Below are 230,686 nucleotides of genomic sequence, written 5' to 3' on the forward strand. Positions count from 1 at the left end.
AGAGTTTTATCAAAATGAACTGATTGAACTAACTCTGTCTCAACAGCAAGCATTGAAGCTTAAATTATCGGGCCCCTCTGTGATTGGCGGCATTGCCGGCTCAGGTAAAAGTTGTTCAGCCTTTGCGCTATTAACTGCCTATATCACGGCTCTGCAGCAAAATAAGCAGGATGATGGGGAGCAGGAAAAATTAGACGAAAATGATAAAAAAGACAAAAAAACTCGCAAACTGTTATACGTGACCCAGTCAGAGTACTTAGTTAAGGAGATGGAAGAAGCCTGGGAAAAGTTACCCATAGCGGGTGAAAAAGAAGAGTTTGAGGTTGAGTTTAAAACCTATCGGCAGTTATTAGAGCCGCTTGAACAAGCAGGCTACCAGCCTGTTGGAATCGAAACTTTTGCTGACTGGTATGAAAAAGTCTGGATTAAGAATGCTAAAAAAGCGGCACGCACTAAAGGGGAAGCCCCTCCCCCTGAACTTGATAGCCAAACACTGTATCAAGAATGCCGCATTCGCTCAGGCTATTCACCGGAAGACTATTTAGGGTTAGGAAAGAAACAATCACAGCTCACCCGACAGGAGCGCGCCTGGGTTAATACAGTCTATGACGCCTATCTTGACCATTTGACTGATAAGAAACTATTTGCCCCCGAATTTAGTCCTTTAGCCCTGAAAGATTACTATGATTTAATCGTCGTAGATGAGTCGCAAGATTTTTCCCCGGGACAACTGGTCTCTTTAAGCCTCGCCGCCAAGAAACGGGCGATTATTTATTATTTAGATAGCCACCAACAGCTCTTCGATGACCGTTCGATTCGCGCTTTTTTATTGCATAGGCTTAAGATTTCTGAAGAAAATCATCTTGAACTTGACGTGATGCATCGCTGCCCCCCCAAAATCCAAGCGGCAGTCAATGAAGTCATTGCGTTAAAACATCGCCTAGTAGGAGGGACTGGTGATTCCTATGAGCCCACTAAAATAGAAAAAACCCTCTATGCGGAGGAAACTCAAGGCCATGTTCACTTGTTGGATATGGAGATGCTGGCTAAATGCACCTGGATGCGTGAGCTGCCCTTGGGCACTAATTTTGCGGTGGTCACTTTAGAGAGCCAGAAAGAGGAAGCAAAGAAATATTTTAATACCCAGCTTATTTTAACCCCTGAGGAAATTAAAGGTCGAGGTTATGATTTTATAGTCACTTTTCGACTCTTTCCGGCTCTCTTTAAAGAAGCGCAACAGCGGCTCGATGAAGTGGGTGAGGAGAAGCAGTTTATTCATCAACCCAAATCAGGGCAACGGGATGACCGCTACACTAACCCTTTAAACAATATCTACATTGGGTTTAGTCGTTGTATGAAGGCTTTAATCTGCTGTGAAGAACCTACAGAAGAAAACGAAATCTTACTCAAAAAATTACGTCCTATTGCCGATGAGGGCCTGCCCTCAATGGAAGGATTACAACAAGCCAACCTAAAGGATTGGCAAAAAGAAGCAGCCAAACAAAAAGCAGCAGGGAATCTAAATGTAGCGGCAGCCATTGAACAGGCTATACTGCCGCAACCACAACCGGATTCCAAAACCAATAAACCTGCAGGGCCTGCAAAACCAAAAAGAAGGGCTGGAAAGGGCAACATGAACCTTGCAGCAACTAGAGAGGGAAACACTGGGAAGACCTCTATAAGCTCAAGAAGAAAGAAAGGAAAAGCGAATAGAAACAGTACAGCAACAAGAAAAGAAGAACCGCCTCGCCAGGTACAAACCATAACGGCTCAACCTTCTGCGAAGTCTCTAGAAGAGGCGTATGCCATTAAATTGCATACCAAGTTTAACGAGAAGCTATTCGCACTCACTTTGCGTAAAGCCAATGTCGCTGACCTATTATTAAAAAAATATCAAACGGAAACCGATTCTTTTGTTCTCCTCGAGCAATTGATTAAAGAGGATAAAATCAAGACGCTTTTGAGCCTTGCTGCAAATAACTTCCATACCTTATTAAACATACCCTTTAGTGAACTATTAAAATGTATAGATCAGAAAAAGAGTGACGCTCATAAAAATGCCTACAAATCCTTCTTAAAAATGGCTGTTATCAAAAAAGACATGGAAAAAATTAAGAAGGAAACTAGCATGGTTAAGGAATTTTTTAACGGCCGCGACATGGAAGATTATACAATTGTAAACGCTTTCGAGGGCTTCGAAGACGTCAAGAATGAGCAGATAAACGCTGCTGGATTATATCGCTATATGCAAGAGGAGAGTTGCTCACCTGTACAAATCGATATATTAGGAGGTTATTGTAATCATCTGCGTGAACTCCATGCAATGGGAGCCGACTTAAATAAAGCCGATGCACATAACAGAACGCCAGCTTATTGGCTCGCAAAATATGGAAAGATTAAACAAATCGAGTTAATTAAAAGCTTGGGAGTAGATTTTGAGGCTGGTATATTGGGACAGACTCCTGCAAATATTGCTGCTGAGATAGGGCGGGTTGAAATTTTAACGTTATTTAGGAAATGGAAGCTGCAGTTAGATAAGCCGGGGCAATCTGTTGCGAGTCCAATTCATGTTGCAGCTTTTCATGGCAATCTTAGCCTGTTAAAGTTATTCCATAAATGGGGTTTGAATATGTACGTACCCAATAATGACGGAGATCCTCCTATTTATGCGGCCGCTACAAAAAAGCAACACGAAGTTTTAGAATTATTTCACAGCTTAGGTCTAAAATTAGATACCCCATTCCAAGATGGCTCAACGATAGTACATATAGCTGCTGATAACTGTGACCTAAAGGCTTTAGAATTATACCACCAATGGAAAATACCACTGGATACTCCAAACGCTGCAGGTAACGCCCCTATTCATTTTGCTGTCGCAAAATCCAATTTAAAGGTCTTGGAAGCATATCAGCGTTGGGGGGAAAATCTGGATCTACGCATGGAGAATGGGGCAACGTTAATGTACGTTGCCGCCAATAAGGGATTTTTAGATATTGTAAAATTTTTAATTCAACATAACCCACAGCAGGCTATGATTCCCGCAAGATTTTCGGCTGAGCTCTTTTTTTCAAATATTACTTCACATTATAAAGATAATAAGGAAATTGAACTAAGAGCTTTTAATAAACTTAATGAAAGGAGCCTAGCAGGAGACCCTGACTCGGAAATCAGATTATTGCCCATTGATATTGCTGAGATACTGGGACATAGCGCTATAGTTGCTGAATTAAAGAAACTTACTCCCAAAGAATCACTAGCTCCGATAGTAAACTTTAGTCTTGGACTTTTGCAATCTGAAAAAAAGCCTGCGGATGAAGCAGTTGATTCGATAGAGAAAGAAAAAGCTCAGCCTACTGATAGTTCTTCGATAGGAATACAAGGTTACCCTTCAACCTTTTTCAATTCTGCTACAGAATTAAAGGAGAGTGGTTCACCAAATCCAAGTCCAATCCCTACTTCTACAACGCGCTCCATTTAGACCCTAAGAAAGCCGGCTTAACCTTCGTGGTTAAGCCTTGTTTAGCTAAGAATTGCTTTCTAAAAAGCACTAAAATCAATTATTGCCACACTATAGTACGGGTAATAATTCCCTCTTAATTCAATCAAAAAGCTTTCTGAATTGGATTTAGTTGTCATTCTGGCAAAGCAGGGATGCCAACAAATTCAGGAAGATAACTCAGCGCATTTAAAGCATAAAGTTTTTATTTATTGTGCCGTTAATAGACATATAGAATGCTAGATTGGGGACAGCATGAAGCAGTTGGTGATTTATATAACAACATTAATGATGGTCTTATTCACTACAATAACTTGGTCTCATACGAGATTTGGCGAAACCTTGTGTAATAACCCTGATTATTACTGTCTCAGAATAAAAAACGGAGATACTTGGTCTAACCTATTTCCTGATAGCGAAACTAAGGATATAGTCAGGCGCGTCAATCGCATGAATGTGAGATTACGTGCAGGAATGATTATCGCCGTGCCAAAAAATATCGACCGAATAACCATCTATGATGTCTCCCCATTCCCTCGTTATATTGAATCAGATGGTGAAAAAACAATTTATATCAGTCAAGAGAAACTCGCTTGGGGTGCTTATGATGAAGATGGCGAATTATTATGGTGGGGCCCTATTTCCTCTGGTGCTGATCACTGCAAAGGCGTGATTGGCGGCTGCTCTACTCCAACCGGCTCATATCGCATTATTCGTAAACAAGATATTGACTGTATTTCTACAGCCTTCCCTAGACGAGCTGATGGTAATAATGGCGGTGCAGAAATGCCATTTTGCATGCATTTTTTCCGAGGTTACGCACTTCATGGTAGTGAAGAAGTCCCCGGATATCGGGCAAGCCATGGATGTATCCGAATGTTTACCGAAGATGCTAGGTGGTTAAACGAAGAGTTCGTTGATTTACCTGGCGGAGGCACCAAAGGTACGCGAGTGATTATTGATGGCGTACATAGTGATTATGCTGGACAGTGACTGTAAATAAATCTACACAATAATCACTGCAATAAAGTAAAACTACCCTCAACCCCACTCGCAACTAATCTTCTTTTCAACTGATCAGTCATGGTTTTATTAGCGAATGGCCCTACTTTAACAATATAACGTTGTCTGTATTTTTCTATTGTCACTGGTGAAGGCGTTAGTTTGGATAATTTTTTTTGTAATAAGTTAGCGAATTGTTGAGAGCTAAATGCACCAGCTTGAACATAATAATGAGCGACTCGTTTTCCAGTTGAAAGTGCTTCTATCTCGACTGGCGCTGTCCCTGTAGGAAAAACACCTAGTTTTGCTGCTGCAGCATAAGATAAATCAATGACTCTCCCACTATGAAAAGGACCGCGATCATTGACTTTTACAATCGCCTCGCGTCCATTCTTTAAATTCTTTACTTTAACATAGGTTGGTAAAGGTAACGTTTTATGGGCTGCAGTCATCGCATACATGTCGTACTGATCGCCACTAGAGGTCCGTTGGCTATGAAATTTTGTACCATACCATGAAGCAATGCCACGAACCTTATAGCCGCTCGAATTTTGCAGCACTTTATAGGTTCTACCTGCTATTTCATAAGAACCAGGATTTCCATAACGGCTGAAAGGTTCATTTTTTGGCTTTATTTCTTTAAAAGATACGGGTATTGGCCCAGTAGGGGCACCATCCTTTTGGGTCGTATTGGAATAGGTTTTATTTTGATAAGGATAGGCGTTTGAATTTAGTCCTTTTGAAGAAACTGGCGCAGCAGGTTCATGAGCACAACTTGTTAACAAACTTAAAAATAAGAAGATATAAAAGAAACGCATTATCCTACTCTGACCAATTTTTCCCTTAATATATACAAACCTTAATCACATTAAAATACTTTGCTCAACGAACTGCTTCATATGTGAGTAATTTACAAGCATAAAGTACTTTGATATTACTTATGGAAAAATTAGCATGAATGTCATTTGGTTGCAGGATTGAGGCTGTGGTAAGATGAGGCAATTTTGTAATAATGAGTATAGAAACCATGAAGTTAACTTCTTTAAGTCGTTTGTTTGTACTGGCAACTCTAGTTTTGCAGCCCAGTATTTTTTATGCATCCGCAGGTGTCTTACCGACAGCAGGTTTATCAGGTAGCGTTCCGCCTACAGCACCTATTTCTAATAAACCACTGATAACCCCCTCACCTCCCACTCTTAATGCAAAGTCTTATATCCTCATCGATGTAAACAGTGGAAAAATTATTGCTGAGAAAAATAGTGACGAGAAATTACCCCCGGCAAGTTTAACCAAAATGATGACCCTATATGTGATATCTAATGCCTTAAACAATGGTCAAATTCATTTAACCGATAACGTACATATCAGTCGCGATGCATGGAAAACTGGTGGCTCGCGGATGTTCGTCAAAGAAGGTCAACAGGTTGCTATTGAAGATCTGCTCAAAGGCATTATCGTGGATTCTGGTAACGATGCTTGTGTTGCTATGGCCGAGCATTTAGGTGGTAGTGAAGCAGGATTTGCTGAGATCATGAATCAACAAGCACAAACACTCGGTATGCTTAATAGTCATTTTACCGATAGCACTGGTTTGCCTGACGCTAATTTGCACACCACAGCAAAAGATTTAGCTATTTTAGGTCGTGCTTTAATTAATAATTTCCCTCAATACTATCATTGGTATAAACAAAAATGGTTTACCTATAACGGAATACGTCAACCCAATCGCAATCGTCTACTATGGCGAGACAGTCAAGTCGATGGCGTTAAAACCGGACATACTAACGACGCAGGATTTTGCTTAGTCTCCTCAGCTAAACGCGATAATATGCGCTTATTAGCCGTCGTCATGGGTTCGCCCAGTGAAGCAGCTCGGGCCGATGACAGTGAACGTCTGATTAACTATGGTTTCCGCTTTTTTGAAACCCATGAGCTCTATAAAGCCGGTCAAACCATTACTGAAATACCTATCTACAAAGGCAGAGAAGATAAACTTTCAATTGGAATGCGTGAAAATCAATATGTCACCATTCCTAACGGTCAATATCAGCGCTTGAGCATCAATACAAAAGTCCCTAAAAATTTACAAGCCCCTATTGCTAAAGGAGATAAAGTGGGCGAATTAGTCATTCAGTTTGATAACAATATTATTGGCAATTACCCAATTTATGCACTTGCCGATATCAATCAAGGCGGTATTTTTACTCGTATGAAAGACGCTGTCCGCCTTACTTTTAGCAGCTGGTTTAGCTAATGGATGAGTAAGATGGCCGATATTGTTTTTATAAATGGAAATTACTATAGCGCCTCTGAGGCAAAGATATCTGTCTTTGACCGAGGGTTATTGTTTGCTGACTCTGTTTATGAAGTCATTCCAGTATACAATGGCCATCTTTTCTATCTTGAAAAGCATCTTAAGCGATTAGCGCATAGTTTAGGGTCTATCAGAATTACTCAGCCCGATATCCAATGGCAATCTGTTCTCGAAGAGCTGATTGCACAGAATGGCGGAGGTGATATGCAAATTTATTTGCAAGTCACTCGTGGTAATCAAGGGCTGCGTAAACACGATATTTCCTCGCAAATAACGCCGACCGTTATCGCCTTTACCATGCATAACCATTTTTCGACCTTTGAAGAAAAACAACAGGGATTGCATGCTAAACTTCTTGAGGATATCCGCTGGCAGCGTTGTGATATAAAAACCACCGCGTTGATTGGCAATGTATTATTGAATGATGATGCTCTTTCTAGTGGCGCCGATACAGCTATTTTAACGCGAAATGGTTTTTTAACTGAAGGCGTCGCTGCCAATCTCTTTTTGGTTGACCAACGTAATGTCATTCGTACACCTCCTTTGACTCATTTTTGTTTACCAGGGGTTACTCGCGATGTAATTATAGAACTAATAAAAAGCCTATCTTGGCCCTTGAGCGAAGACAATATTCCAACAGAAGAACTATTTAATGCTAAGGAATTGTGGATCACGAGTGCGTCAAAAGAAATCTATCCTATAATTCGCGTTAACGAACAATTAATTGGCAATGGACAGGTCGGACACTACTGGCGCCAACTTAATGAAAAATACCAACAACTGATTAAAAAACTCTATGACTAATAACGAATCCTTAATACAATTTCCTTGCCATTTTCCTATAAAAATAATCGGTAAAAAAACTGATTTATTTACTGTAGAAATTAAAGAAATCATCTACAAACATTTTTCTGAAACGCCTGATGAAGCAATCGTCTATCAAGAAAGTGGTCGTGGCAATTATTTGTCAATCACAGTTACGGTTTTTGTCAACGATCAACAATCGCTGGATGCACTCTATCAGGAATTAACCAAACATCCGGATATCAAGATGGTACTATAATGATTACTATTCGCAATCTAGGTATTCAGCCCTATCATACTGTTTGGGAACAAATGAAGAATTTTACTACCTCAAGGAATGAGAGTACTTGCGATGAGTTGTGGCTGTTAGAACATCCTCCTGTTTATACTCAAGGACAAGCTGGTAAAGCAGAGCATGTGCTGAATCCTCATGCTATTCCTGTAGTGCAATCTGATCGGGGCGGTCAAGTCACTTATCATGGCCCAGGGCAATTAGTCGCTTATGTTTTAATGGATATCCGAAGAAATCATCTGGGTATCCGAACCTTAGTGAGCTATCTAGAGCAAATATTAATAGCTGTTTTAAAAACCTATCAGATCAAAGGAGCGGTACGTTGTGGTGCCCCAGGAGTTTATGTCGATGATAAAAAAATTGCATCTATTGGACTACGTGTAAAAAATGGTTGTACCTATCATGGGATAGCTCTTAATGTAGCAATGGATTTAAGTCCTTTTGCCGGTATTAATCCCTGTGGATTTGCGAAACTTGAAATGACGCAAATCAGTGATTATATTACTACAGCTAATATTGCCGATGTCAGTAAATTATTTACTGAAGCCTTTATTTCTCGATTCAATCAATAAGCCATGCATTTATTTACCGATTACATTCAACCCCTTACTTTATGGCTATATAACCATCCACAATGGGCGTTATTAATCACTTTTTTTATCGCATTTGCAGAATCTTTAGCTATTATTGGCTCTATTGTCCCCGGCTCAGTCACAATGACCGCAATCGGCATTCTTGCCGGTTCTGGAGTAATGCGTATTGATTCCACTTTAATTGCTGCTGCCTTAGGAGCGGTTGCGGGTGATGGTGCAAGTTATTTATTAGGTTATTATTTTAGTGATCGCCTTACAAGCATATGGCCATTCAGACGCTATCCTAATTGGCTAGCGTATGGCAAAGAATATTTTGCTCGTCATGGCGGGAAAAGTGTCGCAATAGGCCGCTTTGTTGGTCCCTTACGCTCTATTATTCCTGTCATTGCAGGAATGATGCATATGAACCGCTGGCGTTTTTTCATCGCAAATCTTATCTCTGCAATTGGCTGGTCATTGGTCTATGTTTTGCCTGGTGTATTAATTGGTACTGCCAGCAGTGAATTATCACCCGAAAAAGCGACTCGTTTATTTATCTTAATCTTATTCCTGTTGGCTGGTATTTGGTTATTGAGTGTAGGTTTACGATGGTTATTTATTCGGATAAATCGTTTTCTTAATTATTATCTGCATCAATTCTGGTTATGGACACTTCGCAAGCGCGCACTAGGAAAAATAACTCGATACTTAACCCCAAAAGACGAAACTAATCATTACCCAACCGCAGCCCTAGCTATTTTATTTATTCTCTCTGCTTTATTATTTTGCTTGCTGACCGTGCTGATATTTAAGGAAAGCTCCATTACAGGGATTAATCAGCCTATTCTTTTATTTTTGCAAAGTTTGCGAACCCATTCATTTGATATATTTTTTATAATAATAGCGCAAATTGCTAATCCAATTACTTTAGCTACTTTATTGCTCTCAGTTATCGTATTAGCTATTTATTATCAGGATCCACGTACCTTATTTTATTGGCTAAGCTTAGGCATTTGGTGCACAATCATTTTAATGTTTATCCATAGCCTGAGCGGCATGGGGTGGGCAGACAATGGAAAGAATAGTACCTTCCCTCTCATCAACCTTAGTATAGCCACCACCCTATTTGTTACGTTTATTTTATGCCTTAGTGCTTATTCTAAAGAACGCTATAAACATGCATTAATTATCATCTTGACCTCAAGCCTGTTGCTTATTGGTTTCAGTTCTCTCTATTTTGGCGATAGCTGGTTTACCGATTGTTTAGGTGCTTATCTACTTGGATTGAGTATTAGCTTAGGTCACTGGTTGTTTTATCGACGTCATAAACCTCGAATTCTCAATCATTATTATATTCCACTGATGATTCTATTTTTAATGTTTTTAGCCACAGCAGTGTCCTGTTTATTTAATTTCAATAGCTTTATGCGAAGCCATCAACCCAGTTTTGCCCAATATGTTCTTACCGATGAATTATGGTGGAATCAAAATAAACCACTTTTACCTATTTATCGCACTAACCGTATCGGTCAGCGTATTAGTTTATTTAATATTCAATATGCCGGATCGATTGACGATCTCGAAGCTGCTCTAACGACCTATGGTTGGCAAAAACAAAACGATTCCTTCTTTAATTCAATAATTACCCGTGTTAGTGGTCAACCGTCTGGACCTGAATTACCCTTGATGGCACAACTTTACTTGAATCGAAAACCTGTACTCGTGATGACCTACGAACCTAGCGATGGAAACCCAATCCAAATTTTACGAATTTGGCGCTCAAACTATCATCTACAACATTTCCGTCAACCAATTTGGCTTGGTTCAGTGCATCCACGTGCCTTACGAAATATCAAATACACACAAAATGTGCTTAGTAATCAAAATAAACCAAAATCCATTGTTTATGTAACTTCGGCTTTATCTACTTTTTCCTTACGCAGTATCAACCTACCCACTCGTGTATCGAAACAAGCTCTACCTGCAGAAGTAGAGCCCGTTCTATTAATAATCAAAGAACCAGCGAATGAGAATTCAGCATTTATATTAACAGATTGAAATTAATATGATACAATTGCGCAATATTGGATCATAAAATACTCTATGTTTATTGCAAAAAAAACGACGGAAAATGAGATCAAACAAGGTGTTATCGATCGTTGCATTGAATTAACAACTGATGATGAATCCATTGATTTGTTTATTACAGGTTGTTCAGGAGATGGATCTGAGGGCCAAACCCAAGTCGCAAAAGCAATGGCTGCTAAAGTTCAACCGGATGGGAACTCTTTATTATTACTCACAGGGGATACCGTTTATCCCTCTATTAAACTAGATACCCGATCTGCAGATATCGCAAAATACTATACCCCTTACTCCAACTTAGGCATGGCTCATAGTTTTGCTGCAATTGGTAATCACGAATGTGGTGCAATTACCCCCCTTCCTGGCCATGGGGCAGCCTATGGGAATCAAGAACTAATACTCAAACGACGCGATCATGCAGCAAACATTATTAATGCCCATGTTAATTGCAGCCCCTATTATCGTATAAGCTGCAAAAAATCAGATGAAGAAGTTCCTTTTTTAGAAATCATTGTTATTGACTCCACCACTCTTCACTTTGACAAAGCCCAGAGACAATGGCTTAAATGGGTAGTTCAGAATTCTAAGGCTAAAAATACCTTATTGGTTAGTCATCATGCTATTGGAGAAACGCTAGGAAAAAGAAATTTAACAACGAATGAAAACCATCTTTATGGTTCATACCAAAGACCGGATAAATCTTCATTTATTGGAAATCATCATCAAGTTTTAGAAAAAGTTTTTTGTGATCTTGGCATTATGAAAAAATTGAAACGATGGACTTCTGCAGTTGCTCATGATCATTTTTTAGCCTATGTTGATAAGCATCCCAAATACGGCAATGTTATCTATTCCGGTGGTGGCTCTACCCAAGAAAGAACAACTCCACTCTTTAATCTCATTGGACAGCAATTTCCAGCGCTAAATATTCAGAATCAGCAGGCTGAGAATCAAAAAGGAAAAACTGGTGGCTTTGCCAAAATGGAATTAAGGGAAGGGAAACCTCATGCACTCTCCATTATTTCAGCGGATAACACCGAACTTTACCATCAACTCTATCAAGACTCTGTACAGCAGGAAGTCATTGATATTGATAAAATGAAAAAAGATTTAACCATCATTCTTGGTCATTATTTGCAAACAGGAATTGTTCGCTATTTGCTTAATCCTTTATTCCGATTACTTAGTTTTAACACCCTTGGGCATAAACACAATGAACGGACTGAAAGCCTTATCGCTGCCATCAATCACAGCGAATTAAATGACATCGAGGCATTAAGAGAAGTCATCGATGATCAAATAAAACTTGTAGAAGCAGCAATGCTCAGCCAAAGTAAATCAGATTCTCTCACCGAACTATCTTCACAGGAAAGAATCCAAGAAAAGTACTCAACGCCTCTTAAAAACGCAACTCGTGGTGGCTACTACACACAACTACTTGCAGCCCAAGCTTATGTTTACAAATTTAATATGATTTCTCCTCAGCCTACGAGACAACTTCACCCCGCTGAGTTAAACTAATCCAATTATCCTTCTCAAAGGGATTTCGATGATCAAATTATTAGAATCAATTCACTTTTTATTTCCTATTCTTGGAATCATAATCCTTTTTTTTGGCATACAATTAGGTCGTAAAAATTATATCTTAGTTGCCTTATGGCTTAGTCTTATCGCCTTGATTCTGCATTATCGAGCTTCTGGGGGTGAAATCTTAGGAAGTTACTTCAATTACCAGCATGCGGCCATTTATTCTTTGAATTTGATTGTATTGATTTCCTCAATTATCTGCCTATTATTAACTTCCATGGATGAAATACACAGCCGAATCCTTCGTTATGGAGCAGGCCTGTTGTCTGCCGGTTTAATTACTGGAGGCGCACTTTTAATTACCAATTTATGGATCAATGCTAGCTTTGTTGAGAACAGACTTCCTGGCACCCCGATCTTGCAAGTAGCTACCTTTAATAAACAACCCTACTGCAGCTATAAGTATGTCTTTTATAAAATCGGCTCAGATAGCATCGTACGTTTTATGTGCCCTAATTATTATGGCTTATTGCCTTCAGTAGGACCTTTGAGTACTGCACCTAGCTTTGTAATAAAGCAATTACCCACTCAACTTCAAGCAAAATTTCATGAAAACTCGGAGGCAATGTAACCATTGCAAATTGACAAGCTAAGAGGTTTTTTTTATTGTAATTAATAAGTTAAGTTGTATTTGCCAATAATTTGTCCCATTGTTTATTTTTTGTTAACATACAGGAAATTATTTTGCCAACATGATTATGCGTAGTTTGTATGTAACCCTATTGCTATTCCTTTTCAGCCCATCATTTAGTATGGCTCCTAAGCTGAATTGGGATAAAGCGGTTGATAACGCAATTATAAAATATGGTTTACGGACTGAACCTGAGCTAATACGCTTTTTTTCCAATGCGCATGTCGCTTACCCTCCCAGAGAAGTTGCTCTTTTAGCATTCAAAAAAGAAAGACATGTCGAATTGTGGGCTAAAAATGAAAATCAAAACTGGCGTTTTATACATACATATCCACTAACCGCCTTCAGCGGCCGCTTAGGTCCAAAATTGAAAGAAAGAGATGGGCAAATCCCTGAAGGAATTTATCGACTTACAACTTTCAATCCCTTTAGCAGCATGCATTTATCCATGATGATTAACTATCCCAATAATTATGATCGCCTACAAGCAATTAAAGATGGTCGCAGAAGACTGGGTAATAATATCTTTCTCCATGGCAAATCGGTATCTGTTGGCTGCTTAGCAGTTGGAGATCGGGCTATTGATCAACTTTTCTTACTCTCTCGTCGAGTTGGATTAAATCATGTTAGAGTCATTATTGCACCGAATGACTTACGTAAAGGGAAGCCTGCAACCTCTACCTTTGCTCAACCCCGTTGGCTGCCTGAGCTCTATAAACAGATTACTACCGCATTACATCAATTCCCACATCGAATTGTTTGAGATCAAACGTGAGGCCAAACCTGCTCCCATGCTGAGGTAACCCCACGAAATGAGTATTTAAGGAATTTGTATTAAGTTTATTCCATTCAGCCTACAACTCAACTACTCATGTTCGGGAGCTACAACAAAGATTCCTGGTGCATTGCGCAGATATTCATTGTAATCCATGCCATAACCGAAAATATAATGATCATCCACTTGCAAACCGACAAAGTCCGCATTTTTTAAACCATTAGGTACACGTTTGTGATGTTTATCCACTAAGACCGCACAGTAAACTTCTTTAGCGCCCAGTGACTTAACTTCTTCGATAATAGCCGCCAGAGTAACTCCTCCATCTAAGATATCATCAATGACTAAAACGGTTCTATCGGTTAAATCGAGACTCGGTTTGACTTTCCAAAATAATTCGCCACCCCTAATATCGCCACGATACCGAGTAGCATGAACATAATCAACCTCCAAGGGAAAATCTAAACGAGGCAGCAAATTTCCCATAGGAACCAACCCACCAATCATTACACAAAGTAACACAGGATTTTTATCGTTCAACACCTCATGGATATTAATTGCCATCCTATCTAAGGCAGCCTCTACTTCTTTCGTAGTAAATAAACAGCTCGATTTTTCATATACTTCTTTAATCTTAACTGGAATAGACATCAGAGTTCCTAATTGTTTTTTATTGTAAATGGACTAGTCTTTGCGCTTAGAGGGGACAGGAAATACACTGACCTTGCTATCATCTTTTGATTTTTCTCGGACTTTTGCCACACCCTGCTTGCTGACTTCATCGATGCGAAAAACAGAATGCATAGGGATATAAGTACGTTTAATATTGTTAAACTCTACTTTTAAACGTTCTTCTGAGGGGTCAACAACGACAGAGCTGTTCTCTCCAAAAACAAAACTTTCAACCTCAAGAAAACCAAAAATCTCACTTTCACAAACCTTACGAGCATAAATTTCATAAATTGCTTCTTGATTTGCAAAAGTAATACGAAATAACGTTTCTTGTGCCATAGAGATAAACCTAAAAATAAAATCAAAGGCTATTATAGCGAAACTTAATAAGATTCTTCAAACTTGTTTTCACTTGAGTGACCTACAGTAATTAAATTTTCTAAAAAATGTAGTTGGACCAAGACCCAATCTACATTTAATCAACAATGGTAATATTTAACCAGGATTATACTGACGGCAACAATGCTCTTTTTCTTTCCCATACCTCTTCCTCAGCCTGCGAGTGGAGCAAATCCGGGTGGGCTTCTTGATGTTTTTGCACCACCAGACAATAAAAACCAACAGGACAAGGGGAAATCATTTTTCCTAATTCATTTAAAATTTCAAAATTATGCAACCATCTGGCGGTTGTTACTGGAGGAATATAATAAAAAGAAGATAAATTACATAGAACATAGCCTCGATGTAACATAGCTCGTTTTACAGTTAGAACCGACATTGGTTTTCCCGTTAACGCGCCAAAAATCGAAAATTGTTTTAGCCTGGTTAATAATCCCCAGAGACTTAAGGGATTAATCCCAAAAAAAATCACATAGCCCATGGGCTTTAAAACTCTATCAATTTCATCAAGTGGATTTTTTTGATGAGTAAAGGCTTCCATAACCAAGGGAGCAACTAGGCAGTCAACACTATTTCTATCAATTGGCAACTGAGTAAATGAACTAATCAAAGTACTTGAGGAACTTATAAACGGTGATGCATACCATTTATGGCAATAGTGAAGCTTGTGCAGCCAAGGATTCTCACCATAATTACCAAGTTGCAGCAAGGTATCCCCGTATAGAATTTCACTTAAATGCGCCAGTTCGACTGTAAAAAAATCGCCTATATCCATACCTTGGGGCGAGAGGAACCATTGCTCAAGAGCACGAAATCTAGTTTTCTGAGCATCAAAAGACAAAATGGGCGTCCCGTAACTTAAATTTCATTTTGTACCATAGAGTTAGGGTGTGCAGCAAGGGGCGTCGTTGATTAGAGTATTTTTAACTTTTCCATTAAAATTTTGCGTGCAGTTTCACTCTTTTTTCTCTATAGTTAGCACCGGATTAAAAAGTTAATTATGGATATGACAACAGCAATCGAACATCGCCTACAAGGAATTGCTCAATTAATTGTACAAAAGAATCTCTTTTCTAAAAGTAAAATTGTTGAGTATCAAAATCTTGCTTTGGCTAATAAACAGAGCCTTTTGAATTATTTAGTGACTCATCATTTAGCTACGGGATCCATACTAGCTCAAATGGTGGCAGAGCATTTTAATTTACCTTTTATTGATTTAGATCATATTGATATTGATGCTGTTCCTTTAAATTTAATCAATGAATCCCTAGTCTATCAATTTAAGGTCCTACCCATTTTCGTCCGTACCGAATATCTGTTTTTAGCGACGGATGATCCAAGTCAGCAAGCAATATTTAAAGAAATTCAATTTCAAACACGTTTCCCTATCAAACTTGTCGTTGTTGAAACTGATAAGCTGCAAAAACTCATTGATGAAGTACTCAATAAAAAAGAAAATCAATATTTATTGAATTGTTTAAATCAACCGATTGAATTAGAAAATCCCGACCCAGTCAGTATTGATCTTAACAAGTCTGATGAGGTACCAATAGTTAAATTTGTTAATCAAATCTTACTAGCGGCCATTAAAAATGGGGCATCGGATATACATTTTGAGCCCTATGAGAAAACCTATCGGATTCGCTACCGTTTAGACGGATTATTAACCGAAATAGCAACTCCACCGATTTGTTCATCGAGTCAAATTGGTGCCCGGATTAAAGTTTTAGCCAATCTTGATATTTCTGAGCGGCGTATACCCCAAGATGGACATTTTCAAATGAAGTTAGCTTCTAATTATGTTGTTGATTTTAGAGTCAGTACCTGCCCTACGATTGGCGGTGAAAAGTTAGTAGTACGTATCATTAATACCGCTTCAATTCGCCTGAGCATTGACTCTTTAGGATTAAATAAGCTGCAAACAGAACGTTTTCTTACAGCCCTGGGAAAACCACAGGGATTGATTTTGGTCACCGGTCCAACAGGCAGTGGTAAAACCTTATCGCTTTATACGGCGTTGACCCTTCTGAATTCTAAAGAAAAAAATATCTCTACGGTTGAAGATCCTGTTGAGATAAAACTGCCCGGTATTAATCAAGTCAATGTTAACCAGAAATCGGGCCTTAACTTTGCGACTGTTTTACGTTCTTTACTACGCCAAGATCCTGATATTATGATGATTGGTGAAATTCGTGACCTAGAAACTGCAGAAATTGCCATTAAAGCCGCACAAACTGGCCACTTAGTTCTTTCGACCTTACATACTAATAGTGCGGCAGAAACATTAACGCGCTTAGTTAATATTGGTATCCCTGCATTCAATATTGCCAATTCAGCCATTTTATTAGTTGCGCAACGCTTAGCAAGGCGCTTATGTGAATATTGCAAAATTAGACGAAATGATTTGTCTCAGCAACATTTAAAAACAATCGGTTTTTGTGGCAGTGAAGCGCTCAATTTATATCAAGCAAAAGGTTGCCAGTATTGCACGAATGGCTTTCGTGGTCGTTTAGGTTTATTTGAACTATTACCCCTATCCAAAAAGATCAGTGAACAAATCATGAATGGAGCAAGTTCTCTTGAAATTCAAAGGCTAGCCCAAGCGGAAGGAATGATAACTATTTATCAGTCTGGCCTTGAAAAAGTTAAACAAGGATTAACAACGCTTGAAGAACTTAATCGGGTAGCTAATCATGATGAATAATACTAAGCATCGCTATTACTGGGTAGGGACTAATTCTCTAGGAGAAAAAACACAAGGGCATATTGATACAACAAGTCTTGCGTTGGCAAAAAATGAGCTTCACAAACAAGGTATTACTAGTCAAAAAATTAAGAAATACAGACTTCGTTTCAAGAAAAAAATCACTCAAACCGAAATCGCTATTTTTTGCCGTCAAATGGGAACACTCCTTAAAGCAGGCATACCATTGATTCAATCTTTTGATATTCTAGCTAAAAGTCAAACGCAGCTTAAGCTGAAATGGCTGATTGAAGACCTTAAAAAACAAGTTGAAAACGGTTATCCCTTTTGTGAAGCCTTAGGAAAATATCCAGTATTTAATGAATTGATGTGTAACCTAATTTCTGTTGGGGAAAAAACAGGCAAGCTCGATCATATGCTTGAAGTAGTCTCAACCTATAAAGAAAAAATAGAAAAAATAAAGAAAAAAATAAAACAAGCAATGATTTACCCTACAGTTGTTTTCTTGGTTGCCTCTCTCGTGAGCTTTTTACTTTTAGTTTTTGTTGTTCCCCAATTTGAGTCTTTATTTAAAAATTTTGGTGCTACACTTCCCCTGCTCACTAGTCTTGTTATTCAATTTTCTACTATTTTTAGAACCTATGGCATCTTTTCTTTAGTCATAATCTTTTGCTTAGGCTACTGTCTTATTCAATTTAGAAAACGCTTTTTATGGCTTAATCAACCGATTGATAACATACTCTTAAAACTTCCTCTCTTTGGTGCTATTTTTAGTAAAGCGATTATCGCGCGCTTTTCCCGCACTTTAGCAATCAGCTTTGCAGCAGGTTTTCCTCTGGTTAAAGCTTTAGATGCAGCAGGCGAAGTGACCGCAAATAGAGCCTATATGAAAGCAATTGATAAAGTTAGGGAACAGGTTTATACAGGTCAACAAATGCATCTAGCCATGAAAAATACTAGTTTATTTCCTAATTTAGTATTGCAGATGGTAGCTATTGGTGAAGAATCTGGTGCACTTGAATCAATGCTCAACAAAATAGCTAATTTTTATGAAGAGGAGGTCAATAATTCGGTGGATACTTTATCTAACTTGCTAGAACCTCTTATTATGACAATATTAGGTCTAATCATTGGTACCTTAGTGATTGCTATGTACCTTCCTATTTTTAAACTTGGTTCAGTGGTCTAAATCTATGATGTGTCAATTTGAGATTATTAATCTACCGGCGGCTTACATTCTCATCGGCCTGTTTGCGCTTGCTATTGGCAGCCTGTTGAATGTCATTATTTATCGTTTACCTATCATGCTGCTGGAGGATTGGAATAAAGAAGCTCGTCATTTAACAAACTCAACAACTAAAATTAATTTATTTTTCCCGCGCTCCTTTTGCCCGAAATGTAAAACAACTATTCCAGCAAAATTCAATATACCAATTTTGAGCTATTGCTTGCTGCGCGGTCGTTGTAGGCAATGTAAACAGCCTATTTCTTTGCGTTATCCTCTAGTTGAATTACTGAGTTGCTTACTCGCTTTATTGGCAGTTTGGCATTTTGGTTTTAACCTCAGCTTGCTATTTGCATTACTGTATATTTGGATTCTTATCGCCCTATGTTTTATCGATTTAGAGCACCAACTGTTGCCAGACAGCCTAACCTTAGGCTTATTATGGCTTGGGCTCATCGCCAACAACCAAGCACTATTCACAACACTGAATGATGCGGTGCTGAGTGCTGCGGTTGGTTATCTTACTTTGTGGTTTTTTATCAAATTATTTTACTTATTCACTGGTAAAATTGGCATGGGGAATGGTGATTTTAAATTATTTGCTGCTTTTGGCGCTTGGTTTGGATGGACTCAATTACCGCTAATCTTATTATTGTCCTCGCTAACTGGAGCAATCATTGGCCTTATTTATCTCAAAACACGAAGCAAGACAAGAGATACTCCTATTCCCTTTGGTCCATTCCTTTGCTTTGCAGGCATTGTAGCTCTTTTCTGGGGAAAAACGATTATCGATTGGTATTTAAGTCTATGGTTTTATTAACTCTTTGTTTTGGATAATGAATTTGCCATGCCAAAGTCCAACCTTTAATCCTTAACTCTGCTAGACTCATTAAAGGGAAGAAAGGAAGAAGGTAAACAATGAGTATTGTTAAAATTTACTTATTAATCTCCTCTTTAATACTTATTTCAGCAGCTAATTCGGCGCTCTATCCGGGTGAACGGCTAATGAACGCAGCAAATGCACAAACGCTGGTTTATTTTTCCAAAGGAAACCCATCCAAACCGTTGGTCATTTTTATTCCTGGTGACTCTCATCTTGCACGGATTTCTTACGGCTATCAAAATGGTAAAAAACAGGACTTCTTAGATTACTGGTTAACTAAGAAAGGGTATTCATTCCTTGCTGTTTCCTATCCGTTAGAAAATTCTGTTTACTCAAAAGTCTATCCTAATTTTTCAATTCAAGATTGGGGTGAGCAAATTGTAGACGTTGCTCAAAAAATCATTAAGGAAAATCAATTAAGCAACAGTATCATCATCCTAGGATGGAGTATGGGCGGCTCAATTGAGCAAACTGTCGCAGCAGCAGCCAAAGAACGTGGACTCAAACTGGAATTGTTTATTGGTTTAGCTGCCGTTCCACCTCTTCCCTATGTAATGCAATCGGGTCCCTATGAAACTAAGACCATGAGAGCAAATCATTTAGCCGATCGCACAGCTTTGTTTCCTGTCTTTACTCAGCTCCTTGATGAGCAAGATCGTTATAATCAGCATACTATTATTCCTCAGTCTATTTATTTATCCCAATTTGTAGGTCATATACCAGCAGCTATTGCGGCCGAGGGTTATAGTTACCAAAATGGCCAGCTTATAAAAAATGTGCAACAAACACTAAAAGATGGCGGTGTTTTTAATTTTGCTAACACACCTTGGATTGCACTCATTGAAGATGATTCACCCACCACAGCCAAAATATCCCTTATTGATCCGGCAGCTTGGGATTTTATAAGAACAGAGATGATTTATAACCATTATCTTAAAGGCAATGATTTAAATAAGTTAACGCCAGAACAATGGTCTAGATTAGCCCATTTGATTGATGAGACACCGGATTATTTAAAACTAAACGTCCATGGTAACCATTTTTTCTTTGTTGGTGAAAAAGGAGCCTCAGCAACCGCCGATAAAATAGAAGAGTTGGAATCCAGAGTTAAAAAAATCAGCGGGCAAATTGAAAATATTACTTCTGATCCTTTTAGGACAAAAATTACGAATTAATGAAACTCTTAAGCATTCTTCCTACGCTTCGTCAGAGCAGAAAAAAACTCTGGTTTATTCAAACCAATTTCCGCAAAAATTTGAGGTACTTTATCCCAGCTATTCTCTTGCTCGATGCTTTCAACAACCAATTCAAAGCCTTTATCTTTATCCGCAGTGACACCCCAGCCATTGATATAGCAAAGACCACGTAAACGTCTTGCTTCAGCATGATCAAGCTTTTCAGCGGATTGTAAATAAACCAAAGCTTCTTCGAAAAGTTGATTAGCTTGACGCTCATTACTAGAACTTGCAAAAAGTCCTTCTTGCTGCAATTGATCACGAAACTTGGCTTCTTCTAACAAGTTTTTACCAATTTGATATTGTGCATTTGCATCCTCTATAGCTGCCGCAGCACGTAAGCAAGCACATGACATTATAGAGGCATAAGGATAAGACTTATGGCCAACCAATGATTTATAAATGCCCGCCAATTCATGATAAAGACCTATTTCTTTAGCGATTACCTCATCCTTTGGTTGATTGTGAACACGATTGTGTTGCATCGATTTGATTTTTTTAGTCAACCTTTTAATTTTAAAACGCTTCGGAAACATAAAAACTCCTTTAGATAGTCGGGGGAGCAACCAACCATTCAACTAAGGTAACAGCTACTAAAACCAGAATAATAAGCAAGAATATTTTAAGCCCAAATCCAAGTGTTTCTTGCACATCTCTTTTTATTTCTGTACGCCATTCTTCGTTGTGCTCATTTAAATGATAAATCTCATTATCAATATGATTAGATGAGTATTGGGATATCAGACCGGTGATAATAGCTGGAACAATAAAAGTGAGAAAAACCATCCAAGCAGAACCTGATTCACTAAAATTGTAAGATTCTTTATACCATTCTCGCAAACTGAGAACGAATTCAGGAACGTCATAATTCCAGCTCCATAAAAGATAAGGCAAGATGTAAAAACCAAATGCAAATAAACTTAAACAGGCCAGTAAACAAACAAGACCTAAAATAAAAAGCTTACTATTTTGCTGAAACCGATCTTGTTCCATATCAATTTTATCCTGGATTAATTACTGCAAAGCCCTTAAATCCCACTCGGCTTGGAACACTCGTAAGTGCATTTATATCTATTTGATTAAAGATAGATATTAAAAACAAACATCTTTTTATTCTATATAATCAACATAGCAGAAGCTATTAGACTTGCCAAGTGATGCTAGGACTATCTTTTTGGCATTCATAACTAGAATTAATTTAAAAAATAAAGAATTTATTTAACGCCTAGCAGCTTGGGCATTAATCCATTAAAATTTTAGTAAGAATCAACGTTTTTAAGAGGCTCTTGAATGCAACGAAATGTTTTCATGATTTCAGATGGTACGGGGATTACTGCTGAAAATCTTGGTAATAGTTTGATTACTCAATTTGAAAGTATTCAGTTTGATAAACTTACCCTTCCTTATATTGATACCATTGAAAAAGCCGAGGCTACGGTGAAGCGCATCAATGCTTGTTATGAAGAAACAGGAATAAAACCACTCATTTTTATGACCTTAATTAATCCAGACATCGCTCATACAATTAATCAAGCTAAAGCGCATGTTTTTGACCTTTTTAATGTGTTTTTAGGTCCTTTAGAAATCGAACTTAATGCTAAATCATCTTACACAGTAGGAAAAACTCATGGTGTCGCCAATCAACAAACTTATACACACCGTATAGAAGCAGTTGACTATGCTATGTCGCATGATGATGGCGTTAACATTCGTGGTTATGAAAAAGCAGATATTATTTTAATTGGCGTCTCACGTTGTGGAAAAACACCAAGCTGTTTATATATGGCTCTACATTTTGGCGTGCTTGCCGCCAACTATCCTTTTACAGATGAAGATCTAAAAAGTTTCCGTTTACCTGATATCTTAAAACCTTATAAAAGCAAGTTGTTTGGATTAACTATAGATGCTGAGCGATTACAACATATTCGGACCGAACGTCGGCCTAACAGTAAATATTCTTCTATGGAACAATGTCGGCTTGAAGTATCCGAAGTGGAAGCCATGTATAAATGTGAGCATATTCCTTATCTGAATTCAACAAGGTATTCTATCGAGGAAATTGCTACAAAGATCTTGTCCACCGCAGGAATTAGAAGAAAATTTTAGAATGGATTTGTTATCCTAACCAGGGAGAGAGGGATGATCGAGGATAAAGAATATCAACAAACTAGAAACTACCTCAAACATTGGAATCAGCAACTCAACGATTTGATTCTAGAGGAAAATTCTAATTTAATGCATAGCTATCATTGCTATTATGCTCAGCAACCTGAATTCCTCCGTCAATTACGAAATTTTTCCCATCAAGTCGCTACTCAACTTGAACCTTTGGTGATGGAAAATAATCTTGATGCCAATCTCCCAAAAGTTGAGCATTATGATGCAATTGGTGAACCTGACGATCGAGTGATTCATCATCCCTCCTATATTGCTGCTGGAGATATCATTTATGGCTCTGACCTCATGCATTATCTTCTTAAACCAGGACAGATGCTAAAAACATTGAGCCTATTTATTCTTTCATCGCATGCTGGCGAAGCAGGACATAACTGCCCTATTGCCTGTTCTGCGGGTCTAATTCGCATTTTAAAAAATCATTGTGAATCAGAACAAAATACTTCATTTTATTTGGATAAATTAACACAGCCTTCTTTCAACAATAATTATACTGGCGCTCAATTTTTGACAGAAATACAAGGCGGCTCTGACGTAGGCGCTAATGCAACGCAGGCTTACCAAGATAAACATCAACAATGGCGAATTCACGGCGAAAAATGGTTTTGCTCCAATGCAAATGCTGATTTAATTCTAGCAACAGCTCGTTATGATCAATCGCTGAGTGGCACAAAAGGATTAGGGCTTTTCCTGATCCCTAAGCGCCTATCCAATGGCAAGCCTAATCATTACCACTTAAGACGTTTAAAGCAAAAAATAGGTACTCGCTCCATGGCAACCGCAGAAATTGAGTTTCATGATGCGCTTGCCTATCCGGTAGGAGAACTGGATCAAGGAATCCATCTTGCTTTAGAAAATGTTTTACATCTATCCCGCATTTTTAATGCCTTCTCCGTCTTAGGTATGGCTCGACGCGCTTATCAAATAGCTTATTATTACGCTCATAATCGTCTAGCGTTTCATCACAAAATTATTGATTATCCGCTTGTGAAAGAAACTCTGGCACAGATCGAAGCAGAAAATACAGCCATGATCGCTAGTATTTTTTATATGGCAGCTTGTCAAGATAAGCTTGATGCACTTCCATACAAAGATCAGCCCAAAGCAAAACAGCTGCTTATGCGCACCTTAGCCAATTTAAATAAATACTTTACCGCTAAACGCTCTGTAGAAAACATTCATCATTGTCTAGATATTTTAGCCGGCAATGGTACCATCGAAACCTTTTCATCCTTGCCGCGCTTACTCAGAGATTGCATTGTTTGCGAAAATTGGGAAGGCACACATTTTACTTTATGGATGCAAACTTTAAGAGATATAGAGAAATTTCAGGTTGATGAATTGTTTCTTGAGCATTTGGAGCAATTAATGGATAAGCTCGATGATCGTTTTCAAGAAAAATCACGCATGAAAGAAAAAATTAAGGAACTCAACGACGCAATAAAAAGCATGAAGGAAGCACATGCCGCTGAGCAGACCTTAAGAATTAAAGGTATTGTGGAGCAAATGGCTGTAATTCATGCGGTGCTGGCCTTGGCTTTAGAAATCCAAACAGAGAAGCCACCGAAAACCAAAGAAGCTGCCTTGACTTTATTCATCAACCGCTATTTTCATAAAAACGATCAGCAGGATGATAATTATTTATCACTGTTAAATGAGGTTTTAGGGAAAAGTTAAGAGATTTCGCGCATAAGCCAGCGTTATTGCAAAGTTAAACCCTTTTGCTGCCTCCCGCGACTTGTTCGCGGGAGGGAGAGATCTCAATATGAAAAAAGATCGCTTGGATACCGCGGACAAGCCGCGGTACGTAGGCAAGAGAATCCCTAGACAACACGTGGATCCTTTTAGCACGTAGGCTCAACCTACCTTTCCTTCATCCCAAAGAGCCATAAAATCAACGACAGACATGGCCGATAAAGAATTGGTATCACTCATCGCTTCAATAATTTCATCCACTCGCTCAGAGTTATATCTTGTCGCTAAATTACGTTTAAACTTTTCAAGCAGCACGGGTATTCCTTCTTCGCGACGGCGCTTGTGACCAATTGGGTACTCCACAGTGACTAAATTGGATTGGCTGCCATCTTTGAAAACCAACTTAATACTATTCGCAATAGAACGTTTGTCTGGATCATGATAATCGCGCGAAAATTGCGGATTTTCACTGACATACATTTTTTCACGAAGCTGGTCGATGCGTGGATCAGAAGCCGCTTCATCTTCATAATGCTCAGCACGTAAATCACCATGTATGAGCCCTATGGCAACCATATACTGCAAGCAATGGTCGCGATCAGCCGGATTATGCAGTGCACCTTGCTTACTAATGATGCGAATAGCTGATTCATGGGTTACCAAGTCAATTCGGGCAATGTCATCAAAACGCTCTTGAACCAGTGGATGTAAGGAAACTGCGCATTCAACCGCTGTTTGAGCATGGAATTCCGCTGGGAAAGACAATTTAAAGAGCACATTTTCCATGACATAACTACCGTAAGACCTTTGGAATTTAAACGCTTTTCCGCCAAAGAGTACATCATAAAACCCCCATTTCGGAGCGCTTAAGGCAGAGGGATACCCCATCTCGCCGGCTGCTGCAATGAGGGCTAAGCGTACGGCCCGAGAGGTTGCATCACCTGCAGCCCAGGATTTACGAGATCCTGCATTAGGGGCATGACGATAGGTTCTCAAGCTTTGTCCATCCACAAATACTTGAGACAAGGTTCGGAGCATCATATCTCTATCAGCTCCAAGTAAAGAAGCAGCAACGGCAGCACTTGCTACTTTCACTAAAATGACATGATCCAAGCCAACGCGGTTAAAACTGTTTTCAAGGGCTAAACAGCCTTGAATTTCATGTGCTTTAATCATCGCGGTTAGAACTTCCTGCATAGTAATTGCTGGCTTTTCTTCTTTTAAATTTTTACGGCTCATATAATCAGCTACAGCTAAAATTGCCCCTAAATTATCAGAAGGATGCCCCCATTCTGCAGCTAACCAAGTATCATTAAAATCAAGCCATCTAATCATAGTACCTATATTAAAGGCCGCTTGTACCGGATCAAGCTCATAATCTGTGCCTGGAACTCGCGCGCCGCCTGCTAAGGTTGCGCCTGGAACTATCGGCCCTAATAGTTTGGTGCACTCAGGAAAATTGAGAGCTAACATTCCACATCCCAGAGTATCCATTAAACATAGTCTTGCTGTTTCATAAGCGTCGGCACTGGTTATTTCTGTATTTAAAACATAATCGGCAATGCCCGCTATGACTGGGTCATAATCCGGCTTAACATTGTCTTCTACAAAAGAATGCATACTAACCTCTCGATTCGATGGGAATAAACTTTCTTGGATCAGGACCAGTATATTCGGAACTCGGCCTAATTAAACGATTGTCTGCTCGCTGCTCAAAAATATGTGCAGACCAACCAGTAATCCTAGACATAACAAAGATCGGCGTAAATAAATGAGTGGGAATACCACAATAGTGGTAAGCCGAGGCACTATAGAAATCAAGGTTAGGAAATAGTTTTTTCTCACGACGCATCACCGCTTCTACACGTTCCGAAACTTGAAACAGCAGCACATCATGTTTAGCTTCAGCCAGTTTATGTGACCATGTTTTAATAATATCAGATCGAGGATCACAGTCTTTGTAGACCCGATGACCAAAGCCCATAATCTTTTCTTTTTTAGCCAACATATCCATTAAAATACGCTCAGCTTCATCGGGACTCTTGAATTTCTCCAGTAATTCCATAGCTGCTTCATTTGCTCCACCATGCAAAGGTCCGCGCAGAGTTCCTATTGCCGTTGTAACAGCAGAATAAAAATCAGCCAATGTTGCTGCAGTCACTCGAGCGGCAAAGGTTGACGCATTAAACTCATGCTCTGCATAAAGAATAAGCGATACATTCATCATATGACGCTCAAGTTCGGATGGCTTTCGGTCATGTAAAAGAGTGAGAATATGACCGCCTACTGTTGATTCATCACTTTCTCCACTAATTTCTTTTCCTTGAAAATGGTAAGCATACCAATAGCACATCATTCCAGGAAATAAGGCGAGTAAGCGATCAGCGATATTATATTGCTGCGCAAAATTTTCTTCGGGCTCTAAAGTTCCTAACATAGAACAACCAGTACGCAACACATCCATCGGATGGGTGTTTTTGGGAATTAATTTTAGTACTGTTTTTAATGCACTTGGCAAATGTCGTAAGCTAACCAGTTTATCGGTATATGAGTCTAACTCAGAGCGCGTAGGCAAATGACCATAGTGCAATAAATAAGCGACTTCTTCAAACGTTGCATGCTCAGCTAAATCATCAATGGAATACCCTCGATAGTTTAAACCTTCCCCTTCATGACCTACAGTAGCTATGGCTGATTGCCCAGCAACTACCCCAGCCAAACCTCCTGCTGATTTATTGACCATCCTCACCCTCCATTAATTGGTCTAGTTTTTTTTCATAATCGTGATAACCAAGTACTTCGTATAATTCATTCCGTGTTTGCATTTTATCAATTAGATTTTTTTGCGTGCCTTGTTGATTAATCGCTTTATAAACAGCTAAGGCAGCGTAAGACATCGCTCTGAATGCACTAAGGGGGTATAAAACCAGTTGCACGCCTGCTTTGGCGAGCTCTTCTCGGGTAAATAAAGGTGTTTTGCCAAATTCGGTAATATTTGCCAAGATTGGTACATCAAAATGCCGACTGAATTCTTTATATTCATCAAGGGTTGTCATGGCCTCAGGAAAAATCATATCAGCACCTAACTCCACACAAAGTTGCGCCCGCTCGATTGCTGCATTCATCCCCTCTACTGCATAAGCATCAGTGCGGGCCATGATCACGAATTCATGATCTTTTCGCGCATCCACTGCGGTTTTTATTCGATCAGCCATTTCCTGTATAGAAACTATCGCTTTGTTGGGACGATGACCACAGCGTTTTGCTAAAACCTGATCTTCAATATGGATTGCCGCAACGCCCGTGTGTTCCATTAACTGTACAGTTCTAGCGATATTAAACGCATGCCCCCATCCTGTATCGACATCCACTAGAAGTGGAAGCGAACAAGCTTGCGTAATCCGTCTTGCATCCTCCAGCACTTCGGCCAAACTAGTCATGCCCAAATCAGGCAACCCATAAGATGCATTAGCAACACCAGCTCCTGATAGATAAATAGCTTTCGAACCAGCTGACTCAGCAAGCATCGCAGAATAGGCATTGATTGTTCCAACAACCTGTAATGGTGAATTATCTTTGACCAAACTACGAAAATGCTTGCCTGCAGAATAAGACATTAGATTCACTCCTTGATAATGAAAAGCATTTTTATCATGCTAGTCATTCAATGACAACTTCAATGTTTGTCACGGGATAATTTAGTAAATATATAATGCCACGCAAAGCTTTTTCTGGGGAGCTTTTTTTAATTAAACTTATTATTTGTAGTTGAGGATCGATTCTTACAGTGGTAGGTTTGTTAACCTGTTGATGCAAATCGCGTCAACAGGTTAACAAAATAGCTAGGCTTATTTAGCAGAAACTTCTTTCCACCAATTTGTTCTGGTTTCAGTAGCCCAGTGGCCATCACGCATACGGGCAACAAATTCTTCTGTTTTCTCAGGGGTAGACATTTTGGAATCAAGCTTTATGCACCAATCCCAATCACCTGTAGTAGACCACATTTTTTCGACGCCATCCCATCTGGCCATCTTGCTTAAATCATCCCATGATTTATCAGTTTTCATAAAAATAACACTGTTCCATGCGTTCATCATGATAACTATCCTTAGTTTGTTGAAGAAAGTAGCCTAAGCAATAAATGCCCAGGTTATTTCAGCATAGAACAAGAATTTAAATCTTGCCATGTACTTCTTAAATATTCGAAGGAGTCTCAAATTACCAAATGCCCTTTCAGATACCATTTACAATGTCCTGAAATATAAACTCGGTCATTAAGAACTTCACAATGAACTTCTCCTTTGCGGAAAGATCCTTGTATGGCATCTAAAACTTTTTTATTAAGACGCTCTGACCAAAACGGGGCAAGTACGCAATGCGCCGACCCTGTAACAGGATCTTCTGGAATATAGTGTTTCGGGTAAAAGCAACGTGAGTAAAAGTCAACCACATTGGAACTGGAGGTTAAAATAAGCCCACGTTTGGGTAGTTTAACGAGTGCTTTAAGGTCAACTTGAGCATTTAACACTTTAGTTTCGTCGGCAAGTAGAATGAGATAATCCAAATCACTTTCATAAACATCGAGACAAGGTTTATCAATCAAATCCGCAATCAGCTCAGGATTAGGACTCAACATGTAGGAGAGTCTGGGAAAATCTAAAGTATAACGATTTGACTTTTTCTTAACCGAAAGCTGGCCGCTAAGGCTGGAAAAACTAACCATATCGCCTTTACTCTTACCCAATTCATGCAGAGCAAAGCCAGCCGCCAAAGTCGCATGTCCGCATAAACTAATCTCTCCATTCGGCGTGAACCAACGGATATGGAAATTATGTTGTTCGTCCTCGATGACAAAAGCTGTTTCAGATAAATTATTTTCGACTGCAATTGCCTGCATGAGTTCATCATTAAGCCATTCACTTAATAAACATACAGCAGCAGGATTGCCGTAAAACACTTTATCAGAAAAAGCATCAATTTGAAAAATTTCAATGCTGTCCACAACTGCCCTCATCAAGGAAATTATGGTTGGCAAGAGTAACGATCTCGGCATGGATAAGCAAGCCTTTCTTTTAGTCCGTTATTGCAGTGACGTCGAATAGAAAATGAACAAATTTAGCAAGCTAACTCATAGGAAATAGGCAATTCCTACGAAGCTTAGATTATTCGCACAAAATCCATAGATGTTTTTTGTACAGACGATCTTATTTCAGTCCATTCAATTTCTGACAATTCATCATCCGTCAACTCAATTGACATCGGCAGAAATTTATCCCTTCCAAAAGAGTAAGAAAAATCCCTTAAAATGATTGATATGTCTCTCATTAATTGATTTGAGTCCGTTTGTTTCAACTCGCCCAGAGCTAATGAAAAACAATTGAGTACTGAATTTAAATTTGCCTTTGAATATTCCATAATAACTCCCTTTACTATTCAAATATAAAGTATAGAACATGAAAATGAACATTAACTTAAAACGATTATTTTAACGCCGGTTTTGGATGAGAAAGATTAGCGATCCAGTCTTTACCTCAAGCCGTCGCCCTGAGGAGCCACAAAAGCGGGGGCTCGAAGGGTTAAACAATGTGGTTATCCGAGACTTCAAGACAGCGCTGCGCGCTTCCTCAGTGCGAACGGGATAAACCAAACTTCGAAACGGGCAAAAGTCCTCCTCAAGACGAACGATTCTTAGCGCTTAGACCTCACTGACGTTATTTTAAATTTTTAATGATTGTTTTAAGCAAAAACCGAGCCGGAGATAAAGACTGTGTCATAGATCTTGTTATAAAACTCGGATCGTTATTAATATGCGAGGCCAGCCACTCGGCACATAAAGGGATGGTAGTTAATCCTCTTGATCCAAAACCAGTACAAAGGAATAAACCTGGATAATAGAGTCCAGCTTCCGCAATCCATCGTTTAGAATTTGTAGCCAAAGAAGAAAAGCGAGATGAAAACCGTTCTGAGTCTGGTACAGCTCCGACCAAAGGCATGTAATCGGTTGTTGCCGCTCTGATCCCCGTCCAATTGTTTTTTATTTCATCAGTCCAAGATATTAGAGCCGGTATTTTTGTTAATTTATTTAAATTAGCGATATCATCAGCAAAATTACTCTCTTTGTTTAGCGATTCTAGGTGATAACTTGCACCAATTGCATGTAGACCCTCATGCTCAGGCAATACATGGCCATCAGCACATAAGGGTATTTTTAATTTGGTACTGTGCTTATTGCTGGCTATCATTGTCATTTGCCCACTAATGGTTTTAAGAGGTAAATGTTCTGTTTGTATAAATTGTTTTGCTTGATAACCATTAGCAATAACTAAAATTTCTGCAGAATATTCCCCGGCCTGCCATTTTCCTTCTTTAAAAATTAATTCCGACACGAAAGTATCTGGAATCCTACGAATGCCTGGAGTTTGATGTAGAAGTTCGCATAGAGCTTGAGAATCAATCCATCCTGATTTGGGAATAAATAAGCCTCCTGCTGCCAATTCGATACCGGTTATTGCCGAAGCTTGTTGTGCATCAACCAGTTTGCCAAGTTCTGGATAGGCAGCTAACCACTGGCTTAAACTGTCTTGAGCCGCTCGCTCTCTTTCATTAAAAGCAAATTGCAATAATCCTGATAATTGACCAATCGGCTGTTTTTTTAATAATTGCTGGTATTGACTGCTAGCAAACAAAAAAGCAGAGAGCATAAATTGAGTTAAGGGCGAGTGATAAGCTGATAATTTGGGATATAAAACGGCTTGTCGATTACCGGAAGCGCCCTGGCCAACACGATTATTCGCATCAATTAAACTAACCTGCCACCCACGTTTAGCTAAGGCATGCGCAGTATAGCAACCGGCAAGGCCTCCCCCAAGAACAATTGCCGTTTTGGTTGCTAGTGGCAATACGCGGGCTGCGTGCCAGGGTGTTGAGCGTAATTTTCTATTAGCAAATGACACTTCTTGGAACTGAGCAGTCAGCATGTCGCGTTTTGCACCAAATCCTTTGATTTTTTCCACCTGAAAACCCACTGCTTGTAAATTTTTTTTTACTGCAGCTGCTGCGGAGAAAGTAGCCAAGGTGCTTCCTTGTTTTGAGAGAAGTGCAATGATTTGCAATAAATCAGTTGACCACATTGCTGGATTTTTAGCGGGTGCAAAACCATCCAAAAACCATGCATCAATCGAATTGCTTCTTAACTTCGGCTCAAGTTCTACATCGCCACAAATAAGCAGTTGTTGAAAACAAGTCGTCGCATCACCCAGCATCAAGGTTAAATTAATCCGCCCTTGTTCAAATTGTAAATGATGAAAACCAGGAGTCAGTACGGGATAACTCTCAATGAACTCATTCGCTTGTTCTTTTAACTCTGGCCATAAATTTAAACAACGAGCCAAGTCGTCTTTTGTTAAAGGATATTTTTCACAACTGAAAAAATGAAGGCGTGCATTCTTTGGCGCAAACTCTAGCCACAAAGACCAAGTTAATAAAAAATTGAGTCCCGAACCAAACCCTGTTTCAGCAATTAGAAACGATTCATTGGATAAATTCTGCCAACGCTCTATCAGCTTATTACCATCGATAAAAACATGTCTTGTTTCAGCCAAACCATTTTCTTTGGAAAAATAAATATCAGCAAAAGATTGAGAAAACGGTAAGCCGTCACACCATAGCAAATTGGCTGTTTCTATTGGTACAAAAGGATTACTCACGAACAATTACTCATTTAAGCGGGAATGGCCTGTTATCTATTTAAAAAAAATTATCGAAAATTGTTCAACTATATAAATGTTGGGACAAAGTCCATAGCTATCAGACTAAGCCTAACTACTTATAACTCTAATAATTAACCGTTCGGACTGAGGAGGCGTTCATGCCGTCTCGAAGTCCCACATCAGGATACAAACTTCGAGACGGTCTTACGCCCCCCTTCAGTCCGAACAGAGCCACATAAAATATGGAACATCACCTTAGCCTGATGGTTAAGAACCAAGGCTCAACCTACTCTCGCGGCATTATAACCGAATCCGTAGTCGATCTTAAATCGTTTTCTTTCTGCACATCGGACTGCTGGTTGATCCACTGTTTAAGTTTTGGCACGACCATCATAAGAATTAATGACGATACAATAGCCAATAAACCAAGTTTTAGAAAAATAGGGCTATACTCCTGATTAGTCATCAAAGGGGAAATACTGTTGCTTCCGGCCGTCATCCAATTTGAACTATAACTCGACAATGTAGCGCCTACCCCCATTGCTAACATCCACATCCCCATCATAACGCCCTGCAGTGAATTAGGTGCCACTGCACCAACCATTGCATAACCAATCGGCGAAATGAGAAGCTCACCCGCACTTTGTAAAATAAAACTAGCGGCAATCCAGCTAGGAGAAACCATTCCTGATGCATCGGCTTTGGCAATTCCAATCGGCAGCACTAAAAAGGCTAATCCGATAAGCAATAAAGCGCATACAAATTGAGTGGGTATATTAATTTTAATCCCCCAAGAACGCATCCGATTCAGTAAAAAGCCTAAACTTGGACCACCAATCACGATGCAGATGGTATTAATACTTTGAAACCATTGAGGAGGAATCGTGAGCCCCAACCAATGTCGCTCAACATTGTGTGCTATAAAATGAGTCAAACCCATTGGAGCAATTAAAAAGAGGGTCCAAAATACCGTGCCAACCCCCATTAGTCCTGCAAAAGCAAACATTTTTTCACGCGCTTCACGGCTTGTCTGCTGAAAGGCAAGCCCAATAATAGTACCCAGCATGAGGAACCCGATGAGCAAAACCAATTTATTAGCCCAATTAGCAAAATGAAGCAGTGGTATAAGCAATAAAGGCAAGATAATTATTAGCCCCAGACTATAAAGATAAAATCGACGTTGTTCCGATTTTTTTAACTGTGAATAGGCGGTATTTTGATCCGCTAAATTAGGCCAAAAATAGAGGCATAAAAATAAAGCAATTAAATTACCTAAACTGCAAAATAAAAAAAGTCTTTGATAATCGTGGAGCAACTGAAAATAACCGCTTAAACTGAAACCAATAAAAAGTCCAAAATTCATCGCCGAGTAATTCCACAAAAAAGCAGTTTCCCGACGATTATCCTTGGGCTGGAATCGCTGAGTGAGCATGCAATTGATACAGGTCACATTTAAACCACAGCCGGCTAAAAAAGTAGCTAATCCATAATTAAAACAAGCCTCGTTCACAGTCGCTAATAAAATACAGCCAATAATTTGCACACACATGCCTAAACAAAAGAGTGCGCGATAGGATAAAAATCGTCCTCCCCAATAGCCTCCTAATAAATGCAGGGCGAAATTAGCAGCAAAAAAAATTCCAGTAATGCTATTTGCTGACTGAATAGATAAGCCTAACTTATCGGTAATGAATAAAGCTAAAGTCGAATAGAAGACACTAAAACTCAAGATAGAAAAGGTTTGCATGAAAAACAACGAAACAGTCCCTGGCGGTAAATTTCTTCTTATTGCAACGCTGTTTTCCACAGTTGACATTGAAAAGGCCCCTTAATATCGTCATTGTCTCATCAAGGAATTACTCTTATCTCTACTTACCGCAGCTTGACCGGGGTATCCAGAAGCGCTCATCCCCTTATCAAGATCCCTGGCTCCCTCGGACAAGTACTGGGACGTCGACGAAGGGTTTATGCCCTTAATAGCAACAGTGGCGTTGAGGTCCAACCTACCCTTGATTCATAATGACGACAGTTCAGTTTTTTAAAAAACCAAAATTAAGAAGAAATATTACATGCAATTGTTTAACTGTCTATGCACATTTAAGCCTCTGAGCAATCTTTTACAAAAGTCTGAAATTTCTTTACATTCCGCATTAAAAAGTCTCATCCCAAGCAATTTTGGTTACTATTGTGGCAAGATGACAATTTTTAAGATAGACTCCTTCTTGCGATGGAATTTGCAGGAAGAATAGTCAATGTCTGAGGTTACTTATCTTAGATCTTCATTTAATCAGGAAGACCGCTTTAACTCATTTTAGAGATTTTCAGCTATATACTTGAGTATACTTAATTTGCATGAAAACAAAATCAAGCTGATTTGGGGACCCTACCATGCATAACAAAATTTATTTAACAGGTATAGAAAAACGCCCCGGTAAGTCGTTTGTTTCATTGGGCTTTCTATCAATCATAAAAGAACAGCAAAAATCATTGCGTTGTTTCAAATTATTTTCTGAATCGGATGAATCCCAAGTTCCCTTGTTGGAAGATATTTCTCAACAAAAACTTAACCCGCTCATGAACGTTAACCAAGCAATTTCGTTAATGCGTACCCAACCGGATGACTTAGTTGCTACAGTTCTTGAAGCGACCAAAACAGTTAACAACAATACCTTTACCTATTTCGAGGGCACTGATTTTGAAAGTGATAATGACGTTTTTGAATATCAATTCAATTTAACCCTCGCTTATCAACTGAATTGCGAAGTTGTTCTCGTTGTTTCAGCTAAAAATAGAACGCTGGAGCATACTCTGTCTTTATTGAACACTGCTTTAGAAGTCAGCAAAAAAACGCATGCTCGCGTTGTGGGCGCCATTATTAATCAAGTAGAAAATATTCATGAGAATGAGGCCGCTAAACTGTTCCATAAGCATTTTTCAAAGTTACCCTTTTTAGCGATTATTCCAGAGTTTGAACAATTGGCTCATCCTACCATGCGCGATATTGCGAAAAAATTACAAGCAGAGGTTTTATTTGGTAAGTTAGAGCTGCAGCGCTCGGTTAGACAATTTTCAATCGCTGCTAAAACGGTAGGTCATTTTTTAGAATCAAGTTTGGACAGAAATGGAATGCTTATTATTACCCCTGATGACCGAATCGACATTTTACTAGGTTCTTTACTCGCAGACCAATCGGCCTACTACCCTAAAATTGCCGGTCTCGTTTTAACCAACGGCGAGCATCCAGGACCGATTATCAGTGAGATTATTGCCGGTCTGGAGCATCCTTTTCCTGTCTTACTAACCAAGCTTAAAACTTATGATACAGCCACAACCCTCTTTTCTGCAAAATACGGTTTAAGTCAATCCGATCCTGAACGAGTAAAAATTGCTCTAGAAGCAATGCGTCCCTATTTTGCCAAGCCCTTAATGAAATTACTCAGCGATACTTCCTATAAACCACAATTAAGCCCGGCGGTATTTTTGTATGAGTTAATCAATAAAGCGAAGCAAGATAAACAACATATTATTCTTCCAGAGGGAAGCGATCCGCGAATCTTAACCGCAGCAGACTATTTACTGAAACGCGACATAGTCAACATTACTTTGCTGGGGAAATTAGAAAAAATTCAACTCCAGGCGAAACGTTTAGATTTAGAGCTTCCTGGTGTCAATATTATTGATGTTGAGAAATCTAAAAAAAAGGAAAGCTATGCGAATCAATATTACACACTAAGGCAACACAAAAATATTAATTTACCTATTGCTCTAGAACGGATGAATGATGTGAATTATTTTGCCGCTATGATGGTCTATTGTGGCGATGCCAACGGAATGGTTTCCGGAGCCACCCACACTACGGCAGATACGGTCCGGCCAGCATTGGAAATTATTAAAACAAAACCCGGCGTTACCAAAGTTTCCTCTATTTTTATTATGTGTATGCCATCACGGGTGCTCATTTATGGCGACTGTGCTATCAATCCTGAGCCGGATAGTAAAACACTGGCTGAAATTACCATTCAAGCAGCACAAATTGCTAAAAACTTAGGGATAGAGCCTAAAGTTGCCCTTTTATCTTATTCATCCGGCGATTCAGGCAAAGGTGAAAGCGTCGAGAAAGTCGCAAAAGCAATGGATCTTGTCAAAGAGCGACAACCCAATTTACTAGCAGAAGGGCCTATTCAGTATGATGCTGCAGTGGACTCTCAGGTTGCCGCGAAAAAATTGCCTAATTCAAAACTTGCTGGTGATGCCAATGTGCTTATTTTTCCAGATTTAAATACTGGAAATAATACTTATAAAGCAGTCCAACGTGAGAGTGGTGCTCTGGCAATCGGCCCCGTTCTACTTGGTTTAAACAAACCAGTCAATGACTTGAGCCGTGGCTGTACGCCGGAAGATATTATTAACACCATCTTAGTCACAGCCATTCAGGCGCAAGGAGATAGACAATGAATATATTGACCCTGAATGCTGGAAGTTCTTCTATCAAATACAAAGCCTATCAACTCATCGATCAACAACTTTCGCCTTTGGTTTCAGGTTTAATTGAAGGCATAGGAGAATCTGAAGGTGCATGGCATCACACAAAGACCAGCAAGGAAACACAGAGCCATCATTTTAAAAACCATGAACAAGCGTTTGCAGCCTTAGCCAAACAACTCAAAATTGATCTCGAAAATTATCCCATTCGTGGTGTAGGGCATCGAGTAGTCCATGGCGGTAAACACTATTTTGAACCTACTATTATTAACGACGAGGTATTGCAAAATATTCGTGCGCTTTCTAAGCTCGCCCCGATTCATAATCCAATTAACGCGGAAGGAATCCAATTTGCCCGGCAACATTATCCCAATGCGGTGCATGTAGCCATTTTTGATAGCGGTTTTCATCATACAATGCCGCCTAAAGCACGTCAGTATGCGATCAATGCTGAAATTGCAATGACCTATCAAATTCAACGTTATGGCTTTCATGGAATTAATCATGAATATGTTGCACGACAAGCAGCTCTTTTTTTAAACAAACCCTTCTCATCCTCTAATGTGATAACCCTTCATTTAGGAAATGGTGCAAGTGCTTGTTTAATTAAAAATGGCCAGTCAATGGACACCTCTATGGGGATGACGCCTTTAGCCGGGCTTATTATGGGTACTCGTTGCGGGGATATCGACCCTGCGATTACTCTTTATCTTCAACAACAAGGATTAGAAACTGAAGAGGTAGATGAACTATTAAATAAGCGCAGTGGTCTAAAAGGGATTGCCAATGACAATGACATGCGCCGGCTCGTTAGTCGTGCCTTGGCTGATGATGAATCGGCTCAGCTTGCCATAGACATGTATGTCTATGCTATTCAAAAAATGATCGGCGCTTACTGCAGTCAATTAGCTGATTTGGATGCCTTAGTATTTACTGGTGGAGTCGGTGAAAATGCTACATTGATACGAGAAAAAATCATAGCGCCCTTGCATCACCTAGGGTTTAAATTAGATAAGGAATTAAACATAGCTCATAGCAAAGAAACCTGCCATCCGATTTCCAAATCAGGTAAACCTATTTTAGTTATTCGTGGCGATGAAGAAGCGCTTATCGCAGAAAAGGTGGCTCTTTGTATTAAGTGAAATTATTAATTCAACAATGTTGGGCCAAGGCCCAACATTTTAATCAACCAGAGTTTCGAGCTCTTGACTCGCTTTACGATAAAGTTGTTGGGCAAAACTATAGTTCGTTGCGACAAATCGCTTTTTAATTGCTAAAACTTTCTCATGAGAAAGACGGGCACCGTATTGCCCCACGACTTCTGTAGCCGCTTTATTAGCCAATTCAATCGCTAATTGCGGAGCATAACCATGCGTTATGGCGTAAAGATAAGCGCCCGCAAACATGTCTCCAGCACCAACCGTATCAATTGCTTGTGCGGCAATTGTTGGAATAACGACAAGTTCATTATCTATCGCGAGCATAGCGCCTCTACTACCACAAGTGACAACCAAATGTTTTGCAAAAGGTTGCAAAAGTGCAACAGCAATTTCCAAATTATCAGCTTGGCTAAATAACAGCGCCTCTTCCTCATTGCAAAATAAAAGATCGACTTTTCCATCAATGATCGTGAGTAATTCATTTTTAAAATAACGAACCATATTCGGATCAGAAAGCGTCAAGGCCACTTTTGTATTCGCTGCGCGTGCGTGTTGTCTAGCAACTAATAATGCTTTTCTTGCTGTGGGGGAAGTAACTAAATACCCTTCAAGATAAATATATTCTGAGGAGGCAATCGCATCTAAATCAAGCACTTCTGGACACAAGGTTTCAGAAATACCTAAATGCGTATTCATTGTTCGTTGCGCATCCTCTGTTACTAAAACTAGACATTGACCCGTCACACCTGGAGTAAGTGTTTTTAAAGTCAAATTACAATCAAGACCTAAGGCTGTTAGTTCTCCCAGAAATAAACGACCTGCCTCATCATCAGCTACTTTACAACTATAAAAACCGCGCCCTCCAAACTGACTGAAGGCGATCATAGTATTAGCTGCAGAACCTCCACAGCCGCTGTGACAAAACGAATCCGCTAAAGCGTCCGTTAAACGATGATGCGTTGCTTCATCCGTGAGTGTCATGACGTTTTTTTCGATATTTAGTGCTCGCAAAAACTCATCATTGACTACAGCATCTCTATCTAACAAAGCATTACCTACACCATAAACATGGTATTTCTTCATTAGGCCCTAACTCCTGATAAACTTGCTAATACAGATTCGGCAGCAAGATGGGTTAAACGAAGTTCTTCCTGATGATGAGCAGCGGATACAAACCCTGCCTCATACATTGAAGGTGCAAAATACACCCCTTTTTGCAGCATACCATGGAAAAATTGTTTAAATAACGTTTCATTTGATGAAGCAACATCCGCGTAATCAAAAACTTGCTTCTTATGATTAAAGCAAAATCCAAACATTCCACCTAAAGAGGCACAATTAAAAGGAATATTAAAAGCGTCCACAACTTCGGCCAAGCCCTTAATCAAAGCATCGGTATTTGCAGAAAGTTGCTCATAAAAACCTGGTTTTTCCAATTCAGTTAAAGTAGCTAAACCTGCTGCCATAGCTAAAGGATTACCTGATAAAGTACCAGCCTGATAGATAGGACCCTCAGGAGCAAGATGGGACATAATCGCAGCCTTGCCTCCAACAGCACCAACTGGCATGCCACCACCAATTACTTTCCCTAAAGTCGTTAGATCGGGGTTAATACCAAACACCGCTTGTGCACCACCCAAAGCAACCCTAAACCCTGTCATGACTTCATCAAAGATAAGTAAAGCATTATGAGCATCACAAAGCTCGCGTAAACCTTCCAAAAAACCAGGTTTAGGTAGGACAAACCCCATATTACCCGCTACAGGTTCGAGAATAATGCCGGCAATATCATGGGAATATTCCTCAAACAGTCGAGCGGTTTGCTCGAGGTTATTGAAATCGGCGGTGAGGGTATGCTCTGTTATACTGGCAGGAATACCTGGCGTTGAAGGGATACCTAAGGTTAATACACCCGATCCCGCTTTAACCAGTAGACTATCACTATGTCCATGATAGCAGCCATTGAACTTAATAATTTTATTTTTACCGGTATAGCCGCGTGCGAGGCGTATGGCAGTCATTGTGGCCTCAGTACCGGAATTGACCATGCGTAGTTTTTCAATATTCGGCATCAGAGCAATAATTTTTTGCGCCAGTTTGACTTCTAACTCAGTAGGTGCGCCAAAACTCATTCCACTAAGTAATACTTCGGTTACTGCATTGACCACTGATGGATAGCAATGACCGAGAATTAATGGCCCCCACGAACCTACATAATCAATATAAGAGCGGTTATCAACGTCGATTAGGTAAGCGCCTTTCCCTTGCTTGAAAAAAATAGGCTCGCCACCTACTCCTTTGAATGCGCGTACCGGTGAATTTACCCCGCCGGGGATAACCGCTTGCGCCTGGGAAAATAATTGTTGAGAATTAGTCATGACTGCTCCATTGCCTAAAATAGGCGATTATTTTACCTTATTTACCAGCATGGACAAAATTATATGAGGCTAAGCTTTACAATCAGGCACGCAATAGCTAAATTAGCCCCTTTAAATTTAGAGCAAAAACAAATGCAAGAGTACAAAAAATATATATGCGTTATCTGTGGGTTTATTTATGATGAAGCCGAAGGATGGCCAGAAGATGGTATTGAACCCGGAACTCGTTGGGAAGATGTCCCAGAAAATTGGTTCTGTCCTGATTGTGGTGCAGGGAAAGAAGATTTTGAAATGATAGAGATTGAATAGCTAGTCGGATGGGTTGATTTAAGGCTTCGAGACAACCTGACGGCTCCGGTCATCCTCAGGCTCTCGAAGGACTCAGCCCGAACGGATTGATAGCTGAAAAACATTATCGTTTTTAATTAACCGTTAGGGCACTGAGGTATCCCCACGAAATTAAATATATACTAGTTTAGTTCACTGATTGTTTTGTTTATACCGTTCGCACTGAGCAAGCGCGCAGCGCTGTCTCGAAGTGTCGCAAAAGACCCTTCAAGAACATCAGGATGACCGGAGCCGTCACGAAGCCTAGCTATCCCCAACAAACAATCCTAGAACGGTTTCACAACCACCAATAACACAATCCCAATCAACAACAGCGTCGGTAACTCATTAAATATTCGATAAAATCTAGGCGTTCTACTATTTTTATCTTGCGCAAAGGCTTTACGAAAATGCCCGCAAGTTAAATGATAAATCCACAATAAAATCACCAAACCTAGTTTCGCATGCATCCAAGGCGTTTTTAAATAATACGGTAGATTATAGCTAAACAATAAAATACCTAGCAATGAAGTTAAGAGTGCCGATGGCCAAGTAATACCGAAGTAAAGACGTCGCTCCATTACTTTAAAACGCTCAATACTTAGTTTATCCGCAGCTTCTGCATGATAAACAAACAGTCTTGGTAAGTAAAAAAGCCCGGCAAACCAAGCAACCATGGCAATAATATGAAACGCTTTTATCATTAACATTTAGTTTCTTCTCTTATGTTTGCGGCGTGAATCTCTAACCAGGTTAAGTAATTCGACACCTAAGGAAAATCCCATAGCAAAATAAAGGTAGGCACGTGGAACATGGAAACTGAAACTATCTGCCACTAATAAAGTGCCAATCAAAATTAAGAAACTCAAGGCCAACATTTTAATCGTAGGATATTTTTCTATAAATTGACTAACTGGTTCACTGGCATAAATCATCACTAATATTGCGCAAGTAATTGCCATGGCCATAATCCAAAAACGAGAGGTCAAACCCACTGCTGTTAGCACGCTGTCTAATGAGAAAATAATATCCATGAGAGCAACTTGCAACACTACCGCTTTGAAAGATATTGAGTGATTTTGCTTTTCTTTATATTCGATGACCTCTACACCTTCCATCTCATTGTGGATTTCTTGGGTCGCTTTTACGATCAGAAACATACCGCCGATGAGTAAGAAAATATCGCGCGCAGAAAAAGAAAACTCAGCGACAGTAAATAAAGGATGGGTCAATTTTGATAACCAAAGCGCGGAAGCCAATAACATCAACCGTGTTACCCAAGCAAAAGTTAAGCCCCAACGCCGTGCATTTTTTCGCTGCTCTTTGGGTAATTTTTCCGTCAGAATCGACAAAAATACCAGGTTATCTATTCCAAGGACTATCTCAAGAATAATTAAGGCAAGAAGACTAAAAATAATTTCTAAAAATTCCATTCGACCACAGATCTAATAATTTTAAAGGCACCTATTGTCTATCGAATACAGTAAAAGGTAAATGATTCACTTTTATATTCATTACCGTTATAATATTGCCGCATTCTACGAGCCAGTTGGTGACCACAATAATTAAGTTAATTAAAAAGCTGTTACGTAAAACAAGGACTAATCAACCGCCCGTTGATCTTAGCTATATTATTCCACGCAGCCATCATAATTTATCAAAAACTGACGTCAGTCCCAATGCCCTAAAAGTTTTGAATCGTCTGAATAGTTCAGAATTTCAAGCTTACTTAGTAGGTGGTTCTGTGCGTGATCTTTTACTCGGCAAAGCACCTAAAGATTTCGATATAGCCACCAATGCTACCCCCAATGAAATTAAAAAATTATTTCGTAATGCCCGAATTATTGGCCGTCGATTCAAACTAGTTCATATTATTTTCCACCGCGAAATTATTGAGGTGGCTACTTTCAGAGGTTCAGAAAGTCATGAAATTGATGACAACCAACAGACCAATGAAAGAGGAATGCTCGTTCGTGATAATGTCTACGGTACTCTTGATCAGGATGCCTGGCGACGCGATTTCACCGTTAACTCACTTTATTACAACATTGATGACTCTTCTATTGTTGACTTTACAGGCGGAGTAAAAGATGTGCACCAACGTACAATAAGGCTCATCGGGGATCCAGAGGTTCGTTACCAAGAAGACCCAGTGAGAATGTTAAGGGCGGTTCGTTTCAGCGCCAAGCTGCATTTTGATATTGCCGAAGAAACAGCAGCGCCTTTACCCAAGTTATGTCACTTAATCAAACATGTCTCAAGCTCTCGTTTATTTGATGAAATGACTAAACTTTACCAATGTGGTGAAGCGGAATCCGTGCAACGCCTATTAGTAAAATATGGTTTATTTGCTCATCTATTTGAACAAACCCACCACTTATTATCCAGTGATTACCCTGTCAATGCTTTACTTGGTATAGCCTTGGAAAATACGGATACTCGCATTCGCGACAATAAACCTGTTACACCAGCTTTTTTATTTGCAGTATTACTTTGGTTCCCCTTAAAAGACAGAGCGCTTCGTTTACAAAAAGAAGAAGGAATGGATCCGTTGCCCTCTCTAGAAAAGGCAATGTCACTGATCATTTCAGAACAAAATCAAGTAGTCACTATTCCTAAACGTTTTACGCAGGTTATGCGTGAAATATGGTTGCTACAATTTCGTTTTCCAAGACGCTATGGTGGTCGTGCCTACAATTTATTACAGCATCCACGATTTCGGGCTGCTTTTGATTTTCTAGCACTAAGAGCACTCGCTGGTGATGAATCGATGGAACTTGCACAATGGTGGACAAGTTTTCAAGAGGTATCTGAAGCTGAACAAGCCAATATGATTGCTTCCTTACCTAGCTCACATACTTCATCAAAACATCGACGACGCCGTAAATCAAAACCTGCTACCTCATGATTCTTTGTTATCTAGGTCTAGGGTCTAATTTAGACTCTCCAGAACGACAACTAAGAACTGCTATTGACGCCTTACGCAAATTACCTCATTCCCGACTTATCGAAGTAGCAAGTTTTTATCGTAATGAAGCTTGGGGTAAAAAGACTCAACCCAAATTTACCAACACGGTAGCTTCTTTGCGCACTCGGCTCACCCCACAACAATTACTAAAACATTGTCTAGAAATTGAGCAGAAGCAAAAACGAGTCCGTAAAACAAGATGGGGAGCTAGGACACTCGATATCGATATTCTTCTCTATGGCTCTATGAAGATCAACAGCACTAAACTCACCATACCTCACCCAAGGATGCATGAACGCGATTTTGTCCTTAAACCCTTACAGGAATTACTCAAATCAACTTAAGACTTACTGATAGACACAGGAAGAGATCCCCAGCAGAGGACACAAGAATTACAATTAAATAAAATTAATTCAACCAACCGCTTAATTTGATGTTATCTTTATCCCTATCTAAACTAAAATTAACTAGACAGTCTTCTAAGCGAGGGAACCGTGTATACTACTATCTTACATCCCACTGATTTACGCGAAAATCATTTTGATATGAGTAAACAGGCAGTGCAAATTGCCTCCCAGTTTAACGCTAAATTACATCTACTGCATGTTATTGAACCACCGGCAACCTATCAACTTGCTCAAGGTTTAGGATTTACTGAGTTGGCTGTGCCTGTTAAAGAAGATGCTGAGACAGTAATGAAGTACTTAGGAGAGGCCCTTGATATTCCTCCCGAACAACAACATGTCCAAGTTGGACCAATCAAGCAACAAATTATGGCGATGGTAAATAATCTGGGTTGTAATCTTGTTATCATCGGTAGCCATACGCCTAGAGCTGTCCCTGCATTTTTGGGGAGTACAGCTTATGCAGTGATTCATCAGGCTCCCTGCGATGTGCTAACGATACGGGCGCAAGAAGAATAGCCATAGCTCGTAGTTTTGGCTAACAAATCTACTTGCGCTTCTTAATATGTTTCATCAACCTTTTTTTCTTTTTGATCTGTCGATCACTTAGCTTATTTTTCTTATCCTTGAACGGATTTGCTGACCCTTTAAACTCTAACCTTAAAGGCGTTCCGACCAAGCCTAGATGAGTTACAAATGCTTTAGTCAAATATCGCTTATAGCTATCAGGCAAAGAATCAAGTTGATTTCCATGGAGGACAATAATTGGTGGATTATGTCCGCCAGCGTGAGCATAACGCAATTTAATTCTTCGGCCATTTACAGTCGGTGGATTATGCTGACTCACAAGATCTTGCAGCAATCGAGTCAACTGTGGAGTTGAAAAAGCTTGGGTAGCTGAAGCATAGGCTTGTTCGATGTCTTTAAATAACAAGCCTACTCCGCTACCATGCAATGCTGAAATAAAGCGAATTTTAGCAAAATGCACAAAATGCAAACGGCGAGTTAATTCCTCGCGAACTTTTTCTTTATGTTCTTCATCTAAACCATCCCATTTATTGACTGCAATAACTAAAGCTTTACCGGATTCAATAATAAAACTTAAGATATGCATATCCTGCTCCGTTAGCCCTTCGCGAGCATCGAGCAGCATCATACAAACGTGAGATTCTTTAATAGCTTGTAGTGTTTTAATGACGGAAAATTTTTCAATTTTTTCATCAACGCGTGAGCGTCTGCGCACTCCTGCGGTATCGATTAAAATATAAGGTTTTTCATCTCTCACAAAAGGAATAGCTATGCTATCTCGTGTAGTTCCTGGCATATCATAAACCACCACACGTTCCTCGCCGAGAATTCGATTAATTAGTGTCGATTTCCCAACATTGGGTCTGCCAACAAAGGTAATTTTGATTGCCTTGCCTTGTTCTGCTTCTTCGACAACTTCACTATCGATTGGTAGAGCCTGCATTAAAGAATGCATTCCTCGCCCATGTGAAGCGGAAATAGGATGGACTTCACTAAATCCCAGGCTTTGAAATTCAGAACAAGCAATTTCTTCATCCAGTCCATCAGTTTTATTCACGATAAGAAAAACTGGTTTATTAATTTTTCGCAATCGCAGGGCTATATTTTCATCAACACCAGTTAAACCAGACCTACCGTCGACCAAAAAAAATACAATATCAGCCTCTTCAAGAGCTAGATTGGACTGTTTTGACATCAATGCATCTACAGCTAAATCATCAACCCCTACGCCGCCAGTATCAATGACGATAAAAGGTTTATCATCGTATTCTGCTTGACCGTACTGTCTATCCCGGGTCAGTCCAGGAAAATCAGCAACTAATGCATCCTGAGTTTTTGTAAAACGATTAAAAAGAGTAGATTTGCCGACATTGGGTCGGCCAACCAAAGCAATAACTGGGATCATTAATTAGCCCACCAAATAACGACTTAATTTACCATCTGCGGACGTAATATAAATATTATTACCGACAACAGAAGGCGCAGTAATAATAGAACTACCTACTTCAGCTCGAGAAATTAATTCTCCATTTTGAGTTGCTAAAACATGTAATAAGCCAGTTTTATCACCCACAACTAACCGATTGCCCATAATAACTGGTTCAGTCAACCCTCTGGCTTTAAGAGCAACCTGCTTCCAATTAACTTGACCACTTTGTCTATTAACAGACCAAACAACATCATCACTATCCGTTAAATAAATTGTTTTACCATCAATCGCCATGTTTTTATAAACAGAGGCAGGTTTACGCCATATAAATTGACCATCGGTTAATGATAATGCGCCGACATAACCTTGATAACTAGCCAGGTAGGCGATATTGCCGCGGACAATAGGATCTGCACCAATATCAACTAGGCGCTCAACATCGCTTGCTCCACTCGCATAAGCAATGCTTCGACGCCAAACTAGACGACCTGTTTGCAAATCAACTGCATCCATTTTGCCATCTGAATAGCCAACTAAAGCTAAATTTCCTACAATGACCGGCGATGAGCTTGCTTTTAAAATAAGGCTTGGCGCACCGTGATCAGAAAGCCATAGCTTTTCTCCATTCGCTATATTAAACGCATATAAATTACCGTCGATTGTTTTAGCAATGATTTTATTACCTACAATCACCGGTTTTGATAAGACTTCCCCTGAGAGTTTAGCCTCCCACAGTTTTGTGCCGTCGGATTGTTTTAATAGAATAAGGCTTGACTTGTCTGTACTCACCGCTATAGATCCTGCTGCAACAGATGGGCCACTAACCAAATTCTCAGATAACTTTTTTGACCACAGCAATTTACCGTTCGAGCGATTAATGGCCTGTATTAAACCATTCGCATCAGCGGTGTACACAACCTTGCCCACAATTTCGGGGGACAATTTTAAATTGGCACTGGATTTTTGAGAGCCACCAACAGGGACTGACCATTTTTCAACGACTTTTGCCTTCGTTGAAATCGGTTCTAAATTGCTTGGTGTAGGTGTGTTATCCTTACCCAACATGTAATCATCAACTTTAGAACAGGCTTGTAATGAAACACATAGAGCCAAAATCACAAATTTATTGTTAATACGCAACATAATTCCTCTTATTAAGCTGATTGCAAGTTGCTGTCATCTGCATTCATTGTTTGAGCAAGAGCAGCTAACTCATTAGTTTTCATTTCAAGAAAAAGATTGCCCATTCCATTAGTACGCACTTCCGTGATCGCCTCTTTATACGAATGAATTGCCTGCTGATAATTTCCAGTTGCAGCATAGATATCTCCCTTCAACTCATTTACCACAGGCTTATAAGTCGAATCATCCATTATTGCTAATTCGGCCAACGCCTTATCGTATGCTTTTTGTGCTGCAAACAGTCGAGCCATCCGCAATTTTGCGACTTGTTTTAATGCAAGCATTTTTGAGTGAGTTGCAACATAATTTAAATTTTCCTGGGCCTTATCAAATTGATCACTAGACACAAACAGTTTAGCCAAAGTCAGGCGTGCTGCATCAGCATATACAGTGTTTCCATAATCCTTGATCAATTGGTTTGCATAAGACTGCACGCCATTATTGTCTTGATTTGAAAAAGCAACCATAAGCCGTTCATAGGCCGAGGATGCTTGAGTGCTTATTTTCTCTTGATGCCAATTCCAATACCTATATCCAGCAAAAACTAATAACAGCGCCGATAAGATCACTGTGATGAGATTACTGTATTTGTTCCACCATTTCTTTATTGCTGCTAATTGTTCTTCCTCTGTCATATAAACAGACATCATACTCTCCTACACTCTTACTGAGTTTGAAATGACATGCTTTGTAAACTTGGTTTTAAGCCGCTACTAACTCGCCTTGTAAATAGCTAATTAATTGCTGTCGTGGAATGGTGACTTGCTCTTCCTGCTTACGCAAATTTTTAACTCCTATTGTACCTTGGGTAATTTCATCTTCTCCCAAGATCAAGGCAAATTCTGCCCCGCTTTTGTCCGCTTTACGGAATTGACTTTTAAATCCTCCACCTACGGTATTAGTAATAACTAACCAATCTTGATTTGCATCGCGAAGTTTTTCTGCAAGAACCAAGGCTTCTCGCATTGCTTCATCACTACTCGCAATAATAAATATCGAAGGAATGGGTGTATTGTCTTGTACAACAGCTAAAGTTTCTAGCAATAGAAGTAACCGTTCGGCACCCATTGCAAAGCCAACTGCAGGAGTTGGGTTACCACCTAAGTGCTCGACAAGCGCATCATAACGACCACCGGCACACACAGTTGCTTGGCTTCCTAATTTATCGGTAACCCATTCAAAAACGGTATGTCCATAATAATCTAAACCGCGAACTAGAAAAGGATTAATTGAATAAGGGATACCTAATTTAGCTAAGCCTTCACATAGCTCAGAAAAGCGTTTTTGACTTTCCGCTCCAAGCGAATCAATCAGTCGGGGCGCTTCTTGAATTAGGGTTTGCAGATCTGGATTTTTACTATCAAGAATACGCATTGGGTTTCTATCTAGGCGTCGTTTACTATCTTCATCAAGCTTGTCAAAATTAGTTTTAAAGTAAGTCACTAACTTTTCCCGATAGACCTGGCGCTCTTTTAATTCACCTAGGGTATTAATTTGTAACTGAACTTCTTGATTAATGCCCAAAATAGTCCACAATCGCTGGCAAATAGCGATAAGCTCGAGCTCTATCGCAGCACCACTAATTCCTAGGGCTTCAACGCCAAACTGGTAAAATTGCCGATATCGTCCTTTTTGTGGTTTTTCATGGCGAAACATTGGTCCCATATACCACAGTTTTTGTTGCTGATTATGCAATAATCCCTGCTCTAAGCAGGCTCTTAAACAACCAGCTGTACCTTCTGGCCTTAAAGTTAAGCTATCACCATTTAAGTCGCTAAAGGTATACATCTCTTTTTCCACAATATCAGTCACTTCGCCAATAGTTCGCTTGAACAACTGCGTACTTTCTAGTAGTGGAAAACGTATTTCTTGATAACCATACTTTAGAAGGCATCGAGTAAATACTGCTTCAAGTTGACGCCATGATGGAGTTTGTTGAGGTAAAATATCATTCATACCTCTTACTGCTTGGATTTTCTCAACCACCTTGAGTCTCCACTGCTGTGATCTGATTATTATTTGGGGGGGTAAGCATTGAGCGCATTTTAGAAAGATCAGTTAACCTAATATCTGTTTCTGTTTTTATTGATTGTTCTGCAACAATCGGGCTAGATTTTGCTGAAAAAATTTGTGAATTATCTTTATTTTTCTGCCACCAGATTCCTACTGCGACAGTTGCTGCAACAGCAATAACACCTGTTAATACACGAACAACACGTTCACCTTTGTGGGTTTCCCTTTTACTCTGCCACAAGGCCTTTTCTAATTTTCGCTCAGTTGAATACATGCTATTAAAAATTTCCAATAGCGGCTCTACAGGTACACCAAGTAATTTAGCATAGGCGCGCAAATAACCTTTAATAAAGACCGGCTCGGGCATTTGATCGTAATCATCTGCCTCTAAGAGTTCAATAATTCTAACTCTCAGATGTAGTTTACCAGCTACGTACTCTTGACTATATCCTCTTTTTTCTCGGACCCGCGCGAGCTGCATACCAGGTTTCTCGTGAGTACCGTTTTGAATTTCATCCATTATTATTGTTGTCATTCTTTTCTCCGGTAGAGTCCTTAAAATTATTTAGCTTAGTCAACTGTTGCTTATAAGCCGCCTCAAATTCTGTTTTTCCTGATCTATGCGCTGCATCGATTGCCACAATCAGTAACCTAGGATCATTCATAGTCATTTCTTGGTAATTTTGCAAATGCTTTAATGCCCCATTGGCATTATTTTGTTTAAGCTCAATTTTAACTAACTCATAAAGTGACTGTTTCCGTTGGGGATCATGCTTAAGTGCTTTGACAAAATAACTTCTAGCCCTAGAATAATCTGGAATTGCCGCTAGGCATATTCCTGCATTTTCATAGGCTCCCGCTGAATTAATATAATGTACGTCTTTGACTGCATTTAAAAAATACCCTTCAGCTTGCTTATACTTACCCAATCGACATAAAAAAGCACCATAATTATTCAATTGAGTCCCACTATTTGCAGCTAAAGATAAGGCTTTTTGGTAAAAAATGCGAGCTTCCTTTAGGTCTCCAGTTTTTTCTAGGTAATAAGCCATTGCGGCGTTTACATCAGCTGAGTCAGGTGCTAGGTTTAAAGCAGTCAGTAATTTTCGTTTTGCCCTCGGTCTATCACCTTGGTTTAAATAGGCTATACCCAATTGAGTATTATAAATTGCCGCATCCTTTTGCTTTTGGGATCGGATGACCTGCTCCGTATTCAACATTTCATGTTGACAAGCTTGCAACAATATCAAACCTAAACCTAGCAACAGTCGGAACAAATTTAACACAATTAATTAGATAGCATTTAAAAGATTGGCCATTATAGCATTTAAAAAAAGTTACGCACTCTTTTCTATTCAACTTGCTTTTTCGGGATAAAATGCAGTTTTTGCCAACGTTGAGAACGACTGGTTCTGTCTTTCACTTCCCCTGCAAGTTGCCCACAAGCTGCATCAATATCATCCCCTCGGGTCTTTCGAGTAATCGTATTGATTCCTTTGGCAATTAATTTTTCTCGAAAAGCATCAATAGCCTGTTGCGAAGAGCGTTTATATTGAGTCAAAGGAAAGGGGTTAAATGGAATTAGATTTACTTTTGCAGGCACATCTCGCAATAATTTAATCAACTGCTCAGCATGCTCCGGTTGATCATTAATCCCCTTTAACATGACATATTCGAAGGTTACTTTTCGTTTAGGCTCATTCTTGAAGTAGCGTTTACATAAAGCCATTAATTGAGCCAGGGGGTATTTCTTGTTTATAGGCACTAATTCATTACGTAATTCATCATTGGGGGCGTGTAGAGAAACAGCTAAAGCGACAGGACTTTCTTCTCGCAACCGCTCAAGTTCAGGTAAAACACCAGAAGTACTGAGCGTCACGCGTCGTTTTGATAGACCATAAGCAAAATCATCCATCATCAGATCCATCGCTGCTACGACATTATCAAAATTAAGTAAAGGCTCTCCCATACCCATCATTACCACATTTGTTATTTTTTTATCATGTACGCCATCGTGTTGAGATAATTCTCGTACAGCTAGCCAAACCTGACCAATAATTTCTGCGGTAGATAAGTTACGATTAAACCCCTGCTTTGCTGTTGAGCAAAAGCTACAGTTTAATGCGCATCCTACTTGTGAAGAGACACAAAGCGTTCCGCGATTCGCTTCGGGAATAAATACGGTTTCAATACAATTGCCACACTCCAGTTTCAGTAACCATTTATGCGTACCGTCACTCGACTTTTGGCAGGTAACAATTTCAGGCAAACGAATCTCAGCAAGTTCGCTAAGTTTATCGCGCAGGGCCTTGCCCAAATTGCTCATTTGTGAAAAGTCATGAAAACCAAATTGATGAATCCACTGAATTATTTGTTGTGCACGATAGGGTTTTTCACCGAGTTCACTGAAAAAATTCCGCATTTGCTGATGATTGAAATTCAATAAATTAGTTTTCTGACTCATCACTTACTCCACAGACATTGAAATTAGATAATCCTTCCAATGCAGTCTAAATCAAAATTATCTTTCGCAAATTTCATGGGGCTCGAAGAAAAAAGCCACTTCTTGAGCAGCAGTTTCTGCGCTATCAGAGCCATGTACTGCGTTAGCATCAATGCTATCTGCAAAATCCGCACGAATCGTACCTGGAGCAGCTTCTTTAGGATTGGTTGCACCCATTAGTTCACGGTTTTTAGCAATGGCATTTGGACCTTGCAACGCTTGAATCATGACTGGGCCAGAAATCATAAAACTGACTAAGTCATTAAAAAAGGGACGTGCTTTATGTACTGCATAGAAGCCTTCAGCTTGTGCGCGAGTAAGATGGGCCATTTTGGCAGCAACAATTTTGAGTCCTGCTTTTTCAAAACGTGAATAAATTTCCCCAATAACAGATTTAGCAACTGCATCGGGCTTGATAATTGACAGCGTTAATTCGTTTGTCATAAAAGACACTCCAGTTATAAGATTAAAGCGCAATATTATACACGAAGTGAGTGCTTTGTAGCTAATAAAATCCAGAGTATCTTAACTCTTGTCTTCACCTAGCCCTGAATCAAAATACAAGGATTCGCGGTTGACCTGACTTTGCTCAGGATCAAAGTGGTATTCAGGCAGTGATTGAATCAACTCATTCACACGTAAAATAAATTTATGAAAATCTGCACGCCATTGACGTACTTTAATTCCCATTTCATCCGTTTGTTGAATAAAATTTTCGAGAGAAGAGTCAATTTCAGCAGAAAATTCAGACAGTTTACCCATTTCTTCCACAAAAATTTGCTTGATATCCTTAGACATCTTTTCGCCAATGATTTTTTCAACTCGCAGCCAGATATTGCTTTTCAAATCCATTTTCTTTTCTTGTGAAGAATCCCATTGGATAAGCAAGGCATTAAGTACCTGAGTAATGAGCTCAATATTTTTTTCCATTCCATGCGCAGTTAATTCAGCAGTAATTTTTCTCGCTGCATCACTTAGTTTTTTCCGCCAGTCGGCAGCATATTGGATAAGGCTATGCTGAGATGTAGAAATTAATTTACTCTGATCGATTTCGCATTGATGAAAACTCTCTCCCATACTGACTAAGCTTCTTCGTTCATTTTCTAAATCTTCACGAGTAAATCCGCCTGGAGCTCCTTCTGGTTTACCACTTTCGCCTGACATTAAATAATCAATAAATATTTTTTGCACATAAACTTGATAATCATTTGCCTGCTGCAAGATGATGCCATTAAACACATTTTTTAATGGAACTTTTAACAAACGATGATAAAAAGAATTGGGATTTTTGATTGTTTCGATGAGTTCTTCGGGCTGCAAGCGAATTTTATAACGCTCTAATATTCGTTCGACGGTGATTAAGCCATAAGTTGACAGCCAGATAGATAACTCATTTTCTGTTGCTTCTTTCATTACTCATCCAATTTGATTTTTTATAGTCTGTGAGATATAAGGCACTATTTTATAGATAGTATAGTGTAATACCTAATGCTAAGCTTAGACTCGAATGATTTGCAAATATTAATTGATTTTCTTCGCATACCAACCCCTGAAGCCTGGTTAAATGCTGCGGTAGCGAATATCCCCACTCTGCTGATTGATCATGCACATTGCGAACGAAAAGCGGCTGCAACAGCAGTTAATTTTATTTCGAAATACCCCGAAAAGCCTGAGCTCGTTGAGGTGATGTCTCCTCTGGCACGAGAAGAATTATTGCATTTTGAAAAAGTAAATGCCCTGATGCTAAGTCGTAATATTCACTTTGGCCCCTTGCCTCCTTCTGATTACGCGCAAAAAATTCATCGTCTTGTCACTAAAGGGGGTTGCAAAGAACGGTTAAGCGATCAATTAATTGTTGGTGCCATTATAGAAGCTCGTTCCTGCGAACGCTTTAATGCCCTGGTTCCGCGACTTAATGATAGCCTTTTGAGTAAATTTTATGCCTCTTTAGTGAAATCAGAAGCGCGCCATTTTCAAGATTATCTGCGACTGGCGAAACTTTATGGTGGTGATATTGATCAACGCGTGGATCTTTTTCTAAGAACGGAAAATGAATTGATTAATTCGATTGATACAGTCTTTCGTTTTCATAGTGGAATACCGTCATAGCTCAACTGCATAGGTACTATCCTGAGCCTGTGGGTATCAAGGAATCTCCGTGACTTGTTACCATTTGGAGATCCCTCGATACGTGGGTATGAGGTATTGAAGACAATTAGGGAGAAGGAGAAGTTGAAGGACCGCTATAATTGGCGCTCATCCCCAGTCTATTAGTAAGGAACTTTTCGAGACTGGTATCAGGGTCGTCGTTTAACTCTTTAAATTTTTCTGCTGTCATCTTAGCGCCAGACGCATCTTGCAGCCCCATGCTACCTCTTTTTTGTTCATAACCATGAACTTTTGCCCAATCAAGTACACCCTCTTTAAAACATGCATTAATTTTCGCACCGCTTGGATCAGGAGCAATAGATTTATCATCTTTAGTAACCAGGGTGTCGATATTGCCATTATTGATTGCAACGCTAAATCTTATTTTGGGTAATTTGTCATTTGTTACAAGCTTACCATCGATCTTATCTGAAGCCCAACCAATGGTTTTATCCCATACCCAATCTCCAGCTTGAGGCAATCCTGCACCAATTTCATCACTATAAGGGACAAAGTTTAGCCATTTAATGGGGTCATAATATAAGGCTCTACCTAATTGCACTGCTGCACCTAATAAGGATTGCATTGCTACTGACCAGTCATTATATCCACTGAATTCTTTCTCGATTAAGTTGCGTGCCGTTCGTTCTACCTTACCAACCTGGAGAGGTCTTTTTTCATCCCCTGTTTTTTTATTGAAAAAGGATTCACCATCCCAATCTAAGGAGTTGTCTTTCGCAGCCTGTGCTTTTGCTGCATCAGCTATGCCCCTGTTTCTAACTCTAATCGCTTGCTTAATCTCACGTTGTTTTTCAATCCATTCTTCTTTTACTTGATCCCTAACACCAAAATCTTTTTTTGCTTCAAGCTCACGTTTTTGCGTCTCTGTTAAAGCCATGCCTTTTGCCCTCTAAATAGTCCAAATGATAAAATTCAAGTTCTCTTGATTTATAATAACACAATAATTTCGGATTCTCATCCCAGTCACTTAGAACATATTGAGTGTATATATTTCCATTATAAGCATGATTTCTTAAGCCAACCTTATGTGTATGTCCATGGATCAGAATCTTTACACTTTTTGCGTCCATGTGTGAAATCATAGGTTGTACAACAACATCCATTTCTGCCATCGTTTTGCTACGATTAGTTTGACTTCGCTGCCTTACTTTGGCCACCATTTTGTTCCGCAACTTGAAAGGTATTCGTAAAAACACCTTATTAAACCAGCGATTTCTGGTGATTCGTCTAAACCATTGATGACCTTTATCGTGAGTACAATAGCGATCGCCATGCACCAATAACACTTTAGTAGAACCCAATCTAATTACTGTCGGCTCAGGAAGGATGATCATACCGGCGGATTTAGCAAAAGCCGGACCTAATAGAAAGTCACGATTGCCATGCATGTAATAAAGAGAAACCTGTTGCTCTGAGAGCCACTTGAGACGCTCAGCAATTTTCTGGCTCCAAGAGTCATTTCCATCATCACCTGGCCAGGCATGAAAAAAATCACCGAGTATATAGACTGCATGAGTATTTACTGCAGCCCAGTCAATAAAATGATCAAAACGAGCCATAATCAAAGGCTCTTCGGGGTGAAGATGTAAATCAGAAATAAAAACAGCTTCAATAGTTTTTTTTTGTACCATCAACACAAAGGCTCAATATGAATATGTTCATCTTGTAAATAAATTTGACAAGGACCATTATGGGGCTCAATTGCATCACTCAAACGATAAAAACCTGCAATTGATACAAGTTCAGCGTCCAGTGATTGACAAAAAATTCTTGCTTGCTTATCCCCAGAAATACCAGCTAAGGCTCTACCACGCAGCGCGCCATAGACATGGATATTACCATCTGCTAACAACTCCGCACCATGACTGACAGACGCAGTAATCACCAAATCCCCTCCTTTACTAACTACTTGCTGACCGGAGCGAACAGGAGTGGTTAATAGCTTAGATTTTGCTTCTGCAGGAGCTGCTGACTGCTCTTCAATATTGTTTTCGATTAAAATTTTATCTTGTGTGGAAGAAGCATGTAAAACAGCCATTCCTTGACATTGAGCAAGGGTCGCGAGAAGCGGATTTGCGCTTTGAATTGCAACGGGAACCAAACTGTGTTCACGCAGGGATTGACAAAAAGCTTGCAAATCAAATTCAAGGTTGTCTATTGCGCTACAATCTAAGATAATTGGAGTTTTATCGAAAAAACGCGGTGCTTTTAAGATCGTTTCATCCAATTGTTGCGCAAATTGAGCTCTATCCGCGTTCAACAATTGTAAAACAGTAAAAGTATATAATCTTCCTTTCAACTTAAAAGCCTGTGATTTCAATAAATTATCACTCATAACTATGATGTCCATCACCATGATTTTTGTTTATACTAACATGAGGGGACCAATAACAGAAGGATATTGACGTGGATAAAGTGTGGTTGAAATATTATCAAGATGGCGTGCCGCATGAAATTGATATTAATGAGTATTCCTCGCTTGTTTCTTTATTTGAAGATTCTTGTCGCAAATATTCTAAACATGTCGCCTATCTTAATTTAAGTAGCGAATTAACTTATGAAGAGCTTGACAAAAAAAGCCGCGAGTTTGCCACTTATTTACAACAAAATCTCGGTTTTAAAAAAGGTACACGCGTCGCCATTATGATGCCTAATTTACTGCAATACCCCATTGCATTTTTTGGTATTTTGCGAGCTGGTTGTATCGTTGTAAATACCAATCCCCTCTACACGACTGACGAATTTATTCATCAAATGAATGACTCTGGCGCAGAGGCCATTGTTGTTCTTGCCAATTTTGCTAAAACAGTGGAAAAGGGGCTAGTACACACTAAAACAGTCAAACATATTATTGTTACTCAAATCGGTGATATCTTCCCCCTGTTCAAACGGTTAACGGTGAACGCCGTAGTAAAATACATTAAAAAATTGGTTCCTAGTTATGAACTACCGCAAGCGATCCGTTTTAATGATGCATTAAAATTAGGTAAGAATAATCAATTCACTGCAATCAACCTGGATCATAAAGATATCGCTCTTCTTCAATATACGGGTGGGACTACCGGAGTTGCAAAAGGTGCGATTTTAACGCACGGCAATATGGTAGCGAATGTGCTACAAGCATATGCATGGATTTCACCCTTAAAAGTGAACGGGGATGATATCATCGTTACCGCTTTACCGCTTTATCACATCTTCTCGTTAACGGCCAATTGCCTGACTTTCCTTAAAGCAGGTTCAAAAAATATTTTGATTACTAATCCACGTGACATCCCCCATTTTATTGATGAAATCAAAAACACAGGCTTCACCGCCATCACTGGTGTGAACACTTTGTTTAATGCATTGATGAACAGCCCTAAATTTCATGAGATTGATTTTTCAAAATTAAAATGTGCTTTGGCAGGGGGAATGGCTTTACAAAAAAGCGTGTCTCTCAAATGGCGCGAACTAACTAAATTCCGTATCTTGGAAGCTTATGGTTTAACAGAAACCAGCCCGGCTGCAACGATTAACCCAATGTATTTAGATGAATACAACGGCAGTATTGGCTTACCAATCCCTTCCACAACCGTTTCCATTCGTAATGAAGCGGGTACTGAAGTACCAATCGGGGAAGCTGGAGAGCTATGTATTAAAGGCCCTCAGGTAATGACCGGTTATTGGCAGCGTCCTGATGAAACAGCCTTAGTTTTCACAGATGATGGTTTTTTAAAGACTGGGGATATCGCTAAGATTGATGAAAAAGGATTTGTCTATTTGGTCGACCGTAAAAAAGATATGATTGTCGTTTCAGGCTTCAATGTTTACCCTAATGAGGTCGAGCAAGTTATTAGTATGATGTCAGGCGTGCTTGAGGTCGGTGTCGTTGGCATACAAGACGAGGAGTCTGGAGAGCGTGTTAAAGCTTGCATTGTAAAAAGAGACCCAGAACTTACTACTGAACAAGTGATTGCCCACTGCCGAAAACATCTGACCGGTTATAAAATCCCTAAAATTGTTGAGTTTTATAAAGAGTTACCAAAAACTAACGTAGGAAAAATTCTACGCCGTGCGTTAAGAGTGACAGAGGATGAAACAAAAGAAGCGAGTGCGGCTTAATATAGCCCCTCCCTTCTGTCTAGGTTTCGCGACTTGTTCGAGAGGCACAGAGATCTCAATATGAAAAAATCGCCTCAATAGCGCAGACAAGGCGCGGTACGTAGACAGATGAGCACTAAAATTTGCAACAAAACACCGGACAGGTCGCGTGGAACTGGGATGGGATAAGCGCTAATCAGGAATCAATTGCATCATAATCCGAGCGGTAGCCCCCCAAACATAATGCCTACTTGCAATGAACTGATAAGTTCTTAAATTAATACCCGAACGGCTTATTTGGATTTCTCGATAATTTGCTTTTTTAACAACCTCATTAAGCGGTAAAAAAAATACTTCATCAACCTCATTTTCATCGGCTTGATAAGGAGACAACTGATCTACTGAAGCGAGCCAAGGGTGAATAATAAAACCAGTCAGTGTTTGCTCAGGTCGCATTGACTTTTGTAATTGGATTCGTGAGGAAATGATTCCCAATTCTTCTTCTAATTCACGTAAAGCAGTGTCATATAAACTCTTATCCCCTACTTGCCAGCGGCCACCTGGGAAACAAATTTCACCAGGATGAGTGCGCAGTGTTTTAGATCTTTGAGTCAAGACTAGAGTGTCACTTGAAAGCTCATGCAGAACCACAACCGCTGCATTTTGAGGTGTTAAATGTTTATAGTCCATTTATTATCGCTGCAATTTTGGTGAAACATTCCAGGTATTCATCTTCCCAATTAGAATCAATCACTATCCCACCCCCTGCAGCAAGGTGCAAGGTTTCCTGTCGAGCGACTATTGTGCGAATAGCAATATTGCTATCAAAACGGCCATGTCGAGAAAAATAACCAATCGATCCACAATAAAGTCCCCGTGCATAAGCTTCCTGTTCAGCAATGATCCGCATTGCCTCTAGTTTGGGAGCACCAGTGATCGAACCTCCAGGGAAGCATGCAGCAAAGACCTCCAGCATTGATTTATTTTCTAAACAAAGCGCTTCTATATGACTTACTAAATGATGCACTGCTGGATAACTTTCAACGACACACAAATCACGCACCTTTACTGAACCAGGTTCAGCAATTTTGCCTAAGTCATTACGCAATAAATCAACAATCATGACATTTTCCGCGTTATTTTTACTCGACGCTAATAGACGCTTGCGTAACAACTCATCTTCTTGAGGGTTTGATGAACGTTTTTCAGTGCCTTTGATGGGTGAAGTTAAGATTTTTCGATGATCCATCATTAAAAACCGTTCGGGTGAAAAACTAAGTATTTCTGTTTCTGGAAAGCGCAAGAAAGCAGAATAAGGAACAGGATTATTCTTGATGATTTTCTTATACAGACCCCAAACATCGCCTTGATATTTTGCCTTAAAAGCTTGGCTATAGTTCACTTGATAGGAACGCCCACAGCATAAATCCTGATAAATGGCATGAAAGGCATTTCGATAGGCCTCTTTAGCCACTAAAGGCGCAAATTCTTTCGTTAAAATGAAAGAATCTGTCTCACTACTAGAACTTCTTTCCCAAATCGCAAGTACTTCATTAACTAGCTCCGCCGTTTCTGATCTTGTATTTGCCGCAAATAGACTTATTTTCTTTAAGTTGTGATCACTAATAAGGGCCCAATCATATAGACCAAGATGAACGAGCGGCATATTCTTTAATTCAGGTTGTGGAACTGAATTTATCCCCACGAGACTCGTAGCAAAATCATAGGAAAAATAACCAATCGCACCTCCCTGAAAAGGCAAGTCAAGTTGTGAAACAATGGGGGAAATTAGCTCTTGTAACTGATTAAAAATATCAGTTGTACTCGATGCTTCTCCAATCTTAAATTGTTCGTAGGGATAAGCACTGAGAATGTCATAACGCCCCCCCTTTCGATCGCTAGTATGCAATAGAACAAACCCTGGCAAAGGCGCTAATTTCTGGTAGTTTTCGATTAAATTATTGCTGTAATCTAACTCATAAATATTCATTTTGGACATTAATATTCCTAGTTAAACAATTTTTTTTAAAAAACACTTTACGCACCAGGGGAGAAAATTGTACATTTCGAGCTCTTTTTCTCAAAATTATAAAATAACCATGACTAATTGTTACATTAAAGATAATAAATCTCTTAGTTTTCGAGGCTCTCCTTTAGTTTGGGAATACGATGAGGACACAGATACTGCTGTTTGTCTTTTTAAGGTCATTGGCGCTTCTATAAAAACAGATAAAAAAAGCATCATTGCATACCTATCAAAACAAAAAATTGAAGGGCTCGTCATTAATGGGGAAACCGCCACTCTTTCAAATGTAAAAAAGAACTATGCAAAAGAGTTTATGACGATTGTACCTGCACCACAACCATTTATCCCTCAACTTAATCTTACAAAAATGCCATCTCTGTCACCAAAACCCGTACCCGTTTCACGGCAACCAGAGGTACGTCGTTTAACTCGCTCGCAGAATATGCTGCCAAGAAAAGATGTACAAGGTTTTTTTCCTGCATCACCTGAAAAGGAAGAAGTGAAACCCATAGAACCGCCAAGAGATTCATCGCCACAATCTATTACTCAATCAACTTCTGTGACGACGCAAACAAGTCAGACAAGCTCTTCTGATAAAATATCACCTGAAAATGAACCTACAGGATTAAAGTTTGAGGCAGTGCTTCCACCAGACGCTCCAGGGGATTTGAGAAAGTATCTAATTGAAGAAAAGACTACTGCAAAAGTTCGTGTTGCTGATGAATACGTTATTAAAGAAAGCGCTAGTTATTTTAGGAATAAAGATGAAAGAGAGGCTCAAAAAACCACTGTTTTTGAATCAGTAGCAACAATTCAGAAAGCTAACGTAACCGAATGTAATAAGGGATTACATGTTATCAGAGAACTCCAGCTAGAAACATTTAAAAAATTATTTAATCACGTGCTGGCACCCTTATATTCGAAAAAAAAGGCACCTCAAAAATTAATTCAGTTTTTTCAGGCAGCGATGAAAAATGCAATATTTAACACGTTTGAAGGTGAAACATCACCTAATGAATCTGTAAATATCGGACTTACTTATCTAGAAAAATCAAAAGAAGAGATCGAAGGGAAATCTCAAGACCTTGCTAAAGAAATGCTCCATCAAGCAATTTTTGCAAGGGCAAGAGTGCATCTAAGAGCTTTCCGATTTTTCATAACCAACGACATTAAAAGTGATGCATTAACAGGAGATGAAAGCATTCAGGCTGAATTAAATGCTTTAAAATTAGCTTTAAAAGAACGAAGGGAATTATTCGCTGAAGCCTGTGCATTATTAGAAGAGCAAACTGAATTAACAGGAAAATCAGGCCGACTTGCTACCAAACATGATCTTATTAGGTGGGAAATTGAGACATTGGTGAATGAAAAAAAGGATCTTCCTCTTAAATTCTTATTAGACAAATATAAAGAATTTGACATGATTGAGGTTTCTATTTTTGAAGAGGCAAAAAAAAGAACACCTCTGTGCGAAAAACAACATGAAAATCTCGTTGTAGATGGATATTCATGTTTTCAATTTATCAAAAACTTTCTTGTAGAAAGATTTAGCGAGAAAAAAGAGTCTAAAAAAAGAGAACTTAAGAAAAACGAGCATATTGAATCAATTACAGATCAAATTATTGCAAATACTATTGGCTTAATTCAAAGTAATTTCCATGCCCTCCATCATATTGATCCCCGGGTCCCAATTATATATCCCTACAAAAACAAAGACTTTTATTTTTCCCTAAGCACGCTCGCACAACTTAAAGAAGAACTTTCTCAACTAGAATCCAAGCTAGAACAAAAAGAATATGACAAACCGAAACATGAAGAAGAATTAGTTGAGATTTGCACGAGTTGGCTTTTTGGCTTTATTGAGGGACTATTACAATCTAAAGTAAAAATAGAATCGAGTGCATTAGACCATGCCAGCAAAGAAGGTAGAGCCCCAACGCCTAGACGAAATCGCTCAAGCTCAGAGTCTAAAAATAAAGACAATGTCATCCTTTCTCCAAGAAATGTTATTGGTGGCTTATTCAGAAGCAAATCTGACCGAGACACCAAATCTACATCTACATCTGAAGAAGACACACACCGCCCCAAAACACCTAGGAATTTATCTTCAGGTGCCAAGCTTGACTCTGAAGTTAGCGCAGAAAAAAACGGAGCCGCTACGCTAAATCCCTGATAGGATTTTGATGCATGCAACCAGAAAGATTCCATCCTGGTTGCATGCTAGCAACGGAGAATTGGCTTTAGTCCCTAGTTTTTACAAAAAAATCTGAGTATTCTATTGGCCACGCGTTGTTAATAAAGGAGACCGACCGTGGCTATAGTCGCCCGATTTGAAATACCCTTTAGCCAAGTGCTTAATGAAAAGGGGGAAATTTGTGACGCTTTACCTGATTTTACTAATAATGCTGATATGTTGAAGGACCTCTATCGCGTAATGGTGCGTACTAGAATGTTCGATAAAAAAGCAATTGCCCTGCAACGAACTGGTAAAATGGGTACCTATGCGCCAATTAATGGTCAGGAAGCAATCTCCACAGCGATTGGCCATGCAATGCGACCGGAAGATGTATTTATCCCTTATTATCGTGATTATGCCGCTCAGTTCCAGCGTGGTGTAAAAATGTCTGAGATCTTAAGCTACTGGGGTGGTGATGAGCGCGGCAGTCGATTTGAACACAATACCGAAGATTTGCCTATTTCGGTACCTATTGCCTCTCAATGCCTGCATGCTGCCGGTGTTGCCTTTGCTTTTAAATATCGTAATGAGCCCCGTGTTGCTGTAGTTTGCCTGGGTGAAGGCGGTACTTCTGAGGGTGATTTTTATGAAGCAATGAATGTCGCTGGTATTTGGAATTTACCCGTAGTTTTTGTCGTCAATAATAACCGGTGGGCTATCTCGGTTCCGCTTTCCAAGCAAACAGCGACCCAAACGGTTGCTCAAAAAGCGATAGCTGCAGGTTTTTCGGGTATTCAAATTGATGGCAATGATGTTTTGGTTTGCCGAAAAGTGATCGGTGAAGCTATCGAAAAAGCCCGTCGTGGCGAAGGACCTACCCTGGTTGAGGCATTGACTTATCGGCTCTGTGATCATACAACCGCCGATGATGCCACTCGTTATCAACCACCCAGTGAAGTCGAAGAAGCCAAATTAAAAGAACCAATTACTCGGTTTAAGCATTTTTTAGAACAACAAAAAATATGGGATAAAACGCAAGAAGATCAATTAACGAAGGAAAGCAACGAAGCAGTTCAGCAAGCCGTGGATGACTATCTCAGTCAAGAAAAGCAGCCGATTAGCAGTATTTTTGATTATCATTTTGCTGAGCTACCTTCTTATTTAATTGAGCAACGCGCTATCGCCATGGAGGAAGCGACTCATGCCTGATATAACCTTAGTTGAAGCAGTAACCCAAGCTTTAGCTTATGAATTAGCTAACGATGAAAATGTAGTCGTTTTCGGTGAAGATGTCGGTAAAAACGGAGGGGTATTTCGCGCAACGGTAGGCTTGCAAGACCGTTTTGGTGAACGTCGTGTTTTTGATTCCCCTCTTGCTGAATCAATGATTGGCGGTCTAGCGATTGGGATGTCATTGCAAGGTTTAAGACCCGTCGCAGAATTCCAGTTTATGGGCTTCATCTACCCTGCCATGAATCAAATTATTGCTCATGCAGCAAGAATGAGAAACCGTACTCGTGGCCGTTTACATTGTCCTATTGTATTCCGTGCACCTTTTGGTGGTGGTATTAGAGCGCCAGAACACCATTCAGAAAGCACCGAAGCCTTATTTGCACATATTCCTGGTTTGCAGGTGGTTATTCCCTCCTCGCCCAAAAGAGCCTATGGCTTACTTCTCGCTGCAATAAGAAATCCAGATCCCGTTATTTTTCTTGAGCCCAAGCGAATCTACCGTTTAGTCAAGCAACCCGTTGAAGACAATGGCGAGGCACTGCCACTTGGCAAATGCTTCACTCTACGAGAAGGTGATGATGTGACCTTAATTAGCTGGGGAGCTAGCATGCATGAAACCATGCAAGCGGCGAAACAACTTGATGCTGAAGGGATCTCCTGTGAAGTCATTGATATCGCGACAATTAAACCCTTAGACATCGAAACAATCTTAGCCTCTGTTGAAAAAACTGGACGTTGTGTCATTGTGCATGAAGGAGCAAAAACAGGTGGCGTTGGTGCCGAAATTTCGGCGCAAATCATGGAATATGCTCTCAGCGATTTATTAGCTCCAGTACAACGCGTGACTGGATATGATGTAGTCATGCCCTATTTTCAGCTAGAAAAACACTACATACCCAGTGTTTCCCGAATAAAAGACAGTGTCATGAGCATAATGGAGTAATAATGAATATTTTTAATCTACCTGATTTGGGCGAAGGTTTGCCGGATGCAGAAATTCATGAATGGTTTGTTAAAGAAGGCGATATGGTAACGCTTGATCAGCCCCTGGTATCCATGGAAACAGCCAAAGCAGTAGTCGATGTACCCTGCCCGCAAAATGGAAAAATTACCAAACTTTTTGGTAATCCTGGTGATGTGATAAAAACAGGTGAACCTTTAGTGGGCTTTGAAGCAGCCGAAACACCCAGAGTTGATAAGGGAACCGTCGTTGGTAACCTTGAAGAAAGCACTGATATTAGTCCCGATCATTTTATTATTGGCTCCACTCGTGCAGACTCTAAACGAATTAAAACAACCCCGGCCGTGCGTTTACTAGCAAAGAAATTGGGAGTTGAACTTCATTTAATTAAAGGTAGTGGTGAGCATGGCCTCATTACTCGCGATGATGTGCAAACTGCCGCAACTAAAAAGGCAGAGTTACCTGAAGGTTATGAACCCCTACGCGGCGTGCGCCGTGCCATGCTCCATAGTATGGTGCAATCACATCATGAAATTGTGCCAGTTAGTATTTTTGATGAAGCTGATATTGAAAGTTGGCAAACAGGAACTGACATCACAGTACGCTTAATCCGCGCTATCGTTCATGCTTGTAAAATAGAACCCGCGCTGAATGCATGGTTTGATACGACACACAGCGCAAGAAAATGCTTCAATGAAGTCAATTTGGGTATCGCAATGGATAACACAGAGGGATTGTTCGTCCCTGTGATTCATGATGCAGAGAAATGTACTGATGAGCAATTACGCATAATAATTAACAATTATAAACAGGAAGTAACAGAACGTGCTATCGCTCCTGAAAAATTGAAAGGAGCAACAATTAGCTTATCTAATTTCGGTAAATTTGCAGGCCGTTTTGCAAGTCCTATTATCGTTCCTCCAATGGTTGCAATTCTTGCAGTTGGTCGGTTATATCAAGCTGCAGTGGCTAGCAATGGTAAGGTTGAGATTCATCGTATGTTACCCCTGTCCTTAAGTTTTGATCATCGCGCTGTCACAGGTGGTGAAGCGACACGATTCTTAGGTGCGGTTATGGAATCATTAGCATAGATTGGGCCTTGACCCAATGGTGCTGCCTTAAGGATAAAAACCCCTTCCGTCTAGCTACCGCGGCTTGTTCGGAGTTGTTGGTTGAACCCTCTCCCTACGTCTCGCGACTTGTTCGCGGGATCCAGAGATCTAGGTATGAAATGAGATCGCTGGATAACGCGGACAAGCCGCAGTAGGTAGGGATGAGAGTAGAGTTTGTAATAACGCCAGACTAGACGCGGGACGTAGGTATGAGGTAAATTGTAGAGTGGTCGAGCCAAGACCCACCTAAGCTGCCGACGCAGCCATATTTTTAGAAACAACCTCTTCGATATTATCTACACACTCTAAACCATCCGTTCTACAGAAAAAAGCTGACTTTCCAGTTATTAATTCAGTAACTATTTGTTTGACAGGAATGGCTATACCAAAACTAAGAATGGCAAGGGCGGCAAGACCTATATTGGCGACCAAAGGAAACCATGAAGTGTGCTGGCTCATTACCTCATCTTTGCTATGGATATGGCATCTGAAATCAGCGTAAAAATCTAAGAAAAACTGCCTTTTTTCTAAGGGAAGCTCTACTTTATTGAATTCATCTTTATTTTCAATAATAAAGCGATCCGCTTTCGCCTGCAGAGCAGTTGCTAAATTCTTAGCAACTTTACCCTGATCTTCAAAGCTATTTAAGATAGTATCGCCAAAATGGTTTAAATTGCTTATTTCCTCATAAAGCTTATTCATTAGTTCAGTTAATTCAGGGTTATTAATCTCGTGTAAGTAGGCAAGCGCGAGCTCGTGATTAACAACAGCTATAGTATCAAATTTAGATTCATAATCTGGAGGGATTGTTCTATCGAACTCATTCAGTTCAACTAAAAAGCGATTAAGAATTGAACGTAATTTAAACCCTTCAAATGATTCTTTTCTATCTTGTATAAGAGTAATGATTGCCTTGCTATCACCCGATTTTGCGTAATTATCTAGCTCAAAATTAAGTGTTTCAATAAATGATTCACGCATTTGTGCATCTTGAGAAAATAAACGATCTTTAAAGCTTTTGCGATTAACTGCATAGCGGGCTAATTCTTCCTTAGATTCTATAGTAAAAGAGACTCTTGTTTCGATACGCTTAGCTAAGTCAGAATGAATGCAATTTTTGCTAGCCATTTGCAAAGTTAATTCTTCATAGCCCATTAAAATTTTCGTTATTTGAGTGGCTGGAGCTAAGTCTCCTAAAGAACTTTTTAATAGTTCTAACTGGACAATAGGAATAGTTTTCAAATAACTATCTATTTCGCTTAGAGTGGCAGAATTAAGCTCCCAACTCGCTTGAGTTTCGTCAAATTTTAACTGTGCTTTCGCTTTATTTTGCTTAAGTTCCAATAAAATTTCTTTAAGCAGGGAGTTAATTGCTTCTAAACACTGTGAATATCGATCTTGGCAATCTCGATCTAATTGCTTAAGTTCTCCAATTGTACTTTGGATTTCTGTTTTCAACTGTGCATCAGCAAGTTGTTGCAGGTCGGTTTCTATCAATCGAATTTTCGGTAATGAAGCACCAACACTTTGTACTAAATTAACCGATAAATTTAGCCAATTATTCAATCGTAATAATCGATTAGCCTGCGTTGGAATTTCCTCTGTAATTTTAGTTTTTTCCAAAGAAATTGCTTCGAGTCCTTCTTTGCCTTTCGCTATTTGCTCTTTCAAATCATTGAATTTCTTATGGCAGAGGTCTGCGATAAATCGATCTATTTTGTGTTTGGAATCGCTAGCTAATTCTTTAATTTTACTAAAGTTATTTTGGTAAGCCGCAGTATCGGCTAAGTCAAGGGCTTCAACTTCCGCATATTTGGATAATTCTTCTAGCTGCTGTAGCTTTAGTCCCACGGAATTAATTCCCTCAATTAATGGATCTTGAATGAGATTAAGCCCTTCTACGTCTAAATCAGAAGCTCGATTTACCAAATCAGCAATTTCTTTACTTAGTTCCTGGTGCCCATTTAGCAACTGAATAATTTTATCGAGGATGTTTATATCTTTAGTTAAAGCATCTACTTCTTCCTTGCATTTAATTAGCTTTCTATTTATGAATTCAATTTCACTTGTAAGCTCGCTTTTATTTTTCTCAGACTGCTCATGTTTTTCTATTATTTTTTCTACATTTTGGACATAAATTTCCATAACTTTTATTAAATTCAATAAGTTTAGAAGCTCTTTCTTTTTTTCTTGGAAAGCAAGCAGTTTGGGTCGATCGGTTTTTTGTATTTCGCAGGTTTGGATATGAGAAGCCAGCATTAGCAAAAGAGTGTTTGTATCCTCAATAACAGCCAGCTCATTTCCCTTTCTACTCCGATGTCCAGCCCAACGCTCTTTTGTATGATATTTACTTTGCATTAGGTCTAATAAAAAATCGAATCCCTTTCCGTCTTTCCGGTTAAATATCATATTAATTTTTTTATCCAAAGTACTAAATTTAATTTTTCCTTTAGTATTATAAATGAACTCTTTAGCTGTGATTAATGCAGCCAGTTTATCATTACTGAACCGCTCATCCTCTAATTCTTCAAGCTGCTGCTTTGTCTCGATCATCAATGCATTTAAGTAAGCAAAAGCCTCTTTAATCCCTTGAGGAGTAACTAACTTATCATGACTTAAAATTGTCTCAGGATCTTTGTCAGCAAAAAGTTTAAGCGTTTCCATTAGCTCTATGCATTTCGTTGTACATTTAATTTGTTGACCACTTAAGTCGAGCTGTGCACTAGTTAATTCAGCTTTGATTTCTAGCTGTAATTTCACTAATTCTTCTTTTCGATTTTCTTTTACTAACAGAATATCACTCTGATTTTTTAATGTTTTCGTTAGTGCTGCTAGCTCGGTGATTTTACTTTCTTTTAGTTCGACGATTAGAGCTGGATCAGCGGATTTCATTATCTCATGCAGCTCTTTCGCTGCTTTGGCTTTGTTATATTGAACATCCAAAGCTTTCTGTCGTGACTCTAGTGCTGCAATTTTATTTTGCATCAAAATATAGATTTGCTCGATTTTATTTTTACTTGACTGGTAGCTAATCTGAATCTTTGCGGCCGTTGTTGGTTCAATTTTAAATAACAGTTCAGATGCTAATGCTGTCTTAGCAATCGATGCATGCATTTGTTCTTCTAGCATTCGTACTGAATTCAAATAATCTCGTGCCTTTGCTAAACTCTCAAATACAAAGGCGAGTTGTTCAGCAATTGTCTTAAGTTTTGTATCAGTTCCAAATTTATCAAAATTGTCTTCAAAAACACTCAATAAATGGGATGCCCATTCAATATAATCACTGAAGCTCTTATCAAACTGTTTATTATTAGCCTCGTGAAAACTCAGCACTTCATGCTGCCAAGACTGCGCTTCTTGCTTCTGTTTATTAATAAGCTCTTTTCTGTTTTCTTCTAAAGAATTTAAAAGCTGCTTTATTTCTCTATACTTCGCTGGCTCCATACTCAAGGCAATTTTAATTGGCATAACGACAAATTGACCAAACTGGTTTCTAGCAACAATAGTCTCAGGTAGTTGCTCTGCAATATAGGAGGTATCCACACCGGTTTTTGCACTTTGCTGCAAATCGAGGTTTAATTCTATATGGGAGCTAAATAAGGTTGCCACATTTTGCAACTCATAGTCTTGATTTCGTTGTAGTAATTCTGCTAATTCTTTGATGCTTTCATCAAGAACTTTAGTTTGTTTTTCCAGCACGTCTACTTTTTTATCAGATCTGCTTAGTTTTTTAAAAAAAACGTTAAACTCTTCAAACGATTCTTCAAGTTGAATCGCCTTTGCTATAGCTCTCTCAGCGCTCTCCTTTTCTTTTTTTGTAAACTCTTGCAGCAATTCTGCTTTTGTAATTTCGCTTTTAACATGGGCCGTTTCAGCATAGTTCCGAAAATAATCATCTAAGGCTTTCGACAAGATGGATTTAACCCCGACCATGACTCCCCTAAATACTTCATCAAGGGAAAAAAATATTTTCGCTTCATTACTATCCGTAACCTCGTAACAAAATTCTGAAGCACTTCCAGCAATTGAGTCCTCTGAAGCCTGTCCTTCTATCAGGACAGGTGCGGGTTGGGGAGTATGCTTAACAGTTACTTTGAGATAAGCAAAACGCTCCGGAATCACCGATGCTGCTAGACTATTTTTTATATCAATGTTAAATGCTTTGGGATTTAAAAAAGGTACAACCGCTTTTAACTCAGCAGGCAACTGCTCAAGCAAATCCATTATCTCAATGATAAGCGTATACATTGAGGGGTGGCTGATAATAAGGTCTTTATAGTAAAACTTTTTATATAAGGCTGAATTAATTTCATCAGCTATTTCATTAGCTAATACTGTGGAATCAAATGCACTATCATTTTCTATATAAAACCCATCAATCGCTCGATCAACAGTGAGAAAATATTGCTCTAAATTACAACCAGGAATCTGCTTGGCTTCTTCATAATTTTGCTTCTTTAATTTGGCTTTTAAATTTTCTTTAAAACTAGATATATTCGATGGATCAAACTGTTTAACTTCACAACTTTCAATGAGCTGGGGTAATTTTTTTTGAACTAGCTTATAAAAAACATACGCAGGCGTATCGAATCCTTGGGCATCATGCAGCTGAATGTAGAAGCCTATTGCATTCTTACAGAAGGGAAGAAAAGAAAATCCACTAGGTTCTTTCCCTTCATTGTAATACTTCAGCAGATTTTGGCTTTTATCAAATAGCTCCTTTAGTTCTTCAAGCCTTTGAGTTGCGTAGGATTTATGTATTGTAGGCTGCTCTTTCTTTTTTTCATTTTCAACAATTAGGGCATTTAAACTATCGTGGATGTGGTTTAAGAGCTGCCCAAGTGGGCTTGCGGCTAAAGTAGTAAAGTTTTCATCTATAACCGGTTTTGAAAGTTTTTTCCTGCCCATACCAACTCGTCTATGCGTCTAGAAATGGGCCTACCATACATTAGAAACCTTAAGCCAACCTTAAGAAATCCGGCTTTATGAAATTATTAATTTGTGCTGGATAAATTTTTAAAAGAGGGACTTTTCTATGAAATTATGTAAAATATAACAAATTGATTTTCAATGGATTAATTGTAAACTTTCTAAAATCAAGTATTTTTTAATCCCGCGATACTGAGTTTATATATCACGGACAAGTAACATAGCAATACTTATTTATCTGGCTGATTGCGTCTTTGATCTCATGGTCTTTTTTATTGATAATGTTTTATTCTATGTACGTGAAAAAATTTAATATCCGTAAATTTTTTGGTTTATATTTTGTTTTTGTTAGTATTGCTTGCGCTTGATTGCCTGGCGTACTACTTCTGATAGGGAAATTATTAAGAATGAAAGTGAAACTAGTTTTGGCTGTCTGTTTAATTGTTGGGTGGAGTACCTCAATAAATGCTGGTAAAATGGGAGAAGCAATAAGCTCTAACGGAGGAGTTTATTTAGAGGGTGCGTTTGGTGGTGCTTATAGAGATGTTCCTATATTGCGAAGTTTGGCTTATACCGCAAATGTCCTAGGTCATGAAGCAGGTCCGATTACAGCTAATGACAAAATTGTAAATCAATGGGGTTGGACCGCGGGTGCTAATCTGGGATATAATTTTAGCAACTTCATTGCGACAGAATTTGGCCTGTATTATATTCAAAAAGTAGAATACCTTGCGGGACAGGGATCCATTTACGTTAACCCCAACGGTCAATTATCACATTTTGGATACTCCAATTGGTTGTTTTATTTAGCACCAAAAATAACTTTTCTGCGATTTAAAAATTTTAATACCTATATTAAATTCGGTATTGGCCTAAATCATTATAATTTTATTAATGACACAACATTTATGTACTATCACTCTGGTAACTATTATGGAACATGGAAACACTCTTCCTTTAATGGGGTTGCTCCCTTGTTTGCTGTAGGGGCGTCTCACGATTTAAATCCAAATTTATATATTGGGGTTCAATATATGCGGTTTGGTAGCTCTTGGAATACCAGTAAAATACACAGTCAAAATCAAGTATTTGAACATAGAGGCCTTGGAACTTCTTGGACGACACCTGCAACCAGTGCTATTGATATCTTACAAGTTAGTTTGGGTTATAGATTTTGAAGATTCTTTTGGGTTGTAATGCCCGACACTAATGCATTGCCAAGCCGGATGTAAATACTATTATACAAATAGATCATATTTCGGGCTGAGCCAGATAATCCTAAATAGCCTATTCTCAATTTTGATGGGGCAGGCAAACAGTTAATTGAGCAGGTCAAAACGCTCGTCATGATGAAACTGGAAAGGTTGCAAAGGAAAACCTGGCGGGTTTACGAATATATTCATGTGGTTTGACTGGTATTGAGGATGGAGAAAAACGAAGTAACTGAGCATAAAAAAGCGAAAGAATTTGCAGAGTCTTGTTGATAGCTAATTGTCTTTCTATCTTTTAGGCATTTTAATTTTTCTTTTGATATTCATTGCGCTAAAAATAATATCTAATTTAGCTTAAGATTTACTTAACATCATTTTAGCTATTATCTTTCCAATAAATCCTAGAGGAGTCAATCTGATTTAATAAGGCTGCCAATCGGCAGCCAGCCAGGGCTATTCTTTCTTCCGTGAGACGTTTAACCATCGACTGATAGTTCTTATCAGGTTTTTGTCTTGCTTTTAGGCGGTAGGCTTTATCAATTGCAATTTGATGAGATTCTGCTGCCCAAACTTGGGGATTGAGCTTCATTTTTTCAGGCTTGCAAGGCCACAGTTTTTCAATATGCTTCGCTTTCTTCTCTAACTGATTTTTTGAATAAGCTCGCCTTTTAATTAAATATCCCCCACCCTTATCCCAATAAGCATGTAAACTGCCTGCAATTGGATTTTTGCCTAAACGAAAGAGATTTCCGCCCTTATCGCCTTGAGGATAAGTCGCACTATAGAGATTAGCAGCATGCAAAGGTTGATGAATATCTCCAACAACATGTAATAAAATTCTCAAACTGAAACCTTTATCAAACTCTCTGTTTGACGTTTGTAAAATCGTTTTTGCTTCTTGTATTGCTGAGATAGCATTCATTTTATTAGGCGGCTGCAGCCTTGTACCATCAAAAGAAAAGGGCAGACTAATATAATGCTTTTTTCGCAACCACAGCTCATTTTGATAACGTAAACTATCTAACCAAGACGCTGAGTCTACTAAAGTGTGTTTTCGATAGACTCTATCGAGTGCATGATTATATTGATTATAAACTTGTTTAGCATGGTCGGTTAAATGAAAGTAAGCAATTTGAGCCACCAAACGGTGACCCAAAGCATTCCAACAATAACCTTTCTCAAGAAGAACCAACATGAGAAAAAGGAAACTCAATTTCCTCATCGATATTTAACCTAAGTAAGGTGACCAAGCAGGTTCTTGGACATCACCTTCTCTTGCTGGTAGACGCAGTTTAGTTCGCCCATCGATAGAGACAATAGCTAAAACACCTTTGTCATTTGTCTTTGTAGCATAAAGAATTAATCGTCCATTAGGCGCTACTGAAGGCGATTCATCAGCCGGTGAAAAAGTTAATTGCGTTACCTGGCCATTGTTGTCGGTATTCTGAATAGCAATATTAAACGCTCTGTCTTCGCCACGATGCAGCATAACAATATGCCTTTGGTCAGGCGTATAGGAAGCACGAGCATTGTAATTACCATCATAGGTCATACGAGCAATACTGCCATCGGTAAGTGACAGACGATAAATTTGCGGCGAACCGCCACGTCCAGAAGTAAACAAAATCGATTTTCCGTCTGGCGAATAGCGTGGCTCTGTATCTATCGCTTCACCAAAGGTGAGTTGCTTCATATAGCCACTGCTTAGATCAACGCTGTAAATTTTTGGAGAACCCCCTTTCGATAAAACCACTGCGAGATTTCGTCCATCATTTGACCAAGCGGGTGCACCATTAATTCCTGCAAAATCAGTTAACAAACGGCGTTTACCGGTTTCAACGGATACTGTAAAAATTTGGGCTTTCTTTTTTTCAAAAGAAACATAGGCAATTTCCCGACCATCTGGCGACCAAGCAGGCGACATAATAGGTTCCGTAGAAACAAGTAAGCTTTGTGGATTATGACCATCTACATCAGCAACCTCGAGAAAATATTTTGCTTTATCACTACCCTTTTGTTGAACAAGGATATAGGCAATGCGAGTAGAAAAAATGCCACGCTCCCCTGTCAGTTTTTGATAAACCTCATCGCTGATATGATGAGCAAGCGCACGAACTTCATTGGCGCTAACTTGGTAATTTTTAGCTAGTAAAACTTTACCCTGAGCCACTGCATCTAACAACTTATAGCTCACATCGTAGCGATTGTAGCCAATGCGAGTTACTTGCCCCGATAAGACGCTGTCTGCGCCGGCATCACGCCATACACTAACCGCTAATGGCCTTCCTTGAGGTGCAGGGATAATTTTAAATTGCCCCGAAAAACGGAAATCAGCATTGACGACTTCGGATAACTGTTGTCCTATCTCATCATAACCAAAGGGTTCAATCGCAATGGGTAAGGCCGAATTAATCCCTTGCGTCAACTCCAAATCAACAGCAAAAGACAGGATTGGAATAAATAATAAAACTGCTGCAATTAAACGTTTCAACACGGTTACCCCCTGACGTTTTCTGGACGTACGGTTAAACTAATATCCCGGAACAAATTAAAAGTGTCTGGATCACTGGGCACTGGTAACGGAGATGCTTTATAGATAGCTGTTTGAGCTGAACGATCTAGGACTGCATCCCCACTAGAGCGCATCAAGCTTACTTCTAATACCGCACCATCAGGTGCTAAACGAATTCTAAATTGGCTTGATAAACTACTATCGACATTTTCAGGTAAAATCCATTGACGACTTATGGCATTCACAATCATTGCCTTGTATTTGTCAACCTCACCTGCAAGCTGTGCTTTTTTTGCTGCATCAGCAACGGCTTGCTGTTGTAACGCAGCCTGACGTCTTTTCTCAGCCTCGGCTTCAGCTTTTGCTTTTTCCGCACGCGCAAATTCTTCTTTCGCTTTTTGTTCTTTGAGTTTATCAGCTTTTGCTTTTTCCTCAGCTTGCTTTTGTTTAAGCGCCGCTAACCTTTCAGCTTCTTCCTGTTGCTTTTTAAGTTGCTGTTGTTTGGCTTTCAACTCTTCGAGCCGCTTTGCTTCTTGAACTTTTTGCTCAGCTAACTCTTTTAAATGACGCTTTTCTTCCTCAATTTGTTTCTTGCGCGCAATCGCTAACTTATCGGCTTCTTCCTTAATTTTTGCTAAGCGCTGCTGCTCCTGTAATCGAGCCTTTCTTGCCATTTCAACTTGCCTAGCTAAGGCTTGTTGTCTTGATTGCTCTGCTTTTAACTGATTAGCTCGCTCTTGCTTTAGCCGTTGGACGGCTTCCATTACTTCTTTCTTATCAACAGTAACTGCTTTGACAATTTCTTCCTTAGGCTGAGCAGCTTGTTCAACAGGTAAAGCTTGGCTTGGCTCATTTTTCGCCTCTGGCGTCATGACAGGCCGCTGATTAGTCGTGGTATCGACTAATAGGGCTAAGGCTAAGAAAAGATGTAAAAAAATAGCTGTAATAAATGCTTTCCGGTAACTTTTCTCTAGGATCATCCCTGATTCTCCTGCATAGTCCCAGAAGAGTCAGTTAATAAGCCTACTTGCTCAGCACCGGCTTGCTTTAATAAACTCATGGCCGTCACCACTTTGCCATAGGGAACACCTTGATCCCCTTTAACGAGCACATTGAGCGCTTGTTTGGATTGGCGGGCTAATTCTAATTCAGCAGCAACCCGAACTTTCAACGCTTGCGGGCTAATTGGACTACCGGGATCAGTATGTATATTGAGAAAAAAATCGCCCTGCTGATTCACTGAAACAATGATGGGCTCCCTATCTGCTGTTTTTAATGATTCACTAGCCGCTTTGGGTAAGTCGACAGTGACACCCTGGGTTAACATAGGCGCTGTAATCATAAAAATCACGAGCAGTACTAACATCACATCAATATATGGTACAACATTGATCTCGGCGATTGGACGAGTACCCGTTTTTTTCTTTCTTAGCATGATTATCCTCTCATTGGCGCAGTAGTCTGTTGCTCAATAAGTGAAACTAATTCATCCTGAAATAAGTCATAACGCTCAAGCAAATTCGTTGCGCGAGTGCTGTAACGATTATAAGCAATAACGGCTGGAATCGCTGTAAATAATCCTAAGGCGGTTGCCACCAGTGCTTCCGATATACCTGGCGCCACCATAGCAATGGTCGCTTGCTGTGCTTGGCCTAATGCTTGGAAAGAGGTCATAATTCCCCAAACCGTACCAAAAAGACCGACATAGGGCGCAATGGATCCCACAGATGCAAAAAAAGGTAGATGCTTTTCTAATTGCAAGGCTTCCTTTGCATGGCTTATTTGCATAACTCGTTGAATGGGTTCAATAGCTATATGCCCAAGCTTGCGTGAGCGCACATACTCTTTAAATCCGGAATGAAAAATAGCGGCTAAGCCTTGTTTGTCATCCACATTACTATCAATATCAGCATACAATTTGCTCAAATCACTAGAGTCCCAAAAACGTTCTATGAATCCTTCGCATTGCTGTTTTTTACGACTGAAATACCAAGCTCTTTGTAAAATAAGCGTCCATGAGATGACTGATGCAATCAGCAAAAGCATCATCACTGTTTTAACAACCAGACCAGCCTGCATAAAATAGCCTAGTACACTTGCATGGTTTGCCACGTTTCTATCCCTCCAACCAACGATTAATTTTCTCTGGGCCTAAGTTCAAAATAAATGCTCAGGTAAACGTCTCGGTTTCATTTCATTATTCACACACACTACTTTGATTTCTGCCTCACAAATTAGCTTATTAGTTTCATCGTACATTGCTTGCTCAAAAATAATAGTACAAGGGGTCTTTTTGCCTATCTTCGTTCTTATTTGAAGTAAATCATCCAACCGAGCAGGATAAAAATAACGAAGCTGCACCTCATTTATTGCAAAATGGCAATCATACGTCGCAAGTGTGGTTAAAGACAAGCCAGATTTACGGATCATTTCAGTCCTGGCGCGCTCAAAGAAACAAAGATAATTCGGATGATATACAATTCCCATCATATCCGTGTTCTCTGCATAAACTCTAATATCAAAATGATGTGTTTCCATACTATCCATTAAATTACCTTTCTTCAGCGAGCGTTAAACCAAAATGTTGATAGGCTAACTCCGAAGCTATTCTACCTCTTGGTGTTCTAACTAAAAATCCTTGTTGAATGAGGAAAGGCTCTAGTACGTCCTCAATAGTCCCCTTCTCTTCACCTATCGCTGCAGCAATACTTTCTATACCAACTGGACCACCAGCAAAACGCTCAATGACGGCAAGAAGTAATTTTCTGTCCATCATATCAAAGCCATTCTGATCAACATTCAGCATTTCGAGTGCTTGATCGGCAATTTTTAAAGTGATGACACCTTTTCCTTTGACCTCGGCATAATCTCGAACTCGTCGTAATAAGCGGTTGGCAATCCTAGGCGTACCGCGAGAACGTCTAGCAATTTCACGAGCACCTTCGACCTCCGTAGTAACTCCAAGCAATCTTGCCGAACGGGAAACAATATGAGTTAAAGCGTCGACAGAATAAAATTCTAGACGCTGTACTATACCAAAACGGTCGCGTAAAGGAGAAGTCAATAGACCTGCGCGTGTTGTTGCTCCAATTAAAGTGAAAGGAGGCAGTTCTAATTTGATGGAACGAGCAGCAGGACCCTCGCCAATCATGATATCTAATTTATAATCCTCCATGGCGGGATAAAGGATTTCTTCAATCACAGGGCTTAAACGGTGTATTTCATCAATAAATAACACATCGTTTTCTTGTAAATTCGTTAAAATAGCAGCGATATCCCCGGCTCGCTCTAATACCGGACCGGAGGTTTGCCTTAAACTAACGCCCATCTCATGAGCGATAATATTAGCAAGCGTTGTTTTACCAAGACCCGGGGGACCAAAAATCAGCACATGATCCAGTGCATCTTTTCGATTTTTTGCCGCATCGATAAAAATACGCATTTGCGAACGAACAACGTTTTGACCAATATATTCCTCAAGACTAAGAGGGCGAATGGCACGATCAAATACCTCCTCTGACGGGGAGGAATTAGCACTAATTAAACGATCACTTTCCAACATAGTCTATGAGTTTTTGCTAGGATTTTTGCATTCTAGCACAGCTTTTTCCTCCAATCTCGAATTAATTAGACGTTGCTGCATGGTTAATTTCTGAAAGAATTATTCTAACTCCGTTCGGGCTCTGAGGTATCCCCACGAAATTAAATAGACTGTTTAGTTCATTGCTCGTTTTGTTAGTACCGTTCGCACTGAGGAAGCGCGCAGCGCTGTCTCGAAGTGTCGCAAAAGACCCTCCCTTCAATAGCCTCAGGACATGCTTTCGAGGAGCCTCAGAACAGCGCCTTCGAGACGCACGCCCTGCGTGCTCCTCAACCCGAACGGTTTAATATATGTAGTCTGGAACATGACATTTACAAGAGTTGATTAAGATTTTCGAACAAAATTGATCTTACTCGATGAATACGTGAACGTACGGTTCCTAAAGGACAGTCAAGATGTTTAGCAATATCTTCATAACTAAGACCATCAATCGCATATAAATTAAAGCAATCTTGTAATTTATTAGGCATTTTTGTAAAAATATTATCTACATATTGCCCCAATTGTATACCTATTAAATTAGACTCTGGCGTATTATTCTCATCAATTGATTCAAATATTTTTTGATTGGACAGGCTATCAAACTCAAACTTAATCATTCGATAATAATTTTTAATCGTATTTTGAGTAATTCGATATAGCCAGGTTTCAAAACTAGAATGTTGTTTAAAATGAGGTAGATAGCGAAAAACCTTGATATTAATCTCTTGCAGTAAATCATGGGCAATTGAGTAATCAGTAACTTGCGCTCGTATTTGTAGAAAAATCTTTGTTTGATAGCGAGATATTAAACGATTTATTGCGGCATTTTCTCCCTTGAGCGCCAAATCAACTAGTTGCTCTTCCTTTAAGTTTTCTAGGTCTTCCATAGCTACCCGGCTCCTACATGTCAAAAATCGGATACGCCTTTATTAATTGGTTAATTATTTAACTATATGTCGACATTATGCTTCGTTGCTTTAATAATATTTAATAATCTGTAGCTATGCGGATCAATCTGATCAAGAAATATGACGACTAATTTTTTCTTAGAGCCCCCAGATAACTCGAGGAGAAAGAAAAGACCCGTGTCAATGACCACCCTCGCTTTATCATAATTGAGTATTTGTTGATATTTATCAAGAAGCATCCATTGCTCTTTATAGCTCAGCATTAAATAGTTTGGCTGTGGTAGCGGGTGACTAATTATGCGGAAACATTTAACTAGGAGTAAAAGACTAATCGCAATTTTTAAAATCAGCGGGCATGCTGAATAAAATAAAAGCAAAAATGAGCTCAGATAGATGAGGAAAGCAAGTTTAGCATAGTCAGTAGATTTACCTAACTTTATCTTGCAGTCTGATAAATTCAACAAAATCAGCTAGCTCCTTATCCATAGGCTTTTCATGTCCCATGAACCAACTAAATAATTCAGGATCAGTGCAATGAAGTAGTTCTTCAAAGGTATTGATTTGTGCGGGGGTCATCTGATCAATCTGATTTTCGACAAAACGTCTCAAAATCAAATCCAATTCAAGCATACCGCGCCGGCAATGCCATAAGAGTTTTGCTTTTTCTGAAGAACTAATCATTCACTCATCCAATTGTCAGACCAGGGGATGTTACACTAAACTTCAGACCATTCGCAATCATAATACTGGAACAAAAAAAAATGAATTTTTCAGAATATTTTATTAATAATCGATCACTCACCGCTGTTTTACCCTTTGCTGAAGAGCTCAGCCTAGAAAAAAATAAAAATTATTTATTCGATCTCTCCTATCTAAGCTCCCTCAAAGTGATTGGTGAACGCGCTGAAGAGTTTTTGCAGGGACAGATCAGTTGCGATGTCCACAAAGTTTCTGCCTCAACGATTCAGCAAGGAGCAAGCTGTAATTTGAAAGGACGAGTGCTTGCTTTATTTGATGTGCTCAATTGGCAAGGTTTTCAATTAATCTTAGCCAACGATTTACTCGCTGCAACAGAGCATTCACTGAGTAAAACAGCCATGCTGAGCCGGGTTAAATTAGAGCAGAACAGGGACTATCAAATATATGGTTTTTACTTGACCAATCCTAAAGATTTATTGCCAGCAAATAATCCCCTTCCTTCAACACCGCTCGCTCTAAATAGCACAGAACAAAGTTGCTGTTATAGTTTAGATAAGCAATTTTATATCCTTTTGATTAAAAAAGATCAGAGCGCTTCATTGATACAACCTTTTATTGAGCATCAACAATTTCGCGGTTCTCTTGCTTGGCATCAATTGCAATTAACTCATAAGCGTATTCAGATCTATCCTGATACAAGAGGCATATTTTTACCGCATCGTATTGATCTGCATTTATCAGGACATTTAAGTTTTGATAAGGGTTGTTATAAAGGTCAAGAGATTGTTGCTCGCACCCATTATCGAGCCACACTCAAGCATGGGTTAAAGTTATTCATCATTGAAACGACCGAAACTTTAAGTGCTGGAAAAAAATTATTTGCCCTTGATAATGAGGCTGAAGTTGGTGAATTAATTGACTACTGCCCACTGACATCTAATCGCTATTTGGTGGCGGTGAGCATTCTTTTTGAGCATCCAAGCCAAGTGCTTATTGAGTCACAAACAAAGGTGATTTGTCTTGAGGCCATGGGTAATTGATCAAAAAAAGCCAATTGCTTCAAAGAATAATTATTTAGATATTTTTACAGCTTGATTACGATGCCTGGCGATCAAAACTTAAGCTATTTTAAGGAAGTTGAAAATGCCACATATATCAATAACAAAACTTAATCACATTGTTCAAGAAGCTAAAAATAGGTATCTCGGTGCAGAGGCTGATAATGCCGACTTTATCAAAGGGCTGATATAGGTTGGGTCTTGGCCCAACCTACTATGGCGAATCCTGCAAAACCTAGTTACAGCATACGCTGAAGCACTTTATCTTTATCAATAAAATAATGCTTTATTGCTCCCGCTATATGAAGAATAACTAGGACGATAATAACCCAAGCGATTGTATTATGTGTTTCTTTCATCAGATGTGATAAAGCCTGATTGGGTTTAATTCCAGGTATGCTAAGATGAAACAAACCGAAAAAATAAGGTGCTTTATTTGCTGCTACAGCCATTATCCAACCACATAAAGGCATAGCAATCATGAAAAAATACAAAGCATATTGAACAGTACTGGAAAGAATTCTTTCCCAGAGAGGCACAGAAAGGGGTAAGGGTGGTTTTCCTGTACGCCAAATCCAAATTAAGCGAAAAAGCATTAAAAAGAGCAGACTAATACCAAAAGACTTATGAAGCATAAAAGCAAATCCTCGATATTGCTCAGGAAGATCTTCAAGAAAATAACTGCCAATAAGCATTAATATAGCAATAAAAGCAATAAACCAATGAAGAAACTTAAATCCAGCCGAGTAACCAACTTCTTGTTTATTCATTAACACTCCTAGACAAAACTCACCTTATTGACTGCTTGAATTGTAGGTTAGGCCTTGGCCCATAGCCATCTGGCTAAGAGGATTTATCTGAATCCATTCGGGCTGAGGAGGTATCCCCACGAAATTAAATAGACTGTTTAGTTCATTGCTCGTTTTGTTTATCCCGTTCGCACTGAGGAAGCGCGCAGCGCTGTCTCGAAGTGTCGCAAAAGCCCCCTGGACAAGGCCTTCGAGAGCCCAGGACAAGCCTTCGAGACGCACGCCATGCGTGCTCCTCAGGCCGAGCGGAATAAAATAATACAAATTCCTTAGATACTCCTTTTGTGGGGATAACTCAGTTCGGGCTGAGGAGGCCGTTAGGCCGTCTCAAGCCTTCCTAGTTCAATGCGAGACTTCGAGACGGCGCAAGCGCCTCCTCAGTACCAACGGTTGATTGTTGGCCTAAAAGATCGAATTATAAGCTAACCAGGACTTAGCCTGGCAGCTATGAGCGAAGGCCCAACCTACGTGTAATAGCCCCGTGGTCAAGACACAACCTCTTTTTCCGACATCTGAATTGTAGTCTGCGTCAAATCAAGCAATTCGCGGATAGCAACGAAGAACATGGTATAGTTCAGCGTTGAACTTGAGCGAAGATCACTTAAGATCTCATGCCATCTGCTAATTAAAGCCGAATGTTTTTCTGACCAAGCTTCAAATCCTTTCTGGAAATCTTTTTTCTTACTATCAAAACTTATGATTCCCGCGGTTAGCAGTCTTTGTTGCCAATCCAAATCATCACGTAAAGCCTCTCTTGATAAAGATTCCCAATGATTTTCAGTAGGATGTGCAATAACCTGTGAACGAATCCAAGAGAGATCTAAGTATTCGCCGATTCCAAAATAGACTTCTGCAACCTTGCCTACCTCCAGATCTACTTGCTGAGCGACTTCAATAATATCCATCGCAGAGAAGAGTGCGCGAGTTATCGATAATTCATGAGCCAAATGAGCAGGAATACCTAACTCCAAATATTGGTTGTAATGCTTATCGTATTGGCTACGATTCCTTTCTCCAAACTTCTCAGGTAAAGCTTTTTTCAGTTCACGCATACCTGGTGAGTAGAGTTTGACTGCTTTAGTAATATCTAAACGCATGCGTTGAGAACGTAGGAACCAACGAGTAACTCGCCTTAGCAAGCGCGAATAAAGCATAGTTAATTCGATCTGCTTTTCAGCGGTGATCGTTGTACCTAAAGCATCAATATCCTGCCAAATTTTATCTAAACCAAGGACAGCTCGGGCAATCATATAAGCGCGAACAATGGCAGATATAGGGGCACCTGTCTCATCTTGTTGGCGATAGATAAAAGTGAAACCCATTTCATTAATAATGATATTACTTAATTTAGTGGCAATAATTTCCCGCTTGAGTGGATGATTTTGCATCTGCTTTGTAAAACGCTCCGCCAGCACCGATGGGAAAGAGTTGGCCAAGATCTCTTTGAAAAAAGAATCTTCTGGAACATTTGAGTCTAAAATCTCTTCTTTCAAGACCGTTTTACTATAACAGAGCAAGACCGACAAGCTTGGACGAGTTAAACCCTTGCCTTGTAGTTTTCGCTCCATTAAGATTTTTTGATCAGGTAAAAACTCCAAAGTTCTATCTAACTTACCACTGCGCTCTAATTCGTTAATATAACGTGCATGGAGCTCAATCAGGCGTGGTGATTGCGAAGCGGCTACACTTATCGCGCGGGGTTGGTTGAAATTATCACGCAAGACTAATTTAGCTACCTCATCAGTCATTTCACCTAATAATTCATTACGTTGTTTTTCGGTCAAATCCCCAGCTCTAACAATGCTATCGAGCAGAATTTTGATATTAACTTCTTTGTCGGAGCAATTAACACCTGCTGAGTTATCAATAAAATCCGTATAAATAAGTCCGCCATTGACTGCATACTCAACACGAGCCAACTGAGTTAAGCCGAGGTTGCCGCCTTCGCCGACTACCTTGCATCGCAATTGTTTACCATTGATACGAATTGCATCATTCGTTCTATCGCCGACATCCACATGAGATTCAACTTGTCCTTTGACGAAAGTTCCAATCCCAGCACTCCACAATAAATCTACTTTTGCTTTAAGAATGACTTTAATTAATTCATTGGGCTCGATAGCTGATTGTTTAATGCCAAAAGCTTCTTTCATTTCTTTGCTTACGTTTATGGATTTAGCGTTGCGGTTAAACACACCGCCGCCTTTAGAAATTAATTTCTTATCGTAGTCAGTCCAATTGGAACGAGGTAAATTAAATAAGCGTTCACGCTCTTTAAAGCTCACCTTAGGATCTGGATCTGGATCAACAAAAATGTGGATATGGTTAAACGCTGCAAGTAGTTTAATGTGCTCTGACAATAGCATACCGTTACCAAACACATCACCAGCCATATCACCAATGCCCACAACCGTGAAATCACTGCTCTGTGTGTCTCTGCCCATTTCGTAGAAATGGCGTTTTACTGATTCCCATGCTCCTTTGGCTGTAATACCCATTTTTTTATGGTCATAACCAACTGAGCCGCCCGATGCGAAAGCATCACCGAGCCAAAAACGGTATTCAGCAGAAATGGCATTGGCAATATCAGAAAAGGTCGCGGTTCCTTTATCTGCAGCAACAACCAAATAAGGATCGTCTTCGTCGTAACAAACCACATTCTCTGGTTTAATAATGCCATCGTCTAAATAATTATCAGTGATATCGAGAAGACCGCGAATAAATAATTGATAGCAACTAATTCCTTCCGCTAAAATTTCCTCGCGGGTGCCATTGACTGGTAAATGTTTAGGGACAAAACCACCTTTAGCACCACTTGGAACAATAACGGCATTTTTTACTTGTTGGGCTTTCATCAAACCTAAAATTTCTGTGCGGAAATCTTCTTTACGATCCGACCAACGCAAACCACCCCGCGCAACCTTCCCTCGACGTAAATGTACTGCTTCAAATTTGGGTGAATAAACAAAAATTTCAAACATTGGGTAAGGTTTGGGGACACCAGGAATGTCTTTACTATCTAATTTAATAGAAATGTAGTTTTTAAAATTACCGTGTTTATCCAGTTGATAATAGTTGGTACGCAGCGATGATGAAATCGCCTGGATATATTGGCGAATAATTTTATCTTCATCAAGGTTCGCAACCTCATCCAGATCATTGAAAATCTCATCGACGAGGCTGGTAAAGTCAACCTCTCTATTTGCTGTAATCGTTGGATTAAATCGTATTTCAAATAAGCGTACTAATTTTCTAGCAATAGACGCATTATTACTCAAGGCTGTTTCTATATATTCCTGACTGAAAGTAAAACCGATTTGTTTGAAATATTTAGCATAACTGCGCATCATTGATACTTGACGCCAATCTAGCCCAGCCGATAAAACGAGTTGGTTAAACCCATCATTCTCTGCGTGCCCGAACCAAACACTAGCAAAGGCATTTTGGAATAAATCTTTTATTTCATCGATCTCGAAATTACCTTCATGGTTATACTGAAGTGCAAAATCATTGATCCACGTCTTTCTATCCTTATCAAATTTTAAGAGGTAGGGCCTTTCACTTATCGCTTTCATTCCCAGCCGCTCTATAATCGGCAGAACTTCAGATAAAGGAATCGTATCGTCATGTTGATAAATTTTTAAGCGGAAGTTTCCTGGTTCTTCATCCAAAGGTTTATAAAAATTCATCACTAAAGGATTAGATATGGATAAAGCCTCCATATGTTTGATATCCGAAACAGCAGTACGAGGTGAAAAATTAGACGAATAAGAAACAGGAAATACGCTTTTATATTTTGCATAAAGACGATTAGCACTCTCCTCACCAAAGGTATCAAACAGATAATGTTGTAAATCGTCTGCCCAAGTACGACCGACTTCAATAAGTTTCTGTTCTATCTCTTTGAAATCCCACTGCGTATCATCATGCGGATTTATTCTGATAATAAAATGAATGCGTGCAAAAACTGATTCAGAGAACCAGGTAGAAAAATTAATTTCGTGAGAGTTAAAACACTCCTTCAAGATCTTTTCCATTGCTAATCTTAATTCGGTATTCCAACGATCTTTCGGTACATATACTAGACAAGATACAAAGCGGCGGTACACATCTGTACGAGCAAACATCCGAATACGGCGACGCTCTTGCAGGTAATAAATACCCATTGCAATTTCAAGCAGTTCATCTTCTGAAGCTTGAATTAAGTCATCGCGAGGTAAGGTTTCAAGAATATTAAGTAAAACTTTCCCTGCATGCCCGCGTGGATTTAAATTAGAATTTTGCATAATCAGGGCAACTTTATGTCGTAAAAATGGAATATGCTTGGGATTCGTGTTGTATGCTGCTGAAGTGTATAGACCAATAATACGTAACTCACCAATGACTTGGCCTTTTTTATTAAAACGCTTTATTCCAATATAGTCCGTATAAGCGCGGCGATGAACTGTCGCTTCTGTATTGGTTTTGGACATCACTAAGGCGCGATTTGACAGCGTTAATTCCCTAGCTTCGGGAGTCATAGCAGAAATACTGCGCGCACTTGATTTGCTCATGCTTTGACGAAGAACACCTAAACCTGTTTCAGGTAAAGGCTGCAAAATTGTTTCCTGCCCTTTTTGAATCAACTCATATTCACGCATACCCAAAAAAGTAAAATGGTGATCTTCAATCCAATTCAAGAAAGCAATTGTTTCTGCTGCCTCGTTAGGTTCAAGAATAGAACAAACTGACTCTAGCTCAGTAATGGCTGCTCTCACTTTTTCCCGCATTGGCATCCAATCACTGACGACTGCACGGTTATCATCAAGAACACGTTCAAAATTACGGTGTAAATCTTCAAGAATAGAAGCATCGGTTTGTCGATCAATTTCAATTAGAATGGCCGCTTCGACAATGACATCTTTCGCGAGGTTCTCCCCATTACGTGGCAAAACTGCTGTGACTTCATTATCTTTTCCACGTTTTACTTGTAGATTACCCATGTGCATTATGAGATGGGAAACCACATCTAAACGGTTGATTACCATCCTTAATGAATCGACTAAAAAGGGCATGTCATCCGTAATAATTTCAACTACAGTATGAGTGGTTTGCCAACCATGTCTTTCAAAGTCTGGATTATAAATTCGAATTTTGGTTTCGTTAGGAGCTCGGTTTTGAATTAGTGACCAAAAATTGATTGCGGCACCGTAAAGATCGTCAATATCCCATTCCCTTAGATCTTCCAATGCAACTGTGCCGTAAAACTGACGCACAAACTCAGCACAAAATTGGGCTTGTCCGGCACTCATTTTTTGTTGTAGTTTATCAACTACAGCTTCAATAATTAAATCTTTGCCTTCTTCAAACTTATAAGACATTCGCTCACCTCTTTAGGCATGGAAAATAAATTGCGGCGCATTATATACTTGTATGGCACAACTTACACCGCCATTTTTAATTATTTATAATCAAATATCCTTTAAATTAAACAAAACTACTGCTTCCAGAACAGCTTCAATAGGAGGTTCTTGAGCGCTTCATGCTTTTTATTCGATACAAACTTTAGTATCTAGCGCAACCCAGTCGACTAATTCAATTAAGTCCGCATTACGCATGCGGATACAGCCACGCGATCCCGGTTTACCTAACTCAGTTGTATCAGGAGTTCCATGAATATAAATATAACGTCGCAAACTATCGACGTCCCCCCCTCTATTACGTCCTTCCTCTAAACCATCCAGTTGCATAATGCGTGTTAAAATCCAATCACGACCAGGGAATTGAGCTGCTAATTCCGGTGTATAAATTTCACCCGTCCATTCACGTGAGACAAACACGCTGTTTACTGCAGCATCTAACCCTATCTTTGAGTGGATTCGATGCCAACCACGCGGGGTACATTCGCTGCCAGTTTTCTCACCAAGACCATTTTTCCCCGTTGAGATGACATAGGACTTGTGAGGCTTATCATTTTCAAAGCAATGCATCATTTGCTGGCTGGCAGAAATGAAAATAAATTGAACATTTGGAGTCTGCATTATCATTTATTGTATTGCAACAGTTTTTGTGTTTACAAATTCCAAAATACCCTCTTTTGATAATTCTCTGCCAAATCCAGAGCGTTTTATTCCGCCAAAAGGAACTCTTGGATCCGAAGCAACTAGTGCATTTACAAAGCAAGCACCTGCCTCAATTTCATGTTCAGCAATCTGCTCACCTCGTTTCTCATCTCGAGTAAACACTGCAGCACCTAGACCATAACGGCTTTGATTGGCTAAACGAATTGCCTCAGCTTCATCAGAGACTGAGATTATTGCTATGACTGGTCCGAATAGTTCATCATCAAAGGCCGGCATCCCTTTGTGCACATCAAGCAATAAAGTAGGAGGATAATAAAAGCCTTTGTGCTCAGGTATTTCTCCACCAACAACTAATTTAGCTCCAAGCTTTATACTTTCTTGTACCTGTTCATGTAAGGCTTTTCGCAATCGCTTGCTAGCCATCGGTCCTAAGTTGGTTTTTGAATCGAGAGGATTGCCCATTTTATAAGTAGACATTAGGGATTTAATTTTTTTAACCAATTCATCACGAACGGAATCCATCACGATGATGCGTTTTGCCGCAATGCAGACCTGGCCACAATTACTAAGACGCGATTTAACAATACAGTTTGCCGCAAGATCTAAATCGGCATCTGCCAGGATGAGATAGGGATCATTTCCACCTAATTCTAATACTGCCTTTTTCAAATGACTGGCCGCATTAGAAGCCACGATAGAACCCGCCCGTTCACTGCCGGTTAAGGTCACAGCGATGACTTTATCATTTTCAATCACTTTTGCAGCCAATTCGTTGCTTAAAACGAAATGTTGGAATAAATGTTCAGGGAATCCAGCCTGGTGAAATAAATCGGCAATGGCATTACCTGTACCGGTAGAAATTTCTGCATGTTTTAGTATTGCGGCATTTCCGGCCATGACAGTGGGAACAGCGAAGCGAAATACCTGCCAAAATGGAAAGTTCCAGGGCATAATAGCGAATACAATGCCAAGAGGCTGATAACAGACCATCGTTTTTTTCATCTCAGTTTTAATGACTCTCGGCTGCAAATACTTTTCTGCATTTTCAGCGTAGTGTTCGCACAACCAAACACATTTCTCAATTTCAGCTTCACCTAATTGAATTGGCTTACCCATTTCATTGGCCATTAAAACAGCCAAATCCTTTTTATTTTCTTCTAATAAGCTCGCTAGCTTTAACATAAGTTGCTTGCGTTTTGAAAAAGGGGTTTTTCTCCAAACGCAGTAAGTGAGATGGCCTGCTTCAATCAAAGCAGAGATTTCCTCTTCTTTTAATATTGAGTAAGATCTTAAGACAGCTTCTGTAGCGGGATTAACTGTTTCAATATTCATTTTAACCATCCACGAGTCTGTATTTTTTTAAGTTTATCTTATCGTTAGCAAGACGCAAGTTCTACTTCTGTTTTTATGCACAAAAGAAACCCATCCGAGAACAGAAAAGCAATCAACTAAAAAATAGCATTTTGAAGTCGCGTAGGTATATTGTATTCTTGCACAGAAGTTTTGATTGTTGTTACTATTTTGCAAAGCCTTTGTGGGTTAAATAACATTAGGAAATCTATGACGAAGAAAAAACTAGGCTACCTCCCTGCTCAATACCTAGTTGCTTGGGCTGTACATGCGTTTACAGCAAGTGCTGCTTGTTTTGGAATACTTACTCTTATTAAAATTTACCAGCATGATTATGTGCAAGCACTTTGGTTCATGGGTATTGCAGTATTCATCGATGCGGTGGATGGCTCGCTTGCAAGACTAGCACATGTAAAATCAGTTTTGCCTAATATTGATGGTGCCTTGCTTGATAATATTGTTGATTATTTAAACTATGTTATCACGCCCTGCTTTTTTCTTTTCGTAAAGCCCGATATGCTGCCCCAAGGCTATTTGCTATTCATTATTGTAGCGATTGTTATCACCTCTTCTTATCAATTTTGCCAAGCAGATGCAAAAACTGCCGATCATTTTTTTAAAGGCTTTCCTTGTTACTGGAACATTGCTGTATTTTATATGTTCATTTTTGATACTTCGATGAATACAAACGCATGGATTCTAACCATCTTATGCATCTTAATTTTTGTTCCAGTAAAATATGTCTATCCTTCGCGCTTGGATTATCTTACCGAATCAAAGTTTTTAAAAATCATCATGCATAGTTTTTCATCCATTTATGGAATTAGCTCAGCAATTATACTTTGGAGTTATCCAAATATTGATGGATTATGGTTATCGCTATCGATGGGTTACGTCATTGTCTATTTAATGCTTAGTGTTTATAGAACCTATTCACCTATGATTAAGTCGAGGATCGCTGCTCATAGAGAATGACTTCTAAAGGCTCAACTCATCAAGCTGTTGAGTGGATTACACTCAACTTGAGTTAAGTTAAAAATAATGAGATTAAATATAAAACGACCTAAGTAATTTATTCCCTTTTAGCGCAGTTATTATTAGAATACGCCACTTTAATATTGATAGAGGGCCCACATGTCATTTTGTAAACGGATAATGGCAGTATTTGTAATGACTGTTTTATTTAGCAGCATGGCCGTTGCTAATAATTTTTTTCCACATGGCTGTGAGGTGACTGGCTTTGGTTTTAATGACAATTATCTCGTCATTAATGAAACTGGAGCACAAACTTTTTACCTCATTCAAAATCGTGGTAATCTCCCGATTGAAATGCAGCGCTTTGACACACATGAAGTCTTCATGAGCCCGCCGCTTACAACAAAGATTGATCCTACTAATTGGTCAGCATTTGCTTCAGATGTCGAACATTTACATTTTCAATGCTTTGTAAAAGAAAATGATAATACTGTCAAAGTGAACTGCCAGGATGTTTTAGAAGTTTGTCAGTATCCTCGAGTTAAATTTGCATTAAGTAATATGGGTAACTATTGGGTTTCGACTAATAAAGCGCAATCCGAAGTTATTAATGAAGCAGCAGCTAAAGGGATCTTCCTACATTGGTAACTTCTAAAATACAAGATAGTTTATTTATATTGAGCGGGATCATTGGTGCCAGCATATTGCTCTATGGTCTAACACAAATGCCCGCTCAAATTTATTATGTTATCGGCTCAACCTTATTATTGTTTACCTCACTGCATTTCAGACTTCTCTATTTTATTGCGTTGGAAATGATTCTTATTGCGGGTCACGGAGCGATTCTGCTGCATATTAATAATACTTTACAAATCGCCTTACCTGTACTGCTGTCTGTACAATTACTTGTTTTTTATCTTTTAAGCGGACAACTGAATAATCTTTTCCTCTTAATAGGTATTACAGGTATAGCCTTTCTTTCAGTGGGTTTTGCCTATGTAAATCAGTGGATCTTCTTTTTTGGCGGCCTTTCGATTGCCATCTATGCTTTTCACTGTGCCTATCGAGGTAAATTAATCACTTTACTATGGGCTATTCTTAATACATTATTTGCATTAATTGCGATTTATAAATTAATTTTCTATTAGAGCATCGATAGAATTTACAGATAGATACAGGAGTTTTTTATGGCTAAAACAGCTTCAAACATGCTGCCACTTGGCACTCATGCTCCCCAATTTTCTTTAATTGATGTTATCAGCGGCGAGAAAAAAGAATTAAACAGCTTTAAAGAAGCAAAATCGACTGTAATCATGTTTATTTGCAACCATTGCCCTTACGTTAAACATGTGAGTAAAGAGCTTACTCGGTTAGCAAATGACTACTTACCCAAAGGTGTTAACTTTATTGCTATAAACTCTAATGATGTTGAAAACTATCCAGATGATTCCCCTGAAAACATGAAAAAAACAGCTTTAGAAGAAGGCTATCCCTTCCCTTATCTTTTCGACGAAACCCAAGAAGTAGCAAAAGCTTATCAGGCTGCTTGTACACCTGACTTCTTTGTTTTTAACGCCAATCTTGCGCTTGTTTATCGAGGACAACTCGATGATTCCCGTCCAGGAAATCAAGTTGAGGTAACTGGTAGTTCTATTCGTAACGCCTTAGACAGCTTGCTTATTGGTCAACCGATTAAATCTGAACAAAAACCTAGCCTTGGCTGTAACATCAAATGGAAAGATTGATCTAGAGAACACTGTGGATTTGCAAGAGTATAGTGAAGTATCTCCGTAACTTGTCATTGCACAAGCATTCGAAGATCTCCACTTTGTATAGCGTTAAAAGGCTGGGCCAAAGCCCAACTACATTAATATTTACTTGGCTGAAACAATTTGTAATTGTAACTTGGCAATTACATCACTGTGCACGTGAATTTCAACAGCAAAATCGCCTACTGAATGAATAGGTCCTTCAGGCATAACGATTTCACGCTTACTTACTTCAATAGATTTAGCAACTAGTGCGTCTTTAATTTCATTAGCGCCTATAGATCCATAAAGCTTGCCTTCGTCGCTAGCCATTGCAGCGATTACAATAGTTGTATCATTTAGCTTAGCAGCCCGTTGTTCAGCATTTGCTAAAGCTTGCTGTGCTTTTTTCTCAAGTTCAGCACGACGCTGTTCGAAGCGCTCAATATTTCCTTCTGTAGCAAATACTGCCTTATTTTGTGGGATTAAATAGTTACGGCCATAGCCTGCTTTTACATCAACTTTATCCCCTAAATTTCCTAGGTTTCTGATTTTTTCTAATAAAATAACTTCCATCTTATTACCCCTTAATTTATTTACCACCTGTATTAGAGGACAGGTGTAATCTGAAATTAAAAAAACTATCTAAAGCACCAAAAATGACATATACAGGTAACATGACAAATGGTAGCAAAATTAATGGAACCAGCAGCAGTAGCAACGTACCGATTCCTTTGCCTTTAGCGAGAACGTTAAAGCTCAAACTAAGACCAGCAAATACATAATAGATAGCAAGTACCGGTAAACAACTAATGGCCAAAGGATTGTGCTGATGTGCACCAACTATAGCAGCAATCAACAAAATCACACCCAAACCATATGCACGAAATGACACCATTTCTTGCTTAAATGCTCTAGGATAAAACAACCTAGATTGCACAGCACGAGCTAAAAATAGAGAAGCCAATGCTGATAAAAGCACAGATACAGCCTGAACTCCAACCAAGTAGTTAGCTATAACTACTTTATTTACTCCCTCGTTATTACTTAATAAACTTGTTACCGAGGTATCTGAGCCTTCGCGTTCTAACTCCTTGAGTATTGCTTGGACATATAGATATTGGTTGTTGATAAACTCTGGAACCAACCAATGGACCAAGACAATAATTAACAACGCTTGCAGGACTATAAAAAATCCGGCTATTTTCCAACTCGTTGTTGAATGTAAAACGCCTGCCGTCAGATAACACGGTAAAAAACTAATAACAGCAGTAATTACTGCAGCCGAAAAGGAGCTAGACATTAATGACAAAACAAGCAGCGCCATAATAGCAACCACAAGTCCTTTAAAGCCCTCTCCCCATCCTTTTCGCAAAGTTATCAGCGCAATAATTGCTGCTGATAACCAAGCTGCAAACGGTATTAAAGCTAAGACTGCTATGTACAATAAAGCAAATTGGTCATTTTCTAATAGAAACCGACCTTGTTTACCTAAAAATTCGCCTAAGCGAGCCATTATTAACGATGGCTATCACAGTAAGGTAACAGACCCAAGAAGCGTGCATGCTTGATGGCCTTAGCTAACTGACGCTGGAAGCGAGTTTGAGTACCTGTAATACGGCTTGGTACTATTTTTCCGGTTTCAGTAATATAATTTTTAAGCAGATTTATATCTTTATAATCGATTTCAACCGAACCATCTGCATTAAAACGTGACATTTTTTTTCGACGAAAATATGATCCTGACATTATTTGTTCCCCTTAAGCTGCTCGTTCATCTTTTTCTTTTTTCATTAACACTGATTGACCAGTAATCGCGTGTTTTTGATTGATAATTAGATGTCTTAAGATTGCATCGTTAAATTTGAATGCATTCTTTAACTCGTCAAGCGCAACTTGGTTACATTCGATATTCATCAAAATATAATGTGCTTTATGCACTTCTTTAATAGTATAAGCGAGTTGTCTACGTCCCCAATCTTCTTTTCGATGGATTAGACCTTCATGCTTTTTGATAATCCCTTCGTAGCGCTCAACCATTGCTGGTACTTGTTCGCTTTGATCAGGGTGAACTAGAAACACAACTTCGTAATGTCTCATCATTTCTCCTTATGGAATAAGCCTTCCTCCGTTAAAAAGGTAAGGCAAGGTTTAAAAAACGCACAATATTAACTGATTTTCTCTAGGGTAGCAAACTTTAACATTATTACGCTGAAAATTAAGTATTTTTACCTATCACTCTACTAAAACCTTCTTTTGCAAAAACATTGCATTTACCCAGCCCATACGATATAACGTACTAAAAACAAAAGAGGTTTTTACATGAATATCGTGACCATCCCGTTTGAAGTTCCATTAACAGTTTGTATAAAAGGGGAACTTGTTCAGATAGTCGCTTTTAAGACCTTAGAGCATGGAAATATAAAGTTTGGTGTTAAAGCACCAAGATCAATTGAAGTCCATCGTGAAGAAATTTATCAGGCAATTAAGCAAAAACAGCAAAATAGTGAAACACAATAACTAACTTGATAATGGCAGCCCTGGCAAAATATTTCAATTTAATACTCGCTGTTATTATCAGTTTTATGTCAACTGTAGTATTTGTCATTAATTATTATGACTATCAATTCCCAGGTAATAATTACTTTCCTCATCAAATGCCTAGCCTGGGAATCATTTTAATTTTAGCTTTGCTGGGAACGTACTTACTCTTTGAGGCAAACAGTACCTACTTTAAAATTGTTCGAGAATTGGTTTATTTTTTTCTCGTCATTTCAGTTATCGCCAACGCTACTAATGCCATTCAACTTACACCTTTTAATCCAATTGACGAACAATTAATTTCGATTGATCATGCTTTTTCTATTCACTTGGAACAGATTATGGCTTGGACAGCTAGTATTCCGTGGCTAAGCAATCTATTGAAGCTAAGTTACGATAGCTTGTCATATCAGATGGCTTATCTACCCTTTGTGATGATTTTTGCGCGTAAATTTTCTTATCTCCATGAATATTATTCACTTCTGCTTCTCACTGCGCTGCTGGGGTTTTCTTTTTATTATTTTTTTCCAACGATGGGTCCGGCAAGCTTCATGCAAAGCCCCTATTTTATTACCGAGCAGTATGCAACTGGAGTTAAGTTTGCCGAAATTCATCGTCATATCCCTCCATCCACGATTGATGGCGGGATGATCGCCATGCCGTCTTTTCATGCGATCTGGGCTTGCCTTTGCCTTTATTTAAGCCGCTGCTGGCCTATTCTTTTTATTGTATTGCTTCCCTTAAATATCCTTTTAATCGCTTCCTGCGTTTTACTGGGCTGGCATTATTTTATTGATTTAATAGGTAGTTTAATTACTTTAGTTTTAGCCTATGGAATTTATTTTTTTGTAAAAACCTATTCTCTGCCGAGGAAGCCCTTATTTAGTTAATTTTTTTAGGTGGATTTGTTGAGTATTCACTTCTGCAGCAGCCTCTGCCCATTTAAAAATGGGCAGAGGCTGCATGAAGTAAATAGATTACAAACTCGCATCAGCCTTAAAGCGCTCGCCATATTGGGCTTCTAATTTGCCAAAAACCTCATTGAGTTTATCATGACCAAAATGCTTAGCATAATTCATTGGCCCCCCACGGAATGGCGCAAAACCGGTTGCGAAAATCATTCCGCCATCCAACAAATCACTATCAGCAACAACCCCTTCACGCAAACAGGATGCTGCTTCATTGACCATCCGTAAAATCAAGCGATTAGTGATATCTTTTCCTGATTTAGTACTTCTCACATTGCGCTTAATAGGCTTACCATTTTTATAGCGATAAAATCCCTGCCCTGTTTTCCGTCCTAGTTTGCCTTCTTTAACCATTTCTCTTAATTTTGCTGGCACTGTACCACCAAAATGCGCAGTTAAATTTTCCGCAACAGCTAGACAAACATCCATACCCACGGTATCGGCAAGCTCAACAGGCCCCATCATCATTCCAAATGATTTTGCTGCTTCATCAATTTCTTCACCACTATAACCTTCTTCAAGTAATTGAACACACTCCATGAGATAAGGCATTAATACGCGATTAATCAAAAATCCTGGACTTGATTTCACCGGCAAAGGCAAGCGGGCGATTTGACTAACAAATGCACAAGCACGTTGACTAACTGGTTTCGCTGTTTTTGCAGAGTTAACCACTTCAACTAATTCCATCTTAGCGACAGGGTTGAAGAAATGTATGCCGACTAAACGGGTTGGATCTTTCATCACCTGGCTAATTTCATCTAAAGGAATACTTGAGGTGTTCGTCGCGATGATTGCATCTTTCTTCGCTTTGGCTTCAACTTCCTTCATAATTGATTGTTTAACTTCAAGATTTTCAAATACCGCCTCGATAATTACATCGGCACGTGCAATACCATGCCCCTCAGGATCAGGAATTAAACGATCCATCGCTGCTTGTATCAATCGTGGTTGATGAAGTTTCTTTTTAAATAAAGCATGAGCACGACCCATTGCAGGTGCGATTTGGGCGTAGGTTTTATCTTGCAAAGTGACATGGATTCCACGTAATGCACACCATGCAGCAATATCGCCTCCCATCACTCCAGCACCAATAACATGCACATGGTTGGCTTTAAAATCGCTATCTTTGGCAAAACTCTTCAGCCGCTCACGTAATAGAAAAACCCGAATCAAATTCGCGGCAGTATCTCCATTACTCACTAGTTGCTCAACTGAATCAACTTCTTTTAAATAAGCACGTTCACCCACTCCCCCTTCCTTGTCCCACAAATCAAGAGTCGCATAAGGAGCCGGATAATGCTTCTTGCTTACACGTTTCGCCACTTGATGGCGAAGCAGGGGCGACAGAATGGAACGAACCCAAGAATAATTAGTTAAGGCTTGGAGCATTCTTGGCTTATGTTTTGATGGTTTATTTTCAATAAAATAAATCGCGGCACGCTTCAATTGCCTTAGCGGCACCACATCATCAACGAATCCCAAACGCTTTGCTTTGCTTGAAGAGATAGGTGCTCCAGTTAAAATAACTTTAGAAAGTGCGTCAAATCCACCGATTAAACGCGGGAGTCGGACTGTCCCCCCCCAACCCGGATGTATACCCAACAAAATTTCAGGTAACCCTAAGCGAGTGTCTTTATCATCCGTGGCGACTCGATAATCACAGGCCAAAGCAAGCTCTAAACCGCCGCCCATGCAAAAACCATTTATCATAGCCACTGTTGGGATAGTTAAAGCTTCTAAACGAGAAAAGACTGCTTGACCTTTTCTTAAAAAATCCACTACCTCTGCTGAACTCTTGAATTGAGTAAACACATGAACATCAGCACCTGCAATAAATCCTTTTTCTTTGGTTGAATAAATGATTAGCCCTTTTGCATTTGGCATTTGAGCGATTTCTTGTAAAAGACCATTTAATTCATCTAGGACTTCATCATTAATAACGTTTACTGAGACATCATTGCGATTAAGCCCTAACCAAATGATATGCTCAGCATCCTGTTGCATTTCCCAATGTTTATAGTTGCTCATTGTTCTTTCACCTCTGTCACACGTTCTAGATACATTGCTCCTCCTTGCCCGCCACCAATACAAATGGCAGCCATACCATGAGTTCCATTATGTTGTTTGAGTGACTGCAAAACATGCAACACAATGCGAGCACCACTAGCTCCAATCGGGTGGCCTGCGGCAATTGCACCACCGTCTTTATTAAGTTGCGATAACGATGGAGCACCCATTGCTTGTTTTAACCCTAATTGCGTCCGACAATAATCTGTATCATCCCAGGCAGCTAAACAACCAAGCACCTGAGCAGCAAAGGCTTCATTAATTTCCCAGCAGTCTAAATCCGTTGGTTTTAAATGATGACGTTGTAAAATGGGCGTGGCTGCATGAACAGGCCCTAGCCCCATTTGTGCTGGATCAAGCGCAGCCCATTGAGAATCCACAATACGCCCGATCACTGGTAACCCATATTTTTTGACTGCTTCAGCACTGGCCAATAACAACAAGCAAGCGCCATCAGTAATCTGCGAACTATTCCCCGCAGTTACCATACCGTATTTCTTATCAAAAAAAGGTTTTAATTTACCTAACTTTTCTACTGTAGAATCAGGACGAATTCCATCGTCTTGCGGATAAACATGGCCTTTGTTATCAATAATGGGCACTACTTCATCCATTCTTCTTTCAATGTAGGCTTGCGCTAAGCGTTGATGGCTTTCGCTGGCAAATTCATCCATTTGTTCACGGGTAATATTGAAACGGTAGGCAACTTTTTCAGCCGTTTGCCCCATGTTCATACCTACGATTGGATCAGTCAACCCACGAAGTAAAGCAATAACAGGGGCAAGATAGGAAGGTCTGAATTGAGTGACTAAGCCGAGTCTTTGGCCAACAGTTTTTGCATTAAACCAACGAGCAAGCCACGCAGCCATCTTCTCATTAAACATTAAAGGCGCATGGCTCATGGCATCAGTACCACCTGCTAATACGAGTTCACTGCGACCGTTAGCTATTTGCAAAGCTGCGTTGTCCAGAGCTTGCATCCCTGAAGCACAGTTTCTCATCACCGTGAAAGCCGGCACCTTCTCACCACAGCCTAAACGTAAAGCTATCACGCGCGCAATATTTGCTTCGTCAGGACCTGGCATAGCCGAACCGATAATGACCTCATCAATATCCGTAGGAGAAATAGGCAAGCGATTTAACAATGACATTCCAGCAGCCACTGCCAAATCTGAGCCCGTGAAAGGGCCAATTCCTTTTGCCTTCAGAAATGGAGTTCGACATCCATCTACCACATATACCTCTCTACCACTTAAATTCGACTTCTGCTTCATTAGACCTCCTGGTACCTGACATTTCTTAAAAGATAACAGTAAACCCGAATTTTGGAAATTATCTAAGTAAAATCATTTAGTAAACTTAGATACTAGCTTAATCAAAGCTTACAGTTTTCAAACTGTAGGGAATCGAAATATATTGTAAATCTTGAGTTTTTGTGGACTAAAAAACAAGAAATAGAAATTAAAAAATTATGTAAATAATAGAGTTGACGCAGCATAAATACCTGATATACTTCGCCTCCATCACACGGAGAGATGGCCGAGAGGTCGAAGGCGCTCCCCTGCTAAGGGAGTATGGGAGAAATCCCATCGAGGGTTCGAATCCCTCTCTCTCCGCCAGAACAAAAAAGAATACGCGCCCGTAGCTCAGTTGGATAGAGTATCTGGCTACGAACCAGGGGGTCGGAGGTTCGAATCCTTCCGGGCGCGCCATATATCAAGGACTTACGTGAATTTTAGAAAATGATCGTAAGTCACTGTCACCAAAATTTACAATTTATTAAAGACTCACGCCAAAGTTTCAAGCGTTTTACAATAATGGCTCTTCCCCATTTCCGGGGGCACTAATCAAGCACACAAAAATTTAACCCTTAACCTGTAATTTTCAAAATTTCTAAACCATAAGCACGTCGTTGAATTACTATAATCCGATTAAAATGCCCTACCTTTGGGGTAGAGCCAATGCTTGTCATCCTTGCGAAGACAGGGATGACAATAGAATAGTTTCGTCAACTATAAGAGTTTAGTAGAGTTTTGACCCAAGCTTTCGCCTCAGGGCTTACCTTATCGTCTTTTAAAATTAATTCATAAACGGCTTTTTTACGAACAGTTTCTTCACCGTACATGTCATCTAAGGCTTTATTCCACAGAGTTAGTAAAATCGATGCAGGCTTTTTTCCCACTTGTTCAAGAATGCTATAAAGCCTATCCTTCCAGTAGGCATCTAAAGCTTTCTCTAACCAGGCAATGAGTTCTGGTGTTAAACCAATCTCATCAAGACCCTTTCCTTCTCCGAATCCTTTTTCCCATTTTTTTGTTCTTAGATGGGCATATTTTTTACCATAGATTCCATTAACCCATTCCATGTATTTTTTTCCTAATTGGATACTATTAAAAGAGTTTGGATCCTGGTTGAGGTTCCTTTTCAACTCATCCAATAATTGATGCCATTGTTGTTCAAACAGCGCTTTTTGTTCAGGGGTTTTATTGGCTTTCATTTCGTTTTCAAATTCTACATATTGCTTTAATTCATCGGGGGTAAATATTTCTCTCACCCAACCCTGTTCAAGATGTTCTGTCATTCTATATACCTCTATAAGTTGAATAATAGTTTCCCAAGGAATCGATTGATTATTGTCAACAGAGCTAATAATGCTTCTCAATGTTTTGGCTCCCTCAAGTAGTGCAGCAGCTTTTTGTTCTAACACCTGGGCTTGGCTGTTAAAATGCTCAAAGGCAGAGCTTTCTTCAGTGAGAAAAGTTTTGATTTGTGATAACTCAAAACCAAAAAACTTCAACGCAATAATTTGTTGCAATCTCAATAAATCCCTTTCAGAGTAAACACGATAACCATTAAGCTGCCGCAATGAGGGTTTAAGTAAACCGATGCGATCATAGTGATGCAGTGTTTGGACTGAAACAGCAGTTAATTGACTTAAATCTTTTACGAACCATTGAGTCATCGTGCTCCCTCCTTAAATGCAAAGTTAAGGTATATAGCAACAATAGGGTCAAGCGCTTTTTTAACTTTTTCTTGGTACAAGACTAAACAGACGAAGCCAAGCCCTATCCCTGCCCCCAAGCGAGTGAATGCTCATCCAGACTAAGGGTTAATTGAATGATTGAATCAGGAAATTTCGTCAATTTATTCATCTAGTTCCTCTTCCTTTTTATCCGGTAAAAAGCCACCTACTTGAGCATCCCAGAGCGTTTGATACAAGCCGCCATGATTCAGCAGTTCAGCATGAGTACCGTCTTCAACAATATGGCCTTTATCGAATACTAAAATTCGATCCATATGCAAAAGAGTAGACAATCGGTGAGCAATAACCAAGGTGGTTTTGCCTTGCATCAACTCCCATAAACTGTCTTGAATATTTGTTTCTGTCACCGAGTCAAGCTGTGAAGTGGCCTCGTCCAACATTAAAATTGGAGCATTTTTTAAGATGGCTCTAGCAATAGCAATTCGCTGGCGCTGGCCTCCTGAAAGTTTAACCCCACGTTCTCCTACCAAAGCCTCATAGCCTTCTGGCAATAGGCTTATGAATTCATGAGCATGTGCTTTTTGCGAAGCTGCAATCACTGCTTCATCGCTGGCATCTAAGCTACCGTAGCGTATATTGTCCATCAAACTACGGTGAAAAAGTGTTGGATCCTGGGGAATCATGGCAATGGCTTTCCTTAAACTCTCTTGAGTGACTTCGGCTAAATTCTGACCATCAATCAGAATCTGACCTTCTACTACATCATAAAGTCTTAAAATAAGATTCACAAAAGTTGATTTGCCACTCCCTGAATACCCTACCAAACCGACTTTCTGGCCGGCTGCAATCTTCACTGATTTATTTTGGAAAAGAGAATAACCACCGCGATAATGAAATTTAACCTTGGAAAATTCAATCTGGCCGCGGGTGACTAGCAATTCGATTGCCTTATTTTTATCCTCAATATCATGCGGTATCGCTAATGCTTTTAGACTTTGCTTGCATTTACCAAGAGCCTGGTTAAATTGGTCCACTTGGTACATGGTGTACCACATCATATGGCCCAACTCCATGGAAATTCCAAGAATCAAAGCAAAGTCGCCAATACTCACCAGCCCTTTGCCATATAAATAAATTAAAGTAAAGGCCGCTAAGCCTATCAACACGGCAATCATTCCACCCTGCACACAGCATAACAAGACAATAAAAAACTCTTTCTTCTGAAAAGCTCGCTGCACCAGTTGAAAGAAACGATTCATCCGTTCTACTTCATAAGCTTTTTGGGAAAAAATGCGGATGTTGGCTTGGTTGGAAAGACTATCAACTAATTGACCAGAAAGCTGGGACTCAGAACTTGCATGCTCATCAGACAATTGCACTAAGCGCCGCGACATCCAAATGCTAAATGAAGCAAAGGCAATGAACCAGAGTAGTAAAATATAAAAAAACAAAATATTGACATAAAAAGCGGTGATAAATGACACCAATAGCAATGAAGAACCGCGAAGAAAATCCACCGACACTCGATGCAAAATCGTCTCAATATTCTCGGCCAGTGTGGTAATTTGATCAGAAATACGCCCCGATAAATTATCCTGAAAAAATTGCGTACTAGCCCCCAGGATATACTCCAATGTTTGCTTAATAATTTGGTTTTTGATCGCTGCTTGGTATTTATAATTTAAAAATCCAATTGTTCTCCAGGTTACATTGTCAAAGAGGATAAAGTTCAATACTAATAAACCAGCTATCCAATATAAAGAAGACAGGTCGATACTAGTCTTTGCTGCCAAAGTATTGATAAAGGATTTAATCAATAAGCTATTAAATGGCCCCCAAAATCCGGCCAATAAGGCGAGCAAGACATATAGCACAACTACGGTTCTATAGGGTTTTAAAAAATGCCAGACAAAAGAGCCTAAATGGTTAGGAAAAAGATTAGCGTTCATCGTTAATTACCTCTAAATTTGCATCATCAAAACGATGGATCTTTCCTTGATCAATCTGATACTTAGTTTCAATGTGAATTGATTCTAAAAAGTCTTTGTCATGTGATATGACCAGCATAGCGCCAGGGAATTCGCGTAATACCGCAATAATATGAGCCCGAGTCTCCAGATCTACGTTGTTAGTCACCTCATCTAAAATAAGTAATTTAGGTGGATTTGCAGCAATCAATGCCAAAGAAAGCCTTGCCTTTTCGCCACCTGAAAGATGTTTAACTTGGAGGTGCACTTCTTCGTTCTTACGAAATAAAAAATCATTTAAGTGCCTCCGAACTTCTGCCTGAGGCATTTTTGCTATCATCAAATCGAATACAGTTTCTTCAGGATTCAAATGCTGATAATGCTGATCAAGATTCCCTATATTGTGGCAAGGGGGAACAAGCCAATCCCCAGTCCTATTGATTTGAATAGCTTTCAAAAGAGCCTTCACAAAAGTGGACTTACCCGAAGCATTATCACCTATTAGTGCAACTCGCTCTTGAGCGTCAAGACTAAAATGAATATCTTCAAGAATCAGCGGCCCCTGCCCATAAGCAATAGAAGCATTTTCAATCCTTATCAGCGGCTTATGATGTTCCAAACCCTTTATTTTAAATTTTGGTTTAAGCACTTCGGACTGATTAAGAGAGGATAAATCATCCAACAATTGCTGTTTCTTATGACTAAGCTGACTTAAACGTTTATCGCTCGTCGTCATCGCTTTAGCTAATTTTGTATGCGAGCGAACCGTTGGCCATTTACGCTGGGCGATTTTTTTTTCGCCTTGAATACGTGAGCGCTTGTTACGCTCTTGTTCTTTCATTAAAGCGAGATGAGCCTCATTCTTTTGCCGAGAGAGCAGGATTAATTCTTGCTCGATCGAGTTTTTTTTCTGGAAAAGCATTCGCTGATAATCAGAGTAAGCCCCTCTAAATACCCTAATCTTGCCTAACTCAATATGCCAGAGCGTATCTGTAACAGCATTAATTAACTCTGTATCATGAGAAACAATAATCAACGTGCCGGGATAGTGTTTCAGTAGACGCATTAAAGCACGTCGATTGCGGTTATCAAGATGATTTGTGGGTTCGTCTAACAGAAGCAGATTAGGATTTTCAGACAAGATCTTAGTTAGCATTTGGTTTAATCGTTGACCACCACTTAAGTTTGGAAACTCTTCAATAACCTGAGGTAAGTAACCCAGCCGCACATCCTGTGGTAATTTGATATCGCCTGTCGATGCTGAATAAAGACTAGCAAGCATCTTCAATAAGCTAGACTTACCCGCGCCATTACGACCAATCAGCGCAATGCGATCACCAAAATGGATTTGGGCACTAAAGGATTCAAAACAGATTTTTTGCGGATAGCTAAGACCTAGGTCTTTCAATTGAATCGGTTTATGGTTCATGAGTTACTCTTAAGTGTGTCTGCTAGGACAATAAAAAAACAGAAAGTCGAAACTGACTTTGTTCACTTTGCCCTATAGATGGGCGTACTTAAGATGTAATTTTCATGACGTTCTAAACCTTTTTTTGGTTTTTTCTCTATAACTTTTGATTTTAAATCAAACTGATTGATAAAGTCAATGTCAGGACGGGTGGTTTTTGGAGTCAATGACGCTGCAAATCCCCTCCGCCTACGTTATTATTAATTTATGGATTTAAGAGCAGAGACACAAGGATGGACGACAAATACCCCGAAGTACTTACCCGATTTCTCCGCAATGAAGAACGATTAGTTTTGTCTCAAGAACAAGAAATGCCTCTCATTATTGAAGCAAAAAAAAGAAGGGACGCCTCTTTTTTACAAGATTTTCTAGCTCAGCATACAGCATCAATTCTTGAGGATTTAGCACAATACGGGGCTATACTTCTTCGAGGGTTTGATATTAAGTCCGAGGGGATTTTTGAGCAAACTGTGTTAAGCCTCAAAAATTTCCGTGGTATAAGTGATGTGTTTATGTCCGAGGAAGGACGAGTTCTGGTTAATGATAGAAACTATGTTTTTCATACCAATGCGGTGTATAAAACAGGGGGAACCCTCTATCTTGGTGGTTTTCATAGTGAAAATTACTATAGCACCGATGTGCCTACTTATATTTCTTTCTGTTGTCTTAAGCCTTCTACACGCGGCGGAGAAACGGGGTTGATCAATACGGAAAAAGTTTATCAATTTTTAAATGAAGACTTGAAAGCGAAATTAGAGAAAAAATCTTTTTTTGTATCCAAATGGTTATTTTCTGAAATTGCAGAACGTTATCAGCTTTCCACAAAGGAAATTGAAAAACTCTGCGAGCGCTTCAATCTTCCTATTATTGGCGAGGCTAATAACCGATTTATTCTTCTCTATAAACCCAGTGTTTTTGAGAATCCGAGGACGCAAAAAAAAGCCCTACAAATCAATTTTTTTGAGTTAATGTTATTGAATGAAGAGCTAAGAAAATGCTTCATGAAAGACTATCAAGGAAAACAATGGTTTTGGCATCGCTTTGTTTGGCAGCTCTCGCCTATCGTATTAAAAATTATAGAGCGCATCTATATTGCTTTTGCCTCCTTTTTCCATTCTCCTAAAGAGGCTCTGCAAATTTTTCTCACCCGATTAAAAACAATAAAAGCCTCACGCCGCTTACCTGTGTTTAATAACACCAGAGTTGGGAGTTGTTTTAATGAGCAAGATATTCAAGAAGTAGCTCAATTAATGCGTAATTACTATTGCTCTTGTTTATGGCAAAAAGGGGATATTTTATTAATTGATAATCGAAAAGTTGTGCATGCAGGCATGCCTGGAGCTGGGCCGCGGCTCATAAGAGCTATGATTTGTAATCCGCTGCAAATGAATTACAGTGAAAATGCCCCGGGGCTTTTTGTTTGTAATGAGAACGCAGATAAAACAATTGGCTCTTATGCAGCTCGAGGATAGCACAACCATTCCATTTCGGAATCGTTGAAATACAAACATTCTCTGGATTTTATTTGAGCAACATGAGAATTTATTGGCTTTTTGAAACAGAGATAATCCATGAGAGACAAGAGTACTACCCCCTTAACTAATGAAGAACAACCTACTACTTTTGAAGAACAACCTACTACTTTTGAAGAACAACCTACTACTTTGCTAGGAACCTTAGAATTTCCTCATGAAATTCTACTTTCTATTTTGTCATCGATGGACCTTAAATCCCTGTGGGCTATGAGGCAGGTTAATACCCTATTTCAAGGCCTCACTAACGAGGTCCTCTGGAAAAGACTGCTCATTGAACTTTTCTCAGACGAAATTTCCTCCCCTTTACCTGCTGGTTATAATTACAAAAAAGAATTTATGACCCTTTATGCCGCACACTATGGCCATTTAGATTCTAGAATTCAAAAACTCATTTTTTCCATTGTTATTGATGATATCGACAGCATTACTGCACTAAATATTAGTACCGATGATATACAAACACATGAGCTGGTAGTTATTAAAACAGCCGCACAATTAAAGCGACAAAACTTTTTAAATAAGCTTTATCAACATTTGACCGAAAACAAAACAGCTATAGCTTCACTTTATTCCTTTGGGCCGCAAGAAGAAGAGGATGATGATAAGCAACTGTCAGAGCAAGAGAGCGAGCAAAACAAATTACTTGGTTGGGCAGTATTATGTAATATAAAGGAAGAAGTTCATTCTATCTTAAAAAAATACCCACATTTACTTAACTACAGGATTAAAGGTGAATCGATCACCATGTTGGCCGCTGAAGCAGGCCATTTGGATTTATTATTGGAACTTCTGAAAGATCAAAACAATCAAGCAGCTACTTCACATACTAGAATTAATGATTTATTCACTAGTATTATTCATAGCGGGCAAATGCTCATGTTGGATGGTTTTAACGCTTTCATAAAACAACAGCTGCAAACCCCCAAAAATCGATATTCAGCGCAAATTTTAGCGATGTCTAAGTCCTTGCCTCATCCTATTTTCCTTGCTGCGACTCTGGGTGTTACTAGAGTTTTCAGACAGCTTGTTGGTCAATACCGAGAATCTATTTCAAACGCTCAAACACCAGATGAGCCTTTTAGCTTTGAAACAATGACAAGAGATGTATCTAACTTTAAGGAAATAATAGAAAAATCCTTATTCTCAGCAGCTGATAAAGAACATATTTCTATCATCGATTATGCCTTAAATCATCATTTAATTGCCATTGATGACCCATTAAATGACGAAAAAGAGAGCCTTTTAACAGTAGCCGCTGAATCAAACCATATCAAACTAATGAGATATTTATTAACTCATCAAGCTGATCCTGAGTTAGCTCTTCTTAGACTAATAAAGCTAAGTAGCGGCTTTTTTGCTACAAACATTGATTATCAAGAAAGAATGACCCTTCTTTTGGCTGCACTAAAAGAACAGAAAAAAAGTCTTTGTCTTTCTACCTTATTAGACCGTGTTATATTTTACGATAGAAACGATTTATTGGAACAATTATGTGTTATTGATAATGAAATTATCAATTTCAACCCTGTTAGCGAGCTACAGGGTTCTAGTCCTCTGAAAAAAGCAGTAGATAATAACAGTGAGCGCTGTATCCAATTTTTACTAAGCCAAAATGTAACAATCGATGGAGAGGCGTTTCGTCTTGCTTTTGAACGTCGCCCCCTAACGCTTGTAGAAAAAATGCTAAAACATGCCAGCAATGATGCAACTGCCATGGTCGAAGCTATATTTGGTGAGAATCTTATTCAACTGGTCGAATCACTTCGTAGCGAGCACTTGATTTCTGTTCTTTTATTACAGCGATTACAGCAACTAAAAGAAAGGAAGGATGTACAGCTACAAAAACAGGCGCTTTTACTTTCTTATGCCGATGTGGAAAAGCTAGTGTGTCAACTCATAAAAAATGAAGAGGATACAAGTTTTATTAGATATGTAATCCAGTATCTGGACATAGTGATGGACCGTCCGATCAACAAGAAAAATATCTTAGCTTTTGCTAAAGATCTAAAACAAACCGAAGTTGTAAGCATGCTAGAAAAAGACTTCGAAATAGGACTTGAGGAGCAGACTCCGGCTGAAGCCTCTGCTACGACGCAGACAGAGCAACTCCCTACTGCTCCTTTATCGCTCTTTTTTGCTCCGCTGATTACAGTTAGTTCTCAATCTAGCTCTACAAATGAAGATCCAGGACTTTCTGATTATAAGGCTGATGAGAGTTCACTTAGCTGATCATCCCGAGCGCAGGAAGCGCTCTCGCTTCTGAGGTATCCCGACGAAATGAGTATCTAAGTAATTTGTATTCATTTTATCCCGTTAAGCCTGAGGAGCATGCATGAAGTGCGTCTCGAAGGCTTGAGGTGCTCGAAGGGCCTCTCCTGAGCCTCCTTCAAGGGGGGAAACCCTTTAGCGACACTTCGAGACAGCGCTGCGCGCTTCCTCAGTGCGAACGGGATAACAAAACGATCAATGAACTAAATATTCTACTTAATTTCGTGGCGAGACCTCAGCTCTCGCTGAGTTCGGGGATGACGTATACGTTCGGTTTGTGTTGATAATTTATTAATTTTTTTTGTTAAAATTTTTACACCTAAATAATTACTGGAGTCAGAGATGTATACTCTTGAAGAGCTATCTCGCAAGCAAGACGAGCTAGAGACCTATTTAAAAACCTGGGAAAAAGAGTATCCAGGGAAAGATCAATTAGCATCTCTCATTTTTAGACAAAAAAATGTATTAGAACTATTAAAAAGAATGAAAAAAACAATGAGTTCGACAGGCATCGATAGGGATTCCATAAACCAATATTATTCTTTAGTCTTATCGACTTATTACAAAGATTATCAGTTACAACAACAATCTCTAGCAGCTTATTTAAAGTTAACCTCATTCAGCCTAGAACTGCAAAAAGCTGTAGTCAATTATTATCTTCCTGATATCTATCCTCCAGAACAGGAGATAGCAGCTCGAGTTCCAGCTCAGCCCCAGCCTACATTCTTTCAATCAACTGAATTTAAAATTCAAGCTAGCAATCCGCAATCCTATCCTTCAAGGATTGAGCCTACAGAACCGGCGCCAACTTCTTCTAGAAAACGAAAAACTTGTGAACCTGAAGCTTACAATCCCTTTATGAGTTCTAACCCTTATCAATTCAAAACCTTTAATCCTCCTTCAAAAACCCCAAAACTCAACACTACTTCGGCTCATGCTCGTCAACAGTCGAATGCAAGTAAGCAACAAAGAAATAATATTACTGAGCGGTTAGAAAGACTTCAGGATGAATTAACTCGGATGAGAGAAGAGGACCAACCACATTTTCTTGTGCCTTAGCTAAAATATCCCTAGCATCGCAGCAAGGTATGAATAATCAAGTCCTCTATCTACAGGCTATTTTTCAACTTTAAAATAGGTATAATGCGACCTTTGGCACTTTGTTATAGCTTTAAACAAATGGATTTGTATGAAAAGGAATAATTTTTATTATTGTCTTATCATTGGAATATTGTACTTTCCTTTTAGTCTCATTGCTGAACCTGCCAAATTATCCTCTAATCCATCGCAAACTCAATTCTCTGAATCGATAAGAAGAGCAAAACCCGCTCCTTTTGACCCTATTTTCCCCAGCACGGAGTATTTTGGGCCGACTATTGGTGTCCCAAATACTGATCCAATCTATCCTGTTAACAAATTGATTTGGAAAGCTATCCCTGCCTTGGAAAAAAAAAACATTAGGATCTATGGTTGGATTAATCCTTCATACAATGCAAGCAGCTCAAAACACTCTAATTTCCCTCTAACCTATTCGATTGTTCCTAATCACATTGAGCTAGAGCAATCGGTTTTACGTATTGAACGCCTACCTGACACAGTTCAAGTAAAAAATATTGATTGGGGATTTCGACTTTCTAATCTTTACGGTATGAATTACCGTTTTACTACTTCCCAGGGTTATTTTTCTAGTCAACTATTAAAACGTAATAAATTATATGGCTATGATTTAGTTGAAGCTTTTGGGCAACTGTATTTTCCTTTAGTTGCTGAAGGAATGGTCCTTACTTTTGGACGTTATACTTCCCCTCCAGACATTGAAACGCAACTCGCACCGCAAAATTATTTAGTGACCCATTCGCTGATGTTTACCTTTGATACTTATACACAAACTGGCATCAATACCGCGATTAAACTAAACAATACTTGGACTATTCAACTCGGCCTTCATGCGGGTAGTGATGTCGCTCCCTGGACAAATGCTTATCATCCGACCTTTCAAGCGCTTGTTCGTTGGGTTTCTCGATCTAATAACGATTCCCTATGGGGAGGGATCAACTCTATCAATGGCGGCCGTTTTAAAGGGAATCACGATAATTTTCAGCAATTTAATCTGACTTGGACCCATCGATTCACGCCGAAATTTTTTATTGCAAGTGAAATATATTACATCTATCAATATGATGGCGCAAAAGGTGGAACTTGCAATTTTGGTCCCCAAAAATCTTATGGTGGCGGTGGAGGCTGCGGTCCAATTATTCCTGGGCGCTCAAATTCATTGGGGCTCGTTAATTACACCGAACTCAAAGTGAGTGATAAGGATTTTATGTCGTTTCGTACTGATTTTTTTGATGATTATCAGGGGCAACGAAGTGCTTTTGCGACCTCCTACATGAGTCTAACCTTAGGGTTGACTCACCAATTTTCGAGTCTGTTTGAAGTAAGACCAGAAATTCGCTATGAAAAAGCGTTACGATACAAAGTGATGCCTTATGATAATGGCACCCGAGCTAATCAAAGAGTATTCGCAATCGATACCATTCTTAGATTGTAGGGCGGCCTTGTCCTAACATTCGATATTAACAATCCAAACCCATGCAACCCCATCACTCCTGCTATAATTTAATTGAGCAATTAAGTTGTATGCCCATTCCCCCGATTAGAATGGGTATCCACCAAGGAAGGGTTTTATGCACCAATTTCAATCAAAGGAATGCGCAACTATTTATCAAACCAGTGCACGAGATATTACTGTCGTCAAAGGAAATTCAGGCGTTTTATATCCTCTTTATCGCTCCTCGGGTATGAATAGCTCTTTTAGCAATACTTGGTTTCCATGGATGGGGTATTTTGACCGTCATCCCGAAGCAAACTTAGAGCTATATATGGTAAAACCACCGCTGCCGCCACAGTTTTCCCATGAGACAGAAAGAATAATTTATAAATTCCTTAGTGTAAAGGCGCCTGTTTTTATGGCACGTATGGCTAATGAAGAGGCCTTAGCCATTTCTTGTTCTTTAGGGGATGGAATTTGGAAAACTATCCCTGATTTTAAAAAAGAAATTATGCAGCATCCTGAAACAAAAAAATATCTAAAAAATTTTGAGGAACAGCAGACTATCCTCGTAGAAACTCCCCCACCAACTAGGCGACTTGCTCATTTTACAGGTGTAAATTACTCGGGTATTGTTAAGGGTAGCCATGAAAAAATTGCCCATGAAATGGAAAAAATAATTAAAGAAGAATGCAGTAAATATATTTCCTTTTTTTCTATTCAAGATAGAAAAGAATTTCCCACTCAAAAAACCATGGAAAATAGCTCTTCTGAAAAACAAAATGGCACAAGTTATTTAGTAAAACATGGTTTTCTAAGCGAAAAACCTAGCCCTGTAAAAAATAGCGCAGAGATGCAAGATAAAACACAGGGGCTAAGTAGCTAACCACGAATAGATTGTTATTTGACCTATATGACCACGGGCAAATCTATTTATGCAAATAACTACCGTAACGCCCCAAAACAGGTCTAAAATTTTTTTTAATCAATTTTCTAAGCAGATCAATCAATATACAGACTGGTTTTTTTGTTCTAACCACTTGGTTATTAATAATAATTCAACAAGAAGTTAGATATTTACTATTTTGGACTGTTAAGTAACTAAAGTGTAAAAAAATTATTTCACGCGTAAGGTATCTAGCCAATTCCACTGACTTGACATAGTATAGACGCTGTAAATTTCATTCCATCAGTTTGTAGGAGATGCATTAATGAAAAGAGGCATAAAAAGGGAAAAGAAAATTAGTCTTGCTGAACTTTCAAATCTTCAGAAGCAGTACATGGATGAGTACAAAGAACAACAGAAATATTTCGATAAAGAACTTCTCGAAATTACCTCATTACCCGAATTAGAACGTTTTCAAAAACGGGCAACTAAGGCGCTGCAAGTATTAAAAAATAAGTATGAAGAAATACAAAACTACGTCGCAGCCCCTTCTACCAATCCTAAACAATTATTACCTAAGAAAACTCAAATTGAATTTAAAAAAGCAGTGCCTGACATCAAAGCCTTGCATGAGAAAATCAATGAGCGCAAACAGGAAATAAAAACTAAAAGAGATCCTGCCAAGCTTCTCAAGCAATTAAAAGAAAATTATCGCGCAGATACTTTTGACATTAAAGCTTATAATGACTTTCTCACTAATCCAATTGTAAAAAACAAGGTCAAATACAACCCCATTTTTGCCGCGAGAGTTGATAAATTAAATAAGAAAGTTATTACACGTTACGCGCATACTATCGCAGCGCTTGACCAAGAACTGTTTTTAAAAATTTCCACTAAGGAATTATTTTCACCTCCCTGGAAGCCTCATGAATGCCCTTCTATGGCAGCATTTACTGATCAGAATGTTAATCTCACCAATTATGTTAGCTCTCTTGTTTTAGATGCAGAGTCTATGGAGCAAAGAACACTTATTGTCGAGCGCTGGGTTTGGGTGGCTTATTCCCTGTATCATGAGCACAAAGATTTATCAGCTTGCCAAGCGATAATCACAGGTCTATCTAGTACAGAGGTTGAGCGCTTAAAGAGAACCTTTGAAGGCATGTCTTTAGAAACCGAAGAAGTTTTTGACACACTCAAACAAACAATGCTTCCACTGCGGCCGCCCCCTGCTTTAAACCCGATAATGAGTGAAAAACAAGCGGTAATTCCCTCTATGGCTCTGATTCGACGTGATTTAACCTATTTAGAAGATGGTAATCATTACCTCGAGGAAATAGAATCTAAAGACGAAAGGCGATTAGAAATGGCCACTAGAATTGCTAGTGGTGTAAAGATGCGGATAACCATAGATAAACTGCAAAAAGAACGCGCCTCTCTCCTCATACTCGAAGACAAAGATACTCAATTAGATACCATTTTTAGGGATATGCTCAAGAATGGATATGCCTATGATCAGGATGCCTACTTTGAGAAGAGTGAAACACTAGAACCAATAGGAAATGACTTGGCTCCAGCAAAATCAGTTAAATTTGGCCGAGTGTTTAAACCTTCTAGTTCTCATAGTTCAAATGAACCAACCATGCAGCAGCAAATTTTTAAAGAGTTAATCCAGGATATAATTCCTAGCGCTCTCAATAAAATTACTTTTGCGATGGATCAAGACTATATCATCGATGAGGAAAAAGAAGATTCACAGCTTGAACCAGTGAAACGAGAAATAGAAGCGTATATTGAGAATTTAACATGGTTTTTAAAGGATGAGAAAAACAGCAGTCTGGTTAAGGAAGGAACCGCGCTTCTCCAAACCCTTAAAGAACTAGACCTTCATCAACTCAAGACGCAAAACCTGGAAGCTCAGCTTTTTGTAGCCTTGTATAAGCTCAAAATAGAATTTGGTACCTTATCCAGACTTAACCCAACGAGCGATCTAATCCAAGCTATTGAAGCCGAAGTTGCTAAGATAAATGACTTAACGGAGACCTATGAGTTTTCCCGTGGCTTCCGAAGCAGTTTATCAGCCTTTAATGTCGAAATATCGACCTTTAGACAATTAGCCAATAAGGCCGAAGGAAAACAAGAAGGACAAGAGAATAAAGAAGCATCTGTTCCTGATTGGAGATCTAATCGTTCAGGTCAAGATCAAACTTCGAGAAATCGCTATTCTTTATTGTATTCACAAGACATTGATGCTGGAAAAGAAGGCTCTGTTTCTGAACTAGCAGAAGATAAGAAAGTTTCTTCCGTAGAACAGCGTAACAAGACCTTGCAAAAACGCTATTCAGTATTGTATTCGCAACTGTCTTCACAAATTATTAGAGATACAGGTAAAGACAAAGAACCTAATCCTGAACCTCTATTTGCCCATTGCCCTTAAAGTCTTTCCCCTTCTCATTCCCGCGAAAGCGGGAGTGAGTCTATAACTCATGCAAGAACTACTAATAAAGCTAACTAACTCCATTTTCATCTTCTCTAAATTTTCTTAAAGTACTTAATCAATCCTTAATCTTCCGTGGTTTACACTAATACAAAATCTGAGGAGATTATCATGGCTAATAAACAACTATCTGAACGTTTGAACCGAGAATTAGATTTAGTGGGGGTTCCCAGTCCCATGACTGAACGAGTGCAGGTTTGTTCTAAATTATTTAAATTGCCCAAATTTAAAATTGAAGCCCTACTCAATGGTGTAGTGGCTGTTGATTCTCATTCAATCAATAGAATTGCTGAGGAACTTGAAGTGAGCGCTAATTGGTTGTTAGGTGATAAAAAAGAAAAGCACTAAAGCCCAGCGAGTCAATCCCCGCAGCTTGCGGGGATTCGTTCTGGATTGGTTGCCCCTTGGCTTAACAAATTCATAAAACTTTTAATTCTCTCACCAATAGCACCGGCAAAGTCGCAATACGAATTACATTCTCAGCGACAGATCCTAAAAATAAACGGCTAAATCCTTTTCGCCCATGTGTCCCAACAACAAGGAGATCGGCAGGAAGGGAATTTGCTTCCGATACAATTTTTTCCGCAAGGCGACCTTCATTTGGTTTTAGCTCACTGAGCTTCATAGTAAAGTCAACTCCTGAGGTATTTAACACCTGTTGTGCTTTATCTAAGATCCTTTGTCCAAACTCTCTGTGAGCACTCCACAATAAATCAAACTCAACGTATTCATCCACCTTATTAAAAATAGTTTCATCAACGATATAAAGAACGTGTAACTTTGCATTGAGTTCTTTGGTTAAGCGAATGGCTTCTTTTAAGGCAAGGTTAGAGGAGTCGCTTTCATCAATTGCGACCATAATATTCTTGTATTCCATGCCATTTCCTTATTATCCATCTTAACTCTAATATTAGTTCAGGTTTTGATGAAAAGTTGACCGGATTATAAAATGTGAGGGATCCATAATAAATTCTTAAGCATTTTGGGACTAAAATAATATTAGATTCACTATAAAGAAAACTATATGAGCCTTAGTCCTATCAAAGAAACTAGGATAACTAGTGAAGAACTGCACAATCAAAATTGTTATGCTTATTTAAAAGCGCTAAAAATTTCTGAGTCTGTTTTAAGCAGGATAGAAGCTAGTGATGCCGATCTTGCTACTAATCTACGCAAAACGCGAGACCAACAAAAATACAGTAACAAGGTGGCTTATGCTGATCTCTACACCCGTTTTTTCTCAGTTGTAGAAGAAAATATAAAAACTATTTACGATATACCCCGACAAGAGCTATTGTCGCAACTTGCCAGTAATATTGGGTTGAGACATTTTGTTGAGAACTCTGAAATTGAAGAAGAAAATAATAAAGAAACTGGAGAAATTCGACCAGCGCAGCCCGCAAGACTTGAAGAGTTTTTGGCAAAACCCCTGCGACCTGTGATAAAAAGAGATGTAGCTCAAAATCCCGATAAAGAAATAGAAATCAAACAACAAATCAAAGAGTTAAATAATTTTATATTATCAATTTATCATAATGATAATGAGATTTTAGAAAATACTTTTGATGCCATTAAGAAAATACCTTTAGAACATACGCCAATGAGCGCTTCAATTGAAAAAGATATTACTCATTTTTTTCAACCTGGGCCACCTACCGTTAATCTACATAGTCAAACCCCTGCTCAGGCAGGTTCTGCCTATGGTCGCCTTACTGCGATGATGGACGACGATTTTAAACCTCAACATACTACGAGCCTTGCTACGATAAAACATTATGAATACAACAAAGGCAGACGTCTAACAGAATATCGTATAGGTACTCAAGCTCAACGCCATCATGGCGAAGTGAGAATAAGCCCCTTATTTGAACGTTGGCTAGAGGCCCAAGCTGATCCCTATTATGATCCTTCAAAACCACTTAAAATAACCCATGTCTATTTTAATAATCTAGGCCGTGACCGCACAGACTTCGAGGGTAAAAAAGAAAAAGATTTAACGGATGCTCTGGATAAATTAGAAACTCGCCATCCCAATCTTGTTGTCATTACCTTGCCTGCCGATAAAGGATTGATGCATCAATCAGAATTATTCAAAACGACGGATCAGCAGGATTATACAGAAACCTTTGATGAGTTTTTAAAAATCGCAAGGGGAGATAAGACTGCAAAAAATACTACTAAAGATTTTTACATCAGTGCGAAAGCTCGCGCCCTCATTTTTAGAGATGAGGAAGAGGAATTAAAAAACTTAATCAAGAAAAGTTTTACAGCAATGGGTATAAAAGAAGGGGAATCCTTAACAAGTGCTCAACGTCAAGCGGTCTGGTTCCATTTTACTAAGTATAAACTCACTAACCATATACTCAAAAGATTGGATCCTAATAGTGTTAATTTTTCCTGTAAAGACGCAATTGACCGGGGAGGAGTTTCTTCCGCCTATTATAATTTAATGAAATCTATTAAAGTCGGAATTCCTTTAACTCGCGAGGAATTTGAGCGTGCTCTGCATGCAGCACCGACTCTGGTGAAAGCGCGTGGGATGAATCATCATTCTAAAATGATTTGGAATACGGTCGATGCCTATATTAATAACAATTTTGACTCAATTATGAATGATGAAAAAAGGGCTTGGATGATTGAATGGCGTGATTTAAATTGTCCGCACAAACGAGTGGGTGAGTTATTAGGTTTACGACTTTCTCAGGTGCAAAAACAACTTGATAACGCCCGAGAAGGAGCCAACCCTGAACAACAAAAATTTTTAAATCTCCAGCAAGAAGTTCTCAATATAATAAGAAAACAACAAGAACTAGGTGTTAGTGGCAAACGTTTATTATTAGAAACCCTCACTCGGACTTCACAACTTATAGTACAACCCGATAATGAAATAGCCGCTAAAAGATATCAAGAATTGGCAAAACAATTAACTATAAAATATCCTCATTTAAATATTGGCGCGGGATTGTTAAAAATATTTTCCGGCATATTACTCTATCTCGTTTCTATAGGTAAAACTCATAAATGGATCATGGACGGAAGAGCCACAGCAATGGCTGGATTAGAGTCTGGCACAAGACAAAATCTCATCGAAAAGATGGAGAATATGAAAAGTCAATTAAACATTACTAAGATACCCCTAGGAGCCAGAGAGGAAAATGTTGCCGCAATTACTACACTTCTGAACAGCCATTTATTTAATGATGATAAAGGTCATCCTCCGCATATTATTTCTGAGATAAAAGCAGTTTTGAAAAATATTGATCTTGAAAACCCTCAAGAATATGTACAAGAATTAGCAATAATTAAAAATCTGATTGAATCCAATAAAGAGGAAATCAGCAACGATACGGCTAGCGTTCTCAAAGCCTTTACTGAACATGGAACATTTCAAGAAATTCGCTCAGAATTAAGTCAGAATCCATTGATGAAAGAGATTATGGATACCGAATTGCAAATTAGTAGAGGACTTTCAGTATAATACTGTATGCAATAAGGCTCTACGATATAGCCCATCTTTTCCACAATCTGACAAGTTCTGTTTTTAAAATCAAGGAAGTTCGATTTTTAGCATCATTAAGAATAGCTTGAGTATTCAAGGCTCCATATGCTGGAAGATTATTTTTGCTTCTTTTCACTCAGTTTAAAAATTAAGAAGAAGATTAATTGATACTATATCAGCAAGAAAATTAGGTACCCCTAGGCGACGTATATATTGATTCATATACCCTATTTCCGTCGTCGCATGGGCATTGATATTATAACCCAAACCAATGAAATAGCGATTCTGATCAAAGCCATTAGCATTTTTTTTACCGATATAGTAATTGTGGTGCCAAAATAGTTCATTGCTACTGACGAAGCTGAACCGGGAGGCCTTATCTAATGGAATAACAAGTTTAAAAAGTTGCCTCGCTCTAAAAGCAGTCTTATATCTGTTGTGAAAATACCGCTGCTCCATGCGAGTACGACTGGTGAAGGTGAAATGCGGGTTTGTTTTTACCCAGAGCAATTGCTCCCAAATTCGCTGTTCAGCAAAAGGAGCGTTGGTTAAGGGTACCCCGGTGCGAATCCAACCATAGCCTACCCACATACTCAGGTTTGTTGTTAGGGCATAACCTAAGCCGGGACGGAATAAAATCTGAGTAAATTTGCTACTGTCGTCGCCAATACGTTGCTGTGCTTCTAACCAAAGTCTAAGGCGACCGAATCCTGTATTTTCATTACTCAATTTTCCAATAGCCAATACATTGGGCCAGGTCTGAAAATCACGCCGGACTGCGCACTCGCCTCCTTCTAACCAACCCAATAAAACACAAATTAGAAAATAGAAACAATGAATTCGTATTGGATTAAACATTTTCCTAACTGTATAATAATTAAAACCTGTAGCCGCCAGCAAAGGATATATAACTTGCAAATAGTAAAATTATTGAATAAAACTATGAATTTTATTATTCTTTGCAAAATTTTTAACCTGAGATAAACAATGCCCCATTTTTTTAAAGTCGCTAAAGCAGAATCTAGTAAGTCTACTCCATATCGGTACTTCAAAGAAGCACCTGAAGGCAATACTGTAGAATGTATTGTTAAACATCCGACAAAAGAAAAATATAGGCTATTGAAAAACCCAGATATTGACGCGAATGATTCGCTCTACAAATATGAAGAATTTGACGAGGAAATAGAAGCCGACGAAAAGCATTTTGCAATTTCTAGAGAACTGTTTTGTGCTCAACTTATACGCCATATTAATCTCGCCTCTTGTCCTAAATACTCTCGCTTTTATAAGCTAGTATCAGAAGAGAGCACGAAAAAAAAACCGTTGGTCGGTGCAGATTTTCTCACTCAGTTTACCACTTGGAATGAAGCTTATGATGCTGAAAAAGATACAATATTTGGACGTAGACTCGATAGCGAAGCTTGTATCACCGGTACAGTCACGAGTAAACGTCTAGTCGGACTCGGTACAGCAGCCGTACTCTTAGAACTTTTGGGAAAGGACGACTGTTGCAACACTAATTGGGGGCTAGTAGAAACCCCAACTCAGGTACAGGTCACTTTGATTGATTTTGGAAAATGCTTACTCAGCTTGCGATTTTCGCGTGATCAGGAGGACTTAAGCTTATTCGCTCATCCTATGGATATTGTTAAGGGAGTATTTGAACAATATGTTGGCACTTGCGTATCAAGCGATGAAGTCGCCCTACCAGACAAATTAATTAAATCCAAACACCTTGAATGCGAAGTTTTTGAAACCATTACCGCCCTATCCAAGCTATCATACGATGAAATAGCAGTTATAGCGAAGGAACATTTTAGCCAATTTCCTAAATATCAATCAGCACTTCTAAAAGAAATGAAAATGGGAATTGAATATCTAAATACGCAGTTTGGAAAAAATGAGCAATTTATGGCTGTTAACTATATTAATCAATGCTTTAACGATCTAAAAATTTCTTGTAAATTAAGTGAATGCGATAATGCAACCATTGAATACTTATTAAGTATTTACCATACTATGCAACCACAAAAAGGTTCTAACCATGAAAAACTATTCCTCAGTAGAATTAAAGCATTTTTCTATAAACAAGAAATGAGCGAGGAAAAGGGAGAGGAGTATTCTCCGACTTTGAATATGAGTACTACCTAATAGGAGTTTCCATGTTTTTTACACAACCTAAAATCAAGCGTATTGGATTACATTTAGAATCCACGCTTGCTGAAATTTGTAGATCTAGCTGGTCATTCTACCTCACCACAGTATCCTCTACTGAAAATATTCAATACGCTGACCATCTTGGTGAAGAAATTGATTTGGAGAAAATTTTTGCAACTCCGAGTCTCTATCGTGGAAAAGAACATTTTCCTTGGGTTATTGTTCCTGATGATGGAGTGGATAGGGAGTACGCACGGACTAATGCGAGTATGCAATATCAGTTTTACAGCCAGCTTTTGAAGGATGCCCAAGCTATTAATAGCGAGTTAAATAAAGAATCACCCAATTATCAAGAGATTATTAAATGTGCTAAGCGCATTAAACAGAGCTCAGTTACAATTCCTTCAATAGACAGCGATGATACAATTACTGTTAATGTTGACTCTACCTTCGGCGGCAATTTATTTACCGATTTTTTTATAGGTGCATTGAGTAGTGTTCATGCAATAGCCATGCTAATTGTAGGACTGGGCTGTATGGCTCCTTATTGGCTGTCTTACTCTGAGTATTGTGGTGGCCCTGAGTTTTTCTTGGATACAGGCATTTATTTATGTGAGTCACTACGAAAAGTAACTTGTTCAATTATATTTCCCCTAGGAATGCTCTATTCGGCTTATACTACAAACTCTTATAATCCCTTTACTAAAGGTGAGGTGCAACGTTCATTAGAGGGGATCATTAAATTAGCAAATGATGAACTAAAAACTGGATTCACTGAATCAGGAGCGGAGCCTCCATCACGCCCCTTGCGTCATTCAGTATAGGTCGAAGAGCCCAACCTCCCCATTGAAAGCCCCCTTATTGGCTATTTCACAGGAGTTGGTTTATAGTTTGAGACCTTATATCTAGAACTAATCATACTATACACTGCGAGGAGCAAGGATGCTTACGTGGATCATTCTTATTCTGATTGCTATTTTGCTTATCATTCTAAGCTTGGATTTTGTTTTTCAACGGAGAAAAAACAATAATCGACCGACTCTAAGCTTAATCTTTGCTTTATTAGCCTTTCTCATCGTAGCAGCGGCGTTTAGCTACATTATATCGATGTCAATAGGGAGGCCTGCAACTGAAAGTTATCACGCCGCGACTCTAAAAGAAGCACTTTAAGTTAGGGAAAATTTGCCGCGTCGTGGTGATCGCTTTTTTCGTGCGTTTCCTTATCTGCCTGAGCTTCTAATCGCTCGATAGCTTTCAATATATTTTTAAGGTGAAGCATTGGAAGTTTAGGATAGAAAGAAGGATCCCTAATCGATTTTTCATCTTGAGCTACCCATTTTACTAAAGCAAGTGCTGTTTTTAGCTCATCCATAGAAAGTTCTGACTGATGAAAAATATTTAAGGACGCTTGCAAATATTTATTCGCAGTTTTTGGCTCGCCCTTTTTTAGATGGCAAATACCCAATAGAAATTGCGTAGAAAGGATATCCGCTATATTGTTTCCGTTATTAGCGCGTAGTGAGCTTAACACCTCACGAAGTACTTCGATCGCTTGTTCCAGTTTTTCTGGCTTAGATTGTTTTAGCAATGAAATACTAAGTTGATGCTTTGCATCTACCACCAAGAGATTTTCTTCCTCTTTTTCTTGACGCTGAGTTAATTGCTCTATTGCACGCATTAATACGGTTTCTGCCTCCTCAAACTTTTTGAGGTAATTACAAATAATACCTTGTTGTAATAAAGCATTTCCTACATTAAGCTCATCTCCTTCATATAATTCCACAGCATGGGACGAAGCAATTAAAGCTTCATTATAACTATTGTCGGTGGCTTGTGAAATCAAACCATCAGCCAAGTGATAATAAGCAAGAGCACCTAAGCTCCGCAATTGAGGAGCTGACCTAGCATCAAATGCCTTCGTTGCTAGTTTTAACTGTTCAACTCCTTCTTGTCCTCTGCCTGTTGAGAGATAACAAACGCCTAAATAGTTAGTTACTTGAATAAATAATTCTAGGTCATCCGTATTGGATGGTCTTTGATTATTGGTATCTTGAGTTTTCTTAAATAAATTGTCTAAAATATTTTTTGCTTGCAATAAAAAATGCTCGGCCTGATCAAAATCTCCCAATGCAAAATAACTGGTCCCTATCAGCAAATTGGTTTCAGCTTGATTGTTGTCGGGAAGAGAGTCGACATATTTTAGGAAGTCTATAGATTGAGATAGTTTAATAATTCCTTGAAAATCCCCTATCCCATGCAGATCCCTTGCAGTCTCTATACTCTTCATAAATTTTATGCTCCTTGGCCTTCACTCTTATGTATTTATTTTAATAAATACTATCTTTATTGGTTGTATACTGGAATTGAATGAGATTCAGAATCCTCTTGTTCAAAATTTGATTTATTATTTTGACCAATTGAGTTTAAGAAACCACACATACTGATTCCTGACTTTCTTAACTCAACCATTCCAGTAGATAAACGATACTTCGCTTTCCTTTCGGTTACCTCAGCTTTTACATCGGTAATTACATCCTTATCACTAACTTTTTCCTCTTCTATTTCTGCTTCTTCTGAGTCAAAGTCAGTTATCTCGAGTTTAGCACTTTCTCGCTGCATTTGTCTAAATTTTTCACCTTCCTCCTGAAAACTAATCAGTGTGGCAATAAAATAGCTTTTGTTGGATTGACAGACCGAGCAACAAGGAATAAGGGTTGCTTTATGTCCACCCTGAATACTCAGTTCTATATTACCCGAGCGCTTTTTCACAGAGCTGTTATAGGTACTGCGAACTGTTTCTCTAGCGATGGTTGCCCCTTTCATGCCTTTGCTATATTTTACTTCTAATTCCTTTGAATAGTTAAATAAAAAGGCATTTGAACATCCCTCTACTTTTAATGCCTGCCCATATTCAGAATATAACTTACTAAGCAGCGCACCAAAATCATATTCAGCGCAAGTTCGTGTATTTCCAGATAATTGTTTAATCATCTGCTTAAAAGTTTGACTCGTATCCATGACTACAGCATAACGATAATTGTCCTTTCCTCTCCCTGCTATACCCTTATTTAGGTCCTGAGCAAGCTCATCTAAAAGTTGTAGAAGCTTTTCATCTGGAGCAGGTGTTTTTTCAGCAGAACTTTTGTTATTCCTTTTTATAGCGGCACGAGAAACAGCAATAAAACAAACTTTTTGATTATTGAGGGTTGCGGTTATAAAAGAGATACAACCTGGCCACACGTCTTTTAAATACAAGTTTTCTTGCTTACTTGCTACCGATTTTTCGATCTCTTCTAAAATTTCCTTGCGAAGTACCAGATATTTAAAAACCTCTTTAACGCAATTGCTACTATCTCTGGTTTGTTGAAAATAAGCATTTGGAGAAGAACTTACATTTCCTAAATTATCAATTCGCTCCTGTAGATCAGAGTTCCATTTGCGACTTGCTATCTGCTCTGATAACTGCCGAATTTCATTTAAAGGATCAACATTTACTTTTATCGGTGGAGCCACTTGACGAACAGGCATACGTCGGTGATAGCGATGGGGAGCTAACAAATCGCTTGGTGCACCTCTTAACAATGACATTATTTTGGGTGCGGACTCAGTAACGGCTGGTTCTGGAGTTTTCCTCTTGGGATAGAATGGCGCTGATGTCACTACAATTGACTTAGGAGATGCAAACGTAGACGCTGAAGGCGTTGTTTCCATTAAAGCCGGCTGAAGTTCAGTTTTTGCTGGTGTCTTCTTCGGAAAAGTTTTGTCGATTTTATATTTCATGGGAGCGGGCCAATATTTGTTAGTTTGACTATTAATCTAACAAGATCAAATTAAGGAACTATTAACAAATTAGCTGCATTTTGGGTTTTATGTGTTTATTTTAATCATGATGAATAGGCTAGCTTTTTTAGCTGATAAAAGCAGGCTGAGAATCATTATGAATGTAACTCTTTTTTGTTATTATGACGTCCATCCATTTTTAAGTTCTAGCACTGATCAATCCCGATTTTGGATAAAGGACTACGAGCATCACGATGTCAACTAATAGCACTAATTTTTCCCGAACCAGCTATCGGGCAGATATCGATGGCCTACGAGCCATTGCCATCTTGCTAGTTCTCGTTTTTCATGCCTTCCCAACACGATTAGCTGGTGGTTTTGTCGGTGTCGATATTTTTTTTGTCATTTCCGGCTACCTCATTACAAGTATAATTTTTAATCAATTGAAGAATGATAATTTTTCCTTCCTCAATTTTTATGTCCGCCGCATTAACCGTATTTTTCCTGTCTTACTTATCGTATTAGTTTGTTTTTTTATCTTGGGATGGTTTGCTTTATTAGCCAATGAATTTAAAGCCTACGGTAAATACATGGCAGCGGCAGGTTTGTTTTCTTCAAATCTTGCTTTATGGAAAGCTGGCGGCTATTTTGATACAGCCGCCGATCTTAAGCCTTTACTGCATTTATGGTCTTTGGGCATCGAGGAACAATTTTATTTAATTTGGCCATTAATCATTTGGGTCGCTTTTAAAAAGAAAATTAATATCCTTGCCTTAACCTTAGTTTTTTTTGCTATTTCTTATTTTTTTAATTTAAAAGGAGTAAACACAAACCCTACAGCAGCGTTCTACTTACCCCAAAGCCGTTTTTTTGAGCTCTTAGTAGGAAGCTTATTAGCGATTTTTCATAGCATCTATCCCGATTTATCCCACAAATCGATTAGCAAACACTATTACTTCTGTCTTAACATCTCTGCCTTTTTGGGTTTAGTTTGCATTGCTGTATCTGTTTATTACTTAAATCCAGAAAAAGTCTTTCCTGGACATCATGCCCTGTTACCGCTTTTAGGAACGACCTTGCTCATTGCTGCTGGCACTGAAACCTGGATCAATCGCAAGCTCTTAGCAAACCCTATCATGGTAGGAATAGGTTTAATTAGCTTCTCCCTTTATCTCTGGCATTGGCCCTTGCTGAGCTTTGTGCGGATAATGGAGCAAGGCATGCCTTCAAAAACTCTCCGTGTTGGCTGTTTAGCTTTGAGTTTTTTGTTGGCTTTCCTGAGTTATCTTTATATTGAAAAACCCACTCGTTTCGGAGACAAACAAAAGCTAAAAGCCTTCATTTTACTTTGCTTATCGTTTTGCATAATGGGCTTAGGGATGTATACCTATTATCGAGAAGGATTTCTGTCAAGACCTGCCTTAGGTCGCCTTAGTCCAGCACCTGAGTTTGCTGGGAAATTGCCTCCTGAAATTGCTCAAAAAGCAATTCCTCCAGGGCTTGGCATCTCTTCTCATCAAGGCAAAAAAACCGTTTTTATTCTGGGGGATTCACATGCCCATCATTTACTCGCAGGCTTTTTTCAAAAATACCCTAAAAATCATATTAGTATTATTCTTTCTCCTGGATGCCCTTTTTTATTAGGAATCGATAGAAAAACAGCAAACCCAGCTTGCTTATCAATGACTGAAGAAGCCCTTTCTGATAAAGAATTAACATCGGTTAAAACAGTTATTTTTAGCTTTAGAATGTTTGCCTACAACCGCAGTGGTTTTGAGTATAACACTGAAAAACAAGATTGGAGTTTATGGTACAAATCGCAGAGACAGACCATGGACGATTTATCATTTTGGATACCTGCTCTGCGCAATACCTTACAACTTTTAATAAAAAAACATAAGCGAGTGATTATTAGCTATGATGTGCCTGAATTACTTCACCCAATTAACGAATGCTTAGATAGTCGGCCTTTATATATACATGCTCACACCATAAAAAATTGCAATATGCCACGAAAAATGGTTGACCAACGCCAAGCGCCTTTACGACAATTATTTGCCAAAATTCTTAAAGAATTCCCGCAGGTTGAAACCTTCGACCCACTGAATTATTTCTGTGACCAGAAATGGTGTTATGCGTTTAAAAATGGCCTGCCTTTATATTATGATGATGATCATTTGTCTGTAGAAGGATCTAGATTTTATGCGGCATCTTTTGCTAAAGAATTTCCTTCATTAATCCATAAGAACATTTAGAGCAATACTTGTATTTTATGGTGAAATTGGCAATATTATAAGCGGTTATCCGAGATAATGCGTGGACCATTCCCTTTTATAAAGGGGATTCTAAATCCCCTCTTCTAATCCCAGCCCTAAAAAAGGACACAGTTTGATGGGCAAACTCCTGATTGCCTTGAAATTCCAGACTTTCTTCCAAAAAAGGAATCTCTGATATAATCAGGTACTTTTTCTAACTCAGCTTCATGAAACAGATCTGTAGCAGCTTTTAAGTCCTCGATGTGAGTACTTTCATGGTCTTTCGCTTGTTCTGAAATCCATTTTAACATGCACTTTAAGCCTCTTAGACGGAATCCAGAGTGTGCAACAGCAGCAGCATGTTTGGGTTCTGTAGCTGCCCTCTCTACTGCCGGCCTGTATTTTTCATCCATGTTTAGGACCTTACAGGGAAACTCCGTTAAAAAAGGAGAGCGTTCTAAATCCAAGTTATTATTATCATGAAACTCCGTTAGAACTTGTTTGTAGGCCTTCATATCATCACCATACATTTCCTCATAATCGATATTTTCAGGAACATATTTCCCCCAATGCAATTTTGCTTTTAAGAAATTAATAAGATAGCTAACAAAATTGTCACGAAATTCTTTAAAACCGCTAGCACCAGGACTTGAAACGATATCAAAACCACAGGTCAGTTTTTTATCACTATGGTGAGAACCTGGAGATAAACTGGCTGGAAAATTTTGATTTTGAAATAATCTAGCATAGGCTCCAAAAGTGACCGGCGCTTCCCCTCTTCCTTTTGCGGCCTCAGTATCCGCTGCAACCTTAGTAAAAGCATCAACCATTTCTTGCAAATCATCACCGACCGGGAACAAGCCATCCAGATCGTTAATACTCTTAGGATATTGTTGTTGATAATGATATTGTGCCGGTGCTCTACCTATGGATTTTTTTTTATCCTCAGTCCCTACCCCATAACGAGTCACAACGTACTTCATAAAAAGTGGCGTCAATTGTGGGAACATAGCTAAGACATCCGTGACTCGTAAGCCTTCTTCTAATTCTATTTGCAGCCATTGCTCAATATTTTGAGCCTCAGGATCAAAATTTTTATCCTCAGTTTCCAAAGGCATGGGCTTGTATTCAATTATTTTAACGTTTCTGACGTTGCGATTATTGAGGTCATCATCATAGGTGGGTACATAATATACACTAAGCATCGGAAAGCCTTTACGAGGTAATTTCCCTGCTTTCACCTCATCAATAAAATCCGGAAGACTCACTGCTCTTTCAACGCGTTTTAACTTTTCGGCTGGCTTACATTTCAACTCCATTTCCACTGCAATGCCAAAAAGACCGAAGTGGGTAGAAACAATGAGATCAAAATCATCCTTATATTTCTCTCTAGTGATAGTTTCTGTTTCTCCATTCATCATTAGGAAAGTAATGGATTCGATATTATCGGTATAGGCTCCCGCTCTTATATCTGTACCATGCCCACCGAGAGCAGCAAGGCCAAAGGGGGTAACTCGATTGATTAGACTAGGCGGGCTTATAGTAGCCACGCCATTTTCGTCAAGAATTTCATCTAACATCTTAATTTGCGGACCAGGCCTTAGTGTAACAGTCATCTTTTCTTTATTTATTTGAATGGCATATTCATCCGAAGCAGCGAACTCAAGATTAATGATAATGTCCCCGTCTATCCAGGGTGTTAAAGAAAAGGATTCACTATATTCAACATCTTCACGACCTCCTGCTGCTACACGGCAGGTAATTCTATCTTTCGACGCCAGTTCTGGTTCTGAATCAGTATCTGAGCCTGGAGCTTTTCTTGTGTTTATCTCATTTATTTTTTTAATAATTTGTTTTGCTGCATCTAAGTTTTTAATTTTTAACCGAAATTTCCCAGTCTGCTTGTTCAAACCACAAAAATCAGACCAGTCTGCATTTTCTGTGTATTCGGCATGCAAATTTTCACGTTTGATAAGATCAATAATTTCTCTTTGTTGTGCTTCGGTAAATGCCATAATCCAATCTCCATTTCACTATTTTTCGTTAAATAACAATTTTTTCCCTAGACCTATTTGGCATATTAATAGATATTAGAATCTAATTTCCAAACAAAGTGCAGCTATAGAATACTAACGATAAAATTTAAGTTCATCAACAGATCAATTTTTATCTAATCAATAAAAATAAAAGGCAAATGCATTATTTATCAATCTTTCTATTTTATTTTCAATAAGTTGGAAATCCCTGAAAATAAATAACAGAAGTGAGGCCACAGCTCATAGTCGTAAGGCTAAGATATTTTTTGCCTGTTCAGGCTGAGGTATCCCTATGAAATAAAGATCTAAGGAATTTGTATTCATTTTATTCCGTTCAGCCTGAGGAGCACGCATAGCGTGAGTCTCGAAGGCTTGTCCTGAGGCTCTCGAGGGAGGGGGCTTTTGCGACACTTCGAGACAGCGCTGTGCGCTTCCTCAGTGCGAACGGGATAAACAAAACGATCAATGAACTAAACAGTCTATATAATTTCGTGGGGGTATCTAAGAGCCCGAACAGTTAATTTTTAGACTACAAAGCTAAACAAGGCTTAGCCGGACGGCTATAGCCTTAGCCCAAGAAATTCATTGACGTAAGGAAAAATTTTAGTTTTCCATGCAGAAGGTCATAAAATACAACAAAATTAACAATCCATAAAAATTAAATGAATAATAACTTAGTTTTCCTACTAGAGAATGCATCATAGTTAAGGGAATATTATTGATTGGAACATTAATTAAAAATAAACAAATAAACCAAGAAACCTTAAGCTTGGAAAGTTTTTTTTGAGATAGAAAAATCAGCCAAGTTAGGGAAAGAGGAAACACTAGTAATGGAAAATAATATAACCACCCAAAAGGGCTTAAAAATAACATCATCACTGAAGTTAACGCAAAGGATTTATGTTTAATTTTAAATCGTTCAATCTGAATTATTTTTATTAAATATAAAATAAAAAAAACAGCAAATAGAACACCATAAATTAGCATGGTTAGGTTCCAGTTTTGCTCAGCTTCAGTATTCAATAATCGATAAATAATCCCGAAAATAGAGGCATTCCAACTCTTTCCATACCAATTTATCTGGGACATCATCAAAAAATAATGGCTGTATATTTTTATTCCATAAAGGCATAAGGGAAGCAAGGATAAAAAGATGAAAACAGCTAACATGACCCAACAAACTCTATAACGTTTTTGCACAAAAGCATAAACAATTAATAGAGCAGGAAAAAATTTAATGGCGATAAGAATGCCCCAGAGGATACCAGCAAAATAATCCCTTTCCCTCATATAAAAATGATATCCAGTCATTAGAAAAAAAAAGAGAATTAAGCCGATTTGAGCAAGACCTGTATTCATTAAAACAGGAAAACTTAATAAGTAAATAAAATACAAGTAGAAGCCATTTTTTTTAATATATTCAGGAGAAAATGCGTAAGAAAAAGCGATCTTGGCACCAATTAATCCCAAAATAAATGAAAACACAGTCCAGATTATGACCGCAGTATAATAACTAAGAGTTGTGAGTGGATTTAAAAAAAAGAGCACAATAGGAGGATTTAAATTAGCTGGAACTAATTTTTGGGTTGGAAAATAAATAGTTGATAATATTTGGTAAGGGTTTCCTCCTTTTGCAAGCATTTGCGATGAAAAATAGAACGAGTGAAAATCAAGCAGTTGCTCGGAAGAAAACATCAGATAAAAAAGAACAGCGTAGAAACTAGCAAGTAAAACAGCGAGAAACAATTTCCATGCACTCTCTAGATTTGTTTTTTCTAAATTTTCAAAATAAAATCGATTAATTTTTTCAATCCTAGCTATTGTTTTATTGTTGTATCTCGCAAAAATCAAATAAATCGTATCCATGTTTACCAAATATAAAAGTTTAGTCAAGGGATTTTGCCTTGATTAACTCCTTAATAAATGACACATTTTAGTTAATTCGATATTGGAAAATCTTAATGAAATTTTCATCCTTATTAAAATTGATTAGATTTTGGCCTCCATTTCTAGGTGCTGGCATCAGCGTAAAGCACTTCAATGCAGAACTTACCAATATCCACGTCCAAATGAAAATGCGTTTTTGGAACAAGAATTACGTTGGCACCCATTTTGGAGGCTCTTTATATTCCATGACTGACCCTTTTTATATGTTAATGCTGATGAATTTATTAGGCAGAGAATACATCATTTGGGATAAGTCAGCCTTTATCCGTTATAAAATGCCAGCAAAAGGTACTGTTTATGCCAAATTTGAATTATCACAAGAACAGCTTAATAAAATTCGGCAAGATATGAATCAAGCAAAGAAGATTGAATTAGAATTTACTGTGCCAATAACCGATGCGGATAATAATCTTGTTGCTGAGGTAAAGAAATTAATTTATATCGCAAAAAAATCAGAAGTCCGTAAAAAATAGTTAAATAATCGGCAATTGCTTTACCTGCCACATCCTTTCTTGAAGGATATATTTTTTTCTTGTTCCTTTAATAAAGTCTAGTTTGTTGATCTCTAATATTTCCCAGGCCTTAGGAACCACTTCCACTATACCAAATGAACTAGGAATTGTTTCTTTTAACTCATTTGTACCTTCAGAAATATAAAAATTTTGCCAATACTCTTCGAGATAATTTTCCCAGTATAAGGTTGTCAGGGGTAAATTAGTTTTTCTATTATGAAGCAATGCCGTTCCCTCAACAAGAATTTGACCATAATCAGCATTCATTAAACATAGTGCAATATGAGTGTTTTTCGTTAGATGCTGCCATTTGCCAGATAGGGTAGACGTTAAAAAAACAAGTGAGCCACGAGAAGTGAAATCATATAAATGCATAGTTCTCACATAAGGAAGCTCATTATAAACCGTCGTTACTTGCCCAAATATTGGATTTCTAGGGAAATTAAACCAATCCTTTAATTGGTTTTTAAGCAAAATAATCAGTTCATCTGAGTTCATAGAATTAGGATGATTAATAGGTGATGGCTTAGTTATAACTTAAAATCAGCTATCTTGTCATCCTGCGAAGTCAGAACAGGAGGCGGAATACTTCAGAACCAACGGTTTTTGATTAGCGCACACTATTATTCGGTACGCCCCGCATTAACTCTGATAAATCATCAGCATGATCTTCTTCATCAGCTAAAATATCTTCTAACATCCGACGTGTAGTTGGGTCGCTTGCGCCAAACCATTGAATTAATTCACGGTAAACCATAATTGCTATACGTTCTGCAATTAAATCTTCTTCAATTAATTGCAATAAATTTTCCCCTTTCCCATATTCAGTGGTAGTTCTATCCAGCACTGTACCTGGATTAAAATCAGGATTTCCTCCCAACTGATTAATTCTCTCCGCTATCATCATCATATGTCGCTGCTCGTCATCAGCATGCTCAGAAAATTCAGCTGCGAGTTGTGGCCGCTCAATTCCGGTGGCAATAATTTGATGATGGCGATAACGCATTACACACATAATTTCTGTGGCTAAAGCAGTATTTAAATGCCTACATGCAAGTTTTAAATCGAGAGGATAATCTTCGGTAACCGCCCCGTTCCCAATCGATCGTCGAGCCTGTTTTTTGATTTTATTAAGATCATAAGGAATTTTGCTAGGATTAGATTTAATCATGATAAATCTCCTTTTTAGATCATAAAAAAATATAAACCCTAATATAGTTATACACTATTTCTTAGTAATTCAATTAAAAAAACAATTTAAACCAGCAGATAATCCATAATGGTTTATACTGTAAAATACACGATAAATTCACAAATAATTATCCTAAAATAATAGCCTTAGATCCATGAAATTATTTTTTAAGGACGAAAATGATTGAAAAAGAAACGAGAGACAAAATAACCGACAAATATATACAATGCATTTATGAATCAGAACATTTTACTCTTAATAGATATTTTGATATTAAAGAAATATTTTCACTATTTAACTACAGCCAAATCATATCTTATATTGCAGGGAAAATAATTCTTAAACAAGGTAAAAAATCTGAGGGTATTTTTATTGTTCTTGAGGGTACAGTTAACATTGTAGAGAAAACTCTTGGTAAAAATAAGTTTCACTTAGGCACTTTATCACCCGGTGAATTTTTAGGAGTAACTAGCTATATTGGCAATGAGAAATCTCCAACCTCATTCATTGCCAATGATAATGTAACCTGTTTATTTATCTCTAAAACATATTTAAACATGGTTACCCTTGTTTTCCCTGAAATTAATTATAAAATTTTAAAGGCAATTACAAGTCAAGTTTGCCTGCATCTTATTAATTTACACGAAAAGGTTATCAACTATATTGCCAATTCTGGCATGTCTAAACTATCCCTGTATGGCAGGGTAGTTCATTCGATGACAAAACCAAGTATTTTACAAACTGATGACCTTGAAAAATACAAAGAAATTATAAAAAAAATAAACCGCTATTTTAATGAAGATGAATGGAATTATTTATTTAAACAATGCCAATTTTTAGACGCACCAAAAAATTGTAAAATTATTTTAGAGAACGAAACCTCATCCTCTTGTTATATTGTTATTCGCGGGGCCGTCCAATCGAGCATTATGAAAGATAACAAGCTAGCAAAATTATCTGTGATAGGTCCTTATACTTTATTAGCAAATATGCCCATTGAAAACCATCCTTTTACTGTTACATTTATTACTTGTGAGGGTTCAATATTATTAAAAATGAACGAAATGAACTTAAAGTTTATCGAAAAAAATCAACCTGATCTTTGGTATAAGTTATATAATTTAATATGTAAATCAGTAGTTGCATTACAGAAATCCATTGACAAATTAGACTCGCGTTTGCAAGTCGAAAATTACAATAGGTAAGCTTATGTGCAGAGTATTAACTTATCTTGGTAAACCAATTTTAATTGAGGAGCTTTTATATAAAACTGATAACTCGTTTATAAAACAAAGTTATGATCCGATTTACATGTCGCATCTACTTAATTTAGCGGGTTTTGGGCTGGCTGCATGGAATAATGAGTCCCATAATCCAGATTTCCCCTATCTGTATAAAACACCACAACTCCCTTTTTACGATGAAAATCTTCGCAGCCTCGCTTCAAAAATTTCCCCCCATTGTCTTTTAGCGCATTTAAGAGGGGTCTCATACAGTGAAAGGCAAGTGATTACCATTCAAAATGTCCATCCTTTTTCGTTTCCTGGAACCAATATAGTCCTAGCACATAACGGTTCTTTATATGATTTTAAATTAATGCGCTATGATTTATTAGAATTTATCGATACTGCTTATAAAAAAGAAATAAAAGGCACAACTGACAGCGAATGGCTGTATTATTTATTTTTATCACAGCTAGAAAAAGCACAAACCGATTACTCAACCAAAGAAATTATCAATGCTGTATTTGAAATGATAAAAATACTGCAATTTGTAAGAAAGAAAAATAAAATTAAAATCAATTCGCCGGTTAATTTATTTATTACTAATGGACAATTTATAGCAGCTACCCGTTTCGTTTTAGATTATGGTTGGTTTGCGTTTGAGTCGCAACCTTCTGCACACGCAGCCTACCATTCGCTCTGGTATACCTATGGCGAATCTTATGGCTTTTATGACAAAGAATATCAGATGAAAGGTGCCGATATTAAAACCAGCATTATTATCGCTTCCGAACCGCTGACTGAGAATGCAACAACCTGGCTAGAAGTCCCTGAATATACCTTAATTGTGGCTCGCTCAGTAGAAGGTGAGATACAAATTAACTCTCAAGATATTAATATTTAACTCGTTTTTCTCTATCTAAATTAGTGACAAACTTTTTCCAGTTGCTTAAGATGTTTAGATAATTTTATGCCAAGGATAGCTGAAATGCCCGAATTACTTACCAAACATCCCGACATGGCTTTAAAACTTTTAAAAGATGCGAATATTCCCTGCGGAACTGGTGCAACACAAGCCATTCTAACAGCCTGCCCTAAAGACCAATTTTGTTCTTTGCCGTCTGGTGAGTTTTGCATTTATGGTACAAATCAAGTCTCAGAAATGCACCAGATTCATCCTGTTGAATTTTTACTTGTACCCAGCAATTTTGCACCCATTGGGGGATTAATTTTAATCGCACTGGCGATTGGGGTTTGGCTTGGTACCAAACTCCAAAAATAAGGATTAGTTAACGCGGAAATTAATGAGTTGCCAAGGATCTTCCTGGTCAAACTATTCTTCAAAAAGAGCAGCACGCTCTTATAAGGGAGTCCAATTAGTATAATAGCCACCTACTTTCCCCAAATAAGGAAAAGCGAGGATGCTGGATTCAAAGCTCAAACTTAGGATATGCTCTTTAATTAAAGTCAATGCAAAGGAATTGCAATGCTTAATCCCAGAGAGGTTACCTGCAAGGAAGATGCTGAACGCATAATTAAAGAGCGCCAACTTTCTCATGTTAAAGTCGGTATTTTTGATATCGATGGGGTCATGCTCGGAAAGTATATGAGCGCTAGTAAATTTTTATCTGCGCTCGACAATGGTTTTTCCTTTTGTGATGTTATCTTAGGCTGGGACTCTAAAAATAAACTCTACGATAATACTAAATACACTGGCTGGCACACAGGTTATCCTGATACCGCTGTGCGTATTTTGCCTCAAAGCTGCCGAGAACTTGTCTTTGAAGATAACCAATTGCTCTTTATGGCTGAATTTGCTGGTAAAGCGGAAGCCATATGTCCGCGAGCCCTATTGCGTCAAATGATCCAAAAAGCCGCTGCTATGGAGCTTGAAGCTTACGCTGCCTTGGAATATGAATTTTTTATGTTTGATGAAACTCCGGATAGCATTCGTGCGAAAGGTTTTCGCAATTTAAAGCCCATAACTCCTGATTTTTTTGGCTATTCCATTATTCGTAACACAGTGCATGCTGAGTTGTATCACCAAATTCTTCATATGAGTGAAGTCATGGATTTCCCCATCGAAGGTTTACATACAGAAACCGGGCCAGGCGTGATCGAAGCTGCCATTGCGGTAGATCAAGTCGAAGCAGCAGCTGATAAAGCTGCTTTATTTAAAACGTTTATGAAAGTCTTAGCCCAACGCAATAATAAAATGGCTACCTTTATGGCGAAATGGTCACCCCATTATCCCGGACAAAGTGGCCATATTCATCTTTCTCTTCAGTATATGAATGGTTTAGGCTCCGCTTTCTATGATCCAGCGAATGCCCACAACATGAGCAAAATTCAGCGCCATTTCCTTGCTGGACAACAACGCTTAATGCCCGAATTGTTGGCAATGCTTTCCCCCACGGTCAATAGCTATACCCGTCTTATTCCTGGCTTCTGGGCACCAACCGATGCCACCTGGGGAGTAGAAAATCGTACTACTGCTTTACGCCTAATTCCTGGTAATGAAAAATCGCAGCGTATTGAATACCGCTTAGGCTCCGCTGATGCCAATCCTTATTTGGCTTTAGCAGCGGCGCTTGGCTCAGGCTTATATGGTATTGAACATGAATTAGAACCCGAGCAGGAAATTAAAGGAAATGCCTACGCACAAGCCCATCATGAAGAATTAGCCCTACCCCATACCTTATGGGATGCTGCACAACGGCTAAAAAATTCAACAGCCGCCCGCAACTTATTTGGAGATGAGTTCATTGATCATTTTGTTGCTTCACGCGAATGGGAAGAACGGGAATTTAGGCAACATATCACCGATTGGGAGCTAGATCGTTATTTTGAAATTATTTAAGGAACGGCAATGACTAATACCTTAAAAACCTATTCCCCTATCGATAACTCTCTCTATGTTGAGCGTCCCTTTGCTAATGGCAAAGACATTCAACTCACCCTAACCAAAGCTCAACAAAGCCTAAAACAACTGCGTGCCCTCTCTTTATCGGAAAGAGAGAAATTTTGTACAGAAGCAGTTGATGCACTAGTTGCTGATAAACAAGAAATTGCACAGGAAATTTGTTGGCAAATAGGACGACCTATTTCCCAGGCAAGCAATGAAATCAATGGTTTTGAAGAACGCGCTCGCTATATGATTTCAACTGCAAAGACTGCTTTAATGCCAATAAATCTGCCTGAGAAATCAGGGTTTATACGTTATATCAACCGAGAACCTTTAGGAGTTGTTTTAGTCATTGCCCCGTGGAATTATCCCTATCTCACTGCAGTTAATGCGATTATTCCTGCTATTATGGCCGGTAATGCGGTCATTTTGAAACATTCAACTCAAACGCCTTTAGTAGCAGAACGTTTTGCCCATGCATTTAAATCTGCCAATTTACCCGATGGTATTTTCCAGTATTTGCATCTTACTCACGAAGACAGCCAAAAACTTATCCAATCTTCGCAAATTAACGCGGTTAGCTTCACCGGCTCAGTGAGTGGCGGTAAAGAAATTGAACGCGCAGCTGCAGGACAATTCCTCAATATTGGCCTTGAGTTAGGCGGCAAAGACCCAGCCTATATTCGCGCCGACGCTGAGCTTGATAAAGCAGCAGAAATTGCTATTGATGGTGCCTTCTTTAATTCTGGCCAATCTTGTTGCAGCATAGAACGCATCTATGTTCATCAAGAGGTCTACGAAGCTTTTCTGAAGAAAGCGATTTCTCTCGTCAACAAATACCGATTAGGCCGCCCTGATGAGCTTGAAACCACACTTGGTCCCTTAGTTCGTCCAGCCTCTGCAGAATTTGTGCGCGAACAGATTAAAGAAGCAATAAACCAAGGAGCCCTCACTCATATTAACCGCGAAGATTTCTCTATGGACCAACCTGGTTCTGCTTATATGGCTCCGCAAATTGTAACTCAGGTCAATCATCAAATGCGGATTATGACTGAGGAATCGTTTGGACCTGTTGTGGGGATTATGTCGGTTAAATGTGATGAAGAAGCAATTAAGTTGATGAACGATAGTAGTTACGGCCTCACTGCCGCTGTTTTTACACAAGATATAGACGCAGGAATAGCTATCGGCGAGCAATTAAACACCGGTACTTTTTTCATAAATCGTTGCGATTATCTTGATCCAGCACTCGCTTGGACCGGAGTAAAGAACTCAGGACGTGGATGCAGTCTGTCGTCTATTGGTTATGAATCGCTTACCAGACCTAAATCTTTTCATATTAGAACTTTTGAGGAATAAACAACATGAGTATCTCAGCGCTACAAGCGAATTGGAGTTACCCTACTTCTATCCGTGTTGGTGCAGGACGAGCTAAGGAGCTCCCTGCAGCCTGTCAGGCGCTGGCTATGCAAGCTCCGCTTCTTGTCACGGATCCTGCTCTGGCGAAATTAGCAATGATTAGTAACGCATTACAAAATTGCCGTCAGGCAAATTTGTCTGTTTCACTTTTTTGCCAAATTAAAGCAAATCCTAGCGGTGAAAATGTGATGGATGGAGTTAATGCTTATCGCGCCGGAAAACACGATGGTATTATTGCCTTTGGCGGCGGTTCTGCTTTAGATGCCGCTAAAGCTATTGCGCTCATGGTTGGACAGGCTCGTCCTTTATGGGATTTCGAAGACCTGGGTGATAATTGGTCACGTGCCAATGGGGCAGCTATGGCACCCATTGTCGCCTTACCAACTACCGCAGGTACAGGTTCCGAAGTAGGTCGTGCTTCGGTGATTACCAATACAAACGAGCGAATTAAGAAAATTATTTTCCATCCCAAAATGTTACCTAGCATTGTGATTCTCGATCCGGAACTGACGCTCGAACTGCCGCCAGCACTTACTGCGGCAACAGGCATGGATGCACTTTCGCATAGCTTAGAAGCCTATTGTGCAACTCACTATCATCCCTTAGCAGAGGGTATAGCTCTTGAAAGTATACGTCTAGTGAAAGAGTATTTACCACGTGCAGTTCACCAGGGATCTAATCTGGAAGCACGTACACAGATGCTAGTTGCTTCTACGATGGGGGCAACCGCTTTTCAACGTGGCCTGGGCGCCATGCACGCGCTTGCCCACCCTTTAGGTGCCATTTACGACGCCCACCACGGCCGCTTAAATGCGATTCTTATGCCCTATGTTCTGCAAGCTAACCGCTCGGCTATCGAACAAAAAATTTCCCGTTTAGCAGCCTATTTGCAACTAAAAAACAATTTTACTGGTTTTCTCGATTGGATTTTAGAATTACGGCAAGATCTGGGTATCGAGCATTCTTTGAAAGAATTAGGTATCGATGAACGTCAGATCGACCGAATTGCCAAAATGGCCACCGAAGATGCAGCTTCATTCGGAAACCCAATCCGTTTTAATGAGCTACAATATAAAGGTATACTTAAAGCAGCAATCAATGGGCAATTAAATGAGCCCATTAAAGTAAATGAAGAGTTCATATGAATATTGGTATCCTGCAATGTGATGTAGTCAATGAAAAATACATTGCAGAACATGGTATTTATCCAACAATGTTAGCAAACATGCTTCATCAAGCGGATCCTAATTTAACATTCACCGTGTTTGATGCAAGAAATGGCGAATTACCCAGACATATCGATGCATCAGACGCCTATCTGATCACTGGTAGCCGCCACGGAGTCAATGACGATTTTCCCTGGATTGCCATGCTTGAGAACTTTATTCTTCAATTGCATGCAGTGCAGAAAAAAATAATCGGCATCTGCTTCGGTCATCAGCTCATCGCCAAAGCCCTAGGTGGAAAAGTGATCAAATCGCCTAAAGGTTGGGGAGTAGGCGTGTCCACCAATAAAATTGTTCAACAAAAACCCTGGATGGAACCAGTACAAGAAATCCTGCAATTACTTGTCAGCCATCAAGATCAAGTCGTCGAATTACCCTCAGGTGCTGAAGTGTTAGCTAGTAGTGATTTTTGCCCCTTTTATATGCTGCAAATTGCTGAACATCTTATGACTGTCCAAGGTCATCCTGAATTCACAAAAGCTTATTCTCAAGCGATTATTGAAGAGCGTAAAGACATTTTAGGAGCAGAACGCACTGAACAAGGATTAAGGTCTTTAGAAAAAAATTTAGATAACTATCTTACTGCCAAATGGATCGTCAATTTTTTGCAATATGTAGGCTAAAACGGATGACAATTTGATAAAAATCAGGTTGGAAATGCTAAATGCAAATAAAGATAAATAATAAAAAAAAAATTATTGCCTGGGCACTCTATGACTTTGCAAGTTCATCATATTTTGTTGTAATTCTTACCTTTGTTTTTGCTGCTTATTTCACTAAGAAAATCACTCCTAATGCTGTCGAAGGGACGAGTTTATGGGGATATACCGTCTCTGCTTCTGCTTTATTAATTGCTATTATTAGTCCTATTCTTGGAGCAATAGCAGACTTTGGCGGCCATCATAAACGTTGGTTAATTACTTTTACTTATCTCGGAATAATATCCACTGCTTTGTTATGGTTTGCTTACCCAAATGAACGCTCAATTCTTTTAGTGTTAATTTGCGTTTTTATTAGTAATTTTGCCCTAGAAGAAAGTGCAGTATTTTATAACGCCTTTCTGCCTAAAATAGCCTCCAAAGCTTATTTAGGACGAATTTCAGGCTGGGGATGGGGTTGTGGTTATGTAGGTGGCATTTTTTGTTTATTAGCGGCCCTCTATTTTTTTATTGATGATGGTATTCATTTAGGTTTTAATAAAGAAAATGCCGCCAATGTCCGGGCAGTAGCCCTACTCGTAGCGGGTTGGTTGGCTATTTTTAGCCTCCCCATGTTCCTCATTGTTCAACCGCAGAAAAAATCTTATCTACCGATTAATCAGGCGGTGAATAAAGGACTTAAGGAATTAGTGATCACCTTAAAAAATTTACCCCAAAAGAGAAATATTTTTCTATTCTTAATTGCACGCATTATCTATATGGATGGTTTAAATACTCTCTTTTCACTGGGGGGGATTTATGCAGCAGGAACCTTCAACTTAACGGTAACTGACATCGTCTTTTTTGGTATTGTCATGAATATTTCCGCAGGTCTAGGCGCTGCCCTATTTGCTTGGTTGGATGATTGGATTGGCTCAAAAAAAACTATTCTTATCGCTCTCTTTTGTTTGTTAATTAGTTTTTGTTTTTTATTAACGGTAAAATCCAGCAGCTTATTTTGGTTAACAGCCCCAGTATTAGGACTATTTGTAGGGCCTGTACAAGCAGCTAGCCGTACTTTTTTAGCACGGTTAGCAAAGCCAGAAGAGATAACACGCATGTATGGTTTATATTCTTTAACAGGAAAAATCACTAGCTTTTTAGGCCCACTATTAGTCGGAATTTTTACTGGCTTCTTCAATAGCCAACGCTTAGGAATGGCTGTGCTGCTTCCTTTTTTTATTGTTGGTGGAGGGATATTATTCTTGGTAAAAGATCCTGGAAATCCCACGCTACGTTTTGGCTCTGAGCTATCCCCATGAATGAATATCATCCCTGCGAAAGGAGGGGATGATAATTTAAGCATAATGAAACTAACTAAAATTCATGCTCAAAAGGAACAGAGAGGTACATCAGCCCTTGTATTTAATTAGAAGTAAACCATGATATTCCCTCATCCTAATTCTAAAAACTATTCGTTTTCTTAATAACTGTTTTGATAAATTTAGATTTCGCAACCAGATAAAGAAATTGTCGATTCAACCAATCATAGGGAAAAGGAAGCGGCCTAAAAAAATCGATAAATAAAACTACTCTAGTATGATTCGATTTATTATAAGCTGCATGCAAAAACATATCATCGAAAACCACGCTTTCACCCGGTTTCCAGTAATAAGTAATTCCATCCACTTCTAAATGACAAAGGTTATTTTCTGGGATGATAATACCCAAATGATAGCGCAAAAGCCCTTTTAAATAACCATAATGCGGATTGATTGTAGCTTGAGGACCAAGTTGAGAAAAAAAGACATTACCCACATTAGGCATTTCTTTAAGTAAAGCTGCAGTTTTAGGGAAATATTGAATGTTTTTATCAATCATTTTATTACCCAATTTCAAAAAAATAGTCGTCCAATCAGGGTGTTCCTCTTTTTCAGTTGTGTCATCATTCCAAGGTAAGTTACTTATATGATTACCGCCATATAATCCTAATTGAATTAAAGTGGGTTGTGGTAATTTAAGTTGCAAAAAACTTAAATACTCTTCGCGAATATGATGATAATTTTCTTCAAATAATTTAGCTTGCGGAAAGCTTTTATGCGGATCTGGATAAGGAATATTTTCAAATACACCTCGATTACCAAGATATTGTAGAATTTTATTATATCCATGAACAATTTTGAAGCTTATCATCATCAACTCTCACTTCCTAGTTAACTAATATTTAAACCTTCTTGATAGCCAAAATTTAATAGTTCTTGTTCCTGATCCTTATTCAAATAATAGATACTAAATTTACTTAAATCAGGTGCTATTAGAAGATCGGCAAATTCACTATTTTGTTTTTCTTTCAATGAGGAACCCAATAATAGTGCCTTAATAAAACTATCCCAAACTGCAGGATAAATTTTCTCTTTTGTTTTACCGAGTCGTGCTTTTAAAAATTAAAATAGATTAATTTTTTGCGGAAAATTATATATTCTATTATCGGGGCTACTGGCTGAAAGACATGACGCAATGATTTTATTCTTTTTTCCAATCCGATTGCGCATTATATCAATCGGTAAGTTATTTATTAACCCACCATCGTAATGCAATTGCCCATTGATAATGCAAGGAGGTAATACACCTGGAATAGAATTACTTGCCATAAGTCGGGAAGCAAGTTCACCAGAATAGTGAGCCGATTCCCCGCAGATTGATAAATTAGCTGTAACACAAAAAAAGGGACGCCATAAATCCTCTATTTTTGTTTCTTGAAAAATTTCCTGCAAAACAGCTTGCGCTTGAGAGGAATTAAAAAACGATACTAAAGGCCAAGTTAAATTTTTAAATTTCGTGATACGATAAAAAGTATTAGTTATTCGCTCTAAATTATCCACCACCTGATTAAATTCAGAATCGAATAAATAACAGGCACCAATAAGTGCTCCTGCACTCACACCGGCTATTGCATCAATCTTTATATTTTTTTCAGCTAGAGCTTTAATTAATCCAACATGAAACCAACCTTTTGCTCCCCCACCCCCTAAGACAAGTGCGGTAGAACTACCATTGATAAAACGTAAAAGTCTCTGATAATCTTCGTCTCGATTTTGTTTGATATGGTAATGAAAAGCAAAAGAAAATTTTTCAAGCCATTTTATTGTATTAGAAGGCATTTTTACATTATCGCTGTGTAATAAAATTAATTCGATTTTCACATAATTTTTACTTATTTTATTATCAATTAAACTAATTATCTTAGGTTCAATGGATAAATCACTCTGGTTATCAGCTAACAAATAGACCGTTTTAATTTTAATTAGACCAATTAATTTTTCCAATATTTCTGCAGAAATTATCATCAGCAAAAAGATATGATTCTTTTTGTAACTCTGATTGTTTAATATTTCTTTTATTTTTGAAACCTCATTGGTTTCCACTAACAATAAATTCTGGTAATTTTCTGCATTTTTTTTTAATTTTTCCTTGAATTTATCAATCGATGTTTGAGGGTTAGCAGGAATAATAATATGCCACTGTTGAATAGCTTCATCGGCTATAAAGTTCATTGTTAATTGCGAACGAGCAATTACTGTTTTTGCCATCTTTTCCAATATAACCACATTGTTATAGCATAAATTTTTAAATTGTTCTGCTGATAAGCGAGCAAGTTGGGTAGCAACTATTGCTTTGACAGTGAGCATGCGAGGCTCTTCAGAAAGCACCCCAGCTTCTCCTAAAATTTGCCCTTGCTCAATAGTACCAATGGGCTGAAATTGCTGATCTTTATTAACAAGATAACTAGAAATATGGCCACTGATTACAAGATAGATATAATCAGACCTATCTCCTCGAGAGAAAAGAATTTCTCCTTCTTTTAAATTGATTAACTCAAACTGAGAGGCTAAATCAATTAACTCGCCTTCTTCTAGACAAGAAAACAAATCTACTTTTCTTATTAGATCAATGAATTCAATCATTACATAGGCTTTATTAAAATAGATATCTTTAATAAAGCAAAGATCTCCAAGAAAAGCAAAGTTCTCAGCTCAATACTAAGATCAATAGATAAGCTATCCATTTAAACCGTGATGAAATCACGAATTTTTTATCTATTAGGAACAATGAGTTATCATTTACTCTGGCTAGTCATTGCTGTTTAGATAATTATTATTGTTTCCTGCCTTCCATTTGTAAAATAGCTTACGGAAGCCTTTCAAAATACAGGTTTTTTAGTATAAATCAGAGAACGAGCAAACCAAAAAAACACTTAAATAAGACACTAAATTATAATAATTACAATAAAAATATTTATTCTCTATTACAGTAAAGACCTTCTAGAAAGCAATTAAAAATATTTTAATAAAGTCAAAAAGATCTGTAGAAAAATAAAAGGATTTACCCATTAAAACGACAATTATCCATCCAGTGAAAATAAAAAGAATAGCAAATAATAGACATATTTCCTATGTTGTTGTCATTATCAATAGTCGAAAAAAAATCAGTGACAAATTACTTGCACAATTTAAGTATTTGAGAAAAACAGCAAAATCATTACCAGTGCAGCAATTATTGTTATTTGCATTAGTTTTTCATTTTTAGTAGCCGATACCCTCATTGTTTAACCGTTCGGCTTGGGCATTGCGGTTGCTATCTTTGTGGATGCCTTATTAATTCGTACATTTTAGTACCTGCAACAATGACTCTTCTCATAGGCATTAATTGGTAGCTTTCTCGATGGTTGGATAAAATTTTGCCTCGTTTATAATTTTAATACCCTCTTGATTTTATAGTAATTAAATTCAATAATTCCTTCGCTTTAAGCAAGTCATTAAACTCGAATGGAATACATGGAAATGAAATTAATTACAATTCTAGCTCATTGCTTTGTTTGGAAATTTACTCACCGTAACCTGACTACCCTGTTATTTAGTTTTTTATTGATTTTTACTCCCTTAGCGCATAGTGAACGCTATTATCTTTGTGGTCCTGATGAAGATGGATGTTATAAAGAAATTTACCAATATTGTGCTTGTATCCCTGTTAATGAAGAGGAATCGCATAAACCCTTTTGTTTTAATTTTGATAAATTATCTTGCACGCCATTATCCCAAACACCTCATTGTGATCCGGCGCTAACCTTTAAAAACCAGGCAAGCTGTCTTAGTATGATCTTTCAAAGCATACCAAGCCCGGCTTGTAGAATTCACACAAAAGTATTTTGCCTGAAACATAACACGCCCATTTGCAATAAGGATGGAGAACCGCAAAGCTGCCAAAGAGAATCCGGATAGTTTGGGTTGAGCCCTATGGTTAAGTTGATTCCATATTTACCAAGCTCCGTTCGGACTCCCATCCCGTTCGCCCTGAGGTAGCGCGCAGCGCTTTCTCGAAGTGTCACAAAAAGCCCCCTCCCTTCGAGAACCTCAAGACAAGCCTTCGAGACGCACGCCATGCGTGCTCCTCAGGCTGAACAGAATAAAATGAATACAAATGCTTTAGATCCTCATTTCGTGGGGATATCTCAGAGTCCGAACGGTTAATTGGTTAAACTATAAGATTGAATTATCAGCTGGATACGACTTATTCTGACGCCCATGGACCAAGACCAACCAGTAGACGGAAAAGTCAACTCATCAAAGAGAAATAATTTCTTGAATTTCGGGCATATAGTATTCGGCTTGACCAGTTTTGATTGTTAAATTTTCTAAAGGCTTATACAGGCTTTTGGCATGAGTATGACCACAGAATACCGAAAATTTGATTTGCTCATATTTCACAGCTAACTCAAGTAAAACTTTACCGGTTGCTTGCGATGAATAATAAGGAAAAAAATCTTTGCTATCGGTTTTTCCACGATGAAAGCAACTTTCTTTAAAAGGGGGCACATGCGTGATCACTAATAGTTGTTTTGCACCAAGAGCCGCTGCATCAATTATTTTATCATTTAATTGTTGCGCATCAGAGTCAGCGAATAGCTGCATTTGTTCTAATAATGACTTTTTGCCTGAACTCTGCTGTAAAAATAAATCGACAATTAAACGACTATCATTCACCGCTACTGGACTCTGATAATAATTACCATTACGACCATCTGCCCATCCATCTTGCCCCACCAAATAGATCTGATTTTTTAACAAAACAGGTTTTGTTGCGGGAAGCCAATGTAGTATCGGCATTGTATTATCTAATTGAGACATTTCATCTCTTACTTCCTGCACATATCCGAAGTAATAATCATGATTACCTAATACAAAATAAATAGGACGATTAATCACCTTTCCCATCTCAATTAATATTTCTTTAACAGTAGGCGCCTCAGCAATATCGCCACTGATAATGATTAAATCTACCTTTGCAATGACAATGAATTCATAGAACCTTATTCGTGAATTTCGATCTAAAAAATTCAGATGAATATCAGTGAGCCAGGCAATTTTCATATACATCTCTCAGAACTTTATCCTTTTAAGTCTAGCAAAAGAATTTATTGAAGAGAGACTTTTAAGATGCTGGACCCGGATTACAATTTGCAGATTCAATCGTCTTCACATCAATTAACATTTGTGTATGATGCTCGCCTGTATTAGCAAGCAGCACTTTTCCTTCTATAATCACTTTTTTACCCAATAAGTCCTGTTCTTCCTCATATTGTTCTGGTTTAAGTACGAGTTCGAAGCGGGATATCGGTTCTTCTAAACGATAAAGTGTCCTAGTTTCAGAATTATAACCTTCACCGCAATAAGATTTATCTGTCGAAAGGATCCAATAGGTTTCAGTTTGTTTTTCATTTTGATTAGAGCTGTCATCAGTCAAGACCGGCGCCATACTCATTAATTTGCCCATCAAATGTATTTGACTCCCTTCGACGATGCATCCCTCAACTTGGGGTTGGTTACCTGAATCAGCCAAAGCTGAGGCAAATAATGCCATGGCTATTAGGGTAAGTAGTAACTTCATCGATCCCTCTTCAATTGTATTTTTTATGCATAATGATATGGGTATAGTAAAAATTTCAAAAGAACTCCAGAAATAATTAGTTCAATAAGCAGAGAATAGAATGACTTTTAGATAGTTCTTTAAGTACTGGGGCTAAAACTCAAATGTAAATTAATGAACTTATTGACATAGAAATAATACTCATGATAAGAAAAAGCACCTTAACTTGAATCATTATTTTCATGTTCAAATGCTCTTCTCTAATTGTTTTAACGTTAATGGCTAACCTTAGTTTTGCCAAACCCTGCATTTACAATGGAAGTTGTTTTAAACTGAATAATCAGCATAATCAATCCGCTAAAATTATCTGCCACAATAAATACCCTGGTAATTTTTCAGTTGAAGCTGCAGGCAATTCCGAAGGCTCCACTCAATTTGATATCAGCTTAAATGACGGTATGGGACATCCTGAACCCGAGGAACTTTATTGTGAAATCAATTTCACGGGCGATGAGCCTAACCATAGCTTTAGCTTCTATAATCCTTTTTGGGGACCTACTATTGAATTCACCCTTTTATCAAGCCAAAAAATGGCTATTGTTGCCTATGATAAATGGGGTTCTGATCAAAAACATTTTGATGTCAGTTGGTAGTTGGAATTAATTGACTTCGAAGTCTTAATACCATAGATTCATTAACCAAAATCTTTATAGGAAGCCCTAATGGACTATCACTATTTCAAAGACATTATTAATAATTTATATGCGCGTTATGTAGGCTATGATCAACGCCCCACTTTTTTTGATATTGAGCAAACTTTTCCTGCATTAACAGAGGTCACTCAGCATTTCGAAACCATTAAAAAAGAATTTGAAAATGTATTAGCTCAATCATCCAGATTGCCACGATACCATGATATCGATCCTGGTGAGGCTGATATATCAGATAGCACTCAAAAAAATTGGAATGTTTTTATGCTTTACCTTTTAGGTTATGAATTAGAAAAAGCACAAAAACTATGTCCAACTATTTGCAATTTGGTTAAAAAAATTCCGCATCTAATTCAAGCTTTTTTTTCTATTCTCGAACCAGGAAAATCAATTCCACTGCATAAAGGTCCTTATATTGGCTATTTGCGCTATCATTTAGGAATCCATGTTCCAAAGAATAATCCTCCGCAAATTATCGTTAATAATCAACCCTATACTTGGCGTGAAGGCGAAGCAGTTATGTTTGACGATTCCTGGCCTCATGAGGTTAGAAATGAAAGTGATGATTTCCGCGCCGTACTCATAATAGATGTACTTCGCCCTATGCCCTTCTTTCCTCATATGGTTAATCAGTTTGTTACCAATATCATCGGACGATATTTTTATGGCCGCAAAGTGGTACAGCGGGCCTTACAGTATGATGAGGAAATCAAACCCTTAGCTCAGTAATTAAATGAGGTTCAACCAGGTTGGACCTTGGCCCAACAAAGTTATTAAAAAGGGTGAATCACGATGTCTGAAAGAGTCGAAGAGAATTTATCTGAAACAGAATTCGCAGCCGTCGAATTTACAAATAATATCAACCCACGAATCCATGTTAGGCCTATGTATTTTGAACTTGGCTTTAGCCCATCACCATTCATTTATGGAAGATCTGCAGTCCTTCAGCGCTTAGTTAAAGCCCTTGATTTTTTACCCCAAGAATATGGTTTCCTTGTCTGGGACGTTTATCGTCCAAGGGCTATCCAAGCGATTATTTTTGACTGGATGAGCCAAGAAATTCAAAAAAAATTTCCCCAACTCAGCCCACAAGAAAATTACGAAAAGACCAAAAATTTTGCTTCCCCCCCAGCAAAAGTAGGCGACAAATATTGCCCCCCACATCTTAGCGGTGGAGCCATTGATTTAACCTTATGTGAGGTCTCGAGCGGTAAAGAATTAGATCTGGGCACTGCTTTTGATGATTGTTCAGAGAGAGCTAATCGTGATTATTTTGACCAATTAGATAGCTGTCTTTAGACGATAAGCTTGTTAAAGAGAGACGGCAATTACTGCGAATGACCTTGGAAAAAGTTGGATTTACTTCCTACCAATATGAATGGTGGCATTTTGATTTTGGTAATCTTTTTTGGAGTCGAGCCCACCATTGTCCTGAATTATTTGGACCTTTGTTTGGTGACAGCGAATGGCCCTAGCAAAAAAACTCTAGCTTCAGATAGAATGGGTAGATATACTGCCTACCCAAATTGATTGAGTTTTATTCTATGCTTAGCTATCAACACGGATACCACGCCGGTGGTTTCGCCGATGTCATTAAACATCTTACACTTGCCCGCTTATTAACTTACATGACAGGCAAAGATAAGCCCTTGTTTTATTTAGAAACACATTCGGGTCGAGGCAGCTATGATTTAAAAAATCATCAAGCCACCAAAACCGGCGAAAATCGACAAGGGATCAATCTGCTTTGGGAGCAAAAAGGCAAGTTACCCGCGATTTTTGACCCTTATTTACATTCGATTAAAAAACTCAATCAAGCAAAAGAATTACGTTTTTACCCAGGCTCACCCTGCTTAGCCATCGATCTTTTGCGCGAACAAGATCGATTATATTGCTGTGAATTACACCCTCAAGAATTTGAGCATTTACAAAAATTAGTACATCCTGGCAAGCGTGTTTTTTACAGTCATAGTGATGGGGTAGAGAGTATGAATGCTTTACTTCCCCCTCCTGAACGCCGCGGATTAATTTTTATAGACCCTTCCTATGAGATAAAAACGGAATATAAAGAAATTCCTAAAGCGATTAAAGCAGCTCATCAACGTTTCGGCACAGGTATTTTTTGCCTTTGGTACCCGATAGTCGATAAGCGGCTTCACGAACAACTATTACGGGGGATGGATAGTATTGCCGCAAATAATGCTTTACGCATCGAATTTAACTTAACGAGCTCTCTTCAAGCTGGAATGAATGGCTGTGGTTTATGGGTTATCAATCCACCTTATGTACTTGCCGAAGAAATGAAACAAGCCCTCACTTATTTGCGAACTTTATTCAATCCTGGTGTTTCTTCTTTCATTGTTGACGCAGTTTAGCCTAGACTTTTAAAAAGGATAGAAAAAGGATTTCAGATGAAAGTTATTCCTGTTCCAGCATTTACTGATAATTATATTTGGCTAATTATTGATACTAACAATCGTCAAGCTGTTTGTGTTGATCCTGGTGAAGCTAAACCTGTTCTTGATTTTTTAACTCGTGAAAACTTAGCGCTTCAGGCGATCTTACTCACCCATCATCATTTTGATCACATTGGTGGGACTGCGGAGTTAGTGCAAGCCAATCCAGGAATCGCAGTTTATGGCCCCAAAGATCCCCGCATCCCCCTGGTTACTCACAGCCTGCAAGACAAAGATACCTTGGAACTTAATTCTTATCATTTCGCCATTTTAGCCACACCCGGACATACTTCCACTCACCTTTGCCTTCATGAACCTAATCACGGCTTGTTATTTTGCGGTGATACTTTATTTTCAGCAGGCTGCGGAAGAGTATTTGACGGCACCATTGAAGAGTTACACAGTTCTTTACAAAAACTTAAAAATTTAGCTGATGAAACCAAAGTCTATTGTGCTCACGAATATACTTTACAAAATCTGCGCTTCGCTGCGATCGTTGAACCTGATAATCTATCAGCTCAAGCTCTCATGCAAAAATTATTGAATCAAAAAAATCCTTGCTCCCTCCCATCGACTATTGCCATTGAAAAACAAATTAATCCTTTTCTAAGAACGGAAATAGCAGCGGTCAAAGACTACGCAAGGAATAGAGGATCTCAGAGTGACTGTTCTTTATCTGTATTCAAACAACTCCGAGAAGATAAGGACAGATTTTAGCGCGCCTATTAACCGAGTCATTTTTATTCTATTTGGTTTTTGTCTAAGCAAAAAGGTTTATTGCTCTAACTTTATTTAGTACACTATTCAACCATAATAATAAAAAAAGGCACCCCATTGAAGTTTAACCCTTTAAGTCTTCTATTATTGTTCTTTTGCAGTTTTTATCTTTTTCCTCAAACGCTTCATTCGCGCATGGCCCCCAACGTTTGGGATGTCTTGCGCAGCCAATTTAGCTTAAACCATGAAGTGAGCCAACCCGATGTCCAATCGCAGTTACGCTGGCTAGTCACTCATCCGCATTATTTACAAAAATTAGCCCAAGCCGAACCTTATATTTATCACATCGTAACCGAAGTAAAAAAGCGAGGGTTACCAGGCGAACTCGCACTCTTACCGATGATTGAAAGTGCATATAATCCTTTTGCCTATTCAGGGGTTGGTGCTGCAGGATTATGGCAGCTTATGCCCAGAACAGGAAATGATTGGGGTCTAAAACAAGATTGGTGGTTTGATGCACGGCGTAGTATTCGTCCTTCGACGAATGCCGCACTCAATTACTTAACCCACTTACGGAAATATTTTAATGGTAATTGGATCTTAGCGATTGCAGCCTATGATTCAGGAGAGGGAACCGTCGCTCGCGCAATAAAAAGCAGCGGTCAAACGGCCGGTAATATTCATTTCTGGTCTTTACCTGTACCCAATGAAACCAGGGCCTATGTTCCTCGATTACTGGCGCTTGCTGAAATTATTCAATACCCACAACGATATCGAATCAGACTTCCAGATATCCCTCATACCCCCTATTTTGAAGAGGTTAATATTGGCAGCCAGATCGATCTTAATCATGCTGCAAAACTTGCTGGCATGTCTTACAAAGATCTCATTAAACTTAACCCAGGCTATAATCGCTGGGCAACAGCACCTTATGAACCATTCAAATTGCTTATTCCAACCGATAAAGTGGCTTATTTTAATCGTAACCTAGCTACTGTCCCCACAGACAAACGCGTCAGTTGGACACGACATCAGGTACATCATGGAGATACCTTAGGCTCAATCGCTCAAAGGTATTTTACAACCGTAAAACTCATTCAAGAATTGAATCAATTAAAGACTGACAAATTAAAATTGGGCCAGTATATATTAATCCCGAGCAGTAAAAATACTGCCGTGGCTGCAGTACGCAAGGCAACCCCGATGATTGAGGCCGATAAACCAATCACTTCACAAACCTACAAAGTCATCCATATTGTTCAACCCGGAGATAGTTATCAAACCTTAGAAAAAAAATACCAGGTCACCACTGCTGACATTCAAAGTTGGAATCACATCAATCAATCAGCAACATTAAAAAGCGGGACACAACTCATTATCTGGAAACGCATTGTGCAGTATGGAAGCTACACTGTCAAAGCTGGAGATAGTTTGAATAGTATTGCGAAACAACATCAGACGGATACGAAAAAACTCGCTCAGCTTAATCCTAGTATTGATAAGAACCGGTTAAAACCAGGGCAACGATTGGTGATTGGGTGATTTGTTGTAAGGGTGAACCCCATCACTACGTCCCGCGACTTGTTCGCGGGATCAAGAGATATCAATATGAAAAAAAATCGCCTAGCCTACTTCATCCTTAGCAGCTACAAACTCCTTCAATAACTTTTGCATGACGCCAAGGTCAACCGGCTTAGAAATGATCTTATTCATTCCCGAGGGCAAGGGGCCTTCAGACTCATCTAAAACATGGGTCGTTAAACCAACAATCGGTATTGCTTTTTTATTAGAAGCTTGTTCCCAATCGCGAATAGAGCGAGTTAATTCATCAGCTGAAATACGCGGTAATTCAACATCAGTAATAATTAAGTCAAAATCTGTTTCTTTGATTAGTTGCAAGGCCTGTTCTCCATCCGCAGCGGATAAAAAGCGACAACCAGTTTGCACGCAGAGACCTTCAAGAAAGCGCAATGCGACAATATTAGTTTCTATTAAGAGAACAGAAGGCAAAATTCCCGATGTAGCTATTTCCCTAAGCGATGTAACAGCTTCTTTATCAGGATCTGTCTTTCGCAATTCAGCACTATTACTGTACTCGACTACTTTCATTGGTAAATTAAAATAAAAAATTGAGCCTTTACCAAGCTCGCTTTCTAACTTTAGCTCTCCCCCTAATAATAGAACGTAGTTTTGAGCGACGTGTAAGCCAACACCATGGTCTCCCAGTTCATTTTGTTCCTTTGCACAACCAGTATCTATACGGAAAAAACGATCAAAGATTTGGGTTTGCAACTCATCCGCAATACCAATTCCTGTATCTTGTACCTTAAACTGCAATTGCACATATTCTTTATCATCCACTGCTACTTTTATTTTGAGGGTAATAGTCCCTTTTTCAGTGAATTTAATGGCATTACTAAGAAGATTTAATAAAACTCGCTGGAGTTTCTGTCCATCCGTAATTAATTTTTTGGGAACTGCATCATCAATATCGAATACTAAATCAAGATTTTTTATTTTTACTGCAGGTAACATCAGATGAATAATACCTTGAATAAGTTGACGTAACTCAACTATTTCTTCATTCACATCAGTTTCCTTTAGCTCATCATCAGATACGACTTGTAAAACTCGATTCAATAATTCTAAAAGTTGCTTTCCACTTTCACTAATCCACTGTGTATATTGCTTTTCTTCTGCATTATGAAGTTTAGCTTCTAGGAGTTTTGATAGACCAACAATCCCACTTAAAGGCGTGTGAATATCATGACTCATGTTAGCAATAAATTCAGTTTTGGCATGATTTGCAACCTCAGCAGCTTCTTTTGCTCGACGCAAAGCGACTTCCATTTTTTTACGTTCAGTGATATCAATTGACACCCCTAAAACGCCAATAATCCTGTTATTTTTGTCACGAAGCGGTGTTTTCTGTGAAAAGTAAATGGCTAATCCATTAGCCATTACCGCATATTCTTCCGCAGTGTGAGGCATGCCAGAATCCATTACTATGGTGTTAAGCTTATTTAATTCCTCAGCTTGATCTTTCCAAGGTAAATCAAAATTTGTTTTCCCAACAATTTCTTTTCGAGATTGCAATTTCGCATTCGCTGCTTGTAGGTCATTGCAACCGAGAAAAACATTATTTCTATCTAACCAATATACGTGTCCAGGCATCACTGCAAGAATACTTTCATAGTAATCTTGAGTTTCCTTAATTTTTAATTTTTCTTGCTCCAGAGCAGCTGTTAATTGAGCTATTTCTTTATCTTTTTCATCAATAATTTTCTGAAGCTTTTCCTCTTGCTCAAAATTCATTATTCACCTTTGCTGTGAGGATTTGCTATAAATTTTTAAAAGCCGTCAATAATAACATTATTAGCTACTATTCTACTAAAGATAGAATGAATAATGACCATTTAATTATTAGATTAGCCCATTATTTGACTATCTGTTAATATTTCCTTAACTTTTCCAGTAGTAAAATACTCATTTTGTAATTACCCTGTGTATTTTTTTCGCAAAAAAAGACATATCTATGCTAAAATGACAGTACAAATTCTTATAAATTTCAAGAAATTGTTCATGCTTATTTTAGCTAAAATAAGTTATTTTTTAGGGAATTAAAAAACAGTTTAATTAAGTTGTTATAATTAAATGAGAAGATAAATGAAAGGACGTGAAAGAGGTCCTGCAGCAGGAGAGATGCTTTCTGCTGAATTTAGAGGACAAGATGCCAGAAATTTAGTTGGTCTAAATGGTATAAAAAGTTTAGTGCTCCTAAGCATCGAAGGTAATGAGTACTGTGATAGAGACTATTTAGGTGCAACCATTTTATCCACACTCAGAAGTACCGCTGCAAAAGAGCCGCCTAAAATTAGCCAAACAGAATTGTCAGAAGACAAGAGGCCTGTTGAACCAGCAACAGAAAATTTTACAACGTTTCTTGTTGCTGACGAAGTCTATTGGCACAATCTAAAAACAATAGATATCGATAATGAAGAAGAAGCTAGACCCAGAGCGCTCTACGAGAGCAGAGAAAAAGAATACGAGGAAGAAAAAAATGAATCTTCACCCTCTTCTTACTCAGAATTTTCGAACTTGACAACAGAAGCTCGCGCAATATCTGCAGATAGTAATCTTAGAAAACCGGCGCTTGCAACTCAATTAGCAGAAGAAATTAGATTAAAAGATAAAGCAATTAGCTTAGGAAACGCTTACCTTGAAAGAAATTTAGAGCAATTTTTACGTCCTTTTGGACTAAATATGGAAGAATTCAACACGTTATATAATTTTATTCTGGATGATACGAATAGGGAAACCGAGCCAAGAATATTGGATCTAACTCATGAGCAAATAATAAATCTAGAATTAGCAGTTCGAAACGCTGAAACACCTATAGATAAAAAAATTGCGTTGATCAACCAACTCGCTATAGAGAAGCAAAAGAATTTTGTAATCCTTAGATGGAAAGATTGGGTAAATTGCGATCAATTTTTTAAAGAAAATCAACACCAACTTATGGAATGTTACTCCCAAGTCCCTTCACTTCAAATCAGTATTACTAAGACCGCTAAAGAATTTGCAACACGTCACAAGGATAAAGGTGGAAGCTATGATGAGTGGTATTTTCGCTCGCAAGGTTATTTAACAGAAGAAAGTCCTGCTGTGATGTGGCTTGGTGCAAAACATAAGATTAATCGTATTATTTACCCAGGTGAGATGCTCGATTGTTTCAAGGCCACAAAAGAGCTATTTATTAAAGAGCTATTTATTGTTGACGCGACAAATCCTGAGAAGTCTTGCCCGGGTAAGCTACCTTTTGAGATTTATGCGGAAGAACCAAAATTGCTAGTGAATTGGATCGCCTGTCGTTTTAAAAGAGAGTACTCTCCAGAGCAGAAAGCTGATATGCAGAAAGCTGCTATGGCTAAATCTACCCAAGATAAATCCCCTGCAGTCGTAGTAAGCCCTAAGAAACAAGGTGGCACATCATCCTCTGTCAACCAAGCATTAGCAGCAAATTCTACTCGACTAAACAATCATGGACTCTTCGCTGCTGAAGCAGCCTCGAGTAAACGAAAAGGTCTTGAATCACTTCGTGATAGAGAGTCAAAAAACCAAAAATCAGACGATCAGCACTCCCTGCCCCTAGAAGAGCTCGTTAAAAAAGCTGTGGAAATTTATCAAACAAAAACAAAAAGCGAAGAAAGACACTTAAAAAGAGACGAGGAAAAACAAGTAGCAGAAAGCGTAAAATCTGCACTTGAGGTTGTACTTTCACTTGACGAGACAGAATTCTCTATTTTGCGAACAGCAATGGCTGTATTAGATGAACAGCAACGGAAAAAAGTGGTGGAGGATTATTCCATTTTAAGTACAAAAGGAAGCCATCCAACCTAAAAAGGAATTAAACAAGAGCTTGTAAGTGTGTTTGAAATCGTGTGATATACTTAGATAAGTGTTAAAAAATGATAAAGGCTATGAAATTATTCTTTGATTTTTTCCCAATTTTTATTTTTTTCTTAAGTTATAAATGGTTCGGAATTTATAACGCAACAGCTATTGCTATGGCTGCATCACTTATTCAAGTTATATTTTATCGCTTTAAACATCAGCGCTATGAGAAGATGCATCTTCTTAGCTTTGGTCTCATTTTTGTGTTAGGTGGAGCTACTTTGTTTTTCCATAATCCTTGGTTTATCAAATGGAAACCAACTGGAATTTATTGGCTTACCTCCTTAGTGTTTCTTGCCTCAAGCTTAATCAGTAAAAAACCTTTGATTCAAAAAATGATGGAAGGAAACATCTGTTTACCTCAGAAAATATGGCAACGGCTAAATTTTGCTTGGGCTATATTTTTTGTCTTAATGGGGTCGGTTAATCTCTATGTTGCCTACTATTACAGTACTGACTTTTGGGTTAACTTTAAATTATTTGGTGGCGCTGGGTTTACCTTGATATTTGTATTCATTCAAGCAATCTACCTTACCCGGCACTTAATTGAAAAGGATATCGAACGTCAACCCTCAAGCGATTCACTATAGAATTGTTTGAACTAATTAGGAGCAGCGATGCGATTGCTACTGGTTGAAGATGATGAATTACTTGGTGATGCTGTTAAAGCCGGTCTCACGCAATTCGGTTATGTAGTCGATTGGCTTAAAGATGGTGAAACAGCGCGAGCAGCCGTTAAATCGGAATCTTTTGAACTTATTATCCTAGACTTAGGTTTACCCAAACTATCTGGTTTAGGTTTTCTCCAGGCGATTCGTCACGACGGTAATGCAACACCGGTCATTATTCTTACAGCACGAGAAACAGTGGAAGATCGCATTAAAGGTCTTGACAGTGGTGCTGATGATTACATGACAAAACCCTTTGATTTAAATGAATTAAGTGCTCGAGTCCGCGCCCTTGTTCGACGTTCACAAGGACGAGCAGATTCAGTTTTACAATATCGAAACGTTACCCTGGATCCTGCTGCGCACTCTGTTTATGTTGATGATGTTATTGTTAATGTGCCTCGTAGGGAATTTGCTTTGTTACAAAAATTACTCGAAAACAGTGGTCAAGTTTTATCACGTGAACAATTAATGCAAAGTATATATGGTTGGGATGAAGACGTAGACTCCAATGCCTTGGAAGTTCATATTCACAACTTGCGCAAAAAACTCAATGCCAATTTTATCCGTACCATTCGTGGTGTGGGTTATATGGCAGAAAAAAATGAGAGTAATTAAGTACTGTGAAATCTTCAATTCGCAAATTTTTGCTAATTAATTTATTGTTAGCCATCACTATCACTACTACGCTTACGGCGATAGGTAATTACTATCTTGATCAAAAAGATATTCAAGAACATCTTGATACTTTAATGGCGATTTCCGCCTTATCGTATCAAGCACTTTTGGGTGATGATCTTCATCAACGGCCACTGAACAAAATTCAGGATGCTTTAGAGCTCATTCCACAAAAAATTGATAATTATTACCAACGACGTTTTTTAAATGATTTACCTCCCAAAAACTATCTAGAGAAGTTTAATTTCCAGGTTTGGACTAATGGTGGAAAGCTGTTACTTCATTCCCCGACTGCACCCAAAATACCTCTTACAGCCGAAGTGGATGGTTTTAGCGATAAAATGCTTGGTAAACAAAAATGGCGCGTGTTTACTGCTTATAATGAAAAAGCAGGAGTTCGTACCGTTTTAGCTGAACGTTATGATACCCGAAATGAATTAGGTCATCGCATTGCTCAAGATGATCTTTATATCATGCTCCTTACCTTCCCCTTATCTGGATTACTTATTTGGATTATTATTGGACGAGGTTTAGATAGCCTAGATCGCGTTGCCCAAGAGGTGGCTAACCGAGCACCCACCCATTTAGAACCGGTCGATTTACAAGAAGTTCCAGAAGAAATTAAACCCGTTATCGATGAATTAAATAAACTTTTTTATCGACTTCAAGAAGGTTTTGAACGGGAAAAACGCTTTGCCGCTGACGCTGCCCATGAGCTTCGCACCCCTCTTGCCGCACTAAAAGCTCAAGCCCAGGTCGCATTGAATACCAACGATATCGAAGAGAAAAACCTAGCCTTACAAAAATTGATCGCTAGTGTAAATCGCAGCACACATATTGTTCAGCAATTACTAACGATGAGCAAGCTAGTGCCTGAGGCAGCCAATATTAATGATATCGACGAAGTGAATTTGGTTAAAATAGCGCGCGAAGTGTTAGCTATGTTAGCGCCAAGTGCTGTAGAAAAACAAATTGAACTTGAATTTGAGCATGACGAGCATCCACCTGGATTTGCCGGCAATCCCACTGCCCTCAGTATCCTTATCCGCAATTTGGTTGATAATGCTATCCGTTATAGCAAAGAAAATGGAAAAGTTTCGGTTCGTGTTTATTCCAAAGAACAAGAACTGATTCTTGAGGTTCGTGACAATGGACCAGGGATTCCCAGTGAACTTCAATCAAGAGTTTTTGAACGCTTCTTCCGCGTTTTAGGTAATAAGAGTCCTGGCAGTGGATTAGGCTTGGCCATTGTGCAACAGATCGCTATTTTACATGGCGGTAAAGTCGAACTGGGTTCGCCCTCAGTGGGTACGGGATTAATTGTACAGGTGTATTTTCCTATCCCTCAAGCGACTAATACTGCGCAGTAGTAGGCAAATCTCCTCGCCTTGACCGCGGGGAGTTGCTATGAGCATGCTTTGCCAGGCCCAATCTACCTACCAGCCAAAATCTGCAGGGCTTGGCGAATCAATTGCTCGCAAGTTTTATTTCCATCATCTATTTTATTAATGACCTTGGCTGCTTCTTGTTGCTTATATCCCAAAGCCTCTAACGCACTAATCGCCTCATCTTGTTCACGTACATTGGCAACCTGTTTTAAAGCAACTTGATTAAAATCAGCCGAACTAAATGACTTTATACTATCCTTCATTTCAATCACCAAGCGCTCAGCCGTTTTCTTGCCGATCCCCGGCAATTTTGTCAGGTATAACGTATTTTGTTGATTGATGCATTGAATAAATTCATTAGGGCTAATGCTAGAAAGAATAGTAATCGCCATTTTAGGGCCAACCCCATTGACTTTAATTAAGGCTCGAAACAAGCTGCGCTCTAATTTATCTAAAAAACCATAGAGCAACAGAGCGTCTTCACGAACTACAGTATGGATATGTAATCCGATCGGGCCTTGGTGAGATTCAAGTTGAAAAAAAGTTTGTAATGAAGTTTCTACATCATAACCAACCCCATTGACGTCAACTACCAGTTTACCTAATTGATGTTTATCAACAATTTGCCCACTCAACCAGCCAATCATCTCGCACGTCTCCTTGAGCCTTGTCTGTACTGCGGTAAAGCCGCTAAACCATGCCGCATATGGCTATGGCAGATCGCAATCGCCAGCGCATCGGCTGCATCATTTTGCGGCGGACTATTTAGCAGCAGTAAATTAACTACCATATGCTTAACCTGTGCTTTTTGCGCAGCACCATAACCCACTACAGCTTGTTTTATCTCACGCGCTGAATACTCGCTTACCTGCACTCGATGCGAAGCAGCTGCTACCATTGCAACCCCTCTGGCGTGACCTAATTTTAAAGCAGAGCTAGGATTTTGATGCATGAATACTTGCTCTATTGCCACATCATTGGGACAATAATCATCCATTAATTGACAAATACCATCGAAAATTTCCAATAATCGCTGACTCAAGGGACCTTCCGCCGTGCGGATACATCCACTATCGATATAGGAAAGTTTGCGATTTTCTTCCTTGATAATGCCATAACCCGTTATGCGAGATCCCGGATCTATCCCTAAAATAATGCTCATTGGGCCCTACTCAAAAACTGATTCGGGAAACTCTGCATTACTATGCACTTCCTGTACATCATCCAAATCTTCAAGCATATCAATTAATTTGATTAAACTCTCAGCTGTGTCTGTATCTAAGGGAACCATGGTTTGAGCACGCATAGTTAAATGGGATTGCTCGACTTCATATCCAGCTTCCTGAATAGCTGACAATACGTTATGGTAATTCTCAGCCGCTGTAATGATTTCAATTTGTCCTTCTTCAACGAGGACATCATCAGCACCTGACTCGATAGCTACTTCCATCGCTTTTTCTTCAGATTGACCTGAAGCTAAAAGAATTTCACCTTGTTTGTTGAATAAATAGGCCACTGAGCCATCCGTTCCTAAATTACCACCATGTTTAGTAAAAGCATGTCTCACTTCGGAAACTGTACGATTTTTATTATCTGATAAACAATCAACCAAAATAGCGACCCCGCCTGGTCCATAACCTTCGTAGCGCATTTCCATCATATTGTCGCCATCCAAGCCACCTGCACCGCGCTTAATTGCATTATCAATCGTGTCGCGCTTCATATTCGCTTTAAGTGCTTTAGAAACTGCATCGCGTAATCTAGGATTAGACGATTCTTCCGCACCACCAGCTCGCGCAGCCACGGAAATTTCTCGAATTAGTTTAGTAAAAATTTTTCCTCGTTTTGCATCTTGGGCACCTTTACGAAAACGAATATTTGCCCATTTACTGTGACCCGCCATGATGAGACCTCAATTAATATAAAAAATGAATAAATTATACATCGCCATTCATTTAAAAAGAACGGTAATCACCTCTATCTACCTCGACTTTTTTAACTTTTTCAAGTTATTCTTATCGAACAGCGATAACAAGGAGAAAGAGGTGTACTTAGCTGGATTTGGCAATTACCATCAAACTGAAGCAATACCCGGAGCCTTACCTAAGGAGCAAAACTCTCCGCAGCAATGTCCCTTCGGTTTGTACGCAGAACAATTAAGTGGTAGTGCTTTTACCAGACCAAGACATGTGAATTTGCACAGTTGGCTTTATAGAACGCTACCCTCCGTTGTGCATGGCGACTATGCACCTTATGCTAAAGCTAAACCACTGACGCATGCACAAGATCAAGCACCAAATCCCTTACGTTGGTCAGCTCTAAAACCTCCTACCCATCATCAAGATTTTGTTGATGGTTTATTTTATATAGGCGGTAATAGCATAACGAATGCATTTATTTATCAGTGCAATCAATCGATGAAAAATCGCTATTTTAGTAATAGTGATGGCGAAATGCTGATTGTACCTTATCTGGGTGAATTCGTTATTTACACGGAGTTTGGCCAACTGGCAATAATTCCAGGTAAAATCGCTGTCATCCCTCGAGGAATAAAATTTAAAATAGAATTGTCCTGTCCTTTAGCCTGTGGCTATATTTGTGAAAATAGCGGCACGCCCTTCACCTTGCCGCAATTAGGTCCTTTAGGCGCTAATGGACTAGCTAATCCGCGACATTTTCTTTATCCGCATGCCTCCTTTGAAGATCTCCAAGAAGAAATTACCTTAATCTGTAAATATCACCAACGCTTTTGGTCTGCGAGCTCAAACCACTCACCTTTAAATGTTGTTGCATGGCATGGCAATTATGCGCCTTATAGCTATGATTTATCGCTTTTTAACACGATTAATACTGTGAGTTTTGATCATCCTGATCCCTCTATTTTTACCGTGTTAACCTCAGAAAGCGATACCCCTGGTGTTGCAAATCTTGATTTTGTTATTTTCCCACCTCGTTGGATGGTTGCCGAACACAGCTTTAGACCCCCCTACTATCATCGCAATATAATGAGTGAATTAATGGGCTTAGTGTATGGCGAATACGATGCAAAAAAAGAAGGTTTTGTCCCGGGCGGTATAAGCATTCATAATTGCATGACTGCACATGGTCCTGATACGGAAGCCTATCGAGCCGCTATTAACCAAGAATTAACACCTATGCAATATAAAGATACTTTGGCCTTTATGTTTGAAACTCGCTTGCCTTGGTTAGTGAGCGAGGCGGCATTATTAAGCTCCTCTAGGCAGGTTAATTATTCGGATTGTTGGCAGGGTTTGGCTGTGGATTTTAGTGGGTAGGAAAGTTAAGCTCATTAACTCCTTCGTCAACTTCCCGCCATTTGTCGGCGTTGTTGCAGGCCCTACTCTTCGACCTACATACCGCCGCTTATCCACGTTGTTGCAGACTCTAGTCTTCCGCCTACGTACCGCGGCTTGTAAGCGGTATCCAGGCGATCTTTTTTCCAGTTGAGATCTCTGGATCTCGCGAACAAGTCGCGGGACGTAGTGATAGTCAACCATGGAACAATGCCGACAAGCCTCGGAAAGTCGCAATTAGAGGAGCAATCCTTAAAACAAGTCTTCCTGCGTTAAACCAACCCGTTCTAGAAGCCCTCTCAATGTTTTCAAAGCTTCTACTTGAATTTGCCTGACTCGCTCACGCGTTAGATCAATTTCTTTACCGACATCTTCAAGGGTAGCCTTTTCAAAACCGCGCAAACCAAAACGTCTAGCGATCACTTGCTGCTGATTTTCTGTCAATTTATCCAACAAAGACTCAATATGATTACGCAAATTTTCGTCGGTTAGAAGCTCTGCTGGGTTCACACTATTTTCATCCGCAATCGTATCTAACAGGGATTTACTCTCGTCATAACCAATTGGTGTATCGACAGAGGCTACTTTATCATTCAAACCCAGAAGCTTTTCTACATCCTCAAGTGGCTTGTCTACCATTTCGGCAATTTCTTCTGCCGAAGGCTCATGATCAAGTTTCTGCGTCAGTTGTCTTGCAGCACGCAAATAAACATTAAGTTCTTTTACCACATGAATTGGCAATCGTATCGTGCGGGTTTGATTCATAATCGCCCGCTCGATAGTTTGCCTAATCCACCAAGTCGCGTAGGTTGAAAAGCGAAATCCTCTATCGGGATCAAACTTTTCTACCGATTTCATCAATCCTAGATTTCCTTCCTCAATCAAATCAAGGAGCGGTAACCCACGATTCAAATATCGACGTGAAATTTTAACAACTAAGCGCAAATTGGATTCAATCATTTTTTTACGCGCTGCAGCGTCTCCTTTAAGTGCAAGTCGCGCGTAATGAACCTCTTCTTCCGCAGAAAGTAGCGGGGAGAAGCCGATTTCACTCAAATAGATTTGTGTTGCATCCATAATTTTGGACGCTTGTCGGCCTCGCTGGAAGCTGGGAAAAGCTTCTTCATTACTAAAATCGGGGAGGGGTGGATCTTCTCCCACATCCTCAGATTCATGCTCTTCAGAGAGCACTATCTCTTCATCATTAGGAGATTCATCCCATTCTTCTTCTGGGACTTCATCTTCTTTCATGGATTCGTCGTCTGCCTGCATCATTTTTCACCTATCGTGTTTATATCTCAATAAGAAAAAACACCGCTTTATTGGCATATCTTTACAACTGTTTTTGTTTTACCTCACTTCAAATAATCCAGTGGATTTACTGGTTTTCCGGCTTTTCTTATTTCGAAATGGACACCCCAATACTTTCTATCTATAACACCCATTTCGGCAATAATTTGCCCAACTTTAACTTTTTGCCCTTCCTTTACAATATTTCGTAAATTGTTGCCATATGCAGTTAGGTATTGATCATTATGTTTAATGATAATTAAATTTCCATACCCAGAAAGCCCACTACCCGCATAAGCCACTACTCCGCTGGTTGCTGCATGAATCATCTCACCTTTTTTACCAGCAATATCTATGCCTTTTTTTCCTAGCTGGGGAGCAAATCGAGAGACCACCCGACCATCGACTGGCCAAATCCATGTTTGCCTTTGATTAAAAGTTTGATTTGCTCTAAATATAGGGTAAGTTTTATTAGTTTTTTTTCGCAAAGCCTGCCTTACTTTAGATCTAGGTTTCACCGTAACAAATCGGGAACGAGTACCTAGTCCTCTAACACGCAGAACTTGACCAACACGCAAAGCATAAGGTCTATGCAAATGGTTAATGGCAGCAAGTTGCCTATAATCCTGGTCATAGCGGAAAGCAATTGCATAAAGCGTTTCACCTCGTCGCACCACATGAGTAGCTTGATTTGGGTTATGCGGCTGCCATTTTAATTCAACGACAGGGGCAAAATTAGAATTTGTGCCACAAGCAGTCAATAGGATTGTTATTATTAATACGCACAGTTTGTACATATTTTATTCTCATCTAAGAAACGGTTTTTTCAGGTTAGACACCCCAATTTATTTCTTCCACCCAAGCTGATAAGGTATCAAACACCTTATAATGGGTCATATCAAGCTGAAGCGGGGTGATGGATACAGAGTTTTGGGCAATCGCATAAAAATCGGTACCTGGGCCTGCATCTGCTTCAATTCCCGAAGGTCCTACCCAATAAATAGGCCGACCACGTGGATCATACTCTTTGACAGTAGGCTCCGCGGCATGACGCGTACCTAAGCGTGTTACTTCGATACTTCTGATTTTCTCTGAAGGCAGATTCGGTATGTTGACATTAAGTATAGTTTGAGAAGGCAGCATATTTGCTCGCATCTTTAGCACTAATTGGCGTGCAATAGAAGCAGCCGTGTCATAATGTTGGATATTCTCACCAACCATGGAAAAAGCGATAGCTGGTAAACCTAAATATCTTCCTTCCATAGCAGCAGCCACCGTTCCGGAATAAAGAATATCATCACCTAGATTGCCTCCATCGTTGATACCTGAAACAACTATATCCGCAATTGGATTGAGAAATCCTGTGAGAGCCAAATGAACACAATCGGTAGGTGTGCCCTCAACACTATAATAACCATTATCCAATTGCTTAATTCTCAATGGCCTTGTCAAAGTTAAGGAATTACTCGCCCCACTACGATTTCGATCAGGCGCAACAACCGTCACCTCTGCAATGCTCGACATTTCATTAGCCAATGCTCTTATACCAGGTGCGTATACACCATCGTCATTACTTACCAAAATTCTCATTGTTAACCCTGTGGAGATTCTAACCATCTTACTATTGCTAAATACTCAGCCAGCTGCTCTTCATTATGTTGAACAGTCAGCTTAAGCTCAGGCTGATTGGGATTAGCCTTTAAGCTCGCTTGTTGATGTGCTAAGGTTTCTTGAATTGATAATATTTTCATACCAAAAGCTTGTGGATTGATTTGCAATTGATAAGCTAATTCATTTACCCCTATAGCGACATCGGCTAATTGCTTACAACTCATCTGGGTTGGTTGCTTAGCAGGACAATCTTTAACAGCATCTTGCAATGCTTGAGGGTGTGTTCGGTAGTATTGTCCATCCTCCTGTGTTGAACAAGCAGCCAATAATAATGACATACAAGCCATAAACAGGTACTTTCGCATTAGAACCTCTTGATGTTACAAAATAAAGTTCTCGATGTTACCATTTGTCTCTAACTAACGCCATGTTGACGTTTTAGGTACTTGGATTTTTTATCACATTGAATAAATGTTGCATATTCGCTATTGTTATGTCTTTATATTTGATAAAAAAGATTATGCTAGATTTTAAAATTATTCGTGACGAGCAAACTGATGAATTATACATAGAAACCTCTATTTGCGGTAAACCTTTACTGACTATCCCACAACTCAATAAAAGTACTGCCTTTACCCAAGAAGAACGGCATGAATTTGGATTGCTTGGTAAACTGCCTCATCGAGTTGAAACCTTGGATGAACAGGTAAAACGCAGCTATCTACAATACTCCAGTTACCGAACCCGCATGCAACAACATATTTATCTAAATAATCTCCATGATAAAAATCAGGTCTTGTTTTATAAATTACTAAGTCGCCATTTAGGGGAAATGCTGCCCATCATTTATACGCCTATTGTAGGAACAGCAGTGAAACGCTTCAGTCACGAATACCGGCAGCCACGTGGCTTATATATTGCCCACTCTGATAAGAACCGCATTGAAGAGATTATTAGTAATCGCAGCAACCCTGAGATTGATTTAATTGTAGTGACCGATGGTGAAGGCGTGTTAGGTATTGGAGACCAAGGTATTGGAGGAATGGATATACCAGTCGCTAAGCTGATGGTTTATACTCTCTGCGGCGGTATAAATCCTATCCGTACTCTTCCCGTTTTTCTTGATGTTGGTACAAACAATCAAGAGTTGTTGAATGACCCTCTATACTTGGGTTGTCAGCATCCTCGGATTGCTTCTGAACATTATGATGACTTTATCCTCAGTTTTGTGAATGCAGTACGTTCTCATTTTCCTAATGCTTTTTTACATTGGGAAGATTTTGGTCGTAGCAATGCTAGACGAATTTTAGATAAATTCCAAAATGAGTTATGCACCTTTAATGATGATATTCAGGGTACTGGGGCAGTTACTCTAGCCGCTTTGTTATCAGCCTGCGACGTCACCGGCATTAACCTTGAAGATCATCGAATCGTGGTCTTTGGCGCTGGTTCTGCGGGAACAGGAATCAGTGATCAAATTGTAGATGCAATGGTGAGGAGGGGTTTAAAAAAGGAAGAAGCTTATCAGCGCTTTTGGCTAATTGATCGACAAGGTCTTTTAGTTGATTCTGATATTGAGCTCACCGAGGCACAAAAACCCTATGCCCGAAAGGCCAAGGAGATCAGTGTATGGCCTATTCTCAATAAGCCATTTCCTAGTTTAACTGACACGGTACGTCAAATAAAACCCACTATTTTAATTGGTTGTTCAGCTCAACCTGGTGCTTTTTCCCAAGAAATCATAGAAATTATGGCCTCAACCTCGCTACGGCCTGTTATTTTCCCTCTTTCCAATCCAGATGAAAAATGTGAAGCACAACCAGCTGATATTATGGCTTGGAGTCAAGGTAAAGCACTTATAGCGACAGGAACAGCTTTCCCTGCCGTAGAATACCAAAATCGCTTAATCGAAATTGCACAATGCAACAATGCACTAGTTTTCCCGGGAGTTGGTTTAGGTATTTTAGCAGTCCAAGCTTCTCGACTATCCAAAGAAATGATTTGGGCGGCGGCTGAAGCCCTAAGTGAGTATGCGCCCAGTAAAAAAGATAGCTACCTACCGCTGCTTCCCTCACTGGATGAAGCACAAATAGTCGCTAAACATATCGCTATCCGGGTTGCAAAAATTGCGATAAAAGAAGGGTTGGCGCAAAAAAATCAAGAGGCTAATTTAGATAAGTTAATTCAGGAACTTTTTTGGGAACCACGATATTTACCGTTTAGAAAACTGAAGTAATTGTATCTATCCTGGTTGGGCCTTGGCCAACAAAACTCTGGAAACAAATAGCAAATTATTCCTTCTGACTAACTGTAGATTGATGAGCATAAACCCAAGCATCAGCTCCCGAAGCTAAGCGGATTTTAATCCGCACATAATCCTTCACTTCATAGTTGTCTGCTTTTAATAATTCCGCCTCAGTAACATCAAAAGCCATTCCTTCGACTTGATCTGAATCCTTCAAGGTGGGTACTAGAATTTGATGTATTTTCTTACCACTGACTTGAAGTACATAGGGATCCGTTATTTCCAGATCTTCCAAGACATAGCCTCGTAAGCAATCCTTCCTACCCTCTAAGCGTCTAGAAAAAGTAGCTATTTGAACTGCTTCTAACTGCAGGGTGCCATATGAAAAAAGTTTTTCCATTGCAGATACTCTGAATTGAACTGTGCTAATGCTACGTCTTGTCACATGAAATTTAAAGATTTAATCGGGAGAGAAGAAAATATTCTTTTGACTAAGGTGAGCCTTGGATTAATGGCGTAGGATAAAAACCTCCTTCCGCCTATATACCGCGGCTTATCGGTAGTATCCAGGCGCTCAGGGAAATAGTTGTTTTTTATTGCCAATCTATGCCAGTATATCATCCACATTGGCCAACCGGATTCCAACCTTGTCACGCACCGAACGCCTTCTGGATTTGCTGCAAATTTTACGTCGTAACCGCTACCCTATCAGCGGGGCGAGACTTGCTGCAGAGCTTGGTATAAGCCTTCGAACGCTCTATCGCGATATTATTACTCTTCAAGCCCAAGGTGCCCAAATTGATGGTGAACCCGGTGTAGGTTATCGCTTACGACCCTGTTTTATGCTCCCTCCTTTGATGTTTTCTGAAGAAGAAATCGAAGCGTTGGTTCTCGGCTCACGATGGGTCGCAAAAAAAACTGACTCACGCCTAGCACTTTCTTCACGCAATGCTTTGGCAAAAATTTCTGCGGTACTTCCCGAAGATTTACGTACCAAACTCGAAACAGCAGGTCTTTTAGTAGGTCCAGGGCATGAAATTCCTACTGGAGATGAAGAGCAAGTACTTATCCGAAAAGCCATTCGTTTCGAGCAGAAAATCGAAATTAGCTATATTGATCTTAAAGATAACGAAACTACGAGAATTATTTGGCCATTCGCTGTCGGTTTTTTTGACCAAGTCCGTATTTTGGCTGCTTGGTGTGAAGTGCGCAGTGAATTTCGCCATTTTCGTATTGATCGAATTAAAAAATTGACTTTAATGAATCACCGCTACCCTAAAAGACGGCAAATTTTACAGAAAGAATGGCGTGAACTACAGGGCATACCTCTGCAATAAACAATGCTGACAAAATTTGGCAGTATATTCTTTTAGGATTGAGGCTTCTCAACGATTAGCAAAAATCGGTTGGAGAAGAACAAAAAGATCCATAGCGTTTTAAAACCTATGGTAATCTTAACCTCAATTGGAGAATAAATATGCTTTATCCAAGTTATGCCATTTTGTATGTTAATAACCCTCTTGCAAGCGCTGATTTTTATAGCAATTTACTTGGGAGTCAACCCACTGAAGCGATGCCAACTTTTGCGTTGTTTGCTCTTGAAAACGGACTTAGATTTGGTCTTTGGTCCAAGCAAGATGTACAACCTAAAGCAGCGGCTATTCTAGGTGGGAGTTCTGAATTAGGAATTTTAGTTGCCAATACCCAGGCAGTTCATGAGCTTTATGAAGATTGGAAGAAAAAAGGTATCACGATTATCCAAGATCCCACTCGAATGGATTTTGGTCTAAATTTTGTCGCTGTTGATCCAGATGGGCACCGACTTCGTGTCTTTGAACATAGCTAAGAGTACTCAATCTGGTTGACGGCAGCGTCAACCAGATACCAATGTTTATTGGGGCTGATAAACATCTTGTTGGATACCACCAACTACCCAAGCTTGATTATTGAAAAATTGACGAAAATGCCAAATTTCATCAAATTGTATCGCTGGCTCTTGATTCTCTTTAATTACACCTGTAAATCGCACGCTAGCCATTGTTGAATCCGCTTGTCTGGAAACGTCGAGTAATTGGGCATTTAAGTTAATCACTTCTGTTTTATTAGGCTCTTGACCACGCTCATCCAATTGCATTTTGATTTCGGCAAAGACTTCAGGCGCTGTAAAATCATTTAAATCTTGCAAATTCTTTTGATCATAAGCCGCTTGAAGACGAATAAATTTCACTTTTGCATCTCGTAAGAATGCTTCCGAGTCAAAATCCCTTGGATAATTTGAAAAATTATTATTTGCAGATCCCGCATAAAACTGAGAGTTCTGGTTGTTAAATGAACTTTTCCCATAGTGAGCTGTTTGCGCCGACTGTAGCCCCGGTTGCATTCTTCTGCGAAAAAAATTAATGAGGAAAAAGGCTATTGAGCCTAAGATCAGCCAAGATAACAAGCCGCTACCTAATCCATTACCCATAAATAAACTTGCTAATAAGCTACCGGCTAATAAACCACCTAAAACTCCACGCCATTTGTTCGAATTAGCCCGTTGTCCTAATGATTTCATCGGTTGTGGAGTAGCTCGCGGTGAAAATAAACTACTATGAGAACGCTGCACACCAAAGCTTCTTCCGCCACCAAAACGTTTAGCAGATGCCTCATTCACTACTAATCCAAAACTGAGAAATCCGATTAGCAAATAAATAAAAAAACTACGCATTGTTATTGCCCCTTCTTTTATAAGAACCCCATTATAGCCGATTGGAACAGAACTTACCTCAGCACAGCTATAAATTTTCTGTTAAGGACTTGATGGTATTTTTTTTATTCCAAAGTCCAAAAAAAGGTCACTTCTCAATCGCCCTACTGATGATTTTCGAATTTTTCAGACTTTGTGTTAAAACTTGGCTAGCTATAAGCTGAAACGGCCAATATAAAACGATATTTGATTCAGCAATAGTCATCCTTACTCCAAAATCCTCATTTGATATACTATAGTGTTGCGACTCATTAATTAATCAAAGGATTTAATTTCTATGCACCGATTAGACATCGAAAAATTAAGAACAGATACTCCTGGTTGCACGCAAGTATTACATTTTAACAATGCAGGTGCATCTTTATCTCCTGTAGCTGTTATTTCTTCAATTAAAGAACATCTCGACTTGGAAGCTGCTATGGGGGGTTATGAAGCAGCCCAATTTAATCTTGAAAAGTCAGAAAAACTCTATCATAACGCAGCACGTTTAATAAATTGTCTTCCAGAGGAAATTGCCTTTGTTGAAAATGCAACTCGAGCTTGGGAAATGGCTTTTTATAGTTTCAAATTTAAAAAAGGAGATCGCGTTGTTACTGCGCTAAGCGAATATGCAAGTAATTATTTAGCTTTTTTACATAAAGCCAAGCAACTTGGGATTGAAATTGTCGTTATTTCTAATGATGAATATGGGCAACTTGATTTAGATGATTTAAATAGAAAACTGGATGAAAAGGTTAAATTAATTGCTTTCACTCATGTCCCTACACAGGGTGGACTTGTTAACCCTATAATCGAAGCAGGAAAAATTGCTAAAAAACATAATATTCCCTATCTAGTAGACACAACCCAATCTCTCGGACAAATGCCCATTGATGTTCAGGAAATTGGTTGCGATTTTTTATGTGCTACCGGCCGTAAATATTTACGAGGTCCGCGAGGCACAGGCTTTTTATTTGCACGCAGAGCAATCATCCAAAATTACGAACCGCCATTCATCGATCTTCATGCAGCTCAATGGATATCGGACAATGAATATCAACTGCGTAATGATGCTCGCCGCTTTGAAACCTGGGAACAAAATATTGCCGCCAAAATTGGTTTAGCAACAGCTATCGATTATGCCTTAGCACTTGGAGTTGATGCCACTTGGCAAAGAATTCAAGTTTTGGCTCGTCTGTTAAGAGAAAATTTAAGAAATATTAATGGAGTAAACCTTCAAGATCTTGGAAAAAATAAATGTGGGATTGTTACATTCAACTGTGAAAATATAGAACCCTATTTAATTCAAGAAAAGCTTAGAAAACATAAAATTAATGTTTCAATTTCCTTGCAAGAATATGCGCGATTAGATTTGAAAAAAAGAAATATAAATTCATTGGTAAGAGCATCCATTCATTACTATAATACTGAGAAGGAAATTGAAAAGTTTTGTGAGACTTTAGAGTTTATTTTGCATCAATAGTTGATGGTATAACTCTCAGGATCTGAGTCCAACCTCTAGCATAGATCCTGCTTTTGAATCGAAATGGATGGGGATTCTTAACATGAAACGACTAATCATATTAGTAATAATATCCTTACTATCTGTTATTGCAAAAGCAGAAACAAATGAATCGGATCCGACCTATTATGGGACAGGACTCTGCAAATACCCTCAATACAATTGCATTAATATAAAAGATGGTCAAAGTTGGAAGAAATTATTTCCTGATGAAACTCAGCGTGATCTTGTGCAACGATTAAATCGTACCTACAACCCTTTACATTCAGGTCAAGTCATTGCAGTACCGCAAAATTTAAATAGCATTAATCTATTTGATATTTCTCCTTTTCCAGTAAAAATTGCCCCCTCTTCTGACAATCAAATTATTGTCGATCAAGAAAAATTGGCTTGGGCAGCTTATGATGAACAAGGACAACTGATTAAGTGGGGTCCGATTTCTTCAGGTAGTGATAAATGTTCAGATAGTAGTAATTCTTGTCGAACTTTAACTGGTATTTTTAGAGTATTTAGCAAAGAAAATGAAAACTGCGTCTCTAATGCATTCCCAGCTGGTAAAGGAGGCGCTAGCATGCCCTATTGCATGTTCTTCCATAAAGGTTTTGCGTTACACGGCTCAGAAGATATACCCGGTTATCGTGCTAGTCATGGCTGTATACGCATGTTTACTGATGATGCAAAATGGTTAAATCATAGTTTTGTTAAGAAAGCCGACAAAAACAATAATTGGGCAGGAACTCTAGTTATTGTTCGTCCACTTTATTCAACAAGCTTATTCAATAAAGGTATTAACCAACTTCCTACTAGTCCTCGTAAGCACAACAAAAAACATAGAGACTGATATCAAGTGTAACAAAAATTTTAGTGTGCATAACTGGATTAGTTAATACATGATTTTTAGAGGCCATTTCTTCTTCAAAATCTAAATTGTCTAATTTTTGCCTGAAATAACCAGTAAAATTGTCATATTTATGTAAAATAATCATTAATATAGCTAAATATTTTAAATTTCTAACATATTCAGAGTTAAATGGTGTACAATAGAGAAGTAGTTCTTATGTAATTTTTGGTTTTAAAGACTAGAAAGATTATATATTGATGCTACAATGAAGATTCAAATTATTAGGAATAGGTAACTATGGCAGCAGAGAAAATACGCGGTAAAGTAAAATGGTTTAACGAAAGCAAAGGCTTTGGTTTTATTGAAAGTAACGGCAAAGATTATTTTGTTCACTTCAGTGCTATTCAAGGTAGCGGTTTTAAGACCCTTTCTGAAGGTGCAACCGTACTATTTAAAGCAGGACAAGGACAAAAAGGTCCTCAAGCGGAAGAAGTAGAAGTCGCTTAAACTAAATCCACTCAAATCTTTAATCGGGTTGTCGTACAAGTACTATCGCTAACCACGCGAGGGTACTTGACAACCTGATTTCCTTTCATCAACAACTCTTCATTTCTATTCAATCTCAATACAATTGACACATCTGCTTTATTCTCGACCATTACTTAACCATAGCTTGATAAAGTGAAAGCCTAAACGAAAATGAGCAATTACATGACCATCATATCTCCCTCTCAATGCATTATGCTAAGTAGAGGTATCTCACTCAGCTCAACTAGTCGTTGTCACACCTAAAGCAGGTAGAGAGATGCGATTATTATGATAGCCATAATTCAGTTGGATAAAAGCTTTACCCGCCACTTGAGCCAAATAAACGATAGTTATCGTACAACTAAAACCTGGAGATAATGAAAAACCATTACAATTATCTTGAATAAGAAACGAGTCATTACTTTTAATGACTGCCGTATCAATTGTTGCAGAAATGGGAAGCCTGTTGGACAAAGTATATATTACAGCCGTAGTACCTCCGACCGATACTGGAGGAAACCCTGTTATGGGCACAACTGACCAAGCAACTGGATCAATACCTGCTATACACCCTTGGGTAAAAAAAAATGACAAGACCCAGATCAGGCATATTCGAACAATACTCATAATTTCTCCAATCCATAAATCCTTCTCACTACCTTAAGAAAAGCACCTTCATCAACATCCCTCTGGTAAACCGCAGGACGTAGAGATAAGTTGCAATGCCTTAATTTAATGGCAGTAATCCTTCCACCACTCTTAACAGTGAGTGCGCTGACAACTAAATTTAACGGTCACCGATTAAATAATTCACACTTAACAAAGCCGCATTTGATCTATAGCTACCTAAATTTAATACCCGCCCTGCCCAACTACTACCTGTTCCACTACCAGATGACACACTACCTAAATCTTGATATTCATAACCTAAAGACACAATAAAACGGCTGCTGAGCTGTAAATCCACTCCTGCTCCCACATTGTATGCAAATTGAGTAGTTAGATTATACGTGAATGCAGGGCTAATCCTTGGCGTCACTCCTTGCAAAGCAACTTCTTTATAACTACGCGCTTTATTAAAGCCGGCCCCTACAGAACCACTTAGGTAAGGAGTAAATGCTCGATATTGAAAAAAATTCAGCTTTGCAGTGGCTAATGCAACATCTGAGTAAATTTGCCAATTATAGCCGTAGTTTGCAAATTCAGGCATTGAATATTGAAGAATGCTTTTACCAACATTTCGAGCAAAGACTCGCTGATAGCGCAGACCGACTCCTAAAGCGGGAAACAAGCGATTATTAAATTCCCAACGATATCCTCCTGAAGCTCCTGCTAAAGCTTGACTATAGACTCCTGAAAGATAACTATCTTTGTCATAGGGAGATTGGGCACCGGAACCGTTATTCACTGTTATTTTATGGGTTATATCATTTCGCTGCACACCGCCGAAGGCACCGATATACCAATTTTCATTGATTAAGCCAAAATATTCTATCGTTTCTTTTTCTAAGGGTTCTTTTTCTGGCCGTATGATTGTTCTAACTGCTACTGGTTGAGCTTTTTGCTTTTGCCTACCGCGGAAAAAAAGAATACTTGATGTTTGAGGGATTTTTCTTTGGACAAATCTGGATCTTGTTTGAGCCACTACTTCTCTAACTTGCCCCATAGAACGTAAAGGGCCTATCATTACCACGTAGTTTCCCCCTTTTCGCTCGAGTTTAATAGGGTAACTAATTTTTTGCTGCATTTTTTCTTGATAATGATAGGCATTTAATTTACCAGAAAAATTTCCCATTTGAATAAAAAAAGCACCATTGGATTTACCATGATAATGCTCAATACTATCTAACCCATAGAAAGTCACCGCATGGGAAAAAACTTGGGTCGCAAATAAAGAAAATAAAATAAAGATACCGGACTTAAGGGAAAGCCGCTTCATTAATCATCCCTAATTAGAGAAAACTCAGAAAATAAAGTACCTTATCAAAGGATTAAACACAATGGGGATAACCAATATTTAATATTTCGTTGAAAAAAATTAATTATTAGTGCTCTGAAAATTAACAGTCACTGTCTTCGAAGTTCCCTTCTTAGGCTCCCAGGGTTGTGCATATTTTAAATAAATATTAGTACTTGCTGGAAAGCTTGCATCGGGCATTAACTCAAAAATAAATTGCATCTGCCCACCTGCACCCATTAATTTCGATTGCGGAGGAATATATTTGCTTGACATAAGATGTAATAAAGATTTGTCATAACCAGTAACTATCCATCGATACCCCGTCGTGGGATTAGAGGCTAAGCTAATTAGAAAATTAGATTGGGTTGTAGTCACATTAATAGTCATATTATCCGCAGTAGCTGCCTGTGAAATTTCCATTAAAACTAACAATAAACCCGCGAAGAACATTCGCATAGCCAGATCCTTTGCTGTTTCATTTTTTTAAGTATATAACAAGAATCAGTTTAACTCAGTGCAAATTAAGTTCACACCACCCCTGAAATCCTTTATTCTGGCTTTAGCTAAGTCATGATATTAATTAACAAGGATATTCTATGAAGGCAATTGGATGTATCAAAGCAAAATCAAATAATGAAATTAATCCACTCGTCGACTTGGAAGTCCCCAGGCCTAAACCGACGGGACATGATTTATTAGTGGAGATAAAAGCGATTGCAGTAAATCCAATTGATTTTAAGACACGCAAACGCGTCCAACTAAAAGAAGGAGAACTTCGTATACTAGGCTGGGATGCATCAGGCGTGGTTAAAGAAGTAGGCGAATATGTCTCTCTTTTCAAGTCCGGTGATGAGGTTTGGTTTGCAGGGGATATTACTCGCCCAGGCTGTTATAGCGAATTTAGTTTGGTGGATGAACGCATAGCTGGCTTGAAACCGAAAACATTGTCGTTTGAACAAGCTGCGGCTCTGCCGTTGACTTCGGTTACCGCTTGGGAACTTTTATTTGATCGCCTGAATATAACCGCTAATCAAAAAGGTAGTCTGTTGATTATAGGGGCCGCAGGAGGCGTAGGCTCTATTTTGGTTCAACTCGCCAAGAGACTAACCGAATTAACTATTATAGGTACTGCTGGAAGCGAAGAATCACTAAAATGGATCAAAAATAATGGCGCAGACCATGTCATCGACCACAACAAGCCCATGTTGCACCAATTAGAAAAACAAAATATTGGGGAAGTCGATTATGTTATTGGCCTAACCCACAGCGGTGAGCATGTCGAAGAGATAGTCAATTGCTTAAAGCCACAGGCAAAATTTGCTTTGATTGATGATCCGGAGCAGCTTGATTTTAGAATCTTTAAATCAAAAAGCATCTCTATTCACTGGGAAATGATGTTTACCCGCTCGATGTATAAAACTCATGATATGAGTACTCAACATCGAATATTAACCCAGGTAGCAGAATTGGTGGATAAAGAGCTCATTCAAACTACACTCAATAATAATTTTGGTTTAATTAATTCAGCCAATTTAAACAGAGCGCATGAGCTTCTTATTTCAGGTAAATCAAGAGGAAAAATAGTTCTTTCTGGTTTTTAAACTTTGCCTATCTTGAATAAATGCCCTTTCAAGATAGGCGCTTTACTCTATAAAAGGAAACTGAAAATGCGGAAATTCTTTAGATTGTTTTCACTCATTCTCTCGTTATTCAGTATTTTCAATGCCTATGCCGCCTTCGACATTAATTCGCTTATTGAGGTCACAGAAAAGAATAATCCGCAATGTGTTGAGTATTATACCTATAAGAACAAGCCTTACTGCAGTACTAAAGCCTTTGAATCTTCAGGCATCAATCCCAAAATAAAAACCTATGAAACCCAAACAATTGTATTCGATAATCGCCCTTGGCTGGCTGTTTGGGGAGAGAAAAATCCGACAATAACGACAGTTGAGTACGTTCCTGCTGGCGATAATATTAATCAATGGAACGAATTGGTAACAAGTCAATTTATCCCAGGATTACAAGAAAAAATCACAGTGAAGCAGTATGTAGACGCAATGGTTTTACAATTAAAAAAAACAGGAATGCACCCAATTGTTAATATCATTAAAGAAAGTCCGCAACAAATTATTTTCGAATTTATTATTCCTACACCAAGCCACCTAAAACAAGATGAATTGCAAATCGTAAGAAAAGCTAATAATGGATTTTATATTGTGCATTATGTGATTAAAAGTTCAGATATGGGCAAGGAAAATCGCCAGAAATGGATAAGGAATTTACAAAACAGTCATATCAATTAAGCGAAACAGTAAACGGCTGGTATTACCACTACGCTGAGGACAATATGTTGGACCAAGACTAATCTTGTATCTTTTGTAATCAGCGAACCTTGTACCCTTGCTTTCACAGGATGGAAAAAAGTAGCTATTTCTCCTATATTTAAGTAGCCAAGTAGGAGAAAATGGAATGACAACCTACAAATTTAAGCTCGTGCTAATTTCATCGCTGATTTTCTGCAGCCTTAGCTATGCCGCTTCTCAATCGAGTTGTCCCAAAGTCATTAAACCCCTTCTCGATTGGGCTATTCCCCCTCAATACACAGCAGCTATTCCTACAGGGCAAGCCTTTCAGGGTAATAATTTAACTTTTTCAGTGATCGCAAAACCTCGTAATACAAGTAACATTGTTTCCATTAATCCTCAAACAGGTGAAGTTCATATTAATGCAAAATTTGGCGACCAGTTTGATATAACTGTGTTAGCCAAAAATCCCTGTGGTCAGATTGCTGCATCCTTTAATGTGATTATCGATGAAGGAAACTCAGATCTCATCGATTAAGTACAATTTCCTATATTGAACCCACCAACAAATGGATTGGCCACCGCAAGCGATAATGCTGTTTAGGATCTCCCCAAATCGCTTCAAGCTCTTTGAATATCAGATTAATTGGATTGGACTTATTGCGTTGCTGATACTCCTTTACCGCTGACCAGGTATTCAAATAACCAATAAATTGAGCAAAATCTAATTTCTTTTCAATAGCAAAAGATGGTGTGTTTAGTTTGGTAAACGGAAATGGGATAGTTCGATATTCTTCATCAATATAATGACGCTCAGCAGGCCAATATTCATCACCTAAAATATCGGTATATAGTTTAGTGATAAGGTCATCCAAAATGGTGTCAAATTTACCAAGGGAATAACACCAGGCAGCAATGATTCCAGTTGGTTTAGCGACTCTTCTCACCTCTTGATAAAACAAATCAAAATTAAACCAATGTAAGGCTTGTGCAATTGTAATCAAATCAATTGAATGAGTTAAAATCGGAGTATTTTCGGCAGTACAACAAATATAGCGAATTTTTTCATTTTTAGGAGCCAGATCAAGCTGCGCCTGATTAATATCGGTAGCGGTTATTTGCTTAAAATAATGAGCCAAAGCCAGTGCCGCCTGGCCATTACCTGTTCCACAATCCCAAGCATTTTGATATTCATGCACTAAACTGGAAAGATAATCATACAAAATACTAGGATAGTTGGGGCGAAAAAGTAGGTAATTCTCAGAGTGCTGACCAAAATGTTTGATGTAGTCCTTCACAAAAATTTCTCCTAATCTAGCAACTGTCTTTCAGCTAAAATGGAATCCCTAGGTGTTAGTCGAACCTGGACCTTTGCTTTCACGGAGAGCCTGTTTAATATTAAACCATACTCAGTCTACTCTTCTCAGGTTTACCTAGTTTATAAGCATTGTATTCTTCTTGCAAAGCTGTTTTTAGAACGGTTGTAGGGGCATGCAACCCGAACCGTCCCATTATTTGAATTGTTTGTTTCATACTAAATATTTTTGCTTTGGAAGCTCTAACCTCCCTCTGCTCTTTATCATGAGACTCATCTGCGCTATAACTAAGCATTTCGCGTTTTTCATGATTTTTTCGATTATCTTCAGGTAAAAATTCTTTGCCTTTTAAAGTACAGCGTTTTGCCTTGTAATACTCTCTAATTTCTTTGTAAGTGAAGCTTGTAGTGACTTGATTAGCATAAAGATCCATCTCTTCATTTCTTGGCAAATTTGGAGAATGGCAAGCAGGCGTCGTTACATCATTCCAACCCACAACAATTTTCACCGCGTCATAGACCTTCAACGCATAAAATATTGTCAAGGGAATCAGTGCTGCAGTGAACATAACGGCAGCTACAGCAGTGGAAAGCATTGGCAGTACAAAAATACTTGCCAATACAAAAAGAACTGTGAGCGCTGTTGCCCATTTATTATTTAATACAAAGCGAATCGCGGGTAAAATAAAAACCCGATAAGGCAGATAGCCCAAATAATAGCTTAATCCCCGCAGTAAAGTATAACTCCAAAAATCTCGACTTCTCCTTTCTTCATTATCTTCTTCAGCATCACCAACCACAACCTGCGTTTCCGCAAAACCCGTGTACATGAGCGCATGCTCAGTCAATAAGTTAGGGCCTTTTTTTGATGCAGGAGGATTAACCAGAAGAATATGCCAATTTTTTTTCCATTTGCCGTGCTTAGAAACGGGATCGTCACTGTTATTTTGCACATAAGTGGGGGGAGCTACCCCTTCCTCAACAAATTGCTCCCAATGATCATAGGGAAAATTATAAAACCAAGGTTCATACTCCCCCGGGGAATTCACTGCATCAACGCGTGATAGCATAGATCCAAGCTCAGTACCCAAAAACAAGGATAAAGAGCCTCCTAAACTAGTACCGCAAACATGAGTTTTTTTGCCTTGTTGATATTGTTGGGTGATCCACGTGATAATTTTTTTTCGTCCATGCTGGTATAGAAAATTACCTGGAGTGCCAGGTTCTAAATCAGTATCGACTTGAGCACTAAATCCCTGCCCGGCAGGATAGGTTGTGCCCATGAAAATAAGATGAGGTTCAGCCTCATTATCAATAAGTGGTGTCAAACCATATGCAAAAACGCGGTCATATTCATCAATAAATAATTTGCTAAATCCTTTAGTGGGAGTTAATTCAATTGGAGTTACTTTATATTCTACTTTCCTCCATTGACCGTCGATTAACTGCGGGATCATAAAGGATTCATAGGGATTAGGATCAGAAAAAGGTAAAAGTGATAGGCAATTAGAAATAAATAATTGCGCTTGATTTAACTGTTGCTCATTGAGTTCACTATCTTTTAATTGCTCAAAAATAGAATCAAATCCCTGCTGAAAAGCAAGTCGCATACCGCGGGTTAAGTCATGATCACGTTTAACGAAAATTGCCTTTAATATCCGCTTAGAGGCAAGGTCTTTCCAATTCTCGTGCCATCCCATCATTAATATGCGTAGGGCATTCCGTGCGATAATGACGGAATCCTCTTCATAATTTCCAAGGGTTTGTTCAAACTCTGGAGAATCAAAAAAATTCAAATTTAAGCCAGTTGCAAAAATATCGCCTTTTTTCATCTATCACTATCCTTTACGTTACTTGGCAAAAAAGCATCGACTTGCGCATTCCACGTAGCCTGTTGTTATCTCACAGATGAAGTGTTTTGGTAAATCAGCATTATCCACCAAAATATATCCCGTTGAATATGCTGTTTATTGCGCAGCTATTCTACGTGATTTATAGAGAAAAAAAACCAAAATTGTTTAAAATTAAAACCAAATGCTAGGCAATTATAGAAAAACCGAGTAAAACGCCATGCTGAATTGGCAAACTAGACATAAAGCCGGTATCAGTAAAAGGATTAATGCGAAGTTTTGGACTACCACCAAAAACACCCTGATACAGCAAATTTAAATTGGTAATTTCCGTCAGTGGATAACCTAAGCCCGCTTGAACTTCACCAGCAATTTCGGATTTATTGCTTATTCTATAACTGTCAATTTGCCAATTACGATAAGTAATCCCCCCTTTAAGCTGCGTGAAGAGTAAACTTTCATTCAAAGGATTCGCATTAGCCGTTATCAATAAATCTAACATTGGCCTCATAGTAGTCCGAACTGCACAACCTAAGGTTGCCAAAGGATTTTGCGGAATAGCAAAATGCATACGATTACCTGTTTGCACCCCCATTTCCAGCCCAAAATTAGCTTGGCTAGCAGTTAGTAACTCAGCAGCAAATGCCAAGCGACCTATAGCTGTTTGGCCTTCTGTGCGATACATATGCTGATAATTACTATACCCGAGGCTTGCAATAATAGACCAACGGTTACCTAAATTTTCAGGCGTCGAGAGCGTCGATAGTAAATAAGAGTTAGCAAACACATTAAAGGATAAGAAACATCCTATCGCGATTAAGCGCATTATTCTTATCATGCTTATTCCTTCCCTTAATTGCTCAAATTAAAATCATGCACGAGACAAACTCCAATTTATACGGTATTTAACAAAAATTTTCTACTAGCTCTGGCTATCATTGATAGAAAAATTTTTTGTTAGGGCTGATTTTTGGCTTTTATAGCAAGCTTGGGCCAAAAGCAACTACGATATCTTTGGCCTCCTGCAAAACTATCTTGATCTTAAACGCTAGAAAAGCGATGATTTTCATTTTCGATTGGAATGGAGACAGTGTGGAATACGAATCAATGGAGTATGACGTCGTCATTGTCGGTGCAGGACCTGCTGGCTTATCTGCGGCTATCAAACTTAAACAGCTAGCCGCCAAAGCGAACAAGGAAATAACCGTTTGTATTCTTGAAAAAGGCGCGCAAGTAGGTGCTCATATTCTTTCTGGAGCGGTTCTTGAACCAAGAAGTTTAAAAGAATTACTCCCTGATAATTGGCAGGATGCTCCTTTAGATACAGCGGTCACTGAGGATTCTTTTTATTTTCTTACCGATGGGCGCGCCTATCATCTACCCACACCACGCCAAATGCGCAATCACGGTAATTACATTATCAGTTTAGGAGGGCTTTGTCGCTTTCTTGCCACCGAAGCTGAGAAACTAGGTTGTGAAATTTATCCAGGCTTTGCTGCAACAGAAGTGCTTTACAACGAAAAAAATCAAGTAAAAGGTGTTACTACCGGCAGTGTTGGCATTGATAAAAACGGTAATAAATCACCAAATTATCAACCAGGTATGCATTTACTCGCGAAACAAACCCTGTTCGCCGAAGGCTGCCGCGGCCAACTTAGCCAAACGCTAATGCAACATTTCCACCTACGGGATAAAGTCCAACCGCAGACTTACGGCATCGGGATTAAAGAAGTATGGCAAGTTCCAGAGGAAAAGCATCAACCTGGAAAAGTCATTCATACTGTGGGTTGGCCAATGGATAAACAAACCTACGGCGGTTCATTTATTTATCATTTATCTAACAGCCGAGTCGCGATCGGTTTTGTAGTTGGTTTGGATTACAAAAATCCCTGGTTAAATCCTTTTGCTGAATTACAACGTTTTAAAACTCATCCGCTGGTAAAAGACTTACTCACAGGTGGGGAACGAATTAGCTACGGTGCACGCGCACTTAATGAGGGCGGTTGGCAGTCTATACCTAAACTCTGTTTCCCAGGCGGTGTTTTAATCGGTGACTGCGCAGGTTTTCTCAATGTACCGAAAATCAAAGGTATCCACACTTCCATGCAGTCAGGTATGCTTGCTGCTGAAGCTTGCTTCGAATCTCTAACTCAGGAACAAGAATCAGGAGTCGAACTCAAACAATATCCTGAGAAAATAAAAAAATCTTGGCTAGTTAATGAATTATATCGAGTAAGAAATATTCGCCCGGGATTTCGATATGGCTTATGGTTTGGTCTAATCAATGCTGCGTTTGAAACTTATATTAGCTTTGGACGTTCGCCTTGGACTCTAAAAAACCATGACGATTACAGCAGTCTAACCCCTGCAGATAAAGCAAAAAAAATAGATTACCCTAAACCAGATGGGATTCTCAGTTTTGATAAGCTTTCTTCCGTTTATTTATCAAACACCTACCACGAGGAAAATCAGCCCTGCCATTTAAAACTTCGTAATCCTATTCTTGCAATAAGAGTGAACTACCAGCAGTATGCTTCGCCAGAAACACGCTACTGCCCTGCTGCGGTTTATGAAATTGTTGAAGAAGAAAAAGGCCCCAGGCTCCAAATAAATGCCCAAAACTGCATCCACTGTAAAACCTGCGATATTAAAGACCCCCGTCAAAATATCATCTGGCAAGCCCCTGAAGGCGGCGGTGGCCCTAATTACGTTGATATGTAGCAGAGTTGTTATTTCCTAACAACAGCGTTAGACTTTGAAACGATTAAGTCCCGGTGGCACAGCTGGATAGCGCGGCCCCCTCCTAAGGGGCAGGTCGGAGGTTCGAATCCTCTCCGGGACGCCAATAGAATCAAGGAGTTATGTAAAACAACCCCGGGCCAATCGAACTCTTAGAGTGCATACAGAGTGCAAATTGAATGAATGAAGATAGTTCCTATTACATATCTACATATTAAAACGAACTTGATTCACTAAGCCTTCCGCAGGCTATAAATTATATAATTCAGCCTAAGCTTTCTTAATACGGGTATTTATCTTTGCACATCATTTTCTGCCTTATACCATTTATTGTTCTTGTTAGTGCGCTATACAAAAAGTCAGACAGCATCAAATTACTCACAGTTTGATTGTTTGAGTCGGGACAGGAGACAAGTTTAATGAGATAAATCGAGTATCTAAAAATAAGTCAGTTGCTTTGCTTTTCAATGATCAAAATAAATAACAATTGGTCAATATTTGACTAACCTAGAATTTGGTGATATCTTGGTCAACATCTTTTTTTTAGAAGGGATATCTGTCTAATGTATGAAGCTTCCGAGTTAGCGCCTACAAATTTTAGTTTTTTCTCACCCGCTAAACCTTTACCACCGATTGCAGAAGGAATTTTTGATTATAAGGATGCCTTTGAAGCATTCCTCAAAGCAACCGATCAAAAAAACCATACCGCAAAGATAGTAGGTGCATTTGCAAGTAACTTGAAAAAAAGAGAAGTGTTATTTAATGGCGACATTATAAAAGTGGCTGATTTGGGATGTGCAGATAGTACGACTTGCATGGGTTACTTAACTAGGATGGAATGCCCTGTAGGATTTGATTATCTCGGTTTTGATATTAACGACAAGTTTCTCGAAGATGCCGAAGCAATTTTATCTCGGAGTGCAGTAATTAAAAAACATGTCTTGATTAAAAAAGATGTGCTGGTAGGCGAGTTAAGCGCAGAGCCCTTAGTATCGCCCAAATCGATTGATTTAGTTTTTGTGTCTCATTTAGCCTATTATCTAAAAGACGAAGAATACGGTAAACAATTTGTTAACAATATTCTTAACCTACTCAATGACAAAGGAATTGCCATTTTTTTGCATGAAGACAGCACCTATTATTTTCGCTCCACCTATAATTGCAACTACAAAAACAGCAGCGCCCCATCGCTCCTTAAAAACTCAGTGACTGGTTTATTGGAAATGCCTGAGCAATTTAAGGACATTTCATTTACCTCAAAACTTCATTTTGCAGAAATGAGTGAGGAATTATGGCAGGCGGCAAAAGATCCTTCCTTGTATAAAAAATATGCCTACATTCCATCCTTTTTGGATAATTTAAATAAATTGTCATTTATTGTTCAGTGTGATTTATCAAAATTGGCCCATGAAGGAAGTTTGGAAAGATTTGTCAATGAAATGCAACATACACTAGAAGCTAATAATTACACGTTTAATCTAGTGACCAGAATGCAAATTCTTGTCACTGCAGAGAATTCCCATATTGAACAAATTAACCTGGCTTTAAAAGAAACGGAAACGGAAAATGATGTGGTTTTGATACCCTCAATATCAAAACCTGCTTCGTTAGTTAACTAATAACCCCTGATTTTACTCCACATGCTATAGTTAGAAGACAAAGAAAGTATCTCAGCTTGGCTGCATTGTGGAGTAATCTGGCAAATGAAAAAGAGTGAGATAACAGCAGGTTGCATTCATCAGAATGTTATTTTGAATGCTATCCTTGATTATGGAACTGATATTGCTATTGTTATCGCAAATGACTTTAGTATTGAAATCCTAAACTCGACCAGTGAAAAATTTTACAAGTGGCCACTTGAGAAGTTTCGTGGATATAATTTTTTAGAACTATGTCAAGAACAACGTATTATCTGTCCCATTCCCGCTCACTTTTTTAAAAATCCCCAATTATTAAACTTTAATCTTGATTGCAAAAATGCCTCAGGCAATGTATGCAACATTAATTGGATTATCTGCCCTCTGATGTTGGCCGATGATATTAAAGGCGCGCTTATTATTGGAAAAGATGTTGAACTTAAAAAAAATAACATCGCTTTTTTTTTAAATGGGATCATCGATGCAATCCCCGGTTGTTTGTACTGGAAAGACTGCAATGGATATTACTTAGGCTGCAATAATCTTACGGCAAAACTGGCAGGATTATCATCGCCATATGAGGTGATTGGTAAAACCGATCAAGAATTATGGGGTGAGCAGGCAACCAGTTTAATTGCTAATGACACAGAGGTTATGACGCAAGGAAATGCCATCATTGTGGCAGAAAGCCTAAAGACAGCTTCAGGTCAATTGATGCATTTCACCGGCGTTAAAATGCCACTTCGTGATGAAAATAACCAAATAATTGGTATTATTGGAAATTCGCTTGATATTACTGAACTGAAAGAAGCACAGACTGAGTTAAAAAAATCAATGGAGTTGGTTAAAGCCGCCAACCAGGCCAAAACAGAATTTCTTGAGAACATGCGCCATGATATACGCACCCCTCTTTCCGGCATAGTAGGGTTTTCTGAGATTTTAAAGCTCGAATCCCAAGAGCCTCGAATCAAAGAATATGCAGATAATTTAGCAGCCTCAAGCCATGCATTGCTCGATTTAATGGATGAGGTGCTAGAAGCCGTTCGCGTCAGCTCCGGTGAAATTCCTAAGTTGAAGAAAAAATTTGATCTTAATCTCATGCTCAATCAGGTGATTAACTTGCATAAAGCGAAGGCAAGTGAAAAAAAACTACAGCTCAATTTTATCTATGATAACAATCTAGCCCGATACGTGATTGGCGATAAAATCAGGCTTCATCGCATTATCCTTGAATTAATCGGCAATGCACTCAATTTTACCCATTCAGGGCACGTTACTCTTACCGCTGAGCTTGCTAAACAACAAAAACGCCAATTAATCATTAAATTTCAAGTCAGTGATTCAGGAATCGGTATTGATAAGGATAAGCAGCAAGATATTTATCTGCAATTTAAACGCCTTACTCCCTCTTATAAAGGACTTTATAAGGGTGCAGGGTTAGGACTTTATATTATTAAACAATTCATAGATGAGCTGGATGGTGAAATTTATGTTAAAAGTGCTCTTGGTTGTGGTACAACATTTACCTGTATCATTCCACTTAAGGCACCTCTGTTGGATGATCACTCAGGGATTGAAGAGGTAATGCCCGAAGAAGAACAGCGTTTTTTAAATCCTGTACGAACTATCGCAGCCAATCCCAATCAACCCAATTCAGTCTTAGTCGTTGAAGACAGCGAAATTGCTCAAAAAGTGGCGTTAAACCTACTGACATCGATGGACTGCGTTGTTGATTTAGCCAGCTCAGGTCAAGAAGCGCTGCAACATATTAAAACAAAACGCTACGATCTCATTTTTATGGATATTGGCTTAGGTGAAGGTGCTGATGGTTATGAAGTCACTAAACAAATTCGCAATCAAGAAAAAGATAAAGACCATACACCTATTGTTGCCTTAACAGCGCATGCTGCTGAAGAAAATAAACAGCATTGCATCGAATCTGGTATGGATGCTGTGTTGTCAAAACCGATTACCAAAGCTCATGCCGCTAATATCATAGATCACTTTGTTAGACATCCAGAAACCCTTGAGCGCGAAAAGATAGAGCAAGCTAAACTTGATTTACCCGATAATGAAGAAGAGCTCTTTACCCTTGAACAATTTCCTCTTTTAGAAGTTGAGCAAACGTTAAAAAACTTAGGCGATAAATCCATCCTTATTGAACTTTTAAACGATTTAGTAACAGCAAGCATCCCGGAAGACTTTACCCGCATGAAAGCGGCATTTGCAGCCAAAGATTATGAGCAAGTCGAAAAGCTTGCTCATAAAATGAAAGGAGGGGCAGTGTATGTGGGTACTCTTCGCATGAAATATGCCTGCCAATACTTAGAGCGTTATTGGAAATCAGGGCAACGAGAACTGTTTGAGAAACTTTATAAGCAAGCTGTTTCAGCCATTGAAGAAACGATGTCTTATGTTAAAAATTGGCTTAAATCGAGCAGTCCTTGACTGGGGCTTATTTATGCATCCAACATAAGCTTTATTCTCTCTGCGTTTTATTTCTTGAGCGTAAAAAAGCTAAGTACTATTTTTCACAACGGGCAAATCAGTCCAACGAGTCGTATAAGCTGGTGATTTTAATTCCGCACGCATCGCCCATGGTCTTGAAGCACCTTCTGACGCTAAGTGAATTGTTTCGCGACCAAAACGTGCATTAATGGCATCAAAAGTTTTCAATAGCTTGTCTTTTTTCTCAATGACTGATCACGCAAAACTCCAAAAAGGATATCAATTTTTATATGAAACAGATTATAAAACTCTCCATGAAGCAGTTAATAAAGCTATCAAACCATTCCAGCAGATATTGGAAAGACTTAGATAAAAAATCTTGCAACTAATTTTCATCCCATGCCCATATGCTTCTCTACATAACCTCGGATACTTAATCGCTTTGTTGTCCCCAAGCAATTTTTTTAACTGCTTTTATTTTGTGTTCTGGTGCTAAATGCGCATATCTCAGTGTCATTTTAATGTCAGAATGTCCCAATAGCTCTCTAACTGTATTTAAATCTATGCCTACCATGACTAACTTACTAGCAAAATGGTGCCGTAAATCATGCCATCGAAATTGGTTTATCTGGGCTTTTTTTAAAATGGAAGACCACGATCGTTTAACATTATTAAAGGGTTGATTGTTTTTACTAGGAAAAACTAATCCTTCTTTATGATCACTTGCTTTGTAAAGTTGTTTTATAATATTTATAGCTTCGTTATTTAAAGGAATATAACGAGAATTATTATTTTTTGTGATGTCTCCCGATATAATAATTGACTCTTCTGATAGATCCACCATGTTCCATTTTAAATTAAATAATTCACCCTGGCGCAAGCCAGTATTAATAGAAAGCAACACCATTGGCATTAAATAGTCACAAAAATCCTCTTCAGCAAATTCAGGGTATAAAGAATATCCACGCTCCTTTCTCCATTGGTTGCCACTTTTTCTTTCCTCTTTTAATTGATTCTCTCGATCTAATAATGCCTGGCGCAATCGTGTCTCTTCTTCTAAGGATAAATACCGTACTTTAGGAGTACGATCTATTTTAAACAATTTTAAATTTTTTAAAGGACTTTCTTCTATAACTCCCCACTCGGCAGCTTTTGTCATAAGAGATTTCAATACGCCTATATCTCGATTTAAAGTTGCATTAGAAATACCTTCATTTAAACGCTTAATACGCCACTGATCTAAAACAGAGGGAGTAATCTCGATCAGTGGCTTTGAGAATAGTTTATTAAAACAGCGATTAAGGGTAGCAAGCGTTTTATTTCCTCTTTTATGATGAGACAAAACCCATGGTGTATATTCGCTTTCAATAAAATCTTGTAAATTTTTTGGCTTATTTATACTTTTTTGGACTGTTGGTTCAATACCCTTATTAAAATTATTTAAGACTTCAAGGGCTTTTTCGCGTGCTTGTGCTGCTGTGATAACTCCTACTTTTCCAAGATTAACTCGACGCCCTCTTTTATATTGGCAAATATAACTCATGCTGCCAGAAGGATGCACTCTAATTAAAAAGCCTTTTAGATTAAGATCTCTTACATCATATACTTTTTCACCTGGAATCAATTTTTTTATTAAGGAATTACCGATCTTAGCTATCATTTTCATCACCTAAAACGTTTATGTTTTGGGTATAGGCATTCAGTTCTGTTTCTATTTCTTCTGTGGTAGGTAATATAGAATTAAGGCCTTCCGATAAAGATTTGCTTACTTCATACTCAGCAATTCCCATGGGACTGCTGACACGTCTTAAGGAGTACTCAGCAATAACTTTGTCTTTTTTTTCACAGAGCAATAGCCCGATAGTTGACCCATCTTCTGGCATTTTTAATTGTTCATCTACCGCTGAGAGATAAAAATTTAATTGGCCTGTATCTTTAGGATTGAAGTCACCTCGTTTGAGCTCCACGACGACATACAAATGAAGCTTTGTGTTATACATTAATAGATCAATTTCAAATCTTTTACCTGAAACTATAATAGGGTATCTTGTTCCATACAAAGCGAAACCCTGCCCCAGCTCCATAAGAAATTCTTTTACGTGAGTAAGCAGCCCATTTTGTATGTCTTTTTCATGTGCCTTTTACCTACAGACAAAAAATGAAATTTATAAGGATCTTTAATCATTTCTTGGGCTAAATGTGATTGTGGAGATGGAAGCTTATGTTTAAAGTTTGTTGTTTTGTGTCCTAAACTTGATTGCCGATGGTAAAGATCACTTTTTATCTGTGCTTGAAGTTCTCGATAAGGCCACTCATTTTCAATTGTCTTTTGAGCATACCATTCCTTTATATCCGCTTCTTTTGGAGAAAAAGCCTGAATTAGTACAATATGGTGTGTCCAAGTCAATTGGTCAGGCAGTGCCTGACTAAATTCACCATTAGGATAGCTCTTTGCAAAAAGACGCATATTTTTAAGATTTGTTTTAGAAAATCCTTCTGTATTGGGAAAAGCTCTGCGTAAATCATTTGATAGAACCTCAAATAATTTTTCTCCCCATTTTGACTTTTTTTGCTTCTGTATAATTAATTGCCCAATATCCCAATAAAATTGAATAAGCTCTTATTAAGTCTTATAACAGCGCGGAGTTGCGCTTCTTTTAATCGTACTTTGATCTCATTTAGAATGATTTTGATAATCTTCATCTAAATGAAACTGTTGAGAGTTATCACTTATTTCTTTCATTGGTTACTACCTCATTGAAATGCTTGAATTGGTCAGGCGCGCCTGACCAATTAATCAAGAGTGCATATAGAGTGCAATTTTATTGTAGAATGTAGCATATCAATGTGTTACTGTATATTAAAAATTTTGTTAACATCATGAATTATAATGGCAATTTATTCACGGAGTTACATGGAGATACATTGACGACACAATTAAATCCCCCCCCCAAGGGGCAGGTCGGAGGTTCGAATCCTCTCCGGGACGCCAGTAAAATCAATGGGTTATGAGTTTTTATTTATATTCCTCCTAACACCAACCGTTACTTAGACGGCTCGATACCTAATTGTTTAGATAGATGTTCTACTACACCGAGTAAAAATGTATCCTCACGATTACGAGCTAAAATTGATAGTCCAACGGGAATGCCCTCAGCTGTTTCTGCTGCGGGTATAGATGCTTGGGGTAATTGAGCAACTCCAGCAAATGATGTTATTGCTGATGTGTGAGGATAATAAGTACTATCTTTCATCATGTCTGCACCTATCGAACCTTTAAGTGGTGGTAATCCTGGCGTAGTAGGCATGATAATAATGTCTGTAGGACTAAGAAATTCTTCAAGCTTAGTAAAACACTTTTCTCGTAAGTACCTTGCATTTCCAATTAGGGTGCGGTCTAGTGCTTTTGCATTGCTCAAAGTTACTTTAGTTCGCGGACCTAACTCAGGTTTATCGTTTTCAACCCAAGAACCTAAGGAGCCCCAAATTTCACCCCACTGCACAACTCTAAAAATTTGATCAAACCAAGAACTTAAATCACTAAGATTTCCGCCACCTACTATATCCTTTAATTTAATTTCTTCTACACTGCTTGAGAAAATATCATTAGTTATATCCTGCATAGTATTTTCTAATGTGGATTTTACCTCAGGATCGACCATGTCAAATACGTCTTTGAGGATATACACATTTCCAACACCTGTATATTTTGGTAAATCATGTGATAACAAAACAGACGATGCCATACTCAATATTTTTGATGATCTAGCAATAATACCAACTGTATCAGTACTTGGCGCAAACGGTGCTACCCCTTGCGTTGACACAACATCATGCGACGGGCGCATTCCAAATACACCACAATTATTTGATGGCACTCTAATTGACCCGCCATTGTCTGTTGCAATTGAAAAATCTGCCAGGCCACATGCAACAGCCGATGCTGAACCGTTAGATGAACCACCGGGAATTCGATCAGGTGCTTTAGGGTTAACGGGGGTACCATAAAAATGGTTTTCGCCATCCAAGCTGAAAGTGAGCTCGTCAGTAGCATGTTTCCCATTACAGGTTGCTCCCGCAGCTAATATTTGTTCAACACAAACAGCATGACAAACGGCAACGGGATGGCAATCTCGCCATGCAGGACTACCATAAGCTGTTTTATATCCCGCAACATCGATATTATCTTTAACGCCAAAAGTTAATCCATCCAAAATACCTGATTTCGTTGGCGAAATATCAAATACTTCGACATAGGAATTAGAGCTTTTAAAATTATAATTTTCCATAGCCATTTTCAAATCCTTTTGTTTAATTTATGGATAATAAAAATACAAATCAATAACTCATACATTTAATTCTACTACTCGCCCGCACCTCTGGCGTCCCATTACAAAACTATATAAATATAGTTTATTCTGTTTGAATACTTTCAATTTGCCTCGAATAAACGTGAAGCTTGGTAATATGTTTATCATTAAAGGTAAAAAAATCACCCACGCAGCGAACTTTGCTGTTAGCATGTAACTTAATTTCAACCGCAATATTCTGCCCTGAAGCTGTAAAATGACGTTCGCCTGGTTCTGGATAAAAACTCGCTAATGAAATAATATTTTCTGTGTAATATTTAGCTATGCTTTTTTGGCCTTTATAAGTTTTTTTTTCTGTAATGAGTTCTGCATCTGGATCAAATACCGAAATGATATTATTTATATTATGGGAAGTTACGGCTTTAAAATAAGCATCTAAAATACTATTTGATTTTTCTGCTAATTCGAAATTGACATGTACTATCATTTGCTCATCCCTGATACATTAATTAAACAATAGCAGCCTATTTTTAAAAGTAAAGTCGACTTCCTGTTGGATGAAACTGCTTGTCCCATGGCTTTCGGAAGCTTGACGAGTTACAGGCCTTTTACCCAGAACACTGCATACCCATCATGAAATGGCTTTCAATTCCATTTAAGATAGATGAAGAGTCAAAACAACTGGGGCATGATGAAGAGCAGCGCCTGGCCTACCACCAGAAGCACAGTTTGCCCGCGATGCTTGAGGCTAAAGAATACATGGAGAGTCTTTTGTCTTCCAAACAAGTCGAACCAATGAGTCCTTAGGCAAAGCTATAAAATACGGGCTCTACTGCCAATAACAACCGATGTTGTGGGGTAATCTGCAGCATCGTTACCCCAGAAAATCTAACATGAGCTTTGATACCCTACTCATCGGTACTGCATAGATTTTCAGTATACTGCCACAGGGACGATGAAGCTCAACACTACAAGGTGCATCGCTATTCGATAGAAACTCTGAATCAATCCTCGTAGGTTTCTATAAGGATTTGAGCTGCTAGATTAATTGGTCGTTCTTCATTCTTAGCTTTTATCTCATTATTTATTTGAACTCTATTCCAAACTTGATAAGAAACATAATTCGATTTTGGATGATTCATATTAACTCCCATTCAAGCTTTGTCGATCCCCAGCAGAAGCTGCTTCTTGCTTACAAACATACGCACCATGTTTTGTAGCTCCATACCAGCGTGCGCCTTTCTTATGCCATATGCCTGTTGGTAAATTTAACCAAACTACTTCATCATTTGGGCAATGATCTTTCGCAGCAATTTCTTCTGAAAAAAGTGTCAATCCATTTGAATAACTTGGTGAAATAAAAACGCACATTGAGAAAATGGCAATGAATAAAAATTTCTTCATGGGACTATCCGGCTTGAAAGTTTAATAACAAATATTATTGCGGCAATGAACACCAGATCTTGGATTACCAAATCGATGCCCTTGAACGAAGATCCCATCTCTTTTTATGTAGGGTCTGACAGTATGGGTTCTGCCATAAGAAAAACCATATCTTGGAGTTTTATACGAATAGGAGTAGCTACGTTTTGCATTTGCATTAGTTGCTTTTTCTACCCCCAATTAAAGCTCTTTCTCGTTGAAATTCGTTTGCCCCAAAACTAAAATATAATCTTTCGCCACAGGATGCTCCTTAAGAAATACTTAAACGATTATCTATTTGACATGCATTGATAATTTGGCATAAATGATCATTAGTTGTTCCACAACAGCCGGCAATTATTTTTAAATCGAGTTTGTCGTTCAACTCTTTTAATTCCTCAGAAAATTTGTCATTTTGGCATGAAAGGCCGGCAATCAAATTGCTCTAGGCTATCTAGAAAAACCTCAAATCACAGCTCAAAAATTTATTTCTTTAAATTTCAATGGTAGTGATTCACTTCGTGCTTATAAAACCGGTGATGAGGTTTGCTGGAATGCTAATGGACAATTGCAATTTTTTGGTCGAAATGATTTTCAAATCAAGCTTCATGGATATCGAATAGAACTCTCTGCGATAGAAGCCCTATGATGCAACATGATTCAATCCATCCGGCGGTGGTAAGGCTTAAAAAGCATGTTAAAGAAAAATCATTATGTGCTTATTTAGTCGCCAAACCTAATAAAATGATAGTTTTAGATGAGTTACAAAATTTTTTAGCCAATTATCTGCCTTCTTACATGCTACCTAAGGATTTTTTCTTAGTGAAAAGTATTCCTTTAAAGGAAAATGAAAAAATCGATCTCGAACGATTAGAAAACGAAATTGATAAACAACTAATCGCTCCTCCCACTATGTCATACAATAGCTTAACGTCAACGCAAGACTATTGTTTAAAAACATGACAAAATTTTTTTAACAAGGGCGTTCAAATTGAAGACAATTTTTTTGATTTAGGTGGAGACTCTTTAATTGCGCTACAAATTATAACCGTTCTTAAAGCGCAGGAGATCATGAAACAATGTTCTTCCATCCTAATATCGAAAAATGGGCTCATTTGTTTTTTACTATTTAGTATTACCTAATTGTATTGGCCTCTTTTGAGAACCAAGAAAATGCAGACTTAAGTGGCCCACCCGGAATTAGGCAAATTATGAACAATAGGGCGCTATTGATGAAACGGACCTCCTTAGCTGAGATATAATAGGGAAATTTAAAGAACCTCAAAAGGCAAGGTATCGTGAAGAATAAAGCATTCAACTGTTATCTCATCGGCGATGATAATATCACTCTTGAGTGTGCCTCATTGATACGTGCAAAAAATCACTCGATTTTAGGAATAATCTCCTCCTCTCCAAAGATAAAAAAATGGTGCACCCTAAACGACATCCCTTCTATTAAAAGCCTTAAAGAATTTGAAACACATTATTTAAATAATCCCTGTGATTATTTGTTTAGTATTGCGAATGGGGCTATTCTTAAGCCGAGAATACTTAATTATCCTCGCATCGCTGCCATTAATTATCATAATAGCCCCTTACCCCAATATGCTGGATTATATGCTACCACCTGGGCATTGCTTAATAAGGAAAAAGAGCATGCCATTACTTGGCACATCATGCGCGAACAGGTGGATGCGGGTGAGATATTAAAGCAACCTCGATTTAGCATCGATGAGGATGAAACAGCCTTAAGTTTAAACCTTAAATGCTACGAAAAGGCCGTTAAAGCCTTCAACGAATTAATCAATGAACTAGCATCCAAGTCCACAACCCCTTTAAAGCAAAATCTATCTTCACGTTCCTATTATGGTTTAAAAAACAAACCAGAATGGTATGGCTTTATTTCATGGGACAGTAGCGCTGAAGCCATTGATAGAGTATGCCGTGCTTTGACCTTTGGAGAGTACAAAAATGAATTAGTAACGCCTAAAGTACTTGTTCGCGATGAAATAATGATAGTTAAAACCTATCGAAAACTAGGGATCTCATCAGGAAAAGAACCAGGAACCATCGTCCACTGCTCTACCACCGACTTACAAATTGCAACACAAACTACCGATATTGTTTTTTACGAATTAATGAGCCTAAGCGGAGAACTAGTTCCTATAGAGTCACTTATTAAACAACAAGGTTTATCGGTGGGACAATTACTTTCTGAATTGAGGCCACAGAATCTTCAAGAGTTAATTGATAATCCGGTGTTATATCAACCCCAAAAAGAAAAATTTTGGGTGAAAGAACTCTTAAAATGCATCCATGGCGGTGTTTCATTTCTATCTCATCTTTACAAAATTAATGATTCAACCATAAAAAAGCTCAACTTACCGACTCATTTACTTCAGCAAATAAACCACTATGCTCTGAATAATGACCTCTCCAACCAAACCTTTCTTGTCGGACTTTTACTGACTTATATTTATCGTCTTAACAACTATAACAATTTTACGCTTGATTATTCGCCTACGCCTATTAAGAAAAACGGCGTACTTCAAAGCTTTCTGAGTATGCATATTCCTTTAACATCACACTTTAAAAGCTCAATGAGTTTTCGTGAGGTATTGTCTTTTATTCAAAAAGAACAAGAGCGTCTTATCCCTAACGATAGTTACTGTAACGATATTTTTGTTCGCTATCCTGAACTGCATGGAATAGCAGAAGAAATCGATATCAGCATTACTATTACTGATTCTCCAGCCCCTCATATATCCAACGTTTGCAAAAAATTAAATGTTTATATCGCTAACGATTGCTCATCCATTACCATTGAGAACAAAACCAATTATCAACATTGGGAGGAATCTTATGCTTTTTTTAATCATATGGACCAGCATCTACTCCTTATGTTAGAGGACGCGATTCTAAACCCGGATAAGAAACTGTTTGAATTGTCGATTATCGATAACCAGGAAAAAGACTGTCTTTTAAATCAATGGAATAAGACCGAGCAGCCTTATGATGTCAATTGGTTACTTCATCAAGGCTTCGAAACTCAAGTGGCCAATAACCCTCACTCAGTCGCTGCCCTATTCAATGGGCATACACTAACCTATGCAAAACTGCATGAGCAATCGAATAAGCTCGCCCATCACCTCATCGCTCAAGGCATTAAAGCGAATGATATCGTTGGCATTTATACTCACCGAAGTATGACCATGCTAATAAGCATCCTTGGTGTTTTAAAAGCGGGAGCTGCCTATTTACCCCTCGATCCTAGTTATCCCGATAAACGAATTAATTACATGCTACAGAATAGTCAATCACCAATTTTATTGACTCATGACACTGAAGTTATAAAAAAATTCCATGACTATGAAGGCAAAATCATTGATGTTGCAACTATCTTGCAATCCCAAGAGTTTAATTCTTATCCACCGAGCATAAAAACCCAACCCTCCGATTTAGCCTATATTATTTATACTTCGGGCACGACAGGAACCCCCAAAGGGGTAGCTATTTCTCACAAAGCAGCCTGCAATCATATGGCTTGGATGAGAGCGACTTACCATTTCACTCAACAGGATGTTTTTTTACAAAAAACACCCTTCTCATTTGATGCCTCGATTTGGGAATTTTTTATGCCGTTATGGGTTGGTGCCACTGTGGTCATCGCACCGCTGCATGCGCATACAAGCCCAACGGAATTAATTGAGTTAGTCATTAACAATAAAGTGAGCATCCTCCAACTCGTTCCCCCCATGCTAAGAGAAATAACCCTAAACTCACGCTTTGCTTCCTGCACCTCCCTAAAGCAGGTCTTTTGTGGTGGCGAAATCTTATTACCCGAAATTATTCATTCTTTTTACGAACAACGTCCATCCTCTTGTGCTTTGCATAATTTGTATGGCCCGACTGAAGCCACCATTGATTCACTGACCTATACTTGCTCACCTGAGGATGCCTATTATCCCCTCAACCGGATTGGAAAGCCTATTTCAAATATGAAAGCGTATATATTGGATAAATGTTTGCAATTAGTTCCCACCGGAATTATTGGCGAACTTTATCTCTCTGGTGAGGGTTTAGCAAAGGGCTATCTTCATAACGAGGCGCTAACCCGACAAAAATTTCTACCTAATCCTTTTGGGGTTCCTAAACATGAGCGACTGTATAAAACAGGGGATTTAGTAAAATGGCAAAAAAATGGCATCGTCGAATATCACGAACGAGAGGACTCTCAAGTTAAGATACGAGGATTTCGAATAGAAATCAGTGAAATAGAATCCTGTCTCGATATGATACCCTGTATTTATCAATGCCTCGTAAAACCAGAAAATATCAATCACTCAGGTCTTTCTTTATCAGCCTATCTCATCCTTATTGATAACACCCCTATTACAGCAACAGAAATTCGTGATTTTTTAACTCATGAGCTTCCTGACTATATGATCCCTTCTCGATTTTTTGTGGTCGACAAGTTATTGATGACACCCAATGGAAAACTCGATAGAAAACATATCCCCACGCCTATCAAACAGCTGTATTTAAGCAAAGAACATCTTTCCCCTCAAAATGATCTAGAGTGGGAATTACATAAAATTTGGTGCTCAGCGATGAAATTAGATGATTTAGGGATTTATGATAATTTCTTTGAGATAGGAGGACATTCCCTGATTGCAATGAACATCATGTCCCAGATTCAAAACCAGTTTAAAATCCGTATAAGCATGAGCCTTCTATTTAATCATCCCACAATTCATGCCTTGGCCCTTGAAATAGAACCATTGCTGCTTACAACAAACGATGAATCGCAAGAATTATCCCTCTCTGAACGAATTATCGTTCCCATTAAGCAAACAGGGACACAAACCCCTTTATTTTTTATCCATCCCATAGGAGGAAGTATTTTTTGGTATAAGGACTTAGAAAAATACCTTGATAAGGATTTCCCCTTATATGGCCTGCAAGATCCCGGATTGGAACATCAAGATCTCTTGTATAATAGTATCGAGCAAATGGCGTCTTCTTACATTAAAGCGATTCAAACTATCCAACCCCAGGGCCCCTATCTGATTGGAGGTGCCTCTTTTGGAAGCACAGTCGCTGTGGAAATAGCGAATCAACTTCAACAAATGAATGAGAATATCAAAGCCATTATCTCGCTTGACGGATGGGCAGAATACCCAGCACTGCAGCGAAATGAAGACTATTTCAAAGAGTTAATGCGAGAACAAAATGCGCGTATCTTAGAACGACATCAAAAATATCAACTATCGAATTCCGCGGCCTTATTGGAATTACAATGGCATCGCGAAAAAATGTTGATGCACTATAAGTTACCTCAGCTTCAATGTCCTTTCATGTTATTTAAAGCAGAAATCCTCACTGAGATTTTTAATTATGATGCTCCCTTAAATTGGTGGGAAAATGTCATCTCGGGGAACATTCACTGTCATTTAGTACCTGGCGACCATGAAAGCATGTTTTCAGAACCCCACATTCGTATTTTAGCTAGGAAATTGAATGAAAGTTTAAACTCCCTCAATACTGTGCTATAGAATAATAATCTGAGAAGTTGAAAATTGATCCAACCTCATGGACGTCAACTAAATGATAGTTATCGATGAGCAAGCATTAACAATGCTAATCCAAATGGTTCAAAAATCCATTGTGTTAGTCGATGCCGACTATATCATTCAAAATTTCAATACTAAGGCTGAAGAAGAACTTAGTCTTGCTAACAATAAAGGGATAGGAACGTCTTTAAGCGCCTTATGCACCAAAGAAGAGCTAAAGCAGCTAACCACTTCAGGTCTTGCAACCATTGAGCTTAAAACAAAACTCACGCCCTGCGCCTGCACTGTCATTATCGTCCAGGAACCCCAGAGAGAACTTACTTCGAATAAATCAAAAAATACAAGCACTCCTAATCTTAACAAAACGACTTCAATTATTAATCTGAACGATCGTCGCTATTTGGATATTATCATCTCTCAAATTCCAGTGAGTGTTTACTGGATGAACAAAAATTATATCTATCAAGGATGTAGCAATAGTATGGCGAAACTTCTTCATTTAGGCTCTCGCCAAGAGATAGTCGGTAAAACTTATGAGGATTTATACGACAAAAAGTCTTCTGATTCTTACAAAAAAGCCGATAGCTCAGTCATCGAGCAATGACTGTCAGTGACTGCCGAAGAACCTCTTTATCAACCTGATGGAAGTAAGTTAGTTTATTTGTCCAATAAAGTTCCCTTGCGTGATGAACAGGGCCATGTGATTGGCATGCTTGGTATTTCAACTGAGATAACCGATAGAAAAAAAATGGAAGATGAGCTTAAGTTAGCTAAAGACGCGGCTGAAGCAGGGGATCGTGCAAAAACTGAATTCTTAGCCAATATGCGCCATGATATTCGAACACCGCTATCAGGAATCGTAGGCTTTTCAGAAATCTTAAAAACAGAGTCAAGCTGAAGCAAAACTCGACTTACCGGATACCGAAGAGGAGCTTTTTTCCTTAAATCAATTTCCTCTTTTAGAAGTCGAACAAACCTTAAAAAATTTAGGCAATAAATCTGTATTTATCGAGCTCTTACAAGATTTAATCGAGGTGAGCATCCCTCAAGACTTCCCTCGGTTGAAAGACGCTTTTGCGGCTAAAAATTATGAACAAGTTGAAAAATTAGCTCATAAAATCAAAGGTGGTGCGGTTTATGTGGGGACTACTCGCATGAAATATGCCTGCCAATATTTAGAACGTTACTGGAAATCAGGTCAACAAGCCCTGTTTGAGAAACTCTATGAACAAACCGTTTCAGTCATCGAAGAAACCGTTACCTTTGTCGAAAATTGGCTTAAGCTAAACCATGAATCACTTTAAGTATTCGTTGAAATAAATATTTCCCCTCTAAAATTAAGTTTTTTTTCACCATAGGCAAATCAGTCCAACGGGTCGTATAAGTCGGTGATTTTAATTCCGCGCACATCACCTAAGGTTTAGAAGCCCCCTCAGATGCTAGATAGTTTCGCGACCAAAACGTGCATTAATGGCATCAAAAGATTTGGATGACCAATAAATTGTTATTGATCTAATACACTTTATTTTGAAGCTGTTTGCCAGATGCAAGGTACACCCTACTCTAAAGAAAACAATGTTAATCATTTCAGCTTAGACGCGCTAATTCCTGAAGAATATTTTCTACAGAGATTTAAAAAAGCTGTATGAAAATATTTTTCTGAGTATTGTTTATCAGTGAGATATTTTTTAATGCATGGAACCTGAGCACTTAAATAAGACTATGACCACTTTGTGCATCCCATAGGTTTTTATAAAAACCATTCATCGTTATTAGCTCACTGTGGCTACCTTGCTCTATGATTTTACCTTGATCCATAACCACAATTGTGTTCATTGACAGAAGGGTTGAAAGTCTATGAGCAATGACTATAACTGTTCTATTTTTCATTGCAGCGTTTAGAGATTGTTTGATGAGTTCTTCTGTAATGGAGTCTAGCGAACTGGTAGCCTCATCTAAGATTAAAATGGGTGCATTTTTTAAAATGGCTCTAGCAATCGCTATTCTCTGTTTTTGCCCACCGGATAATTTAACTCCTTTTTCACCAACAAAGGTTTCATATCCTTGTGGCAGTTGGCTTATAAATTCGTGAGCATGGGCTTGCTTGGCAGCACTAATGATTTGGTCATGATCGGCTTCTGTGCAACCATATTGAATATTTTCAAAAATAGAACGATGAAATAGAGAGGGATCTTGAGGTATGAAAGCAATATGTTCTCGCAAGCTTTGTCTATGAATATATTTGATGCTTTGCCCATCGATTAAAATATCCCCCTTATCGATATCATATAATTTAGTCATAAGCTGTACGATAGTACTTTTGCCTGCACCGCTAAAGCCAACTAAACCAATTTTATTGCCGCCTGCTATTGTTAGACTAAAATCGGTAATGGTTTTTTTACCTTCAACATAGTTAAAATTTACATCCTTGAATTCAATTTTCCCCTCTTGAATTCTTAGTTTACTATCTACCGAGCTTAAAGGTTGTAAGTGAGGGGTGAAAATGGTGTCAAGAGCGTTCTGACAAACACCTGCTTGTTCTCCAACTACTAATAAACTTTCAGTTAAATACCAAATGAGATCAATAACCGTCATGGATAAGATAAATACAAAAGCAAAATCACCGGCTGTGATTTGGCCTTTTGCACCAAGATAAATCAATAATAGTATGGATGTACTTTGTAAGATCCAGGCAAAAAAACCAAGCAATGATGCATTGAGCATATTTTTAACCTGCATTTTAGTTTCTTTTTCTAAAGCCAGATTTGTGTTGTAGGCTAAATATTTTGCTTCATGATTTTCCCTTGCGAATAGCAGCACATTTAAAATATTGCTAAAACAATCAACGATGGCGCCGGAGTATTTAGATTTTGCCTCCGCATAATCTTTTGCATAGGGTCTAATGCTGGATGCACAATAATACGATAAATAGATAAAAACAGCTGATACAACAAGAAAAATAGCGCTAAAATACCAACTAACAGTTCCTACTATAAAAATTGATAATAGGATAGTTAAGGCTTGTCTTGCGATATTGAACCAGGAATTGACAACATTTTGGATATTATTGGTTAAATCTGAAATTTTAGCGCTGATATCACCACTCATTCTATCTTGAAAAAATGCATAGGACTGGTTTCTTAAGTGCTCTGTGGCAATAGTTACAATATCAGCTTTTATTCTTGGTAATGATTTGAGTACTAAATAGTTGTAAAACCTCCATACAAGAGTGATTAAAAAACCGAGAATAATTAGTAATAAAGCGGGTGGTAGACACTTCGAGACAAAGGAGGTTGCTCCAGATGTAGTTACACGGTCTAAGATTACCTTAAGTACATAAGGTTGAATAACACTGTGTATAGAAGAATAAATACCTACCATGCTTATTGCTAGAAACCACCAGCGATATGGTGTGGCGACTTTCAGAAAAAAACTGGAAAATTTGTTGTTGTTTTCAATAGTAGGCAAAGTGCTTTCCTCAACTTTAACAATTTATAAACTCTAAATGTATCTGCATAATTCTTCATCAAAAAGCTGTGAAGTGTTTTAAAAAAAACGATGGTTTTATGAACAGGATAAGTGTATGCTTTTTTGCATTTTAATAATACATCTATCCTGGTTTTAAAAGACGACGCATTCATATTAGATAAATAATGGAATAAAACATGAATAAAGATTTTACCTTACGACTTGCTAGTGTTTCTGATTTTGATGCGCTCTTTGAAATTTATATGGATGAAAAAATTAATCTTTTCCTAAATTTTGAAATTATGGACAAAAAAACATTTAGAGAAATATTTGATGACCTGATGAGTAGTGGGAAAATGTATGTCTATGAATACAAAGAGAATATAGTAGCAACTTGCATCGTTATGAGACAGAAACGACGAGCTAATCATGTTGTTTCACTAGGAACATTAGCAACACATCCCAAATTTCAAGGGCAAGGTATCGGTACTCAATTTATGAAGGCATTAATTGAAAAAATTAAATTGGACGGCATAAAAAGGATTGATTTATGTGCCGAAGCTGATAACCCTATCGCACTGAATTTTTATAAGAAACTTGGATTCCAATTAGAAGGGATTTTAAAAAAATACTTTAAAAGACCTAAAGAACAACAATATATTGATGAGCATATGCTAGCACTAATTCTTGAATAGCGGATCGAGATCCAGCTTTTAAAAGGGGGCAATCTCAAGATTATTCTTAAAGATTTTTACTGAGAATTAACTGATTAAAAATTAAATATTCAAAAATTTATGAGGTTTTCGCATAGCCCCCTTAAATAGTTTTTATAAAAATCTATGGGATGCGCAAAGCGGTCATAGCCTTATATTATATGCTCTGCGGCTAAAGAAATTGCGCGTGAAGTTCATGTTTCTTTCAGAACAGTCGAAGGAATTATTTCTAAATTGATGGATTCTTTGGGATGTTCTTTAAAAAATGAATTATTATGAGATTTAATCTATCGCGATATTGGAATCACGTGATTCTTAAATTTAGCTGGAATTCTGAGTGATTTAACGAATAAAATATTCAAAATAAATATGCAATCTACTTATCGCAAGCAAAAGAAAAAAATGAAATTAACCACAAAAATACTCGATAAGGATGGTAATCCTGTAAAATTTTTCGTTGTAACGAAAGATGTTTATATGCATCAACATGAAATTATCGACTGCGAGGGAAAACAACTTGGTTATGTAACACTTGCTGAAGAGCGTTTAGGAGCACCGACCTATAAAAAATATCTCATTATTGGTCAATTGCATAATACTTCTCCCAATCAAGAATACAGAAATGTTGGAACTGCCCTGCATGAATTAGTATTTAGATTGAGTTTTTCAGAATACTTTCAAACCAATGGAAACATTATGGTAGATATCGGTTATCAATCCTTGCTTTTTCACTATGATTGTGGATTTCGTTTACATCCACAATACGTATTTGAATGGGATTGTTTGGGTGAAAAATTTTTAAATCATGAGCTATATGGTAAAGCTGCTTATGAAGAATGGCGCTTATCACATTCTGATCTATTGGAATCTGATAAACCTTCAGCCAATGATGTCTTGGCTTTTTATCATTTCTTGTATAAGGAAAATAATGATCAAACAAGACGCGCTTGTTTACGTAAGAAATTAGCAAAGCTGGGCGGTTTGTGTGGGTATTTATCCCAAGCTGTCGTCCCGCAGAAAAAAGAAGAATTTTCTATTGATATCGCACCAGTCAGCCAATCTTCTTCACCGAGTACATTGTTTTATTCAACGAACCCACAGGACACTAAGCTGAATAATAATGCTCATGCGCAATCCAGTTTTACAATGTAAATATTCTTTTTAAAAAAGCAAGTTAATTTAATTTAGCAAACCTATTTGGCAGCGAAAGCGTGACCAAGGCTACGGTTACTTACATCCATTAATATTTTAATTACACCATCCCCATTGATGCTTTTTCTTCTGGTTTAGCCTTTGGGTTTGTTGTAGTCTGTGAACCAAAAAGAGTTTGACCAGAAGCGTAGGTCTTTGAGCCCGTTTGGAAGATTCCGTAGGCCAATATCGTTCCTCCTACAGCATTCCCTGTTTCTTTCAATGTTTCCTTAGCAAAACGTTTCCACACTAGAGAATCCTTTAAGTTGTTAATCGTCCAAATTTTACACTTTTTAAGTTAAAAAAACAAGAAAAGCTCTTTTTTATGAGAACGCGTGGAGAATAATTTGGGCGCTAATTTTAAAGTAAAAATTAAGTATTTTAACAATCACAGAGTGTTCTGCTTCCCCCTTTCTTAACCTTTTTTGTCTAGCACAAAAGTTTATGCTCAAAGAGAGATCATATTTAATATTTTGTTAACAATTGCTTGATACGATTCCTCTTTCTAGCAGCAACATAAAGGGTACAAGCCATGCAAACTAAAACTGAGAAAAGCACTACTCAATCTCAACCTTCCGATAAAGCGATGTCGGAGATGACTTATAACGGGATTAATTGGTTGTCTCAAACTATGCTTACTTGTGGCGCTGTGGTCGCTTTCCAAAGTCCTATAAAAACATATCTAGTTAATGGGGTGACAGCCAAACCAGATTCTGTGGGTTCTATCGCAGCAATGGGAGGCATTAAAAGTTTATATCGCGGCGCAGCAGCACAAATGTACTCAGGATATTTAAGGACCGGTTACGTGACTGGTGCAAGAGAATTCAGACCATCTGAATCTGATCGAGATGTTGCAGGCATTACTCAGATTACACATAAGATGGGAATTACAATTGCAGCTGCTCTGGGAGATCTTGGAATTACACAAATTCCGGAATATATATCTACACTTAGAAAAGCAGGAAAAATAGTAGAACCCGAAAATAAGGAAGGCTTTTTTAGCAAAATGAAGGGAGTTATATTACGTAAAGAAAGTCCAGTCCAAGTCGAGAAATCGTTTAAATGGTATCGTAATTTTATTCCTTTAATGACGGGAGGCATCAGTCCACGATTTGCAGCTGGAACGATTAATTTTGGTTTACTGCTGAATGGCGGCGATCAATTTGGTAAAAGTTTACCCATTGAGAATGATTTTCTACGCTCTCTTGCTTCCGGAGCAATAAGTGGTGCAGTAGCTGGAATTACTACTACGCCCTTAGGAATGATAAAAGATCGTGTACAAGCTGAAGGAGTGGTGACCACTAACCCGGTTAATGGACATAAAAAACTAACAAATCAGTCCACTACGAAAGTTTTATCTGCATTCTGGAGTATGGCGACGGAAAACCCGAGAGCGTTTGTTAAAATGTTCGCGACTCAAGCCCCTTTACGCGGCCTTCAGTCCGGTGTCACCTTTGCAATTATTGAAGGAATGGATACTTTAACTAATGGTAAACCTTTCCAAAATATAATTCCAGAGGATTATCTCCCCGCTTCTGAAAGAAAAAATCGTAATACTTTCTTTCAAGCGCCTAAGAGTGAAGAAGTTACAGTAGAGGAAAATACCGCTACACCTAAGAATGGTTAATAAAAAAGCGCCTCAAAATTGGATGTGCCTCAGCTAATTAGTAACTTTGCAAAGTTCAGGTACATCCAAATTAAACTTCAAAGGTTAAACTCAATAGCAATTTATCTTGAAAAAAGAGATCAAATTAGAGGAGGTGGACGCCCCTCTATCAGAATGAAGAATAGCCATTTAAAGCTTCTTCAATTAACTTCGTTAACGATTGTGTTCCCTTACTCCAACAATTTTTCGGTTAAATAAATCGATTATCATCGCTAAGCAAAACCATCCTTCATCAATAAGAACGTAGATAGCTGCCCAAGCGATAGTTGCAGTATCGGATTAAACGGTTGTTTCAACCATTATCCCCTACCATAACCAAATACATTGTTTGAGAATATGCTCGCTTCCATTCCCAACTAGAGAAGCAACATTCCAAATATTCCATGGGCTTACAGTTAAAAATGTGTTAAAAATATGAACTATATGCGTTAATTGTTTTCTGATTTTAGGGTAATAAAGTTTAAGATTCCGTCTGCTGTTAAAAAAGTTTGCAACAAGCCTGACTAGAAAATGCAGCAGCCTATTTAGGGGAAAAAGAAAATGTAAAAGAAAAAATATGCTCGAGGCTTCAATGGCCTTAACTTAAAGTGACACCAAAGAGTGTTACCATTTCAGAGCAAAATACATCTCAGTTTATTCGTCATATTGCGTTCGTTTTGCAAGAAACGATCATGCCTTAAGGTTTTCTTAATAATTCAATAGTACTATATATGACCAATTTGTTGTTTTTTTATGTTGGCGCTCTACCATTTACAGGCCCAATTTTAACAGGCTGACATATGATGGACAGGAGTTCTACAATTCCTTATTCACTGATAAAGAACACAATTTCAATTAATCAAGAGGTGTATTATTAATGAAACGTAGTCAACCCCAACCACAATTAGCTGGAACTATTACCCCCTCAACTCAAACACGAGAAGGGAGCAATACTGGATCATCAATTGAGCAGCAACGTCAACAAGCACAATTAGAGAGAAAGGAAAAATATGAGCAGCAAAAAGCCCTTGCCTGTGCTAAACAACTGCTACAATCCTTATACAAACTCCAGAATAGTTTACAACTTAACCCATTGCCTACGAATAAACAAATTGATCTCTTTGAGTCTCAGGCAGAGCATAATCAATACCTTACATCGATTTTAGAACTAGATAGTGAATTGTCGCAATATTTGCAAAATTGGGCTGATTTAGACTTAGATCTAATTACGCCTATCGTCTCGTCTATGCTTAAATTATCCGGCAAGGATGACTCCTCCAGCACTAGCGTCATGGAAAAAGAACTAATGAAGATGGCTGCTACCATGACCCTTCTACAAAGCAAAATTAAAGAGTTAATCACAATCCATGTTGATAGAGATGAAGAGAGAAGAGCCCTTGATCGAGATATCATCGCCACTGCTAAAGTAGTGAATTATACTCTTCAGAGCATCCTAGACAAACTCAATCTGAGTGCCCCTGAAACAGCTGTCGAAAAAGAAAGACCTGCCCCAACTTTTACTGAACCAAAAAGTGAGCGCCAAGAAAATGACAATACGGCTCAAAATAATAATCTTCTAATGCTCCCTCCTGAGTTACAATTTGACATTTTAAAACGCCTATCTTTGCCAGAATTATTAGCAATGAGAGAATCCTCGAAGGATATGCGCGACTTAGCTGAGATCTATATTAATGATATTACCGATCCAAAGAATATCATTCGCTATCTTAGTCAGGCCAATGGTATCGACGGTCATCGATTTACAGCAGCATACCAGTGCACCAGCCAATATAGAGCCCTTAAAGAAAAGGTGTTGACCCATCAGCCTCTAACTGATCTAGAGACAATTTGTTATGCTTTAACTAGGGATATTAATCGGTTACCACCAAATTTATCTCGGGCGATGGCAGCTAGTAACCTGGATGAAACTACTACTAATCATTTAGAGCTGATTATTGCTGCCTCGAAGCAATTGCAGGCTATAAGTGAGCAGTGGAAAATTCTAGATACCGGCGAGCGCGCTAATAAGCAAAGGTATTTTCGCGAACATATAGACAACCTAAATAGTATGTTAACAGCAAATCACCCGCAACGTTTTGTAAACTTACTCGCAGGAGCCGATCTCAGTCGATTGAAGCTCAAAATGCTTGATTTATCCTATCTTAACTTGAGAAATGTAAAATTAAGCAATTCCTCGCTTTCTGGTGTCAACTTAACGGGAGCCTCTTTAATAGATGCTGATTTAAGCAATGCTAATTTACGCGATGCAGATCTCACAGATACCAACCTAGCTGGCGCAAATATAAGCCGAACACAACTTTCAGGTGTGAAACTCTACAAAGCAAAATTCTATCGAACTGATTTTGAATGGAGTACATTGCTAGGTACTCAATTAATGCCTGAAGGGGAACTAACCGATTTAAAAACCTTTAGTGCCCATCTTAAAAAATTTCAACAAGCAATAAAGCATCAAACTCCATTGAGCCAGCGTGCTTTACAGGAACAATTATTATACAACATTGCCCAACAAGTTAGGCGGTCAAGCGCTATGGACGATGTAAAGATGGCTTTTCTAGATGAGGCTATCGCCCTTATTATTCCTCATGATAAAGCAACTTGCTTACTCCCGTTCGAAAATGAGTGCATGAAACTTAAGCAAGCATTCCAACCAAAAAAATCAGCTAATATCTCAGTCCATCCTTCCAGACAAGAAGCGCGTGAGACTATTAAGGCCATTATGCAAAAAATTGCGTGGCTGGAAAGCGCTTCCTCTATACAAGCGTCTGCAAGCAGTCAGCTTACCCAGCCAGCTATTGAAATTCGTAAAGAATATCTTCGTTTATACGACCTTCTTGAGAAGTATCGTGATGATTTGAATTCTAGAGAGAAAGTCTCCGAAGCTTGGGGTATCAGCCCAGAACTATGGCATACCATCTATTTTATGTGTTTTTCAATATTATACAAACCTATTTGGATAGGGCCTAGCTTAGTGGATTCTCCCCCTACAGTGCAGGGTAATGAGAGGGATAAATGTTTTGCTAGTGAGGTTTATAACGCAGGGATTTTTCACATCGAAAAACTACAACACATTAAATTGGAAGACCTAGAAGATTACCTTTATCAAGAAGAAGACTTCTTCATTAGGGAAGAGGGAAAAGCAAAAGCCCATGCAAAACTGGGAGATCTGTTTATTACCTTTTACCCCGGGGGGCACGGCAGTTTTGCAGCAACAGTAGAAATTATTGATTTTGCCAATCGTAAACGTAAACTTGCTTTTGCTTTTAATACTAAATGCCCCAGTGATCTAGATTTTGAGGGCTATTTTCCTATAGATCCAATCCTATGTTATGAGTCACCATCGGCCGTACGCCGAGACTCAATACCCGCAGAATTTCTTACTCAAATGCGAGAAGCAATTGCTCTGAAAAAGCAATTTATTGAAAGGGTATTTGTTTCAGAAAGAGAAAACCGTGCGAGGAAAGTGGAAAAAAAATCGCTAGAAGTTTCATCTCATCAAAAACAAAGTCCAGGAATCGATTCAGCGGCAGTGGGTGGCAAAGCCGTAAAAGCTGCCCCAGGGATGCAGGCTACCCAATTAACTCCTAGTAAGACAGAAGCAACCGCTCGCTCAGCTATGCTTGCGTATTCATCTAGTCAATTGGCTAAAATTACCGGATTGAATCCACAGGCTGCCCCAACTATTTCCTACCCGAAGCGTAGTAATAGATCAACTTCGGCTACACTTCCTACTCCTTCTAGAGGCTCTTCTGCTTATGGCAGTAAATCATCTATGTTCCGTCCTCTTGCACCCCCATCCCAACCCGGGAATAGTAATAGACCAATTTTGGCTACTCCCCCTGCTCCTCCTTCCAGGGGATCTTCTGCTGGATATAATTCGTCTAGGCTCCACGCTCCTGCAGGAACGACATCCCCATCGAGGAGCAGTAATCAATTAACCGCTGTTACTCCTCGTCCAATTCCCTCTAGGGGCAGTTCCGTTGGGCATAATTCACATGGGCTCTATGCTCGTGTTCCCAATGTGGCTTTGCCAGGGCAACAGCCAGCAACTAGCCAAGCTAACCAATCTTCCTCTTTTAGACATCCTTCTGAATTCTAAGAGTAAAGGTTTTGGCCTATGGATAACAGGGCTAATGATGTTCACTGAACCTCATTAGTCCCACCTATTAGTCAGGTTCAAGTTATATTGACACGCAACTTTGGACCTCATTACTTTGACATAATTATTACTCATTGTTAAAATATCGAGCAATAATGTTATTTGTACGATATCTTAATTTAACTGGAGAAGTAAATATGCGTGGGAGAAGTCTTTTTTCAGAAAGAACACAAAAGCTTGAACATGTTGCATGGCCTGCGGGAGACAATTTAGTTGAGCAAGCCTATCAACTACTGCGCCACATTCCAGGAAGAACAAGCGATTCTGTTCAAAAAGGAACCTGTAAAAAAGTGCTTGAGGGATGGAAAAATAAAACACCTGAACAAATATTAGGTAAATATGTCAATGACTTACAAACTTGTAAACAATTGCTTAGAGATGATCGAGGATATGCTATAACATTGAAAGAGTATTATCCCAAAGAAGACTATGCTCATGTTATAGAAATTTATAATCTCCTAGATAATACTTATGAAAATTATGTTGCTGCTAGGAATAACTCTCAAAAACCGGAAGATAATCAAGACCAGCAACACTGCTCTTGTAATCCCTAGATTTCGTGTAAATGATAGGCTTTAGGTATTTTAAGGGAGATTAATAACCTGGCTCCAAAGCAGCCAGGTTATTAATCTACAACCTCTTATGCTCTGCTCATCTATCCGAGCGTTGGACTTGTATCCAAAGGAAGCTCTTCCTCTATTTCAGTATTTGATTCGTGGACTCTCAGCGCAACCAGAATTTTTTCTAATTCTTCAATGGCCTCAGCTAAACACCATTTTAGCCGATCGTCTCCTGAAAAAAACTGTAGCGCATAGCTTATTATTGGCGTATCGCTGAGCATTTCATTTTTGACTTTTAAGTGGTTAAGCAACGCCTCTACTAAGACACTCGTCTTTTCTTTTGGATAATTATCAAAGACAAAGTCTACTTCAGTTTTTAATTTATGAATCCAAACTTTTTGAGGACAGTCATAATCAAATAGCAGAGACGCGTTATATTTTTTTCTAATGGACAAAACCACTCCTGCGGCCTTATATAGAACAGTTAGATCTTTCACCATAGATTCTAATTCTGTATGAATCTCTAAAAGATTGGTTTTATTGACCCTTAGTACAGACTTTCTTAAAGCATTAATAAAATTTAACGGATGTTTTAAGTAGCACCGCTCCCCCGGGAGTAGGTAATTCTCAGGAAAATAAGCAAATAAAAGGGCTTCTAGCCTGCTAGGCAACAATAGAATAGCTGAATAAGTTTCGACTCGTTGAAGACAATCGTTTATTTTATTTTGCTCATTCAAAGCTAGGGCATCAATTAAATGAGTCAGTAACTCCGCGTAGCAGCGGTAGGCTTGCTGAAGAAAGCGAGGAATATTCACTCTTAAACGCTCGCCTTTAACTCCATCAAAAATGGTATATAGAAATGAGCAGGCTTGATCGATCTTCTTGGCCAACCTTTTGATTCTTTTTTGCTCGAAATTACAAAGAATAGCGCAACCGAGTTTTATTTCAAGTACGGGCCCATATAACTGACTTACTACTTTAGCAACTTCTATATCATCAAAGCCTTCAAAAACAGCCATATACTTTGCTCGATAAGCGTTTGCATCAAGAGCTGTGATAAGGATACTGCTGCTAGCGTTAGAGTTATCGGCAATTACTTTCTGCCCCAAAAGCTCTGCGATTTCATGAGGTGCTTTTTTATGATGTTCTTCGAATAGGGCCGTTATTCCTTCTTTTGTTAGAGCGTTTTGCCTCATCAAACGTCTAGAAGCAAGGATCACAAAGGCTCTATCATTTTCATTAAAGGCAATAGGATTAAAATAAGTATCCGGCTGATGACTAAATCCGTCCCGCTCAAATACACCGTTACCTAGACCACGACTAAGGTTGCATGAGCCTTTTACAGTATTTTGTATCCATCCAGCCTCATTTACACGACCACCAGCTTTGATAATCCTTTCTTTCTCATTTTTTTCTGCAGCTCTATGTCGAAACCTGTTCAAAACCAAAAATTGACTTACTTTATTTTCTTCATTTAATACAATAGCTATAGCAAAACAATCACCCAAATTAACTGTATAAACATTACAACCCAACAATGTCACACCAGATACAATAGCTCCACTCAGAAAATCTATCCTTAATTGACGGATACAATCCTGCAGTAAATCTACTGTAGAAGCTAAACTTTGCCGATGTGCTGCTGTTGAAATGGTTGGTAAGAGTGTAGATTGGAAAATACCTGCGCTAATACGACCTAATTTTGGATAGGTCAGGCCACGAAACTCTGCTATACCTATTCTACCCTCCACTGTCGCCAGGTAGGATAAATTCTCTAAAGATAAATCATCAGCAGTTTGTGGCGCCCTCTTTCCTGGCTCCTTAGGATCTGCGTAACTATGAATAGGAAAGAAACGAAATTCAGCTAATTTGCGCAATTCAGCTTTATAATCAACCGACTCTCTTGTTACTAAGTCCTGGTAAATTTCGGGATAATTGGCTCTGAGGCGCCATTGCCATTGAGCATTGTCCTTGCAATAAAAATTAAACCACTGACAAACTAAAGCCAGTCGCGCCAAATCTTCAATTGAGAAATAGAAAAAAATAGCTTGGATTAATTCGAGAGCTAACTCGCTCGAACCATCTTCATTGAACAACCACATACTCCTTTACCCTGACAAAAAGAACTTATGGTATCTTAATATTATATTAATTGCTCACAGTGTTTTTCATAAATATAGTTTGCCCTTTGCCCCCCCATTTGATAGCCAAGCTACTTGTAAAATCATGGATTCTGCGAGCAGGCTACAGGGATTCGATTAAACCATTAAAAGGTATCAGAGGAATTAAAGAAAGTAACTATAAATTAAGATGGTTATCAGAGTTAAAGGGGCACCTAATTTGATAAATTCGAAAAATCCAAAGCCTTTGACGCCGCGATTTTCACTATTTTGGATAATAATGATATTGCTCGCAGCGCCTAAAATCGATAAATTTCCCGAAATAGTACTGCCTATAGCAAGGGTTAATAATTGAGAATTGTCGTAAGAATGATGCGTCAATAGCGGTAAATATAAGGCTACTAATGGAACATTGGATATAAATTGGCTAAGTACGATGCTGAGAAGTAAGATGACCGCAGGATTCATAAAAGCGATATTGTAGTGATTAATGTTCCTTTGAAAAAATCCACTATCCCAAACACTTTGCATAAGGACAAAAGTACTGGCAAAAAAGATTAAGGTTCCCCAATCAAGCTTTTTTATAAAAAACCAGATTTGATGACTCAAGAAGAGCGGCAACGCCGCTAGGATTGCAATATAACTAAAATTAATTCTTAGCGGTGAATGAATGGAATCCAGCACAATTTTAGCAAGCACTAAAAAAACCATGATCATTAAACTTATTCTCACCAAAAGAACTGTGCGATGCTCAGAGATCGGAGTTGGAGTTACTTTTTCAAGGGGCGCATCTAAGGTTTCTTTGTACACTAAATAAATAAGAAAATAACAAATAAAAAGATTCAACAGTGTCGGAATAATCAGTGGTCGGATAAAATCAAGAAATGGGGAACTCATCTCACCTTTAACTGCTATTAGCAAATTTTGAGGATTCCCCACTGGGCTCATTGCGCTGCCAATAGTAATCGAGAACGCTAAAGCAAAAAGTAAAGGTTTGATTAATGGACGCTGTGATTTGCATAATTGCAAGATAAGGGGAGTTCCAATGATGGCAATGGTATCATTCATTAACAAAACGGTACTAAGACCCAATACAAAAATAATAATAACTAGAGCTTGTTTACCCGTGTGGCTGTAATAAAAAAGTCTATGAGTCAAATGTTCTAAATAACCACTTTCTTCAGCTGCTTGTGCAATTAAAAAAACACCAAATAAATAAATCATCACATTAGGTTCAATGGCCAAAATAGCCTGTAAGGGAGTTATTTGTTGGAATACAAGAGTAGCAAAAGCGCCCGTGGCCATAATTAGCCAAATGGGAATGCTCATTTTTCCCACTTGGCGAAATGCGATAGTCACTAAAGTAATTAAAAGAATAATAAGCGCTGCTGGCATTTATCTTAGGTATTGTGAATAGGGTTAAATGTAATTAAACACTGTCAAGCCCTGGATACGGGCGAAACTCTGTTGTGCTGCCTGTAAATAAACTTGCTGAAGATTCAATTTGACCGCTGCTTCTGCTAAATTGACATCTTCTAAAGTCGATAAGGTTTCTTGACTGATTTCGATCACATCCCCATTAATTTGATCAGCCACATCTAATTGATTTAAGCGAGCCCCGACTTGTGCACGAAAAGCAAGAATATTGCTTAATGCACTATCTAATTGGGCCAAGAGTTGATTGTTTTCTGTGAAAACTGCAGCCTTATCAGCCGCTGTTGAAAACGATCGATTAAAATTAGTCACCATACGCGCACCGGTAGAAAAGATTGACTCATTTTTAGAAGGATTAACAGCAAAAGCATCACCCACTTTTGGCAGACCATCGAAGGTCAATTGAATCCCATTAAAATTTATTGATCCCCCCTCTTGATAAAGCGGAGCATCATCAGGAAGGCCAGTAGGCGGAATAACTGGGCCAGTGCTTGCACCAGTAACCATCACTACCATCTGATTTAAACTATTTAAAACGAAATTCACGGTATAAATATCAGCAACATACGCGGCAGGATTTACCACCGAGCCGGTTGTGGCAGTTACTGTTCCTGTATTGGGAGTTGCCGTTTGAGTGACAGTAAAAGTACCATTTCCATTGATAATGCGCATAAAAATATCGCTGCCATTGTCATTCACCGGAACCTCTAATCCGCTACTGATCATTTGAAATCGTTGCGTTTGATCGCCATTATAAATGTACTGACCGGCATTTAAGCTAAAAGGCTGTGTCGATGTTTTGCTGCCACTAAAAAGATAATAGCCATTACTATCTTGCGCATTGCCCAAGTCTAATAATTGATTTAGAAGATTTTGCGCCTCTTCTGACATGGCGTTACGATCCGTCTCTGATAAAGCCGTATTTCCGGACTGAACTTGCAATTCACGCAGACGTTGAAGAACATTAATCACATTACTCATGACGCTCTCTTCAAAACTCAGTGCACTAACCGCCGACTCGCGATTTTTTTGCAAATTTTCTGTCGAATCGATACGTTGTTTCATCAATTCAATTTGCGCTGCACTGACTGGATCATCAGAAGGCGACTGGATTTTTTTCTGAGAAGAAAGCTGTTGTTGCAATCTCAGTGTTTCCGCTTGCTGGCTCAACACCCCATTTAAACCCTGCAAAAAAATTTGCGCTGTCGAAATTCGCATTTATCACCCCATTGCAGCAAATAAAACATCCATTATTTGACTTGAAACTGCCATGACTCGGCTCGCCGCCTGATAAGCTTGCTCGAAGCGTAATAAATTACTCGCTTCCTCATCCAAATTGACACCGCTTTTACTTTCGCGAAAATCAACCGCTTGTTGATGCAGAATCTCAGCAGCATCGCTACGAATTTTTGCTTGGTAAGTGACGCCACCAATACCCGTTATTAAATCAATATGCTTATCAAACAAAGTTTCTGTTCCACCATTAAAAATTTTATCTTGCTGCAGTGCGGCTAATAGCAAACCGTTGCGATTATCGCCAATACCACCAGTATTATATGAGGCAGAAAAGCTATCCCCAGTTTGGGGAATGCCTGACACGATCACTGAGTAAGAAGGATTTATCGAATCAGGAATCATCACTGTATTGTCTGTATTAGGTGTAAAGCTAAAAGGTCCCGTTGTTACAGAGTCAGTGACATTAACCAAGTTATATTGGGTGGGTGAGATAAATTGAATGCTATATTCTTTCCCTATCGGCGTATTGGTATTGAACACTTCGCCTAAAGCAATATTTCCCGTTCCCATATTATTCAGGGAAGTCTGAGTCCGCACTGGCGAAGCTAAAGCAATTTCAAGCGGGTCGTTAATATTTAATTGCAGATCGCGCGCAGCACCACGCGTTGGCATTAAAGTAAAACTGTCACCATTAGTTAAATTTGCTAGATTATCAACAGTGATTGTCATACCATCTAAAACGACTTGTCCCGCAGGCGGCGCTGGCGGCGAACTTGTCCAGTTTAGAGTGGTTGATTGGCCATCCGATTGGCGGATTATTCTTACTTGATTAGTTGCCGTATCACTCACTACAAGCTGATAGTCACTTATCATGGTTTGGCTAACGTCGGAAATAGCCACGGATAAAGCAGCAGTGCCTGTATTCGTGCTAGAAGATAAAGATCGGGCTATTTGCAAACTTGCTTGGTTATAATCAGTAAAATAAGCCTTACCAATTTGACCATTCATATCAACACCCAACTCATGCTGAGAGTTAAATCCTGTCGCAAAACCAATAGCTAATTGGCCTATTACCTGACTCGCATAACCCAGTACATTTTCTTCGAAATCTAATAAACCACCGATCATACCGGAATGCAGGTTCATGCTAACATCAATTTGTCCCTGGCCATTTGATAAGAAAATATGAGTGCCTAATTGGCCTGTTGCATTGATATTTACAGCTAAATCACGCTGTTCGCCACCAATTACTAACATTTCGCCATTACCAATAGCGACGTTCACACCGGCATCGCCTTGGTCAATAACTGTCACCTCAGTGTATTTTGCTAATTCTCGTAATAACTCATCGCGAGTATCAAGTAATTCAGGAGCACCCGGTGCTGCGGTGAGTTGTTGATTAATTTGAGCGATATTTGCAGTGATTTGATTAATTTGCCCCACCGCTTCTGCAATCTGAAGGCTGTTATTGCGCTGATATTCATCCAAACGAAGCTGTAAGGAACTAAATTGACTACTTAATAACTGACTTTGCTGCAACATCAGAGAGCGAGCAGCCAAATTATCAGGCGTTTCGTTTAACTGTCCCAGGGCATTAAAAAAGGTTTGCATGCTAGAGGAAAGGCTTGTCCCTTTTTCTGAAAGTAATTTATCAATTTGAATAGCCTGTTGATAAAAATAGTCATATTCAGACTTGAGTGTTAACGTTTCTCGCACTTGCTCGGTCGCAAAGCGATCGCTATTACGTCTTACATCAGAAATAATAACGCCACTTCCAATATAGGAGTTGCTGCCATAGCGTTGGGATGGCAATGGTGAGAATTGCGCCGTTTCACGGGTATAAGCTCTATTACTTGAATTCGCAATATTATTTCCTGTTACAGCAAGCGCTCGTTGAAATGCATTAAGACTTGTTGCAGCAATATTTAAAATTCCCGCCATGCTCCCTGCTCCTTATTAAACCCTGCTTTGTAAACAACTGGCAAATCCCCGTGGACAAGCCGCGGTACGTAGTGACCAGTCTATGCCTGTAAGTCTGACAAACCATTTCTCTGTAAAGCTTGTTGTAATTCATCGCCGTGGTAGATAGCTAAAATTTTAGAAGCGTATTGTGGATCTGTTGCATAACCTGCGCGATATAATTCATCGACATAGCGTTCAGGACTCTTCGTATTCGCTAAAGCATCTTCATAGCGACCGCTCTCTTTAATTAAAGAGACATAATCATTAAAACTATTTTCAATTGAAGGATATTTTCTAAATGAAGCGTTTACCTTGATTGGCGTATTAGCAATATACTCCGTTGTTTTTATTTGTACTGCATCAGTGGTATTGTTGCTTGCTTTTATATTAAAAAGATTGTTAGAACTACTGCCGTCAGCATCTTTAGCAATATAATGTCCCCAGCCTGTTTCCAAAGCGGCTTGGGCAAGGAGAATTTTAGGATCTAAACCTAAAACACTGGCCGCTTCTCTCGCATAGGGCCAGGCTGAACGTACAAAATCATCTATCTGGGGATTTGGGGCCGTTTCTTTGATCGATATTGGCTCTCGTGCAGCCGTACGTGCAGCAAGCAGTGATTGCTCCAGTTTCGGTTGAGACGCATTCAGCTCATGCAGCGGCTTAGCGCTTGGCATAAGATTAGACTCCGTGGCGGGTATTTTAGGTTGCGTTTCTGGTTTGGCTAATTGTTTGGCCAACATTGTTGCTAAACCAATTCCCTTGCCTTGAGTGATACTAGTCGCATATTGCGCATCGAGCATCTCTTGGAACATCTCTTCACTTCGCCCCCTAAAAAGGCTCGTTTCTTCAAGAAAATGTTGCCCCATGCGCATACTTTTTAACATGGATTGCAAAAAAATCGCTTCAAATTGCTTAGAAACCTCAGGCAAAGCCTCATTAGGGTCTTTTTGAGCTTTCATTTTTAAATCGCTTAAACCTTGGAAATCACTTAAAGCTATTCCTTCAATTGCCATTTTAGATACCTATTAAATAGTGATTATTGTTGCATTCAATGCACCTGCTTGTTTTAAAGCTTCAAGTATAGCAACCAAATCGGCTGGAGTTGCACCCACTGCATTAATTGCTCTGACAATATCTTTTAATGAAGGCTTAGGCGCAAATAAAAAGGTATGATTCTCCTTTTCCTGAACTTGTATTTGCGAGTCAGGAACAACCACCGTTCTTCCATTAGCAAAGGGATTTGGTTGAGAAACTTGAGGGTTTTCACTGATCGAAACGATCAAATTACCGTGAGATACTGCTGTAGGTTTCACATGAACCAGTTGTCCCATAACAACAGTCCCTGTCCTTGGATTGATGATTATTTTAGCCTCAGCTTCCCCAGGAGTAAATTCAATATTTTCCAATACGGATACGTACTCCACACGATTAGACATTAATTTAGGCGCAGTCACCCGAACAGAAGTAGCATCAATTGCTCTAGCAGTTCCTGGCCCCATCATTTCATTAATGGCATCTGTCATACGTCTTGCTGTTGTAAAATCGGGAGCATGTAAATTATAAATAAGATTTCGAGAAACATAGAAGGGGTTAGGAATATCCGCTTCAATTGTCGCTCCATTAGGAATTCTTCCGCCACTGGGAACGTTCACTGTGACATTCGAACCATCGTTGCCTGACACTGAAAGCGCATCAACGATAATATTTCCTTGAGCCATAGCATAGACACGACCGTCAGCTCCCTTTAAGGGAGTCATTAATAAAGTTCCGCCTCTTAAGCTTTTCGAGTCGCCAATGGATGAGATATTTATATCCATTGTTTGCCCTTTCTTCATAAAAGAACTCAGGTTCGCGGTGACCATCACTGCAGCAATATTTTTGGAGTTAAGTTTCGTTCCAGGAGGGATATTAATACCCAATTGGATCAACATATTGGCAAAACTTTCTTCTGTAAAGCGAGTACCCGTTCTATCTCCAGTACCATCCAACCCTACCATCAGGCCATAGCCCACCAATTGGTTGGTCCTTACGCCGGCGAGGGTTGCTACATCCTTAATGCGTTCAGCCCAGACTGACGCCGTCAAGCTGCTGATAAGAATAGCAATAAGGGCTAAATAAAATTTACGCATTCATTCATCCATCAATTAGGTTGGGTATATTGGTCCCCAAATAAAGCGAGAGAACCATCCCTGGGCATTCATATTGTTCAACTCCCCAACACCACCATACGCGATTCTTGCATTCGCAATTCGATCCGAGACGATGGTATTATCTGGCTTAATATCTTGTGGTCTAATAATTCCTGAAAGTCTTATGTATTCATCGCCCTGATTGATTTTATACCACTTCTCACCTTGAACCATCATATTGCCATTTGGCAGAACTTTAGAGACGGTTAAAGAGATACTGCCGAATAATTTATTATTTTGAATTTCTTGTCCTGTGCCATCAAATTGACGCCTTGAATCCATATCAAAGTCAAAGCTATAACCTCCAAACATGGAAATAGGACGACCAAAGAAGGCTTTATTCGTCATTTTGATCGTGTCATTTTTTTGGCCTCGGGTACTTGCTTTCTTTTGTGCATCTGTTTTTTCAAGCAAAATTACGGTGATTATATCGCCCACATGCCTTGCCCGCGGTGTTTCGAAAAGAGGCAATGCCGTTTCTGCATTATAAATAGCACCATTTACATGACGTATTTGCTTAGGATCAGGAGACGCCGGATAAGTCGGGCCGTATTCTGGGTGCGTACCCGGAAATGGGGGATTCAAGGCATCGCAGCCACTTAAGGTTGAAATAATGAATACACCCAATACTCGGCGAAAATTAGTCATTGGCCTTACTCAATTACAAGGTTTGGTTTAGATACTGCAACATGTTATCAACGGTCTGTATTCCTTTAGCATTGATTTCATAGCTGCGTTGAGCTTGAATCATATTTACTAACTCTTCGACCACATTGACGTTGGAAGCTTCTAATGAACCTTGTAAAAGCGTCCCTAGACCTATATTTCCAGGGTTATCAGTTTGTACCGGACCACTTGCCACTGTTTGAAGAAATAAATTTTGCCCCATAGGCTGGAGTCCCGCCGGGTTAATAAAGGTATTAAGCTGAATTATTCCTAACTGTGTAGGGGTGTTATTTCCGGCCGTCAACACGTTGACTGTGCCATCTTGGCCGATAGTAATGTTGAGCGCTTGTTGCGGGATAGTAATGGGAGGTTGAACCACAAAACCGCCTGGAGTAACCAATTGGCCTTGAGAGTTAACCTGAAAAGTACCATCTCTCGTATAAGCTTGGGTTCCATCAGGAAGTAGTACCTGGAAAAAACCGCTTCCTTGAATGGCCACATCTAATGGGTTTTGAGTATTGAGTATCCCCCCTTCGCTAAATATCTTTTGCGTTGAAACGAGATGGACCCCGCTACCCATGTTTAATCCCGTAGGTATTTCAGTAGTTTGAGTCGACTGGGCTCCGGCTTGAGTTAAATTTTGATAAATCAAATCTTCAAATGTGGCTCTCGATTTCTTAAATCCAGTGGTGTTAACGTTCGCCAAATTATTCGCAATATTCGCTATTTGTTTATCTTGTGCATCCAATCCCGTTTTACTGACCCATAACGCTGGTTCCATAGCTTTCCTTATCCCTAATTAAAAATGAAAACTCATAGCTGCAAAAGCTGTGCCAATTTTTGCGCATTGCTATCTACAGCCCCAATTACTCTCATTCTTGCATTAAAATCCTGACCCGAATTTATCATAGATATCATTTGTTCTACAGGGCTTACGTTCGAACCTTCCAGGGCACCTTTAACAACCCTAATAGAAGCGTCAGAAGGTACGGTTCCAGCTCGGTTTAACTTCATCAAACCATCTACGTCTTTATGGATCTGTTCAGGTTTCAATTTAACCAGTTTTAAGCGATCTAATACAACCACTTCGCTAGGGGGGCCATCAAAGGGAACAATCGAGATCGTTCCATCGGTTCCTATCTCTATCCGTTGTGCTGGGGGTATAGAAATGGGTCCGCCATCGCCAATGACAGGTCTATTGCCCCCGGTTACTAGCATACCATTTTCAGTGACTCGAAAATCGCCTGCTTTGGTAAAAGCCTCTTTGCCTTTAGTATCTTGTACTACAAACCAACCATTACCTAGAACTGCCACATCTAAATCTCTACCAGTCGTCAGCAAGGGGCCATCGGAAAAATCTGTACCTGCTGGCTGGGTTACCGCAAAAGCCTGGCTGGATTGTACGGATCCAGTAACATATAAAGATTGGGCTTGAAATAAGTCGGCTTTGAATCCCGGTGAATTAATGTTAGCCATATTATGGCCAAGTATATTTTGACGATAAAAGTCAAGCTGCGAAGCATTCATTGAATTATATAAAACTGGATCCATTTTTAAGCTCCTAACTCATTAGCCAATATTTATAATAGTTTGAGTGATTGTATCGCCAGCCCTGATTGTTTGCGCATTGGCCTGAAAATAACGCTGCGCTGTAATAAGATTGACTAATTCACTCGTCAAATCAACGTTTGAATCTTCAAGTGCACCTGACTGAATCAACCCCAAACTTGCAGTACCCGGATTACCTACCAAAGCTTGCCCTGAGGAAGAGGTCTCACCCCAGGTAGTATTGCCAAGCGGCTGCAGGCCATTGAGATTGGGAAAATTGGCGAGCTGCACCTGTCCCATAATTTGAGATTGCCCATTGGTATAGCGACCAAACAATACACCATCTTGATCAATAGACACACTATTTAATTGCCCTGTGGTATAGCCATTTTGTGTGCTTGATTGCACTGCAAAAGGACTACCGAATTGAGTACTATTAGATAAATCGACAGTAAAGTTCAATGGATTTGCGCCATTGGTTAAGGCCAATGTTAAAGGTACTGCATTATTAGCAAGCGGCGTATTGGTTGTATCTGCTGCCCCCGAAAAACTTCCATCGCTATTAAAATTAATGCGATATAGGTTAGCACTGTTTGTAGTGCCTACGTTGGCGGGCACGTTTTGGTTATCAATTTGGAAAGCGACATACCATTGGTTATTAGTACCGGCTGGTGCAGACGCATTCGGTGCTCCGGCAGGAGCAGTTGCATCAGCACGAATAAAATACATGGATAACACATGGGAATTACCTAAACTATCGTAGATAGTGGATGAAGTCACATTGTTATAAGTATCACTGGCAGGAGTAGCACCACCTGCCCAGGCCACAGTGGGTGGAGTACTGTTAGCATATAAATTTACGCCAGTAGTAACCGTTGACGTGGCAAGCGGATTAATATTGGCAGTGTTAAGTTGTAAATTCCCCGTAACACTACCCACCGTCCCATTCGCATTGGGCAACAAACCCGTTAAATTTTGGTTAAAACTATTAACAAGAAATCCTTGATTATCAATAGAGAAAGCACCTGCTCTCGTATAAACTGGCGCCCCATTATCACTTAAAACAAAAAATCCGCTACCGTTAATCGCCAGGTCCAGACTATTATTGGTAAAGCTTAAATTGCCCTGCCCGAAAGTCTGCTGCACACCGGCTAGATTAACTCCATCCCCAATGGTATTAGCACTACCGAAAAAACTATTGGCATAGACATCTGCAAACAATGCACGTGAGCTTTTAAAACCGGTTGTTGATGAATTGGCTATATTATTACCAACTACGCCTAAATCACTGGTTGCAGCTTGCAGTCCACTAAGTCCTGTACCAAATATTGTCATGTTGCCTCCTGCATGAATAAGGTTCTGTTAGTTTCTTATTTTTCCCTAACAGAGATATCCCTAGTTTGTAATCTGTTTAACGTCATTTAGTGATACAGTACCCACTCCTGCTACATTTAATTTAACACCCTCACCATTTTGGCCCAGGCTGACACTGTCGACATTAGCTGCAGTCATTGCTTTTAAGGCCACCTCCTTTCCAGAATAAATGCCATTTACTTTGATTGAATACCTCCCCGCAGGCATATGTTCGCCTTTTTGATTCAGGCCATCCCAGGAAAAACTATGAAAACCTGCGCCATGCTGACCGAGAGGAATTTTGCGAACTAAGTCCCCTGACTCTGAATACACAGAAGCCATTAAATTATCTACCGAGGCCGGCAGCTCGACTGCAGCCTTAGCTTCGCCTTGTTCGAGATTGAAACTGTCACTATCTACTAACACTTTGCGGCCAACTAAAGAAGAGGCTTGCAATGCTTGGTTAGATTGTAAGGAAGAAGCCAATTGTTGGATAGATTCCTGCATTTTACTAATCCCATCATTTGTACTAAATTGAGCTAATTGACCTAAAAAATCACCATTGGTTTTAGGCTCCAAAGGATCTTGGTTTTGTGCCTGAGCAACCATTAGTTTTAAAAAATCTTTCTGCCCTAAATTTTTAGCCGGGCCAGCGCCCATTTGTCCCAAAGTTGAATTAGCACTACTGACTGCATCCACTGTCATAATTTGCTCCTTACTCACCTAACTGAAGTGTTCTTTGTATTAATTGTTTTGTGGTATTAAGCACACTAACACCCATTTCATACGCTCTCGAAGAAGAGATGATATTTGCCATTTCCTCTACAGAATTAATGTTTGGCGCATAAACAAAACCATCTTGATCAGCGAGGGGATGATTAGGTTCAAAGCGCTTAACAGCTTCAGTAGTCGCTTCATAAACACCTGATAAAGCAACACCAGCTTTCGTTTGACCATCCATCCATTGCTGAGCTTCCTCTTGTACCGCAGTAAAAATTGGATATTGTGCACGATAAACTTCACCGGCACTGCCTGTGACTACATCGGCATTACTCATATTAGAAGCACTGGTTTTTAATCGTGCTGTTTCAGCGACAAGTGCCGAGCCAGAAATATCGAATATATTATTTAATGACATTTTTATTCACCTTTCAGAGCAGTCATCATTGATTTAATCTTATTATCTAGAAAAGTTAAGCTAGCCTGATAATCAACAGCATTTTTAGTAAATGCGGTTGTTTCTAGATCTTTATCCACGGTATTTCCATCAAGTGTCATATGACTAGGCATACGGTATTTGAGTTGCCCCTCAAACTTGCTTTGACCCTTAATATGGTTGGGGGCATCAGTTGCCAATTGCTGTGAAGAAGAGGACATGGCTTGTCCTAGTGCCTCATTAAAATCAATATCTCTAGATTTATAATTCGGGGTATTGAGGTTTGCCAAATTATTCGCAAGTTGTGAAGTACGCTGATCACGCAAAATTAATGCTTTGGCATGGATACCAAGATAACTATCTAAATCGAAAGCCATTTTTACTCCCTGTTTAAACGACCTTAGCAACAAAGCAAATGTTGTGCCAATTTGCTTTGAAATTTTAATTATTCTTACCCTTAGCATCAAATCTAAGCTAAAATAGCACCCAAACCTTGATTTAGCCTTTTATTCAATGATTGGGGGATAGTAATGAAAAAAGATCTAACTGATTTACCCGATAATGCCATCGAGCAAGTTAAAACTTATCTTCTCAATCTTCAAGACAAACTTTGTAAATCGTTATCGACAATTGATGGCCAAGGCCAATTTAGCGAAGAAAGCTGGACACGCCCTCTTGGCGGCGGCGGTATAACCCGAATTTTAAATGAGGGTAAAATATTTGCCAAAGCAGGAGTCAATTTTTCGCATGTATCGGGCGAGCAATTGCCTCTTTCGGCTACCGCTCATCGTACTGAATTAGCCGGTTGTCGTTTTAGTGCTTTAGGAGTGTCGTTGGTTATCCATCCAGAGAACCCTTATATTCCCACCGCTCATGCCAATGTGCGTTTTTTTATTGCCGAAAAGGATAACACTCCGCCAATTTGGTGGTTTGGCGGCGGTTTTGATTTAACTCCTTATTATGGTTTTCGTGAAGATTGTAAACACTGGCATCAAATAGCTCATCAAGCCTGTGAGCCTTTCGGCAAAGATCTCTACCCTCGCTTTAAAGCCTGGGCGGACGATTATTTTTATTTAAAACATCGACAAGAGGCCCGTGGAATTGGGGGCTTATTTTTTGATGATTTTAATGAGGGAGGCTTTATTAACAGTTTTGGTTTTATGAAAAGTGTCGGTGACCATTTTAGCAAAGCTTATGAGCCAATTGTTATCAAACGTAAAGAGTTAGCCTACGGTGCTAGAGAAAAAGCATTTCAGCTTTATCGACGGGGGCGCTATGTGGAATTTAATTTAGTTTACGATCGCGGAACCCTCTTTGGCTTGCAATCAGGAGGACGGACAGAATCTATTTTAATGTCCCTACCCCCTGAAGTTCATTGGGAATACAATTGGCATCCTGAAAAAGAGAGCGTGGAAGAAAGTTTATATACTGATTTTCTTCCTCCCAAAGATTGGTTGAACGATTAGCCAAATCCTCGGGAACAGCCCCCTGGTACGTCATCCAGAGCTTTATTTTTGTTTATACCGTTCGTCTTGAGGAAGCGCGCAGCGCTGTCTCGAAGTGTCGCGATGCCCTTTCGAGAGCCCCAGGACAGGCTTCGAGACGCACGCGATGCGTGCTCCTCAGCCCGAAGGGATAAATTAATACAAATTTCTTATATTCTCATTTTCTTTGGGGATACCTAAACTCGGGTAACAAGAGCTAAGCCAGTTGAGCCCTAGCTTGCATCGTCAATAATATCCATAGCATTAATGCGGCAACTGCATTTAACACAGCTAAAATAAAGAAAACCATCGCTATTCCCACGTTTAAATGCAGTAGCAATACCACGATGAAAGTCCCACAAACCATAAACAAGGCATTGATAATGTTATTAGCGGCAATTGTCCGCGCACGCGCTCCATCATCACTACTTATTTGTAAATAAGTATAAAGCGGTACAACAAACAATCCTGCGCAAAAGGAAAAAAAGAAAAAATCGAAGACAATTCGCAGGCTTGATAGCTTTAAAAAAAACTGCCCAAAAGTTTGCAGAGGCATCTCTTCAGTGAGTATAGGTGAAGCTAAATACAAATCAACGGCAAATAAGGAGCACAGCAGCATTGCCAAAGGAACATAACGTAAAGTGATTTTACCATCTAAAAAATGACCAATTGCAAGCGCGCCTAAGGCAATGCCGGTGGAAAATAAAGAAAGAAATACGGCAAATACGGAGGTATCAGCGCCTAAAACATAGCGAGTGTAATCAGGCAGCTTGGTCAACATCACAGCCCCTATTAACCAGAACCAGGAAATAGCTAAGATGGCTGGAAGCAGCCGATGATTTTTTAGTACATCCCTTAACATCCCTTGGGTAGCTCGCCAGATTTTCCAATCGATTTGCAAGTTTTTGCTTTTTGATGAAGCTGCAGGAATATAGCAACTGGCCATAAAGCCTAAAATGGCAATAAAGTTGGTTATTAAAATAGCATAGGTAACATGAGTTATCGTTGTTCCAATCGCGAGAGCGCCTAAGGTAGTACCTAAAAGTATTGCTAAAAAAGTACTTGCCTCAATTAATGCTGTTGCACCTAATAAATGCTCTCGAGCTAAATGGTCTGGCAAAATAGCATATTTTATCGGCCCAAAAAAAGTCGAATGAATGCCCATTCCAGTTAAACAAAGGAGTAATAAGCTAATACTTCCTTGACTCAGGGCAAAACCACCTACAAACATTAATAGAACTTCGAATAACTTTATTAATTTAGTCATCAAGGCTTTATCATACTTGTCTGCTAATTGACCTGCCGTAGCTGAAAATAGAAAAAAAGGCAAGGTAAATAAAGCGCCGGCGATAGCTTGATAATATTCTGATTGCCCTTGCGAAGTACTCAAATGATAACTAATCAACGTCAACATGGATAATTTAAATGCATTATCATTAAAGGCGCTAAAGAATTGAGTCAAAAATAAGGGTAGAAATGTTTTTTTATTCAACAGATAAGTTGCAAGACTTGCCATTTAAAAATGAAACTCCTGATTTGTTTATCAGCAAAGGTAATCAGAAAGCTGATTGAAGTCAAATTCTATAATAAATAATTTTAGAGCGATTTGTGAACTCTCGGTTAAATGGCAGAGCTAAACAGATAATACAAAAAGCAGATAAATTGCTTTAAATATAAGCAAAACTATCATACACTGATGCGTCTTAAATTACTAGGTGAGATTTTATGGGGCTTCATCGTGTTGTTTCAGTTGACTTTGATGGCAGTGTATCTGAAGGAAGCTGCGATGATATTCTTGCTCTTCCTAAAAACGCTCCATTGATAAAACAAATAAAGGAGAGCAATAACCTTTTCACAGAAACACATGTTTTTATCAATTCAAATCGCCAATCCGTCAGGGACGATAATGGAAACTCGGGTTTAAACAGAAATGGCTCCTGTTATCCAAGAATTCAAGGCTTAAGTAAGGAAATAGGGGCTATATTTCACGATGTCTTACTGACAGACATTTATAATGATCTGGAAGCTGGGGAAACTTTTAAACAAGCGCTTACTCTTTTAGATCTAGCACAAAAAGACTATGTGCAAGATCTCGTTCGGGCAGCAAAATGTCCCGATTGGTTACATGATAGTAGTAAACTATCTATCCTTCTTTTGCAAGCGCACTTATTCGCATCCCTGTATCCAGAGGATGAGTTTGAATTTTGTTTTTTGGATGATAAAAAGGAGATTTTAGATGATCTAGCCGCTTTTTTTGATATTCCAGAAAATGCTCAATTACTTCCTTACAATCTTAAAAATCTTTTTCTTATCCCCCATCCCAGCATAAGAAAAATATCGGATAATAGCTCCCTCATTCTTGATGATAGCTTGAAAAATAAGAAAGAAAAGAGTGCGCTTTTAACTGTAATAGAAAAAGAAAGTCCACCAAGTTCTGAAAAGCAAGAAGAGCATACAGAGAGTTACCTTTCTTATGCTCCTATTGCTGGTAAAGGTGAAATTCGGTTTGACTACCGTGATATGATAAAAAAAATAGCTGCCGTATGTATTGAATCGGCAAAATTCCAAACTTATGATCCTTGCGATGAAAGCGCCAATCCAGTTAGAAATTATGAGCAAGCAAAACGAGGTGGTTTTACCCTAACTGCCGCTATGAATTTTGCACGCGATTACGCCCTTGGCAAGGAGCCTAAAGACTTACCCGCACCGACAGAAAAGCTTAGAAGATTAGCTCCAGCTATATTACAATCAAAATTGGAAGCTTCAGAAAAATTAACTACCCCAGCGGCCCCTGCCTCACCAACAGCTGTTTCATCAAAGAGAGGTCTCTTAAGTTCAATTTTTCATCCTCTCCGTAAAGAAGAAAAAGGGAAAGAGAAAAAGAAAGATAGAAAAGAAAAGAATAAGTTGAAAGACAAAAAGGAAATAGAAAATTTGCAGCACAAGCTGAATAAAGATTTACATGAAAAGTTCAGTAACATGGAAAAAGAGAAAGAGAAAAAGAAAGAATCATCCTCTGCCCCCCCAGCAACAGCCTCTACTGATGTTAATCAAGGGCCAAGATCACCTGAGCCTGCCCGTTTTTTCTTAGAATCGAGAGCGCGTCATCCAGCAGCGCCACCGAGTAGTCCATCTATACTAAGCAATCATCGTGGGGGTATAAACTAAGAGATTTGTTCAGCCTCATTCTCTACCGCCCTTTTGCTCAAGGACGAAATAATTTTTTCCAGGCTATGTCGATGCGGCTCAGTCTGCTCGATGATAGCCTTAGTTCGCTGCTCGCAATAATCTTTGACTTCTCTGTCCGGTAAGATATAGAACGTATTATTTTTTAGCTCACGGATGATATGCTCAGCGACATCAAGGGCTGGTCGGCTACGCGCGACCAGTTCGGCAACCATATGATGTAATTTATCAGTATGCAAAGGAGCAGAATTAGTAAGCAAGGAGGTATTGGCAAACGAAGGACAAACGACTGACACATCAACTGGTTTATTTAGACGCTGTAAATCAAAATAAAGCGACTCAGACAGTGCAACAAGTGCATGTTTAGACATCGCATAAGCGCCCATTTGCGAGCCACTGCATAAACCATAAAAACTGGCCATGTTGATTACACGAGAACGATGTGCTTGTTTGAACATCAGGGGTAAAAACGCTTGTAAGCCATGAATCGCTCCGTGCAAATTAATATCCATCACTTTACGAATATGTTCAGTGGTTAATTCCCATATTGGCGCAAGATGGCCACTGATCCCTGCATTATTAAATAACCAGTCAACACGACTAAATCGTTCATAGGTTTGTTTTGCTAAATGCCTCAGACTTTCAGGTTTAGCAACATCACAAACGACACCTAAAACTTCCGCTCCATTTTGATCACTTAATTGCTCAACTTTATCGCAAAGGGCGGTCACGGCATTATCTGCCATAACGACATGAATACCTCGTTGCAAACAAACCTGTGATAAAGCCAAACCAATACCGCTTGCAGCGCCAGTTATCACTGCCACGCGTTGACTAGATTCCATTCTGACCTCCCCCAAATAATCTAAATTCGATACCTAGTTCAAGGTCAATAAAAATCGCCTAGATCTAAAGTCGGTATCGCTAATATGTGGTTTCTCATAAATGATGTACTTATGCGAGAGCCAATGATCTATTCGAGTAAGACACTGGAATAAGACGGAGTGGATGATAACGATTCTGCTAGTCGCTGGTCAAGAAAAATAGAAGCACGAAGTCAGGCAGGTTGCCTGACTTTTACGAGTTATTATTGCTCATCAGTAACAATAACAACATCTTGTGCTTTGAATCCTTTAGGACCTTTATCGAGGATAAAAGTTACCGGATCATTTTCGTGTAATGTCTTAAAACCAACACCCTGTATATCCTTATAATGAACAAATATATCATCACCTTGTTGATTAACGATAAATCCAAATCCCTTTTTTTCATTGAACCACTTAACGTGGCCAGTTTCTCTTTGCGACATTCACTATCCCCCTTACGAACACTTCTATCATCTACTAATAGTAGAGCGAACATTTCCAGCATCCATTCAAGTTCAAATCGCGGACAACGGATAACAGAGTACCGCATATACAACTAAATTTGCGCTACAATGGATGCCTCACAATGCCGGAATCAACCAAGCATGTGATTAGCATAACAGTTTTTTGTTGATTGTTAACGATTTTTTTTTAAAATCGTTAAGCTCAACGAATTCAATTATTTTTGGGGATCTTTGATGGATACTTCTAAAGAAGCGTTTATTCGCCTTTCCTTAGATTGCCAAGTCTTAAAATTTGGTGAATTTACTTTAAAATCGGGTCGAAAAAGCCCCTATTTTTTTAATGCTGGTCTTTTTTACCAGGGAGACGCCTTACGATCTCTGGGTTATTTTTATGCAAAAACATTAATAAATAACAATATAAGCTTTGAGCATCTGTTCGGACCAGCCTATAAAGGACTACCTTTAGCGACTGCCGCCGCAGTCGCTCTGGCGGAATTGGGTATTAACACGACAGTAACCTTTAATCGCAAAGAAGCAAAAGATCATGGCGAGGGTGGAAAACTCATCGGCGCCCCCCTGCATGGCAAAACGGTTATTATTGACGATGTCATTACTGCCGGAACTGCTTTTCGTGAGGCTCAAACTTTAATTAAAGCACATGGCGGTCAACTTGAATGTGTAGTTATCGCTCTCGATCGCTGTGAACGGGGTCAGACTAATCTATCCACTCTTAAAGAGATTGAAGCACAGGGTATTCGGGTATTGTCGATTATTACGCTTTTTGATTTGATTGAGTATCTGCAAAAAAATAACCAGCCTCAGGACGTTGAGCGCTTGCTTGCTTATCAAAAGGAATATGGTTGTTAGCATTATTATCATCCCTGCAGAAGCAGGGATGATAATTCAAGACAGCCTAATAGGCAGCAATATCAATCGTTTTTATCTTATAATTTGCTTCTGTATCATTTCTTAATACAGTCAGAGTAACCTCTTCACCAACTCTAATGTTAGTCAACAAATTATAAAGAGCATCGTAGTTTTTAACGGGATGGCCATTTAAAGCGGTAATAATGTCGCCTAAATGTATCCTCCCCCAGCTATCGCGATGAGTTCCCCGCAACCCAATTCGTGCAGCGGGTGTATTAGGTATAACATCGGCGATTAAAATTCCTTTATCAATTCCAAAACGTTTTGAAATACTCGGTCCAACCCACTGTATACCAATACCTGCTAAAACTACTCTACCGTTTTTGATAATTTGTGGCACTATGCGGGCAATATCATCCGCAGGTACTGCAAAACCCACTCCTGCCGAAGAGCCAGAATTAGAATAAATCGCTGTATTCATCCCGATTAATCGCCCTTTACTATCTAATAGAGGACCGCCTGAATTACCGGGATTGATAGAAGTATCCGTCTGAATCATATCGCGTATTGCTACCCCGCCAGCGCCAGGAACTTGACGCCCAAGTGCTGAAATAACACCGACTGATAAACTATGATCAAGCCCAAAAGGATTACCAATCGCGATGGTTTTTTGTCCTACCAACAATTCATTAGTGCGCGCCAATTCAAAGGGAACAAAAGACTTAAGGAGCGCCAAAGCCTTAGGCGATTTAATTTTTAAAACAGCGATATCTTTACGAGGCTCAGAACCAATAACCTTAGCAGGTACTGTCATATTTCCAATACCTATTGCCAGATTTTCAGCACCGTTTATCACATGAAAATTAGTCACTATATGGCCTTGATCATCCCAAACAATGCCTGAGCCTGCGCCTGCTGGTACTTGAGTACGCTCTAAAGAATGATTAATAACCGTCGTTAAGCGATGTACATAAACTACTTTGGGAGAAAATTTTTGAAAAATTTCAACTGTATTTCTTTCATTAGGTAATAGTTCATCAACTATTGTACTGTGAGAAGACGTTGCAACAAAACTTGCACAGCAAATTAACAATGACACTAAGCCTTTAAATTTCATGTGAAACTCCATACTCATAATGCTTTAATGCAGTGAAACTAAAAAAATGATTATATTCAACCAATTCAGCAATTTTTACAAAAAAACAAATCAATTATAATACGCAAGTTATTTTTGCGAAATAACAATCACCAATAGATCATTATGAACACGAAATACCTCAACTGACCGAATTATGCCTCAAGTGAACCAAAACAGACAATCAAAAAATGTACAATTTTTCGAATTTCTGAATTATATCGACTACCTATATTCGGTCAATAATGACACAAAAAATCCATAACCTACTGAATTTTAAATAAAAAAACACCATGGATTAGCTATGCCAATCCTCAGTGCAAATGAACTAATTGAGTATGAGTCTCTATTGAAAAATAACGTTTGAAGGCTTGATAAGAGTCTACCATAGGCCATTCCTCAGCCCTATCGCACATACGCTGCATTTCAGCTTCAAATATTGGTCGATAATTAGTCTTCAGAAAAGGTTCTATATCCATCAAATTACTAAAGTTTTTTATAACTACAGTCGCATTTTCAGCCAAATGGGACAAATTGATACGATCTAACACGTCTGCAAAATCAACTTGCTCTTCAACAGCCGATTTTAGCCATTTTAGTAAAACAGAACGGGGTTTAACTCGTAACAATTGTCGTCCCTGAGCTAATGATGGTTCCATTAAGACGATCTGAGAATGTAATTCAAATTTAAAACAGCATAGAAAATCGAGAAAACTCCCTTCGATATCATTGCGAGCGTTCTCTCCCAGCCAACGATGGATTTCATAGCGAAACATCGTTGCAAAATGATTTTCTATTTCATTAAGTGTATCCTCGTCATTATTGTGTTTGGCAATAATATATGCAGTATTATCAATTTGTAACGGACGTAATTCTGGCAAT

The 230,686-nt window shown here is 38.8% G+C and carries 211 protein-coding genes and 3 tRNA genes (1 of these 214 only partly in view); 100 read left to right on the forward strand and 114 right to left on the reverse strand.

The features are described 5' to 3' along the window. Positions 1-3,478 (forward strand): ankyrin repeat domain-containing protein (locus Lnau_RS08045; protein WP_162263183.1); only part of this gene is annotated, 3,478 nt, incomplete at its 5' end. A gap of 306 nt (positions 3,479-3,784) precedes the next feature. After that, on the forward strand, positions 3,785-4,489 hold the full coding sequence (locus Lnau_RS08050; RefSeq protein WP_238585953.1) for a L,D-transpeptidase: 705 nt from the start codon (positions 3,785-3,787) through the stop codon (positions 4,487-4,489). A 23-nt stretch (positions 4,490-4,512) separates the two neighbouring features. Here the strand turns inward: Lnau_RS08050 and Lnau_RS08055 are convergent, their stop codons facing one another. Further along, positions 4,513-5,316, reverse strand: a complete 804-nt coding sequence (locus tag Lnau_RS08055) for a septal ring lytic transglycosylase RlpA family protein (protein WP_058504605.1) — start codon at positions 5,314-5,316, stop codon at positions 4,513-4,515. A gap of 209 nt (positions 5,317-5,525) precedes the next feature. Between Lnau_RS08055 and Lnau_RS08060 the strand changes: the two genes are divergently transcribed. The 8 genes from Lnau_RS08060 to Lnau_RS08095 all read left to right on the forward strand — a co-directional run bounded on the left by Lnau_RS08060 (position 5,526) and on the right by Lnau_RS08095 (position 13,546). Then, positions 5,526-6,752, forward strand: coding sequence for a D-alanyl-D-alanine carboxypeptidase family protein (locus tag Lnau_RS08060; RefSeq protein ID WP_083503790.1), 1,227 nt, complete (start codon positions 5,526-5,528; stop codon positions 6,750-6,752). A 12-nt stretch (positions 6,753-6,764) separates the two neighbouring features. Continuing rightward, the gene (locus Lnau_RS08065) at positions 6,765-7,616 is read left to right on the forward strand and encodes a D-amino acid aminotransferase (RefSeq protein WP_058504607.1); all 852 of its coding nucleotides are present in this window, start codon (positions 6,765-6,767) and stop codon (positions 7,614-7,616) included. Beyond that, positions 7,609-7,875, forward strand: a complete 267-nt coding sequence (locus Lnau_RS08070) for an HP0495 family protein (RefSeq protein ID WP_058504608.1) — start codon at positions 7,609-7,611, stop codon at positions 7,873-7,875. Before Lnau_RS08065 ends, Lnau_RS08070 begins: the two co-directional genes overlap by 8 nt. 2 nt (positions 7,876-7,877) lie before the next feature. Further along, positions 7,878-8,480 (forward strand): lipoyl(octanoyl) transferase LipB, encoded by a 603-nt coding sequence (lipB, locus tag Lnau_RS08075; protein ID WP_058504855.1) that lies wholly within the window; start codon positions 7,878-7,880, stop codon positions 8,478-8,480. Positions 8,481-8,483: 3 nt separating this feature from the next. After that, on the forward strand, positions 8,484-10,538 hold the full coding sequence (locus Lnau_RS08080; protein WP_058504609.1) for a VTT domain-containing protein: 2,055 nt from the start codon (positions 8,484-8,486) through the stop codon (positions 10,536-10,538). 45 nt (positions 10,539-10,583) lie between these two features. Beyond that, positions 10,584-12,086 carry a hypothetical protein gene (locus Lnau_RS08085; protein WP_058504610.1) on the forward strand — a complete coding sequence of 501 codons (1,503 nt, stop codon included), beginning with the start codon at positions 10,584-10,586 and terminating at the stop codon, positions 12,084-12,086. Positions 12,087-12,114: 28 nt separating this feature from the next. Beyond that, the gene (locus Lnau_RS08090) at positions 12,115-12,723 is read left to right on the forward strand and encodes a hypothetical protein (protein ID WP_058504611.1); all 609 of its coding nucleotides are present in this window, start codon (positions 12,115-12,117) and stop codon (positions 12,721-12,723) included. A gap of 127 nt (positions 12,724-12,850) precedes the next feature. After that, positions 12,851-13,546: a L,D-transpeptidase family protein gene (locus Lnau_RS08095; protein WP_242601688.1), complete on the forward strand. Its 696-nt coding sequence runs from the start codon at positions 12,851-12,853 to the stop codon at positions 13,544-13,546. 102 nt (positions 13,547-13,648) lie between these two features. On the opposite strand, the gene Lnau_RS08100 is transcribed toward Lnau_RS08095, so the two are convergent. From Lnau_RS08100 to Lnau_RS08110, 3 genes are all read right to left on the reverse strand, one after another. After that, positions 13,649-14,209, reverse strand: coding sequence for a hypoxanthine-guanine phosphoribosyltransferase (locus Lnau_RS08100; protein ID WP_058504612.1), 561 nt, complete (start codon positions 14,207-14,209; stop codon positions 13,649-13,651). Positions 14,210-14,242: 33 nt separating this feature from the next. Beyond that, positions 14,243-14,569: a DUF1820 family protein gene (locus tag Lnau_RS08105; protein WP_058504613.1), complete on the reverse strand. Its 327-nt coding sequence runs from the start codon at positions 14,567-14,569 to the stop codon at positions 14,243-14,245. Positions 14,570-14,735: 166 nt separating this feature from the next. Next, positions 14,736-15,470 (reverse strand): class I SAM-dependent methyltransferase, encoded by a 735-nt coding sequence (locus Lnau_RS08110; RefSeq protein ID WP_058504614.1) that lies wholly within the window; start codon positions 15,468-15,470, stop codon positions 14,736-14,738. Positions 15,471-15,629: 159 nt separating this feature from the next. Between Lnau_RS08110 and pilB the strand changes: the two genes are divergently transcribed. From pilB to Lnau_RS08130, 4 genes are all read left to right on the forward strand, one after another. Continuing rightward, positions 15,630-17,333 carry a type IV-A pilus assembly ATPase PilB gene (gene pilB / locus Lnau_RS08115; protein WP_058504615.1) on the forward strand — a complete coding sequence of 568 codons (1,704 nt, stop codon included), beginning with the start codon at positions 15,630-15,632 and terminating at the stop codon, positions 17,331-17,333. Next, positions 17,323-18,522 (forward strand): type II secretion system F family protein, encoded by a 1,200-nt coding sequence (locus tag Lnau_RS08120; RefSeq protein WP_058504616.1) that lies wholly within the window; start codon positions 17,323-17,325, stop codon positions 18,520-18,522. Before pilB ends, Lnau_RS08120 begins: the two co-directional genes overlap by 11 nt. A 7-nt stretch (positions 18,523-18,529) precedes the next feature. After that, the gene (locus Lnau_RS08125) at positions 18,530-19,378 is read left to right on the forward strand and encodes a prepilin peptidase (RefSeq protein WP_058504617.1); all 849 of its coding nucleotides are present in this window, start codon (positions 18,530-18,532) and stop codon (positions 19,376-19,378) included. Between the two features lie 98 nt (positions 19,379-19,476). Continuing rightward, entirely contained in the window at positions 19,477-20,616 is a 1,140-nt protein-coding gene (locus Lnau_RS08130; RefSeq protein ID WP_058504618.1) for an alpha/beta hydrolase family protein, read from the forward strand. An 8-nt stretch (positions 20,617-20,624) separates the two neighbouring features. Here Lnau_RS08130 and Lnau_RS08135 read toward each other — a convergent pair whose 3' ends face one another. Beyond that, entirely contained in the window at positions 20,625-21,212 is a 588-nt protein-coding gene (locus Lnau_RS08135; RefSeq protein ID WP_058504619.1) for a hypothetical protein, read from the reverse strand. 10 nt (positions 21,213-21,222) lie between these two features. Continuing rightward, positions 21,223-21,669, reverse strand: a complete 447-nt coding sequence (locus tag Lnau_RS08140) for a hypothetical protein (RefSeq protein WP_058504620.1) — start codon at positions 21,667-21,669, stop codon at positions 21,223-21,225. Between the two features lie 297 nt (positions 21,670-21,966). Between Lnau_RS08140 and ppsR the strand changes: the two genes are divergently transcribed. Both ppsR and Lnau_RS08150 read left to right on the forward strand, forming a co-directional pair. Further along, positions 21,967-22,782 carry a posphoenolpyruvate synthetase regulatory kinase/phosphorylase PpsR gene (gene ppsR / locus Lnau_RS08145; protein ID WP_058504621.1) on the forward strand — a complete coding sequence of 272 codons (816 nt, stop codon included), beginning with the start codon at positions 21,967-21,969 and terminating at the stop codon, positions 22,780-22,782. A 33-nt stretch (positions 22,783-22,815) separates the two neighbouring features. Continuing rightward, on the forward strand, positions 22,816-24,528 hold the full coding sequence (locus tag Lnau_RS08150) for an acyl-CoA dehydrogenase family protein (RefSeq protein ID WP_058504622.1): 1,713 nt from the start codon (positions 22,816-22,818) through the stop codon (positions 24,526-24,528). A gap of 180 nt (positions 24,529-24,708) precedes the next feature. Here the strand turns inward: Lnau_RS08150 and Lnau_RS08155 are convergent, their stop codons facing one another. The 8 genes from Lnau_RS08155 to Lnau_RS08190 form a co-directional block, all read right to left on the reverse strand. Beyond that, positions 24,709-26,166 (reverse strand): bifunctional 2-methylcitrate dehydratase/aconitate hydratase, encoded by a 1,458-nt coding sequence (locus tag Lnau_RS08155; RefSeq protein ID WP_058504623.1) that lies wholly within the window; start codon positions 26,164-26,166, stop codon positions 24,709-24,711. Between the two features lies 1 nt (position 26,167). Beyond that, the gene (gene prpC / locus Lnau_RS08160; protein ID WP_058504624.1) at positions 26,168-27,289 is read right to left on the reverse strand and encodes a bifunctional 2-methylcitrate synthase/citrate synthase; all 1,122 of its coding nucleotides are present in this window, start codon (positions 27,287-27,289) and stop codon (positions 26,168-26,170) included. Then, positions 27,279-28,163 (reverse strand): methylisocitrate lyase, encoded by an 885-nt coding sequence (prpB, locus tag Lnau_RS08165; RefSeq protein ID WP_058504625.1) that lies wholly within the window; start codon positions 28,161-28,163, stop codon positions 27,279-27,281. Before prpB ends, prpC begins: the two co-directional genes overlap by 11 nt. Before the next feature lie 231 nt (positions 28,164-28,394). Then, positions 28,395-28,640 (reverse strand): hypothetical protein, encoded by a 246-nt coding sequence (locus tag Lnau_RS08170; RefSeq protein ID WP_058504857.1) that lies wholly within the window; start codon positions 28,638-28,640, stop codon positions 28,395-28,397. 119 nt (positions 28,641-28,759) lie between these two features. After that, positions 28,760-29,548, reverse strand: a complete 789-nt coding sequence (locus tag Lnau_RS08175; protein ID WP_058504858.1) for a PhzF family phenazine biosynthesis protein — start codon at positions 29,546-29,548, stop codon at positions 28,760-28,762. A gap of 155 nt (positions 29,549-29,703) precedes the next feature. Next, entirely contained in the window at positions 29,704-29,961 is a 258-nt protein-coding gene (locus tag Lnau_RS08180; RefSeq protein WP_058504626.1) for a hypothetical protein, read from the reverse strand. A 296-nt stretch (positions 29,962-30,257) separates the two neighbouring features. Further along, complete coding sequence (mnmC, locus tag Lnau_RS08185; protein WP_058504627.1) at positions 30,258-32,252, reverse strand: bifunctional tRNA (5-methylaminomethyl-2-thiouridine)(34)-methyltransferase MnmC2/FAD-dependent 5-carboxymethylaminomethyl-2-thiouridine(34) oxidoreductase MnmC1; 1,995 nt, start codon at positions 32,250-32,252, stop codon at positions 30,258-30,260. A 289-nt stretch (positions 32,253-32,541) separates the two neighbouring features. Beyond that, positions 32,542-34,071, reverse strand: a complete 1,530-nt coding sequence (locus Lnau_RS08190) for a peptide MFS transporter (RefSeq protein ID WP_058504628.1) — start codon at positions 34,069-34,071, stop codon at positions 32,542-32,544. Between the two features lie 572 nt (positions 34,072-34,643). Between Lnau_RS08190 and pta the strand changes: the two genes are divergently transcribed. Beyond that, positions 34,644-36,710, forward strand: a complete 2,067-nt coding sequence (pta, locus tag Lnau_RS08195) for a phosphate acetyltransferase (RefSeq protein WP_058504629.1) — start codon at positions 34,644-34,646, stop codon at positions 36,708-36,710. Further along, positions 36,707-37,879 (forward strand): acetate/propionate family kinase, encoded by a 1,173-nt coding sequence (locus Lnau_RS08200; protein WP_058504630.1) that lies wholly within the window; start codon positions 36,707-36,709, stop codon positions 37,877-37,879. The genes pta and Lnau_RS08200 overlap by 4 nt, the downstream gene beginning before the upstream one ends. Positions 37,880-37,918: 39 nt before the next feature. Here Lnau_RS08200 and Lnau_RS08205 read toward each other — a convergent pair whose 3' ends face one another. Both Lnau_RS08205 and hemL read right to left on the reverse strand, forming a co-directional pair. After that, positions 37,919-38,980 (reverse strand): adenosine kinase, encoded by a 1,062-nt coding sequence (locus tag Lnau_RS08205; protein WP_065240261.1) that lies wholly within the window; start codon positions 38,978-38,980, stop codon positions 37,919-37,921. After that, positions 38,980-40,275, reverse strand: a complete 1,296-nt coding sequence (gene hemL / locus Lnau_RS08210; RefSeq protein ID WP_058504631.1) for a glutamate-1-semialdehyde 2,1-aminomutase — start codon at positions 40,273-40,275, stop codon at positions 38,980-38,982. The genes Lnau_RS08205 and hemL overlap by 1 nt, the downstream gene beginning before the upstream one ends. 132 nt (positions 40,276-40,407) lie before the next feature. Here hemL and Lnau_RS08215 point away from each other — a divergent pair, with 132 nt between their 5' ends. Then, positions 40,408-40,584, forward strand: coding sequence for a rubredoxin (locus Lnau_RS08215; RefSeq protein WP_058504859.1), 177 nt, complete (start codon positions 40,408-40,410; stop codon positions 40,582-40,584). 305 nt (positions 40,585-40,889) lie between these two features. Here Lnau_RS08215 and hemJ read toward each other — a convergent pair whose 3' ends face one another. Beyond that, entirely contained in the window at positions 40,890-41,312 is a 423-nt protein-coding gene (gene hemJ, locus Lnau_RS08220; protein ID WP_058504632.1) for a protoporphyrinogen oxidase HemJ, read from the reverse strand. Continuing rightward, positions 41,313-42,035: a TerC family protein gene (locus Lnau_RS08225; RefSeq protein WP_058504633.1), complete on the reverse strand. Its 723-nt coding sequence runs from the start codon at positions 42,033-42,035 to the stop codon at positions 41,313-41,315. It lies immediately after the preceding gene. A gap of 128 nt (positions 42,036-42,163) precedes the next feature. Between Lnau_RS08225 and pcnB the strand changes: the two genes are divergently transcribed. The 3 genes from pcnB (at position 42,164) to Lnau_RS08240 (ending at position 44,493) form a co-directional block, all read left to right on the forward strand. Continuing rightward, the gene (pcnB, locus tag Lnau_RS08230; RefSeq protein WP_420795479.1) at positions 42,164-43,510 is read left to right on the forward strand and encodes a polynucleotide adenylyltransferase PcnB; all 1,347 of its coding nucleotides are present in this window, start codon (positions 42,164-42,166) and stop codon (positions 43,508-43,510) included. Further along, positions 43,507-43,914: a 2-amino-4-hydroxy-6-hydroxymethyldihydropteridine diphosphokinase gene (gene folK, locus Lnau_RS08235; RefSeq protein ID WP_058504634.1), complete on the forward strand. Its 408-nt coding sequence runs from the start codon at positions 43,507-43,509 to the stop codon at positions 43,912-43,914. The genes pcnB and folK overlap by 4 nt, the downstream gene beginning before the upstream one ends. Before the next feature lie 150 nt (positions 43,915-44,064). Continuing rightward, positions 44,065-44,493: a universal stress protein gene (locus Lnau_RS08240; RefSeq protein ID WP_058504635.1), complete on the forward strand. Its 429-nt coding sequence runs from the start codon at positions 44,065-44,067 to the stop codon at positions 44,491-44,493. A 28-nt stretch (positions 44,494-44,521) separates the two neighbouring features. Here the strand turns inward: Lnau_RS08240 and der are convergent, their stop codons facing one another. From der to Lnau_RS08285, 9 genes are all read right to left on the reverse strand, one after another. After that, the gene (der, locus tag Lnau_RS08245; RefSeq protein WP_058504636.1) at positions 44,522-45,907 is read right to left on the reverse strand and encodes a ribosome biogenesis GTPase Der; all 1,386 of its coding nucleotides are present in this window, start codon (positions 45,905-45,907) and stop codon (positions 44,522-44,524) included. A gap of 3 nt (positions 45,908-45,910) precedes the next feature. Further along, the gene (gene bamB / locus Lnau_RS08250; protein WP_058504637.1) at positions 45,911-47,074 is read right to left on the reverse strand and encodes an outer membrane protein assembly factor BamB; all 1,164 of its coding nucleotides are present in this window, start codon (positions 47,072-47,074) and stop codon (positions 45,911-45,913) included. Between the two features lie 11 nt (positions 47,075-47,085). Beyond that, on the reverse strand, positions 47,086-47,760 hold the full coding sequence (locus tag Lnau_RS08255) for a YfgM family protein (RefSeq protein WP_058504638.1): 675 nt from the start codon (positions 47,758-47,760) through the stop codon (positions 47,086-47,088). Positions 47,761-47,815: 55 nt separating this feature from the next. Beyond that, positions 47,816-49,099 (reverse strand): histidine--tRNA ligase, encoded by a 1,284-nt coding sequence (hisS, locus tag Lnau_RS08260; protein ID WP_058504639.1) that lies wholly within the window; start codon positions 49,097-49,099, stop codon positions 47,816-47,818. Next, the gene (locus Lnau_RS08265) at positions 49,092-49,661 is read right to left on the reverse strand and encodes a helix-turn-helix domain-containing protein (RefSeq protein ID WP_058504640.1); all 570 of its coding nucleotides are present in this window, start codon (positions 49,659-49,661) and stop codon (positions 49,092-49,094) included. Before Lnau_RS08265 ends, hisS begins: the two co-directional genes overlap by 8 nt. Then, a complete protein-coding gene (pilW, locus tag Lnau_RS08270) occupies positions 49,639-50,370 on the reverse strand; it encodes a type IV pilus biogenesis/stability protein PilW (protein ID WP_238585937.1) in 732 nt (243 codons plus the stop codon). Before pilW ends, Lnau_RS08265 begins: the two co-directional genes overlap by 23 nt. Before the next feature lie 107 nt (positions 50,371-50,477). Then, positions 50,478-51,590 carry a dual-specificity RNA methyltransferase RlmN gene (rlmN, locus tag Lnau_RS08275; protein ID WP_058504642.1) on the reverse strand — a complete coding sequence of 371 codons (1,113 nt, stop codon included), beginning with the start codon at positions 51,588-51,590 and terminating at the stop codon, positions 50,478-50,480. A 57-nt stretch (positions 51,591-51,647) separates the two neighbouring features. After that, positions 51,648-52,073 carry a nucleoside-diphosphate kinase gene (ndk, locus tag Lnau_RS08280; RefSeq protein WP_058504643.1) on the reverse strand — a complete coding sequence of 142 codons (426 nt, stop codon included), beginning with the start codon at positions 52,071-52,073 and terminating at the stop codon, positions 51,648-51,650. An 81-nt stretch (positions 52,074-52,154) separates the two neighbouring features. Continuing rightward, the gene (locus Lnau_RS08285) at positions 52,155-53,042 is read right to left on the reverse strand and encodes a hypothetical protein (RefSeq protein WP_058504644.1); all 888 of its coding nucleotides are present in this window, start codon (positions 53,040-53,042) and stop codon (positions 52,155-52,157) included. Positions 53,043-53,117: 75 nt separating this feature from the next. Between Lnau_RS08285 and Lnau_RS08290 the strand changes: the two genes are divergently transcribed. Further along, the gene (locus tag Lnau_RS08290; RefSeq protein WP_058504645.1) at positions 53,118-53,738 is read left to right on the forward strand and encodes a MiaE family protein; all 621 of its coding nucleotides are present in this window, start codon (positions 53,118-53,120) and stop codon (positions 53,736-53,738) included. A 106-nt stretch (positions 53,739-53,844) separates the two neighbouring features. Here Lnau_RS08290 and Lnau_RS08295 read toward each other — a convergent pair whose 3' ends face one another. The 3 genes from Lnau_RS08295 to minC are packed head-to-tail and all read right to left on the reverse strand — an operon-like array spanning position 53,845 to position 56,133. Further along, positions 53,845-54,675, reverse strand: a complete 831-nt coding sequence (locus tag Lnau_RS08295) for a hypothetical protein (RefSeq protein ID WP_058504646.1) — start codon at positions 54,673-54,675, stop codon at positions 53,845-53,847. Further along, positions 54,647-55,429, reverse strand: a complete 783-nt coding sequence (locus tag Lnau_RS08300) for a UDP-2,3-diacylglucosamine diphosphatase (protein WP_058504647.1) — start codon at positions 55,427-55,429, stop codon at positions 54,647-54,649. The genes Lnau_RS08295 and Lnau_RS08300 overlap by 29 nt, the downstream gene beginning before the upstream one ends. After that, a complete protein-coding gene (gene minC, locus Lnau_RS08305) occupies positions 55,429-56,133 on the reverse strand; it encodes a septum site-determining protein MinC (RefSeq protein ID WP_058504648.1) in 705 nt (234 codons plus the stop codon). The genes Lnau_RS08300 and minC overlap by 1 nt, the downstream gene beginning before the upstream one ends. Positions 56,134-56,204: 71 nt before the next feature. Between minC and Lnau_RS08310 the strand changes: the two genes are divergently transcribed. Then, on the forward strand, positions 56,205-57,899 hold the full coding sequence (locus tag Lnau_RS08310; protein WP_058504649.1) for an AMP-binding protein: 1,695 nt from the start codon (positions 56,205-56,207) through the stop codon (positions 57,897-57,899). A 171-nt stretch (positions 57,900-58,070) separates the two neighbouring features. Here Lnau_RS08310 and Lnau_RS08315 read toward each other — a convergent pair whose 3' ends face one another. Both Lnau_RS08315 and pabB read right to left on the reverse strand, forming a co-directional pair. Next, positions 58,071-58,568: an NUDIX hydrolase gene (locus Lnau_RS08315; RefSeq protein WP_058504650.1), complete on the reverse strand. Its 498-nt coding sequence runs from the start codon at positions 58,566-58,568 to the stop codon at positions 58,071-58,073. After that, positions 58,558-59,877 carry an aminodeoxychorismate synthase component I gene (pabB, locus tag Lnau_RS08320; protein ID WP_058504651.1) on the reverse strand — a complete coding sequence of 440 codons (1,320 nt, stop codon included), beginning with the start codon at positions 59,875-59,877 and terminating at the stop codon, positions 58,558-58,560. The genes Lnau_RS08315 and pabB overlap by 11 nt, the downstream gene beginning before the upstream one ends. A 100-nt stretch (positions 59,878-59,977) precedes the next feature. Here pabB and Lnau_RS08325 point away from each other — a divergent pair, with 100 nt between their 5' ends. The 4 genes from Lnau_RS08325 to Lnau_RS08340 all read left to right on the forward strand — a co-directional run bounded on the left by Lnau_RS08325 (position 59,978) and on the right by Lnau_RS08340 (position 65,365). Next, positions 59,978-62,077: a hypothetical protein gene (locus tag Lnau_RS08325; RefSeq protein ID WP_157070641.1), complete on the forward strand. Its 2,100-nt coding sequence runs from the start codon at positions 59,978-59,980 to the stop codon at positions 62,075-62,077. Between the two features lie 138 nt (positions 62,078-62,215). Further along, a complete protein-coding gene (gene pdhA / locus Lnau_RS08330; protein ID WP_058504653.1) occupies positions 62,216-63,289 on the forward strand; it encodes a pyruvate dehydrogenase (acetyl-transferring) E1 component subunit alpha in 1,074 nt (357 codons plus the stop codon). Next, the gene (locus Lnau_RS08335; protein ID WP_058504654.1) at positions 63,282-64,256 is read left to right on the forward strand and encodes an alpha-ketoacid dehydrogenase subunit beta; all 975 of its coding nucleotides are present in this window, start codon (positions 63,282-63,284) and stop codon (positions 64,254-64,256) included. The genes pdhA and Lnau_RS08335 overlap by 8 nt, the downstream gene beginning before the upstream one ends. A 2-nt stretch (positions 64,257-64,258) precedes the next feature. Beyond that, positions 64,259-65,365 (forward strand): dihydrolipoamide acetyltransferase family protein, encoded by a 1,107-nt coding sequence (locus tag Lnau_RS08340; RefSeq protein WP_058504655.1) that lies wholly within the window; start codon positions 64,259-64,261, stop codon positions 65,363-65,365. Between the two features lie 267 nt (positions 65,366-65,632). Here the strand turns inward: Lnau_RS08340 and Lnau_RS08345 are convergent, their stop codons facing one another. Continuing rightward, on the reverse strand, positions 65,633-70,294 hold the full coding sequence (locus tag Lnau_RS08345) for a synaptonemal complex protein 1 (protein ID WP_058504656.1): 4,662 nt from the start codon (positions 70,292-70,294) through the stop codon (positions 65,633-65,635). A gap of 428 nt (positions 70,295-70,722) precedes the next feature. Here Lnau_RS08345 and Lnau_RS08350 point away from each other — a divergent pair, with 428 nt between their 5' ends. Continuing rightward, the gene (locus Lnau_RS08350; RefSeq protein WP_058504657.1) at positions 70,723-71,493 is read left to right on the forward strand and encodes a porin family protein; all 771 of its coding nucleotides are present in this window, start codon (positions 70,723-70,725) and stop codon (positions 71,491-71,493) included. Between the two features lie 409 nt (positions 71,494-71,902). On the opposite strand, the gene Lnau_RS08355 is transcribed toward Lnau_RS08350, so the two are convergent. The 10 genes from Lnau_RS08355 to Lnau_RS08400 all read right to left on the reverse strand — a co-directional run bounded on the left by Lnau_RS08355 (position 71,903) and on the right by Lnau_RS08400 (position 79,207). After that, positions 71,903-72,748: a S1/P1 nuclease gene (locus tag Lnau_RS08355; RefSeq protein ID WP_065240262.1), complete on the reverse strand. Its 846-nt coding sequence runs from the start codon at positions 72,746-72,748 to the stop codon at positions 71,903-71,905. Between the two features lie 6 nt (positions 72,749-72,754). Then, positions 72,755-74,020: a Tol-Pal system beta propeller repeat protein TolB gene (gene tolB / locus Lnau_RS08360; RefSeq protein WP_058504659.1), complete on the reverse strand. Its 1,266-nt coding sequence runs from the start codon at positions 74,018-74,020 to the stop codon at positions 72,755-72,757. Positions 74,021-74,022: 2 nt separating this feature from the next. Continuing rightward, entirely contained in the window at positions 74,023-75,018 is a 996-nt protein-coding gene (tolA, locus tag Lnau_RS08365; RefSeq protein ID WP_058504660.1) for a cell envelope integrity protein TolA, read from the reverse strand. Further along, entirely contained in the window at positions 75,015-75,473 is a 459-nt protein-coding gene (tolR, locus tag Lnau_RS08370; protein WP_058504661.1) for a protein TolR, read from the reverse strand. Before tolR ends, tolA begins: the two co-directional genes overlap by 4 nt. A 2-nt stretch (positions 75,474-75,475) precedes the next feature. Beyond that, complete coding sequence (gene tolQ / locus Lnau_RS08375; protein ID WP_058504662.1) at positions 75,476-76,150, reverse strand: protein TolQ; 675 nt, start codon at positions 76,148-76,150, stop codon at positions 75,476-75,478. Positions 76,151-76,195: 45 nt separating this feature from the next. Beyond that, entirely contained in the window at positions 76,196-76,585 is a 390-nt protein-coding gene (locus Lnau_RS08380; RefSeq protein ID WP_058504663.1) for a YbgC/FadM family acyl-CoA thioesterase, read from the reverse strand. Between the two features lie 4 nt (positions 76,586-76,589). After that, positions 76,590-77,600: a Holliday junction branch migration DNA helicase RuvB gene (ruvB, locus tag Lnau_RS08385; RefSeq protein WP_058504664.1), complete on the reverse strand. Its 1,011-nt coding sequence runs from the start codon at positions 77,598-77,600 to the stop codon at positions 76,590-76,592. Between the two features lie 350 nt (positions 77,601-77,950). Next, the gene (locus tag Lnau_RS08390) at positions 77,951-78,508 is read right to left on the reverse strand and encodes an RNA polymerase sigma factor (protein WP_058504665.1); all 558 of its coding nucleotides are present in this window, start codon (positions 78,506-78,508) and stop codon (positions 77,951-77,953) included. A 62-nt stretch (positions 78,509-78,570) separates the two neighbouring features. Further along, a complete protein-coding gene (locus Lnau_RS08395) occupies positions 78,571-78,768 on the reverse strand; it encodes a hypothetical protein (RefSeq protein ID WP_058504666.1) in 198 nt (65 codons plus the stop codon). A gap of 187 nt (positions 78,769-78,955) precedes the next feature. Beyond that, on the reverse strand, positions 78,956-79,207 hold the full coding sequence (locus Lnau_RS08400) for an FAD assembly factor SdhE (RefSeq protein WP_193786803.1): 252 nt from the start codon (positions 79,205-79,207) through the stop codon (positions 78,956-78,958). A gap of 83 nt (positions 79,208-79,290) precedes the next feature. On the opposite strand from Lnau_RS08400, the gene ygfZ reads away from it, so the two are divergent. Then, complete coding sequence (gene ygfZ / locus Lnau_RS08405; protein WP_058504668.1) at positions 79,291-80,268, forward strand: CAF17-like 4Fe-4S cluster assembly/insertion protein YgfZ; 978 nt, start codon at positions 79,291-79,293, stop codon at positions 80,266-80,268. Positions 80,269-80,525: 257 nt separating this feature from the next. Here the strand turns inward: ygfZ and Lnau_RS08410 are convergent, their stop codons facing one another. The 4 genes from Lnau_RS08410 to Lnau_RS08430 all read right to left on the reverse strand — a co-directional run bounded on the left by Lnau_RS08410 (position 80,526) and on the right by Lnau_RS08430 (position 88,489). Then, on the reverse strand, positions 80,526-81,056 hold the full coding sequence (locus Lnau_RS08410) for a cytochrome b (RefSeq protein ID WP_058504669.1): 531 nt from the start codon (positions 81,054-81,056) through the stop codon (positions 80,526-80,528). Positions 81,057-81,580: 524 nt separating this feature from the next. After that, a complete protein-coding gene (locus Lnau_RS08420; RefSeq protein WP_058504671.1) occupies positions 81,581-86,455 on the reverse strand; it encodes an NAD-glutamate dehydrogenase in 4,875 nt (1,624 codons plus the stop codon). 168 nt (positions 86,456-86,623) lie between these two features. Beyond that, entirely contained in the window at positions 86,624-87,121 is a 498-nt protein-coding gene (locus Lnau_RS08425; RefSeq protein ID WP_420795476.1) for a L,D-transpeptidase family protein, read from the reverse strand. After that, positions 87,122-88,489 carry an NAD-dependent succinate-semialdehyde dehydrogenase gene (locus Lnau_RS08430; RefSeq protein WP_058504672.1) on the reverse strand — a complete coding sequence of 456 codons (1,368 nt, stop codon included), beginning with the start codon at positions 88,487-88,489 and terminating at the stop codon, positions 87,122-87,124. A gap of 228 nt (positions 88,490-88,717) precedes the next feature. Between Lnau_RS08430 and pcsA the strand changes: the two genes are divergently transcribed. The 4 genes from pcsA (at position 88,718) to Lnau_RS08450 (ending at position 91,227) form a co-directional block, all read left to right on the forward strand. Beyond that, positions 88,718-89,482, forward strand: coding sequence for a phosphatidylcholine synthase (gene pcsA / locus Lnau_RS08435; protein ID WP_058504673.1), 765 nt, complete (start codon positions 88,718-88,720; stop codon positions 89,480-89,482). Positions 89,483-89,641: 159 nt separating this feature from the next. Then, positions 89,642-90,130 carry a hypothetical protein gene (locus Lnau_RS08440; RefSeq protein WP_058504674.1) on the forward strand — a complete coding sequence of 163 codons (489 nt, stop codon included), beginning with the start codon at positions 89,642-89,644 and terminating at the stop codon, positions 90,128-90,130. Then, positions 90,124-90,630, forward strand: coding sequence for a hypothetical protein (locus Lnau_RS08445; RefSeq protein WP_238585938.1), 507 nt, complete (start codon positions 90,124-90,126; stop codon positions 90,628-90,630). Before Lnau_RS08440 ends, Lnau_RS08445 begins: the two co-directional genes overlap by 7 nt. Before the next feature lie 39 nt (positions 90,631-90,669). Continuing rightward, complete coding sequence (locus tag Lnau_RS08450; RefSeq protein ID WP_058504675.1) at positions 90,670-91,227, forward strand: thioredoxin family protein; 558 nt, start codon at positions 90,670-90,672, stop codon at positions 91,225-91,227. Positions 91,228-91,356: 129 nt separating this feature from the next. On the opposite strand, the gene rplI is transcribed toward Lnau_RS08450, so the two are convergent. The 4 genes from rplI to rpsF are packed head-to-tail and all read right to left on the reverse strand — an operon-like array spanning position 91,357 to position 93,330. Beyond that, a complete protein-coding gene (gene rplI, locus Lnau_RS08455; protein ID WP_058504676.1) occupies positions 91,357-91,806 on the reverse strand; it encodes a 50S ribosomal protein L9 in 450 nt (149 codons plus the stop codon). A 16-nt stretch (positions 91,807-91,822) separates the two neighbouring features. After that, entirely contained in the window at positions 91,823-92,746 is a 924-nt protein-coding gene (locus tag Lnau_RS08460; RefSeq protein ID WP_058504677.1) for a hypothetical protein, read from the reverse strand. 2 nt (positions 92,747-92,748) lie between these two features. Continuing rightward, complete coding sequence (rpsR, locus tag Lnau_RS08465) at positions 92,749-92,979, reverse strand: 30S ribosomal protein S18 (protein ID WP_058504678.1); 231 nt, start codon at positions 92,977-92,979, stop codon at positions 92,749-92,751. 12 nt (positions 92,980-92,991) lie between these two features. Further along, positions 92,992-93,330, reverse strand: a complete 339-nt coding sequence (gene rpsF, locus Lnau_RS08470) for a 30S ribosomal protein S6 (RefSeq protein ID WP_058504679.1) — start codon at positions 93,328-93,330, stop codon at positions 92,992-92,994. Between the two features lie 222 nt (positions 93,331-93,552). Here rpsF and Lnau_RS08475 point away from each other — a divergent pair, with 222 nt between their 5' ends. Both Lnau_RS08475 and Lnau_RS08480 read left to right on the forward strand, forming a co-directional pair. Continuing rightward, entirely contained in the window at positions 93,553-93,750 is a 198-nt protein-coding gene (locus tag Lnau_RS08475) for a carbon storage regulator (RefSeq protein ID WP_058504680.1), read from the forward strand. 65 nt (positions 93,751-93,815) lie between these two features. Then, positions 93,816-94,661, forward strand: coding sequence for a phosphatase PAP2 family protein (locus Lnau_RS08480; protein ID WP_238585939.1), 846 nt, complete (start codon positions 93,816-93,818; stop codon positions 94,659-94,661). A gap of 87 nt (positions 94,662-94,748) precedes the next feature. On the opposite strand, the gene Lnau_RS08485 is transcribed toward Lnau_RS08480, so the two are convergent. Both Lnau_RS08485 and Lnau_RS08490 read right to left on the reverse strand, forming a co-directional pair. After that, a complete protein-coding gene (locus Lnau_RS08485) occupies positions 94,749-96,770 on the reverse strand; it encodes a 3-hydroxyacyl-CoA dehydrogenase NAD-binding domain-containing protein (protein WP_058504681.1) in 2,022 nt (673 codons plus the stop codon). Beyond that, positions 96,767-98,083 carry an acetyl-CoA C-acetyltransferase gene (locus Lnau_RS08490; RefSeq protein WP_058504682.1) on the reverse strand — a complete coding sequence of 439 codons (1,317 nt, stop codon included), beginning with the start codon at positions 98,081-98,083 and terminating at the stop codon, positions 96,767-96,769. Before Lnau_RS08490 ends, Lnau_RS08485 begins: the two co-directional genes overlap by 4 nt. A 255-nt stretch (positions 98,084-98,338) precedes the next feature. On the opposite strand from Lnau_RS08490, the gene Lnau_RS08495 reads away from it, so the two are divergent. Together Lnau_RS08495 and Lnau_RS08500 are read left to right on the forward strand one after the other, a co-directional pair. Beyond that, a tRNA-Ser gene (locus Lnau_RS08495) sits at positions 98,339-98,428 on the forward strand. A 16-nt stretch (positions 98,429-98,444) separates the two neighbouring features. Continuing rightward, positions 98,445-98,521, forward strand: a tRNA-Arg gene (locus tag Lnau_RS08500). A gap of 296 nt (positions 98,522-98,817) precedes the next feature. On the opposite strand, the gene Lnau_RS08505 is transcribed toward Lnau_RS08500, so the two are convergent. The 3 genes from Lnau_RS08505 to Lnau_RS08515 all read right to left on the reverse strand — a co-directional run bounded on the left by Lnau_RS08505 (position 98,818) and on the right by Lnau_RS08515 (position 103,188). Next, on the reverse strand, positions 98,818-99,771 hold the full coding sequence (locus Lnau_RS08505) for a MerR family transcriptional regulator (protein ID WP_058504683.1): 954 nt from the start codon (positions 99,769-99,771) through the stop codon (positions 98,818-98,820). A 182-nt stretch (positions 99,772-99,953) separates the two neighbouring features. Then, positions 99,954-101,741, reverse strand: coding sequence for an ABC transporter ATP-binding protein (locus Lnau_RS08510; protein ID WP_058504684.1), 1,788 nt, complete (start codon positions 101,739-101,741; stop codon positions 99,954-99,956). Beyond that, positions 101,731-103,188, reverse strand: a complete 1,458-nt coding sequence (locus Lnau_RS08515) for an ABC-F family ATP-binding cassette domain-containing protein (protein ID WP_058504685.1) — start codon at positions 103,186-103,188, stop codon at positions 101,731-101,733. The genes Lnau_RS08510 and Lnau_RS08515 overlap by 11 nt, the downstream gene beginning before the upstream one ends. Before the next feature lie 272 nt (positions 103,189-103,460). Here Lnau_RS08515 and Lnau_RS08520 point away from each other — a divergent pair, with 272 nt between their 5' ends. From Lnau_RS08520 to Lnau_RS08550, 7 genes are all read left to right on the forward strand, one after another. Continuing rightward, a complete protein-coding gene (locus Lnau_RS08520) occupies positions 103,461-104,699 on the forward strand; it encodes a TauD/TfdA family dioxygenase (protein WP_058504686.1) in 1,239 nt (412 codons plus the stop codon). A 99-nt stretch (positions 104,700-104,798) separates the two neighbouring features. Continuing rightward, positions 104,799-106,991: an F-box-like domain-containing protein gene (locus Lnau_RS08525; RefSeq protein ID WP_058504687.1), complete on the forward strand. Its 2,193-nt coding sequence runs from the start codon at positions 104,799-104,801 to the stop codon at positions 106,989-106,991. A 381-nt stretch (positions 106,992-107,372) separates the two neighbouring features. Further along, positions 107,373-108,089, forward strand: coding sequence for a hypothetical protein (locus tag Lnau_RS08530; RefSeq protein WP_058504688.1), 717 nt, complete (start codon positions 107,373-107,375; stop codon positions 108,087-108,089). A gap of 130 nt (positions 108,090-108,219) precedes the next feature. Further along, the gene (locus Lnau_RS08535; protein ID WP_058504689.1) at positions 108,220-109,581 is read left to right on the forward strand and encodes an outer membrane beta-barrel protein; all 1,362 of its coding nucleotides are present in this window, start codon (positions 108,220-108,222) and stop codon (positions 109,579-109,581) included. Between the two features lie 136 nt (positions 109,582-109,717). Continuing rightward, a complete protein-coding gene (locus Lnau_RS08540; protein WP_058504690.1) occupies positions 109,718-110,467 on the forward strand; it encodes a hypothetical protein in 750 nt (249 codons plus the stop codon). 325 nt (positions 110,468-110,792) lie between these two features. Next, positions 110,793-112,901: a RasGEF domain-containing protein gene (locus tag Lnau_RS08545; RefSeq protein WP_058504691.1), complete on the forward strand. Its 2,109-nt coding sequence runs from the start codon at positions 110,793-110,795 to the stop codon at positions 112,899-112,901. 171 nt (positions 112,902-113,072) lie between these two features. After that, on the forward strand, positions 113,073-113,309 hold the full coding sequence (locus Lnau_RS08550) for a hypothetical protein (RefSeq protein ID WP_058504692.1): 237 nt from the start codon (positions 113,073-113,075) through the stop codon (positions 113,307-113,309). A 70-nt stretch (positions 113,310-113,379) separates the two neighbouring features. On the opposite strand, the gene Lnau_RS08555 is transcribed toward Lnau_RS08550, so the two are convergent. Further along, positions 113,380-113,838 (reverse strand): universal stress protein, encoded by a 459-nt coding sequence (locus Lnau_RS08555; protein ID WP_058504693.1) that lies wholly within the window; start codon positions 113,836-113,838, stop codon positions 113,380-113,382. Between the two features lie 147 nt (positions 113,839-113,985). Here Lnau_RS08555 and Lnau_RS08560 point away from each other — a divergent pair, with 147 nt between their 5' ends. Continuing rightward, on the forward strand, positions 113,986-116,439 hold the full coding sequence (locus Lnau_RS08560) for a hypothetical protein (protein WP_058504694.1): 2,454 nt from the start codon (positions 113,986-113,988) through the stop codon (positions 116,437-116,439). Positions 116,440-116,601: 162 nt separating this feature from the next. Here the strand turns inward: Lnau_RS08560 and Lnau_RS08565 are convergent, their stop codons facing one another. Continuing rightward, positions 116,602-117,318: a DUF2490 domain-containing protein gene (locus Lnau_RS08565; protein ID WP_083503791.1), complete on the reverse strand. Its 717-nt coding sequence runs from the start codon at positions 117,316-117,318 to the stop codon at positions 116,602-116,604. A 129-nt stretch (positions 117,319-117,447) separates the two neighbouring features. Between Lnau_RS08565 and Lnau_RS08570 the strand changes: the two genes are divergently transcribed. From Lnau_RS08570 to Lnau_RS08580, 3 genes are all read left to right on the forward strand, one after another. Then, entirely contained in the window at positions 117,448-118,611 is a 1,164-nt protein-coding gene (locus tag Lnau_RS08570; protein ID WP_058504695.1) for a hypothetical protein, read from the forward strand. Between the two features lie 11 nt (positions 118,612-118,622). Next, positions 118,623-119,441 carry a hypothetical protein gene (locus Lnau_RS08575; protein ID WP_058504696.1) on the forward strand — a complete coding sequence of 273 codons (819 nt, stop codon included), beginning with the start codon at positions 118,623-118,625 and terminating at the stop codon, positions 119,439-119,441. Between the two features lie 118 nt (positions 119,442-119,559). Then, a complete protein-coding gene (locus Lnau_RS08580; RefSeq protein ID WP_058504697.1) occupies positions 119,560-119,787 on the forward strand; it encodes a hypothetical protein in 228 nt (75 codons plus the stop codon). Between the two features lies 1 nt (position 119,788). Here the strand turns inward: Lnau_RS08580 and Lnau_RS08585 are convergent, their stop codons facing one another. Continuing rightward, positions 119,789-120,904, reverse strand: a complete 1,116-nt coding sequence (locus Lnau_RS08585; RefSeq protein ID WP_058504698.1) for a tetratricopeptide repeat protein — start codon at positions 120,902-120,904, stop codon at positions 119,789-119,791. Between the two features lie 56 nt (positions 120,905-120,960). Continuing rightward, positions 120,961-122,397, reverse strand: a complete 1,437-nt coding sequence (locus Lnau_RS08590) for a hypothetical protein (protein ID WP_058504699.1) — start codon at positions 122,395-122,397, stop codon at positions 120,961-120,963. Positions 122,398-122,651: 254 nt separating this feature from the next. Here Lnau_RS08590 and Lnau_RS08595 point away from each other — a divergent pair, with 254 nt between their 5' ends. Next, complete coding sequence (locus Lnau_RS08595) at positions 122,652-124,652, forward strand: acyltransferase family protein (RefSeq protein ID WP_058504700.1); 2,001 nt, start codon at positions 122,652-122,654, stop codon at positions 124,650-124,652. Positions 124,653-124,768: 116 nt separating this feature from the next. Here Lnau_RS08595 and Lnau_RS08600 read toward each other — a convergent pair whose 3' ends face one another. Further along, entirely contained in the window at positions 124,769-126,667 is a 1,899-nt protein-coding gene (locus tag Lnau_RS08600; protein WP_058504701.1) for an FAD-binding protein, read from the reverse strand. A 624-nt stretch (positions 126,668-127,291) separates the two neighbouring features. Continuing rightward, positions 127,292-128,581 (reverse strand): glycosyltransferase family 87 protein, encoded by a 1,290-nt coding sequence (locus tag Lnau_RS08605; RefSeq protein ID WP_133134883.1) that lies wholly within the window; start codon positions 128,579-128,581, stop codon positions 127,292-127,294. 68 nt (positions 128,582-128,649) lie between these two features. Between Lnau_RS08605 and Lnau_RS08610 the strand changes: the two genes are divergently transcribed. Then, positions 128,650-129,108 (forward strand): YiiD C-terminal domain-containing protein, encoded by a 459-nt coding sequence (locus Lnau_RS08610; protein ID WP_058504703.1) that lies wholly within the window; start codon positions 128,650-128,652, stop codon positions 129,106-129,108. On the opposite strand, the gene Lnau_RS08615 is transcribed toward Lnau_RS08610, so the two are convergent. Then, a complete protein-coding gene (locus tag Lnau_RS08615) occupies positions 129,109-129,645 on the reverse strand; it encodes a pyridoxamine 5'-phosphate oxidase family protein (protein ID WP_083503792.1) in 537 nt (178 codons plus the stop codon). A 112-nt stretch (positions 129,646-129,757) separates the two neighbouring features. Beyond that, positions 129,758-130,318, reverse strand: coding sequence for a ferritin-like domain-containing protein (locus Lnau_RS08620; protein WP_058504704.1), 561 nt, complete (start codon positions 130,316-130,318; stop codon positions 129,758-129,760). Positions 130,319-130,518: 200 nt separating this feature from the next. On the opposite strand from Lnau_RS08620, the gene Lnau_RS08625 reads away from it, so the two are divergent. The 8 genes from Lnau_RS08625 to Lnau_RS08660 all read left to right on the forward strand — a co-directional run bounded on the left by Lnau_RS08625 (position 130,519) and on the right by Lnau_RS08660 (position 139,072). Beyond that, positions 130,519-131,544, forward strand: a complete 1,026-nt coding sequence (locus tag Lnau_RS08625; RefSeq protein ID WP_058504705.1) for a cyclic nucleotide-binding domain-containing protein — start codon at positions 130,519-130,521, stop codon at positions 131,542-131,544. Positions 131,545-131,548: 4 nt separating this feature from the next. After that, the gene (locus tag Lnau_RS08630; protein ID WP_058504706.1) at positions 131,549-132,466 is read left to right on the forward strand and encodes a class II glutamine amidotransferase; all 918 of its coding nucleotides are present in this window, start codon (positions 131,549-131,551) and stop codon (positions 132,464-132,466) included. A gap of 84 nt (positions 132,467-132,550) precedes the next feature. Then, positions 132,551-132,844, forward strand: a complete 294-nt coding sequence (locus tag Lnau_RS08635) for a hypothetical protein (protein WP_058504707.1) — start codon at positions 132,551-132,553, stop codon at positions 132,842-132,844. A 204-nt stretch (positions 132,845-133,048) separates the two neighbouring features. Next, a complete protein-coding gene (locus Lnau_RS08640; RefSeq protein WP_058504708.1) occupies positions 133,049-134,422 on the forward strand; it encodes a glutamine synthetase family protein in 1,374 nt (457 codons plus the stop codon). A gap of 9 nt (positions 134,423-134,431) precedes the next feature. Next, a complete protein-coding gene (locus Lnau_RS08645) occupies positions 134,432-135,826 on the forward strand; it encodes an aldehyde dehydrogenase family protein (RefSeq protein WP_058504709.1) in 1,395 nt (464 codons plus the stop codon). A 5-nt stretch (positions 135,827-135,831) separates the two neighbouring features. Beyond that, entirely contained in the window at positions 135,832-137,031 is a 1,200-nt protein-coding gene (locus tag Lnau_RS08650) for an iron-containing alcohol dehydrogenase (RefSeq protein ID WP_058504710.1), read from the forward strand. Continuing rightward, positions 137,028-137,735: a glutamine amidotransferase-related protein gene (locus Lnau_RS08655; protein WP_058504711.1), complete on the forward strand. Its 708-nt coding sequence runs from the start codon at positions 137,028-137,030 to the stop codon at positions 137,733-137,735. The genes Lnau_RS08650 and Lnau_RS08655 overlap by 4 nt, the downstream gene beginning before the upstream one ends. Before the next feature lie 41 nt (positions 137,736-137,776). Continuing rightward, complete coding sequence (locus tag Lnau_RS08660; RefSeq protein WP_058504712.1) at positions 137,777-139,072, forward strand: MFS transporter; 1,296 nt, start codon at positions 137,777-137,779, stop codon at positions 139,070-139,072. 142 nt (positions 139,073-139,214) lie between these two features. On the opposite strand, the gene Lnau_RS08665 is transcribed toward Lnau_RS08660, so the two are convergent. From Lnau_RS08665 to Lnau_RS08670, 3 genes are all read right to left on the reverse strand, one after another. Then, a complete protein-coding gene (locus Lnau_RS08665) occupies positions 139,215-139,946 on the reverse strand; it encodes an aspartyl/asparaginyl beta-hydroxylase domain-containing protein (RefSeq protein ID WP_058504713.1) in 732 nt (243 codons plus the stop codon). Between the two features lie 17 nt (positions 139,947-139,963). Further along, on the reverse strand, positions 139,964-140,104 hold the full coding sequence (locus tag Lnau_RS16385) for a hypothetical protein (RefSeq protein ID WP_157070642.1): 141 nt from the start codon (positions 140,102-140,104) through the stop codon (positions 139,964-139,966). A gap of 90 nt (positions 140,105-140,194) precedes the next feature. Beyond that, positions 140,195-141,715 carry a patatin-like phospholipase family protein gene (locus Lnau_RS08670; RefSeq protein WP_058504714.1) on the reverse strand — a complete coding sequence of 507 codons (1,521 nt, stop codon included), beginning with the start codon at positions 141,713-141,715 and terminating at the stop codon, positions 140,195-140,197. An 876-nt stretch (positions 141,716-142,591) separates the two neighbouring features. On the opposite strand from Lnau_RS08670, the gene Lnau_RS08675 reads away from it, so the two are divergent. Beyond that, on the forward strand, positions 142,592-143,029 hold the full coding sequence (locus tag Lnau_RS08675) for a hypothetical protein (RefSeq protein WP_238585940.1): 438 nt from the start codon (positions 142,592-142,594) through the stop codon (positions 143,027-143,029). 342 nt (positions 143,030-143,371) lie between these two features. On the opposite strand, the gene Lnau_RS08680 is transcribed toward Lnau_RS08675, so the two are convergent. Together Lnau_RS08680 and Lnau_RS08685 are read right to left on the reverse strand one after the other, a co-directional pair. Continuing rightward, positions 143,372-144,178: a metallophosphoesterase family protein gene (locus Lnau_RS08680; protein ID WP_058504867.1), complete on the reverse strand. Its 807-nt coding sequence runs from the start codon at positions 144,176-144,178 to the stop codon at positions 143,372-143,374. Positions 144,179-144,239: 61 nt separating this feature from the next. Beyond that, a complete protein-coding gene (locus Lnau_RS08685; RefSeq protein WP_058504715.1) occupies positions 144,240-144,695 on the reverse strand; it encodes a DUF4431 domain-containing protein in 456 nt (151 codons plus the stop codon). A gap of 257 nt (positions 144,696-144,952) precedes the next feature. Between Lnau_RS08685 and Lnau_RS08690 the strand changes: the two genes are divergently transcribed. The 7 genes from Lnau_RS08690 (at position 144,953) to Lnau_RS08715 (ending at position 150,099) form a co-directional block, all read left to right on the forward strand. Then, the gene (locus tag Lnau_RS08690; protein WP_238585941.1) at positions 144,953-145,327 is read left to right on the forward strand and encodes a hypothetical protein; all 375 of its coding nucleotides are present in this window, start codon (positions 144,953-144,955) and stop codon (positions 145,325-145,327) included. A gap of 69 nt (positions 145,328-145,396) precedes the next feature. Next, entirely contained in the window at positions 145,397-146,113 is a 717-nt protein-coding gene (locus tag Lnau_RS08695; protein WP_058504717.1) for an aspartyl/asparaginyl beta-hydroxylase domain-containing protein, read from the forward strand. A 63-nt stretch (positions 146,114-146,176) separates the two neighbouring features. Beyond that, positions 146,177-146,683 carry a M15 family metallopeptidase gene (locus Lnau_RS08700; protein ID WP_058504718.1) on the forward strand — a complete coding sequence of 169 codons (507 nt, stop codon included), beginning with the start codon at positions 146,177-146,179 and terminating at the stop codon, positions 146,681-146,683. Next, positions 146,674-146,859, forward strand: coding sequence for a M15 family metallopeptidase (locus tag Lnau_RS16970; protein ID WP_420795480.1), 186 nt, complete (start codon positions 146,674-146,676; stop codon positions 146,857-146,859). The genes Lnau_RS08700 and Lnau_RS16970 overlap by 10 nt, the downstream gene beginning before the upstream one ends. Before the next feature lie 69 nt (positions 146,860-146,928). Continuing rightward, positions 146,929-147,759, forward strand: a complete 831-nt coding sequence (locus tag Lnau_RS08705; RefSeq protein WP_058504719.1) for a 23S rRNA (adenine(2030)-N(6))-methyltransferase RlmJ — start codon at positions 146,929-146,931, stop codon at positions 147,757-147,759. A 36-nt stretch (positions 147,760-147,795) separates the two neighbouring features. Beyond that, positions 147,796-148,557, forward strand: a complete 762-nt coding sequence (gene gloB / locus Lnau_RS08710; RefSeq protein ID WP_058504720.1) for a hydroxyacylglutathione hydrolase — start codon at positions 147,796-147,798, stop codon at positions 148,555-148,557. A 195-nt stretch (positions 148,558-148,752) separates the two neighbouring features. Continuing rightward, positions 148,753-150,099, forward strand: coding sequence for a lytic transglycosylase (locus tag Lnau_RS08715; protein WP_083503809.1), 1,347 nt, complete (start codon positions 148,753-148,755; stop codon positions 150,097-150,099). 81 nt (positions 150,100-150,180) lie between these two features. On the opposite strand, the gene Lnau_RS08720 is transcribed toward Lnau_RS08715, so the two are convergent. After that, the gene (locus Lnau_RS08720) at positions 150,181-151,872 is read right to left on the reverse strand and encodes an ATP-binding protein (RefSeq protein WP_058504722.1); all 1,692 of its coding nucleotides are present in this window, start codon (positions 151,870-151,872) and stop codon (positions 150,181-150,183) included. Positions 151,873-152,223: 351 nt separating this feature from the next. Between Lnau_RS08720 and Lnau_RS08725 the strand changes: the two genes are divergently transcribed. From Lnau_RS08725 to Lnau_RS08740, 4 genes are all read left to right on the forward strand, one after another. Beyond that, positions 152,224-153,957 carry a hypothetical protein gene (locus Lnau_RS08725; protein ID WP_058504723.1) on the forward strand — a complete coding sequence of 578 codons (1,734 nt, stop codon included), beginning with the start codon at positions 152,224-152,226 and terminating at the stop codon, positions 153,955-153,957. 80 nt (positions 153,958-154,037) lie between these two features. Then, positions 154,038-154,601, forward strand: a complete 564-nt coding sequence (locus tag Lnau_RS08730; RefSeq protein ID WP_058504724.1) for a septation protein A — start codon at positions 154,038-154,040, stop codon at positions 154,599-154,601. A 27-nt stretch (positions 154,602-154,628) separates the two neighbouring features. Beyond that, positions 154,629-155,297, forward strand: a complete 669-nt coding sequence (locus Lnau_RS08735) for a response regulator (RefSeq protein ID WP_058504725.1) — start codon at positions 154,629-154,631, stop codon at positions 155,295-155,297. A gap of 5 nt (positions 155,298-155,302) precedes the next feature. After that, positions 155,303-156,727 carry an ATP-binding protein gene (locus Lnau_RS08740; protein WP_058504726.1) on the forward strand — a complete coding sequence of 475 codons (1,425 nt, stop codon included), beginning with the start codon at positions 155,303-155,305 and terminating at the stop codon, positions 156,725-156,727. Between the two features lie 62 nt (positions 156,728-156,789). Here Lnau_RS08740 and ruvA read toward each other — a convergent pair whose 3' ends face one another. From ruvA to Lnau_RS08755, 3 genes are read right to left on the reverse strand one after another with little or no spacing between them, the layout of a single operon-like run. Beyond that, a complete protein-coding gene (ruvA, locus tag Lnau_RS08745) occupies positions 156,790-157,392 on the reverse strand; it encodes a Holliday junction branch migration protein RuvA (RefSeq protein WP_058504727.1) in 603 nt (200 codons plus the stop codon). Then, on the reverse strand, positions 157,389-157,907 hold the full coding sequence (ruvC, locus tag Lnau_RS08750) for a crossover junction endodeoxyribonuclease RuvC (RefSeq protein ID WP_058504728.1): 519 nt from the start codon (positions 157,905-157,907) through the stop codon (positions 157,389-157,391). The genes ruvA and ruvC overlap by 4 nt, the downstream gene beginning before the upstream one ends. A 6-nt stretch (positions 157,908-157,913) precedes the next feature. Beyond that, positions 157,914-158,648 carry a YebC/PmpR family DNA-binding transcriptional regulator gene (locus Lnau_RS08755; RefSeq protein WP_058504729.1) on the reverse strand — a complete coding sequence of 245 codons (735 nt, stop codon included), beginning with the start codon at positions 158,646-158,648 and terminating at the stop codon, positions 157,914-157,916. 142 nt (positions 158,649-158,790) lie between these two features. On the opposite strand from Lnau_RS08755, the gene hmgA reads away from it, so the two are divergent. Then, the gene (gene hmgA, locus Lnau_RS08760) at positions 158,791-160,041 is read left to right on the forward strand and encodes a homogentisate 1,2-dioxygenase (RefSeq protein ID WP_058504730.1); all 1,251 of its coding nucleotides are present in this window, start codon (positions 158,791-158,793) and stop codon (positions 160,039-160,041) included. A 270-nt stretch (positions 160,042-160,311) separates the two neighbouring features. Here hmgA and rpoS read toward each other — a convergent pair whose 3' ends face one another. The 4 genes from rpoS to Lnau_RS08780 all read right to left on the reverse strand — a co-directional run bounded on the left by rpoS (position 160,312) and on the right by Lnau_RS08780 (position 163,325). After that, positions 160,312-161,331 carry an RNA polymerase sigma factor RpoS gene (gene rpoS / locus Lnau_RS08765; RefSeq protein WP_058504731.1) on the reverse strand — a complete coding sequence of 340 codons (1,020 nt, stop codon included), beginning with the start codon at positions 161,329-161,331 and terminating at the stop codon, positions 160,312-160,314. Positions 161,332-161,414: 83 nt separating this feature from the next. Next, positions 161,415-162,146 (reverse strand): peptidoglycan DD-metalloendopeptidase family protein, encoded by a 732-nt coding sequence (locus Lnau_RS08770; protein ID WP_058504732.1) that lies wholly within the window; start codon positions 162,144-162,146, stop codon positions 161,415-161,417. A 34-nt stretch (positions 162,147-162,180) separates the two neighbouring features. Then, complete coding sequence (surE, locus tag Lnau_RS08775) at positions 162,181-162,939, reverse strand: 5'/3'-nucleotidase SurE (protein ID WP_058504733.1); 759 nt, start codon at positions 162,937-162,939, stop codon at positions 162,181-162,183. Between the two features lie 2 nt (positions 162,940-162,941). Beyond that, positions 162,942-163,325 (reverse strand): putative periplasmic lipoprotein, encoded by a 384-nt coding sequence (locus Lnau_RS08780; protein ID WP_065240266.1) that lies wholly within the window; start codon positions 163,323-163,325, stop codon positions 162,942-162,944. A gap of 155 nt (positions 163,326-163,480) precedes the next feature. Here Lnau_RS08780 and Lnau_RS08785 point away from each other — a divergent pair, with 155 nt between their 5' ends. Then, positions 163,481-165,196, forward strand: a complete 1,716-nt coding sequence (locus Lnau_RS08785; RefSeq protein ID WP_058504868.1) for an NAD-dependent malic enzyme — start codon at positions 163,481-163,483, stop codon at positions 165,194-165,196. A 55-nt stretch (positions 165,197-165,251) separates the two neighbouring features. Here the strand turns inward: Lnau_RS08785 and Lnau_RS08790 are convergent, their stop codons facing one another. After that, on the reverse strand, positions 165,252-165,605 hold the full coding sequence (locus tag Lnau_RS08790) for a gamma-glutamylcyclotransferase family protein (RefSeq protein WP_058504735.1): 354 nt from the start codon (positions 165,603-165,605) through the stop codon (positions 165,252-165,254). Between the two features lie 247 nt (positions 165,606-165,852). Between Lnau_RS08790 and Lnau_RS08795 the strand changes: the two genes are divergently transcribed. Together Lnau_RS08795 and Lnau_RS08800 are read left to right on the forward strand one after the other, a co-directional pair. After that, positions 165,853-166,542 (forward strand): helix-turn-helix transcriptional regulator, encoded by a 690-nt coding sequence (locus Lnau_RS08795; protein ID WP_058504736.1) that lies wholly within the window; start codon positions 165,853-165,855, stop codon positions 166,540-166,542. A gap of 140 nt (positions 166,543-166,682) precedes the next feature. Continuing rightward, positions 166,683-167,051: a VOC family protein gene (locus Lnau_RS08800; protein ID WP_058504737.1), complete on the forward strand. Its 369-nt coding sequence runs from the start codon at positions 166,683-166,685 to the stop codon at positions 167,049-167,051. 45 nt (positions 167,052-167,096) lie between these two features. Here Lnau_RS08800 and Lnau_RS08805 read toward each other — a convergent pair whose 3' ends face one another. Continuing rightward, the gene (locus tag Lnau_RS08805; protein WP_058504738.1) at positions 167,097-167,915 is read right to left on the reverse strand and encodes a Tim44 domain-containing protein; all 819 of its coding nucleotides are present in this window, start codon (positions 167,913-167,915) and stop codon (positions 167,097-167,099) included. 316 nt (positions 167,916-168,231) lie between these two features. On the opposite strand from Lnau_RS08805, the gene Lnau_RS08810 reads away from it, so the two are divergent. The 3 genes from Lnau_RS08810 to Lnau_RS08820 all read left to right on the forward strand — a co-directional run bounded on the left by Lnau_RS08810 (position 168,232) and on the right by Lnau_RS08820 (position 170,803). Beyond that, positions 168,232-169,416 (forward strand): aminotransferase class V-fold PLP-dependent enzyme, encoded by a 1,185-nt coding sequence (locus Lnau_RS08810; protein ID WP_058504739.1) that lies wholly within the window; start codon positions 168,232-168,234, stop codon positions 169,414-169,416. An 82-nt stretch (positions 169,417-169,498) separates the two neighbouring features. Then, positions 169,499-170,296 carry a L,D-transpeptidase gene (locus Lnau_RS08815; RefSeq protein WP_065240267.1) on the forward strand — a complete coding sequence of 266 codons (798 nt, stop codon included), beginning with the start codon at positions 169,499-169,501 and terminating at the stop codon, positions 170,294-170,296. A gap of 297 nt (positions 170,297-170,593) precedes the next feature. Then, on the forward strand, positions 170,594-170,803 hold the full coding sequence (locus Lnau_RS08820; protein ID WP_058504740.1) for a cold-shock protein: 210 nt from the start codon (positions 170,594-170,596) through the stop codon (positions 170,801-170,803). A gap of 261 nt (positions 170,804-171,064) precedes the next feature. Here the strand turns inward: Lnau_RS08820 and Lnau_RS08825 are convergent, their stop codons facing one another. The 3 genes from Lnau_RS08825 to Lnau_RS08835 form a co-directional block, all read right to left on the reverse strand. After that, complete coding sequence (locus Lnau_RS08825) at positions 171,065-171,451, reverse strand: hypothetical protein (protein WP_058504741.1); 387 nt, start codon at positions 171,449-171,451, stop codon at positions 171,065-171,067. 160 nt (positions 171,452-171,611) lie between these two features. Then, positions 171,612-172,763, reverse strand: a complete 1,152-nt coding sequence (locus Lnau_RS08830; RefSeq protein WP_058504742.1) for an SPOR domain-containing protein — start codon at positions 172,761-172,763, stop codon at positions 171,612-171,614. Positions 172,764-172,862: 99 nt separating this feature from the next. Further along, positions 172,863-173,240, reverse strand: a complete 378-nt coding sequence (locus Lnau_RS08835; RefSeq protein WP_058504743.1) for a protease inhibitor I42 family protein — start codon at positions 173,238-173,240, stop codon at positions 172,863-172,865. 140 nt (positions 173,241-173,380) lie between these two features. Here Lnau_RS08835 and Lnau_RS08840 point away from each other — a divergent pair, with 140 nt between their 5' ends. The 3 genes from Lnau_RS08840 (at position 173,381) to Lnau_RS08850 (ending at position 175,628) form a co-directional block, all read left to right on the forward strand. Beyond that, a complete protein-coding gene (locus Lnau_RS08840; protein ID WP_058504744.1) occupies positions 173,381-174,385 on the forward strand; it encodes a zinc-binding alcohol dehydrogenase family protein in 1,005 nt (334 codons plus the stop codon). Positions 174,386-174,451: 66 nt separating this feature from the next. Continuing rightward, on the forward strand, positions 174,452-175,090 hold the full coding sequence (locus tag Lnau_RS08845; protein WP_058504745.1) for a hypothetical protein: 639 nt from the start codon (positions 174,452-174,454) through the stop codon (positions 175,088-175,090). A 166-nt stretch (positions 175,091-175,256) separates the two neighbouring features. Continuing rightward, the gene (locus Lnau_RS08850) at positions 175,257-175,628 is read left to right on the forward strand and encodes an immunoglobulin domain-containing protein (protein WP_058504746.1); all 372 of its coding nucleotides are present in this window, start codon (positions 175,257-175,259) and stop codon (positions 175,626-175,628) included. Positions 175,629-175,638: 10 nt separating this feature from the next. On the opposite strand, the gene Lnau_RS08855 is transcribed toward Lnau_RS08850, so the two are convergent. The 3 genes from Lnau_RS08855 to Lnau_RS08865 form a co-directional block, all read right to left on the reverse strand. Continuing rightward, complete coding sequence (locus Lnau_RS08855) at positions 175,639-176,388, reverse strand: class I SAM-dependent methyltransferase (protein WP_058504747.1); 750 nt, start codon at positions 176,386-176,388, stop codon at positions 175,639-175,641. 100 nt (positions 176,389-176,488) lie between these two features. Further along, the gene (locus Lnau_RS08860; protein ID WP_058504748.1) at positions 176,489-178,237 is read right to left on the reverse strand and encodes a hypothetical protein; all 1,749 of its coding nucleotides are present in this window, start codon (positions 178,235-178,237) and stop codon (positions 176,489-176,491) included. Positions 178,238-178,442: 205 nt separating this feature from the next. Further along, a complete protein-coding gene (locus Lnau_RS08865) occupies positions 178,443-179,093 on the reverse strand; it encodes a hypothetical protein (RefSeq protein WP_083503795.1) in 651 nt (216 codons plus the stop codon). 254 nt (positions 179,094-179,347) lie between these two features. Between Lnau_RS08865 and Lnau_RS08870 the strand changes: the two genes are divergently transcribed. The 4 genes from Lnau_RS08870 to Lnau_RS08885 all read left to right on the forward strand — a co-directional run bounded on the left by Lnau_RS08870 (position 179,348) and on the right by Lnau_RS08885 (position 185,079). Next, on the forward strand, positions 179,348-180,976 hold the full coding sequence (locus Lnau_RS08870; RefSeq protein ID WP_058504870.1) for an electron transfer flavoprotein-ubiquinone oxidoreductase: 1,629 nt from the start codon (positions 179,348-179,350) through the stop codon (positions 180,974-180,976). Positions 180,977-181,023: 47 nt separating this feature from the next. Beyond that, positions 181,024-181,100, forward strand: a tRNA-Arg gene (locus Lnau_RS08875). Positions 181,101-181,557: 457 nt separating this feature from the next. Further along, the gene (locus tag Lnau_RS08880) at positions 181,558-182,613 is read left to right on the forward strand and encodes a class I SAM-dependent methyltransferase (RefSeq protein WP_058504749.1); all 1,056 of its coding nucleotides are present in this window, start codon (positions 181,558-181,560) and stop codon (positions 182,611-182,613) included. A gap of 84 nt (positions 182,614-182,697) precedes the next feature. Further along, positions 182,698-185,079 (forward strand): response regulator, encoded by a 2,382-nt coding sequence (locus Lnau_RS08885; RefSeq protein ID WP_157070643.1) that lies wholly within the window; start codon positions 182,698-182,700, stop codon positions 185,077-185,079. Between the two features lie 69 nt (positions 185,080-185,148). On the opposite strand, the gene Lnau_RS16135 is transcribed toward Lnau_RS08885, so the two are convergent. From Lnau_RS16135 to Lnau_RS08910, 6 genes are all read right to left on the reverse strand, one after another. Continuing rightward, positions 185,149-185,307, reverse strand: a complete 159-nt coding sequence (locus Lnau_RS16135; RefSeq protein WP_238585943.1) for a DUF4113 domain-containing protein — start codon at positions 185,305-185,307, stop codon at positions 185,149-185,151. A 205-nt stretch (positions 185,308-185,512) separates the two neighbouring features. Beyond that, the gene (locus tag Lnau_RS08890) at positions 185,513-186,739 is read right to left on the reverse strand and encodes a site-specific integrase (protein ID WP_058504750.1); all 1,227 of its coding nucleotides are present in this window, start codon (positions 186,737-186,739) and stop codon (positions 185,513-185,515) included. Beyond that, on the reverse strand, positions 186,729-187,163 hold the full coding sequence (locus Lnau_RS16540; protein WP_058504751.1) for a PDDEXK nuclease domain-containing protein: 435 nt from the start codon (positions 187,161-187,163) through the stop codon (positions 186,729-186,731). The genes Lnau_RS08890 and Lnau_RS16540 overlap by 11 nt, the downstream gene beginning before the upstream one ends. 11 nt (positions 187,164-187,174) lie before the next feature. Next, complete coding sequence (locus Lnau_RS16545; protein ID WP_162263188.1) at positions 187,175-187,693, reverse strand: DUF1016 N-terminal domain-containing protein; 519 nt, start codon at positions 187,691-187,693, stop codon at positions 187,175-187,177. A 430-nt stretch (positions 187,694-188,123) separates the two neighbouring features. Further along, the gene (locus Lnau_RS08905; protein WP_058504753.1) at positions 188,124-189,374 is read right to left on the reverse strand and encodes an amidase family protein; all 1,251 of its coding nucleotides are present in this window, start codon (positions 189,372-189,374) and stop codon (positions 188,124-188,126) included. A 118-nt stretch (positions 189,375-189,492) separates the two neighbouring features. Beyond that, entirely contained in the window at positions 189,493-189,876 is a 384-nt protein-coding gene (locus Lnau_RS08910; protein WP_058504754.1) for a nuclear transport factor 2 family protein, read from the reverse strand. 146 nt (positions 189,877-190,022) lie between these two features. On the opposite strand from Lnau_RS08910, the gene Lnau_RS08915 reads away from it, so the two are divergent. Beyond that, positions 190,023-190,196 (forward strand): hypothetical protein, encoded by a 174-nt coding sequence (locus Lnau_RS08915; RefSeq protein ID WP_238585944.1) that lies wholly within the window; start codon positions 190,023-190,025, stop codon positions 190,194-190,196. 197 nt (positions 190,197-190,393) lie between these two features. On the opposite strand, the gene Lnau_RS16390 is transcribed toward Lnau_RS08915, so the two are convergent. Then, positions 190,394-190,531: a hypothetical protein gene (locus Lnau_RS16390; RefSeq protein ID WP_157070644.1), complete on the reverse strand. Its 138-nt coding sequence runs from the start codon at positions 190,529-190,531 to the stop codon at positions 190,394-190,396. Between the two features lies 1 nt (position 190,532). Further along, the gene (locus Lnau_RS08920; protein WP_058504756.1) at positions 190,533-190,793 is read right to left on the reverse strand and encodes a hypothetical protein; all 261 of its coding nucleotides are present in this window, start codon (positions 190,791-190,793) and stop codon (positions 190,533-190,535) included. Positions 190,794-191,456: 663 nt separating this feature from the next. Between Lnau_RS08920 and Lnau_RS08925 the strand changes: the two genes are divergently transcribed. From Lnau_RS08925 to Lnau_RS08945, 6 genes are all read left to right on the forward strand, one after another. Then, the gene (locus Lnau_RS08925; RefSeq protein ID WP_058504757.1) at positions 191,457-191,774 is read left to right on the forward strand and encodes an AMP-binding enzyme; all 318 of its coding nucleotides are present in this window, start codon (positions 191,457-191,459) and stop codon (positions 191,772-191,774) included. Positions 191,775-191,801: 27 nt separating this feature from the next. Then, a complete protein-coding gene (locus Lnau_RS16975) occupies positions 191,802-191,954 on the forward strand; it encodes a phosphopantetheine-binding protein (protein WP_133134844.1) in 153 nt (50 codons plus the stop codon). Between the two features lie 155 nt (positions 191,955-192,109). Further along, on the forward strand, positions 192,110-196,366 hold the full coding sequence (locus tag Lnau_RS08930; RefSeq protein ID WP_058504758.1) for an amino acid adenylation domain-containing protein: 4,257 nt from the start codon (positions 192,110-192,112) through the stop codon (positions 196,364-196,366). A 52-nt stretch (positions 196,367-196,418) separates the two neighbouring features. Then, the gene (locus Lnau_RS08935) at positions 196,419-196,988 is read left to right on the forward strand and encodes a hypothetical protein (RefSeq protein ID WP_058504759.1); all 570 of its coding nucleotides are present in this window, start codon (positions 196,419-196,421) and stop codon (positions 196,986-196,988) included. Positions 196,989-196,994: 6 nt separating this feature from the next. After that, positions 196,995-197,282: a histidine kinase dimerization/phospho-acceptor domain-containing protein gene (locus Lnau_RS16870; protein WP_058504760.1), complete on the forward strand. Its 288-nt coding sequence runs from the start codon at positions 196,995-196,997 to the stop codon at positions 197,280-197,282. A 136-nt stretch (positions 197,283-197,418) separates the two neighbouring features. After that, complete coding sequence (locus Lnau_RS08945; RefSeq protein WP_058504761.1) at positions 197,419-197,688, forward strand: Hpt domain-containing protein; 270 nt, start codon at positions 197,419-197,421, stop codon at positions 197,686-197,688. Here the strand turns inward: Lnau_RS08945 and Lnau_RS16765 are convergent. Together Lnau_RS16765 and Lnau_RS08950 are read right to left on the reverse strand one after the other, a co-directional pair. Further along, positions 197,663-197,794 carry a DUF4113 domain-containing protein gene (locus tag Lnau_RS16765; RefSeq protein ID WP_238585945.1) on the reverse strand — a complete coding sequence of 44 codons (132 nt, stop codon included), beginning with the start codon at positions 197,792-197,794 and terminating at the stop codon, positions 197,663-197,665. The two genes, Lnau_RS08945 and Lnau_RS16765, sit on opposite strands and share 26 nt — an antisense overlap. A gap of 300 nt (positions 197,795-198,094) precedes the next feature. Continuing rightward, positions 198,095-199,852, reverse strand: a complete 1,758-nt coding sequence (locus Lnau_RS08950) for an ABC transporter ATP-binding protein (protein WP_058504762.1) — start codon at positions 199,850-199,852, stop codon at positions 198,095-198,097. 197 nt (positions 199,853-200,049) lie between these two features. Between Lnau_RS08950 and Lnau_RS08955 the strand changes: the two genes are divergently transcribed. Together Lnau_RS08955 and Lnau_RS08960 are read left to right on the forward strand one after the other, a co-directional pair. Next, positions 200,050-200,547, forward strand: coding sequence for a GNAT family N-acetyltransferase (locus tag Lnau_RS08955; RefSeq protein WP_058504763.1), 498 nt, complete (start codon positions 200,050-200,052; stop codon positions 200,545-200,547). Positions 200,548-200,967: 420 nt separating this feature from the next. Then, positions 200,968-201,717 carry a hypothetical protein gene (locus Lnau_RS08960; RefSeq protein ID WP_058504764.1) on the forward strand — a complete coding sequence of 250 codons (750 nt, stop codon included), beginning with the start codon at positions 200,968-200,970 and terminating at the stop codon, positions 201,715-201,717. Positions 201,718-201,817: 100 nt separating this feature from the next. Here Lnau_RS08960 and Lnau_RS08965 read toward each other — a convergent pair whose 3' ends face one another. Further along, positions 201,818-202,006: a hypothetical protein gene (locus tag Lnau_RS08965; protein ID WP_058504765.1), complete on the reverse strand. Its 189-nt coding sequence runs from the start codon at positions 202,004-202,006 to the stop codon at positions 201,818-201,820. A 282-nt stretch (positions 202,007-202,288) separates the two neighbouring features. Here Lnau_RS08965 and Lnau_RS08970 point away from each other — a divergent pair, with 282 nt between their 5' ends. The 3 genes from Lnau_RS08970 to Lnau_RS08980 all read left to right on the forward strand — a co-directional run bounded on the left by Lnau_RS08970 (position 202,289) and on the right by Lnau_RS08980 (position 208,132). Then, positions 202,289-203,383: an MC/SLC25 family protein gene (locus tag Lnau_RS08970; RefSeq protein WP_058504766.1), complete on the forward strand. Its 1,095-nt coding sequence runs from the start codon at positions 202,289-202,291 to the stop codon at positions 203,381-203,383. A gap of 895 nt (positions 203,384-204,278) precedes the next feature. Continuing rightward, positions 204,279-207,518 (forward strand): pentapeptide repeat-containing protein, encoded by a 3,240-nt coding sequence (locus Lnau_RS08975; protein ID WP_058504767.1) that lies wholly within the window; start codon positions 204,279-204,281, stop codon positions 207,516-207,518. 197 nt (positions 207,519-207,715) lie between these two features. Beyond that, complete coding sequence (locus Lnau_RS08980) at positions 207,716-208,132, forward strand: hypothetical protein (protein ID WP_058504768.1); 417 nt, start codon at positions 207,716-207,718, stop codon at positions 208,130-208,132. A gap of 101 nt (positions 208,133-208,233) precedes the next feature. Here the strand turns inward: Lnau_RS08980 and Lnau_RS08985 are convergent, their stop codons facing one another. The 13 genes from Lnau_RS08985 to flgB form a co-directional block, all read right to left on the reverse strand. Next, the gene (locus Lnau_RS08985; RefSeq protein WP_058504769.1) at positions 208,234-210,240 is read right to left on the reverse strand and encodes a hypothetical protein; all 2,007 of its coding nucleotides are present in this window, start codon (positions 210,238-210,240) and stop codon (positions 208,234-208,236) included. 183 nt (positions 210,241-210,423) lie between these two features. Then, on the reverse strand, positions 210,424-211,653 hold the full coding sequence (locus Lnau_RS08990; protein ID WP_058504770.1) for an anion transporter: 1,230 nt from the start codon (positions 211,651-211,653) through the stop codon (positions 210,424-210,426). 24 nt (positions 211,654-211,677) lie between these two features. After that, positions 211,678-212,910 carry a flagellar hook-associated protein FlgL gene (gene flgL, locus Lnau_RS08995; RefSeq protein ID WP_058504771.1) on the reverse strand — a complete coding sequence of 411 codons (1,233 nt, stop codon included), beginning with the start codon at positions 212,908-212,910 and terminating at the stop codon, positions 211,678-211,680. Between the two features lie 3 nt (positions 212,911-212,913). Beyond that, positions 212,914-214,869: a flagellar hook-associated protein FlgK gene (gene flgK / locus Lnau_RS09000; RefSeq protein ID WP_058504772.1), complete on the reverse strand. Its 1,956-nt coding sequence runs from the start codon at positions 214,867-214,869 to the stop codon at positions 212,914-212,916. 80 nt (positions 214,870-214,949) lie between these two features. Next, positions 214,950-215,903 carry a flagellar assembly peptidoglycan hydrolase FlgJ gene (flgJ, locus tag Lnau_RS09005; protein ID WP_058504773.1) on the reverse strand — a complete coding sequence of 318 codons (954 nt, stop codon included), beginning with the start codon at positions 215,901-215,903 and terminating at the stop codon, positions 214,950-214,952. 12 nt (positions 215,904-215,915) lie between these two features. Then, a complete protein-coding gene (locus Lnau_RS09010) occupies positions 215,916-217,019 on the reverse strand; it encodes a flagellar basal body P-ring protein FlgI (protein WP_058504774.1) in 1,104 nt (367 codons plus the stop codon). Positions 217,020-217,034: 15 nt separating this feature from the next. Next, entirely contained in the window at positions 217,035-217,727 is a 693-nt protein-coding gene (locus Lnau_RS09015; RefSeq protein WP_058504775.1) for a flagellar basal body L-ring protein FlgH, read from the reverse strand. Between the two features lie 13 nt (positions 217,728-217,740). After that, the gene (gene flgG, locus Lnau_RS09020; RefSeq protein ID WP_058504776.1) at positions 217,741-218,526 is read right to left on the reverse strand and encodes a flagellar basal-body rod protein FlgG; all 786 of its coding nucleotides are present in this window, start codon (positions 218,524-218,526) and stop codon (positions 217,741-217,743) included. A gap of 32 nt (positions 218,527-218,558) precedes the next feature. Continuing rightward, positions 218,559-219,296, reverse strand: coding sequence for a flagellar basal body rod protein FlgF (locus Lnau_RS09025; RefSeq protein ID WP_058504777.1), 738 nt, complete (start codon positions 219,294-219,296; stop codon positions 218,559-218,561). Positions 219,297-219,314: 18 nt separating this feature from the next. After that, on the reverse strand, positions 219,315-220,628 hold the full coding sequence (gene flgE / locus Lnau_RS09030; RefSeq protein WP_058504778.1) for a flagellar hook protein FlgE: 1,314 nt from the start codon (positions 220,626-220,628) through the stop codon (positions 219,315-219,317). Positions 220,629-220,688: 60 nt separating this feature from the next. Continuing rightward, a complete protein-coding gene (locus Lnau_RS09035) occupies positions 220,689-221,351 on the reverse strand; it encodes a flagellar hook assembly protein FlgD (protein ID WP_058504779.1) in 663 nt (220 codons plus the stop codon). A gap of 10 nt (positions 221,352-221,361) precedes the next feature. Beyond that, the gene (gene flgC, locus Lnau_RS09040) at positions 221,362-221,784 is read right to left on the reverse strand and encodes a flagellar basal body rod protein FlgC (protein WP_058504780.1); all 423 of its coding nucleotides are present in this window, start codon (positions 221,782-221,784) and stop codon (positions 221,362-221,364) included. A 2-nt stretch (positions 221,785-221,786) separates the two neighbouring features. Next, complete coding sequence (gene flgB, locus Lnau_RS09045; protein WP_058504781.1) at positions 221,787-222,179, reverse strand: flagellar basal body rod protein FlgB; 393 nt, start codon at positions 222,177-222,179, stop codon at positions 221,787-221,789. A 153-nt stretch (positions 222,180-222,332) separates the two neighbouring features. Here flgB and hemF point away from each other — a divergent pair, with 153 nt between their 5' ends. Then, complete coding sequence (hemF, locus tag Lnau_RS09050; RefSeq protein ID WP_058504782.1) at positions 222,333-223,268, forward strand: oxygen-dependent coproporphyrinogen oxidase; 936 nt, start codon at positions 222,333-222,335, stop codon at positions 223,266-223,268. Between the two features lie 235 nt (positions 223,269-223,503). On the opposite strand, the gene Lnau_RS09055 is transcribed toward hemF, so the two are convergent. Next, positions 223,504-224,802: an MFS transporter gene (locus Lnau_RS09055; RefSeq protein ID WP_058504783.1), complete on the reverse strand. Its 1,299-nt coding sequence runs from the start codon at positions 224,800-224,802 to the stop codon at positions 223,504-223,506. A 209-nt stretch (positions 224,803-225,011) separates the two neighbouring features. Here Lnau_RS09055 and Lnau_RS09060 point away from each other — a divergent pair, with 209 nt between their 5' ends. Continuing rightward, positions 225,012-226,454, forward strand: coding sequence for a hypothetical protein (locus Lnau_RS09060; protein ID WP_058504784.1), 1,443 nt, complete (start codon positions 225,012-225,014; stop codon positions 226,452-226,454). Here the strand turns inward: Lnau_RS09060 and Lnau_RS09065 are convergent. Both Lnau_RS09065 and Lnau_RS09070 read right to left on the reverse strand, forming a co-directional pair. Beyond that, entirely contained in the window at positions 226,451-227,317 is an 867-nt protein-coding gene (locus tag Lnau_RS09065; RefSeq protein ID WP_058504785.1) for an SDR family NAD(P)-dependent oxidoreductase, read from the reverse strand. The genes Lnau_RS09060 and Lnau_RS09065 overlap by 4 nt on opposite strands. A 242-nt stretch (positions 227,318-227,559) precedes the next feature. Continuing rightward, entirely contained in the window at positions 227,560-227,781 is a 222-nt protein-coding gene (locus Lnau_RS09070) for a cold shock domain-containing protein (RefSeq protein ID WP_058504786.1), read from the reverse strand. 255 nt (positions 227,782-228,036) lie between these two features. Between Lnau_RS09070 and pyrE the strand changes: the two genes are divergently transcribed. Next, positions 228,037-228,669 carry an orotate phosphoribosyltransferase gene (pyrE, locus tag Lnau_RS09075; RefSeq protein ID WP_058504787.1) on the forward strand — a complete coding sequence of 211 codons (633 nt, stop codon included), beginning with the start codon at positions 228,037-228,039 and terminating at the stop codon, positions 228,667-228,669. A gap of 46 nt (positions 228,670-228,715) precedes the next feature. Here the strand turns inward: pyrE and Lnau_RS09080 are convergent, their stop codons facing one another. After that, the gene (locus tag Lnau_RS09080) at positions 228,716-229,798 is read right to left on the reverse strand and encodes a S1C family serine protease (RefSeq protein ID WP_058504788.1); all 1,083 of its coding nucleotides are present in this window, start codon (positions 229,796-229,798) and stop codon (positions 228,716-228,718) included. 320 nt (positions 229,799-230,118) lie between these two features. Further along, a protein-coding gene (locus Lnau_RS09085; RefSeq protein WP_058504789.1) for a hypothetical protein crosses the window boundary here: on the reverse strand, positions 230,119-230,686 show its 3' portion. The gene runs 86 nt beyond the window's last position; only the last 568 of its 654 coding nucleotides appear in the window; its start codon lies beyond the right edge, outside the window — the gene reads right to left on this strand; the stop codon is at positions 230,119-230,121.

It is taken from the genome of Legionella nautarum, assembly GCF_001467895.1.
Classification (GTDB): Bacteria; Pseudomonadota; Gammaproteobacteria; order Legionellales; family Legionellaceae; genus Tatlockia; species Tatlockia nautarum.

Coding starts and splice junctions, on each gene's coding strand:
- Lnau_RS08050 (WP_238585953.1), top strand. CDS start 3,785: ATGATGGTCTTATTCACTACAATAACTTGGTCTCATACGAGATTTGGC.
- Lnau_RS08055 (WP_058504605.1), bottom strand. CDS start 5,316: ATGCGTTTCTTTTATATCTTCTTATTTTTAAGTTTGTTAACAAGTTGT.
- Lnau_RS08060 (WP_083503790.1), top strand. CDS start 5,526: ATGAAGTTAACTTCTTTAAGTCGTTTGTTTGTACTGGCAACTCTAGTT.
- Lnau_RS08065 (WP_058504607.1), top strand. CDS start 6,765: ATGGCCGATATTGTTTTTATAAATGGAAATTACTATAGCGCCTCTGAG.
- Lnau_RS08070 (WP_058504608.1), top strand. CDS start 7,609: ATGACTAATAACGAATCCTTAATACAATTTCCTTGCCATTTTCCTATA.
- Lnau_RS08080 (WP_058504609.1), top strand. CDS start 8,484: ATGCATTTATTTACCGATTACATTCAACCCCTTACTTTATGGCTATAT.
- Lnau_RS08085 (WP_058504610.1), top strand. CDS start 10,584: ATGTTTATTGCAAAAAAAACGACGGAAAATGAGATCAAACAAGGTGTT.
- Lnau_RS08090 (WP_058504611.1), top strand. CDS start 12,115: ATGATCAAATTATTAGAATCAATTCACTTTTTATTTCCTATTCTTGGA.
- Lnau_RS08095 (WP_242601688.1), top strand. CDS start 12,851: ATGCGTAGTTTGTATGTAACCCTATTGCTATTCCTTTTCAGCCCATCA.
- Lnau_RS08100 (WP_058504612.1), bottom strand. CDS start 14,209: ATGTCTATTCCAGTTAAGATTAAAGAAGTATATGAAAAATCGAGCTGT.
- Lnau_RS08105 (WP_058504613.1), bottom strand. CDS start 14,569: ATGGCACAAGAAACGTTATTTCGTATTACTTTTGCAAATCAAGAAGCA.
- pilB (WP_058504615.1), top strand. CDS start 15,630: ATGGATATGACAACAGCAATCGAACATCGCCTACAAGGAATTGCTCAA.
- Lnau_RS08120 (WP_058504616.1), top strand. CDS start 17,323: ATGATGAATAATACTAAGCATCGCTATTACTGGGTAGGGACTAATTCT.
- Lnau_RS08125 (WP_058504617.1), top strand. CDS start 18,530: ATGTGTCAATTTGAGATTATTAATCTACCGGCGGCTTACATTCTCATC.
- Lnau_RS08130 (WP_058504618.1), top strand. CDS start 19,477: ATGAGTATTGTTAAAATTTACTTATTAATCTCCTCTTTAATACTTATT.
- Lnau_RS08135 (WP_058504619.1), bottom strand. CDS start 21,212: ATGTTTCCGAAGCGTTTTAAAATTAAAAGGTTGACTAAAAAAATCAAA.
- Lnau_RS08140 (WP_058504620.1), bottom strand. CDS start 21,669: ATGGAACAAGATCGGTTTCAGCAAAATAGTAAGCTTTTTATTTTAGGT.
- ppsR (WP_058504621.1), top strand. CDS start 21,967: ATGCAACGAAATGTTTTCATGATTTCAGATGGTACGGGGATTACTGCT.
- Lnau_RS08150 (WP_058504622.1), top strand. CDS start 22,816: ATGATCGAGGATAAAGAATATCAACAAACTAGAAACTACCTCAAACAT.
- Lnau_RS08155 (WP_058504623.1), bottom strand. CDS start 26,166: ATGCATTCTTTTGTAGAAGACAATGTTAAGCCGGATTATGACCCAGTC.
- prpC (WP_058504624.1), bottom strand. CDS start 27,289: ATGGTCAATAAATCAGCAGGAGGTTTGGCTGGGGTAGTTGCTGGGCAA.
- prpB (WP_058504625.1), bottom strand. CDS start 28,163: ATGTCTTATTCTGCAGGCAAGCATTTTCGTAGTTTGGTCAAAGATAAT.
- Lnau_RS08170 (WP_058504857.1), bottom strand. CDS start 28,640: ATGAACGCATGGAACAGTGTTATTTTTATGAAAACTGATAAATCATGG.
- Lnau_RS08180 (WP_058504626.1), bottom strand. CDS start 29,961: ATGGAATATTCAAAGGCAAATTTAAATTCAGTACTCAATTGTTTTTCA.
- Lnau_RS08190 (WP_058504628.1), bottom strand. CDS start 34,071: ATGTCAACTGTGGAAAACAGCGTTGCAATAAGAAGAAATTTACCGCCA.
- pta (WP_058504629.1), top strand. CDS start 34,644: ATGCATAACAAAATTTATTTAACAGGTATAGAAAAACGCCCCGGTAAG.
- Lnau_RS08200 (WP_058504630.1), top strand. CDS start 36,707: ATGAATATATTGACCCTGAATGCTGGAAGTTCTTCTATCAAATACAAA.
- Lnau_RS08205 (WP_065240261.1), bottom strand. CDS start 38,980: ATGAAGAAATACCATGTTTATGGTGTAGGTAATGCTTTGTTAGATAGA.
- hemL (WP_058504631.1), bottom strand. CDS start 40,275: ATGACTAATTCTCAACAATTATTTTCCCAGGCGCAAGCGGTTATCCCC.
- Lnau_RS08215 (WP_058504859.1), top strand. CDS start 40,408: ATGCAAGAGTACAAAAAATATATATGCGTTATCTGTGGGTTTATTTAT.
- hemJ (WP_058504632.1), bottom strand. CDS start 41,312: ATGTTAATGATAAAAGCGTTTCATATTATTGCCATGGTTGCTTGGTTT.
- Lnau_RS08225 (WP_058504633.1), bottom strand. CDS start 42,035: ATGGAATTTTTAGAAATTATTTTTAGTCTTCTTGCCTTAATTATTCTT.
- folK (WP_058504634.1), top strand. CDS start 43,507: ATGATTCTTTGTTATCTAGGTCTAGGGTCTAATTTAGACTCTCCAGAA.
- der (WP_058504636.1), bottom strand. CDS start 45,907: ATGATCCCAGTTATTGCTTTGGTTGGCCGACCCAATGTCGGCAAATCT.
- bamB (WP_058504637.1), bottom strand. CDS start 47,074: ATGTTGCGTATTAACAATAAATTTGTGATTTTGGCTCTATGTGTTTCA.
- Lnau_RS08255 (WP_058504638.1), bottom strand. CDS start 47,760: ATGTCTGTTTATATGACAGAGGAAGAACAATTAGCAGCAATAAAGAAA.
- Lnau_RS08265 (WP_058504640.1), bottom strand. CDS start 49,661: ATGACAACAATAATAATGGATGAAATTCAAAACGGTACTCACGAGAAA.
- rlmN (WP_058504642.1), bottom strand. CDS start 51,590: ATGAGTCAGAAAACTAATTTATTGAATTTCAATCATCAGCAAATGCGG.
- ndk (WP_058504643.1), bottom strand. CDS start 52,073: ATGACAAACGAATTAACGCTGTCAATTATCAAGCCCGATGCAGTTGCT.
- Lnau_RS08285 (WP_058504644.1), bottom strand. CDS start 53,042: ATGAAAGAAGCAACAGAAAATGAGTTATCTATCTGGCTGTCAACTTAT.
- Lnau_RS08290 (WP_058504645.1), top strand. CDS start 53,118: ATGCTAAGCTTAGACTCGAATGATTTGCAAATATTAATTGATTTTCTT.
- Lnau_RS08295 (WP_058504646.1), bottom strand. CDS start 54,675: ATGGCTTTAACAGAGACGCAAAAACGTGAGCTTGAAGCAAAAAAAGAT.
- Lnau_RS08300 (WP_058504647.1), bottom strand. CDS start 55,429: ATGGTACAAAAAAAAACTATTGAAGCTGTTTTTATTTCTGATTTACAT.
- minC (WP_058504648.1), bottom strand. CDS start 56,133: ATGAGTGATAATTTATTGAAATCACAGGCTTTTAAGTTGAAAGGAAGA.
- Lnau_RS08315 (WP_058504650.1), bottom strand. CDS start 58,568: ATGGACTATAAACATTTAACACCTCAAAATGCAGCGGTTGTGGTTCTG.
- pabB (WP_058504651.1), bottom strand. CDS start 59,877: ATGTCCAAAATGAATATTTATGAGTTAGATTACAGCAATAATTTAATC.
- Lnau_RS08325 (WP_157070641.1), top strand. CDS start 59,978: ATGACTAATTGTTACATTAAAGATAATAAATCTCTTAGTTTTCGAGGC.
- Lnau_RS08335 (WP_058504654.1), top strand. CDS start 63,282: ATGCCTGATATAACCTTAGTTGAAGCAGTAACCCAAGCTTTAGCTTAT.
- Lnau_RS08340 (WP_058504655.1), top strand. CDS start 64,259: ATGAATATTTTTAATCTACCTGATTTGGGCGAAGGTTTGCCGGATGCA.
- Lnau_RS08345 (WP_058504656.1), bottom strand. CDS start 70,294: ATGGGCAGGAAAAAACTTTCAAAACCGGTTATAGATGAAAACTTTACT.
- Lnau_RS08350 (WP_058504657.1), top strand. CDS start 70,723: ATGAAAGTGAAACTAGTTTTGGCTGTCTGTTTAATTGTTGGGTGGAGT.
- Lnau_RS08355 (WP_065240262.1), bottom strand. CDS start 72,748: ATGAGGAAATTGAGTTTCCTTTTTCTCATGTTGGTTCTTCTTGAGAAA.
- tolA (WP_058504660.1), bottom strand. CDS start 75,018: ATGATCCTAGAGAAAAGTTACCGGAAAGCATTTATTACAGCTATTTTT.
- tolR (WP_058504661.1), bottom strand. CDS start 75,473: ATGCTAAGAAAGAAAAAAACGGGTACTCGTCCAATCGCCGAGATCAAT.
- Lnau_RS08380 (WP_058504663.1), bottom strand. CDS start 76,585: ATGGATAGTATGGAAACACATCATTTTGATATTAGAGTTTATGCAGAG.
- ruvB (WP_058504664.1), bottom strand. CDS start 77,600: ATGTTGGAAAGTGATCGTTTAATTAGTGCTAATTCCTCCCCGTCAGAG.
- Lnau_RS08390 (WP_058504665.1), bottom strand. CDS start 78,508: ATGGAAGACCTAGAAAACTTAAAGGAAGAGCAACTAGTTGATTTGGCG.
- Lnau_RS08395 (WP_058504666.1), bottom strand. CDS start 78,768: ATGCTTCTTGATAAATATCAACAAATACTCAATTATGATAAAGCGAGG.
- ygfZ (WP_058504668.1), top strand. CDS start 79,291: ATGAATTTTTCAGAATATTTTATTAATAATCGATCACTCACCGCTGTT.
- Lnau_RS08410 (WP_058504669.1), bottom strand. CDS start 81,056: ATGAATAAACAAGAAGTTGGTTACTCGGCTGGATTTAAGTTTCTTCAT.
- Lnau_RS08420 (WP_058504671.1), bottom strand. CDS start 86,455: ATGTCTTATAAGTTTGAAGAAGGCAAAGATTTAATTATTGAAGCTGTA.
- Lnau_RS08425 (WP_420795476.1), bottom strand. CDS start 87,121: ATGATAATGCAGACTCCAAATGTTCAATTTATTTTCATTTCTGCCAGC.
- Lnau_RS08430 (WP_058504672.1), bottom strand. CDS start 88,489: ATGAATATTGAAACAGTTAATCCCGCTACAGAAGCTGTCTTAAGATCT.
- pcsA (WP_058504673.1), top strand. CDS start 88,718: ATGACGAAGAAAAAACTAGGCTACCTCCCTGCTCAATACCTAGTTGCT.
- Lnau_RS08440 (WP_058504674.1), top strand. CDS start 89,642: ATGTCATTTTGTAAACGGATAATGGCAGTATTTGTAATGACTGTTTTA.
- Lnau_RS08450 (WP_058504675.1), top strand. CDS start 90,670: ATGGCTAAAACAGCTTCAAACATGCTGCCACTTGGCACTCATGCTCCC.
- rplI (WP_058504676.1), bottom strand. CDS start 91,806: ATGGAAGTTATTTTATTAGAAAAAATCAGAAACCTAGGAAATTTAGGG.
- Lnau_RS08460 (WP_058504677.1), bottom strand. CDS start 92,746: ATGGCTCGCTTAGGCGAATTTTTAGGTAAACAAGGTCGGTTTCTATTA.
- rpsR (WP_058504678.1), bottom strand. CDS start 92,979: ATGTCAGGATCATATTTTCGTCGAAAAAAAATGTCACGTTTTAATGCA.
- rpsF (WP_058504679.1), bottom strand. CDS start 93,330: ATGAGACATTACGAAGTTGTGTTTCTAGTTCACCCTGATCAAAGCGAA.
- Lnau_RS08475 (WP_058504680.1), top strand. CDS start 93,553: ATGAATATCGTGACCATCCCGTTTGAAGTTCCATTAACAGTTTGTATA.
- Lnau_RS08480 (WP_238585939.1), top strand. CDS start 93,816: ATGTCAACTGTAGTATTTGTCATTAATTATTATGACTATCAATTCCCA.
- Lnau_RS08485 (WP_058504681.1), bottom strand. CDS start 96,770: ATGAGCAACTATAAACATTGGGAAATGCAACAGGATGCTGAGCATATC.
- Lnau_RS08490 (WP_058504682.1), bottom strand. CDS start 98,083: ATGAAGCAGAAGTCGAATTTAAGTGGTAGAGAGGTATATGTGGTAGAT.
- Lnau_RS08505 (WP_058504683.1), bottom strand. CDS start 99,771: ATGACTCAATGGTTCGTAAAAGATTTAAGTCAATTAACTGCTGTTTCA.
- Lnau_RS08510 (WP_058504684.1), bottom strand. CDS start 101,741: ATGAACGCTAATCTTTTTCCTAACCATTTAGGCTCTTTTGTCTGGCAT.
- Lnau_RS08515 (WP_058504685.1), bottom strand. CDS start 103,188: ATGAACCATAAACCGATTCAATTGAAAGACCTAGGTCTTAGCTATCCG.
- Lnau_RS08520 (WP_058504686.1), top strand. CDS start 103,461: ATGGACGACAAATACCCCGAAGTACTTACCCGATTTCTCCGCAATGAA.
- Lnau_RS08525 (WP_058504687.1), top strand. CDS start 104,799: ATGAGAGACAAGAGTACTACCCCCTTAACTAATGAAGAACAACCTACT.
- Lnau_RS08530 (WP_058504688.1), top strand. CDS start 107,373: ATGTATACTCTTGAAGAGCTATCTCGCAAGCAAGACGAGCTAGAGACC.
- Lnau_RS08535 (WP_058504689.1), top strand. CDS start 108,220: ATGAAAAGGAATAATTTTTATTATTGTCTTATCATTGGAATATTGTAC.
- Lnau_RS08540 (WP_058504690.1), top strand. CDS start 109,718: ATGCACCAATTTCAATCAAAGGAATGCGCAACTATTTATCAAACCAGT.
- Lnau_RS08545 (WP_058504691.1), top strand. CDS start 110,793: ATGAAAAGAGGCATAAAAAGGGAAAAGAAAATTAGTCTTGCTGAACTT.
- Lnau_RS08550 (WP_058504692.1), top strand. CDS start 113,073: ATGGCTAATAAACAACTATCTGAACGTTTGAACCGAGAATTAGATTTA.
- Lnau_RS08555 (WP_058504693.1), bottom strand. CDS start 113,838: ATGGAATACAAGAATATTATGGTCGCAATTGATGAAAGCGACTCCTCT.
- Lnau_RS08560 (WP_058504694.1), top strand. CDS start 113,986: ATGAGCCTTAGTCCTATCAAAGAAACTAGGATAACTAGTGAAGAACTG.
- Lnau_RS08565 (WP_083503791.1), bottom strand. CDS start 117,318: ATGTTTAATCCAATACGAATTCATTGTTTCTATTTTCTAATTTGTGTT.
- Lnau_RS08570 (WP_058504695.1), top strand. CDS start 117,448: ATGCCCCATTTTTTTAAAGTCGCTAAAGCAGAATCTAGTAAGTCTACT.
- Lnau_RS08575 (WP_058504696.1), top strand. CDS start 118,623: ATGTTTTTTACACAACCTAAAATCAAGCGTATTGGATTACATTTAGAA.
- Lnau_RS08580 (WP_058504697.1), top strand. CDS start 119,560: ATGCTTACGTGGATCATTCTTATTCTGATTGCTATTTTGCTTATCATT.
- Lnau_RS08585 (WP_058504698.1), bottom strand. CDS start 120,904: ATGAAGAGTATAGAGACTGCAAGGGATCTGCATGGGATAGGGGATTTT.
- Lnau_RS08590 (WP_058504699.1), bottom strand. CDS start 122,397: ATGAAATATAAAATCGACAAAACTTTTCCGAAGAAGACACCAGCAAAA.
- Lnau_RS08595 (WP_058504700.1), top strand. CDS start 122,652: ATGTCAACTAATAGCACTAATTTTTCCCGAACCAGCTATCGGGCAGAT.
- Lnau_RS08600 (WP_058504701.1), bottom strand. CDS start 126,667: ATGGCATTTACCGAAGCACAACAAAGAGAAATTATTGATCTTATCAAA.
- Lnau_RS08610 (WP_058504703.1), top strand. CDS start 128,650: ATGAAATTTTCATCCTTATTAAAATTGATTAGATTTTGGCCTCCATTT.
- Lnau_RS08615 (WP_083503792.1), bottom strand. CDS start 129,645: ATGAACTCAGATGAACTGATTATTTTGCTTAAAAACCAATTAAAGGAT.
- Lnau_RS08620 (WP_058504704.1), bottom strand. CDS start 130,318: ATGATTAAATCTAATCCTAGCAAAATTCCTTATGATCTTAATAAAATC.
- Lnau_RS08625 (WP_058504705.1), top strand. CDS start 130,519: ATGATTGAAAAAGAAACGAGAGACAAAATAACCGACAAATATATACAA.
- Lnau_RS08630 (WP_058504706.1), top strand. CDS start 131,549: ATGTGCAGAGTATTAACTTATCTTGGTAAACCAATTTTAATTGAGGAG.
- Lnau_RS08635 (WP_058504707.1), top strand. CDS start 132,551: ATGCCCGAATTACTTACCAAACATCCCGACATGGCTTTAAAACTTTTA.
- Lnau_RS08640 (WP_058504708.1), top strand. CDS start 133,049: ATGCTTAATCCCAGAGAGGTTACCTGCAAGGAAGATGCTGAACGCATA.
- Lnau_RS08645 (WP_058504709.1), top strand. CDS start 134,432: ATGACTAATACCTTAAAAACCTATTCCCCTATCGATAACTCTCTCTAT.
- Lnau_RS08650 (WP_058504710.1), top strand. CDS start 135,832: ATGAGTATCTCAGCGCTACAAGCGAATTGGAGTTACCCTACTTCTATC.
- Lnau_RS08655 (WP_058504711.1), top strand. CDS start 137,028: ATGAATATTGGTATCCTGCAATGTGATGTAGTCAATGAAAAATACATT.
- Lnau_RS08660 (WP_058504712.1), top strand. CDS start 137,777: ATGCAAATAAAGATAAATAATAAAAAAAAAATTATTGCCTGGGCACTC.
- Lnau_RS08665 (WP_058504713.1), bottom strand. CDS start 139,946: ATGATGATAAGCTTCAAAATTGTTCATGGATATAATAAAATTCTACAA.
- Lnau_RS08670 (WP_058504714.1), bottom strand. CDS start 141,715: ATGATTGAATTCATTGATCTAATAAGAAAAGTAGATTTGTTTTCTTGT.
- Lnau_RS08675 (WP_238585940.1), top strand. CDS start 142,592: ATGAAATTAATTACAATTCTAGCTCATTGCTTTGTTTGGAAATTTACT.
- Lnau_RS08680 (WP_058504867.1), bottom strand. CDS start 144,178: ATGAAAATTGCCTGGCTCACTGATATTCATCTGAATTTTTTAGATCGA.
- Lnau_RS08685 (WP_058504715.1), bottom strand. CDS start 144,695: ATGAAGTTACTACTTACCCTAATAGCCATGGCATTATTTGCCTCAGCT.
- Lnau_RS08690 (WP_238585941.1), top strand. CDS start 144,953: ATGGCTAACCTTAGTTTTGCCAAACCCTGCATTTACAATGGAAGTTGT.
- Lnau_RS08695 (WP_058504717.1), top strand. CDS start 145,397: ATGGACTATCACTATTTCAAAGACATTATTAATAATTTATATGCGCGT.
- Lnau_RS08700 (WP_058504718.1), top strand. CDS start 146,177: ATGTCTGAAAGAGTCGAAGAGAATTTATCTGAAACAGAATTCGCAGCC.
- Lnau_RS08705 (WP_058504719.1), top strand. CDS start 146,929: ATGCTTAGCTATCAACACGGATACCACGCCGGTGGTTTCGCCGATGTC.
- gloB (WP_058504720.1), top strand. CDS start 147,796: ATGAAAGTTATTCCTGTTCCAGCATTTACTGATAATTATATTTGGCTA.
- Lnau_RS08715 (WP_083503809.1), top strand. CDS start 148,753: ATGGCCCCCAACGTTTGGGATGTCTTGCGCAGCCAATTTAGCTTAAAC.
- Lnau_RS08720 (WP_058504722.1), bottom strand. CDS start 151,872: ATGAATTTTGAGCAAGAGGAAAAGCTTCAGAAAATTATTGATGAAAAA.
- Lnau_RS08725 (WP_058504723.1), top strand. CDS start 152,224: ATGAAAGGACGTGAAAGAGGTCCTGCAGCAGGAGAGATGCTTTCTGCT.
- Lnau_RS08730 (WP_058504724.1), top strand. CDS start 154,038: ATGAAATTATTCTTTGATTTTTTCCCAATTTTTATTTTTTTCTTAAGT.
- Lnau_RS08735 (WP_058504725.1), top strand. CDS start 154,629: ATGCGATTGCTACTGGTTGAAGATGATGAATTACTTGGTGATGCTGTT.
- ruvA (WP_058504727.1), bottom strand. CDS start 157,392: ATGATTGGCTGGTTGAGTGGGCAAATTGTTGATAAACATCAATTAGGT.
- ruvC (WP_058504728.1), bottom strand. CDS start 157,907: ATGAGCATTATTTTAGGGATAGATCCGGGATCTCGCATAACGGGTTAT.
- Lnau_RS08755 (WP_058504729.1), bottom strand. CDS start 158,648: ATGGCGGGTCACAGTAAATGGGCAAATATTCGTTTTCGTAAAGGTGCC.
- rpoS (WP_058504731.1), bottom strand. CDS start 161,331: ATGCAGGCAGACGACGAATCCATGAAAGAAGATGAAGTCCCAGAAGAA.
- Lnau_RS08770 (WP_058504732.1), bottom strand. CDS start 162,146: ATGTACAAACTGTGCGTATTAATAATAACAATCCTATTGACTGCTTGT.
- surE (WP_058504733.1), bottom strand. CDS start 162,939: ATGAGAATTTTGGTAAGTAATGACGATGGTGTATACGCACCTGGTATA.
- Lnau_RS08780 (WP_065240266.1), bottom strand. CDS start 163,325: ATGCGAAAGTACCTGTTTATGGCTTGTATGTCATTATTATTGGCTGCT.
- Lnau_RS08785 (WP_058504868.1), top strand. CDS start 163,481: ATGCTAGATTTTAAAATTATTCGTGACGAGCAAACTGATGAATTATAC.
- Lnau_RS08790 (WP_058504735.1), bottom strand. CDS start 165,605: ATGGAAAAACTTTTTTCATATGGCACCCTGCAGTTAGAAGCAGTTCAA.
- Lnau_RS08800 (WP_058504737.1), top strand. CDS start 166,683: ATGCTTTATCCAAGTTATGCCATTTTGTATGTTAATAACCCTCTTGCA.
- Lnau_RS08805 (WP_058504738.1), bottom strand. CDS start 167,915: ATGCGTAGTTTTTTTATTTATTTGCTAATCGGATTTCTCAGTTTTGGA.
- Lnau_RS08810 (WP_058504739.1), top strand. CDS start 168,232: ATGCACCGATTAGACATCGAAAAATTAAGAACAGATACTCCTGGTTGC.
- Lnau_RS08815 (WP_065240267.1), top strand. CDS start 169,499: ATGAAACGACTAATCATATTAGTAATAATATCCTTACTATCTGTTATT.
- Lnau_RS08820 (WP_058504740.1), top strand. CDS start 170,594: ATGGCAGCAGAGAAAATACGCGGTAAAGTAAAATGGTTTAACGAAAGC.
- Lnau_RS08825 (WP_058504741.1), bottom strand. CDS start 171,451: ATGAGTATTGTTCGAATATGCCTGATCTGGGTCTTGTCATTTTTTTTT.
- Lnau_RS08830 (WP_058504742.1), bottom strand. CDS start 172,763: ATGAAGCGGCTTTCCCTTAAGTCCGGTATCTTTATTTTATTTTCTTTA.
- Lnau_RS08835 (WP_058504743.1), bottom strand. CDS start 173,240: ATGCGAATGTTCTTCGCGGGTTTATTGTTAGTTTTAATGGAAATTTCA.
- Lnau_RS08840 (WP_058504744.1), top strand. CDS start 173,381: ATGAAGGCAATTGGATGTATCAAAGCAAAATCAAATAATGAAATTAAT.
- Lnau_RS08845 (WP_058504745.1), top strand. CDS start 174,452: ATGCGGAAATTCTTTAGATTGTTTTCACTCATTCTCTCGTTATTCAGT.
- Lnau_RS08850 (WP_058504746.1), top strand. CDS start 175,257: ATGACAACCTACAAATTTAAGCTCGTGCTAATTTCATCGCTGATTTTC.
- Lnau_RS08860 (WP_058504748.1), bottom strand. CDS start 178,237: ATGAAAAAAGGCGATATTTTTGCAACTGGCTTAAATTTGAATTTTTTT.
- Lnau_RS08865 (WP_083503795.1), bottom strand. CDS start 179,093: ATGATAAGAATAATGCGCTTAATCGCGATAGGATGTTTCTTATCCTTT.
- Lnau_RS08880 (WP_058504749.1), top strand. CDS start 181,558: ATGTATGAAGCTTCCGAGTTAGCGCCTACAAATTTTAGTTTTTTCTCA.
- Lnau_RS08885 (WP_157070643.1), top strand. CDS start 182,698: ATGAAAAAGAGTGAGATAACAGCAGGTTGCATTCATCAGAATGTTATT.
- Lnau_RS08890 (WP_058504750.1), bottom strand. CDS start 186,739: ATGATAGCTAAGATCGGTAATTCCTTAATAAAAAAATTGATTCCAGGT.
- Lnau_RS16540 (WP_058504751.1), bottom strand. CDS start 187,163: ATGGAGCTGGGGCAGGGTTTCGCTTTGTATGGAACAAGATACCCTATT.
- Lnau_RS08905 (WP_058504753.1), bottom strand. CDS start 189,374: ATGGCTATGGAAAATTATAATTTTAAAAGCTCTAATTCCTATGTCGAA.
- Lnau_RS08910 (WP_058504754.1), bottom strand. CDS start 189,876: ATGATAGTACATGTCAATTTCGAATTAGCAGAAAAATCAAATAGTATT.
- Lnau_RS08915 (WP_238585944.1), top strand. CDS start 190,023: ATGAAATGGCTTTCAATTCCATTTAAGATAGATGAAGAGTCAAAACAA.
- Lnau_RS16390 (WP_157070644.1), bottom strand. CDS start 190,531: ATGAATCATCCAAAATCGAATTATGTTTCTTATCAAGTTTGGAATAGA.
- Lnau_RS08920 (WP_058504756.1), bottom strand. CDS start 190,793: ATGAAGAAATTTTTATTCATTGCCATTTTCTCAATGTGCGTTTTTATT.
- Lnau_RS08925 (WP_058504757.1), top strand. CDS start 191,457: ATGATGCAACATGATTCAATCCATCCGGCGGTGGTAAGGCTTAAAAAG.
- Lnau_RS08935 (WP_058504759.1), top strand. CDS start 196,419: ATGATAGTTATCGATGAGCAAGCATTAACAATGCTAATCCAAATGGTT.
- Lnau_RS16765 (WP_238585945.1), bottom strand. CDS start 197,794: ATGTGCGCGGAATTAAAATCACCGACTTATACGACCCGTTGGACTGAT.
- Lnau_RS08955 (WP_058504763.1), top strand. CDS start 200,050: ATGAATAAAGATTTTACCTTACGACTTGCTAGTGTTTCTGATTTTGAT.
- Lnau_RS08960 (WP_058504764.1), top strand. CDS start 200,968: ATGAAATTAACCACAAAAATACTCGATAAGGATGGTAATCCTGTAAAA.
- Lnau_RS08970 (WP_058504766.1), top strand. CDS start 202,289: ATGCAAACTAAAACTGAGAAAAGCACTACTCAATCTCAACCTTCCGAT.
- Lnau_RS08975 (WP_058504767.1), top strand. CDS start 204,279: ATGAAACGTAGTCAACCCCAACCACAATTAGCTGGAACTATTACCCCC.
- Lnau_RS08980 (WP_058504768.1), top strand. CDS start 207,716: ATGCGTGGGAGAAGTCTTTTTTCAGAAAGAACACAAAAGCTTGAACAT.
- Lnau_RS08985 (WP_058504769.1), bottom strand. CDS start 210,240: ATGTGGTTGTTCAATGAAGATGGTTCGAGCGAGTTAGCTCTCGAATTA.
- Lnau_RS08990 (WP_058504770.1), bottom strand. CDS start 211,653: ATGCCAGCAGCGCTTATTATTCTTTTAATTACTTTAGTGACTATCGCA.
- flgL (WP_058504771.1), bottom strand. CDS start 212,910: ATGCGAATTTCGACAGCGCAAATTTTTTTGCAGGGTTTAAATGGGGTG.
- flgK (WP_058504772.1), bottom strand. CDS start 214,869: ATGGCGGGAATTTTAAATATTGCTGCAACAAGTCTTAATGCATTTCAA.
- flgJ (WP_058504773.1), bottom strand. CDS start 215,903: ATGGCAATTGAAGGAATAGCTTTAAGTGATTTCCAAGGTTTAAGCGAT.
- Lnau_RS09010 (WP_058504774.1), bottom strand. CDS start 217,019: ATGCGTAAATTTTATTTAGCCCTTATTGCTATTCTTATCAGCAGCTTG.
- Lnau_RS09015 (WP_058504775.1), bottom strand. CDS start 217,727: ATGACTAATTTTCGCCGAGTATTGGGTGTATTCATTATTTCAACCTTA.
- flgG (WP_058504776.1), bottom strand. CDS start 218,526: ATGGAACCAGCGTTATGGGTCAGTAAAACGGGATTGGATGCACAAGAT.
- Lnau_RS09025 (WP_058504777.1), bottom strand. CDS start 219,296: ATGGATCCAGTTTTATATAATTCAATGAATGCTTCGCAGCTTGACTTT.
- flgE (WP_058504778.1), bottom strand. CDS start 220,628: ATGACAATATTTGGTACAGGACTTAGTGGACTGCAAGCTGCAACCAGT.
- Lnau_RS09035 (WP_058504779.1), bottom strand. CDS start 221,351: ATGACAGTGGATGCAGTCAGTAGTGCTAATTCAACTTTGGGACAAATG.
- flgC (WP_058504780.1), bottom strand. CDS start 221,784: ATGTCATTAAATAATATATTCGATATTTCTGGCTCGGCACTTGTCGCT.
- flgB (WP_058504781.1), bottom strand. CDS start 222,179: ATGGCTTTCGATTTAGATAGTTATCTTGGTATCCATGCCAAAGCATTA.
- hemF (WP_058504782.1), top strand. CDS start 222,333: ATGAAAAAAGATCTAACTGATTTACCCGATAATGCCATCGAGCAAGTT.
- Lnau_RS09055 (WP_058504783.1), bottom strand. CDS start 224,802: ATGGCAAGTCTTGCAACTTATCTGTTGAATAAAAAAACATTTCTACCC.
- Lnau_RS09060 (WP_058504784.1), top strand. CDS start 225,012: ATGGGGCTTCATCGTGTTGTTTCAGTTGACTTTGATGGCAGTGTATCT.
- Lnau_RS09065 (WP_058504785.1), bottom strand. CDS start 227,317: ATGGAATCTAGTCAACGCGTGGCAGTGATAACTGGCGCTGCAAGCGGT.
- Lnau_RS09070 (WP_058504786.1), bottom strand. CDS start 227,781: ATGTCGCAAAGAGAAACTGGCCACGTTAAGTGGTTCAATGAAAAAAAG.
- pyrE (WP_058504787.1), top strand. CDS start 228,037: ATGGATACTTCTAAAGAAGCGTTTATTCGCCTTTCCTTAGATTGCCAA.
- Lnau_RS09080 (WP_058504788.1), bottom strand. CDS start 229,798: ATGGAGTTTCACATGAAATTTAAAGGCTTAGTGTCATTGTTAATTTGC.